The 225,258-nt window shown below is 61.7% G+C and carries 223 protein-coding genes, 7 tRNA genes, 13 pseudogenes and 1 riboswitch (2 of these 244 cut by a window edge); of the genes and pseudogenes, 102 read left to right on the plus strand and 141 right to left on the minus strand.

Going from position 1 to position 225,258, the window contains the following annotated elements:
- From CSV86_RS14000 to CSV86_RS14010, 3 genes are all read left to right on the plus strand, one after another.
- On the plus strand, positions 1-629 hold the end of the coding sequence (locus CSV86_RS14000; RefSeq protein ID WP_170394807.1) for a HEAT repeat domain-containing protein. 1,435 nt of this gene lie to the left of the window's left edge; 629 of the gene's 2,064 nt are visible here — the last part of the coding sequence; its start codon lies off the left edge, out of view; its stop codon occupies positions 627-629.
- A 219-nt stretch (positions 630-848) separates the two neighbouring features.
- A complete protein-coding gene (locus CSV86_RS14005; RefSeq protein WP_009394087.1) occupies positions 849-2,792 on the plus strand; it encodes an autotransporter outer membrane beta-barrel domain-containing protein in 1,944 nt (647 codons plus the stop codon).
- Between the two features lie 171 nt (positions 2,793-2,963).
- On the plus strand, positions 2,964-3,797 hold the full coding sequence (locus tag CSV86_RS14010; protein WP_009394085.1) for a bifunctional allantoicase/(S)-ureidoglycine aminohydrolase: 834 nt from the start codon (positions 2,964-2,966) through the stop codon (positions 3,795-3,797).
- Positions 3,798-3,984: 187 nt separating this feature from the next.
- On the opposite strand, the gene CSV86_RS14015 is transcribed toward CSV86_RS14010, so the two are convergent.
- The 7 genes from CSV86_RS14015 to feaR form a co-directional block, all read right to left on the minus strand.
- Positions 3,985-4,860 (minus strand): LysR substrate-binding domain-containing protein, encoded by an 876-nt coding sequence (locus CSV86_RS14015; protein WP_009394084.1) that lies wholly within the window; start codon positions 4,858-4,860, stop codon positions 3,985-3,987.
- 45 nt (positions 4,861-4,905) lie between these two features.
- On the minus strand, positions 4,906-5,346 hold the full coding sequence (locus CSV86_RS14020) for a lysozyme (protein WP_009394083.1): 441 nt from the start codon (positions 5,344-5,346) through the stop codon (positions 4,906-4,908).
- A 107-nt stretch (positions 5,347-5,453) separates the two neighbouring features.
- Entirely contained in the window at positions 5,454-6,764 is a 1,311-nt protein-coding gene (locus CSV86_RS14025) for a TonB-dependent receptor family protein (protein ID WP_311985876.1), read from the minus strand.
- Complete coding sequence (locus CSV86_RS31995; RefSeq protein WP_283811590.1) at positions 6,761-7,471, minus strand: TonB-dependent receptor plug domain-containing protein; 711 nt, start codon at positions 7,469-7,471, stop codon at positions 6,761-6,763. The genes CSV86_RS14025 and CSV86_RS31995 overlap by 4 nt, the downstream gene beginning before the upstream one ends.
- Positions 7,472-7,635: 164 nt before the next feature.
- The gene (locus tag CSV86_RS14030) at positions 7,636-8,496 is read right to left on the minus strand and encodes a transporter (protein WP_009394081.1); all 861 of its coding nucleotides are present in this window, start codon (positions 8,494-8,496) and stop codon (positions 7,636-7,638) included.
- 83 nt (positions 8,497-8,579) lie between these two features.
- Positions 8,580-10,697: a PQQ-dependent dehydrogenase, methanol/ethanol family gene (locus CSV86_RS14035; RefSeq protein WP_009394080.1), complete on the minus strand. Its 2,118-nt coding sequence runs from the start codon at positions 10,695-10,697 to the stop codon at positions 8,580-8,582.
- 168 nt (positions 10,698-10,865) lie between these two features.
- Positions 10,866-11,798, minus strand: coding sequence for a transcriptional regulator FeaR (feaR, locus tag CSV86_RS14040; protein ID WP_009394079.1), 933 nt, complete (start codon positions 11,796-11,798; stop codon positions 10,866-10,868).
- A 252-nt stretch (positions 11,799-12,050) separates the two neighbouring features.
- Here feaR and CSV86_RS14045 point away from each other — a divergent pair.
- A pseudogene (locus tag CSV86_RS14045) lies at positions 12,051-14,233 on the plus strand (TonB-dependent siderophore receptor).
- Positions 14,234-14,375: 142 nt separating this feature from the next.
- Positions 14,376-16,274, plus strand: a complete 1,899-nt coding sequence (locus CSV86_RS14050; RefSeq protein ID WP_009394077.1) for a sigma-54-dependent Fis family transcriptional regulator — start codon at positions 14,376-14,378, stop codon at positions 16,272-16,274.
- A gap of 110 nt (positions 16,275-16,384) precedes the next feature.
- Here the strand turns inward: CSV86_RS14050 and aldA are convergent, their stop codons facing one another.
- Complete coding sequence (gene aldA, locus CSV86_RS14055) at positions 16,385-17,818, minus strand: aldehyde dehydrogenase (RefSeq protein ID WP_009394075.1); 1,434 nt, start codon at positions 17,816-17,818, stop codon at positions 16,385-16,387.
- A 26-nt stretch (positions 17,819-17,844) separates the two neighbouring features.
- Positions 17,845-20,025, minus strand: coding sequence for a PQQ-dependent dehydrogenase, methanol/ethanol family (locus CSV86_RS14060; protein WP_009394073.1), 2,181 nt, complete (start codon positions 20,023-20,025; stop codon positions 17,845-17,847).
- Positions 20,026-20,283: 258 nt separating this feature from the next.
- Between CSV86_RS14060 and CSV86_RS14065 the strand changes: the two genes are divergently transcribed.
- The 6 genes and pseudogenes from CSV86_RS14065 to CSV86_RS14090 all read left to right on the plus strand — a co-directional run bounded on the left by CSV86_RS14065 (position 20,284) and on the right by CSV86_RS14090 (position 27,858).
- Positions 20,284-20,604 carry a nucleotide pyrophosphohydrolase gene (locus tag CSV86_RS14065; protein WP_037058315.1) on the plus strand — a complete coding sequence of 107 codons (321 nt, stop codon included), beginning with the start codon at positions 20,284-20,286 and terminating at the stop codon, positions 20,602-20,604.
- A complete protein-coding gene (locus CSV86_RS14070) occupies positions 20,604-22,805 on the plus strand; it encodes a DNA/RNA helicase domain-containing protein (RefSeq protein WP_009394069.1) in 2,202 nt (733 codons plus the stop codon). The genes CSV86_RS14065 and CSV86_RS14070 overlap by 1 nt, the downstream gene beginning before the upstream one ends.
- Before the next feature lie 16 nt (positions 22,806-22,821).
- The gene (locus CSV86_RS14075) at positions 22,822-23,757 is read left to right on the plus strand and encodes a LysR substrate-binding domain-containing protein (protein ID WP_009394067.1); all 936 of its coding nucleotides are present in this window, start codon (positions 22,822-22,824) and stop codon (positions 23,755-23,757) included.
- A gap of 144 nt (positions 23,758-23,901) precedes the next feature.
- Positions 23,902-25,355 (plus strand): annotated as a pseudogene (gene tcuA, locus CSV86_RS14080) (FAD-dependent tricarballylate dehydrogenase TcuA).
- Positions 25,336-26,517 (plus strand): tricarballylate utilization 4Fe-4S protein TcuB, encoded by a 1,182-nt coding sequence (tcuB, locus tag CSV86_RS14085; protein ID WP_009394065.1) that lies wholly within the window; start codon positions 25,336-25,338, stop codon positions 26,515-26,517. The pseudogene tcuA and the gene tcuB overlap by 20 nt, the downstream one beginning before the upstream one ends.
- A 48-nt stretch (positions 26,518-26,565) precedes the next feature.
- The gene (locus CSV86_RS14090; RefSeq protein ID WP_009394064.1) at positions 26,566-27,858 is read left to right on the plus strand and encodes an MFS transporter; all 1,293 of its coding nucleotides are present in this window, start codon (positions 26,566-26,568) and stop codon (positions 27,856-27,858) included.
- A gap of 51 nt (positions 27,859-27,909) precedes the next feature.
- Here CSV86_RS14090 and CSV86_RS14095 read toward each other — a convergent pair whose 3' ends face one another.
- Positions 27,910-29,292: an amidohydrolase family protein gene (locus CSV86_RS14095; protein WP_009394063.1), complete on the minus strand. Its 1,383-nt coding sequence runs from the start codon at positions 29,290-29,292 to the stop codon at positions 27,910-27,912.
- A 40-nt stretch (positions 29,293-29,332) separates the two neighbouring features.
- A complete protein-coding gene (locus tag CSV86_RS14100; protein WP_009394062.1) occupies positions 29,333-30,706 on the minus strand; it encodes a nucleobase:cation symporter-2 family protein in 1,374 nt (457 codons plus the stop codon).
- Positions 30,707-30,846: 140 nt separating this feature from the next.
- On the opposite strand from CSV86_RS14100, the gene CSV86_RS14105 reads away from it, so the two are divergent.
- Both CSV86_RS14105 and chrA read left to right on the plus strand, forming a co-directional pair.
- Positions 30,847-31,746, plus strand: a complete 900-nt coding sequence (locus CSV86_RS14105; RefSeq protein WP_037058311.1) for a LysR family transcriptional regulator — start codon at positions 30,847-30,849, stop codon at positions 31,744-31,746.
- Between the two features lie 66 nt (positions 31,747-31,812).
- A complete protein-coding gene (gene chrA / locus CSV86_RS14110) occupies positions 31,813-33,177 on the plus strand; it encodes a chromate efflux transporter (protein ID WP_009394058.1) in 1,365 nt (454 codons plus the stop codon).
- Positions 33,178-33,183: 6 nt separating this feature from the next.
- On the opposite strand, the gene CSV86_RS14115 is transcribed toward chrA, so the two are convergent.
- The 12 genes from CSV86_RS14115 to thrS all read right to left on the minus strand — a co-directional run bounded on the left by CSV86_RS14115 (position 33,184) and on the right by thrS (position 42,808).
- Complete coding sequence (locus CSV86_RS14115; RefSeq protein ID WP_240160513.1) at positions 33,184-33,771, minus strand: cytochrome b; 588 nt, start codon at positions 33,769-33,771, stop codon at positions 33,184-33,186.
- Complete coding sequence (locus CSV86_RS14120; protein WP_051032657.1) at positions 33,768-34,835, minus strand: catalase family peroxidase; 1,068 nt, start codon at positions 34,833-34,835, stop codon at positions 33,768-33,770. Before CSV86_RS14120 ends, CSV86_RS14115 begins: the two co-directional genes overlap by 4 nt.
- Before the next feature lie 334 nt (positions 34,836-35,169).
- Positions 35,170-35,245: transfer RNA gene (locus CSV86_RS14125), tRNA-Gly, on the minus strand.
- A gap of 95 nt (positions 35,246-35,340) precedes the next feature.
- Positions 35,341-35,417, minus strand: a tRNA-Pro gene (locus tag CSV86_RS14130).
- 99 nt (positions 35,418-35,516) lie between these two features.
- Positions 35,517-35,873: a MerR family transcriptional regulator gene (locus CSV86_RS14135; RefSeq protein ID WP_009394050.1), complete on the minus strand. Its 357-nt coding sequence runs from the start codon at positions 35,871-35,873 to the stop codon at positions 35,517-35,519.
- Complete coding sequence (ihfA, locus tag CSV86_RS14140; RefSeq protein WP_009394049.1) at positions 35,854-36,156, minus strand: integration host factor subunit alpha; 303 nt, start codon at positions 36,154-36,156, stop codon at positions 35,854-35,856. Before ihfA ends, CSV86_RS14135 begins: the two co-directional genes overlap by 20 nt.
- 3 nt (positions 36,157-36,159) lie before the next feature.
- On the minus strand, positions 36,160-38,535 hold the full coding sequence (gene pheT / locus CSV86_RS14145) for a phenylalanine--tRNA ligase subunit beta (protein ID WP_009394048.1): 2,376 nt from the start codon (positions 38,533-38,535) through the stop codon (positions 36,160-36,162).
- A gap of 35 nt (positions 38,536-38,570) precedes the next feature.
- Positions 38,571-39,587: a phenylalanine--tRNA ligase subunit alpha gene (gene pheS, locus CSV86_RS14150; protein ID WP_009394047.1), complete on the minus strand. Its 1,017-nt coding sequence runs from the start codon at positions 39,585-39,587 to the stop codon at positions 38,571-38,573.
- Between the two features lie 107 nt (positions 39,588-39,694).
- Positions 39,695-40,051 carry a 50S ribosomal protein L20 gene (gene rplT / locus CSV86_RS14155; protein WP_009394046.1) on the minus strand — a complete coding sequence of 119 codons (357 nt, stop codon included), beginning with the start codon at positions 40,049-40,051 and terminating at the stop codon, positions 39,695-39,697.
- Positions 40,052-40,079: 28 nt separating this feature from the next.
- Positions 40,080-40,274 (minus strand): 50S ribosomal protein L35, encoded by a 195-nt coding sequence (rpmI, locus tag CSV86_RS14160; RefSeq protein ID WP_009394045.1) that lies wholly within the window; start codon positions 40,272-40,274, stop codon positions 40,080-40,082.
- A 60-nt stretch (positions 40,275-40,334) separates the two neighbouring features.
- Positions 40,335-40,886 (minus strand): translation initiation factor IF-3, encoded by a 552-nt coding sequence (gene infC / locus CSV86_RS14165; protein WP_170395068.1) that lies wholly within the window; start codon positions 40,884-40,886, stop codon positions 40,335-40,337.
- Positions 40,886-42,808 carry a threonine--tRNA ligase gene (gene thrS, locus CSV86_RS14170; protein WP_009394043.1) on the minus strand — a complete coding sequence of 641 codons (1,923 nt, stop codon included), beginning with the start codon at positions 42,806-42,808 and terminating at the stop codon, positions 40,886-40,888. Before thrS ends, infC begins: the two co-directional genes overlap by 1 nt.
- Before the next feature lie 374 nt (positions 42,809-43,182).
- Here thrS and CSV86_RS14175 point away from each other — a divergent pair, with 374 nt between their 5' ends.
- Positions 43,183-43,491 (plus strand): hypothetical protein, encoded by a 309-nt coding sequence (locus CSV86_RS14175; RefSeq protein WP_009394042.1) that lies wholly within the window; start codon positions 43,183-43,185, stop codon positions 43,489-43,491.
- 150 nt (positions 43,492-43,641) lie between these two features.
- Positions 43,642-43,857 (plus strand): cold-shock protein, encoded by a 216-nt coding sequence (locus tag CSV86_RS14180; RefSeq protein ID WP_009394041.1) that lies wholly within the window; start codon positions 43,642-43,644, stop codon positions 43,855-43,857.
- A 103-nt stretch (positions 43,858-43,960) separates the two neighbouring features.
- Here CSV86_RS14180 and CSV86_RS14185 read toward each other — a convergent pair whose 3' ends face one another.
- Together CSV86_RS14185 and CSV86_RS14190 are read right to left on the minus strand one after the other, a co-directional pair.
- On the minus strand, positions 43,961-45,238 hold the full coding sequence (locus CSV86_RS14185) for an ISL3 family transposase (RefSeq protein WP_000610830.1): 1,278 nt from the start codon (positions 45,236-45,238) through the stop codon (positions 43,961-43,963).
- Between the two features lie 12 nt (positions 45,239-45,250).
- Entirely contained in the window at positions 45,251-46,255 is a 1,005-nt protein-coding gene (locus tag CSV86_RS14190) for a permease (protein ID WP_040363373.1), read from the minus strand.
- 141 nt (positions 46,256-46,396) lie between these two features.
- On the opposite strand from CSV86_RS14190, the gene CSV86_RS14195 reads away from it, so the two are divergent.
- The gene (locus CSV86_RS14195; RefSeq protein WP_000349485.1) at positions 46,397-46,711 is read left to right on the plus strand and encodes an ArsR/SmtB family transcription factor; all 315 of its coding nucleotides are present in this window, start codon (positions 46,397-46,399) and stop codon (positions 46,709-46,711) included.
- 198 nt (positions 46,712-46,909) lie between these two features.
- On the opposite strand, the gene CSV86_RS14200 is transcribed toward CSV86_RS14195, so the two are convergent.
- Both CSV86_RS14200 and CSV86_RS14205 read right to left on the minus strand, forming a co-directional pair.
- Positions 46,910-47,230: an I78 family peptidase inhibitor gene (locus tag CSV86_RS14200; RefSeq protein WP_009400227.1), complete on the minus strand. Its 321-nt coding sequence runs from the start codon at positions 47,228-47,230 to the stop codon at positions 46,910-46,912.
- Between the two features lie 136 nt (positions 47,231-47,366).
- A complete protein-coding gene (locus CSV86_RS14205) occupies positions 47,367-47,669 on the minus strand; it encodes a hypothetical protein (protein ID WP_009400228.1) in 303 nt (100 codons plus the stop codon).
- A 183-nt stretch (positions 47,670-47,852) separates the two neighbouring features.
- Between CSV86_RS14205 and CSV86_RS14210 the strand changes: the two genes are divergently transcribed.
- Positions 47,853-48,113, plus strand: coding sequence for a hypothetical protein (locus CSV86_RS14210; RefSeq protein ID WP_009400229.1), 261 nt, complete (start codon positions 47,853-47,855; stop codon positions 48,111-48,113).
- Here the strand turns inward: CSV86_RS14210 and rbsK are convergent.
- Genes rbsK through CSV86_RS14235 form a run of 5 tightly spaced genes read right to left on the minus strand, consistent with a single transcriptional unit; the run spans position 48,058 to position 53,477 of the window.
- Positions 48,058-48,966: a ribokinase gene (gene rbsK, locus CSV86_RS14215; protein WP_009400230.1), complete on the minus strand. Its 909-nt coding sequence runs from the start codon at positions 48,964-48,966 to the stop codon at positions 48,058-48,060. The two genes, CSV86_RS14210 and rbsK, sit on opposite strands and share 56 nt — an antisense overlap.
- Before the next feature lie 9 nt (positions 48,967-48,975).
- On the minus strand, positions 48,976-49,998 hold the full coding sequence (locus tag CSV86_RS14220) for a LacI family DNA-binding transcriptional regulator (protein ID WP_009400232.1): 1,023 nt from the start codon (positions 49,996-49,998) through the stop codon (positions 48,976-48,978).
- A gap of 4 nt (positions 49,999-50,002) precedes the next feature.
- Positions 50,003-50,992: an ABC transporter permease gene (locus tag CSV86_RS14225; RefSeq protein ID WP_009400233.1), complete on the minus strand. Its 990-nt coding sequence runs from the start codon at positions 50,990-50,992 to the stop codon at positions 50,003-50,005.
- Positions 50,989-52,533, minus strand: a complete 1,545-nt coding sequence (locus CSV86_RS14230; protein ID WP_009400235.1) for a sugar ABC transporter ATP-binding protein — start codon at positions 52,531-52,533, stop codon at positions 50,989-50,991. The genes CSV86_RS14225 and CSV86_RS14230 overlap by 4 nt, the downstream gene beginning before the upstream one ends.
- Positions 52,530-53,477 carry a sugar ABC transporter substrate-binding protein gene (locus CSV86_RS14235; RefSeq protein ID WP_009400237.1) on the minus strand — a complete coding sequence of 316 codons (948 nt, stop codon included), beginning with the start codon at positions 53,475-53,477 and terminating at the stop codon, positions 52,530-52,532. The genes CSV86_RS14230 and CSV86_RS14235 overlap by 4 nt, the downstream gene beginning before the upstream one ends.
- Positions 53,478-53,864: 387 nt before the next feature.
- Between CSV86_RS14235 and CSV86_RS14240 the strand changes: the two genes are divergently transcribed.
- Both CSV86_RS14240 and CSV86_RS14245 read left to right on the plus strand, forming a co-directional pair.
- On the plus strand, positions 53,865-54,110 hold the full coding sequence (locus CSV86_RS14240) for a DUF1654 domain-containing protein (RefSeq protein WP_009400239.1): 246 nt from the start codon (positions 53,865-53,867) through the stop codon (positions 54,108-54,110).
- A gap of 5 nt (positions 54,111-54,115) precedes the next feature.
- The gene (locus CSV86_RS14245; protein WP_009400241.1) at positions 54,116-54,805 is read left to right on the plus strand and encodes an endonuclease; all 690 of its coding nucleotides are present in this window, start codon (positions 54,116-54,118) and stop codon (positions 54,803-54,805) included.
- A 2-nt stretch (positions 54,806-54,807) separates the two neighbouring features.
- Here CSV86_RS14245 and CSV86_RS14250 read toward each other — a convergent pair whose 3' ends face one another.
- The 6 genes and pseudogenes from CSV86_RS14250 to CSV86_RS14275 all read right to left on the minus strand — a co-directional run bounded on the left by CSV86_RS14250 (position 54,808) and on the right by CSV86_RS14275 (position 60,374).
- Positions 54,808-55,233, minus strand: coding sequence for a hypothetical protein (locus CSV86_RS14250; protein WP_009400243.1), 426 nt, complete (start codon positions 55,231-55,233; stop codon positions 54,808-54,810).
- Positions 55,234-55,333: 100 nt separating this feature from the next.
- Entirely contained in the window at positions 55,334-55,903 is a 570-nt protein-coding gene (locus tag CSV86_RS14255; protein ID WP_009400245.1) for an SPOR domain-containing protein, read from the minus strand.
- Between the two features lie 58 nt (positions 55,904-55,961).
- Positions 55,962-58,217 carry a lysine-specific pyridoxal 5'-phosphate-dependent carboxylase LdcA gene (locus CSV86_RS14260; RefSeq protein WP_009400246.1) on the minus strand — a complete coding sequence of 752 codons (2,256 nt, stop codon included), beginning with the start codon at positions 58,215-58,217 and terminating at the stop codon, positions 55,962-55,964.
- A gap of 87 nt (positions 58,218-58,304) precedes the next feature.
- Complete coding sequence (gene dnaQ, locus CSV86_RS14265; RefSeq protein ID WP_009400247.1) at positions 58,305-59,051, minus strand: DNA polymerase III subunit epsilon; 747 nt, start codon at positions 59,049-59,051, stop codon at positions 58,305-58,307.
- Positions 59,052-59,137: 86 nt separating this feature from the next.
- Complete coding sequence (gene rnhA / locus CSV86_RS14270) at positions 59,138-59,584, minus strand: ribonuclease HI (protein ID WP_009400248.1); 447 nt, start codon at positions 59,582-59,584, stop codon at positions 59,138-59,140.
- Positions 59,581-60,374 (minus strand): annotated as a pseudogene (locus CSV86_RS14275) (class I SAM-dependent methyltransferase). Before CSV86_RS14275 ends, rnhA begins: the two are co-directional and overlap by 4 nt.
- A gap of 79 nt (positions 60,375-60,453) precedes the next feature.
- Here CSV86_RS14275 and gloB point away from each other — a divergent pair.
- The 8 genes and pseudogenes from gloB to fabI all read left to right on the plus strand — a co-directional run bounded on the left by gloB (position 60,454) and on the right by fabI (position 71,091).
- On the plus strand, positions 60,454-61,233 hold the full coding sequence (gloB, locus tag CSV86_RS14280; RefSeq protein ID WP_009400250.1) for a hydroxyacylglutathione hydrolase: 780 nt from the start codon (positions 60,454-60,456) through the stop codon (positions 61,231-61,233).
- Positions 61,234-61,333: 100 nt separating this feature from the next.
- Positions 61,334-62,778: pseudogene (locus CSV86_RS14285) on the plus strand (lytic transglycosylase domain-containing protein).
- Between the two features lie 118 nt (positions 62,779-62,896).
- A pseudogene (locus tag CSV86_RS14290) lies at positions 62,897-64,725 on the plus strand (extracellular solute-binding protein).
- Positions 64,722-66,569: an extracellular solute-binding protein gene (locus tag CSV86_RS14295; RefSeq protein ID WP_009400256.1), complete on the plus strand. Its 1,848-nt coding sequence runs from the start codon at positions 64,722-64,724 to the stop codon at positions 66,567-66,569. Before CSV86_RS14290 ends, CSV86_RS14295 begins: the two are co-directional and overlap by 4 nt.
- 1 nt (position 66,570) lies before the next feature.
- Positions 66,571-67,644: a microcin C ABC transporter permease YejB gene (locus tag CSV86_RS14300; RefSeq protein WP_009400259.1), complete on the plus strand. Its 1,074-nt coding sequence runs from the start codon at positions 66,571-66,573 to the stop codon at positions 67,642-67,644.
- 1 nt (position 67,645) lies between these two features.
- Complete coding sequence (locus tag CSV86_RS14305; RefSeq protein WP_009400260.1) at positions 67,646-68,665, plus strand: ABC transporter permease; 1,020 nt, start codon at positions 67,646-67,648, stop codon at positions 68,663-68,665.
- Position 68,666: 1 nt separating this feature from the next.
- Positions 68,667-70,283: an ABC transporter ATP-binding protein gene (locus tag CSV86_RS14310; RefSeq protein WP_009400261.1), complete on the plus strand. Its 1,617-nt coding sequence runs from the start codon at positions 68,667-68,669 to the stop codon at positions 70,281-70,283.
- A gap of 13 nt (positions 70,284-70,296) precedes the next feature.
- Positions 70,297-71,091 carry an enoyl-ACP reductase FabI gene (fabI, locus tag CSV86_RS14315; protein WP_009400262.1) on the plus strand — a complete coding sequence of 265 codons (795 nt, stop codon included), beginning with the start codon at positions 70,297-70,299 and terminating at the stop codon, positions 71,089-71,091.
- A 242-nt stretch (positions 71,092-71,333) separates the two neighbouring features.
- Here the strand turns inward: fabI and CSV86_RS14320 are convergent, their stop codons facing one another.
- The 7 genes from CSV86_RS14320 to CSV86_RS14350 form a co-directional block, all read right to left on the minus strand.
- Positions 71,334-73,205, minus strand: coding sequence for a SurA N-terminal domain-containing protein (locus CSV86_RS14320; protein WP_009400263.1), 1,872 nt, complete (start codon positions 73,203-73,205; stop codon positions 71,334-71,336).
- A 193-nt stretch (positions 73,206-73,398) separates the two neighbouring features.
- Positions 73,399-73,671: an HU family DNA-binding protein gene (locus CSV86_RS14325; RefSeq protein ID WP_009400264.1), complete on the minus strand. Its 273-nt coding sequence runs from the start codon at positions 73,669-73,671 to the stop codon at positions 73,399-73,401.
- A gap of 138 nt (positions 73,672-73,809) precedes the next feature.
- On the minus strand, positions 73,810-76,206 hold the full coding sequence (gene lon, locus CSV86_RS14330; protein ID WP_009400265.1) for an endopeptidase La: 2,397 nt from the start codon (positions 76,204-76,206) through the stop codon (positions 73,810-73,812).
- Between the two features lie 148 nt (positions 76,207-76,354).
- A complete protein-coding gene (gene clpX / locus CSV86_RS14335) occupies positions 76,355-77,638 on the minus strand; it encodes an ATP-dependent Clp protease ATP-binding subunit ClpX (protein WP_009400267.1) in 1,284 nt (427 codons plus the stop codon).
- A 108-nt stretch (positions 77,639-77,746) separates the two neighbouring features.
- The gene (clpP, locus tag CSV86_RS14340; protein ID WP_009400269.1) at positions 77,747-78,388 is read right to left on the minus strand and encodes an ATP-dependent Clp endopeptidase proteolytic subunit ClpP; all 642 of its coding nucleotides are present in this window, start codon (positions 78,386-78,388) and stop codon (positions 77,747-77,749) included.
- Between the two features lie 91 nt (positions 78,389-78,479).
- A complete protein-coding gene (gene tig / locus CSV86_RS14345; RefSeq protein ID WP_037060524.1) occupies positions 78,480-79,793 on the minus strand; it encodes a trigger factor in 1,314 nt (437 codons plus the stop codon).
- Between the two features lie 225 nt (positions 79,794-80,018).
- Positions 80,019-80,324, minus strand: a complete 306-nt coding sequence (locus CSV86_RS14350; RefSeq protein WP_009400272.1) for a DUF6388 family protein — start codon at positions 80,322-80,324, stop codon at positions 80,019-80,021.
- 279 nt (positions 80,325-80,603) lie between these two features.
- Between CSV86_RS14350 and CSV86_RS14355 the strand changes: the two genes are divergently transcribed.
- Positions 80,604-80,996 carry a hypothetical protein gene (locus CSV86_RS14355; RefSeq protein WP_158487722.1) on the plus strand — a complete coding sequence of 131 codons (393 nt, stop codon included), beginning with the start codon at positions 80,604-80,606 and terminating at the stop codon, positions 80,994-80,996.
- A 106-nt stretch (positions 80,997-81,102) separates the two neighbouring features.
- Here the strand turns inward: CSV86_RS14355 and CSV86_RS14360 are convergent.
- From CSV86_RS14360 to CSV86_RS14435, 17 genes are all read right to left on the minus strand, one after another.
- Positions 81,103-81,178, minus strand: a tRNA-His gene (locus CSV86_RS14360).
- Positions 81,179-81,245: 67 nt separating this feature from the next.
- A tRNA-OTHER gene (locus tag CSV86_RS14365) sits at positions 81,246-81,349 on the minus strand.
- 117 nt (positions 81,350-81,466) lie between these two features.
- Positions 81,467-81,703, minus strand: coding sequence for a hypothetical protein (locus CSV86_RS14370; RefSeq protein ID WP_100228090.1), 237 nt, complete (start codon positions 81,701-81,703; stop codon positions 81,467-81,469).
- Positions 81,700-81,993 carry a hypothetical protein gene (locus tag CSV86_RS32000; RefSeq protein WP_080604724.1) on the minus strand — a complete coding sequence of 98 codons (294 nt, stop codon included), beginning with the start codon at positions 81,991-81,993 and terminating at the stop codon, positions 81,700-81,702. The genes CSV86_RS14370 and CSV86_RS32000 overlap by 4 nt, the downstream gene beginning before the upstream one ends.
- A gap of 82 nt (positions 81,994-82,075) precedes the next feature.
- Positions 82,076-82,321, minus strand: coding sequence for a hypothetical protein (locus CSV86_RS14375; protein ID WP_100228089.1), 246 nt, complete (start codon positions 82,319-82,321; stop codon positions 82,076-82,078).
- Positions 82,322-82,413: 92 nt separating this feature from the next.
- On the minus strand, positions 82,414-82,776 hold the full coding sequence (locus tag CSV86_RS14380) for a hypothetical protein (RefSeq protein WP_009396129.1): 363 nt from the start codon (positions 82,774-82,776) through the stop codon (positions 82,414-82,416).
- Positions 82,773-83,204, minus strand: coding sequence for a lysozyme (locus CSV86_RS14385; RefSeq protein ID WP_075804085.1), 432 nt, complete (start codon positions 83,202-83,204; stop codon positions 82,773-82,775). Before CSV86_RS14385 ends, CSV86_RS14380 begins: the two co-directional genes overlap by 4 nt.
- A gap of 57 nt (positions 83,205-83,261) precedes the next feature.
- Entirely contained in the window at positions 83,262-83,858 is a 597-nt protein-coding gene (locus tag CSV86_RS32760) for a tail fiber assembly protein (RefSeq protein ID WP_283811592.1), read from the minus strand.
- Positions 83,858-84,496 carry a phage tail protein gene (locus CSV86_RS14395; protein WP_311985834.1) on the minus strand — a complete coding sequence of 213 codons (639 nt, stop codon included), beginning with the start codon at positions 84,494-84,496 and terminating at the stop codon, positions 83,858-83,860. Before CSV86_RS14395 ends, CSV86_RS32760 begins: the two co-directional genes overlap by 1 nt.
- A 144-nt stretch (positions 84,497-84,640) precedes the next feature.
- Positions 84,641-85,492, minus strand: coding sequence for a hypothetical protein (locus tag CSV86_RS14400; protein WP_009394020.1), 852 nt, complete (start codon positions 85,490-85,492; stop codon positions 84,641-84,643).
- Positions 85,492-85,797, minus strand: a complete 306-nt coding sequence (locus CSV86_RS14405; RefSeq protein ID WP_009394022.1) for a hypothetical protein — start codon at positions 85,795-85,797, stop codon at positions 85,492-85,494. Before CSV86_RS14405 ends, CSV86_RS14400 begins: the two co-directional genes overlap by 1 nt.
- Positions 85,794-89,672, minus strand: a complete 3,879-nt coding sequence (locus CSV86_RS14410) for a TipJ family phage tail tip protein (RefSeq protein WP_009394024.1) — start codon at positions 89,670-89,672, stop codon at positions 85,794-85,796. Before CSV86_RS14410 ends, CSV86_RS14405 begins: the two co-directional genes overlap by 4 nt.
- Positions 89,673-89,727: 55 nt before the next feature.
- Complete coding sequence (locus CSV86_RS14415) at positions 89,728-90,315, minus strand: tail assembly protein (RefSeq protein WP_009394026.1); 588 nt, start codon at positions 90,313-90,315, stop codon at positions 89,728-89,730.
- A gap of 49 nt (positions 90,316-90,364) precedes the next feature.
- Positions 90,365-90,796 (minus strand): hypothetical protein, encoded by a 432-nt coding sequence (locus tag CSV86_RS14420; protein WP_009394028.1) that lies wholly within the window; start codon positions 90,794-90,796, stop codon positions 90,365-90,367.
- A gap of 20 nt (positions 90,797-90,816) precedes the next feature.
- Positions 90,817-91,431, minus strand: a complete 615-nt coding sequence (locus CSV86_RS14425; protein ID WP_170394813.1) for a hypothetical protein — start codon at positions 91,429-91,431, stop codon at positions 90,817-90,819.
- Between the two features lie 2 nt (positions 91,432-91,433).
- Entirely contained in the window at positions 91,434-92,711 is a 1,278-nt protein-coding gene (locus tag CSV86_RS14430) for an ISL3 family transposase (protein WP_000610830.1), read from the minus strand.
- 12 nt (positions 92,712-92,723) lie between these two features.
- A complete protein-coding gene (locus CSV86_RS14435; RefSeq protein WP_040363373.1) occupies positions 92,724-93,728 on the minus strand; it encodes a permease in 1,005 nt (334 codons plus the stop codon).
- 141 nt (positions 93,729-93,869) lie between these two features.
- On the opposite strand from CSV86_RS14435, the gene CSV86_RS14440 reads away from it, so the two are divergent.
- On the plus strand, positions 93,870-94,184 hold the full coding sequence (locus CSV86_RS14440) for an ArsR/SmtB family transcription factor (protein ID WP_000349485.1): 315 nt from the start codon (positions 93,870-93,872) through the stop codon (positions 94,182-94,184).
- Positions 94,185-94,491: 307 nt separating this feature from the next.
- On the opposite strand, the gene CSV86_RS14445 is transcribed toward CSV86_RS14440, so the two are convergent.
- The 3 genes from CSV86_RS14445 to CSV86_RS14455 are packed head-to-tail and all read right to left on the minus strand — an operon-like array spanning position 94,492 to position 96,462.
- A complete protein-coding gene (locus tag CSV86_RS14445; protein ID WP_009394031.1) occupies positions 94,492-95,298 on the minus strand; it encodes a KilA-N domain-containing protein in 807 nt (268 codons plus the stop codon).
- A complete protein-coding gene (locus CSV86_RS14450) occupies positions 95,295-96,317 on the minus strand; it encodes a BRO-N domain-containing protein (RefSeq protein WP_009394033.1) in 1,023 nt (340 codons plus the stop codon). Before CSV86_RS14450 ends, CSV86_RS14445 begins: the two co-directional genes overlap by 4 nt.
- Positions 96,295-96,462, minus strand: coding sequence for an Arc family DNA-binding protein (locus tag CSV86_RS14455; RefSeq protein WP_009394035.1), 168 nt, complete (start codon positions 96,460-96,462; stop codon positions 96,295-96,297). The genes CSV86_RS14450 and CSV86_RS14455 overlap by 23 nt, the downstream gene beginning before the upstream one ends.
- 141 nt (positions 96,463-96,603) lie before the next feature.
- On the opposite strand from CSV86_RS14455, the gene CSV86_RS14460 reads away from it, so the two are divergent.
- Entirely contained in the window at positions 96,604-97,140 is a 537-nt protein-coding gene (locus CSV86_RS14460; RefSeq protein WP_009394038.1) for a helix-turn-helix domain-containing protein, read from the plus strand.
- Positions 97,141-97,314: 174 nt separating this feature from the next.
- Here the strand turns inward: CSV86_RS14460 and cadR (CSV86_RS14465) are convergent.
- Positions 97,315-97,723 (minus strand): annotated as a pseudogene (gene cadR, locus CSV86_RS14465) (Cd(II)/Pb(II)-responsive transcriptional regulator).
- A gap of 95 nt (positions 97,724-97,818) precedes the next feature.
- On the opposite strand from cadR (CSV86_RS14465), the gene CSV86_RS14470 reads away from it, so the two are divergent.
- The 5 genes from CSV86_RS14470 (at position 97,819) to CSV86_RS14490 (ending at position 101,373) form a co-directional block, all read left to right on the plus strand.
- On the plus strand, positions 97,819-98,715 hold the full coding sequence (locus tag CSV86_RS14470; RefSeq protein ID WP_004364974.1) for a cation efflux transmembrane domain-containing protein: 897 nt from the start codon (positions 97,819-97,821) through the stop codon (positions 98,713-98,715).
- Positions 98,716-98,718: 3 nt separating this feature from the next.
- Positions 98,719-99,231, plus strand: a complete 513-nt coding sequence (gene lspA / locus CSV86_RS14475) for a signal peptidase II (RefSeq protein WP_003821921.1) — start codon at positions 98,719-98,721, stop codon at positions 99,229-99,231.
- Between the two features lie 21 nt (positions 99,232-99,252).
- A complete protein-coding gene (locus tag CSV86_RS14480; RefSeq protein WP_004574636.1) occupies positions 99,253-100,542 on the plus strand; it encodes an ISL3-like element ISPpu12 family transposase in 1,290 nt (429 codons plus the stop codon).
- A 27-nt stretch (positions 100,543-100,569) separates the two neighbouring features.
- Entirely contained in the window at positions 100,570-101,016 is a 447-nt protein-coding gene (locus CSV86_RS14485; RefSeq protein WP_170394816.1) for a hypothetical protein, read from the plus strand.
- Between the two features lie 63 nt (positions 101,017-101,079).
- Positions 101,080-101,373 (plus strand): hypothetical protein, encoded by a 294-nt coding sequence (locus CSV86_RS14490; protein WP_009403689.1) that lies wholly within the window; start codon positions 101,080-101,082, stop codon positions 101,371-101,373.
- Between the two features lie 49 nt (positions 101,374-101,422).
- Here CSV86_RS14490 and CSV86_RS14495 read toward each other — a convergent pair whose 3' ends face one another.
- On the minus strand, positions 101,423-101,797 hold the full coding sequence (locus CSV86_RS14495; RefSeq protein ID WP_009403691.1) for a DUF2513 domain-containing protein: 375 nt from the start codon (positions 101,795-101,797) through the stop codon (positions 101,423-101,425).
- A 177-nt stretch (positions 101,798-101,974) separates the two neighbouring features.
- On the opposite strand from CSV86_RS14495, the gene CSV86_RS14500 reads away from it, so the two are divergent.
- Positions 101,975-102,229 carry a hypothetical protein gene (locus CSV86_RS14500; RefSeq protein WP_009403692.1) on the plus strand — a complete coding sequence of 85 codons (255 nt, stop codon included), beginning with the start codon at positions 101,975-101,977 and terminating at the stop codon, positions 102,227-102,229.
- Positions 102,230-102,383: 154 nt separating this feature from the next.
- On the opposite strand, the gene CSV86_RS14505 is transcribed toward CSV86_RS14500, so the two are convergent.
- The 20 genes from CSV86_RS14505 to CSV86_RS14600 form a co-directional block, all read right to left on the minus strand.
- Entirely contained in the window at positions 102,384-103,139 is a 756-nt protein-coding gene (locus tag CSV86_RS14505) for a C40 family peptidase (RefSeq protein ID WP_009403694.1), read from the minus strand.
- A gap of 2 nt (positions 103,140-103,141) precedes the next feature.
- Positions 103,142-103,891 (minus strand): phage minor tail protein L, encoded by a 750-nt coding sequence (locus CSV86_RS14510; RefSeq protein ID WP_009403695.1) that lies wholly within the window; start codon positions 103,889-103,891, stop codon positions 103,142-103,144.
- Between the two features lie 9 nt (positions 103,892-103,900).
- On the minus strand, positions 103,901-104,239 hold the full coding sequence (locus tag CSV86_RS14515) for a phage tail protein (protein ID WP_009403696.1): 339 nt from the start codon (positions 104,237-104,239) through the stop codon (positions 103,901-103,903).
- Entirely contained in the window at positions 104,239-107,724 is a 3,486-nt protein-coding gene (locus tag CSV86_RS14520; protein WP_170394819.1) for a phage tail tape measure protein, read from the minus strand. The genes CSV86_RS14515 and CSV86_RS14520 overlap by 1 nt, the downstream gene beginning before the upstream one ends.
- Before the next feature lie 3 nt (positions 107,725-107,727).
- Positions 107,728-107,988, minus strand: coding sequence for a DUF1799 domain-containing protein (locus tag CSV86_RS14525; protein ID WP_009403968.1), 261 nt, complete (start codon positions 107,986-107,988; stop codon positions 107,728-107,730).
- A 53-nt stretch (positions 107,989-108,041) separates the two neighbouring features.
- Positions 108,042-108,425, minus strand: a complete 384-nt coding sequence (locus tag CSV86_RS14530) for a phage tail assembly chaperone (RefSeq protein ID WP_009403963.1) — start codon at positions 108,423-108,425, stop codon at positions 108,042-108,044.
- A 9-nt stretch (positions 108,426-108,434) separates the two neighbouring features.
- Positions 108,435-109,094, minus strand: a complete 660-nt coding sequence (locus CSV86_RS14535; RefSeq protein WP_009403961.1) for a phage tail protein — start codon at positions 109,092-109,094, stop codon at positions 108,435-108,437.
- A gap of 39 nt (positions 109,095-109,133) precedes the next feature.
- Complete coding sequence (locus CSV86_RS14540) at positions 109,134-109,562, minus strand: phage tail terminator-like protein (protein WP_009403959.1); 429 nt, start codon at positions 109,560-109,562, stop codon at positions 109,134-109,136.
- Positions 109,559-110,233, minus strand: coding sequence for a hypothetical protein (locus CSV86_RS14545; protein WP_009403957.1), 675 nt, complete (start codon positions 110,231-110,233; stop codon positions 109,559-109,561). The genes CSV86_RS14540 and CSV86_RS14545 overlap by 4 nt, the downstream gene beginning before the upstream one ends.
- A gap of 1 nt (position 110,234) precedes the next feature.
- Complete coding sequence (locus tag CSV86_RS14550; protein WP_009403952.1) at positions 110,235-110,627, minus strand: hypothetical protein; 393 nt, start codon at positions 110,625-110,627, stop codon at positions 110,235-110,237.
- Between the two features lie 3 nt (positions 110,628-110,630).
- Positions 110,631-111,008: a hypothetical protein gene (locus tag CSV86_RS14555; protein WP_009403950.1), complete on the minus strand. Its 378-nt coding sequence runs from the start codon at positions 111,006-111,008 to the stop codon at positions 110,631-110,633.
- Positions 111,009-111,011: 3 nt separating this feature from the next.
- Positions 111,012-111,446 (minus strand): hypothetical protein, encoded by a 435-nt coding sequence (locus tag CSV86_RS14560; RefSeq protein WP_009403948.1) that lies wholly within the window; start codon positions 111,444-111,446, stop codon positions 111,012-111,014.
- A gap of 47 nt (positions 111,447-111,493) precedes the next feature.
- Positions 111,494-112,471 (minus strand): major capsid protein, encoded by a 978-nt coding sequence (locus CSV86_RS14565; RefSeq protein ID WP_009403946.1) that lies wholly within the window; start codon positions 112,469-112,471, stop codon positions 111,494-111,496.
- A 3-nt stretch (positions 112,472-112,474) separates the two neighbouring features.
- On the minus strand, positions 112,475-113,248 hold the full coding sequence (locus CSV86_RS14570; RefSeq protein WP_009403945.1) for a hypothetical protein: 774 nt from the start codon (positions 113,246-113,248) through the stop codon (positions 112,475-112,477).
- A gap of 79 nt (positions 113,249-113,327) precedes the next feature.
- Positions 113,328-113,792, minus strand: a complete 465-nt coding sequence (locus CSV86_RS14575; protein ID WP_009403944.1) for a DUF6998 domain-containing protein — start codon at positions 113,790-113,792, stop codon at positions 113,328-113,330.
- 32 nt (positions 113,793-113,824) lie between these two features.
- Positions 113,825-114,883 carry a phage head morphogenesis protein gene (locus CSV86_RS14580; protein WP_009403943.1) on the minus strand — a complete coding sequence of 353 codons (1,059 nt, stop codon included), beginning with the start codon at positions 114,881-114,883 and terminating at the stop codon, positions 113,825-113,827.
- The gene (locus tag CSV86_RS14585; RefSeq protein WP_170394552.1) at positions 114,834-116,294 is read right to left on the minus strand and encodes a DUF4055 domain-containing protein; all 1,461 of its coding nucleotides are present in this window, start codon (positions 116,292-116,294) and stop codon (positions 114,834-114,836) included. The genes CSV86_RS14580 and CSV86_RS14585 overlap by 50 nt, the downstream gene beginning before the upstream one ends.
- On the minus strand, positions 116,294-117,622 hold the full coding sequence (locus CSV86_RS14590) for a phage terminase large subunit family protein (RefSeq protein WP_009397128.1): 1,329 nt from the start codon (positions 117,620-117,622) through the stop codon (positions 116,294-116,296). Before CSV86_RS14590 ends, CSV86_RS14585 begins: the two co-directional genes overlap by 1 nt.
- A complete protein-coding gene (locus tag CSV86_RS14595) occupies positions 117,597-118,073 on the minus strand; it encodes a DUF2280 domain-containing protein (protein WP_009397127.1) in 477 nt (158 codons plus the stop codon). The genes CSV86_RS14590 and CSV86_RS14595 overlap by 26 nt, the downstream gene beginning before the upstream one ends.
- Positions 118,074-118,104: 31 nt before the next feature.
- Positions 118,105-118,701 carry a putative metallopeptidase gene (locus CSV86_RS14600; RefSeq protein ID WP_009397126.1) on the minus strand — a complete coding sequence of 199 codons (597 nt, stop codon included), beginning with the start codon at positions 118,699-118,701 and terminating at the stop codon, positions 118,105-118,107.
- 86 nt (positions 118,702-118,787) lie between these two features.
- Between CSV86_RS14600 and CSV86_RS14605 the strand changes: the two genes are divergently transcribed.
- Both CSV86_RS14605 and CSV86_RS14610 read left to right on the plus strand, forming a co-directional pair.
- Positions 118,788-118,985: a hypothetical protein gene (locus CSV86_RS14605; RefSeq protein WP_009397125.1), complete on the plus strand. Its 198-nt coding sequence runs from the start codon at positions 118,788-118,790 to the stop codon at positions 118,983-118,985.
- A gap of 51 nt (positions 118,986-119,036) precedes the next feature.
- Complete coding sequence (locus tag CSV86_RS14610) at positions 119,037-119,423, plus strand: hypothetical protein (protein WP_009397124.1); 387 nt, start codon at positions 119,037-119,039, stop codon at positions 119,421-119,423.
- Positions 119,424-119,464: 41 nt separating this feature from the next.
- Here CSV86_RS14610 and CSV86_RS14615 read toward each other — a convergent pair whose 3' ends face one another.
- The 16 genes and pseudogenes from CSV86_RS14615 to CSV86_RS14690 all read right to left on the minus strand — a co-directional run bounded on the left by CSV86_RS14615 (position 119,465) and on the right by CSV86_RS14690 (position 127,257).
- Positions 119,465-119,782 (minus strand): hypothetical protein, encoded by a 318-nt coding sequence (locus CSV86_RS14615; protein ID WP_009397123.1) that lies wholly within the window; start codon positions 119,780-119,782, stop codon positions 119,465-119,467.
- The gene (locus CSV86_RS14620) at positions 119,782-120,153 is read right to left on the minus strand and encodes a hypothetical protein (protein ID WP_009397122.1); all 372 of its coding nucleotides are present in this window, start codon (positions 120,151-120,153) and stop codon (positions 119,782-119,784) included. The genes CSV86_RS14615 and CSV86_RS14620 overlap by 1 nt, the downstream gene beginning before the upstream one ends.
- A 62-nt stretch (positions 120,154-120,215) precedes the next feature.
- The gene (locus CSV86_RS14625; RefSeq protein ID WP_023661594.1) at positions 120,216-120,725 is read right to left on the minus strand and encodes an acyloxyacyl hydrolase; all 510 of its coding nucleotides are present in this window, start codon (positions 120,723-120,725) and stop codon (positions 120,216-120,218) included.
- A 256-nt stretch (positions 120,726-120,981) separates the two neighbouring features.
- The gene (locus tag CSV86_RS14630) at positions 120,982-121,662 is read right to left on the minus strand and encodes a hypothetical protein (protein ID WP_009396442.1); all 681 of its coding nucleotides are present in this window, start codon (positions 121,660-121,662) and stop codon (positions 120,982-120,984) included.
- Positions 121,659-121,805, minus strand: a complete 147-nt coding sequence (locus tag CSV86_RS14635; RefSeq protein ID WP_009396441.1) for a hypothetical protein — start codon at positions 121,803-121,805, stop codon at positions 121,659-121,661. The genes CSV86_RS14630 and CSV86_RS14635 overlap by 4 nt, the downstream gene beginning before the upstream one ends.
- Positions 121,802-122,161, minus strand: coding sequence for a RusA family crossover junction endodeoxyribonuclease (locus CSV86_RS14640; RefSeq protein ID WP_037059269.1), 360 nt, complete (start codon positions 122,159-122,161; stop codon positions 121,802-121,804). Before CSV86_RS14640 ends, CSV86_RS14635 begins: the two co-directional genes overlap by 4 nt.
- Positions 122,158-122,460, minus strand: coding sequence for a nuclease domain-containing protein (locus tag CSV86_RS14645; protein WP_009396439.1), 303 nt, complete (start codon positions 122,458-122,460; stop codon positions 122,158-122,160). The genes CSV86_RS14640 and CSV86_RS14645 overlap by 4 nt, the downstream gene beginning before the upstream one ends.
- Entirely contained in the window at positions 122,451-122,780 is a 330-nt protein-coding gene (locus CSV86_RS14650; protein WP_009396438.1) for a hypothetical protein, read from the minus strand. The genes CSV86_RS14645 and CSV86_RS14650 overlap by 10 nt, the downstream gene beginning before the upstream one ends.
- A complete protein-coding gene (locus CSV86_RS14655) occupies positions 122,780-123,196 on the minus strand; it encodes a recombination protein NinB (RefSeq protein ID WP_009396437.1) in 417 nt (138 codons plus the stop codon). Before CSV86_RS14655 ends, CSV86_RS14650 begins: the two co-directional genes overlap by 1 nt.
- The gene (locus CSV86_RS14660) at positions 123,189-123,656 is read right to left on the minus strand and encodes a hypothetical protein (protein WP_009396436.1); all 468 of its coding nucleotides are present in this window, start codon (positions 123,654-123,656) and stop codon (positions 123,189-123,191) included. Before CSV86_RS14660 ends, CSV86_RS14655 begins: the two co-directional genes overlap by 8 nt.
- Before the next feature lie 133 nt (positions 123,657-123,789).
- A complete protein-coding gene (locus tag CSV86_RS14665) occupies positions 123,790-124,593 on the minus strand; it encodes a hypothetical protein (protein WP_240160514.1) in 804 nt (267 codons plus the stop codon).
- Positions 124,577-125,484 (minus strand): annotated as a pseudogene (locus CSV86_RS14670) (helix-turn-helix domain-containing protein). Before CSV86_RS14670 ends, CSV86_RS14665 begins: the two are co-directional and overlap by 17 nt.
- Positions 125,485-125,629: 145 nt before the next feature.
- On the minus strand, positions 125,630-126,487 hold the full coding sequence (locus CSV86_RS14675; protein WP_009396433.1) for a BRO-N domain-containing protein: 858 nt from the start codon (positions 126,485-126,487) through the stop codon (positions 125,630-125,632).
- Between the two features lie 105 nt (positions 126,488-126,592).
- Positions 126,593-126,805, minus strand: a complete 213-nt coding sequence (locus tag CSV86_RS14680; RefSeq protein WP_009396432.1) for a hypothetical protein — start codon at positions 126,803-126,805, stop codon at positions 126,593-126,595.
- 18 nt (positions 126,806-126,823) lie between these two features.
- Positions 126,824-127,033, minus strand: coding sequence for a hypothetical protein (locus CSV86_RS14685; RefSeq protein WP_009396431.1), 210 nt, complete (start codon positions 127,031-127,033; stop codon positions 126,824-126,826).
- Between the two features lie 29 nt (positions 127,034-127,062).
- On the minus strand, positions 127,063-127,257 hold the full coding sequence (locus tag CSV86_RS14690; RefSeq protein ID WP_009396430.1) for a Cro/CI family transcriptional regulator: 195 nt from the start codon (positions 127,255-127,257) through the stop codon (positions 127,063-127,065).
- A gap of 110 nt (positions 127,258-127,367) precedes the next feature.
- Here CSV86_RS14690 and CSV86_RS14695 point away from each other — a divergent pair, with 110 nt between their 5' ends.
- Genes CSV86_RS14695 through CSV86_RS14705 form a run of 3 tightly spaced genes read left to right on the plus strand, consistent with a single transcriptional unit; the run spans position 127,368 to position 129,340 of the window.
- Positions 127,368-128,177: a LexA family transcriptional regulator gene (locus CSV86_RS14695; RefSeq protein WP_009396428.1), complete on the plus strand. Its 810-nt coding sequence runs from the start codon at positions 127,368-127,370 to the stop codon at positions 128,175-128,177.
- A 2-nt stretch (positions 128,178-128,179) separates the two neighbouring features.
- Positions 128,180-128,419 carry a hypothetical protein gene (locus tag CSV86_RS14700; protein ID WP_009396427.1) on the plus strand — a complete coding sequence of 80 codons (240 nt, stop codon included), beginning with the start codon at positions 128,180-128,182 and terminating at the stop codon, positions 128,417-128,419.
- Positions 128,420-128,443: 24 nt separating this feature from the next.
- Positions 128,444-129,340: a DUF7946 domain-containing protein gene (locus CSV86_RS14705; protein WP_009396426.1), complete on the plus strand. Its 897-nt coding sequence runs from the start codon at positions 128,444-128,446 to the stop codon at positions 129,338-129,340.
- Between the two features lie 135 nt (positions 129,341-129,475).
- On the opposite strand, the gene CSV86_RS14710 is transcribed toward CSV86_RS14705, so the two are convergent.
- Positions 129,476-129,697, minus strand: a complete 222-nt coding sequence (locus CSV86_RS14710) for a hypothetical protein (RefSeq protein WP_009396425.1) — start codon at positions 129,695-129,697, stop codon at positions 129,476-129,478.
- A 165-nt stretch (positions 129,698-129,862) separates the two neighbouring features.
- On the opposite strand from CSV86_RS14710, the gene CSV86_RS14715 reads away from it, so the two are divergent.
- Entirely contained in the window at positions 129,863-130,288 is a 426-nt protein-coding gene (locus CSV86_RS14715) for a hypothetical protein (protein WP_009396424.1), read from the plus strand.
- A 50-nt stretch (positions 130,289-130,338) separates the two neighbouring features.
- Here the strand turns inward: CSV86_RS14715 and CSV86_RS14720 are convergent, their stop codons facing one another.
- Positions 130,339-131,166: a hypothetical protein gene (locus CSV86_RS14720; RefSeq protein ID WP_009396423.1), complete on the minus strand. Its 828-nt coding sequence runs from the start codon at positions 131,164-131,166 to the stop codon at positions 130,339-130,341.
- 544 nt (positions 131,167-131,710) lie between these two features.
- Between CSV86_RS14720 and CSV86_RS14725 the strand changes: the two genes are divergently transcribed.
- From CSV86_RS14725 to CSV86_RS14820, 20 genes are all read left to right on the plus strand, one after another.
- Entirely contained in the window at positions 131,711-131,917 is a 207-nt protein-coding gene (locus CSV86_RS14725; protein ID WP_009396421.1) for a hypothetical protein, read from the plus strand.
- Positions 131,914-132,129, plus strand: coding sequence for a hypothetical protein (locus tag CSV86_RS14730; RefSeq protein ID WP_009396420.1), 216 nt, complete (start codon positions 131,914-131,916; stop codon positions 132,127-132,129). The genes CSV86_RS14725 and CSV86_RS14730 overlap by 4 nt, the downstream gene beginning before the upstream one ends.
- Before the next feature lie 68 nt (positions 132,130-132,197).
- Positions 132,198-132,422, plus strand: coding sequence for a hypothetical protein (locus CSV86_RS14735; RefSeq protein WP_037059281.1), 225 nt, complete (start codon positions 132,198-132,200; stop codon positions 132,420-132,422).
- Positions 132,423-132,696: 274 nt separating this feature from the next.
- On the plus strand, positions 132,697-132,936 hold the full coding sequence (locus CSV86_RS14740; protein WP_037059278.1) for a hypothetical protein: 240 nt from the start codon (positions 132,697-132,699) through the stop codon (positions 132,934-132,936).
- On the plus strand, positions 132,933-133,187 hold the full coding sequence (locus CSV86_RS14745; RefSeq protein WP_009396416.1) for a hypothetical protein: 255 nt from the start codon (positions 132,933-132,935) through the stop codon (positions 133,185-133,187). The genes CSV86_RS14740 and CSV86_RS14745 overlap by 4 nt, the downstream gene beginning before the upstream one ends.
- A 50-nt stretch (positions 133,188-133,237) precedes the next feature.
- Positions 133,238-133,657, plus strand: coding sequence for a hypothetical protein (locus CSV86_RS14750; protein ID WP_009396415.1), 420 nt, complete (start codon positions 133,238-133,240; stop codon positions 133,655-133,657).
- Positions 133,654-133,848 (plus strand): hypothetical protein, encoded by a 195-nt coding sequence (locus tag CSV86_RS14755; protein ID WP_009396413.1) that lies wholly within the window; start codon positions 133,654-133,656, stop codon positions 133,846-133,848. Before CSV86_RS14750 ends, CSV86_RS14755 begins: the two co-directional genes overlap by 4 nt.
- Complete coding sequence (locus CSV86_RS14760; protein WP_009396412.1) at positions 133,845-134,018, plus strand: hypothetical protein; 174 nt, start codon at positions 133,845-133,847, stop codon at positions 134,016-134,018. Before CSV86_RS14755 ends, CSV86_RS14760 begins: the two co-directional genes overlap by 4 nt.
- 288 nt (positions 134,019-134,306) lie before the next feature.
- Positions 134,307-135,038 (plus strand): hypothetical protein, encoded by a 732-nt coding sequence (locus CSV86_RS14765; RefSeq protein ID WP_009396409.1) that lies wholly within the window; start codon positions 134,307-134,309, stop codon positions 135,036-135,038.
- Positions 135,035-135,598, plus strand: a complete 564-nt coding sequence (locus CSV86_RS14770) for a siphovirus Gp157 family protein (protein ID WP_009396407.1) — start codon at positions 135,035-135,037, stop codon at positions 135,596-135,598. The genes CSV86_RS14765 and CSV86_RS14770 overlap by 4 nt, the downstream gene beginning before the upstream one ends.
- Positions 135,599-135,605: 7 nt before the next feature.
- Positions 135,606-136,136: a hypothetical protein gene (locus CSV86_RS14775; RefSeq protein WP_009396405.1), complete on the plus strand. Its 531-nt coding sequence runs from the start codon at positions 135,606-135,608 to the stop codon at positions 136,134-136,136.
- Complete coding sequence (locus CSV86_RS14780) at positions 136,133-136,303, plus strand: hypothetical protein (protein WP_009396404.1); 171 nt, start codon at positions 136,133-136,135, stop codon at positions 136,301-136,303. Before CSV86_RS14775 ends, CSV86_RS14780 begins: the two co-directional genes overlap by 4 nt.
- A 93-nt stretch (positions 136,304-136,396) precedes the next feature.
- Positions 136,397-136,585 carry a hypothetical protein gene (locus tag CSV86_RS14785; RefSeq protein WP_009396403.1) on the plus strand — a complete coding sequence of 63 codons (189 nt, stop codon included), beginning with the start codon at positions 136,397-136,399 and terminating at the stop codon, positions 136,583-136,585.
- Between the two features lie 64 nt (positions 136,586-136,649).
- Positions 136,650-137,126: a hypothetical protein gene (locus CSV86_RS14790; RefSeq protein WP_009396401.1), complete on the plus strand. Its 477-nt coding sequence runs from the start codon at positions 136,650-136,652 to the stop codon at positions 137,124-137,126.
- 121 nt (positions 137,127-137,247) lie between these two features.
- Positions 137,248-137,835, plus strand: coding sequence for an Lcl C-terminal domain-containing protein (locus CSV86_RS14795; protein WP_009396399.1), 588 nt, complete (start codon positions 137,248-137,250; stop codon positions 137,833-137,835).
- Between the two features lie 57 nt (positions 137,836-137,892).
- On the plus strand, positions 137,893-138,246 hold the full coding sequence (locus CSV86_RS14800; RefSeq protein WP_009396397.1) for a four helix bundle protein: 354 nt from the start codon (positions 137,893-137,895) through the stop codon (positions 138,244-138,246).
- Positions 138,247-138,540: 294 nt separating this feature from the next.
- On the plus strand, positions 138,541-139,602 hold the full coding sequence (locus CSV86_RS14805; protein ID WP_009396395.1) for an RNA-directed DNA polymerase: 1,062 nt from the start codon (positions 138,541-138,543) through the stop codon (positions 139,600-139,602).
- 66 nt (positions 139,603-139,668) lie between these two features.
- Entirely contained in the window at positions 139,669-141,729 is a 2,061-nt protein-coding gene (locus CSV86_RS14810) for a DNA cytosine methyltransferase (protein WP_009396393.1), read from the plus strand.
- 248 nt (positions 141,730-141,977) lie between these two features.
- Complete coding sequence (locus CSV86_RS14815; RefSeq protein WP_009396389.1) at positions 141,978-142,718, plus strand: hypothetical protein; 741 nt, start codon at positions 141,978-141,980, stop codon at positions 142,716-142,718.
- Positions 142,715-142,975 (plus strand): hypothetical protein, encoded by a 261-nt coding sequence (locus CSV86_RS14820; RefSeq protein ID WP_009396387.1) that lies wholly within the window; start codon positions 142,715-142,717, stop codon positions 142,973-142,975. Before CSV86_RS14815 ends, CSV86_RS14820 begins: the two co-directional genes overlap by 4 nt.
- A gap of 673 nt (positions 142,976-143,648) precedes the next feature.
- Here CSV86_RS14820 and CSV86_RS14825 read toward each other — a convergent pair.
- Positions 143,649-143,930: a hypothetical protein gene (locus CSV86_RS14825; RefSeq protein ID WP_009396383.1), complete on the minus strand. Its 282-nt coding sequence runs from the start codon at positions 143,928-143,930 to the stop codon at positions 143,649-143,651.
- A 130-nt stretch (positions 143,931-144,060) separates the two neighbouring features.
- Here CSV86_RS14825 and CSV86_RS14830 point away from each other — a divergent pair, with 130 nt between their 5' ends.
- Both CSV86_RS14830 and CSV86_RS14835 read left to right on the plus strand, forming a co-directional pair.
- A complete protein-coding gene (locus CSV86_RS14830) occupies positions 144,061-144,390 on the plus strand; it encodes a hypothetical protein (protein ID WP_009396381.1) in 330 nt (109 codons plus the stop codon).
- Entirely contained in the window at positions 144,387-145,148 is a 762-nt protein-coding gene (locus tag CSV86_RS14835; protein WP_009396379.1) for a hypothetical protein, read from the plus strand. The genes CSV86_RS14830 and CSV86_RS14835 overlap by 4 nt, the downstream gene beginning before the upstream one ends.
- Here the strand turns inward: CSV86_RS14835 and CSV86_RS14840 are convergent.
- A complete protein-coding gene (locus CSV86_RS14840) occupies positions 145,123-145,293 on the minus strand; it encodes a hypothetical protein (protein ID WP_170394827.1) in 171 nt (56 codons plus the stop codon). The genes CSV86_RS14835 and CSV86_RS14840 overlap by 26 nt on opposite strands.
- 68 nt (positions 145,294-145,361) lie before the next feature.
- Between CSV86_RS14840 and CSV86_RS14845 the strand changes: the two genes are divergently transcribed.
- From CSV86_RS14845 to CSV86_RS14855, 3 genes are read left to right on the plus strand one after another with little or no spacing between them, the layout of a single operon-like run.
- Positions 145,362-145,865, plus strand: a complete 504-nt coding sequence (locus CSV86_RS14845) for a hypothetical protein (protein ID WP_009396377.1) — start codon at positions 145,362-145,364, stop codon at positions 145,863-145,865.
- A gap of 37 nt (positions 145,866-145,902) precedes the next feature.
- Positions 145,903-146,220, plus strand: coding sequence for a helix-turn-helix domain-containing protein (locus CSV86_RS14850; protein ID WP_009396376.1), 318 nt, complete (start codon positions 145,903-145,905; stop codon positions 146,218-146,220).
- Entirely contained in the window at positions 146,112-147,203 is a 1,092-nt protein-coding gene (locus tag CSV86_RS14855) for a tyrosine-type recombinase/integrase (protein WP_037059261.1), read from the plus strand. Before CSV86_RS14850 ends, CSV86_RS14855 begins: the two co-directional genes overlap by 109 nt.
- 9 nt (positions 147,204-147,212) lie before the next feature.
- Here the strand turns inward: CSV86_RS14855 and CSV86_RS14860 are convergent.
- From CSV86_RS14860 to CSV86_RS14870, 3 genes are all read right to left on the minus strand, one after another.
- Positions 147,213-147,297, minus strand: a tRNA-Leu gene (locus tag CSV86_RS14860).
- A 53-nt stretch (positions 147,298-147,350) separates the two neighbouring features.
- A tRNA-His gene (locus CSV86_RS14865) sits at positions 147,351-147,426 on the minus strand.
- A 43-nt stretch (positions 147,427-147,469) separates the two neighbouring features.
- Positions 147,470-147,546: transfer RNA gene (locus tag CSV86_RS14870), tRNA-Arg, on the minus strand.
- Positions 147,547-147,826: 280 nt separating this feature from the next.
- On the opposite strand from CSV86_RS14870, the gene folD reads away from it, so the two are divergent.
- The 11 genes and pseudogenes from folD (at position 147,827) to CSV86_RS14925 (ending at position 158,446) form a co-directional block, all read left to right on the plus strand.
- Positions 147,827-148,681 (plus strand): bifunctional methylenetetrahydrofolate dehydrogenase/methenyltetrahydrofolate cyclohydrolase FolD, encoded by an 855-nt coding sequence (gene folD, locus CSV86_RS14875; protein WP_009403826.1) that lies wholly within the window; start codon positions 147,827-147,829, stop codon positions 148,679-148,681.
- A gap of 92 nt (positions 148,682-148,773) precedes the next feature.
- A riboswitch (cobalamin riboswitch) is annotated at positions 148,774-148,977 on the plus strand.
- Positions 148,978-149,095: 118 nt separating this feature from the next.
- Positions 149,096-151,029: pseudogene (locus CSV86_RS14880) on the plus strand (TonB-dependent receptor plug domain-containing protein).
- Positions 151,030-151,168: 139 nt separating this feature from the next.
- Positions 151,169-151,519 carry a (2Fe-2S) ferredoxin domain-containing protein gene (locus tag CSV86_RS14885; RefSeq protein ID WP_009403822.1) on the plus strand — a complete coding sequence of 117 codons (351 nt, stop codon included), beginning with the start codon at positions 151,169-151,171 and terminating at the stop codon, positions 151,517-151,519.
- On the plus strand, positions 151,516-152,433 hold the full coding sequence (locus CSV86_RS14890; protein ID WP_009403820.1) for an ABC transporter substrate-binding protein: 918 nt from the start codon (positions 151,516-151,518) through the stop codon (positions 152,431-152,433). The genes CSV86_RS14885 and CSV86_RS14890 overlap by 4 nt, the downstream gene beginning before the upstream one ends.
- 133 nt (positions 152,434-152,566) lie before the next feature.
- A complete protein-coding gene (ctlX, locus tag CSV86_RS14895) occupies positions 152,567-153,484 on the plus strand; it encodes a citrulline utilization hydrolase CtlX (protein ID WP_037061571.1) in 918 nt (305 codons plus the stop codon).
- A 28-nt stretch (positions 153,485-153,512) separates the two neighbouring features.
- Positions 153,513-154,558: pseudogene (gene ocd, locus CSV86_RS14900) on the plus strand (ornithine cyclodeaminase).
- Between the two features lie 269 nt (positions 154,559-154,827).
- The gene (locus CSV86_RS14905; RefSeq protein ID WP_009403814.1) at positions 154,828-155,607 is read left to right on the plus strand and encodes an ABC transporter substrate-binding protein; all 780 of its coding nucleotides are present in this window, start codon (positions 154,828-154,830) and stop codon (positions 155,605-155,607) included.
- Positions 155,608-155,690: 83 nt separating this feature from the next.
- A complete protein-coding gene (locus CSV86_RS14910) occupies positions 155,691-156,401 on the plus strand; it encodes an ABC transporter permease (protein ID WP_009403812.1) in 711 nt (236 codons plus the stop codon).
- Positions 156,398-157,111: an ABC transporter permease gene (locus CSV86_RS14915; RefSeq protein WP_009403810.1), complete on the plus strand. Its 714-nt coding sequence runs from the start codon at positions 156,398-156,400 to the stop codon at positions 157,109-157,111. The genes CSV86_RS14910 and CSV86_RS14915 overlap by 4 nt, the downstream gene beginning before the upstream one ends.
- A gap of 3 nt (positions 157,112-157,114) precedes the next feature.
- Complete coding sequence (locus CSV86_RS14920; protein ID WP_009403808.1) at positions 157,115-157,939, plus strand: ABC transporter ATP-binding protein; 825 nt, start codon at positions 157,115-157,117, stop codon at positions 157,937-157,939.
- Positions 157,940-157,951: 12 nt separating this feature from the next.
- Positions 157,952-158,446 (plus strand): Lrp/AsnC family transcriptional regulator, encoded by a 495-nt coding sequence (locus CSV86_RS14925; protein WP_009403806.1) that lies wholly within the window; start codon positions 157,952-157,954, stop codon positions 158,444-158,446.
- Between the two features lie 236 nt (positions 158,447-158,682).
- Here the strand turns inward: CSV86_RS14925 and CSV86_RS14930 are convergent, their stop codons facing one another.
- Positions 158,683-160,386 carry a putative bifunctional diguanylate cyclase/phosphodiesterase gene (locus tag CSV86_RS14930; RefSeq protein WP_037059582.1) on the minus strand — a complete coding sequence of 568 codons (1,704 nt, stop codon included), beginning with the start codon at positions 160,384-160,386 and terminating at the stop codon, positions 158,683-158,685.
- A 242-nt stretch (positions 160,387-160,628) separates the two neighbouring features.
- On the opposite strand from CSV86_RS14930, the gene CSV86_RS14935 reads away from it, so the two are divergent.
- The 4 genes from CSV86_RS14935 (at position 160,629) to CSV86_RS14950 (ending at position 163,884) form a co-directional block, all read left to right on the plus strand.
- Positions 160,629-160,943, plus strand: coding sequence for a helix-turn-helix domain-containing protein (locus tag CSV86_RS14935; protein WP_009397077.1), 315 nt, complete (start codon positions 160,629-160,631; stop codon positions 160,941-160,943).
- Positions 160,944-161,163: 220 nt separating this feature from the next.
- A complete protein-coding gene (locus CSV86_RS14940; protein WP_037059584.1) occupies positions 161,164-162,468 on the plus strand; it encodes a C4-dicarboxylate transporter DctA in 1,305 nt (434 codons plus the stop codon).
- 29 nt (positions 162,469-162,497) lie between these two features.
- Positions 162,498-163,205, plus strand: a complete 708-nt coding sequence (locus CSV86_RS14945) for a FadR/GntR family transcriptional regulator (protein ID WP_009397080.1) — start codon at positions 162,498-162,500, stop codon at positions 163,203-163,205.
- A 16-nt stretch (positions 163,206-163,221) separates the two neighbouring features.
- On the plus strand, positions 163,222-163,884 hold the full coding sequence (locus tag CSV86_RS14950; RefSeq protein ID WP_009397081.1) for a GntR family transcriptional regulator: 663 nt from the start codon (positions 163,222-163,224) through the stop codon (positions 163,882-163,884).
- On the opposite strand, the gene CSV86_RS14955 is transcribed toward CSV86_RS14950, so the two are convergent.
- The 5 genes from CSV86_RS14955 to CSV86_RS14975 all read right to left on the minus strand — a co-directional run bounded on the left by CSV86_RS14955 (position 163,881) and on the right by CSV86_RS14975 (position 168,135).
- Positions 163,881-164,930: an AI-2E family transporter gene (locus tag CSV86_RS14955; protein WP_009397082.1), complete on the minus strand. Its 1,050-nt coding sequence runs from the start codon at positions 164,928-164,930 to the stop codon at positions 163,881-163,883. The two genes, CSV86_RS14950 and CSV86_RS14955, sit on opposite strands and share 4 nt — an antisense overlap.
- Positions 164,931-165,103: 173 nt before the next feature.
- Entirely contained in the window at positions 165,104-165,892 is a 789-nt protein-coding gene (locus CSV86_RS14960) for a DUF4892 domain-containing protein (RefSeq protein WP_009397083.1), read from the minus strand.
- Positions 165,893-166,009: 117 nt separating this feature from the next.
- The gene (locus tag CSV86_RS14965; RefSeq protein ID WP_009397084.1) at positions 166,010-166,864 is read right to left on the minus strand and encodes an alpha/beta fold hydrolase; all 855 of its coding nucleotides are present in this window, start codon (positions 166,862-166,864) and stop codon (positions 166,010-166,012) included.
- Positions 166,861-167,655, minus strand: a complete 795-nt coding sequence (locus CSV86_RS14970; protein WP_009397085.1) for an alpha/beta fold hydrolase — start codon at positions 167,653-167,655, stop codon at positions 166,861-166,863. Before CSV86_RS14970 ends, CSV86_RS14965 begins: the two co-directional genes overlap by 4 nt.
- 150 nt (positions 167,656-167,805) lie before the next feature.
- A complete protein-coding gene (locus CSV86_RS14975; RefSeq protein WP_009397086.1) occupies positions 167,806-168,135 on the minus strand; it encodes a hypothetical protein in 330 nt (109 codons plus the stop codon).
- A 268-nt stretch (positions 168,136-168,403) separates the two neighbouring features.
- Between CSV86_RS14975 and CSV86_RS14980 the strand changes: the two genes are divergently transcribed.
- Positions 168,404-168,682: a helix-turn-helix domain-containing protein gene (locus CSV86_RS14980; protein WP_009397088.1), complete on the plus strand. Its 279-nt coding sequence runs from the start codon at positions 168,404-168,406 to the stop codon at positions 168,680-168,682.
- Positions 168,683-168,727: 45 nt separating this feature from the next.
- On the opposite strand, the gene CSV86_RS14985 is transcribed toward CSV86_RS14980, so the two are convergent.
- From CSV86_RS14985 to cadR (CSV86_RS15015), 8 genes and pseudogenes are all read right to left on the minus strand, one after another.
- On the minus strand, positions 168,728-170,200 hold the full coding sequence (locus tag CSV86_RS14985; protein WP_009397089.1) for a hypothetical protein: 1,473 nt from the start codon (positions 170,198-170,200) through the stop codon (positions 168,728-168,730).
- A 159-nt stretch (positions 170,201-170,359) separates the two neighbouring features.
- Positions 170,360-172,552: an autotransporter outer membrane beta-barrel domain-containing protein gene (locus CSV86_RS14990; RefSeq protein WP_037059587.1), complete on the minus strand. Its 2,193-nt coding sequence runs from the start codon at positions 172,550-172,552 to the stop codon at positions 170,360-170,362.
- 292 nt (positions 172,553-172,844) lie between these two features.
- Complete coding sequence (locus tag CSV86_RS14995) at positions 172,845-174,767, minus strand: hypothetical protein (RefSeq protein WP_170394829.1); 1,923 nt, start codon at positions 174,765-174,767, stop codon at positions 172,845-172,847.
- A gap of 204 nt (positions 174,768-174,971) precedes the next feature.
- A complete protein-coding gene (locus CSV86_RS15000) occupies positions 174,972-175,490 on the minus strand; it encodes a hypothetical protein (protein WP_009397092.1) in 519 nt (172 codons plus the stop codon).
- Between the two features lie 33 nt (positions 175,491-175,523).
- A pseudogene (locus CSV86_RS33420) lies at positions 175,524-175,574 on the minus strand (hypothetical protein); the annotation flags it as partial.
- Positions 175,571-179,518 carry an RHS repeat domain-containing protein gene (locus CSV86_RS15005; protein ID WP_009397094.1) on the minus strand — a complete coding sequence of 1,316 codons (3,948 nt, stop codon included), beginning with the start codon at positions 179,516-179,518 and terminating at the stop codon, positions 175,571-175,573. The pseudogene CSV86_RS33420 and the gene CSV86_RS15005, both read right to left, overlap by 4 nt.
- A gap of 78 nt (positions 179,519-179,596) precedes the next feature.
- Positions 179,597-181,855: a hypothetical protein gene (locus CSV86_RS15010; protein ID WP_170394832.1), complete on the minus strand. Its 2,259-nt coding sequence runs from the start codon at positions 181,853-181,855 to the stop codon at positions 179,597-179,599.
- Positions 181,856-181,952: 97 nt separating this feature from the next.
- Entirely contained in the window at positions 181,953-182,360 is a 408-nt protein-coding gene (gene cadR / locus CSV86_RS15015; RefSeq protein ID WP_009403731.1) for a Cd(II)/Pb(II)-responsive transcriptional regulator, read from the minus strand.
- Positions 182,361-182,455: 95 nt separating this feature from the next.
- Here cadR (CSV86_RS15015) and CSV86_RS15020 point away from each other — a divergent pair, with 95 nt between their 5' ends.
- The 3 genes and pseudogenes from CSV86_RS15020 to CSV86_RS15030 form a co-directional block, all read left to right on the plus strand.
- The gene (locus CSV86_RS15020) at positions 182,456-183,352 is read left to right on the plus strand and encodes a cation efflux transmembrane domain-containing protein (protein WP_004364974.1); all 897 of its coding nucleotides are present in this window, start codon (positions 182,456-182,458) and stop codon (positions 183,350-183,352) included.
- Positions 183,353-183,355: 3 nt separating this feature from the next.
- Positions 183,356-183,868: a signal peptidase II gene (gene lspA / locus CSV86_RS15025; protein ID WP_003821921.1), complete on the plus strand. Its 513-nt coding sequence runs from the start codon at positions 183,356-183,358 to the stop codon at positions 183,866-183,868.
- A 21-nt stretch (positions 183,869-183,889) separates the two neighbouring features.
- A pseudogene (locus tag CSV86_RS15030) lies at positions 183,890-185,074 on the plus strand (ISL3-like element ISPpu12 family transposase); the annotation flags it as partial.
- Between the two features lie 59 nt (positions 185,075-185,133).
- Here CSV86_RS15030 and CSV86_RS15035 read toward each other — a convergent pair.
- Positions 185,134-186,411: an ISL3 family transposase gene (locus tag CSV86_RS15035; RefSeq protein WP_000610830.1), complete on the minus strand. Its 1,278-nt coding sequence runs from the start codon at positions 186,409-186,411 to the stop codon at positions 185,134-185,136.
- Between the two features lie 12 nt (positions 186,412-186,423).
- The gene (locus CSV86_RS15040; RefSeq protein WP_040363373.1) at positions 186,424-187,428 is read right to left on the minus strand and encodes a permease; all 1,005 of its coding nucleotides are present in this window, start codon (positions 187,426-187,428) and stop codon (positions 186,424-186,426) included.
- A gap of 141 nt (positions 187,429-187,569) precedes the next feature.
- Between CSV86_RS15040 and CSV86_RS15045 the strand changes: the two genes are divergently transcribed.
- Positions 187,570-187,884 (plus strand): ArsR/SmtB family transcription factor, encoded by a 315-nt coding sequence (locus CSV86_RS15045; RefSeq protein WP_000349485.1) that lies wholly within the window; start codon positions 187,570-187,572, stop codon positions 187,882-187,884.
- Positions 187,885-188,245: 361 nt separating this feature from the next.
- Here CSV86_RS15045 and CSV86_RS15050 read toward each other — a convergent pair whose 3' ends face one another.
- The 6 genes from CSV86_RS15050 to CSV86_RS15075 all read right to left on the minus strand — a co-directional run bounded on the left by CSV86_RS15050 (position 188,246) and on the right by CSV86_RS15075 (position 195,542).
- Complete coding sequence (locus CSV86_RS15050; RefSeq protein ID WP_170394839.1) at positions 188,246-188,857, minus strand: hypothetical protein; 612 nt, start codon at positions 188,855-188,857, stop codon at positions 188,246-188,248.
- 15 nt (positions 188,858-188,872) lie between these two features.
- Positions 188,873-189,250: a hypothetical protein gene (locus CSV86_RS15055; protein ID WP_170394841.1), complete on the minus strand. Its 378-nt coding sequence runs from the start codon at positions 189,248-189,250 to the stop codon at positions 188,873-188,875.
- Positions 189,202-191,211: a hypothetical protein gene (locus tag CSV86_RS15060; protein WP_170394844.1), complete on the minus strand. Its 2,010-nt coding sequence runs from the start codon at positions 191,209-191,211 to the stop codon at positions 189,202-189,204. The genes CSV86_RS15055 and CSV86_RS15060 overlap by 49 nt, the downstream gene beginning before the upstream one ends.
- Before the next feature lie 52 nt (positions 191,212-191,263).
- Complete coding sequence (locus CSV86_RS15065; protein WP_009397104.1) at positions 191,264-193,057, minus strand: hypothetical protein; 1,794 nt, start codon at positions 193,055-193,057, stop codon at positions 191,264-191,266.
- A 179-nt stretch (positions 193,058-193,236) separates the two neighbouring features.
- Complete coding sequence (locus CSV86_RS15070; protein WP_170394847.1) at positions 193,237-194,871, minus strand: hypothetical protein; 1,635 nt, start codon at positions 194,869-194,871, stop codon at positions 193,237-193,239.
- Between the two features lie 197 nt (positions 194,872-195,068).
- Positions 195,069-195,542: a hypothetical protein gene (locus CSV86_RS15075; protein WP_170394849.1), complete on the minus strand. Its 474-nt coding sequence runs from the start codon at positions 195,540-195,542 to the stop codon at positions 195,069-195,071.
- A gap of 158 nt (positions 195,543-195,700) precedes the next feature.
- Here CSV86_RS15075 and CSV86_RS15080 point away from each other — a divergent pair, with 158 nt between their 5' ends.
- The 9 genes and pseudogenes from CSV86_RS15080 (at position 195,701) to CSV86_RS15120 (ending at position 208,801) form a co-directional block, all read left to right on the plus strand.
- Positions 195,701-196,294, plus strand: a complete 594-nt coding sequence (locus tag CSV86_RS15080; RefSeq protein ID WP_009396465.1) for a hypothetical protein — start codon at positions 195,701-195,703, stop codon at positions 196,292-196,294.
- 35 nt (positions 196,295-196,329) lie between these two features.
- Positions 196,330-197,421 carry a hypothetical protein gene (locus CSV86_RS15085; protein WP_009396464.1) on the plus strand — a complete coding sequence of 364 codons (1,092 nt, stop codon included), beginning with the start codon at positions 196,330-196,332 and terminating at the stop codon, positions 197,419-197,421.
- A gap of 76 nt (positions 197,422-197,497) precedes the next feature.
- Positions 197,498-198,244 carry a hypothetical protein gene (locus tag CSV86_RS15090; RefSeq protein ID WP_170394853.1) on the plus strand — a complete coding sequence of 249 codons (747 nt, stop codon included), beginning with the start codon at positions 197,498-197,500 and terminating at the stop codon, positions 198,242-198,244.
- Positions 198,241-198,474 (plus strand): hypothetical protein, encoded by a 234-nt coding sequence (locus CSV86_RS15095; RefSeq protein WP_170394856.1) that lies wholly within the window; start codon positions 198,241-198,243, stop codon positions 198,472-198,474. The genes CSV86_RS15090 and CSV86_RS15095 overlap by 4 nt, the downstream gene beginning before the upstream one ends.
- Positions 198,475-198,614: 140 nt before the next feature.
- A complete protein-coding gene (locus tag CSV86_RS15100) occupies positions 198,615-203,534 on the plus strand; it encodes an RHS repeat domain-containing protein (protein ID WP_009396462.1) in 4,920 nt (1,639 codons plus the stop codon).
- A gap of 253 nt (positions 203,535-203,787) precedes the next feature.
- Positions 203,788-204,339 (plus strand): fimbrial protein, encoded by a 552-nt coding sequence (locus CSV86_RS15105; protein ID WP_009396461.1) that lies wholly within the window; start codon positions 203,788-203,790, stop codon positions 204,337-204,339.
- 120 nt (positions 204,340-204,459) lie between these two features.
- A pseudogene (locus CSV86_RS15110) lies at positions 204,460-205,134 on the plus strand (fimbrial biogenesis chaperone); the annotation flags it as partial.
- Between the two features lie 30 nt (positions 205,135-205,164).
- Complete coding sequence (locus CSV86_RS15115) at positions 205,165-207,675, plus strand: fimbria/pilus outer membrane usher protein (protein ID WP_009396459.1); 2,511 nt, start codon at positions 205,165-205,167, stop codon at positions 207,673-207,675.
- 16 nt (positions 207,676-207,691) lie between these two features.
- Positions 207,692-208,801, plus strand: a complete 1,110-nt coding sequence (locus CSV86_RS15120; protein WP_009396458.1) for a fimbrial protein — start codon at positions 207,692-207,694, stop codon at positions 208,799-208,801.
- Positions 208,802-208,916: 115 nt separating this feature from the next.
- Here CSV86_RS15120 and sixA read toward each other — a convergent pair whose 3' ends face one another.
- From sixA to CSV86_RS15135, 3 genes are read right to left on the minus strand one after another with little or no spacing between them, the layout of a single operon-like run.
- Positions 208,917-209,372: a phosphohistidine phosphatase SixA gene (sixA, locus tag CSV86_RS15125; protein ID WP_009396457.1), complete on the minus strand. Its 456-nt coding sequence runs from the start codon at positions 209,370-209,372 to the stop codon at positions 208,917-208,919.
- A complete protein-coding gene (locus CSV86_RS15130; protein ID WP_009396456.1) occupies positions 209,369-209,716 on the minus strand; it encodes a DUF4389 domain-containing protein in 348 nt (115 codons plus the stop codon). Before CSV86_RS15130 ends, sixA begins: the two co-directional genes overlap by 4 nt.
- Positions 209,717-209,732: 16 nt before the next feature.
- Positions 209,733-210,758, minus strand: a complete 1,026-nt coding sequence (locus CSV86_RS15135) for an NAD(P)H-dependent glycerol-3-phosphate dehydrogenase (RefSeq protein WP_009396455.1) — start codon at positions 210,756-210,758, stop codon at positions 209,733-209,735.
- A 106-nt stretch (positions 210,759-210,864) separates the two neighbouring features.
- Here CSV86_RS15135 and CSV86_RS15140 point away from each other — a divergent pair, with 106 nt between their 5' ends.
- The 5 genes and pseudogenes from CSV86_RS15140 (at position 210,865) to fabB (ending at position 217,778) form a co-directional block, all read left to right on the plus strand.
- Positions 210,865-213,009, plus strand: a complete 2,145-nt coding sequence (locus CSV86_RS15140) for a TonB-dependent receptor plug domain-containing protein (RefSeq protein WP_009396454.1) — start codon at positions 210,865-210,867, stop codon at positions 213,007-213,009.
- Positions 213,009-213,902 carry an ABC transporter substrate-binding protein gene (locus tag CSV86_RS15145; protein ID WP_009396453.1) on the plus strand — a complete coding sequence of 298 codons (894 nt, stop codon included), beginning with the start codon at positions 213,009-213,011 and terminating at the stop codon, positions 213,900-213,902. Before CSV86_RS15140 ends, CSV86_RS15145 begins: the two co-directional genes overlap by 1 nt.
- Positions 213,899-215,814 (plus strand): annotated as a pseudogene (locus CSV86_RS15150) (response regulator). The gene CSV86_RS15145 and the pseudogene CSV86_RS15150 overlap by 4 nt, the downstream one beginning before the upstream one ends.
- Positions 215,815-216,030: 216 nt before the next feature.
- On the plus strand, positions 216,031-216,546 hold the full coding sequence (gene fabA, locus CSV86_RS15155; RefSeq protein ID WP_009396451.1) for a 3-hydroxyacyl-[acyl-carrier-protein] dehydratase FabA: 516 nt from the start codon (positions 216,031-216,033) through the stop codon (positions 216,544-216,546).
- A gap of 11 nt (positions 216,547-216,557) precedes the next feature.
- The gene (fabB, locus tag CSV86_RS15160; RefSeq protein WP_009396450.1) at positions 216,558-217,778 is read left to right on the plus strand and encodes a beta-ketoacyl-ACP synthase I; all 1,221 of its coding nucleotides are present in this window, start codon (positions 216,558-216,560) and stop codon (positions 217,776-217,778) included.
- A gap of 302 nt (positions 217,779-218,080) precedes the next feature.
- Here the strand turns inward: fabB and CSV86_RS15165 are convergent, their stop codons facing one another.
- The 3 genes from CSV86_RS15165 to CSV86_RS15175 form a co-directional block, all read right to left on the minus strand.
- The gene (locus CSV86_RS15165) at positions 218,081-219,706 is read right to left on the minus strand and encodes a methyl-accepting chemotaxis protein (RefSeq protein ID WP_009396449.1); all 1,626 of its coding nucleotides are present in this window, start codon (positions 219,704-219,706) and stop codon (positions 218,081-218,083) included.
- 141 nt (positions 219,707-219,847) lie between these two features.
- Positions 219,848-220,312 (minus strand): DUF3859 domain-containing protein, encoded by a 465-nt coding sequence (locus tag CSV86_RS15170; RefSeq protein WP_009396448.1) that lies wholly within the window; start codon positions 220,310-220,312, stop codon positions 219,848-219,850.
- Positions 220,313-220,381: 69 nt separating this feature from the next.
- Positions 220,382-221,386: an amidohydrolase family protein gene (locus tag CSV86_RS15175; RefSeq protein ID WP_009396447.1), complete on the minus strand. Its 1,005-nt coding sequence runs from the start codon at positions 221,384-221,386 to the stop codon at positions 220,382-220,384.
- A 97-nt stretch (positions 221,387-221,483) separates the two neighbouring features.
- On the opposite strand from CSV86_RS15175, the gene CSV86_RS15180 reads away from it, so the two are divergent.
- Positions 221,484-222,344, plus strand: coding sequence for a pirin family protein (locus CSV86_RS15180; protein WP_009396446.1), 861 nt, complete (start codon positions 221,484-221,486; stop codon positions 222,342-222,344).
- A 62-nt stretch (positions 222,345-222,406) separates the two neighbouring features.
- Here the strand turns inward: CSV86_RS15180 and CSV86_RS15185 are convergent.
- From CSV86_RS15185 to htpG, 3 genes are all read right to left on the minus strand, one after another.
- Positions 222,407-223,764 (minus strand): IS3 family transposase gene (locus CSV86_RS15185; protein ID WP_376699761.1). Its coding sequence is split into 2 segments (ribosomal slippage): positions 222,407-223,288 and positions 223,291-223,764, totalling 1,356 coding nucleotides; the frame shifts between segments, so codons are not numbered across the junction.
- 82 nt (positions 223,765-223,846) lie between these two features.
- Entirely contained in the window at positions 223,847-224,572 is a 726-nt protein-coding gene (locus tag CSV86_RS15190; protein WP_009396622.1) for a dienelactone hydrolase family protein, read from the minus strand.
- Between the two features lie 57 nt (positions 224,573-224,629).
- Positions 224,630-225,258 carry the final stretch of a molecular chaperone HtpG gene (gene htpG / locus CSV86_RS15195; RefSeq protein ID WP_009396620.1) on the minus strand. It continues 1,276 nt past the right edge of the window, so 629 of the gene's 1,905 nt are visible here — the last part of the coding sequence; the start codon falls outside the window, past its right edge — the gene reads right to left on this strand; its stop codon occupies positions 224,630-224,632.

Consider the following 225,258-nt stretch of genomic DNA (forward strand, 5'->3'; position numbering starts at 1 on the left):
TCTTGAAGCTGGCGGCGCAGGCTGCGCTGGCACAGGACGATCATGAAGAGATTCGTGTGCTCCTGGCCCAGCATCCGCACCTGGGCCTGGGCCTGCAAGCCCGGCTTGCCGAAGATGAAGAGACCTGCGTACGGGAGGCGCTGGCCGCACGCCCCTCCGGGCTCCACGGTCGGGCGTTGAGCGAGGAAGTGCAACTGCGCCTGTTGAAGGACCCACAGGCGAGCGTACGCATGGCACTGGCCGGTAACGCTCAGCTACTGCCACATGTGCAATTGGCCCTGTCGCGGGACAGCGACACCCAGGTGCGTATTGCGCTGATTCGCAAATCCGGCAGCTTCGGACCACGCCTGCTGATGGTGGTCCAGAAAAGCCTGGCGAACGATGCCAGTGTGGAGGTTAGAAGCGCCTTGGCTGACGCCCTGTTCGGCCTCTACCCGCCGGCCACCAGCGAGGAAATACTGCTGGGTCTGGCGGGCGACAGCGATCACCGGGTAAAGGAGGCCATCGTCTGGGCCCTGAACTTCGGTGAGATGCGCTTCAGCGATGCGGTGATCGACCGCCTAAGGAAAGGACTCGACAAGGACACACTGGAAGCCTTGGAAGAGGCGCTGGCCAGTTGCGAAGACTGAGGACCTGCACAGTCGGGAACCTGTTCCCACGCGCATCTCTTGCGTGCGGGAACAGGTTGTTGCTTGCGCAAAAAGGACATCAGGCGCCAGATCTGCCAAATTCCTACGACAGATCCGGCAATTCTTACGGTCTCTTCACAATTCGGTCCATTTCCTGCTGCGAGCAGGTCGACGCATCGACAAGATGCCCACGCCTACCGACACACAAGGACAAGTGCCGTGCTCAAACCCCTCGCCATCGCCGTTGCCCTCGGATCCGCCTTGCTCCCTTTGGGGGCTGGCGCCTATGACTACGGGCAATACGCCAGCCAGACCCTGGATCGCCTGATCCACGACTATCCCGGCCGCTATCGCGGCACCGCCAACTTCGCCGGCGCTGCCGACTGGATGCAGGCACAGTTGGCCTATGGCTACCAGACCAGCCGCCAGGATTTCACCTGGGCCGGCACGCGCAGTTCGCAGAATGTAATCGCCTCCGCCGCCGGGACCAGCAGCAACTATGTGGTGCTGGGTGCGCACTTCGACACCTATTTCGGGCGCCCGACCCTGCAAGGCCTGGACGACAATGCCTCGGGCGCGGCGGTGCTGACCGAGATCGCCCGCAACCTCGGCGGCGTGCAACTGGAGAACGGCCTGGAAGTGGTCGGCTTTGGTGCCGAGGAAGAAGGGCTGCGCGGCTCGCGGGCCTACGTCGCGGCCCTCAGCGACAGCCAGCGCGCCAACCTGCTGGGGATGATCAACCTCGATAGCCTGGTCACCGGCGACAAGATGTACGCCCATGCCGGCAGCAATGCCGCCGACAACCCGGCCCTCGGCGCGTACCGCGACCAGCTCATGCGTATCGCCGGGGAGTTGAAGATCGACCTGTTCACCAACCCCGGCCTGAATCCCGCCTACCCTGCCGGCACAGGCTGTTGCAGCGATGGCGAAAGCTTCGAAGGCCTGAATGTGCCGGTGCTGTTCATCGAGGCGACCAATTGGGAGCTGGGTGATCTGGACGGTTACGAGCAGACCGACAACCCGGCGATTCCGGGTGGGTCCACCTGGCACGACCCGAACGAAGACAACCAGACCGTGCTCACCGGCGCCTTCGGTCAGGAGCGCATCGACCAGCGCCTGCGGGATTTTTCGCGGCTGCTGACGCGCCTGGTACTGGAACTGACCAACGCCGACCTGCTCGCTTCCACCGCTTCCGGCGGAGCCATGGCGCGGCAGATGGAAGACCAGTTGCAGCGCCAGCACCAGGCAATGACGCGACTGCATGACCGGCGCTGGCTGACCTTGCTGGACAGCCAGCGGACCGTCGGCAGCTTCGATGGCGAGGTTGGCGTCGAGGGCGAGGTATCGCCCGACAGCGGATTCGATGTGGCCAGCAACCCGGAGTCCAAGCGCGTCGGCGTGCATGTGCTGGGCGACTACCGGCTGAGCGATGCGCTGACCGTCGGTGCCAGCCTGGGCTTCGAGCGCAGCCGCGACAGCCTGGAGCATGGCGGGCGGGTCGAAGGCGATACCTGGCAAGCCGGCCTGTTCGGCCTGCTCGATGATGGCGCAGCGCAGTGGCTGGCGGGTGAGCTGAGTGCCGGGCATACCCGTTTCGACACCCGCCGCTCGGTGTACATCCAGGCCAACAACGGCCCGGTTTTGCTTGACCAGCGCCTGTCCGGGGATACCTCCGCGCTGTTCTGGGGCGCGCGGCTGGAGGGTGGCCATGACTTCGACCTTGGAGGCTTGAAGACCGGGCCGCTGGCGGGGCTGGATTACGTGCATTACCGCATCGATGACTTCCATGAAGACGAAGCGCTGCGTACCGCACTGGGTTACGAGAAGCAGGACTACGACGGGCTCGAGGCCAGCCTGGGCTGGCGCCTGCGTGGCGAACTCGGGCTGGGTGCCGGCATGCGGGTCAAGCCCTACGCCAGCGTGCGCTGGGTGCGGGAGCTGGCGGATGGGCGACTGGACGAGATCGACCTGGCAGCCCGGGCGGACGGGCGCGTGCGGGTCGCGGACCTGGCGAAGGTCGACAAGAGCTTCGGGCGCGCGCAGCTCGGCGCGCAGCTGATGGTGACCGAACAGCTGGGGGTATTTGCCGAGGCCAATACCCGATTCGCCCATGACGAAGGAAACCAGGCGGGATATTCGTTGGGCGTGCAGTGGCTATTCTGAGCCTTCGAGGCCGTGGTGCATGAAGGAGCCCATTCACAAAGCGAATAGAACGGATTCCAACATTTAATTTGTGGATGCACCGCGATGCTCATACTGTAGAGCGGCAGCCCCGGTAGAACGCCCGTTACAGGCGCTCCCGGGGTCACAACAACAAACACCCCGAGACTGTCCATGTCCAAATCCTACTTCGCCCCTCACGGCGGGCACCCGGCTCAGACCGAGCTGCTGACAGACCGTGCGATGTTCACCGAGGCCTATGCCGTCATTCCCAAGGGCGTGATGCGCGATATCGTCACCAGCCACCTGCCCTTCTGGGACAAGATGCGCATGTGGGTCATCGCCCGCCCGCTGTCCGGCTTCGCCGAAACCTTCTCCCAGTACATCGTCGAGGTGGCCCCGGAAGGCGGCAGCGAGCGTCCTGAACTGGACAAGAACGCCGAAGCGGTGCTGTTCGTCGTCGAGGGTGAAGTCGATATCACCCTGCAGGGCAAGAACTACACGCTCAAGCCGGGTGGCTACGCCTTCATCCCGCCGGCGGCCGAATGGAGCCTGCGCAACAACAGCAAGGCCAATGTCACCTTCCACTGGATCCGCAAGCACTACGAAGCCGTGGAAGGCCTGCCGCACCCGGAAGCGTTCGTCACCAACGAGCAGGACATCACCCCGATCCCGATGCCGGGTACCGACGGCGCCTGGGTCACCACCCGCTTCGTCGACATGGCGGACATGCGTCACGACATGCACGTCAACATCGTTACCTTCCAGCCGGGCGGCGTGATTCCGTTCGCCGAAACCCACGTCATGGAGCACGGCCTGTACGTGCTCGAAGGCAAGGCGGTGTATCGCCTGAACCAGGACTGGGTGGAAGTGGAAGCCGGCGACTTCATGTGGCTGCGCGCCTTCTGCCCGCAGGCCTGCTACTCCGGTGGCCCTGGCCCGTTCCGCTACCTGCTGTACAAGGATGTGAACCGCAACGTGCACCTGACGCTGAACCCGAAGCGTTGAGTGACGTCGGGCTCGCAGCCTGAATGAGAAAGCCCGCCGGTGGATGGCGGGCTTTTTTATGGGTGTCTGTGAGGGCCTCATCGCCGACAACGCCGGCTCCCACAAGGTTTGCGGTGCACACAAAACCTGTGGGAGCTGCGGTTCGGCGCTCCGACTTGCCAGCGATGAGGCCGTCGAGGTCAACCACTCATTCCTGATCCAGCAACCCCGCCAGCACCACCCCCAATTCCTTCACCATCGGCTCCGCCGTCGGCCGGTGCACTACAACGATCTCGTAGCTGTCCACCACCGGCAGCCCGTCCTTTGCCCCAAGAACCCGATGGTCTGCGGTGACTGCCCGCGGAGGCAGCAGGCTGATGCCCATCCCGTCCGCCACTGCCGCCTGGATTCCGCTGAGGCTGGAGCTGGTGAACGCGATCCGCCAACGCCGACCGAGGCCCTCCACGGCGTTGATGATTTCGTCGCGGTACAAGCCCCGGGGCGGGAAGGTCACCAGCGGAATCGGGTCCAGTTCCAAGGCTGGATTCTTCGCACTGTCGATCCATGACAGTTCTTCCGACCAACTGGCCACCCCTTCCCTACCGTTGCGCCGTTGCTTCAATAGCACCAGGTCCAGCTCGCCGTTGTCGTAGCTCTGGGCGATGTCCCGGCACAGGCCACTGGCGACTTCCAGCTTGACCTCGGGGTGCTTGCGGTTGAAGGCGGACAAGGCCTTGGTGGTGCGGCCGCCAACGAAATCCTCCGGCACGCCCAAACGCACGGTAACGCCTACGGTTGCACCGGCCAGGGCTTCGAGCATCTGGTCGTTGAGCGCCAGCATGTGCCGGGCATAGCCGAGCAGGGTCTGGCCGGCATCGGTGGGCAGCACGTCGCGGTTGCCGCGTTCAAGCAGGCGGTGGCCGACCATGTCTTCCAGGCGGCGGACCTTCTGGCTGATGGTGGATTGAGTGGAGTGCAGGCGCGAGGCGGCTGTGGTGAAACTGCCGCAGTCGGCGACCACCACGATCGCGCGCAGCAGATCGAGATCGAACAGGGTTCTAGCGGGTTTCGCAATGGCAGGCATGGGGGCATTTACAGAATGAATGACCCCCGAGGTTTTAGCATGCCCTCAGGCTGCCGGCGAGCCTTGCAGGAACATCTGCCGTTCGGCATCGCGGCGCTTGACCATGCCGATATCCGGCCGCCCCCGGACCTGAATCCATTTGGAAAACTCCGCCGCCGCGCGTTCGAAATCGCTGGCGTTGACGTGGCGCAGCAGGATCGAGTTGCGCAGACGCGCCAGGCCGTAATCGAACACCAGCAGCAGGAGCGCGTCCCATTGGCCCTGGCTGACCGGGACCGTCAGCATCCCGGCCAGTTGCGTCTCGAAACGGCCAATCTCGTGTTCCAGCTTGGCCTCGGCCTCGGGCTGGGTGATCTCCATGCCCTCGCTGACATCGCCATAGTGGGCATAACCGATGAACCACAGGCCGCTGACATCCTGGCGGGCCTTGAGGGTCAGTCCGTTGCGGCGTTTGATCAGGTCCAGGCCCGTCGGGGACAGTCGCATGTGCCAGCTCCTTGCATGAAGTGAAGGACAACGTCGGGCAAGACTACTTCAGTCATGGCGTCCAGTGATAGCACTTAGCTGCTACTGAATGCCGCACGCCTGACGCGTCAGAAGCTCACCTTCACCCCCACATACCCGGTACGTCCCGGTGCCGGCTCGTAGTAGCGTCCGCCGCTGTCATTGATCCGCAGGTTGTCGTAGTAGCGACGGTCCGTCAGGTTATCCAGCCCTACATAGGGTTCCAGGTTTTCCGCCCAGCCCTTGAGCTGCATGCCCAGGCGCAGGTTGACCAGCGCATAGCCACCGACCCGTGCGGTATTACCGCTGTCGGCGTACTGGCGGTCGAACACCGAGGTGTTCAGGCGTGCATACCAGTTGTCACGGCTGTAGGAAACTTCACCGAACAGGCTTTGCACGGGAATACCGGGCAGGCGATTGCCGTCGGCATTTTCGAAACTGCGGTAGGTGTAGTCGTTGAGGCTGTAGGCCGTGCTGACCTGCCAGTGTTCGTCCGGCTGCCAGCGCGCGCTGAGTTCCAGGCCGTCGCGGCGGGTCGAACCGGCGTTGCGGTAGAACGTGCGGCCATCGACGTAGGGCACCAGTTCGTCACGGGTATCGATGCGATACACCACGGCTTCGTAACGCCAATGCGCAGTTTCGCCCTTGAAACCGACCTCCTGGTTAAGCGCCTCCGCCGGTTCCAGGCTGCTGTTGAAACCACCACCATTGGGATTGGCCAGTTCGCTGACAGTCGGCGTCTCGAAGGAAGTAGCGACGCGGGCGTAGATCGTGTGGGACGGATCCAGGCGATAACTGAGACCAACGCTGTAGTTGAGGTCACGCAGGTTGCGCTTGCCGGAGTCGTCACCATCACGCAGGTAGTGATCGTCCACGCTCAGGCGTACGGTGTCGTGGCGCAGGCCCAGGCTGAGTAACCAGTTCTCGCCAAGCTCGGTGCGGTTTTCCACGAACAGACCGAGGCTGCGGGCCTCTTCACGTTGACGGGAGGTCAGCGCACCCTTCTCGCCCCCGAGGATATTGTTGTTGCGATCACGGTCGTCGCGCAGGGATTCCAGGTCGCCCCCGAACGTGAACCAGTGCTTGAGGCCGAACCAGTCGGCGACATGGGTGTAGTTGGCACCGGCGCCGGCGAACAACCGCTCATAGCTGGTCTGGCCGTTGGCGGCCAATGGCAGGCGATTCTCGAAATCCCGTTGACCGACATAGCTGCGGATCTGGTAGGTATCTTCTCCAAGCGGCTGTCCGTCCCACACCAGCGACAAACGCTGCTGCCTGATGCGCTCGTCGGAATCGAAGCTCAGGCTTTGCGGACGGGCCTGGTTGCGGTCGGCACGAACCTGCCCCAGGGTCAACCCGCCCGGGTCCTCCGAGCGGTTATCGAGAGCGTGCAGGGTCAACGCCAGGCGCCCCGTTTCGCCCCACCAGCGCAGCTTGCCGGTGAGGTTGTTGGCCTCGCTGGTGGCATGCTGGCGATAACCGTCGGACTGGGTCGAGCTGACAGCGGCCAGGGCGCCGAAATTGCCCTCGGTGCCGCTGGCTTCCACGCTCTGCCGGCGGAAACCGTAGCTACCGACGCTGACATCGCCGGACACACCGGGTGGTCGCCCGGCTCGCGGGTCTCGATCGCCAGCACCCCGCCCGCGCCGTTGCCGTAGAGCACGGCAGCCGGTCCGCGCAGCACTTCCATGCGCTCGACCAGGCCCAGGTCGAAGCCGTCCAGTTCGGTCTGGCCATCGGGCATGGTCAGCGGTACGCCATCGACCAGCACGCGAATGCCGCGCACGCCGAAGCTGGAGCGCGAGCCGAAACCGCGGATCGCCGGGCGCAGCCCTTGGGCGGCGTTGTAGCGGCTTTGCACCACAACCCCCGGCACGCCGGAGAGCAGGTTGCCGAGGGTCAGCGCCTGTTCGCCGCGACTGTCGGCGGCATCGACCACGCTGGCGGACAATGCGGCCTGGGCCCACTCGTCGCCGGTGCGCGTGGCGCTGATCACCACGGGATCGACATCGACAGCGGTATCGGCCAAGGCGCCGGTACTGGTGAGCAGTAGCGCACCCAGGGCGGCGCAGCGGTGTGCGGCGCGTTGCCGCTCGTTGTCATTCATAAGGCTTTCCATCCGGTCCCGCACAAAGGGGCTGAGTGGACCATAAACCGGCGGTTGGGCATAGGGCTATCAGGCTTGGGGCTGGGGGTTGGGGGACTTGGGTTGGGGGTCGAAAGTAGGAGTGTCAGAGCGATTTTGGGGCTGCTTTGCAGCCCCAAGGGATCTCAATAGAAATACGCCAGCCTGAACTGCAACGAATTATCGATCTTCACGCCCTCGCGCACCGAGGTGTCGTGCATCACCTGCCCCATCACCTGCAACTGCTTGTTGACCATGGTCGCCACGGTGAAGCCGACGGTTCCATTGTCACGGCTGGTGGCCAGGGTCACGCCATCCAGGGTCTCGCGGCCGCCCCAGTTGTGCCGGTAGGTGAGCGCCGCATAGGTGTCCTGGGTGAAGTTGTAGCGAAGGTGATTGTGCAGTTGCAGCAGCGTGTCCTTTTTCGCATCGGTGGAGCGCTGGTCCTGGTAGAACTCGGCCTCGGCGATCACATCCCAGGTGATCCGCTCCGTCAGGCCCTTGATGTAGCCGACCTGGAAATCCACCGCCCAGCGGTTGTTGCTGAGTGCGAAGCCTTCGTTCTTGTCGCTGCCGGTCGGCGCGGTGAAGAACACCGACCAACCCAGGTGCTCGTTGCGCTCCAGGTCGCCGATGGTCCACAGCGTACCGCCGAAGGTGATGTCGCCGAGCCCGGAATTCTTCGTATGGGTCGCACCGATATCCTGCTGGCCGAAGGGGATGACGATCTGCGGGTCCCAGGTGTAGCCGGTACCGAAGAAGTCCGTGAAGTGGATCAGGCGCAGGACGCCCACCGTCATGTCCAGGTCAAGATCGTCGGCGACCTTCTTGCCGCCGGAATAGACCTTGTCGCCCCGCGGGTTCTGTTGATAGAGCACCACCACATCGGTGCCCTTGGGCAGCGCAATGTAATCACCGGGGTCGGGTTTGACATCGGCCAGGGCCGTGCAGGTAGCGCCGAACAGTGTGAGGCCGAGCGCAAGGGCCGGGGCGTTGAAGCTCTTCATGATGGACTCTCGTTGTTGTTTTTGTTGGCGTGCAGAGCCCCGGACGGCCCCGTTTCCGGGGTCGCCTGGGTAATGAATCGAACTCAGTTGGCGGCGCTGGCCTTCAGATCGGCTTGAAGATCATGGGTGCGCTTGACCAGGTATTGGCGGATAAGCTCCATATCCTCGGCCTTGAGGATGTCGGAGAAGTTCGGCATGCCGCGGTAGATCAAGGCCCCGCTGACGAACGCCGGGAAAACCTGGTGCTTCTCCTTCGTCAGGTAGCGCAGGTCGGGGACGACCCCGCCGGCCACCGCATTCAGGCCATGACAGCCGGCGCACAGGCCATTGAACAGGTTGCGCGCTTGGGCCAGTTGCTCCGGCGAGGCTGTCAGCTCCAGCTCGACATTGGGGAACACCGGCGCCTGCTTCGGCGGGGGTAGCTCACCTTTGGCTCCCAGCTTGAAGGCAATGATCCGCGACTCGGACTGGACCTTGGCCTTGTTGGTCAGCGAGCCGGTCAGCAACGGCAGGATCCCGCCCCAGCCGACGGAAAAGGCAACGTACTGATCCTTGCCCACGGTATAGGTGATCGGCCCGGCCATGACCCCGGAGTTGGCCCGGTGCTCCCAGAGCTTCTCGCCCTTGTCGGCGCTGTAGGCCACCACGCGACCGTCCGCGGTGCCCTGGAACACCAGGTTGCCGGCGGTGCTGAGGGTGCCGCCGTTGCCGGCGCTGGCGTATTCCTGTTTCCAGGCCGGGGCCTGCTTGACCGGATCCCAGGCGATCAGCTCGCCGGTCCAGGCATCGCGGATCTGCTTGAAGGCCTTCGGATCTTCCGGCACGTCCGGTACGTCGAGTCCGAAGTTGAGCACCGATTTGTTCGGGAAGAACATCGGTTCCTTGGCCGCCTTCAGCTCGGCCAGGGTGTGCTGGGCCGGGATATAGACGTAGCCGGTCCTGGGGCTGTAGGACATCGGGTGCCAATTGTGGCCACCGAGGAAACTTGGCTGTACGACCTTGGGTTCTTTCGAGTAATCCGCCGCGCCGGTCAGCACTGGCCGGCCTGTCTTCAGATCGATCTCGCTGGCCCAGTTCACCGGGACGTAGTTCTTCGCCGAAAGCAGCTTGCCGTTGGTGCGGTCGAGCACATAGAAGAAGCCATTTTTCGGTGCCTGCATCAGGACCTTTCGCACCTGGCCGTCGATCTTGATGTCGGCGAGGATCATGTGCTGGGTCGCGGTGTAGTCCCAGCGGTCCTGCGGGGTGACCTGGTAGTGCCAGACGTATTCACCGGTGTCCGGGCGCAGGGCCAGGATCGACGAGACGAACAGGTTGTCGCCCTTGCCCTGGCTGCGGAACTGGTAGTTCCATGGCGAGCCGTTGCCGGTGCCGATGTACAGCAGGTCGAGTTCCGGGTCGTAGGCCATGGAGTCCCAGGCGGTGCCGCCACCGCCCCATTTCACCCAGCCGTCGCCGGTCCAGGTCTTCATCGCCATGGCCATGGCCGGGTTTTCCGGCGGCAATTTGGGGTCGCCCGGCACGGTGTAGAAGCGCCAGGCCTGCTTGCCGGTCTCGGCGTCGTAGGCGGTGACATAGCCGCGCACGCCGAACTCGGCGCCACCGTTGCCGATCAGTACCTTGCCCTTGACGATACGCGGCGCGCCGGTGATGGAGTAGCTCTTGCTGCGGTCGATGATGGTGTCCACCGACCAGGCTTCCTTGCCGGTGGCCGCGTCGAGGGCGATCAGGCGGCCATCGAAACTGCCAACGTAGACCTTGCCGTTCCACACCGCGACACCGCGGTTGACCGGGCCACAGCAGCCCTGGCTGAGGTTGGCCGGTGGCACATGGGGGTCGTATTTCCACAGCATCTCGCCGGTCGCGGCGTTCATCGCATAGACGATGCTGAAGGCTCCGGTGGTGTACATCACTCCGTCCACCACGATGGGCGTGGCCTCGGTGCCGCTGTCGATGTCCAGGCGGGTAGTCCAGGCCATGCCGAGCTGGCCGACGTTGCTGTCGTTCACCGCGTCCAGCGGGCTATAGCGCTGCTCGTCGTAGGTACGACCATGGCTCATCCAGTTGCCCGGTTCGAGGTTGGCATTGGTCAGGCGTTTCGCATCGACCTGTGCGGGGGCACTCGGCGGGGCGTCGGCAGCCGAGGCATGCAGGGTCGAAAGCAGCACGGGCAGGCCCGCCAGCAGGAAAAGGGTTTTCATGTGTTTCGGACTCCAGCGACACATTTATTGTTGTTATGCGCCCGCAAGGCAGCCTGCCCCGCAGGCCAAGCATTAGCAGGCTCTGCACTACGCAGGAGTATTAGAAGTCGTGCTGCAAGGCGGCGCTTGACTGTCACCGCCAACGCAGTTGGCATTTCTTGCCAGTGCCTACAGCTGGAAGGCGTGTGCCCGGTAATCCCGGGGCGAAACCTCGAACTGGCGCTTGAACGCGCGGCTGAAATGGGCGACATCGACGAAGCCCCACTTGAAGGCGATCTGGGTGATCGACTGGCTGCGCAGGGTGTGGCAACACAGGTCATGGGCCACTTTCGTCAGACGGGTCCGAAGGATATAGCGCGAGACGCTTTCGCCGTGTTCCTCGAACAGCCGGTAAAGACTGCGCACCGAGGTGTGCAGTTGATCCGCAAGGTAGGCAGGGCCGAGATCGACATCCTGCAGCGACTCGTCCACCAGGCGCAGCGCCGTGGCGAACAGGCTGTCGCTCTGCAGCAGAAGGTTCCCGTCCTGCACCTGCCCGGACATCGCCGGCAGCACCAGCGACACCAGGGCGTTCTGGATGGCCTGGCCGTCATCGCCATTGGCCGCGCCGTCGCCGAGCAGGCCGATCGATTGCACCAGCGAACGCACCATGCGGCTGGACACGTTGTTGCGCGACAGCTTGCCGAACAGGTTATCGCCCTTGAACTGGCGGGTAACGATGTCCCGTGACAGGTGTACGGAAATGTTCTCGACCAGGCCCAGCGGCTCGATCTCGAACAGCCGCGCCGAGTCCACCAGGGCGATGTCCTCGGGGCCCAGCTCGACCTCCATGCCCGCCTGGCGAATCCGCTGGCGGCCGCTGCGCTGGTAGATCAGGAAGCAATGGCTGTCATCGCTGTCCACGCCGATCAATTCGCGGCTGATCAGGCGGGCATTGGTACGGATATGGGCGGTGTCCAGGGCACCGATGGCCTGGCTGTGGATCTCGCCGATGAAGTGGCGGGTCAGGCTCGAAGGCAGGGTGCTGAAATTGCCGCAAATGCTGCGCAGGGATTGGCACCAGCGCTCGAAGCCGGCCTGCTCGCTCGATGACAGGAACATGGCATCCTCCGATCTTATTATTTAATTAACATATTATCTAATTTCGAAGAGATCAAGCCGTTTAACGATACAACCTAAACCTGTAAGAACACTAAAAAGTATCACGACAGCCTGGCTTCGACAGGGAAATGTCATCGGCTTTTTTCTGGGTCCGATCTTTTTGCACCTTGCCCTTCCCCGTGCCAGCAAATCTTGCCATCATTATTGTTAACAATTCTCATAAGCACTTTGTTTATCATTAGGAGCAATGGCATGTCTGTCCCGGTACCACCCCGTCTCTTTCGTCCTTCACTCAATCTGCTGTCCGTAGCGATCTGCATGGCTGGCTCCCTGTCGGCAATCGCTGACGAAGCGAGCACGACGCCCGCGCAGACGCCACCGGAGACCCTGGAACTGGGCGCGACGCAAATCAGCAACACCCAGCTTGGCAGCACCACCGAAGGCAGTTCGTCCTACACCACGGGCATCATGTCCACCGCGACCAAGCTGCCGATGACCATGCGCGAAACACCCCAGGCGGTCACCGTGATGACACGCCAGCGCATGGACGACCAGGCCATGACCAGCATCAACGACGTGGTCAAGTACACCCCCGGCCTGTTCCTCAGCCAGTCCAGCGGCCCCGGCCGGCAGACCTACTCCTCGCGCGGTTTCGATATCGACAACCTGATGTACGACGGCATCCCCAGCACCTACCAGGGCTGGACCGTCGGCGCCCAGCCGAACCTGGCGATGTTCGACCGGGTCGAGCTCGTCCGCGGCGCTACTGGGCTGGTGACCGGCGCGGGCAACCCGTCGGCGGCGATCAACCTGGTACGCAAGCGCCCGCTGGCCGAGCAGAAGGTCACCCTGACCGGTGCGGCCGGCAGTTGGGACGACTACCGCGGCGAAGTGGATGCCTCCAGCCCGCTGAATGCCAGCGGCACCCTGCGTGGCCGGGTGGTGACGTCCTGGCAGGATGCCAACAGCTTCGTCGATCGCGCCGAAGAGACCCATGGCCTGTTCTATGCCATCACCGAAGCCGACCTGAGCGACGACACCACGCTGTCCCTGGGCTTCTCCCACCAGAAGGACCGGACCAATTACTTCTGGGGCTCGTCGATGGTCGGCCTCGACGGCCATCACCTCGACCTGCCGCGCTCGTACAACCTGGGCACCGATTGGGAAGACAAGGACCAGGACATCAACACCCTGTTCGCCGAAATCCGCCAGCGACTGGCCTACGACTGGAAGCTGCAGGTCAATGCCTCCTATACCCAGCAGGACGCGCTGTTCTCGGGCTCCTATCAGTCGCGCTGGGCCCCGACAAGAGCCTGGCGCGCACCGTTTACCAGTCCGCTCACGACGAAGACCAGGCCGGTGTCGATGCGTTCGCCAGCGGCCCGTTCCAGGCCTTTGGCCGCAGCCATGAACTGGTGGTCGGCGCCAGCAAGCGCATCTACGACATGACCACCCGCAACTACAGCCCCTACGACACCAACTGGCCGCTGAACGCTGGCAAGCCGGACTTCGTGCACAGCGGCAACAGCCGCAAGGTGACCAATCAGGAAGGCGTTTACCTGACCACCCGCCTGAGCCTGGCCGACCCGCTCAAGCTGATCCTCGGCAGCCGGCTGGACTGGTACGACTACGACGACAAGCAGAACTCGGCGGCCGATTACAAAGTCACCCGCAACGTCACGCGCTACGCCGGGCTGATCTACGAGCTGGACGACCATCATTCGGTCTATGTCAGCTACAGCGATATTTTCAATCCGCAAGCCTACAAGGACGCATCCGGCAGCCCGATCAGGCCGGTGGAAGGCAAGAACTACGAGGTCGGGGTCAAGGGCGAGTACTTCGACGGGGCGCTGAACGCCAGCGTGGCGCTGTTCCGCGTCGACCAGGAAAACCGTGGCGTTTCGCTCACTGACGTCTCCGGCTGCGTGGACCCGACCAACTGCTACGCGGCTTCCGGCCAGGTGCGCAGCCAGGGCATCGACATGGAACTGCAAGGAGCGCTGACCCGCAACTGGCAGATCGGCGCCGGCTACACCTACGCCCGCACCCACTACCTCAAGGATGACGCCAAGCCGCAGAACGAGAACCAGCGCTTCAGCACCGATACACCCGAGCATCTGTTCAAGGTGTCCACGGTGTACCGCTTCGAAGGTCCGCTGGAAAAGTTGCGGGTGGGCGGCAACGTCTACTGGCAGAGCCGGATGTACAACGATATCGCCACCGCCAACGGCGCGTACCGGCTCGAACAGGGCGCCTATGCGGTCACCGACCTGATGGCGGGCTATCAACTGACCCGCAACCTCGACCTGCAGCTCAACGCCAACAATATTTTCGACCGCAAGTACTACTCGGCCATCTCCACCTCGGTGGACTATGGTGGGGATGTCTACGGCAAGCCACGAAACATGATGGTGACGGCGAAATACAGCTTCTGATCGCCACGCCCGCGCAGGGATGCGCACCCCTTCCCTCTCCCCTCTTCACTCCCGTCCCTTGGCACGGCTTCCCCCCTGCGGCTATCTTAGTGCCGTGACGCAACATGGCCCGTTACACCGACAACAAGATACGGAGCCGTTCATGACCCGGCATAGCGCGCAGCCCCATCCCAGTGAACTCGCGGCCTTCGTCAGCGAGCATTTTCCTGGTCGAGCGATTCGTCCGGACGGAGTGATCGCCCAGTCCTGGTATCGCAGCGTGGTCCAGCACAGGCTTGACCCAGGCACGGCCACGCGCCTGGATATCCTCAGCGCTGCGGATATCCGCCGCCACCAGCAGCAACACCAGGAGTACCTCGCCATCGCCGGCCAGGGCGTCAGCGGCCTGGCCCGGCGCGTGGTCCCGGCGGGCTTTGCGGTGCTGCTCAGCGATGAGCAGGGCATCACCCTCGACGCCCGCCTGCCCCGCGAACACACGCCGTATGTACGCTCCGGACTGGTGGTCGGGGCGCGCTGGGACGAGTCCATCGCCGGTACCAACGGCATCGGTACCACCCTGGCCGCCGCAGAGCCGCTGATCATTCACCGCCAGGAGCATTTCCTCGACGCCAATGCCGCGCTCAGTTGCTCGGTGGCACCGATCTTCGATGCCCAGGGTCTGCTTCGTGGCTGCCTGAATGCCACCTGCCTGAACAGCGACGGGCCCAAGGAAAGCCAGTACCTGACCCTGCAACTGGTGATCCTGTACGCCCGCCTGATCGAGAACGCGCATTTCCGCCAGAGCTACAGGGACCGGCTCACCCTTTCCCTGAAGCCTATCGACGAAATCACCGACCTGGCCAACGAACAATTGCTGGCTCTGGACGACGAGGGTCGGGTCATCGGTGCCAACCACGCAGCCTTTGTCGCCCACGACAGTAATGCCGGCGGCCGCTTGATCGGCAGCCGGATCGACCGCTTGCTGCCCATGTCTGTCGATGACCTCCTGCGCCAGACCCACGGCGGCGCCCGCGGCCTGCGCTTGCGCGCCCGGCATGACGACACGCTGCTCGACCTGAGCCTGCGTATTCCCTCGGCCAGGCACGGCCTGGCGCAGGCACCGGCACCGACTCGCGCCCGGCCACCCCGCCACCCCGACCTGGAACGCCTGGCAGGTGCCGACCCGACGCTGCAACACAGCGTGCAGCGCCTGCGCAAGGTCCTCGACAAGGACATCGCCATCCTGATAACCGGTGAAACCGGTACCGGCAAGGAAGCCTTCGCCCGCGCCATCCACCAGGCCAGTGCGCGCCGGGGCGGGCCTTTCGTCGCGCTCAATTGCGCGGCGATTCCGGAAAGCCTGATCGAAAGCGAGCTGTTCGGCTACCGCGGCGGCAGTTTCACCGGGGCCGAGAAGAAAGGCATGAAGGGCAAGCTGGAACTGGCCAACGGCGGCACCTTGTTCCTCGATGAGATCGGCGATATGCCTGCGCATCTGCAAACGCGCCTGCTGCGGGTGCTGGCCGAACGCGAGATCTCGCCTATCGGTGCTGCGGCACCGGTGGCGCTGGATATCCAGGTGATCTGCGCAACCCACCAGGACCTGCAGGCCATGCTGCGCGACAAGGGCTTTCGCGAAGACCTGTTCTATCGCCTCAACGGCATGCACCTGCGCCTGCCCCCCTTGCGCGAACGCAGTGATCGCGGACACCTGCTGGATGCACAGCTCGCAGCCCAGGGCATGCGAATCACCGCCCAGGCGCGCCAGTGCCTGCTCGACGCGCCATGGCCCGGGAATATCCGCCAGTTGCTCAATGCCCTGCGCTATGCGGTGGCCCTGGCGGAGAACGGCTGTATCGACCTGGATTGCCTGCCGGAGGACCTCCTGCAAGGCAGCCCTGCGCCTTCAGGCAGGGGCTCGCAAAGCGAGGACCTGCTGGCGGTCCTGCGGCGGCATCGCTGGAACATCAGCGCAGCGGCGAGCGAACTGGGTGTAGCGCGCTCGACCCTGTATCGGCAGATGAAAAAGCAGGGGCTGGTGCAGCCCAATGACCGGTTTTGAGCCTGAAACTGCAGTAGTGAATCCACCACTGCAATCGCTGGCAAGCCAGCTCCCACAGGTTTGTGGGAGCTGGCTTGCCAGCGATGAGGCCATCAGCAACAACCAGGCTGTCAGCCCTGGATATAGACCACATGACTATGGGTGTACTCGTACAACCCATGCTTGCCATCCGCCCCGCCGATCCCCGATTTGCGCGTGCCGGCATGGAAGCCTTGCATGGCTTCGAAGTTCTCGCGGTTGATGTAGGTCTCGCCGAAATCCAGCGAGCGGGTCGCCTGCAAGGTCGCACTCAGGCTGCGGGTGTAGATCGATGAGGTCAAACCGTATTCGCTGTCGTTGGACAGTGCGATGGCTTCGTCCAGGTCATCGACCACCTGGATCGGCAGGACCGGGCCGAAGATTTCCTTGCGCATGATCTCCATGTCCGCCGAGCATCCCGCCAGCACCGTCGGCTGGTAGTGGAAGCCCTGGCCGAGATCGGCCTGCGCGCCGCCGGTAATCACCTGGGCCCCCTGCCCGCTGGCGGTACGCACCATCTGCGCCACCTTGTCCAGCGCGGCGCGGTTGATCAGCGGGCCCATGTCCAGGCCGTTCTCGGCCAGCGGATCACCGTACCGGGTAGCGGCCATGGACGCTGCGATGCGCTCGATGAAGGTATCGGCCACCTTGCGCTCGACATAGACCCGCTCGGCGCAGTTGCAGACTTGCCCGGTATTGATCACCCGTGAGGCGGTGATGGCCTTGACCGCCAGGTCCAGGTCCGCGTCGGCCAGAACGATCGCAGGCGCCTTGCCGCCCAGCTCCAGGTTGAGCTTGGTGATGTTCGGCGCCGCCGCGGCCATGATCCGGGAACCGGTGCCGACGCTGCCGGTAAAGCTGATGAGGTCGATGCCGGGGTGGCTGCTCAGCGCGTTGCCCACCGTCGCCCCGGTACCACAGACCACGTTGAAGACACCGGCAGGCAGATCGGTCTCGGCCACCAGGCGGGCGAATTCGAAACAGTTGATCGGGGTTTCCTCGCTCGGCTTGATCACGATGGTATTGCCGGTCAACAAAGCCGGCGCCATCTTGCGCGCGATCAGGAAGAACGGGAAGTTCCACGGCAGGATCCCGGCCACCACGCCCAGGGGCTTGCGCAGCAGCAGGATGCTCTCACCAGGGCGGTCGCTGCTCAGCACTTCGCCCTCCAGGCGCCGCGCCCACTCGGCCATGTAGTCGAGGTAATCAGCGGTGAAGTTCACCTCGACCCGAGCCAGCTCCAGCACCTTGCCCTGCTCGGCGGTGATGATCCGCGCCAGGCGCTCGCTGTGCTGCCGCACCTTGCCGGCGATGGCCCGCAGGTAGCCGGCACGTTCGATTGCCGGTCGCAACGCCCAGGCCTTCTGCGCCTGGCGCGCGGCGGCGATGGCCTGCTCGACCTGTGCGCTGCTGCCCTGGGGCACCCGGCCGAGCAACTGGCCGTTGGCCGGGTTGTACACCTCGATCAGTTCGTCGCTGGGGACGAAGGCGTTGCCGATGTAGTTCTGATAAGTGGCGTCACTCATGTGTCTTCTCCATGTCGGTCCGTGGCTTAGTGCTTGGTGCTGAACTGCTTCCAGGCTTCGCCTTCGTTCTGCAGGTCGTGGGAACGCTTGATCAGGTATTGGTGGATCTGCTCGACCTGTTCAGGCGTGAAGGCATCGGCGAAGGACGGCATGCCGTCGGGTACGCGGCCTCCGTAGAGAATGCCGAGGAACATCTGGTGCTTTTCCGCAGTGAGCTTGCGCAGGTCCGGCAGCACGCCGCCGCTGACCGCGTGGATGCCGTGGCACTGCGAGCAGTAGCCGTCGTAGAGTTTCGCGCCGGCCTCGATGGCCGCCGTATCGGTGCCCAGGGGTGGAGGTTTGGGCGTGTCCGGGCGAGGTGCAGGTTCCTGCAGTTTGGCGGTGCCGCCGATCTTGTAGGTCAGCACCTGGGAGAACGGCTGCACACCCGCGCGCAGCGACAACGCCCCGGCAAAGGTGGAGAACGCCCCGCCCCAGCCGGCCATGAAGGTCACGTACTGTTCACCGTCGATGCTGTAGGTGATGGGCGCCGCCATTACCCCGCTGGCTGCCGGTTGCTCCCAGAGTTTCTTGCCGCTGTCGGCGGCGTAGGCGATGACACGACCATCGGCGCTGCCTTCGAAGACCAGGTTGCCGGCGGTGCTCAGGGTGCCACCGTTGAAGATGGTCACATAGGGCACTTCCCAGGCGGGCTGCTGCTTGACCGGGTCCCAGGCGATCAATTTGCCGGACCAGCCCTTGGCCATCTCCAGCAGGCCATCGACGTTTTCCGGCATCATCCCGGTGCGCAGGCCCAGCTGGTACATGCTCTTGAACGGGTTGCGCTTCGGCGCCTCGGGAATGTGTTCGTAGTAGGCCGACATGATGTGGGCCGGGATGTACACCAGCCCGGTGTTCGGGTTGTAGGACATCGGCTGCCAGTCATGGGCGCCCCAGAAGGCCGGGGTCACCAGCTTGCGCTTGCCGTCCTTCCAGTACGCGGCGTTCTCGTCATCGACGATGGGCCGGCCGGTCTTCATGTCCATGCCCTTGGTCCAGCTCTGCGGCACGATGCCCTTGGCCGAAAGCAGCTCGCCGGTGGCACGGTCGATCACATAGAAAAAGCCGTTCTTCGGGGCCTGCATCAGCACCTTGCGCTGCCTGCCGTCGATCGGCAGTTCGGCGAGGATCATGTGCTGGGTCGCGGTGTAGTCCCAGGCATCGCCCGGCGTGGTCTGGTAGTGCCAGACGTATTCGCCGGTGTCGGCGTTGACCGCGACGATCGACGACAGGAACAGGTTGTCGCCCTTGGCCTGGCTGCGCCATTTCGGGTCCCATAGCGAGCCGTTGCCGACGCCGATATACAGCAGGTTCAACTCCGGGTCGAAGGCGAACGAGTCCCAGGCCGTGCCGCCACCACCCTGCTCGACGAAGGCATCGCCATGCCAGGTCTTGGCGGCAATCTCCATGCCCTTGCCTTCCGGGGGCAACTTCGGATCCCCCGGCACGGTATAGAAACGCCAGGCCTGCTTGCCGGTTTCGGCATCATAGGCAGTGACGTAGCCACGCACGCCGAACTCGGCGCCGCCGTTGCCGATCACCACCTTGCCGTTGACCACCCGAGGCGCGCCGGTGATGGTGTAGCTGCGCTTGTGGTCCGCGCGGGTATCGACCGACCAGGCAAGCTGGCCGGTGCGGGCGTCGATGGCTTCCAGGCGGCCATCGAGCACGCCCACGTACACCTTGCCCTTCCACACCGCCACGCCGCGGTTGACCGCGTCGCAGCAGGCTTCACCGGCGCGGTTGCGATCGGATTTAGGATCGTATTTCCAGATCAGCTTGCCGTTGCGGGCATCCAGTGCGTAGACCACGGAAAACGGCCCGGTGGTGTACATCACGCCATCGACCACGATCGGCGTGGCCTCCACGCCCCGGTCCAGATCGAGCTTGTAACTCCAGGCCAGGCCGAGCTGGCCGACGTTGCGGTCGGTGATCTGCTTGAGCGGGCTGTAGCGCTGTTCGTCGTAGGTACGACCGGTACTCATCCAGTTGCCAGGTTCCTGGTCGGCGGCGATGAGGCGTTTGCTGTCGACATTGGCCGGCATCTCGGCGGCCAGGGCAGGCGCCGCAGCCAGGCTCAGCAGCAGCGCGGCGGCCAGGGACTTCAAGGGAATGCCGGTGACGATGGAACGGGCGCCGGGAGGCGAGGCATGGCCAATCTGTGTCATGGGAGTTGTCCTGTTCTTATTAGTGGCGCTTGCTGCGCACCTCTAACGGAGCAACGGCCATGCCAGCACGCCCTGACAGCGTGCAAGCGCCGTATCCCGCGGGCTTGCCGGAACCGGAGCAACCAGCCAGGTGCAGCGCGGGCGCTACAGGTGTTGCACCTGGCGCTACAGCCCGCGCTACACCTGCCGGGCGAAAACCTTGTTTCACCCGATTTCGTAAGCAATCATGAGCGCATCAACTTGCCGGCGTGCCTGAATATGGAAGAAGCGATCAAGAAGCTGCGTGCATTTCGCGATGCCCGTGACTGGAAGAAATTCCACAACCCCAAGGACCTGGCGCTCGCCTTGAGCATCGAAGCCAGCGAACTGGCGGAAGTGTTCCTGTGGAAGTCGGCCGAGGAAGCCGACATCGCCAGGGTCAGGGAAGAACTGGCCGATGTGCTTGCCTATGCCCTGCTGCTGGCTGATCACTACGAGCTCGACGCGCAGCAGATCATCCTCGACAAGATCGAACTCAACGAGCGCAAGTATCCGGTGGACAAGGCCAGGGGATCTGCCAGGAAATACACGGAGCTGTAATGAACAAAGCCCTGGACGGCAAACCGCTGGTCGAAGTGAACCGCTACGCCTTCTCGCGCCGGACGCTGGAACAACAGCTTCGTGAGCACTTCCACGCAGCGGATTCGTGGCCGCTGGTCTATATCCTCAGCGACGAAGCCAGAAAGCAAGCCTACATTGGCGAGACCGCCGATGCCCTCAAGCGGATGAACACCCACCTGGCCAATGGCGACAAGAGCCTGCTGCGCTCGGTGCATCTGATCAGCAGCGACAGGTTCAACAAGTCGGCGACCCTCGATATCGAATCCTCGCTGATCAAGTACATTGCCGCCGATGGCAGGTTCTCCCTGCTCAACAGCAACCTGGGGCTGGTCGATCACAACTATTACCAGCGCTCCGGACTCTATGCCGCGATCTTCAAGGAGACCTGGAACAAACTGCGCAGTGAAGGCCTGGTGCAGCATTCCCTGGAGTCGATCGACAACTCGGACCTGTTCAAGTACTCGCCTTACAAGTCGCTGTCCTCCGAGCAGCGCCAGGGACTGCTCGGCATCCTGCATGCGCTGCTCGACGAGCAAAGCAAAACCCTGTTGGTGCAAGGTGGCGCGGGCACGGGCAAATCGGTGTTGGCGATCTACCTGTTCAAACTGCTGCACTCGGATATCGATGAAACCAGTTTCCACGAGTTCGATAGTGAACAAGCCGAACTGCGCAACCTGTTGCAGGGCATCAAGCAACGCTACGGCACGCCGAAAATGGCGCTTGTGGTGCCCATGGCGTCGTTTCGCTCAACCTTGAAAAAAGCCTTCAGGCATATTGCCGGGTTGTCCCCGGACATGGTCATCGGTCCTGCCGACCTGACCAAGCGAGACTACGACATCGTCCTGGTGGATGAAGCCCATCGCTTGCGCAAGCGCAGCAACCTGGGGCCCTACTTTAAAGGGTTCGACACTGCCTCCCGGGCACTGGGCTTCGACCCCTTCGGTTGCAGTGAAGTGGACTGGGTCTGCCGCCAGGCGGGAAAGGCGATCTTCTTCTACGACAACAGCCAGTCGATCAAGCCCTCTGATGCCAATGCCGAGGACTTTGCCAGGCTCAAGGCACTGGGCACGACGCAAGTGCAGACGCTGTACTCGCAGTTCCGGGTGCGTGCCGGCAATTCCTATGTGACCTTCCTCGATGAGCTGCTCAACGTCCGCCGAAACGGCCAGCCAAGGTTCACCCCGAAAAACTATGAACTGGCACTGTTCGATTCGCTCGGCGACATGATGCAGGTGGTGCAGGAAAGAAATCGCCAGTTCGGCCTGTCGCGCATGATCGCCGGCTACGCCTGGCCCTGGATCTCGCGGAAGAACAAGGACGCGTTCGATATCGAGATCGACGGTGTGCAATTGCGCTGGAACAGCACCAGCCAGGACTGGATCAATACGCCGGGTTCCGAGGCCGAAGTCGGCTGTATCCACACCACCCAGGGCTATGACCTGAACTTCGCCGCCGTCATCCTTGGCCACGAGATCGGCTACGACAAGGTCCGCGGCGAGATCACCATCGACCCGGCCCGCTATTTCGACCGCAACGGCAAGAGCGGGATCAGGCAGCCGGGCGAACTGAAGCAGTACATTCTCAATATCTACAAGACCATGATGCTCCGCGGTATCCGCGGGACATTCATCTACGCCTGCAACAAGGACCTGCGCGACTACCTGGCACAGCACCTGCCCTTGCACTCGCCGGCAGAGCCCGTGCGCGAACCGGTGAAACCGGCCCCGTACGTGAACGCGGTGCCACTGTACGACCTGCGCGCGGCGGCAGGCGGGTTCAGCGAGGCACAGCAGGCCGAACGGCAAAGCTGGATAGTCGTCGGCGACGACCTCCCGCTGGACCGCGGCTACTTCGCCTGCGAGGTGCTGGGCGAATCGATGAACACCATCATTCCCGATGGCTCGACCTGCCTGTTCCGCGCCGAGCGCGGCGGCAGCCGCAATGGCCGGATCGTCCTGGTGGAATTGTGGGATGAAGGCGCGAGCGCCCAGTACACGGTCAAGGAATATCGCAGTGTCAAGGTCGAGGACGAGAATGGCTGGCACCACGAAAAAATCCTGCTGCTGCCACGCTCCTCCGACCCGGGGTTCGAACCGCTGGAATTGCGCGACGACCTGCTGTCGCGGTATCGGGTGGTGGGAGAATTCGTACGGGTTATCCGCCAGAACCTGGCCTCCTGACTGGAACTCCTGAACCGTGGAACTCAGACAACTGCGCTACTTCGTGAAAATCATCGAACAGGGCAGCCTCGGTCGCGCCGCGCTGGAGCTGGATGTCGGCGTATCGGCCCTGAGCCAGCAGATCGCCAAGCTGGAAAGCGAGCTGTGTACCCGGCTACTCAACCGCACCACCACCGGCGTCACCCCGACCACCGCCGGCATGGCGTTCCTGCATCATGCCCAGCTCAGCCTGCGCCAGGCCGACAATGCCATTCTTGCCGCCCACCGCGGACGCATGAGCGGTTATGTCACCGTGGGCCTGCCGCCGACCACCGCGACCGTGCTCGCCCTTCCCCTCATCGACGCGATGCGCGAGCGCTACCCGGATATCCAGTTGCACCTGGTGGAAATGCTCTCCGGCCACCTGGCCGCCCAACTCAATGCCCGCCAGCTCGACCTGGCCATCCTGTTCCAGCTCGAGGGCGGCAAACGCTGGAGCGTGACGCCGCTGCTCGATGAACGGCTGTTCGTCATCAGCGCCCCCCAGGTGCCTCACGCTCCGCATTCCGGCAGCGTGCAACTGGCCGATCTGGGCCAGTTGCCACTGATCATGCCCAGCGTCCAGCACGGGCTTCGCAGCACCTTGATGACGGCGTTCGAACGCTCGGGCCTGGTGCCCAATATCATCATGGAGGTCGATGGCCTGGCCGTGCTGATGAACGCCGTGCGCGCCGGCCACGCCGCTACCATCCAGCCCGGTGCAGCCGCGGCGCTCAAGGGCGAGAACGGGCTTGAAGTGACGCAGATCAGCGACGCCCATGTCGGCCGGCGCAACCTGCTGGCCACCCTGGCGGATGACGAGCTGTCGCCAGCGGCCCTGGCAGCGCGGCGCGTGGTGCTGGACGTGGCGCGGCGGCTGGTCGCCGAGCAGCAGTGGCCCGGGGCGACCTGGATTGCCGACAGCAGTTGCTGAGTCACCAGCCCAGGCCGGCAAAGCCTTTAGTAAAACTGAACCCCCCATGCCGTAGTTCGCCTTTCGGCAGGCCCTCGATCGCACTATTTTCCGCTCACTCGCAGCAGGCTCCTCGTTCATGCCGGCTGCGACCGAGGAGCGAAAATGATCGATGTTCTTGTTATTGGCGGCGGCAACGCCGCCCTGTGTGCCGCACTGATGGCCCGCGAGGCGGGGGCCAGCGTCCTGCTGCTGGAAGCCGCACCCAAGGCGTGGCGCGGCGGTAATTCGCAGCACACCCGCAACCTGCGCTGCATGCACGACGCGCCGCAGGATGTACTGGTCGAGGCCTATCCCGAAGAGGAATTCTGGCAAGACCTGCTCAAGGTCACCGGGGCCTGACCAACGAAAAGCTTGCACGCCTGGTGATCAAGGCTTCGTCCGGTTGCCGGGGCTGGATGCGCCGGCATGGCGTGCACTTCCAGCCATCGCTGTCCGGCGCGCTGCATACCGCTCGCACCAATGCCTTCTTCATGGGCGGCGGCAAGGCGTTGGTCAATGCCTATTTCCGCAGTGCCGAGCGGCTCGGCGTACAGGTTCGCTACGATGCCGGCGTGGTCGATATCGAGATGGATGGCGACCGCTTCGTCGCCGCCCATATCGGTGCGCGCGACGTGCAAGGCCGGCACCTGCCTGCCGAGCGCATCGAGGCGCGCACCTGCGTGCTGGCCGCTGGCGGATTCGAGTCCAACCGCGAATGGCTGCGCGAAGCCTGGGGTCGCAACGAGCGCGGCGAATGGCCGTCGGACAACTTCCTGATTCGCGGCACCCGTTTCAACAACGGCGTACTGCTGCGCCGCATGATCGACCTGGGCGCCGACACCGTCGGCGACCCTACCCAGGCGCACATGGTCGCCATCGATGCACGCGCGCCTTTGTACGACGGCGGGATCTGCACGCGCATCGACTGCGTGTCACTGGGCATCGTGGTCAATCGCGACAGCCAGCGCTTCTACGATGAAGGCGAGGATTTCTGGCCCAAGCGCTATGCGATCTGGGGGCGCCTGGTGGCCCAGCAGCCTGGCCAGGTCGGCTTTTCGATCATCGACCAGAAAGCCCTCGGACGCTTCATGCCACCGGTGTTTCCCGGCACCACGGCCAACACCCTGGAGGAGCTGGCCCAGCGCCTGGGCCTTCCGGTACAGGCGTTCGTCGATACGGTACGCGCCTACAACGAGGCCTGCCGCACCGGCACCTTCGACCATACCCGCCTGGACGATTGCCATACCGTCGGCGTGCAACCCGCCAAGAGTCACTGGGCCCGCCCGATCGATACACCGCCCTTCTACGGCTACCCCCTGCGCCCGGGCGTGACCTTCACCTACCTGGGCCTGCGCACCGACGAGACGGCCGCGGTGCACTTCGCCGGGCGTCCCAGCCCGAACCTGTTCGTCGCCGGCGAGATGATGGCCGGCAACGTGCTGGGCAAGGGCTACACCGCAGGCGTCGGCATGTCCATCGGCACCGCGTTCGGACGCATCGCCGGCGTCAGCGCGGCTGCCGCCGCCGGCCATCACTACCCATTCGACGAGAACGATCATGACCGCGCAACTGCCTGAACCTCGCCAGGTCGACCCCGCCCAGCCGGGTGTCGAGCTTATCCCGCTGTTGAACCTGCAGGAGCAGGAAGTCGATCGGCAAATGCGCATCTGCAACGCCTGCCGTTACTGCGAAGGGTTCTGCGCGGTATTCCCGGCGATGACCCGCAGGCTGGAGTTCGGCAAGGCCGACATCCACTACCTGGCCAATCTTTGCCACAACTGCGGGGCGTGCCTGCATGCCTGCCAGTACGCCGCACCTCATGAATTCGCGGTCAACGTGCCCCAGGCCATGGCCAAGGTACGCCTGGATACCTACGCCGAGTACGCCTGGCCACGCAGCCTGGGACGCCTCTATCAGCGCAACGGGCTGACCCTGGCGCTGGCCAGCGGTTTCGCCCTGGTGCTGTTCCTGTGCCTGACCCTGCTGGCCATGGGCAATCTGTTCACCGCCATGCCTGGCGGCAACTTCTACGGCATCTTCCCGCATAACACCCTGGTGCTGATGTTCGGCTCGGTGTTCGGCTTCGCCTTGATCGCCCTGGGCCTGGGCGTGCGCCGCTTCTGGCGGGATGTCTCGCCGCCGCCGGCAACCACCGCGCTGAAGACCGCTGCGGCAGTGGAAGCGACGGCCAGTGTCGCCAGGCTCAAGTACCTGGATGGTGGCCATGGCCGGGGCTGCAACAACGCCGATGACCGTTTCACCCTGTGGCGGCGTCGCTTCCACCACCTGACCTTCTACGGTTTCATGCTGTGCCTGGCGGCCACCGCCACCGCGACCCTTTACCACTACCTGCTGGGCCTGGCCGCACCCTATGCGCCGACTAGCCTGCCGGTAATGCTCGGCATCGCCGGCGGCCTGGGCCTGCTGGTAGGACCCGCCGGGCTGCTGTACCTCAACCTGCAGCGCGACCCGACCCAGGGCGACGCCAAGCAGAAACCCATGGACCGCGGCTTCATTGCCCTGCTGTTCCTGGTCAGCGCCAGCGGCCTTGCACTGCTGGCATTTCGTGAAACCAGCGCCCTGGGCCTGCTGCTGGCCCTGCACCTGGGCCTGGTGATGGCGTTCTTCCTGACCATGCCCTACAGCAAGTTCGCCCACGGCATTTTCCGCAGCGCCGCGCTGCTCAAGCATGCCATCGAAAAACGCCAGCCAAACCCGATCGACGCCGGCAGTGAATAAGCGCGGCAGCGCCCTTGAACAACAACAAAAACCAGCAAAACGGTAGCCATGATGAAAAACACCAAGCAAACCGCAAGCGCCCGGCTGGGCGCTATCCTGCGGGTCACCAGCGGCAACTTCCTCGAACAGTTCGATTTCTTCCTGTTCGGGTTCTACGCCACCTACATCTCCCAGACGTTCTTCCCCGCCAGCAACGAGTTCACCTCGTTGATGATGACCTTCGCCGTATTCGGCTCGGGTTTCCTCATGCGACCGCTGGGTGCCATCGTGCTCGGCGCTTACATCGACAAGGTGGGCCGGCGCAAAGGGCTGATCGTGACGCTGTCGATCATGGCCGCCGGCACGGTGCTGATCGCCCTGGTGCCGGGCTACGCCAGCATCGGCCTGTTCGCGCCCCTGCTGGTGCTGCTCGGCCGGCTGTTGCAGGGCTTTTCGGCCGGTGCCGAGATGGGCGGGGTATCCGTGTATCTGTCGGAAATCGCCACGCCAGGGCGCACCGGGTTCTATACCAGCTGGCAGTCGGCAAGCCAGCAGGTGGCGATCGTCGTGGCGGCAGCGCTGGGCTACACCTTGAATACCTGGATGCAGGCCAGCGAGCTGGCCGCGTGGGGCTGGCGCATCCCGTTCTTCATCGGTTGCGTGATCATCCCGTTCATCTTCGTCATCCGCCGCTCGTTGCAGGAAACCGAAGCGTTCAAGGCCCGCAAGCACCACCCGGGCGCCAGCGAGGTCTTCCGTTCCATGTGCGATAACTGGCGCACCGTGCTGGCGGGCGGGCTCCTGGCGGCAATGACCACCACCACGTTCTACTTGATCACGGTGTACACGCCCACCTTCGGCAAGACCGTGCTGCACCTGAGCAGTACCGACAGCCTGGTGGTGACACTGCTGGTCGGGGTGAGCAACTTCATCTGGCTGCCCATCGGCGGCAGCCTGTCCGACCGCATCGGCCGCCGGCCGCTGCTGCTGGGCATCTCGCTGCTGTGCGTGCTGACCGCCTACCCGGCCATGCACTGGCTGGCCGAGGCCGCCAGTTTCGAGCGGCTGCTGGCGGTGTTGCTGTACTTCTCGTTCTTCTTCGGCATGTACAACGGTGCCATGGTCGCAGCGCTGACCGAGGTCATGCCGCAGAACGTGCGGGTGGTGGGTTTCTCGCTGGCGTTCAGCCTGGCTACCGCGCTGTTCGGCGGCTTCACTCCGGCCGTATCGACACTGCTGGTCGAAGCCACCGCAGACAAGGCCTCACCGGCCTACTGGCTGATGTTCGCAGCGGTCTGCGGGTTCACCGCGACCACCGTGCTGTACCGCCGGGCCAGGCCTGCGGTGGCTCGCAACTGCTGAACCACCGCTCCACCCCGCTGAGGATGCCGGGCGAAGGCCGCAACCTTCGCCTCAGGCACTGCCCACCCGGTCCAGCTCGTTAACCGACACCCCGGCCTGGTCAAGCCAGGCCTTGCGCCGGACAAACAGGTCGGGGGCCGTCTCGTTGACCTCGGTGATCAGCACGTCCAGTTCGGCGCTCTTGAGCTGCCCGTTTTCCACCAGCACGCGCCCGGCGACCATGGTCATGTCCACGTCCCCGCCCTGCACGGCGTGCACCAGGTTGTGATGAAGGTTGGCCAGCGGACCACGGGAAATCAGCGGCGTCATTCTCGGCGTATCGACACGGATAGCGATGATGTCGGCGGCCTTGCCGATCTCCAGCGAGCCGATCCGGTCGTCCATGCCCAAGGCCCGTGCGCCGTCGATGGTAGCCATGCGGCATACCGACCAGGCATCGAGCGCCGCGGCATCAAGGCTGGCGAACTTGGCCAACAGGGAGGACACCTTCATCTCCTCGAACATATCCAGGTTGTTGTTTTCCTTTTCGCCATCGGTCCCCAGGCCAACGGCAACGCCCGCCGCCAGCAGTTTCACGATCGGAGCGACCCCCGACGCCAGCTTCATGTTGCTGACCGGGTTGTGCGCCACACCGATATTGCGCCGGGCCATCAAGGCGATTTCCTGGTCATCGACCCAGACGCAATGGGCCAGCAGCACCTTGCTGGCCTCAAGCAGACCGAACTTCTCCAGGGCCTGGACGGGACGCACGCCGTAACGCCGCAGGGTTTCCTCGACATCGAAGCGGCTTTCGTTGCTATGGGTGTGGAACCCCACCTGGTTGGCCTTGCACATGTCGGCGATGCGCTTCCAAGCCTGCGGCACGGCGTAGAACAGGTGCTCCAGGCCGACCCACACGTCGATGCGCCCGTTCGCTGCGCCGTGCCAGCGCTGGATCAAGGCGTCGTTTGCGTCCAGGGTTTCGAAGTAGTCATGGTCCGGATGCTCGGCCACATAGGGGACCAGTACCGCACGGATGCCCAGCTCGTTGGCGGCCTCGGCGCTGCCATGCATGTAGCGCCACATATCCACCAGCGTGGTGGTGCCCGACAGCAGCGCTTCGCTGTAGCAGAGCATCGACGCCAGGCGCGCCTCGCCGGGCAGCAGCACACGGTGCATGGGATCGATGTACGCCTGCAGCCAGTCCCAGACCGGCAGGCCCTCGGCAGTGCCGCGGAGCATGCCGGAGTGGCAGTGGGTATTGACCAGGCCCGGCATCAGCAAGCGATCGGTCAGGCGACGGATCGGGGCCAGCGGATGCCGGGCGAGCAGCTCGTGCGCCGGGCCGATATCGGCGATCAAACCGTCCCGGACCAGCACTGCGCCGTCCTCGATCAGGCTATTGCGGGCGTCCATGGTGAGGACGAAGTCGGCCCTGATGAGTTCACAAGTCATCGTGTTTAACCTTCTTGCTGTTTATAGGATGTGCAGGCGTTCAGCTGTCGCCGAGCGCGGCAGAGCGGGCAGCTTGCGCCCGGGCTTCGTCGGCCGTGCCCAGGCCGTTGAACAGGAGGTTGAGGAGCATGGCGCTGCAAACGCTGAGGACGATCCCGCTTTCGGTGAATACCCGGCACCAGTCGGGCAAATGATGAAAGTACTGCGGCGAGACCATCGGGATCATGCCGATGCCCACGCTGGTGGCGACGATCAGCAGGTTAGAGCGCGACTGCTCGAAATCGACCGTTGCAAGGATGCGCACGCCCATCAGCGTGACCATGCCGAACATCACCATGCCGGCGGCACCCAGAACGTACTGGGGCGTGGAGGCGACGATCCAGGCCAGTTTGGGAAACAGCCCCAGGCCAATCAGGATCATCGCCCCGGCCATGCACACATAGCGGCTCCTGACCCCGGTAATGGTCACCAGGCCGATGTTCTGCGAAAAGGAGGTATAGGGAAACGCGTTGAACACCCCGCCGAGAATGGCCCCCAGCCCATCGGAGCGAAGCCCGCGAGCCAGCCTTTCGCGGGTGGTCGGACGGTCGACCATCTTGCCCAGGGCAAGGAACATCCCGGTCGATTCGACCATGGTCACCAGCATGACCAGGCACATCGATACGACTGCGACCACATCGAATTTCGGCATGCCGAAGGCAAACGGCGTGATCGTCGCCAGCCATGGCGTCTGCTGCAGGCCGTCAAGCGCGATATCGCCACGGAACAGAGCGATGAAGAAACCGGCCAGCACACCCAGCAGTACCGCGATATTGGCGAGAAACCCTTTTGCGAAGCGATTGATACCCAGGATGAGGATCAGCTGCAAAAGCGAAATGGCCAGGTAGGCCGGTTTACCGTAGTCCGGATTGGGACTGCCGTTGGCCAGCACCGGGTTGCCGCCGGCCGACCAGTCGATCCCGACGCGCATCAGGCTGATGCCGATGACCAGCAGCACGGTCCCCGTCACCACCGGTGGAAAGAAACGCAGAAGCCGGCCCATGAGCGGCGCAAAAAGAATCCCGAACAGACCGGATGCGATGATCGCTCCATAGACGCCCGGCAGCCCGAGCGACGGGTTCAGGGCAATGGCGATCATCGGCGTGACCGAGGCGAAGGTGACGCCCATCATGATCGGCAAGCGAATGCCGAAGAAACGGTTGCCTGCGCATTGCACAAGCGTGGCCAGGCCGGCGGCGAACAGGTCGGCGTTGATGATCAGGGTCAACTGGTCCTTGGGAAGCTGCAGCGCGGCGCCAAGGATCAGCGGAACGATGATGCATGCCGAATACATCACCAGCACATGCTGGAAGCCCAGTATCAGTGTTTGCGCCAGCGGAAGCCGCTGGTCTACGGGGTGAACGGTGTTGGTCATTGCCTTCTCCTGGTTGGCATGGTCGAGGCAGTGATGGGATAGGATTTTTGTCGTGATTGTTTTTATATGGCGGGGCAAACATGCGCCCCGCCGCTCCCGTTGTAAAAATGGGACCTATCAATTTTTTTCATGGTGCAACGATGAGGATGTCCCTGGAGCAACTGGCCGCCTTTTGCGCAGTCGCCAGCGAGCGCTCGTTCTCCGCCGCAGCGCGCAAGCTGAACAAATCGCAGTCGGCGGTGAGCATTTCCATCGGCAACCTGGAGATCGACCTGGGTGTCACCCTGTTCGACCGCAGTCACCGCTATCCGCAGTTGACCGGCGAAGGGCGTGCGCTGCTGCGCGATGCCGAGGCAATCCTCGGGCAGTGCTTCAACATGGAAAACCGGGCCAGCAGCCTGGCCGAAGAGCTGGAGACCGAGCTGGTGATCAGCATTGACGATGCGATTCCCTACCAGGCACTCGCGCCCGTGATGGAGGATTTTTCCAGGCAGTTCACCCATGTCGACCTGACCGTGCTGCATCCGTCCCGGCAGGACGCCCTTGACCTGATCGAGGAGAAGAAGGTGCTGCTGGGCATCCTGTGCACGCGCTCGCATTACCCCAGGAACCTGCAGTTCAAACGCCTGGGCAGCATCACCTTCAGCAATGTCGTGTGCCGGGATCATCCGCTGGCGCGGATGGCGCCGGTGAGCTTCAACCAGCTGAGCAACTTCCGGCAGTTGGTCTATCTGCCGTTCCAGGACCGACTGCCTACCAGCGAATACCTCAACTCACCGAATCACTGGCGGGTGGAAAGCTATCTCACCCTGATGAACATGCTGCGCGAAGGCATGGGCTGGGCTACTGTCCCTACGCAGCTCATGCAGGACCTCAGCCCTGACGGACAACTGGTCGAGCTGGAGCTGGAAGCGTATCCGTTCACCGACTGGACCGTGGGGGTCGACCTGGTCTGGTCGTCGCTGTCGCGTTCTGGCAAGGCTGGCACCTGGCTGCGTGAGCAGCTTGGGCGGACAGGGATCCCGACAGTCGGAAAATGAGTTTTGTGCGCGCCAATGCCAGGGCGCTTATCGATTCGCCACCACACCATCCGAGGAGACTGCCAATTGGCTGATACCGACACCCCTGCCACCGAGCGACCACAGGTCGAGCGCCCTCCCGTGGGCGTCCTCGAAGCGTTCCTGTTCTGGCTGAAACTGGGCTTCATCAGCTTTGGCGGGCCCGCCGGGCAGATCTCCATCATGCACCAGGAGCTTGTCGAGCGTCGGCGCTGGATCAGCGAGAAGAGGTTCCTGCATGCGCTGAACTACTGCATGCTGCTGCCCGGACCAGAAGCACAGCAATTGGCTACCTATCTGGGCTGGCTGATGCACCGGAGCTGGGGCGGAGTGATCGCCGGCGCGTTGTTCGTGCTGCCATCGCTGTTGATCCTGATCGCCTTGTCCTGGATCTACATCGCCTTTGGCGAAGTACCGGCCGTGGCCGGGATCTTCTACGGCATCAAGCCGGCGGTGACCGCCATCGTCGTCCATGCGGCGCACCGGATCGGCTCCCGGGCCCTGAAAAACCCCTGGCTGTGGGCAATCGCCGCAGCCTCGTTCGTGGCCATCTTCGCGTTGAACGTGCCCTTCCCGCTGATCGTGCTGGGCGCCGGCATCATCGGTTACATCGGCGGTCGCCTGGTACCGGAGAAGTTCGTGATCGGCGGAGGGCACAAGGCGGCCAGCACCCATTACGGTCCCGCCCTGATCGATGACCACACCCCAGCACCCGAGCACGCCCGCTTCCGCTGGCCCCGCCTGCTCGCCCTGATCGTGCTCGGTGCAGCCCTCTGGCTGCTGCCCATGGGTATCCTGCTCGCAGCCTTCGGCTGGAACGGCACGCTGACCCAGATGGGCTGGTTCTTTACCAAGGCCGCGCTGCTCACCTTCGGCGGAGCCTATGCGGTTCTGCCCTATGTCTATCAAGGAGCAGTGGGGCATTACGGATGGCTGACGCCGACCCAGATGATCGACGGCCTCGCCCTGGGGGAAACCACCCCCGGGCCGCTGATCATGGTGGTGGCCTTCGTCGGGTTCGTAGGCGGCTATGCACATCCCATGTTCGGCGCCGACCATCCGTTCGCCGCCGGTGCGATCGCCGCGAGCCTGGTCACCTGGTTCACCTTCCTGCCGTCGTTCCTGTTCATCCTCGCTGGCGGCCCGCTGGTGGAGTCGACCCGCAACGAGCTGAAGTTCACCGCGCCATTGACCGCAATCACCGCCGCCGTGGTCGGGGTCATCCTCAATCTGGCCCTGTTCTTCGGCTTCCACGTGCTCTGGCCAAACGGCTTCGCAGGGATGTTCGACTGGCCTTCGGCATTGATCGCCGCAGGCGCAGCCATCGCCCTGTTCCGCTTCAAGCGCGGAGTGATCCAGGTGTTGGTGGCCTGCGCGCTGATCGGCCTGGCGATTCATCTCGTTAGGTGGTGAGGGGACTCAGTTGTCCGGCAGGCGCGACACCCGGGTACGGGACCCTCGCGCCATGCTGGAAAAGACGCCATCACGGAAAATCCAGGCGTGCACCAGGGCAGCACCGATATGCCCCAGAAGCAGCGCGAACAGCAGCCATGCGCCGATTCCGTGTGCCAAGCGCAGCCATGCGTAAAGCACCGGGTTTTCGGGGACTATGGCGGGCAGCATCCATCCGTCCATGAGGATGACGGGCCAGTTGCCTGCGGAACGTACCGCCCAGCCGAGCAGCGGCAAGGCGATCATCATCAGGTAAAGCAACCAGTGGGAAGCATGTGCCGCCGCCGCCTGCCATCGTGGAACACTCGCGGGCAGCGGCGGCACCGCTCGCAGCAGGCGATTGGCAAGACGCAGCAACGCCAGGACCAGGATGGCAATCCCCAGCGGTTGGTGCAGGTCGATCAACCAGGGACGCAGGGACAATGAACTCATCATGCCGACGCCGATGAAGAGCATGGCCATGATTCCGATCGCCATTGCCCAGTGCAGGACTCGTCCGAGAAGGTTGAAATGCCCAGGTGCGGGCGCGGGGGTTTCAGGTAGGTCGTGCATCATTCGCCGTCCTTCTTGCCGATAGCCTGGGTCGCTTTTCCAAACCCGATCTCGCGCAGGCGCGCGTTATAGGAGTGCGAATAAATTCCAGCCCGTGCTGCCAGTACAGGATCCTTGGACAGTTCGATACCCGAGGGCACGAGCGTGGGATCGAAGTTGATATCGCGGCATCCGCCTTCGGCCTGATCGCGAACGCTGGTCACCTCCAGCGTACCGGCGACCACCTGTTGCCGCTCGGGAGGCCATGGCTGGGAAGGATCATCGACCGGATCGCCGGCTTCGGCCAATTGCAGGACCAGGTCCCAATAAAGCGACCCGTTCGCCGACCGCTGTTTTATGTCCTCGAACAGAAAATCATGGCCAGCCTTCGCCCGCTCTTCGGCAGAAAGGCCTGGCAGCGTCGCATGGGGTCGCATGGACCAGCGCACGGCCTGGCGCTTGCCATCCGCGGCCAGCAACACGAAAGCGTTGATCACGTTGTACTGCGCACCTGCGAAACTGCGCGGCCAGGGCGCGGTAGCCTTGTACTCGACCGCCTTGCGCGCTTCAGGATACTTCTCGAAGAACGCAGCGACACGTGCCGGATCCGGCTGCCCCGTGGCAGGATCGGGCTCGAAAGCGCTTCTCTGCGCCAGGAATCCCTCGGCATCACGGGTCGGGAAATAGGGTGCGTTGTTCAGCTTCATCCGCCATTGCGACTGGTCGTCGGCGGTAAGCAACAAGGCCATGCTGACGGTACTGGTGGAAGTATCGGCCGCATGGGGATCTCCGGACCCGATGGAGAAGCGTCCGATGGCCGGGATGTCCTGTTGGGAGAAAACACGAGCCTTCGACAGCGAGGACGCGGCCCCGCTACTGTGAAAGACCCCGGTGAAACACACACCCTTGCCATGTGCACGACGATAACCGGGCTCGAACTCCTGCAGCGTATTGCCAAGGAATGTCCTGGTGGTGGTCCGATCCCCTAGCAGACCCGCAGCCCAGGCGAACAGCAGCGCCAACCCGCCGACAATGACGGCGATGGCTGCGAGAGGAAACCAGATTGTCTTGAATTTTCGCGCTTGCACAGCACTCCCTCGGGATCTGTCGATCCACATTGAATTACCGATCGAGAAGCCTAGCGCATTTTGGAAAAGATCCCTTGAGCCGGCGTCGTCACTGGACCGTCCCGCTTGAAGAATCGTTCCTAGGCTGTGTGTGAAAAGCCTTGATACTCGATGATGCTGCGTTGAAAACAGCCTCGGAATGCTCATTACAACCCGTAAACTCCGCTTCCTCGGCTGTTTTCGCCTTGCCTGACCTTCGTCTCAAGACTTTTCACACAGACCCTGGGCCGGCCGAAAATATTCGGACCCGGAAATGAAAAATGCCAGTCAGCTAGGCTGACTGGCATTTCATGTTTGGAGCGGGAAACGAGACTCGAACTCGCGACCCCGACCTTGGCAAGGTCGTGCTCTACCAACTGAGCTATTCCCGCTTTTTTACCGCTTTACGATGTGGCATGTGGATGACCACTAACCAGCATCTATGAAAATCCAGTCCGAGACAGCAACTGGATCTTCGGGGGATTTTTGGTCGGGACGGAGTGATTCGAACACTCGACCCCTTGCACCCCATGCAAGTGCGCTACCGGGCTGCGCTACGCCCCGACTACATTCTCGGTATTGCTGAGAACGGTGAAGAATCTACCTTAAGCTTTTGAATTTTGGAAGGATTATTTTCATGCCCCTTCCAAAACCCGGCCCGGGTCACTTCTTCAGCACCACCAGCACGTCTTCCAGCTCGACAATCATCTGCCGGATCAGTTGCTTGTACTGGGTGGTATCGTCCTTGGCCTCGTCACTGGACAGGCGCAACCTCGCACCGCCGATGGTGAAGCCCTGGTCGTAAAGCAAGGCGCGGATCTGGCGGATCATCAGCACGTCCTGGCGCTGGTAATACCGCCGGTTTCCGCGGCGCTTGACCGGGTTGAGCTGCGGGAACTCCTGCTCCCAGTAACGGAGCACATGCGGCTTTACCGCACAGAGTTCACTGACCTCACCAATGGTGAAGTAACGTTTTCCCGGAATAGGCGGGAGTTCGTCGTTATGGCTTGGTTCCAGCATAAGCCTCAACCCGGGCCTTCAGTTTCTGCCCTGGACGAAAGGTGACGACGCGGCGTGCCGTTATCGGGATTTCTTCCCCGGTTTTGGGGTTGCGTCCCGGACGCTGGCGTTTGTCGCGCAGATCGAAGTTGCCGAAGCCGGACAACTTGACCTGCTCGTTGTCTTCAAGAGCGTGCCTGATTTCCTCAAAGAACAGTTCAACCAGTTCTTTGGCTTCACGCTTGTTCAGGCCCAACTCCTCGTACAGCCGTTCTGCCATCTCAGCTTTCGTCAGAGCACCCATACGCTATTTCCTTAACGTGGTGTTCAACCTTTGTTCGAGCGAGGTGAGGATATTCTGGGTCGTGGCATTCACCTCATCGTCGTTAAGAGTGCGCGATGGATGTTGCCAGGTCAAGCCGACTGCCAGGCTTTTTCTATCAGGATCAATACCTTTACCCTGGTAGACGTCAAACAGCCTGAGGTCGGTGAGCCATTCGCCTGCATTGTCACGAATTACTTCAAGTACCGAACTCGAAGCGACATCACGACCCGCGATCAAGGCCAGGTCGCGGCGAACTTCCGGGAACTTCGACAGTTCATGGAACTTCGGCAGGCGCCCTTCCACTACTTCGCCCAGTACCAGCTCGAAGAGGAACACGGGACGGTCCAGGCCGAGGGTCTTGGCCAGTTCCGGGTGCAGTGCACCGAGGAAACCGACTTCGCGACCGTTGCGCTCGATGCGTGCGGTCTGGCCCGGATGCAGTGCCGGGTGCTTGCCGGCAGCGAAGGTGAACTCGCCCAGCGAACCGGAGGAATTCAGCAGCGCTTCGACATCCGCTTTCACGTCGAAGAAGTCGATGCCTTCACGGCCGTTGGCCCAGGCTTCCGGCAGACGGCTACCGCACACCACACCGGCCAGCATCGGTTGCTGTTGCAGGCCTTCCAGCTGGCCGACGAAGCGCAGGCCGCTCTCGAACAGGCGCACGCGGTCCTGCTGGCGGTTGAGGTTATGCTGCAGCGCCTTGACCAGGCCTGGCCACAGGGACGCCCGCATGGCCGCCATGTCGCTGGAGATCGGGTTGGCCAGCAGCAGCGGCTCGACCCCCGGGGTGAACAGCTCGAACAGTTTCGGATCGATGAAGCTGTAGGTAATCGCTTCCTGATAACCGCGAGCGACCAGCAACCGACGCAGTGCCGGCAGCTCGCCACGAGCCTCGGCGCGAGCCTGGGGCGCCAGGCGTGCTTGCGGGTAACGAACCGGCAGGCGGTTGTAGCCGTACAGGCGACCCAGCTCTTCGATCAAGTCGACTTCGAGGCTGATATCGAAGCGATGGCTTGGCACTTCGACCTGCCACTGGCCTTCGCCAGCGATGGTTTTCAGGTCCAGGGCGTTGAGCAGTTGCTCGACCTCGGCACTGGCCATTTCCATGCCCAGCATCTGGCTGATGCGCTCGGCACGCAGGGTGATCGGCGCAACCTTCGGCAAGTGCTCCTCGCTCAGCGTCTCGATGACTGGCCCGGCTTCACCGCCAACGATTTCCAGCAGCAGGCCGGTGGCACGCTCCATGGCTTCACGGGCCAGTTGCGAGTCGACACCGCGCTCATAGCGGTGCGAGGCATCGGTGTGCAGGCCATAGGAACGGGCCTTGCCAGCGACGGAGATCGGCTCGAAGAACGCGCTTTCCAGGAAGAGGTCGCGGGTGGTCGCGGACACGCCGCTATGCTCGCCGCCCATCACGCCAGCGATGGCCAGGGCACGGCTGTGGTCGGCGATGACCAGGGTGTCGGGACGCAGGGTGACTTCCTGGCCGTCCAGCAGGACCAGCTTCTCGCCCACCTCCGCCATACGCACGCGGATGCCGCCGTTGATCTCGGCGAGATCGAAGGCGTGCAGCGGCTGACCCAGTTCGAGCATCACGTAGTTGGTGATGTCGACGGCAGCGTCGATGCTGCGTACGTCGGCGCGACGCAGGCGTTCGACCATCCACAGCGGGGTCGGACGGGACAGATCGACATTGCGGATCACCCGGCCCAGGTAGCGCGGGCAGGCAGCAGGCGCGAGCACTTCCACCGGGCGCACTTCGTCATGCACAGGGGCGACCGCAGGGACCTCCGGCCGGGTGACCGGTACGGCGTACAGGGCGCCGACTTCGCGGGCCAGGCCAGCCAGGGACAGGCAGTCACCGCGGTTCGGGGTCAGGTCGACCTCGATGCTGGCGTCGTCCAGATCCAGGTATTCACGGATGTCCTGGCCAACCGGCGCATCGGCAGCCAGTTCCAGCAGGCCGTCGTTGTCGTCGCTGATCTGCAGCTCGGAGGCCGAGCAAAGCATGCCGTTGGACTCGACACCACGCAGCTTGGCCTTCTTGATCTTGAAATCGCCCGGCAGCTCGGCGCCGATCATGGCGAAGGGAATTTTCAGGCCCGGGCGCACGTTCGGTGCACCACAGACAACCTGGAACGTCTCGCTGCCGTTGCTCACCTGGCAAACGCGCAACTTGTCGGCGTCGGGGTGCTGCTCGGTGCTCAGCACCTCGCCCACGACGATACCGCTGAACTGGCCGGCGGCCGGGGTCACGCTGTCGACTTCAAGTCCAGCCATCGACAGACGGGCCACCAGTTCGTCACGGGAAACCTGCGGGTTGACCCAACCGCGCAGCCACTTTTCACTGAATTTCATCCTGCTCTCCTAAAGATTCGTTACGGGTGCGCGACCTAGCGAAATTGCGCGAGGAACCGCAAGTCGTTGTCGAAGAACAGGCGCAAATCGTTGACACCGTAACGCAGCATGGCCAGGCGCTCGGCGCCCATGCCGAATGCGAAGCCCGAGAACTCTTCCGGATCGATCCCGGACATGCGCAGCACGTTCGGATGCACCATGCCGCAGCCCATGACTTCCAGCCAACCCGTTTGCTTGCACACGCGGCAACCTTTGCCACTGCACATTACGCACTGGATATCGACTTCAGCCGACGGCTCGGTGAAGGGGAAGAACGACGGACGGAAACGCACCGCCAGCTCTTTCTCGAAGAAGACCCGCAGGAACTCCTCGATGGTGCCCTTGAGGTCGGCGAAATTGATGTCGCGATCCACCAGCAGGCCTTCGACCTGGTGGAACATCGGCGAGTGGGTCAGGTCCGAGTCGCAGCGATAGACGCGGCCCGGGCAGACAATGCGGATCGGCGGCTGCGAAGACTCCATGGTCCGCACCTGTACCGGCGAGGTGTGGGTCCGCAACAGCATGTTGGCATTGAAATAGAAGGTGTCGTGCATTGCCCGGGCCGGGTGGTGGCCGGGAATGTTGAGCGCTTCGAAGTTGTGGTAGTCGTCTTCGACCTCGGGGCCTTCGGCGATGCCGTAGCCAATATGGGTGAAGAACTGCTCGATGCGTTCGAGGGTACGGGTGATCGGGTGCAAGCCACCGGAGGTCTGGCCACGGCCCGGCAAGGTCACGTCAATGCATTCGGCCGCCAGGCGCGCGCTCAGTTCGGCCTCTTCGAAAGCGGCCTTGCGTGCATTGAGCACTTCGGTGACGCGCTCCTTGGCGTCGTTGATCAGGGCACCCACCTTCGGGCGCTCGTCAGCCGGCAGGTTGCCCAGGGTCTTCATCACCTGGGTCAGTTCGCCTTTCTTGCCAAGGAATTGAACCCGGATCTGCTCCAGGGCATTGATGTCTTCAGCGCGTTCCACAGCCTCCAGGGCTTGGGAGACCAGCGCATCCAGGTTTTCCATGTACAGACTCCAGATACGAAATAGGGGAAGAGCTTACAGGCTCTTCCCCTATCTATGACGTTTAACATCCGCCGCCGGGTCCGGCGGCGGATGATTGTCGTGGGTACTTAAGCCAGAACGGCTTTAGCTTTCTCGACAATCGCAGCAAACGCCGCTTTTTCGTTCACTGCCAGATCAGCCAGAACCTTGCGGTCGATCTCGATGGACGCTTTCTTCAGACCGGCGATCAGACGGCTGTAGGACAGACCGTTGTTGCGAGCACCAGCGTTGATACGAGCGATCCACAGAGCGCGGAACTGACGTTTTTTCTGACGACGGTCGCGGTAGGCGTATTGGCCTGCCTTGATGACCGCTTGCTTGGCAACACGGAATACGCGGGAACGCGCGCCGTAGTAGCCTTTAGCCAGTTTCAGAATTTTCTTGTGACGCTTACGAGCGATGACGCCACGCTTTACACGAGCCATGAGTTACTTCCTCTATCTTTGACCGAAATTAACGTACGCGCAGCATGCGCTCGACTTTTGCAACGTCCGACGGGTGCAGCAGGCTGCTACCACGCAGTTGACGCTTACGCTTGGTCGACATTTTGGTCAGGATGTGGCTCTTGAAAGCGTGCTTGTGCTTGAAGCCGGAAGCGGTTTTCAGGAAACGCTTCGCGGCACCGCTTTTGGTTTTCATTTTTGGCATGTTCGGATACTCCGCATTCAGTGGATAAACATAACCGCAAGGCCTGCCGTGCCCTGGTGGTTACTTCTTTTTCTTGGGGGCGATGACCATCATAAGCTGGCGTCCTTCCATCTTCGGATGCTGCTCAACGGTGCCGTATTCGGCGAGGTCAACCTCGACCCGCTTCAACAGCTCCATGCCCAGCTCCTGGTGGGCCATCTCACGACCACGGAATCTCAGAGAGATCTTGGCCTTGTCCCCATCACTAAGGAAACGTACCAGGTTGCGTAGTTTTACCTGGTAATCCCCTTCCTCCGTCCCTGGACGAAACTTGATTTCTTTGATCTGGATCTGCTTCTGGTTCTTCTTCGCCGCAGCCTGCTGCTTCTTCTTCTCGAAGAGGCTCTTGCCGTAGTCCATCACCCGGCATACAGGGGGTACAGCGTCAGCAGAAATTTCTACCAGGTCCAGCTTCGCTTCATCAGCGATACGAAGCGCTTCATCAATCGAGACGATGCCAATCTGCTCGCCGTCAGCGCCAATTAACCGAACCTCGCGTGCCGAGATATTCTCGTTGATCGGGGCCTTCGGTGCAGTTCGTTTATCCTGTCTCATATCACGCTTAATGGTAATTACTCCGAATCTTGGCGACCACGCCGGGAAACCGCTTGCGCAAGCAAGTCCGCGAACTGGGCGACGGGCATCGAGCCCAGGTCGGCACCTTCACGGGTACGCACAGCGACAGTTTGCGTTTCGACTTCCCGATCTCCAATAACCAAGAGATAGGGAACCTTGAGCAAGGTATGCTCGCGGATTTTAAAGCCGATCTTTTCATTTCTCAAGTCAGACTTGGCACGGAATCCGCTATTGGTCAGGGTTTTTTCCACCTGCTGGGCGAATTCGGCCTGTTTGTCGGTGATATTCATCACCACAGCCTGGGTCGGCGCCAGCCAGGCCGGGAATGCACCCTCGTAGTGCTCAATCAGAATTCCGACGAAACGCTCGAACGAACCGAGGATGGCGCGGTGCAGCATCACTGGATGCTTGCGGCCGTTGTCTTCGGAAACATACTCGGCGCCGAGGCGGATCGGCAGGTTGAAGTCCAGCTGCAGGGTACCGCACTGCCAGACACGCCCCAGGCAGTCCTTGAGCGAGAACTCGATCTTCGGACCATAGAAGGCGCCCTCGCCCGGCTGCAGGTCATACGGCAGGCCTGCGTTGTCCAGTGCAGCGGCCAGTGCGGCCTCGGCACGGTCCCACAGCTCATCGGAGCCGACGCGCTTTTCGGGACGGGTGGACAGCTTGAGCTGGATGTCCTGGAAGCCGAAGTCGGAGTACACATCCATGGTCAGCTTGATGAACGCTGCCGATTCGGACTGCATCTGCTCTTCGGTGCAGAAGATATGCGCGTCGTCCTGGGTGAAGCCGCGCACACGCATGATGCCGTGCAGGGCGCCGGAGGCTTCGTTACGGTGGCAGGCCCCGAATTCGGCCAGGCGCAACGGCAACTCGCGATAGCTCTTGAGCCCCTGGTTGAACACCTGCACGTGGCACGGGCAATTCATCGGCTTGACCGCGTAGTCACGGTTTTCCGATTGGGTGGTGAACATGTTGTCGGCGTAGTTGGCCCAGTGTCCGGACTTTTCCCACAGGGTGCGATCGACCACCTGCGGCGTCTTGATCTCCAGGTAGCCGTTCTCGCGCTGGACCTGACGCATGTACTGTTCCAGTACCTGGTACAGGGTCCAGCCATTCGGGTGCCAGAACACCATGCCCGGGGCTTCTTCCTGGAGGTGGAACAGGCCGAGGCGCTTGCCGATCTTGCGGTGATCGCGCTTTTCCGCTTCCTCGATGCGTTGGATGTAGGCAGCCAGCTGCTTCTTGTCGGCCCAGGCAGTGCCATAGACGCGCTGCAGTTGCTCGTTCTTGGCATCGCCGCGCCAGTAGGCGCCGGACAGCTTGGTCAGCTTGAACGACTTGAGGAAACGGGTGTTCGGCACGTGCGGGCCGCGGCACATGTCGACATATTCTTCGTGATAGTACAGGCCCATCGCCTGCTCATCGGGCATGTCCTCGACCAGGCGGAGCTTGTAATCCTCGCCACGGGCCTTGAACACTTCGATCACCTCGGCGCGCGGGGTGACCTTCTTGATGACATCGTAGTCCTTGTCGATCAGCTGCTGCATGCGCTGCTCGATCGCCGCCATGTCTTCAGGCGTGAAAGGACGCTCGTAGGCGATGTCGTAGTAGAAGCCTTCGTCGATGACCGGACCGATGACCATTTTCGCGGTCGGGTACAGTTGTTTCACTGCGTGACCAACAAGGTGCGCGCAGGAGTGACGAATGATTTCCAGCCCCTCTTCGTCCTTGGGCGTGATGATTTGCAGGCTAGCGTCGTGCTCGATCAGGTCGCAGGCATCGACCAGCTTGCCGTCGACCTTGCCGGCGACGGTGGCCTTGGCCAAACCTGCGCCAATGGATGCAGCGACCTCGGCAACGGTAACCGCCTTGTCGAACGTGCGTTGACTGCCATCGGGAAGAGTAATTACGGGCATGGCGCCTCCTCTCCTAGTGGTGACCCCTACCAAAGGTCACGTGGGTTGGGATGAGCCAGTACGCGATTCGCCCCTGTCCTTCCTTGCGGAAGGCCTGCCTCACAGTGGCAGAAGTCGGATGCCTGCCAGGGAACGAACCAGAGTGACTGGAACAGAAATAAGTGGATACGGGATACGCGAAGCAGAAGCTCAGCGAACCCGAGCCGGGCATCCTAGCACAGGGATCGAACGCTGCGACCCGCTGAACCCGCGACAAGGAGAAATATTTGGAAAAAAGACCGTTCAGTGAACTCCAGCGGTTTTTTCCCGCTCAGAGTCATTGAAGCGTCCTACTCTTCTCTTCCATGAGACCGAAACCCAAGGAGTGCCTGGTTATGCGACTTCATTCTCTTCTTGCACTGGCTGCCGCCGGATCCCTGCTGCTGCCCTTGGCCGCCAATGCCGGACCATGGCCCGCAGGCAAGAAAGGCGAATACATGGATCAATGCGTACAGGTTGCCAGCAGCCAGCAAGGTGTCACCGCCGCCCAGGCAGACAAGCACTGCAAATGCGGCGCAGACGCCATCGAGAAGAACTTCACCACCGCGGAAATCGAGCAACTGGACAGCAAGGCCGGCGTAGACGCCAAGCTGAGGGACAGAGCCCAGGCTGCAGTGAAATCCGCCTGCGCGCCTAAACAGTGAGGCTGATCCGGCTCAATCTTGCGCCAGATCAGCATTCGATGAAGCTAAAAGCCACCACTTGCCAATAATTAGACTATGATGATCAAGTGCATCCTGTTGGCTCTCGGCGACACCGCACTACCGAAAATCTAGTTTCTGGAGATACACCCCATGTCCAATCGCCAAAACGGCACCGTTAAATGGTTCAACGATGAGAAAGGCTACGGCTTCATCACTCCTGCAGGCGGCGGCGATGACCTGTTCGTCCACTTCAAGGCGATCGAATCCGACGGCTTCAAATCCTTGAAAGAAGGCCAGACCGTATCCTTCGTGGCCGAGAAAGGCCAGAAAGGCATGCAGGCTGCACAGGTTCGTCCAGCAGAGTAACCCTCTGCCGAATGAAAAAACCCGTCGCTTGCGACGGGTTTTTTCGGGTATACGGATTTAATGGTTGATGGGGCACCTTTACCCCACCAACCTGATACCATTATCAGATGGTTGATAGATCGACTCCGTAGTTGAGTTCCTCTGCGAAGTCCGGCAGTCCGTAACCGATGGTTTTCTTGTAGAAAGGAGAGACCTTCGCAGTCGGTGCCTTCTTCTTGTGCTTCGTGGTGTAGAGCATTCGTGCCCGCATCACCTCGAAGGAGTAACCGCGCCCTTCACGGTTCTTGTCCTTGGCCAGTCGGTTGATGGACTCCGTGTAAGCGTTGGTGACGGGCATGTCCGTCTCGAAGTAGGTCATGGTCTCTTCGCGCCAGTTTCCCACTGCCCTGACCAGATCGCTCCAGACTTCCTTTTGGCCCTTCGGGATGGTGGCTATCCACTCGTCCAGGGCGGCTTCTGCCTGGAGCCGTGTGGTGGCGTCCCAGATGCCGTAGAAGCGCTCCTTGTGCTCGTAGGCGGCCAGCAGTTGCGGGAACGCGCCTGTCCAGGTCTCCATGATGAGGCGCTCCCGGTCTGAGACTTCGTGAGCGCGTTTCAGCAGGATTTTCCGGTCTCCCTTGAGAGTCCGGCTCTGGGACGGTTTCAGCTCCTTTCTGAGGCCCTTGCGCACTCTCTCTAGGGCATCGTTGGCCATGCGCACCACATGGAACTTATCGACCACGATACGGGCCTGGGGCAGCACAGCCTTGACCGCTGCCCGGTAGGGGTTCCACATGTCCATGCTGACGATCTCGACCTTCTGCCGGTCTTTCAGCTTCATCAGGTAGTTGGTCACCACGTCCTGGCGGCGGGTGGCCAGCAGGTCGAGCAGGGTTCGCTCCTCAATGTTGGTCAGAATGCAGCGGTAGCGCTTGTTCAGGTATAGCTCGTCAATGCCCAGGATGCGGGGCGTCTCGAAGCGGTGCCAGCGCCCCAGGAACTCGGCGCGGGCGTTGAAGATGTCGCGCACCGTCTTCTCGTCCAGGCCGGTCTGTGCCGCCACAAAGGTGTAGGGGTGGTTGAAGGATTCCTTCTCCACGTACTCATGCAGCCGCAGTGTCATACGGAATCCGTCCACCATCTCCGGTAGCTGGGGCCTGAATGTTGTCTTGCAGGCCCGGCAGGTGTATCGGCGGCGGACCACCCAGAGAGTGACCCGCTTGCCGTGGATGGGCAGATCACGATAGGGAACGTCACGCTTGCCGAACCGCACGAACTCACCCTGCACGCCGCACCCCTCGCAGGCTACTGGTGTAGGTGCTTCAAGCCGAAAATGTATGTCTTCATTCTGCTCATCAGAATCCACCAACTGGTACCCAGGAAGGCTTAACGAATTAATCATCTCCCGCCTTGATCAGAAAAACAGGTAGGTGGCGTAACCGGCAATCATCGCCATAGCAAAAATGACTGCTAAAAACGCCGCTAAAAGCTTCAGCGTGAACAAAGAGCGCAACAGAATGAGCTCAGTCAGGCTGGCTCCGGCACTGCCGATGATCAACGCTAGCACCGTCCCGGCACCCACGCCTTTGGCCATCAGAGCCGCTGCCAGAGGTATGACGGCTTCAGCGCGAATATACAACGGCACGCCGATGACAGCGGCAACTGGAATGGCAAAGGGATTATCTGGGCCTGCATACTGCTCCAATAAGTCAGTGGGCATGAAACCATAGATCACGCTGCCAATCGCAATACCGATGAGCAGGTAAGGCAACACATCGATAAAGTCCGACCAAGCTTCCCGCCACACACCACTGTACTTCCCTTCTTTCTTAACCGTGACAGTGGGTTGACTGTCACAGCATTCGCTAGACGTAGAGACTGTTGTCTTCCTATCAGCCCCGCAAGAAGCCGTCTTCGGAGTGGTGTCGCAGCTGTTGGTGCCGCAACTCGATGCGGTCGATGTAGCACTGCACGGGCTTGCTGATGAACTACATCCACTGCTCTCTTGTGTCGCCGTCCGGCGCACATAACGCTCGAAGCCAAGCGTGTGAAGCAGCCATCCGGCACCTACCGCGACCACCAAAGCGGCGAGCACATAGATAGCAGTAAGTGTCCATCCAAACGTGGCAACCAGCAGGCCGACGACGATAGGATTCAGCAACGGAGATGAGAAAAGAAACACCATCATCGGCCCAAAACCGGCCCGTGCCCGAATCAACCCTTTCAACATGGGGATAGTCGAGCAACTACAGAAGGGCGTTATAGCTCCTAAACCAGCAGCAAGAAAATAGCCTCGCTTCCCACTGGAAGTCAGTAACGCTTCCACCTTGGATGGTGGGATGTGACGTTGAAGAACTCCGACCAGCAAGCTAATGCCAATGAATAAAACCGATAGCTCGATAGCGAGAAAGGCGAACATGCCTAGAGCGTCTTGGAGTTGAGATGACATTCAATATTACTCCTATATTTCTAGTATTGTCGAAATGATGTACGCAGCCTACTTGCGTTTATCCGACCTGTCAACTATAATTCTAGAAACATCGAATTATTGGGGCGTGCTATGGATCACGAAAAGGTTGCAGCCAGCTTAGCTGAGCTAGGGAATAGTCACCGACTGTCCGTGTTCCGCTTTCTGGTCAAAGCTGGCCATGATGGGGCTTCGGTCGGAGATATCCAGAAGGGGCTGGGTATTCCTGCTTCGACGCTATCACATCACCTTGCGCGCATGGCCAAGGTAGGGCTGATCCGGCAGGAGAAACATAGCCGCACGATTGTCTGTATACCCGAGTATGGGCACCTAGAGAATTTGATCGGTTTCTTACAAGAGGAATGTTGTGCAGGTGTCCGGATTGCGCATGAACCAGAACCGCTTTGACGCTTGCCCAGCTCTCGCTGTCCTCCCTAGTCAGCATCGCTATGAAGACTCAGGCGAAGGTGGAAACAGAAAATTGGCAGTAGAGTAGGCTGAAGAGGATCAATCAGATAATCCGCTGAGAAAGATTTTCTTCTTTACATCTTTGGCATTTTATCAACCAGAAATTCCGGATACCCGTTTTTTCATTGGCGCAACAAATCAGCCGCAATTGACGCGATTGACGATGCCCTTGTCATCGGCATGCAGGTTCAACCGCTCGGAGCGATACTCCAGGGTGATCGCATCGGTAGGTTTCAGGATACGGGCCAACTGTGCGCCGCTTGCCTTGCGCGCCTGCTCCAGCAGGTCGGCAGACGCAGGCTTGCCAACGACAAATCCGGCATTGCCAGCGTCGCAACGACCATCAGTGTTCGCAGGAGCCACCGGCTCGGGTGTCTTCGATGCACTGCCACCGCTGCTGCAGCCGACCAGAACGGCAGCAGCCAAGAGGCTCACCAGTGACGCACGCAAATGAAACATGAATCCTCCTTAAGGGATGCTGAATGCTGTTCGTTCCGACAGCATCTGATGCCAGTTGTTACAAAAGCGGGTCAGTTTGCCTGAGTCGCATGCTCAGGAAAAATGGCAATAGTGTCTGGATTTTGCACAGATCGATTCAGTACAGATCAATATAGTCGCTGACAGGCCTTGACCAGTTATCCTGCAAGACCTTGAACACTTGCCGAACCCAGCGCTCATCTTCCGCAGCCACAGCCCCCACGCAGCCGGAACCGGCTGCCCAGGTTTCCAGCCGGAACAGCAAGCCATCCAGTTGCGCGCCGCCAACCACTTCGGACAACCAGGCCTGCCCCGCTCGACTGACACGCAACTGGTTGTGCTTCATCGGATTGCCGCTGGCAAGCAACTGCCGGACGTTGTCGAGGGTGAATTGCCGGGGGTCGTTGAGATCGATGGTCATGCCGCGGTCCTGCCGGAGAAATACCGATAGTTTGCCATGTCGGCATCCTTATGCCTAAGTCGCAGAGCGACCTCCCCTGGAACACGGTTAAACTGAAAGCACCGCACCGAACCCGGTCATGCAAGCACAGGGACCCTGGAACCAGCGGCATGCTTTCAATAAAACGGCAACCGTGAGATCTCCATGACCAGCCACAGCATCGATGCCGACATCAAGGTCAAATGGCCTGAAGGACAGAGCGCCTATAGCCCGGGAACAGCGGAAGAACTGAGCCTTATCGCAATCGACCTGCTGGTCAAGGAGATGGGTAGCGATGCCGCCCGCCTCTTCATCGACCAGGTCTTCGAGCGCTACCGGAACGACCCGCTGGCTGCTCATCCCCATGACGTCAGCCACCGAGCTCTTCCAGACGAGGAATCGACGGCTGGGCCCCTGCGCGAGTAACGGAAATCGCAGCAGCACGCTGGCCGAAAAGAATCGACTCATGCTCGGTGCAGCCGCGAGCCAAAGCCGCCGCGAACGCACCGACGAAGGTATCGCCGGCCGCCGTGGTATCGACTGCTTGCACCACTGGCGCGGCGAAATGCTCGCTTCCCCGGGCACTGACCATTACCGCACCTTGCGCCCCCAGTGTAACGATGACCCGAGCCGCGCCCAGGCCGCGTAGATGCCGGCCTGCCTCCTGCGCCGAGGACAGGTCGTCCACGGGCAGGCCGGTCAGGGCCGCCGCCTCGCTTTCGTTGGGAATCAGGTAGTCGACGGAGGCCAGCCACTCCACGGGCAGTGGACCGTTGACCGGCGCAGGATTGAGAATCACCGTCTTGCCCAGTTGCCGCGCTCGTGCAAGGGCAAATGCCACGGTATCCGGCGGTACCTCCATCTGGCAGACCACCACATCCGCCCCCTGCAGCATCGCGTCGAAACGCTCTATCAAGCGAGAGGACAGGCAACCATTGCTGCCCGCGACAATGACGATGGTGTTCTGGCTGGCTGCATCCACCACGATCAACGCCACACCGCTGGACATGCCAGCAACCACCTCGAGCGCTCGACAGTCGATACCCTCTGCAATCAGCCCCTCGCGCAGCGACTGGCCATAGGCATCATCACCGACACAACCGATCATCGCGACCTCGGCCCCGAGCCTTGCAGCGGCGACCGCCTGGTTCGCCCCCTTGCCCCCGGGGACCGTGGTGAAAGATTCTCCCGCCAGGGTCTCCCCTGCTCGTGGCAGACGCTGTGCGCGAGTCACCAGGTCCATGTTGAGACTGCCGATCACCACAACCCTGCCCTGCATGATGCGCCCTCAGCCCTCTGCGCCGAACAGGTCAGGACTGCGCCCGGTAGACTCGCGCAGGACGATCTTCGGCGCGACGATCCGCTGTTCCACAGGTAGCGTTCCAGCAGCCACTATGCGCCGCAACAGCATCGACGCAGCCATCTCGCCAAGGTCACGGATGGACTGCCCGACCGTGGTCAACGCCGGATAGACGTACTGGCACATCTGGATATCGTCGAAACCGATCACCGACAACTCGCCCGGCACCGTGATATGACGCTCGGCAGCAGCGCGCAATACACCCATGCCGATCATGTCGTTGCCGGCGAAGATCGCCGTCGGGCGGTCGCCGGCGAGCAGGCGGGCTGCCGCACCGTAACCACCGAGGCTGGTGAACTCGCTGCTGACCACCCGCCCCTCGGGCAAGCTCACCCCCGCTTCAGCCAGGGCCCGCTGGAAGCCGGCAAGGCGCATCTTCGCCACGCTGGTCTGCGCCGGGCCATTGATGCAGGCGATATCCACGTGCCCCAGATCAAGCAGGTGCCGGGTCGCCAGATAGGCTCCCTGCTCGTGGTCGATGCGCACGAGATCGGCGTCAACCCCCTCCAGCTCGCGATCGAGAATGACCATGGGTGTTCGCACGCCTGACAGGCTCTCGAGCAGATCGCGCTCCTCCCCCACCGAGGCCACGATCAGGCCGTCGATGCGCTTTTCCAGCAGCACCCGCAAATAACTGCGCTGCTTTTTCGGATTGTCGTCGGAATTGCACAGAATGACGCAATAGCCGTTACGCTCGCAGGCATCCTCGATTCCCCGGGCCAGCTCGGCAAAATACGGGTTGACGCTATTGGGCACCAGCAGACCGATGGTTGCGGTGCTGCGGGCCTTGAGGGAGCGCGCCACTGCACTGGGCACATAGTCGAGTTCGGCGATCGCGGCCTCGACCTTCAAACGCACCGGCTCGCTGACCGGCCGGGTCTTGTTCAGCACATGGGACACGGTGGTATAGGAAATTCCAGCCAGTGCCGCTACGTCTTTTATGGTTGCCATGCTTTCAATTCCACCGACCTGTGCGCCGGCTGCGATAAGTGTCGATAATCACGGCGATCACGATGACCGCTCCGGTAATGATGCGCTTTGTCGGCTCCGACGCCCCGATTTGCGCCAGCCCCGCCGCCAGCACGGAAATGATCAGTACGCCGAAGAACGTACTGACCACCGAGCCACGCCCGCCCATCAGGCTGGTACCACCGATCACCACGGCGGCGATGACCTGCAGCTCCAGGCCGGAGCCGGCATTGGGGTCGGCCGCCTCCAGCCGGGAGACCTGGAATAGTGCCGCCAGGCCGGCAAGCAAACCCATCAGGGCAAACACGAGGATCCGGTAGGGCCGGGGATCGACCCCGGCCAGGCGCACGGCCTCTTCATTGGTGCCGATTGCGACCAGATAGCGGCCAAAGACCGTACGCACCAGCACCAATTGGGCCAACACGATCACGGCCAGGGCAATCAGGAACGACGGCGAAATGCCAAAGGCGATGGGATCGGACAACCAGGCCAGGGCATCCCCGACATAGGCAGTGCGCGAATCGGTCAGTTGATAGGCAGCACCCCTGGCCATCTCCAGCACACCAAGGGATACGATGAAGGAAGGAATACGCCAGGCTACGGTGATGGATCCGGTAAGGCTGCCGACCAGGGCCGCACTGCCCATGCCCAGCAAGGCTGCCGGCAATACACTCCAGCCCCAACCCAGCATGGCGACGCTCACCACCGAACCCGCGAGGGCCAGCACCGAGCCGACGGAGAGATCGATTCCGCCGATGACCAGCACGAACGTCATGCCTACCGCCAGCACCATCAGATCGGGAATCTGGTTGGCAAGCGTGCTGAAGGTCGCGTAGGACAGGAAATGGCTGCTGAGCAGGGAAAACAGGGCAACCATGCCCAGCAGGGCACCTGCAAGGCCGAAGCAGGTGCCGAACGCAAGCCGACCGGGGGCACGCTTGGCCGTCGGCGCAGTACCCAGGGAGGATGTCTTCATGGCGGATTTCCCGGCGCTGCCGCGGACGACAGCGCTTCAGGTTCGTGATAGCCGGAAAAGGCCGCAGCCAGCAGGTTGTCCTGGCTCCAGTCGCCCCGCTCGAAGGTACTCACCAGCCGCCCCGCACTGAGCACACCGATACGGTCGGATACCAGCATCAACTCGCGCAGGTCGCTGGATACCACCACCAGCGCCTTGCCCTGGCGAGTCAGTTCGGCAAGCAGATGATAGATATCCAGCTTCGCGCCGACGTCGATGCCCCGGGTCGGTTCGTCGAACAACAATACCTGGCAGTCCCGTTCGAGCCATCGGCCAATCACGACCTTCTGCTGATTACCGCCGGACAGCTCCCTGACCAACTGCTCCGATCCTGCGCTACGTATGCCCAGGGCAGCGATGCACCGTTCGGCCAGCGCCCGCTCGGCGCTTTGGCTCACCATACCCGCGCGGGATACCGCTGCGAGGTTCCCCAGGACCAGGTTGGCACTGACCGACTCGCCCGGAAGCAGACCCTGGCCCTTGCGGTCCTCGCTGATCAGGGCAATGCCAAGACGCGCCGCCGCCATCGGCGAATCGATGCGGCATTTCCGCAGTGGCCGGCCCACCTCCAGCGTGCCGTGATCGGCAGGGTCTGCGCCGTAGATCAGGCGCAGCAGTTCGGTACGTCCTGCGCCCACCAGGCCGAACAACCCGAAGACCTCGCCAGCCCGCACTTCGAACGAAACATCGACGACCTTTTCTCCTCGCCCCAGGCCGCGGACCCGCAGCAACGGCTCGCCAATCCGCCGATCTGGCGCCTGGATATGCTCGACCAGCTCCCGCCCCGCCATCAACCTGAGCAACTCCTGGCTGCTGTAGCGCAGGATCGGCTCGACGCAGACCAGCTGGCCATCGCGCAGTACCGCGATACGTTGCGCGATGCGCCTGAGCTCTTCCAATCGGTGGGAGATATAAAGCACCGCGACTCCGCGCTCACGCAGCAGCTCTATCTGCTCGAAAAGCAGTTCAACCTCATGCGCCGTGAGCATGGCAGTGGGCTCGTCGAGAATCAGCAGATGGCAGTCGCCGATAAGGTTGCGGGCGATCTCGACCATCTGCTGGTGGCCTATGCCCAGCTCTGCCACCGGCGTATTCGGATCGATAGCCTGCAGCCCCATGCGCGCCATGGCCACCCCGGCCTGGCGCCGCAGGCGCTTGCGATCGATCCAGCCGAAGCGTCCGGGCAACTGGTTGAGGAACAGGTTTTCCGCAACGCTGAGAGTCGGCAGCAGGTTGAGTTCCTGCATCACCATTCGTACACCCAGGCGCTCGGCAACAGTGCGACTGCCTGGCTGGTAGGGACGCCCCTGGAACTCCATGCTTCCGGCGCTGGCCAGTTCCAGGCCGGCGATGATCCGCGACAGCGTACTCTTGCCCGCGCCATTCTCGCCGGTAAGCGCCACTACCTCGCCGCGCCGAAGGGTAAGGTCGATGCCGCCAAGCACCTGCTGGGCGTAGGTCTTGCCTACCCCGCTGACGGTCAGTAGCACGTCGGTGCTCATTGTTTGCCGACCACCAGGTCGACCGGCGTCTGGATGACATTGTCGCCATCCACCTCTGGCTTTTCGCCCTTGAGCATCTTCAACGCCGCCTCGATGCCAAATACTGCCTGTCGGGCGGCATACTGGTCGGCGCTGGCGAGCACACGCCCGTCGGCCAGCATCGGCGCAATGGCCTTGATGTTGTCGTACCCCACCACCTGAACCTGACCGCTACGCCCCGCCGAGCGCACCGCCGAGACTGCGCCCAGTGCCATGCTGTCGTTGCCTGCAAGCAAGGCCTTGAGATTGGGGTATTCGTTGAGCATCGCCGACGCAACGGCATTGCCCTTGTTGATTTCCCAATTGCCGGACTGTACCGAGACAACCTTCATCTGGGCTGCCTCCATCGCGTCCTGGAAGCCGGCGGTACGTTGCTGCGCATTGGTGGTAGTCGGCACCCCTTCGATGATGCCGACCTCGTCACCGGCCTTGAGCCTGCTCGCCAGGTAGTCGCCGACCAGACGCGCGCCCTTGCGGTTGTCCGGCCCGACGAAGGGCACGCTGAGTTGCTTGCTCGCAAGCACCCCGGGATCGAGGCGGTTATCGATATTGATCACGATGATGCCGGCATCCATGGCGCGCTTGATCACTGGCACCAGTGCCTTGGAATCGGCAGGTGCGATTACCAGGGCATCCACCCTGGAGACGATCATCTGCTCGACGATACGGATCTGCGCGCCAGTATCGGATTCGTCCTTGATGCCGTTGGACACCAGTTCGAAGTCATCCGGGTGTTCTTTCTGATAGGCCTTGGCGCCATCCTTCATGGTCAGGAAGAACTCGTTGGCGAGGGACTTCATGACCAGGGTAACCTTGGGGCGGTCTTCGGCGCAGGCGACGGAAGCAGTGAAAAGAACGGCGAGTACGGCCAAGGCCCGGATCCGTCCAAGGGAAGGCAAATGCATGAAGTTCACTCCGTTTTTTGCTTTTTTATCGGATAGCAAACGTTTGCTGTACGCAACTATGAAAGCGGCACAGGGCTTTGTCAAATAGGCAGCCACCACGCGACGACATTCGGGAAATTGTCGCTCAAACGCCTGGAAATCCAAACTTTCAATTGGAACAGTCCGGAATTCCCGAGGGAACAAAGTGCCTTTTCGATTTCAGGCAAGGGGCCAGCTTTCGCACAGTCCTACATGAGCCAGGCGAACCCTCACTGAAAATTGTTTTTCCGGCCATGCAGCAAAACTGCGGCGAAGCAGTCATACCCCCTCTTCGAAACGACTAGCTGTTGCGAAAAATCCTACAGTTAAATACTGTATACGCATACAGCAAAAACAAGGAACACTTTCGTGGCCACTCCCTCCGCTACCACGCCAGCCAGCAGTTATGAGCAACTCGGCGTGCGCATCCAGAAAATCATCAATTCCCCGACCGCCCAGCGCTCGAAGGCGGCGCTGATCTTTCGCCTCGAACAGGAGTCCCCGGACGACTGGGAAACCCTGCTCGAGGAAATAGCAGAGAACGACAACGTCACCCTCGCCCATCGCGACGATGGCGGCGTGCAGATTTTCTGGACGGTGCCGAAGGAAGACTGACGCGGATGAGATTCACGTTTTTGGCAGCCAGCTGCCTGTTGTTCAGCCTCACCGCCCACGCAGACGCACCTCGGACTTTCAGCGAAGCGAAGAAGATCGCCTGGCGCTTGTACGCCCCGCAATCGACGGAGTTCTATTGTGGTTGCAAGTACACCGGGAACAAGGTGGACCTTGCTGGCTGTGGCTACGTCCCGCGCAAGAATGCCAACCGCGCCTCGCGGATCGAGTGGGAGCACATAGTGCCGGCCTGGCAGATCGGTCATCAGCGCCAATGCTGGCAAAGCGGTGGACGCAAGAACTGTTCGCGCAACGATACCCTGTACCAGCGTGCAGAAGCCGACCTGCACAACCTGGTGCCGAGCATCGGCGAGGTGAATGGTGATCGCAGCAACTTCGCTTTCGGCTGGCTGCCCGAGCAACACGGGCAATATGGTTCGTGCCTGACCCAGGTGGATTTCAAGGCGAAAAAGGTCATGCCGCGCCCTTCCATTCGAGGAATGATCGCGCGCACCTACTTCTACATGAGCAAACAATATGACCTGCGCTTGTCCAGGCAGGACCGCCAGTTGTACGAAGCCTGGAACAAGACCTATCCGGCACAGGCCTGGGAGCGCCAACGCAACCAGCGCGTAGCGTGCGTAATGGGCCACGGCAACGAGTTCGTCGGCCCGGTTGATCTCAAGGCCTGTAGTTGAAGTTAGGCCAGCGTCTGTAGATAGGCACTGGCCTGCTGGCAACGCTGCAGTCGGGCAATGTCGGCAGGGCCTGCAACCTGGATGCGGCCCGGATCGCTTTCATCGGCCAGGTCCGCCAGCTTGACTGCCCGGGCCAGCGGGTCATTGCCGATCCTGGCGACGAATTCCTCGTCGCTTTCATCGCAGCGTGGACTCAACGCCTGCACCGCAGCAAGGATCTTCAGGGCGAAGCCTTCGCGCGCCAGATCGGACAGGGTCATGGGTGAATCCTGAAGCACCTCGTGCAGCACTGCGACGATGCGCTGCTCGGTAGTCGAAACCCGCAGCATCACCCGCAATGGATGCAGGATGTACGCAGCGCCGCCTTTGTCCCGGTGCCCTTCATGGGCACGGGCTGCAACCGTAATGGCTCGCTCCAGCGTGGACATGGCCCCCTCCTCACCGTTGCCGCACTCATTGAAACACCTCTATCAATGAGCATAGACCGACAATGCGCCAATACCGTTCCAGAGGACATTACACAAAGGATTATCGCGGGGCGTCGTGCTGGATGACCACCGAGTCGGTGCCCAGGCGTGCCATTACATCGTCTTTGCTGGCCACGGCCTCGGCCTTTTCCATGAACGGCCCGAGAAGGACCACAGGCTTGCCGTCACGGTAGACCACCGAGGACGGGATGCCCTTCTCGATCAGGCGCGCGGTGATATCGCTCAACGCCCCCATGTTCGGCCCCTGGACGATTTCCACATCCCACCCCTGCGGTGCCGGGTCGTTGGCGAGGGCATCGGCACGACGCTGCAGGTCAGCACCACCGCAGACTTCCCGGATACGCAAATCGTTGCCGGTTTCGTCGATGATGATGTTGTAATCCGCGCCGTTCTTGATCGCTACGTAGCTGCGGTATGGCAGGTAGTTGCCGTTGTCGTCCTTGCCGCGGAACTGGCCACAGATATCGCCCTTGGTATTGAACCGCACGTTGGCGAACTTGGCCGTCTTCGGATTCTGCAGGTGCTCGGCGACCTGCTTGTGCACCCGCTCGGCATCGTTGTCACAGCCGGCCAGGGCCAGCACTGCCATTACCACCGCCACTTTGCGCACGCGCTTACCTCCTGAATTCAAGCGGCGGATTCTAGCACCCGGCCACACTCCCGGTCCGCTACTCCTTGACGCAGTCCACGGTGTACACCCGCCCAGCATCTGTTTCCTGATGTTGCAATCCATGCACATCGGCGACGAATCCGGGAAAACCCGTGTCGAAAGCCCGCGCGAAAGCGAGGTAATCGATGATCGACCGGGTCGCCTCGGTGAAGCGCTCACCAGGCATGATCAGCGGAATGCCCGGTGGATACGGGACCAGCATCACCGCAGCGACACGGCCCAGCAACTGCTCGATAGGAACCGCCTCCACTTCGCCGCGAACGAGCTTGTCGTAGGCCACGGACGGCTTCATCACCACTTCCGGTAATCGGGTGTAGAGGCGCTTGAGCTGCTTGGCAGTGGCATTGCTGCGATAACAGGCATGCAGCTGATCGCACAGATCACGCAACCCCATGCCGCGGTAACGCTGCGGATCCAGGCTGGCAACGCACGGCAGGCAGTGGGCCAGCTCGGTATTGGCATCGTAGCTGCGCTTGAACTCCAGCAGTTCGGTGAGCAACGTGCTCCATTTGCCCTTGGTGATCCCCATCGAAAAGAGCACCAGGAAGGAGTAGAGCCCGGTCTTTTCCACCACCAGGCCGCGTTCCCAGAGGAATTTGCTGACCACCGCCGCGGGAATGCCATTGCGATCCAGGCTTCCCGCCGCATCCAGGCCGGGCATGACCAGGGTCACCTTGATCGGGTCGAGCAGCACGTAGTCCTCGCCGAGATCACCGAAGCCGTGCCACTGCGCCTGGGGCTCGAGCAGCCAGTCTTCCGTGGCGACACGATGGATACCCTCGACCCGCGGCGGCTGCCAGACGCTGAACCACCAGTCGTCGGCACCAAGGTGTTCGCGCAGGTTGGCCAGGGCGCGCCGGAAACTCAGGGCCTCGTCGAACATTTCCTGAAGCAGCGAGCGCCCCGCCGGCCCTTCCATCATCGCCGAGGACACATCCAGAGAGGCCAGGATGCTGTACTGCGGCGAGGTGGAGATGTGCATCATGAACGCTTCATTGAAACGGTCGCGGTCCAGCTGTCGACGACCGCCATCCTGCACATGGATCATCGATGCCTGGCTGAAGGCGGCAAGCAGCTTGTGGGTGGAGTGGGTACTGAACACCAGCGGGCTTTCGGCGCTGCGCGAGGTGCCCATGGCGTAGCGTCCGGCAAAAAATTCGTGGAAGGCCGCATAGGCGTACCAGGCCTCGTCGAAATGCAGGACCTCGACGCTGTTGCCAAGGGTCTGCTTGATCATCTCGGCGTTGTAGCACAAGCCGTCATAGGTGGAGTTGGTCACCACCGCCATCTTGACCCGCGCCTCACGCTCCCTGGCCAGCGGATTGGCAAGGATCTTGGCCTGGATCGACTCGGCGCTGAACTCGCTGAGCGGAATCGGCCCGATGATGCCCAGCTCGTTGCGCTCCGGACAGAGGTACAGGGGAATCGCGCCGGTCATGATGATCGCGTGTAGCACCGACTTGTGGCAGTTGCGATCCACCAGCACGAGGTCATCGCGGCCCACCATCGAATGCCAGACGATCTTGTTCGCCGTCGAAGTGCCGTTGATCACGAAGAACGTGTGGTCGGCACCGAAATTGCGCGCGGCGCGGGCTTCGGCCTCTGCCAAAGGGCCAGTGTGGTCCAGCAACGAGCCCAGTTCCGGCACGGAAACCGAGAGGTCGGAGCGCAGGGTGTTCTCCCCGAAAAACTGGTGAAACGCCTGCCCTACCGGACTCTTGCGATAGGCTACGCCGCCACCGTGGCCCGGGGTATGCCACGAGTAATTGGATTGCGCGGTGTGCTGCACCAGCGCCTTGAAAAATGGCGGCAGCAGGCCGTCGAGGTAATTGTGCGCAGCGCGGGCAACCTGGCGAGCGAGAAAAGGCACGGTGTCTTCGAACAGGTACAGGATGCCGCGCAACTGGTTCAGCTCGCTCATCGCATCGGCGGGGGCGTTTTCCAGGGTGACCTGCTCGCCCAGGGCGAAGATCGGCAAATGGGGCGCACGGGAGCGGGCCAGGCGAATCAGCTCGACCATGTTCTGCAACAGATGGGTGTTCTCGCCGGCGCCCTCGGCGGCGATCAGCATGCAGGCGAGGCCGTGATGGGTGGCGGCGACCAGGCGACCTTCGGCGTAGTCGATGGCGCTGAGGATGGTGAAACCGTCCTGGGCCAGTTCCTGGGCGATGCCACGGACACGGTCACCGGCCACGGTGTCGGACTTGATGTCACGGTGAACGATGAGAACGGGAAACTTGAGGTCCTTGTACATGAGCGGCGTTACCTTCTTCCTGCGACAGGCCTCGTGGGCCGTTCATCTCAGGGTAGAAGGTCGCCGCGATGGCGCGCGGGAAATGCCTCAGTTGCCCTGCGCCAGTTGCTGCCACAGGGCCGGGGCACCGGCGGACTTGGCCACCGCTTCGAGGCGGGCAAGGTGGGCTTCGAGTTCCTCGGGCGTGGCGCGGATGATACGTCCGGCCTGCCGGCTTGCGGGCAGACGGCGGATCTCGCTGCCCTGGTTCGCCGCACCCTCACCCTCGCCCTCGGTGCCAGCCAGCGACAGGCTGGTCTGGCCACCGGTCATCGCCAGGAAGACATCGGCGAGCAGCTCGGAGTCGAGCAAGGCGCCGTGCAATTCACGACCGGAGTTGTCGATGCCGTAGCGTTTGCACAAGGCATCGAGGCTGTTGCGCTGCCCCGGATGGCGCTCACGGGCCATCATCAGGGTGTCGAGAATCTCGCAATGCTGCGACAGGTCGGCGCGATCCTGCTGGCCGATCAGGGCGAATTCATTGTTGAGGAAGCCAACGTCGAACGATGCGTTGTGGATGACCAGGCGCGCGCCCTGGATGAACTCGAAGAACTCGTCGGCGACTTCAGCGAAACGCGGCTTGCCCACAAGGAAGGCGTCGGTGATGCCGTGAACGCCGATGGCAGCCTCGTCGCTTGGACGATCCGGCTGCAGATAGACGTGGAAGTGACGCCCGCTCAAACGCCGACCGATCAGTTCGACACAACCGATCTCGATGACCCGGTGGCCATCGGTCACCGGCATACCGGTGGTTTCGGTATCGAGGACTACCGACCTGTTGTTTTGCAAATCCACGCCGGTGATCTCCTGCCGTGTTGCTGAAAACGGCGAATCTTAACCCAGCTTCGCCATGGCGTCCCGGAGATTCATCGGCACGCGCCTCAGCGCATGCCGCGGACCTCGTCGACTCCGCGATTGGCCAACTGGTCGGCACGTTCGTTGCCGTGATGGCCGATATGGCCGCGTACCCATTGCCACTTGACCTTGTGCCGGTTGACCTGCTCGTCGAGCAACTGCCAGAGATCGGCGTTCTTCACCGGTTCCTTGGCGGCCGTCTTCCAGCCCCGTTTCTTCCAGTTGGTCATCCACTCGGTGATGCCTTTCATCACGTACTGGGAGTCGGTCACCAGGAGCACCTCGCACTCGCGACGCAGCGCCTCCAGGCCCTTGATGGCCGCCATCAGTTCCATGCGGTTGTTGGTGGTTTCCCGCTCGCCACCCCAGAGCTCCTTCTCGACCCCCTTGTAGATCATCAGGACGCCCCACCCGCCTGGGCCGGGATTGCCCTTGCAGGCACCATCGGTGTAGATCTCGACGCTATCGCTCATGTACAGCCTTTTTCATCGTTGAAAGGTCTGCCTTCCGGGTGGGGCGCCTGGCGATTGACCTTGGCCAGCGGCAGCGGCAGCAGCTTGCCCATCGGCTCGCGGCGCTCCTGGCGCAACGGTCGCAGGCCGACCACCATCTTGCGCGCGACAAGCAGGTAGACCCCGCCACCGGAGCCCTGCCAGCGCCCGGCAAGACGCTCCCACCCCGCCAACCGGGCTTGCCAGGCCGGCGAGGCAAGCGGCGGACGATAGCACCCGAACCGGCGTTTCTCCAGCGCGAACCCCAGCAGGTTGAGCCAGTCGCCAACCCGCGACGGCGAGATGCAGCGAGCCTTGCGCAAGGCATCGTGGGCGAATACACGACGAATGCCCCAACTGCTCCAGGGGTTGATGCCGACGATCAGCAGGTGCCCCCCGGGCGCACACTGCTGGCCGCTTCGCGGAGCAGGCCGTGGGGCGACAGGGAAAAGTCCAGGCCATGTTGCAGCACCACAACGTCGGCCGCATGTTCGCTGAGCGGCCAGGCCTGCTCCTCGCAAACGATTTCGACTCCCGGCAGTGGCGCACCGAGCCGCACGTTGCGCTGCACCTGGGGGGCCGTGGGGGGTGGCTCGGCGCCAGGTCCGTAATGGACCAGATAGCCACCAAAATAACGGCCCAGTTCGTCCTCGAGCAGGCGCTGCTCCTCGGCGAGCATCAGTTGTCCCAAGGGCCCGGCGAACCAGTCGCGGGCCAGGGTGATCAGTTCGAGCCATTGCGGATCGGCGTGGGCGAAGGCTTGATCGGTCATTGCATTCTCCCTTGAAGGTTCTCGATGGAACACATAGCTACTAAGATGCACCCTTGTCCCACGTTTGGCGAATCGCTCGATGATACAGATAGAAGCCTTGCCCGCTTTCAATGACAACTACATCTGGTTGTTGCAGGACGCCGAAAGCCGCCGCTGCGCAGTAGTCGATCCGGGCGATCCGGCACCGGTGCTGGAGTGGCTTGGGCAGCATCCCGGATGGCGCCTGGAGGATATCCTCGTGACCCATCATCACCATGACCATACCGGCGGTGTCGAAACCCTGAAGGCGGCCACCGGCGCGCGGGTCTGCGGGCCGGCCAGCGAAGCCATTCCCGGACGCGACCTGGCCCTTAAAGACAACGCGGTGGTACGGGTCCTGGATACCGACTTCCGGGTCTTCGCGGTTCCCGGCCACACCCTCGGGCACATCGCCTACTTCAGCGACCAGCCCGCCACGCCCTTGCTCTTCAGCGGCGACACCCTGTTCGCCGCCGGCTGCGGCAGGTTGTTCGAAGGCACGCCGCAGCAGATGCACGACTCACTGCAACGCCTGGCTGCCTTGCCGGGAACGACGCTGGTGTACTGCGCACATGAATACACCCTGAGCAACCTGCGTTTTGCCTGCGCCGTCGAGCCGGCCAACCAGCAGGTTCTAGCACGGTTCGAAGAAGTTTCCCGCTTGCGTGCGGAAAATCGCATCACCTTGCCCTCGACCATCGCCCTGGAACGTCTGACCAACCCTTTTTTGCGAGTGGAAGAAACATCCGTTAAAGAAAAAGCAGACGAACGGACGGGAGCCTTAAACCCTACGCCAAGTGCTGTTTTTGCTGGGCTGAGGGCATGGAAGGATAAGTTCTGATGATTGCCGCTTGATGACCGGCTGGTTCTGAAAGGTTGACCCGCCTGGGGGCGCTTTCTAGAATCGCCCGACATTTTCGCCCGGAACTCTGTCCCAGCCAATGTCGTCCAATCGCCGCAGAACCTTCACCACCGTCGCCATGACGCGCCTTGCACAGGCCGTCGCGCTCGGCCTGACAGCCACCCTCGTGGGCTGCCAGAGCACCAGTCAAATGGGCGACAACGAAGCCGTTCGCATGCACGTCCAGCCCCGCGTGAAGCACAAGCCTGTGTTCGTCCAGGCCAAGCCCGCCGAGCAGGCGCCGCAGGACGTCTGGGAGCGCATTCGCCAGGGCTTCCAGTTGCAGGACGATATCGGCGTCAACCCGCGTATCGAGCAGCAGCGCCTGTGGTTTGCCAGCAACCCGAGTTTCCTCGAGACCGCTGGCGACCGCAGCAGCCTCTATATCCACTACATCGTCGAGCGCCTCGAAGAACGCGAAATGCCACTGGAGCTGGCCCTGTTGCCGGCAATCGAGAGCGCCTACAACCCGCTGGCCTATTCCCGTGCCCACGCGGTCGGACTGTGGCAGTTCATTCCCTCCACGGGGCGTCACTACAACCTGCGCCAGACCCGTTTCTACGATGGCCGCCGCGACATCACCGCGTCGACCAACGCCGCGCTGGACTACCTGACCCGCCTGCACGACATGTTCAACGGCGACTGGCTGCTGGCCCTGGCCGCCTACAACGCGGGCGAAGGCACCGTCAGCCGGGCTATCGAGCGCAACGAACGGCTCGGCCTGCCAACCGACTACTGGAACCTGCCGCTGCCCCAGGAAACCCGCGACTACGTGCCGAAGCTGCTGGCCCTGTCCCAGGTGGTGCTGACTCCGGAGGCCTACGGGGTCAACCTCAATCCGATCGCCAACGAACCCTACTTCGAAGCCGTTGCCATCAAGGACCGCCTCGACCTGTCGCGGGTCGCCGCCCTGGCCGAGATCGACGAGGACGAGCTGTTCCAGCTCAATCCTGCCTTCAAGAAACGCATGACCGTGGATGGCCCCAGCAGTTGCTGGTGCCCACTGCCAAGGCACAACTGCTGACCAGCAGCCTGTCGAGCATGAAGCCCGAGGAACTGCTCGCCCTGCAACCCCAGGCCGCAGTGTTCAAGGCCGCCCTCGCCGAAGCCGAAACCCCGCCTGCACGCAGCGTGCGCTACAAGGTCAAGCGTGGCGACAGCCTGGGCAGCATCGCCAAGGCCAACCGGGTCAGCGTCAAGGACCTGCAACGCTGGAACAAGCTCAAGGGCAACCGCCTGAGCGCAGGCCAGACCCTGGTCATGAACAGCAGCCAGCCGGCCATCAAGCTGGCCTCGACCACGAAGTCGGCACCTGCTGCCGGCAACAAGCAGCGCGCCACCCAGTACAAGGTGCGCAAGGGTGATTCGCTGTACCTGGTCGCCAAACGCTTCAATGTCGAGATGCAACATCTCAAGCGCTGGAATCCGCGCAGCGGCCAGGCTTTGAAGCCAGGCCAGACACTCACCGTCTACCTGCCTCATTGATAAAGGAAGGCGCCGCCCGACTGCGGCGCCAGACGCCACGGATGCGCTCTTTTTCCTGCCGATACAAGCTGTTACTGTAGGGAAACAAAGCCCAAGCCGCCTGGATCGGATCGCCGACTTGATACGTCCCCTCCTGCTGTCATTCAGCCTGGCCTTGAGCTTTCCCGCGGGCGCAACGATCACCGAAAGTCACGGTTACGCCCAGTTCGGCACGCTCAAGTACCCAGCCAAATTTACCCACTTCGATTGGGTCAACCCGCAAGCGCCAAAAGGCGGCACCTTGCGTGCCATGGCATTCGGCACCTTTGACACCCTCAATCCCTATACCTTCAAGGGCAGCAGCCCGGTTACCACGCCGAACTTCCTGCAATACGGGGTCAACGAGCTCAATGAAACGCTGATGGTCGGCACCGGCCAGTACGACCCGTCCGGAGACGAGGCGACGTCGAGCTACGGGCTGATCGCCCGTTCGGTCGAATATGCGGAAGACCGCAGCTGGGTGGTCTTCAACCTGCGTCCGGAGGCGCGTTTCCATGATGGCCGGCCGATCACCGCGGCGGATGTCGCATTTTCCTACCGCACCCTGCTCAAGGAAGGCCACCCGATCTACCGCACCAACCTCCAGGAGGTCGAACGGGTCGATGTGCTCAACCCCAGCGCATCCGCTTCGTCTTCAAGCGTGCCGGCAATCCCCTGCTGATCCTGCGTCTCGGTGAAATGCCCGTGCTGCCACAGCATTACTGGCAAGGGCGCGACTTCAAGGCCACCACCTTCGAGCCACCACTGGGTAGTGGCCCGTATCGCATCAGCGAGGTACAGCCGGGCCGGCGCCTGGTGTTCGAGCGAGTCAAGGACTGGTGGGGCAAGGACCTGCCGGTCAATCGGGGCAAGTACAACTTCGATCGCGTCGAGTACGAGTTCTATCGCGACAGCGACGTGGCATTCGAAGCCTTCAAGGCCGGCGAGTTCGACATCTATATCGAGCACCAGGCGAAAAACTGGGCCAATGGCTACAACTTTCCGGCGGTGCGTCGTGGCCAAGTGATAAAGGCGCAGATCAAGCACCAGATCCCGACCCAGACCCAAGGGCTGTTCATGAACAGCCGGCGTGCAGCCTTTGCCGATCGCCGCGTACGCCAGGCGCTGGGCCTGATGTTCGACTTCGAATGGACCAACCGGGCACTGTTCAGCAGCGCCTACCGGCGTGCCACCAGCTTCTATCCCAATAGCGAATTCAGCGCCGGAGGCTTGCCGGTGGGCAAGGAGTGGCTGCTGCTGGCGCCATACCGTGACCAATTGCCCGCCGCGATGTTCACCAAACCCTTCGCCGTCAGCCAGACCGACGGCCGCGGGATCAGCCGCGACCAGTTGCGCCAGGCCCTGGAACTGCTCGGCAAGGCCGGCTGGAAGCTCGACGGGCAGCGTCTGCTGAACAGCAACGGCCAGCCGCTCAGGCTGGAGATCCTGCTGGTCAATCCGAACCTGGAACGCATTCTCCAGCCCTACGTGGAGAACCTCGCCAGCATCGGCATCGACGCGCGCCTGCGAACTGTCGACCGGGCCCAGTACAAGCAGCGCCTGGACCAGTTCGATTTCGACATGATCCTGATGACCCTGACCCAGACCCTCAGCCCCGGGCTGGAACAATGGCAGTATTTCCATTCCAGCCAGGCCAGCACCAAGGGCAGCAAGAACTACGCCGGAGTCGACAGCCCGGTGGTCGACCACCTGCTCGACGCCCTTCTCGCCTCACAGACCCGTGATGACCAGGTGGCCGCCACCCGCGCCCTGGATCGGGTGCTGTCGTGGCAGTACTACATGATTCCCAACTGGTATCTCGACTATCACCGCCTGGCCTACCGCAACCGGTTCGCCTTCGTCACCACCCCGCCCTATACCCTGGGGCTGAATACCTGGTGGCTCAAGCCTTCGGAGAACGCCCAATGATGCCGATGCCCCATCTGCGCCTGATGCTCGGCGGCCTGCTTCTGGCCGGCCTGAGCCTGCCGGGTCTGGCTGCGCCGCAGCATGCCGTGACCCTTTACAACGAAGCGCCGAAGTACCCGGCGGACTTCAAGCATTTCGACTATGTGAATCCCGACGCGCCAAAGGGCGGCACCTTCCGCGAGAATGGTTTCGGCAGCTTCGACAGCCTCAACCCGTTCATCAGCAAGGGTGTGCCGGCAGACAACATCGACCTGGTATACGACACGCTGGCCCGCGCCAGCCTGGACGAGCCCTTCACCGAGTACGGCCTGCTGGCCAAGCAGATCGAGAAAGCCCCGGACAACAGTTGGGTGCGTTTCTACCTGCGCCCGGAAGCGCGTTTTCATGACGGTACACCGGTGCGCGCGGAAGACGTGGTGTTCACCTTCAATACCCTGATGAAAAGCGGCGCCCCGATGTTCCGCGGTTATTACGCGGACGTCGCCGAGGTCGTCGCCGAAGACCCGCTCAAGGTCCTGTTCAAGTTCAAGCACAGCAACAACCGTGAGCTTCCGCTGATCCTCGGGCAGCTCGCCGTGCTGCCGAAACACTTCTGGGAAAGCCGCGACTTCACCAAGGGCAGCCTGGAAATCCCGGTGGGCAGCGGGCCGTACAAGGTCGCAGAGGTCAAGCCAGGACGCTCGATCCGCCTGGTGCGCGACAAGAACTACTGGGGCAAGGACCTGCCCATCAACCGCGGCTTCTACAACTTCGACACCATCACCGTCGACTATTACCGCGACAACACCGTAGCCCTCGAAGCGCTCAAGGCCGGGCAGTTCGACTACTGGTTCGAGACCAGCGCGAAGAACTGGGCCACCGCCTACAACATCCCCGCCGTTCGGGAAAAACGCCTGATCCGCGAGGAGATCCCCAATGGCACGCCCACCGGCATGCAGGGCTTCGTCTTCAACCTGCGTCGCCCGGTGTTCCAGGACGTGCGGGTGCGCCAGGCGCTGAGCCTGCTGCTGGACTTCGAATGGACCAACAAACAGTTGTTCAACGGGGCCTACACCCGCACCGGAAGCTATTTCGAAAACTCGGAGATGGCCGCCCGGGGCCTGCCTGGCCCCGATGAGCTAAAGCTCCTGGAACCGCTGCGCGGCAGGATTCCCGAGCAGGTCTTCAGCGAGGAATTCAAGAACCCGGTCACCGACGCCAGCGGCATGATCCGCGAACAGCAGCGCCAGGCCTACAAACTGCTCCAGGATGCCGGCTGGCGCATTGAGAACGACCGGATGGTGAATGCCCAGGGCAAGCCACTGACCATCGAGTTCCTGCTCGCACAGACCGAGTTCGAACGCATCCTCCTGCCTTACAAGCGCAACCTTGCCGATCTCGGCATCACCCTGAATATCCGCCGCGTCGATGTCGCCGAATACATCAACCGCCTGCGCTCCCGGGACTTCGACATGATCGTGGGCGGTTTCCCGCAATCGAATTCCCCGGGTAACGAACAGCGCGAGTTCTGGCAGAGCAGCAGCGCCGAGAACCCGGGCAGCCGCAACTACATGGGCCTCAAGGACCCGGCCGTCGATAGCCTGGTGGAATCGCTGATCAACGCCGACTCGCGGCAGAGCCTGATTGCCCATACCCGCGCGCTCGACCGCGTATTGCTCTGGGGTTACTACGTAGTGCCGAACTGGCATATCAAGACCTGGCGCGTGGCCTACTGGAACCATATCGGCCACCCGGACACTCCGCCCAAGTACGATATCGGCATCAATACCTGGTGGATCAAGCCCGAGGTCAAGCCGGCCACCCCGGTGACGCCGCAGGACACCGCAGCCGACGGGGAACAGTAAGATGCTGGCCTACATCCTGCGGCGCCTGCTGCTGATCATCCCGACCCTGTTCGGCATCCTGATCATCAACTTCGTCATTATCCAGGCCGCTCCCGGCGGCCCGGTGGAACAGATGATCGCCAAGCTCGAAGGCTTCGAGGGCGCCACCAGCCGGATTGCCGGCGGAGGCGCCGAAGTCTCGGTGGCCGGCTCCAACTATCGCGGTGCGCAAGGCCTGGATCCGGCGCTGGTCAAGGAGATCGAGCGCATGTACGGCTTCGACAAGTCGGCGCCGGAACGCCTGTGGATCATGGTCAAGAACTATGCCCGCCTGGACTTCGGCGACAGCTTCTTCCGCGATGCCAAGGTCGTCGACCTGATCGCGGAAAAACTGCCGGTGTCCATCTCCCTCGGGCTGTGGAGCACCCTGATCATGTACCTGGTATCGATTCCCCTGGGGATCGCCAAGGCCACCCGGCACGGCAGCCACTTCGATGTCTGGACCAGCTCGGCGATCATCGTCGGTTATGCGATCCCCGCCTTCCTCTTCGCCATCCTGCTCATCGTGGTCTTCGCCGGCGGCAGCTACCTGGACTGGTTCCCGTTGCGCGGACTGACGTCGAGCAACTTCGATGAACTGAGCACCTGGGGCAAGATCACCGACTACTTCTGGCACTTGGCCCTGCCGATCACCGCCCTGGTCATCGGCAACTTCGCCACCATGACCCTGTTGACCAAGAACAGCTTCCTCGACGAGATCAACAAGCAATACGTGGTCACGGCCAAGGCCAAGGGCCTGACGCCGAACCGCGTGCTCTACGGCCATGTGTTCCGCAATGCGATGCTGCTGGTGATCGCCGGCTTCCCTTCGGCCTTCATCGGCATATTCTTCACCGGCTCGCTGCTGGTCGAGGTGATCTTCTCCCTCGACGGCCTCGGCCTGATGAGTTTCGAGGCTGCGATCAACCGCGATTACCCGGTGGTCTTCGGCACGCTGTTCATCTTCACCCTGCTGGGGCTGGTGGTGAAACTGATCGGCGACCTGACCTACACCCTGGTCGATCCACGCATCGACTTCGAAAGCCGGGAGCACTGAGATGAAACTGTCCCCTCTCAATCGCCGCCGCTTCGAGCGCTTCAAGGCCAACCGCCGCGGCTGGTGGTCGCTATGGCTGTTCGTGATCCTGTTCGGCCTGAGCCTTGGCGCGGAATTGATCGCCAACGACAAACCACTGGTGGTGCGCTACGACGGCGAGTTCTACTTCCCGGCGTTCAAGCGCTACCCAGAGACCACCTTCGGCGGCGAATTCCCGCTCGAGGCCAACTACAAGAGCCCTTACATCCGCGACCTGCTGGAGAAGAAGCAGAGCTGGGTGGTCTGGGCGCCGATTCCATTCAGCTACCAGAGCATCAACTACGACCTCAAGGTCCCTGCCCCTGCGCCGCCTTCCGCGCAGAACTGGCTGGGCACCGATGACCAGGGGCGGGATGTGCTGGCAAGGGTGATCTACGGCTTCCGTATCTCGGTGCTGTTCGCCCTGACGCTGACCGTGCTCAGCTCCATCATCGGCGTGATAGCCGGTGCGCTGCAGGGCTTTTATGGCGGCTGGGTCGATCTGGCCGGACAGCGCTTCCTGGAGGTCTGGTCGGGCCTGCCGGTGCTGTATCTGCTGATCATCCTGGCCAGCTTCGTCCAGCCCAACTTCTGGTGGCTGCTGGGGATCATGCTGCTGTTCTCCTGGATGAGCCTGGTGGATGTGGTGCGCGCGGAGTTCCTGCGCGGGCGCAACCTGGAATACGTGCGGGCCGCGCGCGCCCTCGGCATGCAGAACGCCGCGATCATGTACCGGCACATCCTGCCCAACGCCATGGTCTCGACCATGACCTTCCTGCCGTTCATTCTCACCGGCGCCATCGGTACCCTGACCGCACTGGACTTCCTCGGCTTCGGTCTGCCGCCGGGCGCTCCGTCCCTGGGCGAACTGGTGGCCCAGGGCAAATCCAATCTGCAGGCGCCATGGCTGGGCATCAGTGCCTTCGCCGTGCTGGCCCTGATGCTGAGCCTGCTGGTATTCATCGGCGAATCCGCCCGCGATGCCTTCGACCCGAGGAAATGAGATGAACAAGGACACCTTGATCGAAGTGCGCGACCTTGCCGTCGAATTCGTCAGCGGTGCGCAACAGCAGCGTGTGGTCGAAAACGTCAGCTTCGATATACGCCGCGGCGAGACCCTGGCCCTGGTCGGTGAAAGTGGCTCCGGCAAATCGGTCACCGCCCACTCCATCCTGCGCCTGCTCCCCTACCCGCTGGCGCAGCACCCGGCCGGGAGCATCCGCTACGAAAACCAGGACCTCCTGCACCTGGACGAGAAGAAGATGCGCCATATCCGTGGCAACCGCATCGCCATGATCTTCCAGGAGCCGATGACGTCGCTGAACCCGCTGCACAGCATCGAGAAGCAGATCAACGAAGTGCTGATGCTGCACAAGGGCCTGCGCGGCAAGGAAGCCACCGCACGGACCCTGGAGCTGCTGGAACTGGTGGGCATTCCCGACCCGGTCAAGCGCCTCAAGGCTCTGCCCCATGAGCTCTCGGGCGGCCAGCGGCAGCGAGTGATGATCGCCATGGCCCTGGCCAACGAGCCGGAGCTGCTGATCGCCGACGAACCGACCACCGCGCTGGACGTTACCGTCCAGTTGAAGATCCTTGAATTGCTCAAGAACCTGCAGGCCAGGCTGGGCATGGCGCTGTTACTGATCAGTCACGATCTGAACCTGGTGAAAAGAATTGCGCACCGCGTATGTGTCATGCAGCGCGGTTGCATCGTCGAACAGGCGTCGTGTGAAGAATTGTTCCGCGCTCCGCAGCATCCGTACACGAAAATGCTGCTCGGCGCCGAGCCCAGCGGCGGGCCGGCCGGCAACCCGGAAGGCGCGCCGTTGCTGGAAGTCGAAGACCTGCGGGTGTGGTTCCCGATCAAGAAAGGCTTGCTGCGCCGCACCGTGGACCATGTCAAGGCGGTGGACGGCATCAACTTCAGCCTGCCTCAGGGCCAGACCCTGGGCATCGTCGGTGAAAGTGGCTCGGGCAAGTCAACGCTGGGCCTGGCCATCCTGCGGCTGATTGGCAGCCAGGGCGTCATCCGCTTCGAGAACCAGCGACTGGACGGCATGAGCCAGCAGCAGGTCCGACCGCTGCGACGCGAGATGCAGGTGGTGTTCCAGGACCCCTTCGGCAGCCTCAGCCCGCGCATGTGCGTGAGCGACATCGTCGGAGAGGGCCTGCGCATTCATCGGATAGGCACGGAGGCGGAACAGGAACAAGCCATCATGGAGGCGCTCAGGGAAGTAGGTCTGGACCCGGAAACCCGGCACCGCTACCCTCACGAGTTTTCCGGAGGCCAACGACAACGGATTGCCATTGCCCGGGCACTGGTATTGAAACCGGCGCTGATCCTGCTGGACGAGCCCACTTCGGCGCTCGACCGCACCGTTCAGCGCCAAGTGGTGGAACTGCTGCGCGCGCTGCAGACCAAGTACAACCTGACCTACCTGTTCATCAGCCATGACCTGGCGGTGGTCAAGGCGCTGAGTCACCAGTTGATGGTGGTCAAGCAAGGCCAGGTGGTCGAGCAAGGTCCGGCCGCGCAGATTTTCGCCGCACCACAACATTCGTATACACAGCAGCTGCTGGAGGCCGCTTTCCTGGCTCCCACGGCTGTCGATATAACCTGAAGAGGAACAACACATGGGTTTTCTCGCCGGTAAGCGCGTACTGATCGTCGGTGTCGCCAGCAAACTGTCCATCGCATCCGGCATCGCTGCCGCCATGCATCGCGAGGGTGCAGAACTTGCCTTCACCTACCAGAACGAAAAGCTCAAGGGCCGCGTCGAAGAATTCGCCGCTGGCTGGGGCTCCAACCCTGAGCTGTGCTTCCCTTGCGACGTTGCCAACGATGACGACATCGCCAAGGTCTTCGAGGCGCTGGGTAAGAAGTGGGACGGCCTGGACTGCATCGTGCACTCCGTAGGCTTCGCCCCGGGCGACCAGCTCGATGGCGACTTCACCGAAGTGACCACCCGCGAAGGTTTCCGCATCGCCCACGACATCAGCGCCTACAGCTTCGTGGCCCTGGCCAAGGCCGGCCGTGAAATGATGAAAGGCCGCAACGGCAGCCTGCTGACCCTGTCCTACCTGGGCGCCGAGCGCACCATGCCGAACTACAACGTCATGGGCATGGCCAAGGCCAGCCTGGAAGCCGGCGTTCGCTACCTGGCCGGCAGCCTCGGCCCGGAAGGCACCCGCGTCAACGCCATCTCCGCCGGTCCGATTCGCACCCTGGCTGCTTCCGGCATCAAGAGCTTCCGCAAGATGCTCGCCGCCAACGAAGCCCAGACCCCGCTGCGCCGCAACGTCACCATCGAAGAAGTCGGCAACGCCGGCGCCTTCCTGTGCTCCGACCTGGCGTCGGGCGTCAGCGGTGAAATCATGTACGTGGACGGTGGCTTCAATACCACCGCCATGGGTGATATCTCGGAGTAAGTCTTCGGGAAACGAGGAAAGGCCGCTGATGCGGCCTTTTCTTTTGCCTGGTGTTTTTGTTGTTGTTTTTGAGGGCCTCATCGCTGGCAAGCCAGCTCCCACAGGTACTGCACAGATCTCAAGCTTTGTGCTGAACCTGTGGGAGCTGGCTTGCCAGCGATGAGGCCAGTACAGACAAAGCTGGTTCAAGGAGCAATGAAAAAGGCCGCTCGCGCGGCCTTCTTCATTACAGAGGGGAGAACTCAGTAGCGAGTGATCTCCGCCTTGGCTTCCAGTTGCTTGCGGTAGGCGGCGAAATCCTGCTGACCGGCGCGGGAGGCCAGATAACGGCGATACTCGCCCTTCTCCTGCTCACTGGCCGCGCTGCCCTCGTTCACACCATTCAGGCGTAGGACGACGACGCTGCCATCAGCCAGGGTAACCGTGGAGTACACCGGTTTGTCCTTGGCTTCAGGCTTGCTCATGCGGAACAGCGCCTGCAGCTCGGTCGGATCTATGCCTTCCTGCATACGGGTCACGGCTTCCTGGACCTTCCAGGCCTGGCCGTCCTGCACGGGTGCATAAGCAACCTTGCCATCACGCAGCCCGGCTACCAGTGCATCGGTCTTGCTCTTCACGGCAGCGGTGGCCTGTTCCTGGGCCAGGTGGTCGCGGATAGGACCGGCAACGGCTTCCAGAGGCAGTTGCGCCGGCTTGCGATGCTCCTTGGCGCGTACAACCACTACAGTCTCCGGGTCCAGCTCGATAGCCGAGCTGTTGGATCCCTCGTCCAGCACTTCAGGGCTGAACGCCGCCTGGATCACCTGCCGGTTGGCGGTGATGCCGTCACCGCCTTCACGACCGAACGGCGCGGAGGTCTGCACCTTCAAGCCGAGGTCCTGGGCAGGCTGGGCCAGGTCCGACGCTTCGAACGCCGAATCTTCCAGTTGCTTGGTCGCCTCCACGAAGCGCTGCTCGACCTGCTGGGTCTTCAGCTCACGGGTGAGCTTGTCCTTCAGGCTGGCGAACGTGGGAACCTCAGGCGCCTGCACGCCCAGCAGCTTGATCAGGTGGAAGCCGAACTCGGTGCGCACGGGAGCGGACACCTGGTCCTTGTTCAGCCCATACAGCGCGTCTTCAAAGGCTTGGTCATAAACACCCTTGCCGGCGAAACCAAGGTCACCGCCATTGCTGGCCGAGCCCGGATCCTGGGAGAACTCCTTGGCCAGCGCAGCGAAGTCTTCACCCTTGGCCAGACGCTGCTGGATTTCCTCGATGCGGGCCTTGGCCTGGGCTTCGTCCTGCTTGTCGTTGACCTCGACCAGGATATGCGCAGCATGGCGCTGCTCGGCGAGGTTGGCGATTTCCTTCTGGTACAGCGCCTGCAATGCGTCCTCGTCGACCTTGACCTGATCGAAGAACGCGGCCTTCTTGAGCTCGATGTAGTCGATCACGACCTGATCGGGGCTCATGAACTCCTTGGCATGCTGCTCGTAATGAGCCTTGACCTGTTCATCGGTAACATTGACGGACGCAGGGTCCGCCTTGAAGGTCAGCGAAGCGAAGTCGCGGGTCTGCTTTTCCAGGCGAGCGAAGGCGTCAACCTGCGCATCGGTGACGAAACCGCTGCCAGCCAGACCGGCGCGCAGTTGGCCGATCAGCATTTCCTGGGCCAGCATTTCACGGAACTGCATACGGCCATAGCCCAACTGGCGAATGACCTGGTCGAAACGTTCGGCGCTGAACTTGCCGTCCACCTGGAACTCGGGCGTCTGCAGGATCACCTGGTCCAGAGCGGCCTCGGAGAAGGAGAACTTGGCATCACGTGCGCCCTGCAGCAGCAGTTGGCGCTCGATCAGGCCTTTCAAGGCTGCTTCGCGCAGCATCTTGTCGTCCAGCAGGGAGGGGTCGAAGTCCTTGCCCAGCCGTTGCATCAGTTGCCGACGTTGCGTGTCGACGGCCTGACTCAACTCGTTCTGGCTGATGGTATCGCCATTGACCTTGGCAGCATCCTGGTTGTGGCTGACTGCCTGGAAGATGGCATCGAAGCCGGTCAGTGCCATCAGTACCACGATGACACCAATGATGGTCTTGGCAATCCAACCTTGTGAATTGTCCCTGATATTTTGCAGCATGCGTCCCCCAGAAACGGCTGTGGCGGCTGCACAACCGCGGAGCGTGGGTAGAATCCTGATAGAAGAAAGGCGCATCCGGGGATGCGCCTTCTCGTAACGGGCGGAGCAGACGAATTCGTGATTCTTTCCGCCCCACCGGCGGGCGCGGTTGCGGGAACCGGGCCCGACCAGGCTGAAGCCTGAAAAGGGCGACTTAGTTGACCGCGTCCTTCAGCGCCTTGCCAGCCTTGAAGCCAGGCTTCTTGGCGGCAGGAATTTCCAGCGTCTTGCCAGTTTGCGGGTTGCGGCCTGTACGAGCAGGACGGTCGGTGACCGAGAAGGTACCGAAACCTACCAGAACCACGGAGTCACCGGCCTTGAGGGCACCAGTGATGGATTCGATGACTGCGTCCAGCGCACGGCCGGCAGCAGCTTTTGGAATATCAGCATTTGCAGCGATAGCGTCAATCAGTTCCGACTTGTTCACTCTAAGTCCCCTTATTTCTATTTGAGTTTATTTCTAACTATGTAAATTGAATCAACGCCGAGTGCCCCGTGACACTTGAGTGCCTTTTAATGGCAAGGACCTGGAAAACAGTCGGACGGGGCGCCCAGCTAAATACTTTCAATGCGTACTGATTCGTTCCTTGGAATCAACGTCGCGTTTTTCATCCTTGGCAACGATCTCGGGAGCCACATCCGGCAAGGGCTCCGGGGCGTATTGCAGCGCAATTTGGAGGACTTCGTCAATCCATTTAACCGGCTTAATCTGAAGATCCTGCTTAATATTGTCAGGAATCTCTTTCAGATCACGCACGTTTTCTTCCGGAATGATCACTGTCTTGATTCCACCACGGTGCGCGGCCAGCAATTTTTCCTTCAGGCCACCGATCGCCAGCACCTGCCCACGCAGGGTGATCTCGCCGGTCATCGCCACATCGGCACGCACCGGGATTTGCGTCAACGCAGAAACCAGCGCGGTGCACATGCCGATACCGGCACTCGGACCATCCTTGGGCGTAGCCCCTTCCGGCATGTGAATGTGGGTATCGCGCTTCTCATGGAAATCGGCCGGGATGCCAAGGCTTTGCGCACGGCTGCGCACCACGGTCTGCGCCGCTGTAATGGATTCGACCATGACATCGCCGAGGGAACCGGTCTTGATCAACTGCCCCTTGCCCGGAATGACCGCCGCCTCGATGGTCAGCAATTCGCCGCCCACCTGGGTCCAGGCCAGGCCGGTGACCTGACCCACCTGGTCCTGCTGCTCGGCCAGGCCGTAGCGGAACTTGCGCACACCGAGGAAATGCTCCAGTTGGTCGCTACCCACCTTGACCTGGGCCTGCTTCTGGCCCGTGTACTCCTTGACCACCTTGCGGCAGACCTTGGCGATCTGCCGCTCCAGGCCACGCACACCGGCTTCACGGGTGTAGTAGCGGATGATGTCGCGAATGGTTGCGACCTCAACGTCCAGCTCACCCTTCTTCAGGCCATTGGCCTTGATCTGCTTCGGCAGCAGGTACTTGACCGCGATATTGATCTTCTCGTCCTCGGTGTAGCCCGGCAGACGAATGACTTCCATCCGGTCCAGCAGCGCTGGCGGGATGTTCATCGAGTTGGAGGTGCAGAGGAACATCACATCCGACAGGTCGTAATCGACCTCCAGGTAGTGATCGTTGAAGTTGTGGTTCTGCTCCGGATCCAGCACCTCGAGCAGCGCCGAGGCCGGGTCACCGCGCATGTCGCTGCCCATCTTGTCGATCTCGTCGAGCAGGAACAGCGGGTTGCGCACGCCCACCTTGGTCATTTTCTGGATCAGGCGGCCGGGCATGGAGCCGATATAGGTACGTCGGTGGCCACGGATCTCGGCCTCGTCACGTACACCGCCGAGCGCCATGCGCACGAACTTGCGATTGGTGGCGCTGGCGATGGACTCGGCCAGCGACGTCTTGCCCACGCCAGGCGGGCCGACCAGGCACAGTACCGGGCCGCGGATCTTCTTGACGCGCTTCTGCACCGCGAGGTACTCGAGGATGCGTTCCTTGACCTCTTCCAGGCCATAGTGGTCGGCATCGAGGATTTCCTCGGCCTTGGCCAGGTCGAGGCGTACCTTGCTCTGCGCCTTCCACGGCACCTGCACCAGCCAATCGAGGTACGAGCGCACAACGGTGGCCTCCGCCGACATCGGCGACATCTGCTTGAGCTTGTTCAGCTCGGCCTGGGCCTTGGCATAGGCATCCTTGGGCAGGCCGGCAGCCTCGAGACGCTTTTTCAGTTCCTCGACTTCGTTATGCCCCTCGTCGCCATCGCCGAGCTCCTTCTGAATGGCCTTCATCTGCTCGTTCAGGTAGTACTCGCGCTGGCTGCGCTCCATCTGCTTCTTGACCCGTCCGCGAATGCGCTTCTCGACCTGCAGCAGGTCGATTTCCGCATCCAGCAGGGCCAGTACATGCTCGACGCGTGCGGCCAGATCGATGATCTCGAGGATTTCCTGCTTCTGCTCGATCTTCAGGGCCATGTGCGCAGCCATGGTATCCACCAGGCGCCCAGGCTCATCGATGCTGTTGAGGGACGACAGGACCTCGGCAGGCACCTTCTTGCCCAATTGCACGTATTGCTCGAACTGGGACAGCAGGCTGCGCACGAACACTTCGGACTCGCGATCAGCCGCTTCGGTTTCCTCGATCAGGGCGACTTCGGCCCGAATGTGGCCTTCGACCTCGACGAAGCGCTCGACCGCACCGCGCTGCTCACCTTCGACCAGCACCTTGACGGTGCCATCGGGCAATTTCAGCAACTGGAGGACGGTAGCGATGGTGCCGACCCGATACAGGGCGTCTTCGCCTGGATCGTCGTCAGCGGGATTCTTCTGAGCCAGCAAAAGGATTTGCTTCTCACCGGTCATCGCAGCTTCGAGGGCTTCGATGGACTTTTCACGCCCCACGAACAGCGGGATGACCATGTGCGGGTAAACAACGACATCGCGCAATGGCAAAAGAGGCAAGTCGAGGGTTGTCTTCATGATTTCGCCTCTACAGCGGCCCTGTGGCCGTAATCCGATGGAAATTTGAGCTTGGACTTAATGTGGGGCAGCCCCGGAAAAAAACAAGCTCTGCGACAGGAAAAGCAAAGGGGCCCGTAGGCCCCTTGCTGGTTTCGCTGCCCAAGACTCAGGCGTCTGGTGCCGCCTTGGCTGGCGGCTCGCTGTTCTCGTAGATGAGCAGCGGCTGGGAAGTGCCATCGATGACGCTCTCGTCGATCACCACCTTGCTGACATCCTTCTGCGAAGGAATTTCATACATGGTGTCGAGCAGGATGCCTTCGAGGATGGAACGCAGGCCACGGGCGCCAGTCTTGCGCTCGAGGGCCTTGCGGGCCACAGACTTCAGCGCATCACTGCGGAACTCCAGGTCCACGCCTTCCATTTCGAACAGCTTGCCATATTGCTTGGTCAAGGCATTCTTCGGCTCGGTGAGGATCTGCATCAACGCAGCTTCATCCAGTTCGTCGAGGGTCGCCAGAACCGGCAGGCGCCCGACGAACTCGGGAATCAGGCCAAACTTGACCAGATCGTCCGGCTCGACCTCACGCAGCGATTCGCCAACCTTCTTGCCCTCCTCCTTGCTCCGGACTTCGGCGCCAAAGCCGATGCCGCCGCGGGTGGAACGCTGCTGGATGACTTTCTCCAGGCCGGAGAACGCACCGCCACAGATGAACAGGATGTTGCGTGTATCGACCTGCAGGAACTCCTGCTGGGGATGCTTGCGGCCACCTTGCGGCGGTACCGAGGCAACGGTGCCCTCGATCAGCTTCAACAGCGCCTGCTGCACGCCTTCGCCCGAAACATCGCGAGTGATCGACGGGTTGTCCGACTTGCGCGAAATCTTGTCGATTTCGTCGATGTAGACAATGCCCATCTGGGCCTTCTCGACATCGTAGTCGCACTTCTGCAGCAGCTTCTGAATGATGTTCTCGACGTCTTCGCCCACGTAGCCGGCTTCGGTCAACGTCGTGGCGTCGGCAATGGTGAACGGTACGTTGAGCAGGCGAGCGAGGGTTTCGGCGAGCAGCGTCTTGCCCGAGCCGGTAGGCCCGATCAGCAGGATGTTGCTCTTGCCAAGTTCGACTTCGTCGCCTTTCTTGTCGCGTTGATTCAGGCGCTTGTAGTGGTTGTACACCGCTACGGCCAGAACCTTTTTCGCGCGCTCCTGGCCAATGACATATTGGTCAAGGATGGCGCTGATTTCTTTCGGCGAAGGCAATTTATGCGCGCTGCTCTCGGCCTGGGCTTCCTGCACCTCCTCACGGATGATGTCATTGCACAGGTCGACGCACTCGTCGCAGATAAATACCGAGGGGCCGGCAATCAACTTGCGCACTTCATGCTGGCTTTTGCCGCAGAAGGAGCAATAGAGCAATTTGCCGTTGTCCTCGCCGTTACGGGTGTCAGTCATTCGATCGATCCAATCCGGTAGGCTTGCAACACAAGATGAAGGCAATTGCGGGCTTTTTCAAGTCCGCAGGCAGGCGCTTTCCGCGTCTGCCCGCTCTGGCACCCAGGATCAGGACGCCAGTTGCCGCTTGTCGTATACCGAGTCGATCAGGCCGTACTCGGCCGCGCGCTGGGCGCTCATGAAGTTGTCACGTTCGGTATCGCGCTTGATGGTTTCGAGATCCTGGCCAGTATGGTGTGCCAGCAGCTCGTTCAGGCGCGACTTGATGTTGAGGATCTCCTGGGCATGGATCTCGATATCGGTTGCCTGGCCCTGGAAGCCGCCCAACGGCTGGTGAATCATCACCCGCGAATTGGGCAGGCAGTGACGCTTGCCAGCGGCACCGGCAGCGAGCAGGAACGCACCCATGCTGCAGGCCTGGCCGATGCAGATGGTGGAAACGTCCGGCTTGATGAACTGCATGGTGTCGTAGATCGACATGCCGGCAGTTACCGAACCGCCCGGGGAGTTGATGTACAGATGGATATCCTTGTCCGGGTTTTCCGCTTCAAGGAACAGCAGTTGCGCCACTACCAGGTTGGCCATGTAGTCTTCTACCGGCCCGACCAGGAAGATCACGCGCTCCTTCAACAGGCGCGAGTAGATGTCGTAGGCGCGTTCGCCACGGGCGGACTGCTCGATAACCATCGGGACCAGGCCACCGGCGGCCTGGATGTCAGAGCTCTGCTGAATATAAGAATTGCGGGACATGTCCTGCACTCACTCCCAAATAGTCATGGCTTGAATACGCACAAGCCAGCGCGAAGGCTGGCTTGTGGGGTTTTCCTACGAAGAGAGGAAATCACTCAGCGGCGGCAGGTGCCTGTGCTGGTTTGACGGCTTCTTCGTACGAGACCGATTTGTCGGTCACAGTCGCTTTCTGCAGGACAGTATCTACAACTTGCTCTTCCAGCACAACCGAGCGAACTTCGTTCAGTTGCTGGTCGTTCTTGTAGTACCAGGCCACGACCTGTTCTGGTTCCTGGTAGGCCGAAGCCATTTCCTGGATCAGTTCGCGAACACGGGCTTCGTCAGGCTTCAGCTCGTTCTGCTTGACCACCTCGGCGACGATCAGGCCCAGCACGACGCGGCGCTTGGCTTGCTCTTCGAACAGCTCGGCCGGCAGTTGCTCAGGCTTGATGTTGCCGCCGAATTGCTGAACGGCCTGGACGCGCAGACGGTTCACTTCGTTTTCCAGCAGGGCTTTCGGCACTTCGATCGGGTTGGCAGCCAGCAGGCCGTCCATTACCTGGTTCTTGACCTTGGTCTTGATCGCCTGGCGCAGCTCGCGCTCCATGTTCTTGCGAACTTCGGTGCGGAAGCCGTCAATGCCGGTTTCCTTGATGCCGAACTGGGCGAAGAACTCTTCGTTCAGCTCAGGCAGTTTCGGCTCGGAAACGCTGTTGACGGTAACGGTGAACTCGGCAGCCTTGCCGGCCAGGTCCAGGTTCTGGTAGTCCTCGGGGAAGGTCAGGGTCAGGACACGCTCTTCACCCGCCTTGGCGCCGACCAGGCCTTCTTCAAAGCCAGGGATCATGCGACCGGAGCCCAGGACCAGCTGGGTGCCCTTGGCAGAACCGCCAGCGAAGGCTTCGCCGTCGATCTTGCCAACGAAATCGATGTTCAACTGGTCTTCGTTCTGGGCAGCGCGATCAGCGACCTCGAAACGGGTGTTCTGCTTGCGCAGCACTTCCAGCATGTTATCCAGGTCGGCGTCGCTGACTTCAGCGCTCAGGCGCTCGACGGCGATCGATTCGAAACCGGAAACGGTGAACTCGGGGAACACTTCGAAGATGGCGACGTATTCCAGGTCCTTGCCTTTTTCGAACGACTTTGGCTCGACGGCAGGCGCGCCGGCCGGGTTCAGCTTCTGCTCGACGACGGCTTCGTAGAAGGAAGCCTGGACCAGATCACCGAACGCTTCCTGACGGGCAGCGTCTTCGTAACGCTGACGGATCACGCTCATAGGCACCTTGCCAGGACGGAAGCCTGGAACCTTGGCGCGACGGGCAGTCTGTTGCAGACGCTTGTTGACTTCGGTCTCGACGCGCTCTGCCGGAACGGCGATGGTCATACGACGCTCGAGAGCGGAAGTATTTTCAACAGAAACTTGCATGAATATTCCTCGTTGCACAGACGTTAGCCGGCGATACCCGACTCCAGAATCAAGGGCAAGCATTCTAGTAGCTCAAACACCAGAAGTCACCCTGTTCGACCCGGAGACGGACAGCATCGGCTCTCAATATTTTTCATAAAAGCCCGGGCGGCGCCAGCGCAGCACTGCAACCTGCGAGACAGAGCCGTCGCACACCCGAAAAAGCAATCGACAAGCCATCCGCCATCAACCGGAGAGACCGTCGATCTCGTTGAAGTCGCAGTACTCTTCCCAGCTCATGCCCAGTGCCTCGGCCACCTCGCGATGAACCTCCAGGCGCATGACCTGCAGTTCCTCGGGCGACTCCGCGACAAGTCGCAGCGTCAACTCCCAGGGTTCGATACCCTGCTCCTGCGCCTCATCCTCGAACGCCCACTGGATCTGCTGCCGCTGCTCGACATCGCTCAACACGGCAATTTCCGACAGCAACTGCGGCTTGGCCTGGGCGAAACGCTCCAGCGCAACCGCCTGGCGGGATTCTTTAGCAATCATTTTTCATTACCTGTTCGCCAGGGCACTGGCATCGGATCAAGCCACTGAAACTTATCAGCTTTCACTGGAACGTTGCCAGCCATCCGGCGTCTGATATTGACTGAGCCGCTGCGAACAATTCCGTCAGCAAAAAAGGAATTATCCTACGAGCGGCATGGAACTTCGTTTGCAAAGCTGTGTTCGGCACCGCTAACCTAGCGCCCCGCACCTAGCCAACGCGTTTCATTTACATTAACGCCACTCAGGCATGAAGAGCGAAACTGCAAGGACGTACCTGTGTTGAAAAAACTCCTGATCGTCAGCGCCTGGCCCTTTCACTGCTCACTAGCCCTCGCCATCCCTCTTCATGCCTCGTTCGACCCAGGCGCACAGTACGCCATCGTCGAAATCAGCGGCGCACCGGAAAGACTCTCGGTGATCACCCAGCGTACAGGCATCAGCGGAACCAGTTACTCCGCACGTCAATTCAATTGTGTCACGCGCACTGTTCGCTTCATGGGTTCCGCAACATCACTTCAGGACCTGGCCAGCGCCCGACCGGATGATGAGGAAACGCCGATCTTCAAAGGCTCGCTTTCACGCGATATCAGCGATGTCGCTTGCGACAGCACCTCACCGACACCGACCAACCCCGCCCACCAGCAAGCAGAACTGAGCGCGAGCACCCACTGAACACGACTTCAACGGCAGGGCATTAGCACATCGCATCCAAGACACACAACCCGCCGAATGAAAACGAAAAAGGCGCCTGGTTATTCACCAGGCGCCTTTCAAAATATGGGGTGGACGAAGGGAATCGAACCCTCGACCACAGGAATCACAATCCTGCGCTCTACCAACTGAGCTACGCCCACCATATTGCATGCGCTTCTCAGCGCGTGTTGCCGGCCTTCCCGCTTCGTGCGACGGGAAAAGCTTGAATGGTGCGGACGAAGAGACTCGAACTCTTACAGCTTGCGCCGCTGGAACCTAAATCATGCTGGTCAACCTGAAAGCCAGCCAAATCAATAGGTTAGGACGCCCGCAACCGTCACACCTGTTCAAAACGTGCCGCATTGTGTCACATGTTTCGAAACGTGCAACACATTATTTTCACACCCCCTTTCGGTATCCCGCCGATCAGCCATCCGTCCTGGATGGCCTCACCCTCTCCCATCGAACAACCCAACCCACTCAGCTTCTTCATGCTCCACCAGCGCCCACAGGCGCCCGGCCTCTGCAAGTTCGAGCATATCCGCCAACTGCCAGTCCGTGATCTCGCGCCGTCGGTGGGCGGCCATAGCCATTGCAGCCAGTGCCGCGGCTCGCCCGTCCGGATCGGTGATCAGCTCAAACCTGTCCATCAGCTCTGCAACCCAGGCAGCAGGAAGCTCGGTCATGGCAGCCTGCACCACCATGACTGCGCGTATAGGACGCCATCTACTTCCTCTAGGCCGCTAATGTTCAGCCCGAGCTGCGCCATGCCGTTCACCCTGGCATCCAGGAGGCGAGGTATTTCGTCATTCCCTGGCGATGAACAATGAATCCAGGCCTCGACGCTGCAGCGACCCAGCGCCTGGCTTTGGCACTCATGTATATGCACATCAGCGAGAAGAGGCTTGGCCCTTTTCAATTCGGCCGGGGAAAGCGCGGCGCCTAGGTGCCGGCGACGAACAATGAGGAATTGCATGACGCACCAATACTGTATATGGGTACAGTATTTCACCATTCGACCACGGAGCGACGCCAGTACCGCCCGGCGGGCTATGCTTCTACCGGCATGCCGAGACGGCCGCCTTCAGCTGCCTCTCGTAGCCGATGCGCTGCCTGCGCTCCGCCAGCAGCGCCCTAACCTTCACCTCAAGGTTGTCGGCCTTGCGTAAACCGGCAGCAGCCCATACCGGCACCGCCACCTCTGGCGCCCGACACGGTACCTGTACCGGCACCTCGACGCGCACGTACTGCACCTGCGGCTCAGTGCGGCTAGCGCACCCGGCTAGAGCCAGGACACCCACCATCCCGCTCCCACAGGCAAGGCCACGGATTACCTGGCTTGCAGCCTGAAAGACGCCCATTTCGCTCCTGCAGGAGCGCCAGTTGCCGACCAGCCTCATAAGCCCAGCTCCTTGTCGATGATCGAGGAAGCGGCGGCACACTGATCGCCACCGGTGCGCTCCTGCTGCAGCCGGTTCGCCGCGGTGTAGTCGAGATCCGCACTGGCCTTGGCTTCGCTCACTGCCTGCTCGGCGGCGGCCTGGCGTTCGTTCGCGGCCAGGGCTAGGTCGCCCAAGGCCTTGCCCTGCTCCGTGGCCAGGCCGGCGAGGTTGTCCCGGGCAGATTTGCAAGTGGTCGCCTGCTCCTGCTCGGCGTCGAGCAGCGGGCGGAAGTGGCCGGTTGTGGCCCAGCTGCCGACGGCCATGCCGAGAAGGATCAGTAGGCCGGCGGCGGTCAGGCGCAGCGCCCAGGCACTCATGCCGCCCCCAGGAATAGATCGCGCTCCGCGGCGCGGCGACGCACCAGGCCTGGGAGTACCTTGCCACCGGCCTTGTTCCAGCGCGGGAACTGGTCGGCGGCCCCGGCATAGTCCCCAGCATTCAGCAGGCGCCGGAGTGTCGAAGACTCCAGGTTTGCCGCACCCAGGTTGTAGGTGAAGCAGACCAGGGCATCCCACTGATCCTGGTTCAGCTTTGCGGTGACCAGCCGCTGCACTTCGGGCTCGAAGCGCTGCACATCGTTCAGGAGCATCCGCTCGGCCTGGTCCTTTGTGATCGTCATGCCGGGCTTCACGCCCCGGGTCGCGCCGTAGCCGATCGTCCAGACGCCGACCGAGTCTTGGTACGCCTGCAGGCGCAGGCCCTCGAATGACTTGATCAAGTTCAAGCCGCGTTGCGATGTACGCATGGTTTTCTCCAAGCAAAAAAATACCGCCTCATGGGCGGCTGGTGGGCGCGGTGCGAATCAGGCCGGCGGCGCGGGCCAGTCGATGCTGTTCGGGTAGCCTGGCTGCTCGGGCAGACGGTTGAGCGCCACGCGGTAGCGCTTCCACTCTTTCAATAGCGCAGCTTCGGCCTCAGTGGCTTCGTCGAGATCAACAGCGTCCTGGAGCGGAGCAATCGAGCTGTCTGCCGCGGCGCGGCGCGATGCGGTGTCGGCGACTACGGCGGCAAGGTGGCGCGCAGCGTCTGCCTCGGCCTTCATCTCGGCGGTAATCATCTGAGACCAATCGATGACACCTGGTACCGAAGATGCATAAACCTGAGCCGTGGTGCCGGGCAGCAGGATCGGGCCGTCGGCCGGGTTGACGATGTCGCGCGGGAAGCGAGCAGATTCGGGGGCGTCGGCGGCATGCGGAAGGAGTATCGTCACCTGCACGCCCTCAGCAGTTTTTTCGATGTCACCGAAGATCCAGGGGCAGTCTGCAGCGCCGGCGGGCAGCGTTGCGCCGAGCGGCAGATTGGCGAAATCGAACTTCACGCCATTGACTGTCAGCGCGTCTCCCGCTCTGAGCACGCTCAATTGATCATCCCGGCGCTGAGGGCTGAACTTGATGCGCATTATTTCCACCTCCCTTGGGCCATGTAGCAAATATCGATTGTCGCTGCCGTCGATCGCGCGATCTGGCTTGCGATGTAGACGCCTGGCCAGCTTGACTGGTTTGAGAGCCCGGCAGGCACGGTGAAGCACTCGAACTCGCCGGTTGCAGTGATGCTGATTGTGGGTATCTCAGAGAACGGCGCCGGGTAGGCAACCGCCGCTTCGATAGCACTGAAGAACAATGCGCCGGAGGAGGCGTTCATCGTCTTCGGCACACGTCGCGTGCACCAGCACGTCAGCGATCCATCGAGGTACTTTGTGTAACTGCCGCTCGAATTCGAGCCGCGCTCGATAATCGCGCCGGCGGCGACTGTGCCGACAACATCAGCCACGGCGGCACTCTTCAGGCCGAGGCCTGCCCGGCCTGCTGCTGCCGTTGCTCCGCCTGTGCCGCCCATGGCAACCGGGACGATGTCCTGGCTTGCAACATCTCCAAGGCCGGCAAGCGTCGCGCCCCACTGATCGACGATCTGACGTAGCCGGTCTGCGGACTCTTTAACGTATCCCTGCATTGGGGCCAGCGCGTAGCTGCCCGCAGTAACTGTCGCCCCTTGATAGGCCGGCAGAATCGAAAGCACGAGATCACTGGCAATGTTCACAACCTCATACCAGCGGCCATCTGGCCCCAGGAACGCGTCGCCAACTCGGCTATTCGCGGAGAAGTTAGTATTAGTACCAGTTACGGTGGTTTGGCCAGAAGCAATTGCAACTGTGCCTGTTTTATACCAAGGCATAGAAGTTCCTTAGTTCAATGGAAAGGGAAGACCGGATGTCCTGATAACAAGTGCACGAGGAAGGAGCGCAGGCACAGCGCGCCAATAGTTTATCGGTGAGCTACCGACCGATGTTCTTGTTGTTGCCGCCGCAACAGTGAAGATAAATCGGACCCCGCCTACATAGCCGCCTGCACCCTCTTGGCATCCATACTCTAAGCCGCCGTATCCAGCAGCGGAGCCGTTGCATAAAGCAGACCTGGTGAATGTGATCGACGCCGCTAGCTCGCCACCAGTGACCGGCACGTCTACGCACGACTTCATCTGGTTGTACGTTGCGCCACCGTTATTTCCGATCATCTGGTTGTAGCCGCCGGCATATGCCGTGTATCTGACATCGTTGGCAAATATCGCGCCGGGCGGAGGAGCCTCTACAGAGGCAATGATGTTCAACGGCGCCTGGGCGGAGTTGAACGTGAGCTCCCATGGGTTCTCCTTGAAGCACTTCAACCCATTGATTGGCCCGTCATCAGACATCAAGTCGAAGACATACGCTTTCGTTGAAGTTGAAGCCCCAACGAAAAGCAGTGTCTTTTGCCCATCAACCAGCATCTCCCCGCACGGACTGCCGTCCCCAACAAGGAACGCTATGGGTGAAGACCACTTGCTTAGCGAGATTCCATATATGGGCTCCCGAGGAGCAGTGTCATCCGCCCAATTGGCACCGTTATTTGGGTCGAGGTTTGCACTGCGTAGATACTTTTGCGGCCAATTACCGACGAACTGTAAGTACCCGCTCTTTCTCAACCCATATGAAATCAGATCCGTATCAAACAGTAGCTGCTGGTCCTGCTGTCTATATGCAACAAACTTTCCAGGCATCAGTAGTACCCATAGTAGATGCGACAGTTAGCCGAAAAGTAGCCCCAGCCACTTGTGCTGTAGGAATACGCCCATGACATGGTGTTTCCCGAAATGCTTACGCCTGGCCGCTTGCCTTTCTCCCGATTCAAATCGACCAGCGGCACGACCATGTAGAACCGCTGCCGACCTGCCGGTACCGGCGGCAGCGTGGCGCTTCCGTTTGCCGCAGCGGTCACGATGCTTCCCTGCATCTGACTGATCAGGACCGTCATGTCGGTCACAACCTGGCCGCTCTCCGCGAAAGCAAGAAAACCGGTACTCATATACCGATCCCCATCTTCGTTGCCGGATTACCGCTGTTGTAGTAGGTGTTGACTTGGCCGTTGGTGATCAACGTCGAGCCGTTTGCGTCCTGCCCGCGGAACGCCACTTGTCCAGTCTTGAAGTTCATTTCCAGGAGCGGCCGATTGTTCGCGTCAACAGCCTCGGAAACAATCGACATGCCCGCGACAATCTGCTGAATGAACGCCGTGTTGATGACTGCCGAGTTAATGAACACTTGCCCGTTCTGAACCACGAATGGGCTCGTCAGAGCACCGTTTACTCCATTGACTACCGCGAAGCGATCCGCCTGGACCAGAAACTGGCTCTGCAGCCCACCGGGGCCGTTCTCGATACCGAGTCCGATGCTCGCGGCAACGTACTGCCCATAGTTGTTGAGCTGCATCTTCACAGCCCACATCGTGCTGGCCTTGCCTTCAAAATTGGCCTGGGCCTGACTGACGGTCTGCACCGCCGCGTTCGTCTGCCCAATCGAGACTTCCAGCGTCTCCGATCGCTTGGCCTGAACCTCATCTGCAGTTGCGCGCACGCGAGACTCATCGGCGATCTTCGCGGAATGCTCCCACGCCTTCATCGCCCCGGCCAAGTCGCCTTCGCCGTCTTCGTCGCGACTATCCTGGGGAGGGACGAATGTTGCTTGCATCAGCCCGATACGCTCAGCCAGAACCTGGTCACCGTCGGCCCTTGCCACCTCCTCGGTCGCCAGCCCTGCCTCGTTTTCTTCGACCGCGGCTTCAATATTGCTGAACCTTGTGGCCGCTGCCTGCTCGCCTGTTGCGACCACGCGCTCAAGCGCGCCGATTGATGCAGAGTTGTCACCCACTTCTGCATCAAGCGCAGTGATCCGCTCGACCATTGCGAAGTTCTCGCCGGCCCTGGTACGCACTTCCTGAGCAAATCGGGCCCGTGAATCCCAGCCATCCATCGCATCTGCAAGCTCCCCCTCCCCGCTCTCGGCGCGATATGCGGCCTGGACTGCCTGGATCATCGACGCCTGAGCCTCGATCCTGCCGTCGATCTCAACAATGTCGCTGGTGTTTTTCTGAACTGCGCTGGCAAGGCCATTTGCAACTTCGGCGATGCTGCCGATATCGACCCAGAATGCTGGGTTCGGCGGCCCATTGCCGCCATCCGACGCAGCGGGCACGTTCGCAATCGCCGTGTAAAGCCGGTGACCGCTGCGCACGCTATCGTCACGCAGATACGAATTCTCAGGCACGTATTCAAGCGGGTCGGTGATATCGCTGATTAGATCCTCAAGTTCCTCTTTCGCCTGATTGATCCTATCGTTCACCGAGCCCGGGGCGTCGCCGGAGATTTTCTCGATCTCCTTCAGCAGCTCCTGGCCGAGCTCGCTCTCGCCGATCTGGCCGGCGATCATCTCAAGAATCGGCGCAGCGTCAGAACTGGAGCGCCCCAGCACGCCGCTGCCCACTGGATACCAAGCCCCGATGTTGCCGGTTCGATCCACCAGGCGAGCCCAGAAGAAGAACGATACGCCGGCGGCCAGGCCAATCATTTTGAAGTCGCTCTGCGGATACGCCAGGTCGGTGAGCTTCGTCGCCGACTCCAGGCTGTTGCTCGGGCTGTACCAGATCTCGGTGCGCTGGGTGTCCTCGGCGCCAACGGGGAAGGTCCACTTCAGGCCGATGGCGAATAGCTCGCTGGTGGCGGTCAGGCTGGTGAGCGCCGGCGGCAGGCCCTCCTTGCCCTTGAGCTCGGTAAGCACGGATGACGTCCAGGTCGAGGTGATATCGAACGGACTCACCGCACGGACGCGGGCCAGGTAGGCGCCGGCGTAGAACCCCACAACATCGACGGACGTAGTGCCGGTGCGCTGCAGCCGCATCCAGTTGCCGCTGTCCTTGCGCCACTCAGCGTCGTAGGCGACAGCACCGTCCACCGCCGGCCAAGCAATGGTCATGGTACTCACGGCTATGCCCTGGTCCACGGCATAGTCGGAAGACAGGCTCACGCTCGCCGGTGGCGGTACCGTGGTCACCGGAATGACGCTGATCGGCCGCTCGTCCAGCTTCGCGCCAGTGTCGATAACAGCGAACTTGCTGGGGTTGAACTCCAGCGCAGTGAACTCGTACTCGCCTTCCGTGGTGCGGGTGCGCTTCAGAACCCGGAACAGCTGGACGGCCAGGTCCTCGTAGTCGATCGCCCACTGAAGCTGCGGCTCAGGCTGGAGCGCATAGGCGACAGTCACCGTCACGGCACGGCCCGCAACAGATTCTACGGTGCGACCCTGGGCCGTGCCGTTGGGAAGGTTCACAATCAGGCGGTCGCCGGGCTTGATCGGGGTGTCGCGGTCTAACGTCACGGTGCGCCCAGCAACAGCGGAGATTCGGCCGCCGTTCGGCCTGCCGGCGACGAGTTCGTCGGCAACCGGAATGACGTACCCAGGCAGCACGTTCGCGCCTTCCATCCCGGTCTTGAATGTGACGGTGCGGTCCTGGTTGTTGCTCAGCAGCGCCCACTTCCCGCGGCGCTGGGCCTCGCTGGCCCGGGTGCAGCCGATCGCGGATAGCTCGATTGGCCGATCCCGGTACCGGCGCTGCAGCGCCAGGTCGGTAACAGGAATGACGTCGGTGTCGTAGTTGTTCGCCGGGTTGTCGTAGCTGACCAGGGCACGACTGTAGTGCGTGCCGCGCTCGGCGCCGCCGTACACGAAGTCACCGTCGATGACGTTCGCGCGCGTGAAGACATAGTCGATGTCCTGCGCCCGGGGCATGTCAGCGTGCAAGAACAGTGCGCCCTGGGCCCAGTACACCATCCCGCGGTAGATTGCGGACAGGTCGCGCAACAGCGTCCAGGCCTCGGCCTTGCCCTGCAGGTTCAGATCGCAGAGGTAGCGAGGCTCCATGCCGCCGACGCCGTCGGGCACCAACTGGTCGCAATACTGGGCGATGCGGTACATCTCCCACTTGTCCACCATCCAAGACTGGATGCGCTTGCCCAGGCCGAAACGGTCTTCTACGCAGATCCCGTAGGTCGCCCATACCGGATTATTGGTCCAGGCCTGCTTGAACGTGCCGTCCCAGATCCCCGTGTAGGTCCGGGTCTCAGGATCGTAGTTGCTCGGCACCGGCCAGCGCCGTGCTTTGCAATCGACAGTGACGGACGGGATGTTCTGGAACTGCTGGGCATCGAACTCGATGTAGAGCAGCGCCGTGTTCGGATAGCGCAGCTTCTGGTCGATGATCTCGGTGTAGCCGGCGATCATCATCGTGTCTGCGACGCGGTCGCTGCCGCTGTTCGGCGTGAGGCGGCGAACGCGAAGCAGCCAGCCCGAGGTCGCCGCCGGCAGGTCAACACGCACAGAGCGCTGGTAACCGTTGGTGGTCTTGCCGGCCACAGCGCCAGGCTGGGCCTCAACATAGGGACCGCCGTCGGTGGCCACGTCAATCGCGTAGTCGATACGGTAACCGTTGGTGTTGCCGGCATTGTCTTGGCTGGCAAGACGCGGCCAAGAGAATCGCAGGCGCACGGCGGAGAGCTGGGTGTTGCTCAGCGAGCGCACGAACGGGTTGTCGCTGCGCAGTTCGACGTTGGTGGTCGTCTCGCTTTCGATCGCAGGGATACCCTGGATGTAGTCCTGCTCCACGGATCCGCGACGCCACTCCCACTTCACCCCGGGGAAATTGACGTTGCCGCTGGCATCCATGATCGGGGTGTTGTCCAGGTAGATATCCCGGTCCGTCGGCGTGCCCTCGAACTCACCCTCACCCACCGCAATCAGGATCTTGGCGATGTTGGTGGACCGCAGGCTGTCGGGTGCCTCTACCGGGGTTTTCGGCTTGCTTTCGCCGCCTTTGGCGCCGGTAATATCGGGGGAAAGTGCTGCGCCCATGTTTCCTCCAGGCAATAAAAAACCGCCCGGAGGCGGCTGGTTCGTAGCGTTCGAGTCAGGTTTTGTCTTCGGCGTAGATGGAGGCCGAAATGATCGCCCCGCCCCACCGGCGCTTGCCGATACAGATCGGGACTGGGTTGCCGCTGGCGGTGGTGTTCTTGGCGCTGCCGAAGGCGTAGCTCGGCAGGTTCTCCGGTGCGGCACTCTGGGACAGTCCCTTCGCCTGGGGGCTGAGCATTTGAATTACGCCGCCGGCGGTTAATGCGATACCTGGCCCCAGAGTTGCACCGTTCGTGAAGGGGCTCAGCACGATCAACACAACCCCGATAATTGTTTGCAGTAATCCGGCCCGCTTGCTGCCATGTACCACAGGCACAAATCGCAGTTCAGTCGCACCGCTGCGGTCAATCTCGTCCTCGCCTATGTTCCTGCCATTTTTGAACACGGCAAATCTCAACCCCCGCTCTTCAGCCCTGGCAAGCTCTCTGGCGAATCCTGGATGATTAACATCCATAGCCTTGACTGCCTCGCGGACAGTGCCCCTGTCGAGGAAGAATTTATGGTCCTTTCCAAACAAGCGCCTGAGAAAACCACAAAGAACGATCTCCGTTGGGGCTGGCATGACTCCAAGCATTGCTGACATTTGCGGATCTCCAGAAACAAAAAACCGCCCGAAGGCGGCATGGATTTATTCAAAGTGATGTGGGTCGTAGGTCGAGACCACTATTGGTGTCGCCGGATATCCTGAACCTCTGCGACTCTCCTTGCTTCAAGTCCGCAGACGACTCCTTGATGGACTGGCCAATCTCCAGCCCGCAAAGCCCATTACCCATGGGATCGCCTGACAGACCCAGAATGTGCCGCCCCTCGGAAACTCGGAAGGTCACTGTCTCACCCGTCGCAATACGGGCGGCGAGTTTTCCATCTATCAAAACGCCGACATAGCAACCACCGCCTGCGATCCATCCCGTGTCCCGGGTCACAGTGATGGAGGAGCCAGCGTGGGCAGGCGATTCATAAATGATACGCTCGAGCGGTGCGGCCTTGGCCTTATCCGAAGAGACAGGTGATGTTGTGCACCCCGCCAGCAAAGCCAGCCCCATTACAGCAAACAAAATTCGCATAACAGCTCCAGATAACAGGCTTATTGCAGCCATCCGTAGACCCACTTGTGATTCGAAGGCTCTGGCTTACTGAGCACGTTTTCCCACGATTGGGTGTAGGAGCGATAGCTAGACACCTGGGCTATTTTCCAGCCGCTATTGATGTCTTTGCGCTCAAGCACGTACCGCATGGGTTCACCAGCGTCCTTGGCCTTTTTGTCTTCAGGGCCGAGAGCCACGCCTTGATCTGGAAGCGTAGTATTCCTGATCTGCGCCGTCACTACTGCACGCGTGTCTGACTGAACCTCAACTCTAGTGATTTGTCGATCAAACGTAATAGGAGACTCGGCGCAGGGGCGCTGGTTGTAAATTGCGTCGGTAGAGAGCTCGGACAGCTTCTCAAGATAAGGGCTTGCCGTGCTCTGATTACGCTTGCAGATCGCAGCCATGAGCTGCGCACCGCTATCCTTGAGATGCCACCAAGATTTGACAGCTGCGTCAGGAGAATTATCGGGGTATTCACTCTCCTGAATAGACTTGAGCGCTTGATCAACACCCTGATCTACCGATTTACCTTCAAAACAACCGCCTAAGAAAACTGGGTATACGGATTTAATGGTTGATGGGGCACCTTTACCCCACCAACCTGATACCATTATCAGATGGTTGATAGATCGACTCCGTAGTTGAGTTCCTCTGCGAAGTCCGGCAGTCCGTAACCGATGGTTTTCTTGTAGAAAGGAGAGACCTTCGCAGTCGGTGCCTTCTTCTTGTGCTTCGTGGTGTAGAGCATTCGTGCCCGCATCACCTCGAAGGAGTAACCGCGCCCTTCACGGTTCTTGTCCTTGGCCAGTCGGTTGATGGACTCCGTGTAAGCGTTGGTGACGGGCATGTCCGTCTCGAAGTAGGTCATGGTCTCTTCGCGCCAGTTTCCCACTGCCCTGACCAGATCGCTCCAGACTTCCTTTTGGCCCTTCGGGATGGTGGCTATCCACTCGTCCAGGGCGGCTTCTGCCTGGAGCCGTGTGGTGGCGTCCCAGATGCCGTAGAAGCGCTCCTTGTGCTCGTAGGCGGCCAGCAGTTGCGGGAACGCGCCTGTCCAGGTCTCCATGATGAGGCGCTCCCGGTCTGAGACTTCGTGAGCGCGTTTCAGCAGGATTTTCCGGTCTCCCTTGAGAGTCCGGCTCTGGGACGGTTTCAGCTCCTTTCTGAGGCCCTTGCGCACTCTCTCTAGGGCATCGTTGGCCATGCGCACCACATGGAACTTATCGACCACGATACGGGCCTGGGGCAGCACAGCCTTGACCGCTGCCCGGTAGGGGTTCCACATGTCCATGCTGACGATCTCGACCTTCTGCCGGTCTTTCAGCTTCATCAGGTAGTTGGTCACCACGTCCTGGCGGCGGGTGGCCAGCAGGTCGAGCAGGGTTCGCTCCTCAATGTTGGTCAGAATGCAGCGGTAGCGCTTGTTCAGGTATAGCTCGTCAATGCCCAGGATGCGGGGCGTCTCGAAGCGGTGCCAGCGCCCCAGGAACTCGGCGCGGGCGTTGAAGATGTCGCGCACCGTCTTCTCGTCCAGGCCGGTCTGTGCCGCCACAAAGGTGTAGGGGTGGTTGAAGGATTCCTTCTCCACGTACTCATGCAGCCGCAGTGTCATACGGAATCCGTCCACCATCTCCGGTAGCTGGGGCCTGAATGTTGTCTTGCAGGCCCGGCAGGTGTATCGGCGGCGGACCACCCAGAGAGTGACCCGCTTGCCGTGGATGGGCAGATCACGATAGGGAACGTCACGCTTGCCGAACCGCACGAACTCACCCTGCACGCCGCACCCCTCGCAGGCTACTGGTGTAGGTGCTTCAAGCCGAAAATGTATGTCTTCATTCTGCTCATCAGAATCCACCAACTGGTACCCAGGAAGGCTTAACGAATTAATCATCTCCCGCCTTGATCAGAAAAACAGGTAGGTGGCGTAACCGGCAATCATCGCCATAGCAAAAATGACTGCTAAAAACGCCGCTAAAAGCTTCAGCGTGAACAAAGAGCGCAACAGAATGAGCTCAGTCAGGCTGGCTCCGGCACTGCCGATGATCAACGCTAGCACCGTCCCGGCACCCACGCCTTTGGCCATCAGAGCCGCTGCCAGAGGTATGACGGCTTCAGCGCGAATATACAACGGCACGCCGATGACAGCGGCAACTGGAATGGCAAAGGGATTATCTGGGCCTGCATACTGCTCCAATAAGTCAGTGGGCATGAAACCATAGATCACGCTGCCAATCGCAATACCGATGAGCAGGTAAGGCAACACATCGATAAAGTCCGACCAAGCTTCCCGCCACACACCACTGTACTTCCCTTCTTTCTTAACCGTGACAGTGGGTTGACTGTCACAGCATTCGCTAGACGTAGAGACTGTTGTCTTCCTATCAGCCCCGCAAGAAGCCGTCTTCGGAGTGGTGTCGCAGCTGTTGGTGCCGCAACTCGATGCGGTCGATGTAGCACTGCACGGGCTTGCTGATGAACTACATCCACTGCTCTCTTGTGTCGCCGTCCGGCGCACATAACGCTCGAAGCCAAGCGTGTGAAGCAGCCATCCGGCACCTACCGCGACCACCAAAGCGGCGAGCACATAGATAGCAGTAAGTGTCCATCCAAACGTGGCAACCAGCAGGCCGACGACGATAGGATTCAGCAACGGAGATGAGAAAAGAAACACCATCATCGGCCCAAAACCGGCCCGTGCCCGAATCAACCCTTTCAACATGGGGATAGTCGAGCAACTACAGAAGGGCGTTATAGCTCCTAAACCAGCAGCAAGAAAATAGCCTCGCTTCCCACTGGAAGTCAGTAACGCTTCCACCTTGGATGGTGGGATGTGACGTTGAAGAACTCCGACCAGCAAGCTAATGCCAATGAATAAAACCGATAGCTCGATAGCGAGAAAGGCGAACATGCCTAGAGCGTCTTGGAGTTGAGATGACATTCAATATTACTCCTATATTTCTAGTATTGTCGAAATGATGTACGCAGCCTACTTGCGTTTATCCGACCTGTCAACTATAATTCTAGAAACATCGAATTATTGGGGCGTGCTATGGATCACGAAAAGGTTGCAGCCAGCTTAGCTGAGCTAGGGAATAGTCACCGACTGTCCGTGTTCCGCTTTCTGGTCAAAGCTGGCCATGATGGGGCTTCGGTCGGAGATATCCAGAAGGGGCTGGGTATTCCTGCTTCGACGCTATCACATCACCTTGCGCGCATGGCCAAGGTAGGGCTGATCCGGCAGGAGAAACATAGCCGCACGATTGTCTGTATACCCGAGTATGGGCACCTAGAGAATTTGATCGGTTTCTTACAAGAGGAATGTTGTGCAGGTGTCCGGATTGCGCATGAACCAGAACCGCTTTGACGCTTGCCCAGCTCTCGCTGTCCTCCCTAGTCAGCATCGCTATGAAGACTCAGGCGAAGGTGGAAACAGAAAATTGGCAGTAGAGTAGGCTGAAGAGGATCAATCAGATAATCCGCTGAGAAAGATTTTCTTCTTTACATCTTTGGCATTTTATCAACCAGAAATTCCGGATACCCAGAAAACTGCCGCAGCGGTGGCTAGCGCTACATTCTTCATTGCCGCCCTCCTTGAATGAGGAGGCAATCTACCACCATCAGCAGGAAGCGCCAAAACCCCGCGATGGCGGGGCTTGGCTTTTGGATTGCTGCTACCGAGTCAGACCGTGCGCGACCACTTCTGGCATTTCAGCCTGCAGCTTTTCGGCCAAGCGCTTCAACGGCTTGGCCACCGATTCCTTCCAGAGAATCTGCTGAATCGGCTTGCCGTCGCTGTGCTTCTTGGCGGTGTCGGCGATTACGGCGAACTCCTTACCTTCGGGTGTCACCTCCCAGCGTTTCTTGCCAGGTTTATAGGTGACGTGATGCTGGAGCCCGCACCGTGCGAGCAGCTTGTTCATGCTGACCGCGCTCATGCCGAACTTCGAGCCAAGCTCGGTCGGCGTATAATTCAGCTCTTGCGCTTCGTTAACCAGGCGCTGCACACCGGCCATTTCCATCAAGTCGATGCCGATAGCCGAGCGAACCATGCTGTTGGCGCTCAAGATCGCTTGATTCCCTTCCAGACCAAGGCTTTCGGCGATTCGCTTGGCAGCATCGAAGTTGTCAGCCGCCACGGGCAAACGCCGTTCCTGCGGGATAACTGCGTCGTTTGCAGCCGCCGAGTCGAAGGTGCGAATTACGTGCAGGCTGAATGTCGGGCTTACCCACATGGCGTAGGCGTAGACCAGTTCCTTGCATGCATAGGTTCCCGGCGAGCTGCCACCACGTACAACCCTCAAAGCGGGAATTCCCGCTTTGGCGATTTCGTCCGCTAGCTCCTGGGCCTGGCCAACCCGCATCCATTCGCTTGGCTTGTGCCGGGGTTCGCCCCCTGCCGCCCTATGAAAGTCATTGAGGCTGAACCGGCCATCGTGGTCTTGGTGAATTTCGATACCTGCGATCATCAGCGCACTCATGCCGCAGCCATCCCTTTCGGCGCATCCACGGCATACCGCTGAGGCTCTTCCATCACCCGGCCTAGGCCTTTCACAAACGAGGTGATTTCCCGCAACTTGTTGCGGTAGGTGCGAAGCTCCCACCAGGCGCCGCGAATGTCGAAGCCGGCCTTTTCGAGATCCCAGAGCAGGCTTTCCAAAGGCGTGTTGACATCCCGCGTATCGCGGATGTCGTCGAGCGTTACGTCGAGCCATGCCTGCTTGTCGTTACGGATGGTCAGCATGCCATCACGCAGCGCAGCTAAGGCCTCAATCGAGTAATGAATGTTCAGCGGGAGCTGAAGCTGCGGCGGCTCCTTGGCGATGAACTCGCCCTCAATTACGTTGTAGGCCGCGATGAAGTTGCAGGCGGCTTCGAATTGGCCGGCCGGAATCAACTCGGTGCGCGGCACGTTGAAGCGGGTGTGCAGACGGTTGTGCATGGTCAGGGCGAAGCTTTGACGCTTGTCTGCCGCTATCGCCTTACCCTTGTCCCTGATAAGGCCCTTGATCACGCTCAGCTCGCTCATCCCGATCAGCTCATCAATGAGTGTCGGCATCTTGGCCTGCTGGTCTTCATAGCGGCCTGTCCTGCGGATGGATGGGAGCACTTCCGAGGTGATCCACTTCTTGAAGCGTCTAGCTTCTTCCTTGCGGCTTTTAAAGATCAGCGCGTAGAGACCAGATTCATTGACCACCTGCATTTCCTGGTCTCCGCCAGGGGTGCTCACAATGTGAGCCCCCTTTTCATCCTCATCCAGCATGCGGGTGAAGTTGCGAGAGCGGCCTGCCAGCTCAAGTGCATCGCACACATCACTCGCGACAAACCAAGGCTCGCCGCCGATCAGCAGCGTACGCACCTGCTGCTTGCCGAAATTGAACGGGATTACGTTTGTGCTATCATTCGCCATGACGATTTCTTCTCCGAAGTTGATCTCGTTACCCAAAGCCTCAGCGCCTGCCAGCACTGGGGCTTTTTCATGCCCGCTGTTTTTGCCCATCCTGCATCTCCTGCTCCAAGGACTTCCTCAGACGAAAAACGATTTCGCCGCTCAGGCTCCGGCCGTTCTCCTCCGCACGCTGCTCCAGCTTTTTCCGCAGAGTGCAAAGCATCCGTACCGCCGTAGTGATTTTCTCGCTTCCCATTACCGTGCTTCCTTTGCTTCATTTCTACAGAATATTCTTGCTTCCTTTGCTTCATTTGTCAAACACACGTGTGTCATTTGTTGCTTTGTACGTTTCTAGGCACGTACGCTGTGCGGATGCAACGCACCTTTTGAGCCACAAATGACCGATCTCTTCGCTGACAAACTCATCCGACTTCGTACGCAGAAAGGCCTCACTCAGAGGGATCTTGCAGCGATGGCAGGTCTTTCTTGGTCCCAGATATCGAAATACGAGTCTGGAAAGTCCAAACCGAGAAAAAAGGCGCTGTGGGCACTCGAGGAGGCTCTAGACTGCCCTGGCGAGTTAGCCGCCTTCGCGGAGGGAACCAAAATCGCTGTTGAGGTGCCTGCCGGACTATATGAGCGGCTGGAGCAAGCTGCTGCTGAAGCGCAGTTGTCCATTGATGAATACAAGCATTTCTTTCTCGCTCGACTGATCGCTTGGTCACACGACGAGATTCTTGGCATCCGCCCCCCTACCCTTTTTTCCAAGGAGGAGATTGAGCAGATGCAAAGCCGGATGGATCCAGATGAGGCTGACAGTCGAAGGGAAAAGCGCCTCAAGCAAATCAAAGATGGCTCGGACGATGAGAGCATGATCCTCGCCGAGCTTGAGGAGCGAAAAATTTTCGACGGCCGCTCAACGAAAAATAAGTAACCCCAAGCGCGGCTCGGCGGCGCTCCAAAATCTCATTCATTTCCAAGGACGATCATGAGCGATCCACAACCGCTGTCAAAGAAAGACGGGTAAGCGGATTAAATGGTTGATCTTACCTTTGCATGAGAGTGAGACAGACCGGCATCTCATCGGATTATCTGGTTGATGCTTCACCTACTGCTGGTGCATGTTTCCTTCGCTAATTCCCAGCAAGAACCCCACACGCCTCAACTTCCCGGTCATCGTTGCAACTCGCTCTCAGTGAAACGAGTTGTTTCTCAAGCGCTTGCAGAGCGGTTATCTGCGACCGCACATGAGAGATGTGATCATCGAGCAAGGCGTTGACGGCGGTACAAGGCTGATGAGGGTCGTCCTCATAGCTCTGTAGTTCGTGAATCTCAGCCAGTGACAGGCCCAGGATTCTGCAGCGACGGATGAAGGCCAGCCCCTCACCATGCTTCTCGGTATAGACACGGTAACCGTTGTCCTGCCGATCAGGCGGCGGCAACAAGCCCTGCTGTTCATAGAAGCGGATCGTCTGTGTTTCGACCCCTACCAACTGCGCCAACTGACCAATGCGCATCAGCCTCCTCCCCAACGGATTCTTTACTCTATTGACCTTATAGTAGCTTTATAGTTTTAAATGGTACCACAACATTGTTCAAGTGGAGTCGTATCATGAGCAAATCCTGTGGTGGCGCCTGTGGCGGTGATGCAACGTCCGCAGCGGATACCGATATACAGGCCTCCTCCGAGGCGCCAGGGAGATGGGTCAGTGTTTATGCCGTGCCGAAGATGGACTGTCCATCAGAAGAACGAATGATTCGCCTAGCCCTGAACGGCTTTGAGGAGATTCGGGCGCTGTCCTTCGACTTGTCGAACCGCCGGCTGAAGGTCGTGCATGACGGCGAGGTCGAGCCCGTCACCTCGAAACTGAAGACCTTGGGGCTAGGCGCCTCGCTTCAGGAAACCGTCGCTGCAAATCCGGAGACCATCAAGGCCGCCGAGTTTTCGGCAGCTTCTGCTAAGCAAGAATCCGGGACCCTGCGCTGGTTGCTCGGCATCAATGCACTTCTGTTCGTGGTGGAAATGACTGCCGGTCTGATCGCCCGGTCCACCGGCCTGATTGGAGAATCCCTGGACAATTTTGCCGATGCGGCGGTGTACGGGCTTGCCCTTTATGCGGTTGGACATAGCGTGAAAATGCAGGTACGTGCCGCGCATCTTGCTGGTGTACTGCAACTGATCTTGGCTGTGGGCGTGCTCGTAGAGGTGGTGAGACGCTTTGTATTCGGTAGTGAGCCTGAATCGCTGGTGATGATGGCTATCGCATTCGTCGCATTGATTGCCAATACCAGTTGTCTGCTGCTCATATCCAAACATCGGGAAGGCGGGGCGCACATGAAGGCAAGCTGGATATTCTCGGCCAACGACGTGGTGATCAACCTGGGGGTCATCACCGCCGGCGCCCTGGTCGCGTGGACCGGTTCCAATTATCCGGATCTGATTATCGGCACCATCGCGGGGGGCATTGTACTTAACGGTGCCAGACGCATTTTGGCGTTGAAGGGTTAAATAATGCTCATTATTGGCAAAAAGCTCTCGCCGTATGCCCTATTGTCCATATCGGGCCTGCTGGCAGCGTCTGATCAGGCTGTAAAGTGGCTGGTGCAGCAATCAATGGCCTATGGCGAGTATGTTTCGGTGACCCCGTTCTTTAACTGGGTGCACCTATGGAACACCGGTGCCGCATTCAGTCTTTTTGCGAATGGTGGAGGCTGGCAGCGCTACTTTTTTATCGGAATCGCGGTAGTGGTCTCGATTTTTCTGATCAAGCTGATCCTTGAAAATCGTCATAAAGGAGAAGCCATCGCTTACAGTCTTATCCTCGGTGGCGCCATGGGCAACCTGATTGACCGGGTCTTTCGCGGCTATGTTGTGGATTCCTTTGATTTCTATTGGCGAGACTGGCATTGGCCGGCCTTCAACCTGGCTGATATTGCAATTGTCCTCGGTGCCTTACTTTTCGTTTCCAGCAGCTTGTTGGGTAAAAAAGCAAACACCAATGCCGAGTCGGATGGATCTGACTGACACCTACGCCTATACAACACCATGACCGAACTTCCCGACAACATCCTTCACCTGCCGCAATACCAAGTACTGGGCTGCAAATCAACCGACGACGAAATGCACTTCCAGGTGGACGTGCCCGATCCCATCGCCTGCGAGGAATGCGGCGTGCAGGGTGAGTTCGTACGGTTCGGCAAGCGTGACGTTCCCTATCGTGATCTGCCCATCCACGGCAAGCGGGTCACTCTCTGGGTGGTCCGCCGCCGATACACCTGCCGGGCCTGCAAGACAACATTCAGGCCCCAGCTACCGGAGATGGTGGACGGATTCCGTATGACACTGCGGCTGCATGAGTACGTGGAGAAGGAATCCTTCAACCACCCCTACACCTTTGTGGCGGCACAGACCGGCCTGGACGAGAAGACGGTGCGCGACATCTTCAACGCCCGCGCCGAGTTCCTGGGGCGCTGGCACCGCTTCGAGACGCCCCGCATCCTGGGCATTGACGAGCTATACCTGAACAAGCGCTACCGCTGCATTCTGACCAACATTGAGGAGCGAACCCTGCTCGACCTGCTGGCCACCCGCCGCCAGGACGTGGTGACCAACTACCTGATGAAGCTGAAAGACCGGCAGAAGGTCGAGATCGTCAGCATGGACATGTGGAACCCCTACCGGGCAGCGGTCAAGGCTGTGCTGCCCCAGGCCCGTATCGTGGTCGATAAGTTCCATGTGGTGCGCATGGCCAACGATGCCCTAGAGAGAGTGCGCAAGGGCCTCAGAAAGGAGCTGAAACCGTCCCAGAGCCGGACTCTCAAGGGAGACCGGAAAATCCTGCTGAAACGCGCTCACGAAGTCTCAGACCGGGAGCGCCTCATCATGGAGACCTGGACAGGCGCGTTCCCGCAACTGCTGGCCGCCTACGAGCACAAGGAGCGCTTCTACGGCATCTGGGACGCCACCACACGGCTCCAGGCAGAAGCCGCCCTGGACGAGTGGATAGCCACCATCCCGAAGGGCCAAAAGGAAGTCTGGAGCGATCTGGTCAGGGCAGTGGGAAACTGGCGCGAAGAGACCATGACCTACTTCGAGACGGACATGCCCGTCACCAACGCTTACACGGAGTCCATCAACCGACTGGCCAAGGACAAGAACCGTGAAGGGCGCGGTTACTCCTTCGAGGTGATGCGGGCACGAATGCTCTACACCACGAAGCACAAGAAGAAGGCACCGACTGCGAAGGTCTCTCCTTTCTACAAGAAAACCATCGGTTACGGACTGCCGGACTTCGCAGAGGAACTCAACTACGGAGTCGATCTATCAACCATCTGAGGGTGGTATCAGATTGATGGGGTGAAGGTGCCCCATCAACCATTAAATCCGTATACCCAGAAAGACATTCAAGAAAAGGTCGTAGCAAAACTGGATGAGCAGAAAGGGCTCAGCTTCCTAGAGCAGTACGCTATGTACATGGGTAAGGCACAGATGCTTGAATTTGGCCTGAAGGGCCTCGTTCACCGAAAATTCAATGTTCCGATTAGTGACATGGAGCGTTGGACGCTGGGAATGACAAAAAACGAGCTAGCCAAGCAGGGTATCCGCCAAGACTTCGTCGCATGCTTGGAAAGGGTTTTGAAGCACCGGAACGACATGGCTCACGAGTTCCTGCTGAACTGTGCTGTCATGAATTCCCTAGGCAACTTTTCGGGCAAAGGTGAAGCCGGCGATCTTTTCCGCGCCTCATATGAGTTGGAGCAAATCATCCTCCTCCATGACTGGTGCGAAGAGCATGACGCCTGGACCTAACCTGTTGCTTCACAGGTAGCTCCGAGACGGCTCAATGCTGAGCTTCTGATCAAGGAAGAATGGATGCCAAAAACCGCTCTGGAACGAGCCTACCTATTGCGCGAGGCTGCAGCCTATGGGCGTCGCTACCCTGACGACCTATTCGAAGCGCGCATGGCTGTTCATGAGGCGCTAGGAGCATCCGGAGTTAACACCTACCGCATTTGCGATTTGCTCCTTTCAAAGCGACCTCCTCTTGATGATGGCGACTGTATTCGATTGGAGTTGATTGCCAGCCTGATCGATGCCGAGCCTGCGGCTCGAGGGGATGACCTACTTGGTCTGTGCGAGATGGCGCTCAGGATGGTGCCGTTTTGACCACCTTCAGACGCAAAAAGCCCAGCGCGGGGCTGGGCTCGTTTGCTCATCAAGGCAGCTCGATGCCCAAGCGCTCTTTGAGCATCTGCTTGCCATAAGCTTTACCAAGCTCCACGAGCATTCCAAGGCCGGCCACGCCGGCCTTCTCGGCTCCGCTTTTGGTCCTGCGCCAGATTTCTGGGTCGCGAACCGTGTCAAGGAACTCATGGCCTTTGTAAGTAAGGCGCGTAGCATTCCACTCGAAGGTGCTCATGCTTCCTACATCATCCGCTTTCAACAAGCCGGCTTCAGCCAGCAGCATTACGTGATATGACGTCTCGGTATCTGATTTACCCGGTATCTCAAGCGGCAACCAGCTATCAGGTTCGTCGTGAGCCTCAACAGCCAGAAGAATATCTCGGACAAGATCTTTATCTAGTTTCATATCAGGGCGCCCTTGAAAACCAGACTTTAGCAGTCACACTGTCCACCCATCCACCCTGGACGCATCCCCAGTAACCGCCCAGCACCCTGCCGTAGTAGCGTTGTGCCTCCCAACGAATCGCCCCGGTCCGTTGCCGGAAAGCCCATGGACTGGGGCATCATGACCTAGGAGGTCTACGTGAGCATTGAAGTGACAACAACGCCAGCGGAGCTTGGCCTTTTCATGGCATTGAATGCCATCGCACTGGCGCTGAAAGCTTCTCCAAATTTCAACAACGACGCCCTGAAAGCGCTGGCGGAGAAGTTCATTCGCGAGGCACCGTCAAGCATACAGGGTGCAGTGGCGAAGGAGGCGTATGAGCGCCCTCTCCGCTTCCTGGCGAACGACCAAACTCAAGCCGTTGAATGGCTCAAACAGAACGGGCTTGCTTGATCGGGTTACCATTAATAGTGATCGATCCATCTGGCGCTAGCTCCCAGCCGCTTGCGCCAGCCTTCCAACTCGCAGAACGAATATAAGCGATTGAATGAGGTGTGCTCTCACTATTTCCTTTGGTACTCATAGCTCCCCCTGCGGCCTGGCCGTTTCATTTCGCGTCTCGATGACGCAACAAAAGGCGCGTCCGGTCGAGCCACGGCCCGCCGAACACGATGATTTCTGATGGCCTGCCGTACAGGTGGTGCAACAGGAAAGGTCCTAGACCGAACACCTCGGTCCGCTCGCCGGGCAGAGCCGGATCTGCACCGAGGTAGATACCGGCATGGTTCGGGTGCGCGGTGCGCCCCACGGCCATGACGACCAGGTCGCCGCGCTGCGGCTGGTTGACCTGATGGAAGCCGGCAGTCTCGTAAGCCTGCTCATAGAGGCTCGGGCCTTCCGCTCTCTCCCACCACCCCTCTTCCCGCGCGTAGGCCGGGAACTCCAGCCCCCATTCCCGCGCATACCAGTCTGCGCAGATCTGCCAGCAATCCCATGCGCCGTGCACGAATGGCCGCCCCAGCAGCGCTGTCTCGCCAGTCGGCGTAATAGTGCGCAGGTCGCCCTCCGGCCACGACAGGATGTGCCAAGGCAGACCGGTGGCCTCGCACATGGCCAGGTCGCGCGGCGACGGCCGACTGGTCGCGTCCGGGTGCGAGTGAACGATGCCGATCACCTGGCCCCGGTCTTCCGCCTCGGCGTACTGCTCCGGGGCAATCCGGAACTCCTCGGTCGGCTCGGTAGCCGTGTTGGTGCACGGGAAGTAGACCTGCTTGCGCCCGACCGCCAGCAGCAGCCCACAGCACTCGCGCGGGTACTCTGCCGCGGCGTGCTGCTGCACGGCGGCAAGGATGTGCTTCCGCATGATCAGCTCCTGGCAATCAGGGACACGGCAGGAAAGCCGCCGAAGGGTATGGGGTTACCGGTGCCATGGCGGACGATACAGCCGCTGTCGAGACAGCCGTTGCACTGGTCCTTCGCGGGGTCATCGGTCGGGTTGCCGTCCATGTCGTAGTAGGGCCCGGTGTAACCACAGTCAGGGCCGCGGTATCCGTTGGTCATGGCCCAGTGGCAAAGCTGAGTCATCTGCCGGCCAATGGTCTCACCACCGACGTCGCCGGGGCTGGCCAACTCCCAGGCCACCACGCCCCCGTTCTCGGAGACCTTCTGATCAAGAAACCAGACCTCGATGCTCTCCTCGGTCGGATCGGCCTCAGGATTACCTTGAGGGAAGTTTTCTGCGTCTAGGTACCGCTTCAGCGTGTGCCGAATGGTCAGCTTGAACTCCAGAAGGTCATCGAAGGCGAGGCACAAGGCGGTAATACGACCGTTAACGTTGCCTACCGAGAGATTCGGACGCACCGCGGTACCGTCCGAGTTGGCACTGATCCCCTCGATCTGCATCGGCCAGGCGCCATATTCTTGGCCCTGCCACCAGATCGACTTGGCAGGGAGCTGGTCAGCATCTGCGCCAGCAGCCTCCAGTTCTTCCGGCGTGTGCGGAATCGCGTGCCCGTGGAACCGGAGGATGTCGGCTCCCCAATCCGAGCCGTCGAGTTCGAACAACAGCACTTCGCTTCCCGGCTCGAGCAACTGGGTATCGTGTGTCAGTGACATGGATGTTCCTTACGGGTGAAAAGCCCGCTCGAAGGTGGCAGCGACCTTGAACTGGTCGCCGCCCAACGGGGTTGGCTTCGGGTCTTTGCAGGTGAATAGGCCTAGCTCACCCAGTGGCGTGGTCCAGAGGAACGCCTTTGCGCCGGCGTGACGGTCGAAGAAGTCCATGACATCCTTGGTCCTGGCCTTTCCGCCGGTGATGGTCACCGGATAGCTGTCTTCCTTGTTGTTGGGGCCATCACCGACCACCTGGCGGTAGCCGTCGCCGAAACGGGACTCCCTCACACGGTACAAGATGTCAGGCGTCTCGCCCCGCTGGGTGGCCCAACGAAACGTTTCGATTGCCATCAGCCTCTCCTATTTACGTTGCGGTAACTCAGGCCTCCGGGGCGCCAGGAATCGGCCACTGCCTTTTCAGCAGCAGCCTGAATCTGCTTATGCATGTTCTGCTGAAGCAGTGCCTGGTCGAGCTCCATGCCCTGCCCGCTCTGATCCTGAGTGCTGACGCTGACAGCCGCGCTGACCTGGATGGATGCTCCACTCGCAGCCTGACCGGATACCTGCCGAGGAACTACAAGCGGTGTGACCAAGCCGCCGTCGGCATAGCCTCGGGTGTTGAGCATTTCGAGATAGCCGAGCATGCCAGGCTGGCTCACAACCTCACGACGAAGCACGAACTCACCCGCATGGACGATACCGGCAGGGTCGTACTTGCCACCCTCACCGGTGAAGCCGCCATCCGAAAACGTCGGGGTGTAGGTCATGCCCGATGACGCACTGCCCAGGCCGTAGTCAAAACCGCTCGAGCCCGCTGCGCTGGCCGCCCCCGAAGCTCCGGACGAGGCAGCGCCCGCCCCACCTCCAAACCAGGCGCCCAGCGCGGTGCCGGCGATGCTGGATAGCAAACCGGAGGCCGCCTGCCGAGTGGCAATCCGCGCCATGTCCGCAAGGATCGACTTGGTGAAGTCCGAGAACGAGAACTTGCCGGTCATAGCGAAGTTCACGACCGCATCTTCCATGCTGGTAAAGGCGCCGGTGAATAGCGACTTCGTCTGCCCGGCGACATCTCGTGCCTGCTCCAAGTAGTTCTGGAAGGCAGAGGATGCCCCCTTGCGCCAGTCTCCCTGTGCTTCCGAGATTTTGTCGTAGTTGTCCACGACTGTATCTCGGTACCCGTCTTCGGCTTTGCTTAGGATGGCTAGGTCGCGCTCGTAGTCGTTCTGGCTGTACTTGTCTGGAGCGGTACGCCTGCGATCAAGAAGCTTTGCACGCTCATCGTTGAACCGGTCGGTTACGCCATCGAGATCGCGCTGCAAGCCCTGCTGGCGATCACCAAGACCGAGACTGTTCGCCGCCCTCGTGCCCGATGCAGACAGCGCGACACGCTGCCGCTCCAGCTGATCCACATAGGCTTGGGTTGCAGCGGTTTGCCTGGCCAGCCGGCCCTGTTCATTGGTCGCCAGCACCGCCAGTTCTGTGTCGGCGTCCTTCTGAGCCTTGACCATGCTGGCCCGTGCATCGGCGATCTTCTGGTCCAGCTGTATGCGCTGTTGCGCGCTGGTGCTGCTACGCCCCCTGGCTTCCTCCAAGGCCTTTATCTCGGCCTCATAGGCGTTGGTGACCTCGGTCTTCTGCTGCTCGATGATCGCGGCGCGCTGGGCGGCGTAGGACTCCTGCGAGATCAGCCCGGCCTTCTGCGCTGCATCCAGTTCTTTCTGGTGGTTCTTGTATTCGGCCAGGATAACGGCCAGTCCGTTCTTCTGGTCGTGGAAGCCGGAGAGGTCGACAGCAGAAGATCGACCACTGGAAGGCTTGTATTTCTCTTCGATTGACTTGCGGGCTATTTCGTATTCGCGGTTGATCTGGTCCGAGTTGACATTCGCTCCTGCCAGCGCTTTTTCGCGGCGCTGATCGAGCTGCTCCAGCTCGTGCTTCTTCTTGGTCTCCTTGTCCAGTCCGTCGAGGTACTGCCTATGAATGGCGTCAGTCGCAAGGATGGCATCAGCCTCTCGCTTCTTGGCGTCGCCGACAGACTTTGCGGTTCCGTCCTGCTCTTTCTGGTAAAGCCTCAGATTGCGCAGGCGCTCTTCGTCCTCTTCACGAGTCCTGCCGCGCTCCATCAGGTTCGGATTGTCCTCACCAATTACCGGAATGGCGCTGTAGGATTGCGGATCCGCCAGCTTGCGCTCAAGTGCTTCGATCTGTTGGGCCAGAGTGATCTCTCTGCCGACGCCATAGGTTGCATCAAGGGCTCCGGCTGCTGCCGATTTGATGCCCTTCCAGGCCTTCTCGATCAGCCCGAGGTTCTCTGTGATTTGCCCCGAACGTTCCTTGATGGTGTCCGCATAGGTGTCGGTGAGTAACTTGGCGGCGCCGATGGTGTCACCCTGCTCTTTCAACGCAACGATCTGCGAGTAAGTCGAGGCAGTCAGGAAGCCGTACTGCTCATTCAGGTCCTTGGCCGCTGCGACCGGATCCTTGCCGATCTTGACGAACTCGGCGACGGTTTCCTCTACGGCGCGGCCTGTAGCATCGCGCCATTCAAGCGCAGCCTCGGTGATCTCGACGAAGCTTCCGGCGGCAACCTTTCCGCTACCCGCCAGCTGAGTCAGCACCTCAGCAGCGGCGCCGGTGGTCCCCACCGTGGCCGATACCTGAGCAGCCATCCCAGACAACCGGTCAGCAGTAGTGCCTGCCACGTTGCCGGTGGTGATCAAGGCCTTCTGGAAGCCTACTGCCTCTTCACTGCCCTTGTAGTAGGCATAGCCCAGCACGCCAACGGCAGCTGCGGCGACAGTGAACGGGTTCACCAGGCTCATGATGTAGCCGCCCAGGGCCTTCACGGCCGGGCCCACGCCCCCGAACATGTCCTTGAGCTGCCCGCCCTGCTGCAACAGCACGGTGAGCGGCGCCTGACCGCCCTGCAGGGACACCACGATGTCGGTGAACTGCGCCGGCACGCCGCGTAATGCTGCAGCCGTGGCCTTGGCCGACATGCCGGTCTTGTTCAGCGCGGTATCGGCACCGCCCAAGGCCGCACGCGCCTGGTCGATCTTCGCCTGGTACTCGCCGAAAGTCTCCGCATCGAGCGCGCCACTGGTGCGGAAGCCCTTCAGTTTCTGCTCCATCTGGTCCAGCCGGCTCATGGCCGCGATGGTCGGGTCGATCTTGCCCAGTAGCTCCTCGAGCGCCTGGCCTTCTTCCCGGTGAGCGCCGGCGGCCTTCTTCGCCGCCTCCGCCTGGCGCTCTTCCGTGGCGATGAGGGCTTGAGCACGGCTGTTGATGGATGCCTGGCGGCTGGCGCTGTCCGATAGAACGGCGTTCGCCTGGGCGGTGACCTCGGCGCTATGCTCGGTCGCCCGGTTGAGCGACTGCACGTACTGGCTGGCCTCAAGCGAGGCCTTGGCCACTGCCAGGATCCTGGCTTGCTGCTCGTCGGAGGATTCGGCAGCTCGCCGACCAGCCTGGGCACCGGCATCCGTAGCGCTGGTAAGCGCCTCCTGCACCTTGCCAGCCTGCGCGGCCTCGGCCCGAAATGCCCCCATGTTCGCTGCAGCGCTGCTGAACGCAGTGGAAGCGTTGGTGACGGCGCGTCCCACGGTGGCCATCTGCTGTGCCAACTCGGTCTGCTTGGCGTTGAGCGCCTGCAGCTCCTGCACAATCTGCCGGGTGTCACTCTGCAGGCTGCCCAGGGCAGTCTCCCAGGCACGCCCGGTTCGTGCGGCCGATTCCTCGCTGCGCTTGCCGGCATCAGTCAGCTGGTCGAGGTTGTCCTTGGCCTCGACGGCATCACCGGAATCGATCTGTAGACCGAGGGAGGCAATGGTGGTCATGATCTACTCCATCGATTCGGCCATGACGGCCAAGGCCTCGACCTCCATGACGCGGAGATCGGGAAAAATGTCGGTGAGGTCGCGGCGCTTGATGCCGAGCATCGAGGCCGTTGCGGGTATGGCGGTGTAGTCCAGGCCAGAGGGCCCTCCAGAAGCCACCCGCCACTGTGTGCCCAAGGCATCGAACAAGCGGAAGGCTGACCATGCGTCTGGCCAGACCTCCACCACTTCCTCCTCGATGTCGCCCGGGGTAAGCCCAAGCACCGCCAGTTGCTCGGCGGAGGGACCGCGCTCGTAGCAGGCCCTGGCCGCCGCTCTCAGTTTCCCAAGCGGGCCGGGCTGTAGGCGGCCTGGTAGGCATCGATGACCGCCTTCGGAGCGCCGGTGCAGGTGCGCACCAGGTCAACGATGGCCTCAGCACTGAACTCGTCTTCCAGGTCCCAGCCAATGACGATCTCGCCTAACTGCTCGGCCTGCAGGGCGATTTCGCCAGTGGTGACCTCCTCCCAGCTCGCACCGTCCTTCTGGACCTTCACTGCCCAGGCGTCCCGCGCCTTGTTCCAGCGATCGAACATCGAGGAAAGGGCAACGCGGTCCATGTAGCGGAACTGGAACTCTACTGGAGCCGGCTCGGCGCCAATGCGCGGAACCTGCACCACAGCGGCGAACTTGGGGTTCTGCGCGATCTTGATCTTCGCCATGAGTGCTCCTTACGCGCCGGCCAGGATGCGAACAGGGCGGCCCGACAGCGCGATGCTGATGGTGCGCGTCATGAGGCTGTTCCGGTCCATGGTTGGGGTGGTGGTGATGCTCACGTAGCCCGGGTAGAGGATCTGGTCGCCGCCTGGCAGCTTGAGGCGCACCACCACGAGTTCCTTGCTGTCACCGTAGGTCTCTACCAGGGCGACGTAGGCCGCGCTTGGCTGGTCCTCGACGGTGATCGACAGGGTGATCGGGTTGCGGTTGGTCGGGAACTGGCGGTCGTCGTCATCCTCCAGATAGCCCACGGTCAGGTACTGCTGCTCACCGCCGGCCGAAGTGAACGCGGTCACCTTGGAGATCTGCGCCCAGGCAGTCACGGGGAGGACCGAGCCTACGCCAGCGCCCGGCGTGTACTTGTCCACGTTGGTGGTATTGAGGCCCTTCAGGGCAAACGTGTCGGCTGCGACGCTGGTGGCGCTGACAGCGCGATCGGCGATGAGTGCCCAGCCGGAACTGACCAGCAGGACGTCGCCGTTGGCAATGTCGTGGTCGGCGGCAGTGGCCATCGGTGGCGCAGCATTGGTCAGGGCGGTGAAGGCGACGGCAGCGCCGAAAACGCTGGCGATTTCCAGCGCAGCGCCGTTCGGCAGCGGGAATTTTGCGGCCATGGAATGTTTCCTCGTTGTTGCCCGCCGGGCGGCGGTTGGTTATGCCCCAGCGGGCGGTTGGTCCGCGACTCCGCGGTAAGTGAAGCTGGCCGGGACCGTGTAAGTCGCCGACTCGGGTATGGTGGGGCCCTGGTCAATTGGCTCGGTGACCAAGCCCTCGAAACCGTTGCGGCTGAGCACCGAATCCACGCGGAAGAGGCTCGAAAGCTCGTCCACCAGAGCCTCAGCGGTTTCCAGAGGTTGGCCCGCCGGGCAGACGATGCTCACCTGGTAGACGCCGGTGTACTCGTAGGCTTCGCCGCCAAGGTAGCGGCAGGTGGTTGCCCCTGGCAGTTGATAGGCCTGCAGGTAGGTTTCACCTGGCAAGGCAGAAAATTCTTGCTCGAAGTTCGCGACCCGGATCGGGCGCGCAGTCGCCCAGGCCATGAGCTTGATCTCGATGGCCTGGCGCGCTCGTGCATGGCTCATACGCTGTTGTTCCTGGTGGCTTCGTCGACGATGCGCTGGAAGTTGGCTAGGGTGACCCGGACCATGCCGGCTGGCGCCTGCGTTGAATGTCCGTACTCGAGCGGAATGGCGTACGGCAGATTGTTCACGATGTAAGCGGTTTGGCCGATGGTCAGGGCCTGCACTCGGGTGATGAGCGCGGTAATGGCCTCGCTACCCGACGGGTCTATTCGGTCGAGCTCCTCAGTAGCCGGCGAATCGATGGAGAACTGCCAGTTACCCCGGAAGCGGCCACCGACGTATCCCTTGCCCGCTACCAGGCCATTGGTGGCGAAGTTCTGCTCGCGCTCGGTCTTGGTGAGGGGCTTGGCGTACTTCACGCCTTTGCGCAGATTGCCGGCCTTGGTGAAGTTGTCCTGGTTCAGATTGATCAGGGTGTTGCGTACCGCGACCTTGAAGTCGTAGTCATCGGCAGCCCTGTTGGCCTTGGCCCGGTGGGCCACGTTGGCCGCCCACAGCTCCGGGTTGCCGACCGGCGACATGCGGATCACGCTGCTGCCGATCTCGATCACAATCTCGCGGAAGGTGGCGTCCAGGGCTTGCTCCGCCTGCTCGGCGAATGCCCGTATTGCTTCGGCGAAGCCACCCTGCTGCCCGCCGTACCGCTGGGCCATGTGTGAGCCGCGCGCCATGTCACCTCCTCAGCTGAATGGTCCAGGTCGCCTGGGCTGGGTCCTCTGAAACATTGAGCACGCGATAGCCGCCCACCTGGTCGCCAATCTTGGGCGCTGCCGGGACATCACTGACAGCGCCGGCCTGCCCCTCGAATAGTTCGCTCTGGAGTACCAACAGCTTCACATCCTCGGTCTGGATGCGGGTACCGTCGATCTCCTTGGCCAGATAGCTGCCGAACACGCCGCGGCCGTTGTAATAGGTGGTCGAGGCCGGGACGGTGCCGCCGATCTCGGGGTCGTATCCGCCCTTTACAGCACGGCTCCCTACAACCGGCTTCACCGCATCGGCCAGGCCATCTGGATCGTCGAACGCTTCCGCCAACTCGGTCTGGAGTTCTTCGCGCATGCCCATGGGTCAGATCCTCTTGAGCATTACGGTCCCCGAGCGCCGGATCCAGGGAGCGATGAGGTCGAGGGCGAAGTTCTCGCCAGCGGAGCGATCTACAGATCCAGCGACGTAGGTCTTGCTGGTCGAGGTGCCAGCCTGGGCCGACACCGTCTTGCTCTGCACCTCGCGCTGGGTGTCCTTGTAGAGCTTGCCGGCCGCAGCCAGCTTGGCCACCTGTGCGCCGGCAGTCACGATGGCATCCGGCACTTGGTCTGGCACCGGTCGCTTGATCTTGGCCGTGAGCCAGGCATTTGCCATGGCAACGGCGAGGACCGCATCACCGTTGCCTGCCCAACCCTGCCCGAGCGCCTGGTCGACGTCAGCGGTGGTGATGAAGTCGGTCATGGCTTATTCCTTCGACGGGATGAGGGCCTGGAGATCGGGCTTATTGAGGGCTGGGTCGAAGGTGATGCCCTGGGCCGTCAACCACTCCTTCAGCTCCGGCACCTTCATCTTGTGAGGGTCGGTCTCGTCGCCGCCCTCTTCCCCGATCGCCTTGTCGATCTCGGCCTGGCTGCTGACTGGGGCGTAGCCGTTCGGCGGGTAGTTCGACGCTTTGTAGCCCTGCTCCACCCACTGGGCGATAGTCGGGCCATCTAGGCGCAGACCTTCCTCGATCTCGCTCACGCTGATGCCCTGGCGTTGGTACGCCTCGCCGATGTGGGGAGCATCGCCCTGCACGGACACCGAGGTAGCGCCGTCGATCACGCCGAAGAACTGGTCCAGGCGGCGATAACAGGTGCCGCGCTCGATGCCCGGGGTGTTGGTGTAGATGACTTTCATGCTGATCTCCTGCGCAGGGCGCCAGGCCGGCGCCCCGCATCATGGGGTCAAGGGGTGGCGGTGCCGCTGATGACGGCAGCGAACGGAACCTGCTTGCGGTCGAAGACGCGCTTCCAGTTCGCTGCGGCGGCGTACTGGACTGCAGTCGGGCTCAAGTTGCGGTTCTCGCTGCCCTGCCAGCTGAAGCCAGCCGGCTGAAGGATGAAGGTCTTGCGCTCCCACAGGACCTCGGCGCCGCCGCCGTTGCCGCCGCCAGGCTTGCGCTCCAGCTCGACTGGCTTGGTCGGATCGCCCTCGCCATAACCGAAGGCTCCCTGGCCGAAGAACAGCGACAGATACTGGCCCGGCGCGTAGGTCAGGGCGTCATCCATGAACACTGGTTTGCCCAGGTAAGTGGCCAGGATGATCTTGCCCTGCGAGTCGCGCAGGTACTCGATCATGTCCTGCTTGACCATCTGGTTCATGACCACCGAGTGCACACCGATAGCGGCGAACATGTCGGCGGCGTCGCCGGCGGTGAAGGCGGCGTCCTGGAAGGCATTGGCGCTGATCGAGGCGCCCGAGTCCTTGACCATGTCGCCTCCGTTCTGGGCGATGTTGGCCGCGATGATGCCCCGGCCGGCGCCCATCAGGTAGCGCTGCCACTGACGAGTCCAGTAAGTACCGAAGCGGTTGCGGATGTGCTGCATCGGCTCGGCGTTGGCCAACTCGGCAGCCAGATCGGAGACACCGTAGCCCTTGTTGAGGTACAGGGTGCGGGCACGCATGCTGCCCTGCTCGGCCTTGCCTACCGCGCCCTGGTCATCAGGGTCGTCGTTGGAAATGTTTGGCGCCTCGTCGGCGTCGAGATCTTGCCAGTAGCTGATCTCGGAGGTGCCCTGGCCGTTCTTGGCGATGTCGTCCAAGGTGGCCGAGCGGGTGATGATGCCCGACTCGAAGACGGCGGTCTTCTCAGGGGAGTTCACCGGCTCCAGGGTGCCGTAGTAGTCGGAAACGAAAATGTCCGACAGTTGGGTGGTTGCCATGGGTTAGGTTCCTCGGGTGGCTTGGAGTTTTTTGAATGCTTCGGGGTTGTCACGAGCCATCGCAGCGCGTTCGGTCTCGGTGTACTCACCCCATTTCTTCGTGGCCTTGCCACCGTTGTCGCCGGTCTGCCCGGCACCCTGAGCCCTTGGCCACAGGTGGGTAGCGGTTTCGCGCAGCGATTCCGCCCATTCCAGAGGAGACAGTGGGGTTTTGCCGTCCTTCCCGTACACGACTTCGCCGGCACGGTCGGTGGCAACGGGCTCGCCGTCTTCGCTCAATTTGAAGGTGCCGCGGGCGCGGAGGATGATGTCCTCGGCAGCCTCGGGCAGCGCACCGGCCTTGATGGCAGCAGCGCGGATGGAGTCGGCCAACACCTTGTCGCTGTACTTGGCAGCAAAGGCTTCGGCCTTGTCCGCACGTTCGTTGGCGGCCTTGACCTGTTTGTCCAGGTCGGTGCGCAGGCGCTCGGTGCGGCGGTTGATTACCTCGTCCAGCTTGCCCTCGGCGATCAGCTTGGTCTCTTCGTCCTGACCGGCTTTGGCCAGCAGGCCTTTGACCGCTTCGATGTCCAAGCCGTCGAACTGGCCTTTCAGCTTGTCCAGTTCGGCCTTGATGGTCTTGTTGGAGCCGATCAGCTCGGTGTTTTTGGACTTGAGGCCCGAGACCTCGCCGTCCAAGTATTTCTGGACCTCGCTACCAAGGACTGCCTTGAGAGCGGCGGCTTGGGTTTCGTCGAGAGTCAGACCGTGGGCGGATGGGTCAAAGTCGAATGGCATGTGGCTATCCCCTGGGGACTGGTTGGCCCGCCTCGCGGGCATAAAAAAACCCGACACTTGGCCGGGTTCAAATTGAGGTTTAACGCTTGGGTATTCGCTCGCAGTCGGGGACTAGCTGGTTCACCCGCTTGAGCATCGACATGAGCCCACCATGCAGCCCAGTCTTGGTCGCTTTCCGACGAGACAAATGCTCTTTAACCAGAAGCCCGGGCCCGTTGTAGATCTCTTCGAATGTGCCGTCACGATTCATTCGAATGCCTAGGTAGTAGTCAGGAACATGATGTACTGGAAACGTGAGGCTTGTTCCGAACGTTGTTTTGATCTGCACATTGCGTCCATCATCAGTAACCGCATCGTGGTGCTTGGTTAGCCCTTCATTCAGAGTCAAGCAGTAAGCCAGACTCGCCACGACCTCCCCGATGTCTCCGACCAGGCGTCCATCAGGAGTGAATGGCTTGCCCGGATAGGCCTCTTGAAGCATTGCGACTGCGGTGAAAAGCCCATTCAAGGCCTCTTCAATCTTCGACTGGATGGCTCGGTCCATGCTAGCTCCTTAAGTGGAGCTGAGATGCTAACTCAGATTCCCGCCCTCTCGAACGCCAACGGCTCCAGCTCCTTGAGCTGATCCAGCGTCAGCGGCTTGAAGTTCTTGTCCAACTGCAGCGAGGCGAACCGCTCCGCAGTAAGCCCGCCATCGCGGAACAGCTTTGCGCGCACCGGTCCCAGCGCAGCGTCCTGGAACGCCGGTGGCTGCGTTTTCAGCCATTGGTAGTAGCTGAGGCTGGCGGAGACCTGCGCGCCGCCAGATGCGCCCACAGATGCGCGCGTGGCGCCCTTCGCGAATGCTGCTGAAAGCTTGGTGATGGGCGTGATGGTCGTGCGGCAGTTGATGTGAAAAGGCGGCACCGGCCCCTTCCCTATCTCGAACTCACGCCCGTCCAGGCTCTTGCACTGCTGGCTGGTCTTCCGGTCGAGGGTGGCCACGATGCGGTAGCCCGGAACGAGTTCGGCGTTAGCGGCGAGCGTCTCCATGCGTGCCGTCGCGGACACGTGCTGCACGGCGGTGTGCACAACCGACCTGGCGTTGCGGTTACTGACCGCCAGCACGCCATCGGTGAAGTTCTGCGCAGCAGTACCCCGAATGGCCTGGGTGATCTCTGCGTTGGTCTGACCCTGCACCACGCCAAGGCGGATGGCGTTGGTCACCCGGGTAGACTCAGTGCGCGTCCAGCCGCTCAGGAAGGGCTTCAGCAGCGTACCGCCGTCGATCCCTGCCACCTGAAGGGGCTGCGTATTGATCGCGGCCCGGATCAGCGAGTCGGTCGGCATGATGGCATTGATGAGCAGTGCCTTGGACAGGCTCCGGCTTTCGAAAGCGGCCAGGTATAGCGCGATGTCCACCAAGTCTGCCTGCATGCGATCGCCAAACGCTTGGTAGATGCCCAGCAGCTTGCCGCCTACACGGCCCAAAAATTCTTCAAGGCGCGTCCGGCTGTATGTCGTCAGTTCCCGGCGCGTAAGCTGGTCACGCACTTGTGTGTCCACCAGGCGCAGGACCGTCTCGAACTTCTTGACCTCACCCGCTTTAAGCCGCTCCAGCAGCACCGCGTGCCGACTGACCTGTTCCAGCAGCATCTCGTCCGCCGTTTGCGTCGGTTTCGTCGCCATCGTCTTTGTCCAGGTTGATGCCGGCCGACTCACGTTCTTCGCTTATCAGTCCGGCCTCTTCGTCGTAGGCCCGCTCGGGCAGCTTGCCGGTGGTGAGGTACTGCCAGTAGGTCTCGGCGCTGATCGTGCCGGCCATGACGCTCTTCTGCAGCTCAGCCAGCACCTGGGCGTTGGCCTCTGGGATTACGAACTCGGGCTTGACCGTGAAGACGACATCATCCGGGTTGTAGCCAGTCCACTCAGCCGCGTAGCGCAGTGCTTGCTCGATGGCGGCCGCCGCGGTGATGACGATGCTGTGCAGCGTGGCGTGCTGGTCGTTCTGGCGCGTCTTGCGGGCCTCGCCCGATTCCGTGCCGGACACGTCCATGACCTTGGCGCCTGCCTCTAGGGCCGCGTTCTTCTGGTCTTCCATCGCAGTGCGGACGGCCTGGATGCCAGCGCCCTGGAACTCCAGATAACCGCACGCCCCCTTAGGCCCCAGATCCCAGGCTGCCGATGGTCCGGTTACGCTGAGTTCCACGCTCTCGTCCAGGCCGGACACCCACGGCTGCGGGTGGCTGGTCTGGTGCAGTGCGGTGAAGTAGTCGGCGCTGAGCTGGTACGACTTCAGCGCGGCCCGGGCCATGGTCAGCAGCGGGATCTCGTCCACGTCCGGGGAGTTGTCGGTGGATCCGCAGTAGATGACCGGGATGTAATCCAGGGCGCGCACCAAGTTGTTGCTGCCGTCGACAGTGCCCAGTGGGCGGTCGTCCTCGATCAGCTCGCCGGCCTCGTTGCGCACGCCAGTACGGCAGACCGAGCCGTCCATGTAGAACTCGCGATAGACCGTCTCGCATTCGTGGCTGTATCGATCCTGCTCCTTCCGCCTGAACTCGCGGAACACCGACAGCACCAGGTCCTGACGACCACCTTGGTCGGCGGTGTCCCAGTTGATAGCGTTGCGCACTGCGTAGGTGGCGAAGTACGGCTGGCCCGCGTCATCGATGTTGACCACCAGCGGCACCCGGCCATGGGAAATGGCTTGGCGCACGATCCGCAAGAACAACTGGGTCAGGCCGAATCCATCAGCCGTGGCGTTATCCTCCAGGCTTTTGAGGCCGGCGGGCAGCTTCACCTCGGGGATTAGACGAGAAACCAAACCCATCATCGAGCGCAGGGAATCCCGCACCCAGTGTTCGTACTGGGCCCTGGCGGTGTAGTTCAGGTACAAGTAGGCATTGCCCGCGCCGTCCAGCTTCTCGGCCTCGGTCATTCCGCTCGGTTTTGGCAGATTTCGCGGATTGCGCTTGATCGCGCCCTCGCCTTCCAAGGCGTCGTCCATCATCCGCCACTCGTCGATGTGAGCGTCGTAGTCTGGGTTGGTGGATTGAACAGGCATTACGCCAAACCTCCGATGCGGCGGGTGCCGGCGGACTGAGTCTTGATCGGGAACCGCTTGGCGATGAAATAGCCTGCGGCGTCGTTCATGTGGTCGTGCCCCTTCTTCGGGTCTTTGTCCGGCTCACCCTTGTCGGTGTAGGTCTGCCGCTCCAGGCATTGGGTCAGCTGCGGGCATTGGTCGATGTTGACCTTCAGGCGCCTCTCCCCGTAGGTGTTGAGGAACATGGAGTTGACCGCGTTGATCCGGTCTTTCACGCCGGGGTTCTGTGAGTCGACCACGACGGTGAAGCCGGCCTTCTTGAGCAGGGACAGGTCCGATTCGCTGGCGTTCTTGCTGCTGGTGTTCTGGCCGCTGGCGTCGGGGTACACGGAAACGCTGTGGCCGGAGAAGCGAACCTTGATCTTCTCGATCATCTCCGGGGTATCACGCACCGAATGGAACTCGTCCAACGCCAGCGGCAAGCCGTCGCGAACCACGTACACGACCGCGGCCATCTTCATGACGTTGAAGTCCATGCCGATGTGCACGGCCTCTCCCGGCTTGATGCGCTCGCTGGTGCGGCACTCGGCACGGTCGAAGGTGTAGTAGACCACCCCTGCGTAGTTCTCGAACCCTGCCTCGTATTCCTGGCGGAACGTGCGCGGGTCCATCTTGCGGCGAGCCGCGTCCAACTCTTCAGCCGGGACGTTGCCGCCCTGCAGCGAGGTGTACTGCCAGCTCTTGTGGTCTGGCTCACCACCTGGCTGGCCGTCGCGATAGGTGTCGTAGCAGTGGTTGAAGCCCTTCGGAGTGCCGATCCGCAGCGCATGTCCGCCCTTCCTCGACTCCCCGGTCTGGGGGATCGTGTACTGGCAGGTGGAGAGCATTGGCCTGAGCACTTCTTCCCAAGCCGCCCACGGGCAGTCCGCCCATTCATCCACCAGGACGAAGAACAAACCGGAACCCCGCAGGTTGTCGTAGTTGTCGAGACCGACCACACGCATGATATGGCCGGACTTGAGGGTGATCGAACATTCGGTCTCGTTCGGCCGGGTGGCGCGCCATGCTTCGGGGATGGCCTGCTTCAGCCGACGCCAAAAGACCCGTTTGGCCTGCTTGAACGTCGGCGCGCCGTACCAGATCTCGTCCTCGATGCTGACGCCCCACTCCGCCGCCAGCCGGGCCGCGCGGCGCATCTCCGCCTTGCCGAGGAAGGTCTTGCCGAATCGCCGCCCACACACCGCATCGCGGAAGCGCGCCTCAGGCTGAAAGCCCCAGACGTAGATGTTCGCCTGCTTCGGCGTCAACTTTACCGGCGGGTCATAGGTACGGGGTAGTCGGGACACCTTCGTCTGGCTCCAGCTTGTACTCAGCAACTGCGTGCTGCTGGTCCGCCTGGGAGCCCAGGGGCTTGTCGGGTTCGATCTTGCGGTTGACGTACATGTCGCCGCATTCCTTGGCGGCCTGCTCCAGCAGTTGGGCAGTCAGCGCCATATTCCTCATGCTCTCGGCCTTCTCAGCCATCCGACCCAAGGCACGCAATCTAAATGCACGATTGGCGATTGGGATCTCCGCCGTCTCCTCCCGGAAGCGCTTGCGAGTGTCCTCGAACAAGGTCCGCCACTTAGCTGCCAGGTTGGCTCCGGCGCGCTTGGTCGGGTCGTGTTGCTCCACCTGCTGGCGGGTCACATCGATGTCAAACTCTTGCTTTACAGCTTGTGAGACCTGGGTGGGCGTGTCGAAGCACGCTAAAGCCTGAACGATGAAGGCTTTCACATCGCTTTTCAGGGCTGCCATAGATTGGGTTCCGTCTCATGCCTGTCTCACATCAGGCCGACTTGAGCAGACAGGTTCCGCAGGCCCTCGAAATGTTGATCTTGGCCACCTCGGGCGGCCGGCTTGCAGCGTCGATCAGCTGCTGTACGTCATGGCTGGCACCGTAGCGCCTCACCACGCCAACGAATTCCTCGACGTCGTGGCCACGCAGGTAGAGCTTGGGCAGCCCGTCGCGGGTGAACTTGGGTGCGCCGAACTCATCAGTCGCTTGAGCGATGTGATAGAGCTCGTGTTCGACGAGGGCGCAGAACTCAGCGTCGGTGCACTGTGCGCAGTAGTCGGCGGCCAGGGTGATTAGGTAGTCGGGCTCCTCACCGAACCATTGCCGCATCTGCTGCTCTTGCCGGGCCTTCTGCCAGCCACCGGCGCGGAACATGAGCTGCTCGGCCTGCCCAAGGACAATTCTCCCCTGCTTCGCGAACCCGTTGGACGCCCACAGCACGCCGATGTTGGCGTCAATCAGGTGGGCATGCTCCGGGTTATGGATGCTGCCTGTGTCCGCAAGGATCTCGGCTTCCGCCCACTCCCAAACCTCAGGCGCCGGGCGTAGAGTCAGCCACAGCGATTCCAGCAAATCGGCCGGCGGCATCGGTCTACTCATAAGTCACGCTCAGCTTGATAACGGGGCAGGTTGACGCTATTGATGGCAATCCACTCATGAGCAAGGAGCCCAAGATGAACGAGCGCTACGCCGCAAAGAAAGTAATTACCGCAAGTGTGCAGGGGAACAGTGGCGGCCAAAACACCGGCACCAGCTCCACCTTTCATTGGGAGGTACAGGAAAGGTCTACAGGGCACAAAGTCGAAGGCCCCTTCGTGGGCCAGGCAGAAGCAGAGAATGCTTGCCTAAGGTTGAACTATCCTCGCCCTTGATCCTGAAGTGCCGCACACCTGCGGCACACCTACCTTGCCCCAGGAGAGCATATGGATTTTGACCGAGACGAGGCTGTAGCAATCAAAGCTGAACTGCAGCGATGGCATGACGAAGCTCGAAGTCTTATCAACGACGCTTCCGACAAGTCAAGGCTGTCCGGAACTAGCATCGACTCTCTCAAGTCAAGGTTTGTAACACTGAAAGCCGAGATTAAGGAGGCTGCAAAACACGAGACGCTTTCCCGGCGCAAGGCTGAGAAAACAGATCTCGAACGATGCTACTTTGGTCCCGCAGTCAGAAGCACCTCGGCGAACTTCCGCATGCGGACAGATACAAGTCCACACAGTGAGCTTTGGTCGAGAGGGCTTTTCGAAGTGGAGATGGAGCTTTTGTACAAGCTGCACAGTATCGAGAAACTGCTTAGCGACCACTCTTAGGTGCGCGCCACAAAACGGAGCAACTCTGTTTTGTGGCGCGGCTACGGACTTACCCGATTGAGGGCCTCATCAGCCTTGTCGGCGGCCTGGGTGGCGGTGGTCGCGGCTTTCGACGCCTTGGTTGCTGCGCTCTCGGCCTTCCGGGTCAACTCATCCAGGCGCTGGTCGCGCTCTGTTATAGCTGCATCGTAGGCAGCACGGATCTCGGCTACCTGGTGGGCCTGGGTACTGGCCATGGCCCAGTAGGCCGACTGCCAGCCGAGAACTGCACCACCTGCGATCAGCAACGCAGCAATCACCCACACCTCAGCCCGGCGCCACCAGCGGCGAGCAATGAATTCAATTGCGCACTTGTCCATCAGGCTGTGCCTCCAAGCTGGGAGCGAAGCCGGGAGATTTCGGCGCTCTGGGTGGTCACCTTCTCGGTGAGCTGGCCCACCTGGCTGGTGAGAGCTTCGATCTTCCCCTCCATCCGCCCTACGGCTGCTGCAAGCTCGTTGCGCTCCTTAGCGAACTGGTCGGCGCGAGCCTCGGCCAACTTGCGGGCCTCGCGCTCGGAGTCGAGCAGTTCATTCAGCCGGCGGACCGTGCCGATGTCGGCATTGTCCATGGCGCGGTCTGTGGCGTCCTTGGAAAGGAACTTGCGCAGCCACAGAAAGCCGCCCAGCAATACGGTGCCCGTTCCGCCCAGCCAGGTGGCTGTGCCTGGGCCGAGGTCGGTCGGGTCCATCCAAGATCTCCAGAAATGAAAAAGCCCGCACAAGGCGGGCAAGGGGAGCTACGCAGAAAATGTTAAATCTGGTGACTGTAGAACAGCGAGTACGACTCGATACCGTCGTTGGGCTGCTTAATGCCAGCGTTGGAGTAGTGAATCGCTCGGATGCCAACCTTCTGCGTCTCGCCGATCTTCAAGCCCGCACCGATGCGGTCTTCGAAGTTGAAGGCCGAACCAAAGTCCTGGTCACCTGCGGACGTACCGGAGAAGACCGCCAGGCCGATGCCAGCCTCAACGAATGGCTTCACGTTACCGCTGCCGAACTCGTAAACGAAAACTGGCGCAAAGGACAGCGAGTGAGCGCCACCGGAAGCATCTCCTGCTTCCCAATAGGTATACCCAGCATCCCAGTAACCGGTTAGACGGCCAGTACTGGATTCAAACCAGCTTTTATCCCAGTTAAAGCCAACGCCTGCACGCGCCGTAATGCCGCCTTGACTTGTCGCACCCAGCGCACCGGAAAGCTCAGCTGCTCCGGCAGACGCAGCAAAAAGGGACAGTGCTGCAGCAGCTAGAACGGTTTTCATAATCACGGTCTTCCATGTTTGTTTAGTTAGCAACCTATCAGAATCATAGCGCCATCAAAACGTTCCGTGCTACACAAAAAAAAATCTGACCTCGCCAGAGGTGGCGTCGGGCCTCTTGAGGCCCTCTTCGGGCAATAAAAAACCCGGCTCATTGGCCGGGTTTCTTTTCGTCACTCCTCAACACGCGCAGGAATGACAGGATGGAGCAAATTTACGACATGGCGACATGATATTGCAAGCCCTTTTGAGGGCCTTTTCACGCGGCCTCGTCGAACAGCACACCAATCGCTTCAAGCATGTGTTGCGCCTCGGTCAGCGCCTCATTCACCAGCGACTCCAGAGCCCCCTTGATGGCCCGATTCCAGCGCTGGTAAGTACGCTCGGTCAGGCCCTGGGAATCCCAGTTGGTCATGTCGTAGTTTGACTCGGCCAGAACGATCATCTCGCCAGGCTTCACCTCGGCCACGGCGCGGGCGTTCTTGTTGGCGCGCTCAGCAGCGGCGGCAGCAGCCTTGTTGCGCCAATCCCACTGCCCTTCCCGTTCGTTCTCGCGCGGATCAGGCGCTTTGAACTGCGGCACCTTGCGCTGAACCCCCTTAGTTTGCTGCGGGACAGCCCAGACCAGAACGGCCTGCTGAGTGAAGCGCTTCGGCGCCGGGGTTGGCACGATGGCAACCAGGCGGCCAATGGAATCAATCTTGCGCCCCTTGTGCGTGCTGTACTTCGCCACTAGGGCATTCCAGTGTCGCGGGCTGAGCTGCGCGTGCAGCAGCTTGTGCACGATCGAGTCAGCCAGCAGCGCGGCATCCTTTCCCGAGATCTCGCCCTTGAGCTTGCTGGCCTGCACTCGCGGCTCGACATTGCAGCCGCCGGCGCTGTTGATCGTCTCGGCCGCCAGGGCGCGAACCACCGCTGAAATCACGTTCTGATAGCTCATTGATTGCCCCCTGTCCGCTTGGCCTTTCTCAAAATGAATTCTTCGTAGTAACGCTTGCGGCGTACCGCGCCGGCCCAGGACAGCGCGCCGGCCGACACCACTATCAGCGCCGCCAAAATCAGAAATGCCCATGCTGGCGTCATGCTGCTTGCTCCTGTGGCTGGATACGGACGCGCACAGCGCCGCCCTTGGTCGTTTCCTTGCTCACCCTGATCTGGGTGGCGAACACGTTGTCATCAATGCCCAGGGCATCTGCCAGGCCGTCACGGCCAGCCTTAAACATCGCCAGCAGGTTGTCGTCGTCGCGCCGGCGGCGATCCGGCGGCACGAACTCGAGCATGAGCAGCGCGTCACCTTCCGGCGCCTTGATTCCGGCCTGCTTGGCAAGCAGGTGACAGGCTGACCGATAGGACCTGGCCGCCTTGCTCTTCCTGGCCCAGTGCACCCGTGCATTTGGGCTGCATGCGGCCGGTGGCCACGGTAGTGTCAGTTCCGTCATGCGGCCCCCTTCACGGTCAAAATGCCGGCCCGGATCAGGGCCTCATGAGTCTCAGCGATCGCCCGTGGCATGTCGGACCAGTCCACTTCGCCCTTCCCGCGACCATCGAGCACGTCGTGACAGGCGCTGCAGGCGTAGACCGCCACGGTGTCGAAGCCCTTCATGCCCATGCCTTTCTGCCCGCAAGGCAGGTGGGCCAGCACAGTGGTGTCCGGGTTGAAGTTGCAGATGCCAGGGATACGGACGGTGCAGTCCTGGCCGCGGGCGCTCTCGCGAACCTTCTTGCTGACTACGCGCATGGCTCGGCCTCCTTGGCTTTCTGCTGCTCGGGCTCGAAGTCACCACGCAGGGGCATCAAGTTCCTTGGATTGGCAACGCCTATGTCATCCACGCGCACCACATCGCCGTCTACGAGCAAACAGGCGAGTCCAATAATCCCGTCTCCCTCCACCAGCCAGCCGCTTTCGGCTAACGTCACGGCCTTCCGGCCATCAGGCAGCTGGTAAATATCTCCTTTGCTCAAGTGCTGGACCAGGGTGCATGTCTTGCCAATGTTCTCGACAAATCTGAATGCGCCCACGATCAACGCCAGGTCGCCCGGCTTGAATTGATGGCTCATCAGTAACGCCCCTCCCACAGATCCTTCTGGCTCCAGCGCACCTGGTGCTCAGCGCCGAACGCCTGAATCCACTCCAGCAGGCTCGCGCACTGCTTCACGCTGAGCTGGCTCGTGCGTTCGTACACGACGTCGAAGCCATTACCATCTACCGCTGGTATCAACTGAGGCTGTTCGCCGCTCTCACGCAGCCAGGCGGCCGTCAGGAGGCGCTTCCAGATCAGTACGTCCCACTTCTTCCCGGCGTGCTCGACCTGGGCGGCGATATCGGACAGGCAGGCGTGCAGTTTTCGGTTCTGCTCGCCGCTGCGGTCCTGGTCCTTGATGACGATCTTCTTGGGCTTGGTGAAGTCCTGGGCCTGCAGCACGCCGAGCAAGCGGTTGGCGTCGGCCATGCTGTGCATCACGAAGTCAGCCACGGCTCGCCTCCTTGGCCATGGCCGCCACGGGGCAAGGCCAAGCCTCCATGTACGCATCGACCCGCTCGTTGATTTTGTCCTTGTACCCGTCATGACAGATCACTACAGCTGACAGAGCTTCGGCACATTGGACTCGGCAAATTGCCCAGTTGTACCGCTCGGCATCCTTGCGCAATTCCGCAATGACCTGGTTCTGCGCCTCGTACCCGGTGCGCAGTCCGGCGAGTTCGGCCTTTAGCTGGTCGCGCTGGCAGATCTGCGCATCGCGCTCGGCAAGGAAAGCGGTGCGCCAGGTTTCCAGCAGCTTGATCTCCGCGAGCAAGGCCAGGATGGTGGACGGGCTGGCGCACATGGAAAATCGTTTCTGTTCGTCCGTCAGCCCAAAGTCAGGCCGCCAGTCCGGAAGATCGGAATGTGCAGCCTCAGCCAGCGCCTTGAGTTGTGCTTTATCGATGGTCATACCATGGCCCACCTTGCGTTGAATTTGTGCATAGCCGCATCAGCGACACTGGTCGCTTGGGTATGATTCATGCCTGCTGCCAGAGCGGCTGCATAACAGCGGCTCCAGTGCTGGCAGCGAAGTTCGTTCATGGTCATGGCGTCACCTTCAGACCCTGGGCCTCGATTGCCTCACGAGCCTTGCGCTTGCGTAGGTAGATTTCGACCCGGCGGCGCTGGGCCTCCTTGCGCTTCTGGCGATCCTTGCGGATTTTCGACTCGACAATGATCGACCGAACCTCGGCGAGCTTGGCCTTTGTCTTCTCGCTGGCGTGCGTCGAGACTTGGCCGGTGATGAGTCCAGCGATTGCCTGGCCGTCGACCGTGACCGGAGCGATCCGCAGGTCTGCCAGGTGCTTGTTGGCCGATTCCTGGCTGATCAGCTTGGCGCGGACAGCACCCTCGATTGCGGTTACCCGGCGGGCCTGGTCGTACCCCAGGGATACTTCCCACTTCACCGGCTTAGCCTCGGCCCGGGCGAACGTACAAAGGCGCTCGTAGGCGCTCATGAACGCCATACGAGCCCCAATCTTGTCGCCGACCTGGAGGACGGGATCTGAGGCAGCCATGGCTTGGCGGATCTCAGGGGTGAGCAGGACGGTGTCAAACTCATCGCTGGCCGAAAGCGCGATTGCCCACGCCTCGTCCTTGCCTGGACGGCCGTCAGCAGCGTGGATGCGCTGCATGATCGCGCCAGTGGTCAGCTTGCCCGTCAGCTCGACACGACAGGCCTTCAGGGCGGCGGCCACGGTATGCGCAGGGAACTCAGCAAGGTCATCAGCCATCAGCTCGGCCGCATCAGCGCTGAGCGTGTAGCCAAGCGTTTCCGCAGTAGCGCAGATGGCGAGAGCCAGCTGGGCAACCTGCTCCTGGGTCATGCGGTCAGATGAGGAATTCATTTCCCGCTCTCCCCTCACGTTTCAGGATGCGCGTGGCCGCTTCCTGGCCGGCGGTCAGGTTGGCCTGCTTGCGCTCGATTTGCTGGGCGGTGGTCGCATTCATTTGGCGATTGGTGACCCACTGGGTGTGGTAGGCCTCGGCCTTGGCCAGCAGGTCGCCCAGGTTGTGGCAGCCGTTGATTAAGCGAGCGTCATTGATCGTCAGGAAGTACGCGGCCACATGGTGGGCGACGTCGACGCCGAGACGGCTGATCAGTTGGCCAACCTGCCCTCCGGCCTTCGCGTTCCATACCGGCCACGCGTGGTAGCGCTTGCGGTAGGCCATGGCGTAGTTGGCCCAGGCCTTGAAGGTTTTGCAGGACTGGTCTTTCGGCCCTGGCATATCGGCCGGGATCTCGCAGCGCGGCTGCTGAGCCGTAAACGGAACCACGATACCCTCCGCGACCACGGCTTCAGCCTGGGGCGCAACTGGTTCAGTGACTGGTTCCTTTACTGATTCAAAAGAGTGACTGGTTCTGGGTGCAGCTCCTGCACTACCCCTAGTGAATCTGCTGCACTATGGGGTGAACCTGCTGCACTACCCTGGTGAACCTGCTGCACTACCCCTAGTGAATCTGCTGCACCACTCAAGGTGAGGTAGTAGATGTTCGAGGAGTTTCCCTTTGGCCCACCCTTGCGAATCTCCTTGCGCAACAGGCCGGCAGCGCAAAGGGTGTTGATGTGATTCATGACCGAACGCTTGCTGATCTCGCACTGATCTGCGATGTGCTGGTACGACGGCCAGCACTCACCCTGGTCGCTCGCGTTGTCGGCCAGCTTGATGAGCACCAGCTTGCGCAGCGGATTGCCGACCTTGGTCTTCATGGCCTTGACCATCAGCTCCATGCTCATGGGGCACCTACCGGTAGGCTCTTGCCGTAATGGCGAACTGTCTGCTCCAAGCTGGAATAGGCGCCAGGGAGATCGATCCCAAGCCCGATATAGCCGCCCCATGTGCAGGCCCACAAACCGCATTGGAGGCTACGCATGCGCGGTTTCATGCTGCACCCCGCACGGCCTTGTCATGAGTGTGCAGACCGTCCCAGTTCTTCTTCATGGGCAGCTCGCCGGCCAGGTACAGCTCGTACAGGCGCACGGCGCCCTTGCGCAGAAGGATCGGCGTGTAGCTGATGAACGCCTCTTTCCCGTGCGGAGTGATCTCTTGCTGGTGTTCGGTCATGTACTTGTCGCGGGCGTAGGCGGCGACGCGGTACCGGGTGCCGGACTTGCTCTCGTTGTAGAGCCAGTTGCGGCGCTCAAGGAAGTGCCCGACCTGCATCACGTTGACCCCATTCAGGCCCTTGCAGAACTGGACGTGGCTCATGCCTTCCTTGAACAGGTTCTCCAGGTGGTCGATCTTCTTGGCCTGGGCCTCTACCTGGACGGTGAGCAGGACGCGGGCTTTCTCCGACTCCAGCGCCATCTGGAGGATTTCCAGCTTGCTGAGGTCGGCGGGCTGGACTGGGGCGGTATAGCCACCTGTTTTTCGAATGCTTGGCAGCACTTCGCTCACCACCCATTCTTCGAAGCGTTCGGCCTGGGGCAGCTTGGAGCGCATCACCAGGCGGTAAACGTCACGCTCGGGGATGATGTTTGCCGATGGGCCAAGGGTGAACGAATCGTTCACCCCCACCGGGCGCGGGCTTTTGCAGTGGTCTCGCACTGCTTTCTGTGGGTTGGAGTAGCCGAGGCCTTCCGCCACATCCCTGGCAGAGAACCAGGGCTCTCCATCGATGAGAACGACGCGAACGTCGAACCCTTCGAAATTGAACAGGTTGACCGTGCGCGCCACAGAATCGTGGTTCGCATTTTGTGGCGCGGGCCGGATGAGGGCCTGTACACTTTGGGTCTGCATATGCATAATTCCCCTACAGAGTTTTGTATTGCAGAGAGCCGGGGCGCAATCCCGGCTTTTTTGTGCCTGCTAGAAGCCCGAAAGAGGGCCTCTGTCTTTCCACAATCAGGGAACATCGAGGCCCTTTTTGTGCCCTACCAGCCCCAACACGGGGGCCTTATGTCGCATTTGTCTCAATTGCTCCTGGATCGCGAGCGAGCGACTCATCTCCAAGTACTCATCCGTCGATCTATCCAGGCTCCAGCCAAGGTCGGCAGCCAGCTGTCGAACCTCAGCCTTCACCTCGATTGGCAACAATTCGAAGGTGGTTTCAGGCATAGGCCCTCCATAGGGGCTTCAGGCCGTTTTATCCTGCTCACCAACACCGTTCATTTCCCGGAGCAGGTCAGCGGCGCCCAGGCGTCGGCCGAGGTTGGCAAGTTCGTGCACGTAGGTGGCGAGCTGCATTCCCGCCATGCGGGCTTCCATGCGCAGCTTCCTGACCTCTTCAGGCTTCCAGCGCGATTTGATTACTTCGCTGCGTTTGTTGGCGGGGTCCAGATGCATTCAGGGATTTCCTTGTGATTGAAAAATGGTTAGGCGGCGGACTTTTGGGAAGGGAACGGGCGCTGCTCCTGGGCAGACAGGGTTCCGTCTTCTTCAACGGTCACGTAAACGTCTCGACCTACGCGAATGGCCTTGCTCAAGGCTCCCTGCGTGCAGCCGAGCATCTGCGCGGCCTTGGTATGACCGTGCTCTTTTGCGAATTCGGAAAGCGGGATTCGACGCATTGCGACGTCCTCAACAGTGGTTCTACGCAGCCAGTATGACCGCCGGTATTGTTCGCAGTCAATACCGGAGCTATTGGATTGCTGAATACCGGGGGTAATACCATTCGAGCATGACTACAAAATCTCGAAAGCTTCCGCTTGCCGATTGGCAGCTGGAGGACAGTGCCCGCCTGAAAGCCCTCTTCCAAGAGAAGAAGAGCCTGCTTGGGCTAACCCAGGACAAAATCGCAAACGAGCTTGGCGACGGAGTTACCCAGGGCGCAGTAAGTCACTTCATGAATGGCCGCACAGCTCTGAGCATGAAGGCTGCGGCTGTTTTCGCCAGAATGCTTCAGGTTCCGGTATCGGCCTTCAGCCCTACCCTTGCCGAGCAGATTGAGAGCATCAGCGGCTCATTGGCGCCATCTCAGGAGACAGACTCGGATAATCCAACTGCCAGAGAAGCGGCCAACACGCCCTTCCCTGGCGGCGACGAAGCAGAGCGCTCGCTTGATGACCGCTATGCATTCATTCCGCAGTACGACGCCAAAGCGGCGGCGGGACTGGGTAGCGAAAACCCACATGTCGAGGTGCGCGCCACCCTCGCCTTCAAGCGCGAATGGCTGCGAGTTAAAGGGGCTAACCCGAAGAACCTGATCGTGATTTATGCCGAAGGTGAGAGCATGTGGCCAACGATCAGCGATAGGGACGTGCTGCTTGTTGATAGATCCAGGGTTGATCCAATTGATGGCCATGTATTCGTGCTGGCTCACGGCGACAAGGCCATTGTAAAGCGCCTGGTGAGGACAGCTTTTGGTGGCTGGACCATTCGGAGCGACAACGAAGACAAGAACGATTACCCGGATCGATTCTTCTCGCGCAGCGATGCCAACGAGCACCGGATCATCGGCCAGGTCATTTGGCGTGGCGGAGACTTGTAGCCATGACCCTAACCAAACCCAACCAAGACCTTCGCCGCGACCTCCAGGGCTTGGCTTCTGACCTCAAATGGTCAGCGGTCGAGCTGATGCGAATTGCCGAACGACTGAGCCTGGCTGGAAACGAGCATGACGCCCAGGCAGTGATCAGGATCTGCCAGGTGATGCAGGCTGTGGAGGATCGGTTGGTGGGGTATGGGGATGAGGTGATGGCGGGGCGCATCAGTCGCAGCGAGAACCAATAAAGCGCTTATTCGATAGAGAAGAGAATGGAATCGATTCATCAAATCAAGCTAGCCTCCGAGATGCCTGTAACCTACACCGGAAGGATTACAGACCAGCACCTTATCGACGCCTCTCAGTTTTCTCGCTCGCTCGCAGGCATGAGTCGGCTTTACTCATTGATTGGGCATTACTGTCTCACCTTAGAAGTGCCCGCCCCCAGGGCTCAATTGCCCTTTCAGTGTTTTTCCAGGCCTAGCAAGGAAGGATCATACGCTGCCTACCTAACACTGGCCCATGTAGCGAATGAGTACCAGCTTTTTGCAGACGTTTACAAGGATGCGCTAGACTGGCTAATCTCAAAAGTCATGGGTTTTGTCAAAGACGCCCTCACAGGTAACGGCAACGTGAAAGAACTGGTTGAAGTCATCTCGCAGCAGGCAAAGGCTTCTGCCGAGCTCAACACGTTGCTGGCAAACAGCTTGTCAACAGCACACGGTGACGTGGTGAAGTTGCAAGAAAAATTGATAGAAACTCTGCCCCATCTTGTGTCGGCCGCCAAACCTGCATACCGATCCGCAACCACTCCTGTCGGCAAAAGCTGTAACGCCATGGTCCAATTCGGCGGAACCAGTGAAGAAATTCTCATCTCGGAAGCAGAGGCTATGGCGATGCGCTCAGATGCCGATCTCGAGGTAGGGGCTGCAGCTGAATTCGTTCTTGAGCGAATGGTTGCCCTCAACGTGAATACTGGCCTATGCCGTGTAAAAATTGAGGGGGAGTCCTCCTTGGTGTCAGGACAGGTGGTAGATATCGAGCTATCCATGCCGAACAACCCATATTCCAAAGCGCTGAATGAGCATTCAGCCATGCGCGTCAGGGCGAAGCCCGTCTTCAAAGATGGTGCGCTTTATAGGCTGTTCATTAGCGAAGCCATCCAGTGACTGACGGCCCGCCTCGGCGGGCTTTTTCATGCCTTCACGCTTTTTTCACGCCCTACCCTGCACAGTCAAGGCTCATCCGCTTCCCTACGTTAGCCCGCATTGCAGTGCGGGCTTTTCTTTGGGCGCCACACACCCTCATCCGTGCATCCGTAGCGCAGCATTCGCCGTTCGGATCAGCACCAACCACTCTTGAAAGTCGATCAGGCCCCGATGCCTGAGGTCAGCAGCTGCGTTAATGGCTGTGGAGTAACGCTCTTCGCTTAGCGGGACCCCTGCATAGGTTTCTTTCCATGCTTCTAGAGCATTCGGTCTTTCCTGCTGCTCCTGCTTACTCAGCGACTCGAAATCCTGCTTCATCAACGCGCCCTAACCTTTAGATTAATCGTTTCAGCAATTATACCTATGGCTAGGATGGAAAGATTCAACTACGCGACGAGCGTGACTTTACAGCAGGTATTTTTATGCGTCCGTGATGGCTGATGGCCAGAGTGGTAGGATGACGATTTCTCAGGAAGAGCCAAGATGCGTAAATCCCTGCTCGCCACCCTTCTCACCACCGCCCTTTGGTCCGCCCTGGCTGCCGCTGAGCCTACCTACATCGAAAAGATGACCGGACTGCCCGCAATTTGCAGTATTGACGCCATCCAGGAAGAAACCAAGGTATGGGCTGCTGAAAGAAAATATGGGGAGGGCAGCAAGCACTGGTCAGAGGCCTTCCATCATCGCCTGGATGTAGTCAGGACCTGCGTGGATGACGCTAAAGAAAAGGGGAAAGCCTTGTACAAGGCCGAGGTTGATAGCCAGCCCTCACTGAAGTCGGAACTGGCCGATATGTACGTATCTTGGCTTGGCTACCTCGACCATCTTATTGACGATGACCGCGATGCCTATCGGCGCCAGTATGAGCTTTCAGCGAATCGGCTGAAGGCCCAGATCGACTCGATGTAGCCCCTTCAGGCGCCCGAAGAGCCCGCCTGCGAGCGGGCTTTGTTTGAGCATCAAGCCTTACCGCCGTAGCGCTCCCAAGCCAAGATCATATCTTTCATGGCGCGTTTTTGAGCATCCGGAAGGGTAAAGTCGTTGTAGTACTGCTTGCCGTCGAACCTGATGGTCACCTTTTTGGCGTCTGCAATTTTTCTCAGCATGGCCTTGTTCTGGGCAACAGTGTCCGACCACTCCCAGATTCCGCCATAACCGTTATCTCGCTCGAAGTCGAGGCTGCCAAGCTGGAATGTCTGATCATCAGCCTTGATCGTTACGCTCTGGACGAATAGCCAGCTATCAGAATGATATTGAAGCTTCAGCCTCAGCGGCATAACCCGAGAGTTCTCGCCCTCCAGCCCGAAATACAGGGACATATAGGTGTCGAGCGTAGGGATGGACTTGTGGGAAACCCAGGTTATCCCTCTGATCTCATCGGTATTTTTCTTCAGGTTCTTATCCAGTCGGGCTAGGGCGGCCCTCGCCTCCTCCGCTTTCTTTGCTTCTGCTGCCAGCCTTTCAGCTTCCGCAGCCTTTTCCTCACGCTCAATGGCATCAAGCAGAGATTTTGCCGTGATCGCTTCTGATTTTTCCGGATAGCGTGCGATGAGGTCTTGCAGGCCTGATTTGGCAGCAGCGTTATCTCCGGCGGCTTTGGCGTCCTTCGCTCGCGCCAGCAGCCTCTGGGCTCCATGTTTTTCAGCATCCAGTTCCGCCTTGAGCGCGACGACCTCAGAACGCAGCTTGCTCACCTCTCCTTGAAGCTGCTCAGCCTTCTCCCTGTCGGCATTCCCGCATCCGGTAAGCGCCAACCCAACAGCCAATGCAACAACCGCCCTCTTCATCGCCAAAAGCTCCTTGTGTGGTTGGGTGACTCTATCAAAACGCCATCACCCACACGACATCTCGCCATGGGCCTGTGCGGATTTTTTGTGGGCGCGAGAAATTTTATGACCGGAGGTATTGACCATATAAAATACCGGCGGTATTGTTCATTCCATCGAGGCGCTACACAGCCCCTCGCCAGGCCCTCACCGGCCGCGGCTCTTTCACATTGATGGGAACCTCGCGGATCGATCCCGGTAACGGCACAGCGCGAGCAATAAATTCGATCCCCATGCCAGCTCTGGAACTGGCCAGCTCGATATCAGGCGGAACGTCAGCACGGCAGGAACACAGGCCGGGCCACGGAAAGCGGATGAAGGGTTGCGCTGCAAACGCTCCCTGCCGGGATGCCCTCAGAACGGGCGTCAGTGCCTGGCACAGCGCGAGTAGTGATCAAGTAATCGCCCAGGCCACCGTGGCGTGTAACGGAGCCCAGCAAGACCACGTATTCACTGAAGCACCTGGGCGACCGGGTGCTTTGGGAATCCACTGGAGGAAGATGGAATGGCTCAGTTCTACATCGACAATCACCTCAGTAACGGCAAGCGCTTGGAATGGCTTGCTCTTCCCGACCAGGGCGAGCGTGTTGAATCGGTCGTGCAGCAGGTCAAACAGGCCGCGATCAACAAGTTCGGCGGCATCGTTTACTTCAACCGCTGGGAGCACGTCGTGGCCAGCAACGGCTATGTCACGGTGAGGATGTACGCATGATGCGGTTCTTCAAGCCAATGCGCGGCTGCCGCATTTTCGCAAGCGAAAAGCACATGACCAGGCCGGCCGGTGAGTTCATCGGATGGTGCGAGAAGGTCGAGGAGAACATCTGCATTTTCCGCGACGGAGCGGTAGTTGACCGATTCATCTGGAGGTTCAACAACAGCAACGGCACGCAGGAGCTCAACAGCTGGTACGAGTACTCAGCATGAAGATTTCACTGGCTGGCCTTGGCGACAGGGCCAGACGGGAAATCAACTGGATAGCGGAGCAATTCCCGATGACCACGATTATCCAAGATCGCTTCGATAGCGGCGCGCAGGTGAGCCTGGAGATGGACAAAAACGAAGGCGAGCTGTTCGTCTTCCACTGCCCGGCAGGTCAAGGCTGCAAGGTTAGTAAATGGCCGCTGGATAGCTATCACATGCCGATCGCGATGGCTCATTACGAGCAATGCCTCGAGCTTGAACGCGCCGCCTTCGAAGCCTGCTCCGCGTCCGCCTGACAATAACTGCCCGATGCCCTGCTCCCCATCGCAGGCTGCATCGGGGTGTGATCTGAGTCGAAGCATCTAAGCGCGGCAATGTGGTTGCAAAGCGGTGGGTCGCCCCCGCCGCGGATGAGACGGACCCGCCAGATCACACCCCGATGCATCCCGCATCCCCTCCCTTCACATCGACCGCATCAGACAGGTGCCAGTACTGCGCTCTCACGGCGCGCAGAGGTTGGTCGCCTGCGCTGGCATCTGTCTCATGCGGTTGGCTACCGAGGTTCACAAGATGAGCAAAGAAACAGGCGGACCGGCGTTTCCGGTCACATTGCCGAGTGGCGAGTCATACCAAGGACACTTGCCGCATGACGGCATGACCCTGCGCGACTACTTCGCGGCGAAGGCGGTTACAGGATTTGCGGCGAATCCCTCGATGATCGACAGCAACGACAGCAAGGCGATCGCCTACATGGCTGACTGCGCCTATCAGGTTGCTGACGCCATGCTCGCCGCCCGGGTGAAGCCATGAGCGGCTGGCAGCCGATTGCATCGGCGCCGCGCGACGGCACTGAGGTGCTGCTTGCATCCATTGGCCAGACATTCGACGGCGTGCCGATCCCGGATCGAGTAACGCTTGGGCATTACACCGTAGGCGACGAGCTCCTGAAGCACGTAGGCGACTGCGGCGGTGTGTGCCGCTGCCCTGAGTACGAAGACATCGAACCCTTCTGGATGTCGTGGGACGGCGGATTCACCGATGAAAACCCGCCTACCCATTGAATGCCACTCCCACCACCACCCACCGAGTAACCCACCACCTGGAGGCGACCATGGGCGCACTTCGAGCAGCACAATGGCAGTTTGACGAGGAGTTGCCTCCATCGGTGAGTGAGTCGCCGCAGGAGGCAGCAGAAAAGGCTTGGATCAGCAATGGCGTACCTGAGCTTATGGCCCGCCGGGATTACCTGTTTCAGCTCAAGGGTAAGCAAGTTGGCGTCGGGTATGAGCGCTTCGCCTTGGCGGTCGACGAATTCGTGATGAGCGAGCTTGGCGCGCAGGGGGCAAGCCCTACAGTGCTGGGACGGCTCGTTCTGGCCGCGCTGGCCAAGTCCAGCAGCGAGGCAGCTTCGGCGGCGCAGGAGATGTTCAACGCACCAAGCCATCAGGCGGTGCTTGAGCAACTGGCCATCGACCTCCTGACCCCCTTCGCCAAAGATGGAGTTCTGGCCCAAGCCGAGGAGGCGGAATGAAAAGCCCTCACGTCCTGATCGACGAGGAACTTGAGGCCATGGCTCACCCTGAGACGCCACTGTCCTGGCAGGCCATGGTCCTCAAGCTCCTCACCGAAATGCTGGCCGACCAGCGCATCACCATCGAAGAGTTCAACCACTACTGCGGGCGCCTCAACAAGATTGTTGATGGGCGCAGGGAGGCTGCATGACCACTCCAATCGTTAAATCGCTGATCGACGAGCAGCTCGAGGACGCCAAAGCCGCCCAGGTCCGCGGCATCTTGCAACTCCCGGTCGGAATGCGCGTCGTTGACCTGCCCTACCCGATCAAGGCCGACTGGCTGAAGCGCCGGCCGATCAACCTCGGTCGTCGACAGTGACCTCCTTCCAGCGGGCCCGCCGAATCGCCACCTGGCGCGGCTCGTTCTTCGCCATCACCTTCTTTGCTCTCTGGATGCTGCTGAGCTCGCTGGCTGGCGGCATCACTTCCTGAATCACACCCGAGCACGGCGGGCCCTTCGGGGATAACCGTACCCATTCGGGAGCGTAAGCCGGCAAGAGCGCGCAACCATCACCGGCAGCCAGGGCGTGGGCCAGCATACCTCCGTGCTTGCGTGACCTGGCATTCCCCATCAATCGACAGCGCCAACCAGGCGAGAGGTACAGCAATGTCCACCGACAACATGCGCATCTGGAGCCTGGTCGAAAAGACCAACACCCAGTTCACGAAAAAGGCTGAGGTCAACGGCCAGAGCATCACCAGCCTGAACGGCACCGCCATGGTGATGAAGGCCACCGAGATGTTCGGTCCGATTGGCATCGGCTGGGGTTACAAGATCCTTGAAGAGCGCTTCGATGAAGGTCACGAAATATTCGCTGGCGAAGGCGAAAAACGCATCTGCCTGGGCCGCGAGATCGGCCACACCATCAGGATCTCCCTCTGGTTCATACAGAACGGCCAGCGCGGGGAAGTCGAGCAGTACGGCTGCACGCGCTACCAGTACAAGACCCGCTACGGCATGACAACCGACGGCGAGGCCCCGAAGAAATCGCTAACCGACGCAGTCAAGAAGGCCCTCTCCATGTTGGGCTTCAGCGCCGATGTGTTCCTCGGAATGTTCGATGACCAAAACTACGTTCAGCAACTGCAGGCGGAGGAAGCCATCGAGTCGGCCGAGGACCGCCAGGTGGAGGTTGAACGCCAGCAAGAAGAGCGCCTGACCTTCATCAAAAACACGATTGAAACGATGAAAACCGCGCTCACCCCGCAGGAGCGCAAGAAGATTCATGACCACGCAGTACGCAGGCTCATCGGTCGAAGAGACGAACGAGGCGCCGCACGAATTTCACTGGAACTCAAAAACCTGGAAGCAGGCAAAACCGGAGAGGAAGCAGCATGACCCAACTCTACAAGCTGACTGGCCAGATGGCTGAACTGGCCGCAATGTGCGACACGGATGACGAAGGCCTGAAGCAAGCCATTCAAGACACCATGGCCGGCATCCAGGGTGAGTTCGAAGAAAAGGCCGATAGCATCGTCATGCTCCGCCGGAACATCGAAGGCGATATCGGCGCCATCACTGCCGAGATCGATCGCCTGACCGAGTTGAAGCGCATCAAGACCAACAGCGTTGTGCAGATGACCGATTACCTGCGCCGGAACATGGAGGCCGCCGATCTGAAAACGATCAAGCGCCCCCTGTTCACGATCAGCCTCGCGATAGGCAAGGAGAAAGTGATCGTCGACAACGAACAGGCAGTGCCGGACGAGCTGACGTCGGTAGTGACCAAAATCGCACCGGACAAGAACGCCATTGCAGCCAAGCTGAAAGCGAATCGCGAACACAACGAGTCCGTCCGCAAACGAATGGCAGCCGGCGAAGACTGCGAGCACGAACTGATTCCTGAGCCGACCTGGGCCCATCTGGAGCGTGGCGAGAGCTCGATCCGTATCAAGTGAGGTGATCATGAGCAACAACTACATCCTCGCCGGCGCCGAGCGCCAGGCTCAACTGGAGGCAGCGAAAGCTGCCTTCTTTGCATCTGGCGGATCAATTGCGGTGATCGCGGGTTGCTCATTCACTCCTCGCCCGATGCGCTCCCACCCGCAGCCCTTCATAAAACCGAAGCAGCCTGAAAAGCCTGAGCAAAAGCCGAGCTCCAGCCGACGCGCAATCGCGGAGCGAAACGAAAGAATCGCTGAATTGGCTGAGACAATGACCTGTAACCAGGCGGCTGAGGAAATGGGAATTTCCTCGAAGTCGATCCGTGATATCGCATTCAGGCTTGGTATCAAATTCCTGCCAGCACCGACCGGGAGAGCGCCGAGGCCTGCATCTGAGTTCACCGCAATGGCTGAGCGGATCGAGGCCTTGGGCAAGATCGGAGTGAGCAAGGTTCGCGCGGCGAAACATCTTGGCATCACGCCAAGACTCCTTTCGCGGATCGCCAAGGAGTTCGGCATCGACTTCCCAGGTCATGGTAAGAAGCCAAAATGATCCAGGAATTTCGCCGGAACGATGCAATCAAGGCTGTCAAATACGCCGCCCAGATGGCAATAGCCACAGGATGCCCGTGGGGCGTCTACCGCAACTTCAAGACATCCATTATTGCCATGCCGACCCTCAAAGCCAAGAAGGACGCTCTTGAGGTCTGCACGCCATGAGGAGCATCCACAAGCTCACGCAGTCCCGACGCCGGCAACTGCATGTTCATCTTCCGCCCAGCGGGCTGTTAGAGCAAAAACAGGAGCTGATCAATGCGAGTCGACCTTCCGGGCCAGATCGATCTGCCCATTCAGGTTGCGCATCAAGCGCCGGCGGCAGCGACCGGCAGCAAGGAAGAGTTGGCTGAGCGCATTGCGAGAGCGCTGGTCAAGTACGACACAAACCCGTCCTCGGCGCTCTGGATCGAAATTCAGGCCTGCGCCAACGCCATCCTCAAGTAGCCATGCCCCTCAAAAAAAACGCCGCATCCAGCCATGGAAGGCGGCGATCACCCTGGAGAAACACATGAGCCAAGTAAATCAGCAAGTCATCGCCGCATCCGAACTCCCCGCCCTGGGCCAGCCGCTTCTCGGGGGCGTCTTCGCTGCCCGCTACTGGCTCAACGGCCAAGAGCGCGCCCTGATCCTGCTCTCCGACGAGTTCGAAGGTCCCTGGGGTGAGTATGGCGTCGAGATCGCCGGCGCCAGCAGCTACAGCGATGGCCACGCCAACACTCTGGCCATGGTCGAAGGCGGTAGCGAGATTGCCAAAAAGGCGCTGGAGCTGGATGCGTACATCCCGTCCTGCCTTGAAGGCCAGCTGCTGATGGCGGCCAAGGCCGATGGACTGGTGACCCTGCGAGAGGATCGCTGGCACTGGCTGAGTTCGCAGTACTCAGCCCACGACGCCTTCAGCATGGACGTCGAAGATGGCTGGCTCGACGACTACGGCAAGGACATCGTGCGTCTCGTGCGCCCCGTCCGCAGCCGAATTATCCAGTAATTCACTCCTTCATTCCTTTCCCTTGCAGGTGATTCCGGGTTCGTCAGAATGGCGATCAGACCAGAAGCACGCCGGGAAGCGCCGGCCGCCTGCCCCCTTATCTCGCTCACAGGAGCACCCAATGCAAGCGAATCAACTGACAACCTACACCCGGGGCGACTTAACGATCAGCAGTCCTGACGAAGGTGTGGTGCTGAAGCTGGCAACACTCGCCATTGCCGCGGCGCCGGCCATCTCCGCAAACGGCGCGCCGCCAGTTGGTGAGTACTGGCCGGGTGAAGGTGGAGTAAATGGCGGACTCTTCCCGGGCGACGGGAAGCCGTACTACCTGATCGTGCCGACCGGCGCCGACGCTGAAGCCAAGCTCGAATTCGGCAGCTACGGCAAAGAGCTCGATGGTGCAGAGAGTCCGCATGACGGAATGACGAACACCGCTGACCTGGTCGAAACTGACAACGACTACCCGGCGGCACGATTCTGCGCGAAGTTCGAGCGGGATGGGCATAACGACTTCTATCTGATGGCGCGGCGCGAAGCATCCTTCCTGGAGATCACTGTTCCACACCTGTTCTCCAAGGACTACCACTGGACGAGCACGCAGTACTCAGCCAACGGCGCCTACAGCATGGACGTCGAAGATGGCTGGCTCAGCAAGCACGGCAAGGACAACGAGCGTCTCGTGCGCCCCGTCCGCAGAAAATACTTCTGATACTTCACTTCTTCATTCATGGGCGCCTCGGCGCCCTCGCTTTTCGAGGATGCCAGGATGGCACTGCATACGGATTTGGAAATCCACAAGGTTGCTGAGGAACTGCTCGGGCTTGCGCTCGACCTGGTCAGGAATATCCCGCGCGACCTGAAACAGGTCGTCGGCTCAAAGATCCGCGACGAGTGCCTGCAAGTGCTCGTGCTGATCGGTCGGGCGAACATGAGCCGGGATCGTCTCAATCACCTCAACCAACTGCTCGAAAGCGTCTGGATGCTGAACTACCTGCTGCGTGCCCTCACCAACAAGGGCTTCATCAGCAAAGGCCAGCACGCCACGGCAATGAAGCTCACGGCCTCTGTCGGCCGCCAGGCGAACGCCTGGAAGAAATCCGCAACCGCGCCCGCTGCTTGAGGGTCAAGGCCCTTCTGCCTGTGCGCTAAATCTGGTCGTGCCGCTGTCCTGTGGACACCGCCATGCGCACCACGGAAACCGCCGGCTGATGCCGAAAGGTCCGGCGCAGTTACCGGGCTGAGCAATCGTCCCGGCAATGTAAATAGCACGACAGGTCGCAGTACTCAGCCAACAACGCCTACAACATGGACTTCGAAGATGGCTGGCTCAACAACAACGACAAGAACAACGAGCGTCTCGTGCGCCCCGTCCGCAGATTTACCCGTTGCGAGCTTCACATTCGAGGAGCTAACCATGGCCTACTACGATTGCCGGCGGCACAAGCGGAACACCGCAAGCGCCAGGCGCTTCGAGCAGGACATGGAAACCAATCTCCTCGACCTATTCGACGAGCTCCAGGCTGGAACCTACCAGCCTGGCCGCTCAATCTGTTTCGTGGTCACCAGACCAAAGGCCCGCGAGGTGTGGGCCGCCGAGTTCCGCGACCGCATCGTGCACCACCTGCTGTACAACCGCATCGGCTCCGCCATAGAGCGCAGCTTCATAGCGGACAGCTGCGCCTGTATCCCCGGGCGCGGCACACTGTACGCCGGTAAGCGGATGGAGGCTAAGGTACGAAGCCAGACCCAGAACTGGGCGCGACCTGGCTTCTACCTGAAGTGCGACCTCGCCAACTTCTTCGTGTCCATCGACAAGAGGGTGCTGGCCGGGCAGCTGGAGAGGCGGATCAGCGATCCGTGGTGGCGCGCGCTGGCCCTACAGGTGCTCTGGCACGATCCGCGAGACGACTACGAGATCCGCAGCCCACGGCACCTATTCAACCGGGTGCCGCAGTATAAGCGACTCACGACCCAGCCTGCGCACCTCGGGCTACCGATAGGCAACCTGTCCTCGCAGTTCTTCGCCAACGTATATCTCGACGCCCTGGATCAGTTCTGCAAGCACGAGTTGAAGGTCCGACACTACATCCGCTACGTCGATGATTTCGTGCTCTTGCACGAATCGCCGCAGCAGCTCAACGAGTGGCTGTTCCGGGTCGAGCAGTTCCTCCCCGGCTTGGGCGCCAAGCTCAACCCGGCGAAGACGATCCTGCAGCCCATCGACCGCGGCATCGACTTCGTCGGGCACGTGATCAAGCCCTGGCGGCGCACGACCAGGAAGAAGTCGGTAGCCCAGGCGCTGAAGCGAACGGCGGCGGTACCGCCGGAGAACCTGCGCGAGACCGCCAACAGCTACTTCGGCTTGCTCAGCCAGGCCAGTCACAGCCAGCGCGACCGTGCCGCACTGGCAAACCTCGTTCTTCGCCGCGGGCATGTCGTCAACGGCGATCTCACCAAGACCTATCAAAAACGGTAGCGCTGCCCGCCAGCGCCTTCCCCTCTCAAACGATAACGAATCACGCCGCCCAGGCGAGGACCGCCCATGTCTGCATTTCAGAAAAAGAACCCGTTCGACTTCAAGACCCAGTACGGTCTCGGCCTGGATCCACAGGATGACGAGATCGTCGTTGACTTCTTCTGCGGTGGCGGCGGCGCCGGGACCGGCCTGGAGATTGGCCTGGGTCGTCCGGTGGACGTGGCCAAGAACCACAGCCCGGCGGCGATCAGCATGCACACCGCCAACCATCCGCACGCCCGCCACTTCACCACCGATGTGTTCGAGGGTGACCCGGACGAAGAATGCCAGGGGCGCCGCGTCGGCTGGTTCCACATGAGCCCCGACTGCACCCACCACAGCCAGGCCGCGGGCGGGCAGCCGCGCAAGCGCGAGATTAGGAACCTGTCGTGGATCGGCCTGAAGTGGGCCGGGAAGAAGCAACCCCGGGTGATCAGCCTGGAGAACGTGAAGCAGATCCTGCAGTGGGGCCCGCTGATCGCAAAGCGCGACAAGGCCACCGGCCGGGTGATGAAGCTTGACGGCACTGTGGCGGACATCGGCGAGCGCGTGCCGGTGCATCAGCAGTTCCTGGTGCCGGACCCGAAACGTCGCGGCATTACCTGGCGCCGGTTCGTGCAGTTGCTCGAAGGCATGGGTTACCAGGTGGAATGGCGGATCATCAAGGCCTGCGACTTCGGCGCCCCAACCAGCCGAGAACGCCTGTTCATGATCGCCCGCAGCGATGGCCAGCCAATCGTGTGGCCGGAGCCAACCCACGCCAAGAACCCAGCCAAGGGTCAGCAGAAGTGGCGAACCGCCGCCGACTGCATCGACTGGAGCGTGCCGAGCAAGAGCATTTTCGGCCGCAAGAAAGAGCTGGCAGCCGCAACGCTGCGCCGGGTGGCCAAGGGAATGAAGAAGTTCGTTCTGGACAACCCGCAGCCCTTCATCGTGCCGATCGCGAACTGGTCGGGCGAGCTGGCCCAGTCAGCCGACGAGCCGCTGCGCACCGTCACGTCTTGGCCGCGCGGCGGCTCATTCGCCATGGCCAGCCCTACCCTGGTGCAGACCGGATACGGAGAACGTACCGGCCAGCAGCCCCGCGTGCCTGGTCTGGATCAGCCGCTTGGAACCGTCGTTGCCGGCGGCGTCAAGCATGCGCTGTCCAGCGCAGTGATTCTGCCAGCAACCCATCAGGGCACTGTGCGGGTGAACGACCCGGGTGAGCCGCTGCCAACGGTAACCGCCGCCAACCGCGGGGAGCTGATGATGGCAAGCCCAGTAATGGTTGGGGCCGGCGGCCCGGTGTACGCCGGCAAGCCTGTACCAGCTGACCAACCCATGGGCACCCTGATGACCCAAAGCCACCGCGCCCTTGCAGCGGCGCACTTGGTCAAGTTCCGGTTCAACAGCGATGGCTCGGCCATCACGGATCCGGTGCCAACCATCACCAGCGGCGGCAACTACAAGCGCCCGGCAGGCGCAGCGCATGCGATGGGAATTTGTACTGCTTTCATTGAGCAGGCCAACGGCGGGTTCAACACGACCCCAGCCCGTGACATGGACGAGCCGATGAGCACCGTCACCAACACGGGCAGCCAGCAGCGCCTGGTAACAGCCAGCCTGGCCACGCTCAGGCGCAATTGCGTAGGCCGAGCCGTTGATGAGCCCGTACCGACCATGACCGCCGGAGCCGAGCACCACGCCCTGGTCGAGTACAAGCTGTCACCGGAGCATGAGCAAGGCGCCCTACGCGTCGCGGCGTTCCTGATCAGCTACTACGGCACGGAGAACATCAGCGCAGCAGACGCGCCAGCGCCGACTGTCACCACCAAGGACCGGCTGGGCCTGGTCACGGTGTTCGTGAAGGGCACGCCCTATGTGATCGTCGACATCTGCCTTCGCATGCTGCAGCCGCACGAGCTCTACCGCGCACAGGGCTTCCCAACTAGCTACATCATCGACAAGGGCGCCGACGGCAAGCCGTTCACGAAAACCGAGCAGGTGCACATGTGCGGCAACAGCGTCAGCCCGCCGCCCATGGCCGCGCTGGCCCGCGCCAACGACCCATGGCGCACTTCCGACAGGCTTGCTTCAGCTGCATAGTGGCGTCTTCACCAACTCCCAAGCCCAGCCCATCGCATCTAGAATGCCCTGGGCTATCAGCTGAACGATTACCTCTTCTATCACACGCTTCATCATGTCGGTACAGCTCCTCTGTAGATGAGGAAATTCTGCTGTCACGACCAATTCGAATCCTCTTGGGTTTTTTCCAAAAACCCTTCATCAGCGATCACTGCCGATCACGACTGCTCACACAGCAACTACCGTTTGTCGGCAATCGAGGTATCCCCATGCCCACAGAAAACCGATCCAGCACCGAAATGGTCAGCGTGCCGCGCGAACCGACTGAAGAAATGATCGTAGCTTTCGCTGAGGTTTGGTACTCGAAGCGCCAGACAATCGACGACCCGGACATGGTTGATGCCTACAAGGCCATGCTCGCAGTTGCACCAGCCGAACAGCTCCAGGGCGAGCCGGTGGCGTGGCTGATCGATTGGCCAGAAGAGCCTGAACTTGGCCACTATTTCAGCGACGAGAGCAATCCTGTCGCCCGTTCTCGACCGCTCTACACCCACCCAGCGCCAGCGGTGCAAGAGGGCGAGTTGGTGGGGGTCGTCCGAGAATCTGCTGACCGCGGATATCAGGTCCGCTGGACTCAGGACGGCATGCAGGCCCTGCGCAACGGCTTGCACCTCTACAACCAAGCAGATGCTGGGGAGGTTGATCGGCCGCGCGCCGAGGTCAAGCGTCTGGATTTGCTTGTCACCCAGGCGGACTACAACTACGACGAAGACCGCGCGAACCTCAAGCGTCAGTTGGCCGAGCGGGATGCGCACCCGGTGCGCGCACTTGGTCAAGAAGCCTACTCAACCCTGTTGGGCATGGTTGAGCACTGCCTGAACCAGCGTGTTTGCATGGGCATGGATGAAGGCTTCAAGTCCTTTGACTCAGAAGACGAACACGACTTCGTGAAGGAGCTGCGCGCGTTTCTTGCCCTATCCGCCAGCGCAGAGTCGCAGGTGAAGTCGTGAAGACGCATTTCGCACCATTCACCGACCTGGACGACATTGAGCAAGCGCCCTGCGGCACCTGGCTGGGCGAATCCTCCGAACTGTCAGGCGACTGGGCCAAAGTCAATTGCCGGCTGTGTCAGAAACGCAAGGAAAGGCTCATCGCCGACGCAGCTGATGAAGAGCGTTTCATCGTCGAGCAGATGGGTGACATGGCGGCGTTCATGCGCGCGGAAGGCTCCGCCCAGCAAGAGAACATCTGTACTCCACAGCTTTAACCCCTCTCCCCTCTATTCAACTGCCGCGATATGGCGGCCAAGGAATCGTCATGCCTACAGAAAACCGATTCACCAATACCGAGATTGCCAAAAATTGTGGCTCCTTTCGCCGCCGTGGCCGACTGATCCAGACCTAAACCTCAAGCGCCCAGCAAGGAGCAACGCTCATCGACCATCGCCATAACGCGTTCCTTGAAAACCGCTAGGAGAGTGGCGAGAGTCACTCCCTCCTTCACCGGTTGAATCAGTATGTACCCAAATTTTTCGCCCTGGACGACTATGTGCTGCTCGGCTTTCCAAGGACTGCCTATGGTGGGCCACTTGAGCTTGAACGTAGCTGCGTAACCGCGGTAAAGCATTTCATGGGTGTAAAAACAATTAGAACTCATATGACTGCTCGTGCGCGATCATCACGATCGCAGCAAACTGAAGCATTAGATGGGGCTTCTGCCTTTGAGTAGACGAGGATCAAAGGCTTGCCGCGTATGAGGGGCTAGATGCAGAGCTTCTGGCTGGGTTGCCAGCGCTCTTATGGATGGTTCGACCAAGTCGAATAGGCATAGGGGAAATGTCCCCACAAATTGTGATGCTCTCAGCTACTTAGGTTACAGCAGGCGCACACCTGTTCCCTAAGCATTTCAATAAATCTGAATGGGCGCTGCTCGGGCGCGTGTTAGCCAGTACCGCTCATGGTTTCGGCGGCCCACTGTAAAGCTCTCTGCCTAGCCCAGGCCATTGCTGTAGAGATCGTTTGGCCTTCGCAGGCAGGGTGGTACTCCTCATGAAGTGCAAGCCCCTTAACGCCATAAATACCGAAGAAGAGCTGGGTGACGCCCTCCTTTGAAATCCGTGCCTGGATGTTGATGAGGGAGCCACAAGGAAGGCGCTCGTCCTGATTGCGGAAATGCAACTCGGGGTTGGCCCATTCCCAGTAAACCTGACCACGATTACGCATGGTGGGGCCTTCGAGAATTTGAGAAGTGATATTGCTGTTGTGAGCGTACAGCAGTTCAGCGGAACGGCCAGTAATAAATCGAACTTATCACCTTCCACAGCTGCCGCGAGTGAGCGGCCAAGGAATCGTCATGCCTGAAGCAATCAAACTGATCCAGCCGGTACCGGTCGTTCGCGATGAGAACGGCATGTTCTACCACCCCGACATGCCCGACTTCGACGAAGGCGAAGAGGAGAAGTGCAAGGCCTGGGTCGCCGAACAGGGCCTGGAAGTGAAGATGGTCGAGCTCGAATACCACAGTGACGAGTCGATCTCGGAGCGCTACTTCGAAGCCGGTGAAGCGGACTGCAGCTACTGGGAGCCGGATCGTCCCGAGGGCGATGGCTGGTTCTGTCTATCGATTCACGATAGTGACAACGGCCCGGTGTGCTGGTGGGCTCGCCGGGTGGTGACGCCATGAGCCAGGCAAAGGAACGTCCAATCCTGTTCAGCGCGCCGATGGTCCGCGCGCTTCTAGAAGGCCGGAAGACCGTCACCCGCCGTTCAATCAAACCGAGCATGCGAGGCTTTGACGTCTCGTTCGAGCTTCACCAGCAGGACGACGGGTCATGGCGCCCCATGCACACGTTCGACGAAAGCTGCATGGATGACCAAGGCACAGAGCACCCAGTCGTTTGTCCGTATGGCCAGCCAGGCGACCGACTGTGGGTGCGCGAGAGCTTCTGGCAGGCCGGCACCTACGTCCAGAGCTATCCAGACGACGATGAGGGCTCGTGGGCAGGCAGCCGCCGAGTTCACTACCGCGCTGACGGAGCGCCGCCGAACGAACCTAATCGGCATTATCCAGGCGGCCTGCGAAACGGCAGCTACTCAGCAGCGGATCCCGACAAGATCTGGCGGCCCAGGCCATCGATTCACATGCCGCGCTGGGCCAGCCGCATCCTGCTGGAAATCACCGCAGTGCGCGTTGAGCGGCTGCAGGACATCACCGAGGCGCAGGCGCTGGCCGAGGGCGTGAGGCTTTATACCGATCACTCGGAGTGTGGCGACTGGTACCACGTTGAGGGGATCGAAACCTACAGCGCAGATCCGCGCAAGTCGTTCGAGCTGCTCTGGACCGGGATCAATGGCGCCGAATCATGGGGCGTGAACCCGTGGGTCTGGGTCGTTGAGTTCAAGAGGATTCAGCCATTCAAGCCCGACGACGATACCCGGTGACCAGCAGCACGAGGCCAGGCACCAGGAGGCCGACCGACGTGTATCCGAATGCAGCCTGACCTGACGCTCCAACGGCGGCGAACGCAGCGCCAATCGCAATGAGCGGCACGGCGGCGAAGTAAAACGGTTTGGCTGTCTTGCCCATATCAATACTCCTGTTCATTCCCTCTTTTAACACATGAGCCCGCCGACATGCGCGGGCGAGGATTCTTTATGTCCGCAACCACCCGATTCCACGAAACAGCCAATGACGCCCTGGTTGAGATCAGCCGCCACCTTCCGCCAGGCGCCAAGCTGGCACTGGTCATCTACACCGCCGGCAGCCCGGAACTCGACATCGTGCTCAAGGACCAGGGTCTTGACCCTGACGAGGTGGTGGGCACCCTACGTCGGCGTGGCGGCCTGAGCCTAGACGGCGACAACGCCTACAAGAGCAGTCTCTGCGACGTCATAGTGGGCTCGCTGGCCTGCGGGAAGCAGAACAACAACCCGCCACCTGCTGGCCACTGGTGCGAACAGTTCTGGGAAATCGGGAGGGCTGAGGGAGAGCAACAGGCGCACCTGTTGGCCGAACTCACCCAGGCTCGTGACCAACGCGACGCCCTGCTCAGTGCTGCTGTGGAAGCTCTGTCTGTGATCGAACGGATAAAGCCAGCTGGCAATGGCAACGGGACACAGGTGCGGCTTGCCGCAGCAATCGACAAGGCCAAGGCCTGACCACCAATAGCCGCCACCGGCGGCGTGGAGACCATCCATGACCCTGCGACTGATCTCAGTCACCATCGCGGCCGAGATGCTGGGCATCAGCCGCTCCACCGCGTATCGCCTGGCGAAGGCCGGAAAGATCCCCTGCGTTCGTGGCCTGGGCCCGCTTCGCATTCACTATCAAAAGCTCGTGGAGATGATCGAGGCTGGTATCCCTGATACCCTCGCCGCCGCGGGCGTCGTATCCGAGGAGAGGATATGCCGTACAAAAGAGGAAAAGTCTGGTGGATTAGCTACACCGCGTCAGACGGAACGTATGTTAGACGCTCTGCTGGCACCGAGGATTTCGCCGCAGCCAAGGCTTTAGAGCAGAAGGAGCGCAGCCAGGCGTGGAAAGAAAAGGAGATGGGGTTTGACAGGCAGCGGACGTTCGAAGAGGTGATGATCGAATACCTCAACCATGCCGCCCAGACCCAGCGCAGCTTCGACACGACGCAGCACCGCGTCAAGGCGCTGCGGGAGTTCTTCGCCGGCAGGGTCATGAACGATCTGGCAGGGAAAGACATTCGGGAATACTCGGCAGGCCGAACGGCGGCAGGAAAGTCGCCGGCCACGATCAACCGGGAGCTCGCCGCGTTGTCGGCAGCGATCAACTGGTGCTCGGTCGAGCTGGAATGGAAGCTGCCCAACCCGGTCAAGGGGCGCACCTTGCGCGAAGCTGAAAGCAGGGTGCGTTGGATCACGCGCGGCGAAGTCGATTCACTATGCAGGGCCGCTCGCTCACAAAGGAATGGCGACATGCTGGATGACTTCATTCGGCTGGCAGTGAATACGGGCTGCAGGAAGGAAGAGATGATCGGGCTGGAATGGAGGCGCGTTGACCTGGTGAACCGGTTGGTCTACCTGGAAGGCGATCACACGAAGGCAGGGAAGCGAAGAAGCATACCGCTCAACGAAGGGGCGCTGGCAGCGCTGAAGGGAAGGATGGCGTTCCGAGCTGACCATTGCCCCTCCTCACCCTGGGTATTTTCCCGGAGAAACGGGGACAAGGTAATCGATCTGTCGGAGGGCTTTGAAGCGGCGTGCGAGAAGGCTGCAATCACTGACTTCCGCATTCATGATCTGAGGCACACCTGTGCCGCCTGGCTTGTAAGTGCCGGGGTACCATTGATCGAGGTGAGGGATCTGCTGGGGCATTCGACGGTGCAGATGACCGAGAAATATGCGCACCTCGCACCAGCGAGGGTGCGAGATGCGGTCAGTGTGCTGGACCAGACGATGTCACAATCTCGCTACACTGAAAATCCAGCGGGTCGAGCCGACAAGGCTCTGAAGCTGGTAACTGCTTGATTTACAAGGTGGTGCGGACGAAGAGACTCGAACTCTTACAGCTTGCGCCGCTGGAACCTAAATCCAGTGTGTCTACCAATTTCACCACGTCCGCGTGAAGCATTTAAAGCAAAGGCGCCAGACTTTCATCAGGCGCCTTCTGGAATATGGGGTGGACGAAGGGAATCGAACCCTCGACCACAGGAATCACAATCCTGCGCTCTACCAACTGAGCTACGCCCACCATATTGCATGCTGCTTTTACTTGTGCCAAAGCTGCCTTTGATTGGCGCACCCGGCAGGACTCGAACCTGCGACCATCCGCTTAGAAGGCGGATGCTCTATCCAGCTGAGCTACGGGCGCACATTTAATCTGCTTTCGCTTGCGATTACAAATTAACTTTCAGCCGTACCGAACAAGCCAAAATCCGCTTATTCTGCCCGACCTTGCTAACCAGTGCTAGGCCCTGCCCGACAAGTGAGGCGCATCTTATAGACGCACTGAAATAGCGTCAACAGATTTCTCAAAAAAATTCATTTTATTGAAGGGCTTAGGCCATTTGCCGGACCAAGCGCCTTTGCCCTGCGCGCGGCTCATGAGAGAATGCGCGCTCTTTTTTTCTCTCGATGGTTAATCACCCGTCATGACTGCACAACTTATCGACGGCAAGGCGATCGCCGCCAGCCTGCGCCAGCAGATCGCCCAACGTGTCGTTGAACGTCGCCAGCAAGGTCTGCGCACCCCCGGCCTGGCGGTGATCCTGGTTGGCACCGACCCGGCTTCCCAAGTCTACGTTTCGCACAAGCGCAAGGACTGCGAGGAAGTCGGTTTCATCTCGCAAGCCTTCGACCTGCCCAGCAGCACCAGCCAGCAGGAACTGACCGACCTGATCGATCGCCTCAACGACGACGCGAACATCGACGGCATCCTCCTGCAACTGCCGTTGCCGGCCCACCTCGACGCCTCCCTGCTGCTGGAGCGCATCCGCCCGGACAAGGACGTAGACGGTTTCCACCCCTACAACATCGGCCGCCTGGCCCAGCGCATCCCGCTGCTGCGCCCGTGCACCCCGAAAGGCATCATGACCCTCCTGCAAAGCACCGGGCAGGACCTGTACGGCATGAACGCCGTGGTCGTCGGCGCGTCCAACATCGTTGGTCGCCCGATGGCCATGGAACTGCTGCTGGCCGGCTGCACCGTCACCGTTACCCACCGTTTCACCAAGGACCTCGCCGGCCACGTCGGCCGTGCCGACCTGGTGGTGGTGGCCGCCGGCAAGCCGGGCCTGGTCAAGGGTGAATGGATCAAGGAAGGCGCCATCGTCATCGACGTCGGCATCAATCGCCAGGAAGACGGCAAGCTGGTCGGCGACGTGGTCTACGAGACCGCCCTGCCCCGCGCCGGCTGGATCACTCCGGTGCCGGGCGGCGTGGGCCCGATGACCCGCGCCTGCCTGCTGGAAAACACCCTGTACGCCGCGGAAGAACTGCACAAGTAACCTGCGCGCGCGAATGAAAACGGCACCCCGCGCGGTGCCGTTTTTTATGCCCGGGTGAAAAGCGCAGGTTGACGAACGGTCATCCCGATGGTCAGATGCCGCCCGTTTCAGGTGTCTGCCGCCGCCGCGCGGCAGGTGAAACGGGAAGCCGGTGCGTCCTTTAGGACAAGTCCGGCGCTGCCCCCGCAACGGTAAGCGAGTGAAGCATTCAACAGGCCACTGTGCGCAGACGCATGGGAAGGCGAAGCGCTTCGATACCCGCAAGCCCGGAGACCGGCCTGAAGCATCACGACTGAAGAATGGATGCGTCAGTCATTTGGCAAACCTGCGGTGGGCGGGCACGAGCCGGTAGACTGGCGCGCGCTCGCCAGCTCCCTCCTGTGCGCTTCCCGAAAAGTCCTTTTCGAGAAGTCAATGAATACACGCTACATCCCCCTGATCGGCTGCCTGCTCGGCGGCAACGGCGGCGCACTTGCGACGACGCTGGAACTCGATCGGCAAATCGTCTCGGCACCTGCGGTGGAATCCGACACCATCGCGCAGATGGCCCGCTACGGCAGCAAGATCGAAGTGGTCGAGCGCGAGCAGATCGAACGCGCCGGCCCCAGCGCCGATATCACGCGGGTCCTGCAGATGTTCGTCCCCGGCCTGTATGTTGCGCCCAAGCAGGGGCCTTTCGACTACGGCACCTATTCGTTGCTGGGCGGGCGCAACGACGACACCCTGATCATGCTCGACGGTGTACGCCTGAACAATCGCCTCTACGGCGGCATCTACATCGATACCCTGCCCGCCGCGGCCATCGAACGCATCGAGGTGCTCAAGGGCGGCCAAAGCCTGCTGTTCGGCACCCAGGCGGTCTCCGGGGTGATCAATATCGTTACGCGCAATGCCCGATCCCGGGAGGCCTCGGGCCAGGTCAACCTGGGCGTGGACAGCTTCGCCGGACGCAACGGCGATGCCCGTATCGAGCGAATCTTCAGCAACGGCTTCGGCGATCTCGGTCTGCTGGCCTATGTCAGCCACAATATTTCCGGGGGCTACCAGCCCTACCGCAGCAGCGCCATCACCGCAACGGTCAGCGACCGCAAGCGCAGCTACGAGGTCAACACCTTCGGGGCCAAGGCCACCCAGGGTTTCGGCGACGCCAGCCGCCTGGAACTGTTCTATCAGTACAGCGCGGCCAGCCTCGACTTCCTGCGCCCCGATGCCAACCGCAACACCACCAACGACCGTGTCCAGCAGATTGCCACGGCCACCTTCCAGCAGCATCTGAACGAGCACTTCAGCTACTTCGTCAAAGGCCACATGAACGACTGGGACACCCGCTACAACCGGGTCTACAACACCAGCGCCGGCGGCATCGAAGTGAAGAACCACAACGACTACTGGGGCTTCAGCGACTGGGGCGTGCAGGCCGAGGGCGAAGCCGTGCTGCCCGGCGGCCACACCCTGGTGTTCGGCAGCGACAACCAGTGGTTCAAGGGCAAGGACGACGTGTTGAAGATCGACCAGAACCAGGCCGAAGCCCACGCCCTCTATCTGCAACTGCGCCCCGAGATTGCCGCCCTGCCCGACTGGCATCCCAGCATCGGCGTGCGTCGCGAGCACCTGAGCGGTGGCGACAGCGCCACCGTGGGCATGCTCACCTCGCTGTACGACCTGACCGACAACCTCAAGCTGCGCGGCCAGTTCGGCTCGGCCTACAAGCTGCCCAACGCCGAGCAGTTGTACGTCAACGAGCCCGGCGACGAGATGGGCAACCCCAACCTCAAGCCGGAGAAAAGCCGCAACGCCGAACTGGGCCTGGACTACAGCAACCTGCTCGACGGCCAGCCATGGAGTGTCAGCGGTACGCTGTTCCACCGGCGCATCGAGGACCTGATCACTCTCGTCGATACCCAATGGGTCAACGGCGATGGCGAAATCACCGTGCGCGGCTTCGAACTCGACGGCAAGGTGCAGCTCGACGATCGTTGGCAGTTGCAGGCGGACATGACGCGCAACCTGAGCGAATCGCGTAACGGCGCCACCATCAACAACATCCCCGGGTTCTTCGCCCGCAGCCGGGTCGGCTATGAGTCCGCCGACCGTATGTGGGGCGCCGGTGCGGCGATCCGCTATATCGGCAGCGTGGAAAGCCCGCGGGGATCGACTACGGGCACTACAGCGTGGTGGATGCCGACGCTTATCGGTATCTCGATCTCCAGCGCCAGCATCGCCTGGCCCTGTTGCTGGAGAACCTGCTGGACCGGGACTACACCACCAGCATGGACAGCGGGTCGCGTCGGGTGGGGAACCTGGGAAGGCCGTTTACGGCTGAAGCGCGGTACACCTACAGCTTCTGATTTTGTGCTGGAGTAAGGGCCTCATCGCTGGCAAGCCAGCTCCCACAGGTTCAGCACAAAGCTTGAGACCTGTGCAGTACCTGTGGGAGCTGGCTTGTAGGACCGCCGCACCGCAGCGACGCTTTACCAAGGAAACACCATGAACGAACAGGACATACCCACCCACCCCGACTGGTCGCATATCCCCGAGCATGACCGCCACGTCATGCTCTGCACCGGCCCGCGCTGCACCCTGCGCGGGGCGCTGAAGGTGTGGAAGACAGTACGCAACGAGCTGCTCGCCGCCGACCGGGTCGAAACGAAAAACGGCGTGCTGCTGACCCGTACCCATTGCCAGTTCCCCTGCAACCTCGGGCCGATCGCAACCGTCTATCCGGACCGTTGCTGGTACCGCATCGCCAGCCACGATGACGCCCGGCGCTTTGCCCGGGAGCATCTGGTCGGCGGGCAACCGGTCCAGGACCTGCTGCTCGAGCGAGGTACCCAATGAAACACAGCCTCTGGCTCGCCCTGCTGCTGGGCAACAGCGCCCAGGCCCTCGACTACCGCAACTGCGGCGAAGACTGGGCCCTGCGCCAGTCACCGCCCCAGCGCATCCTCGCCCTCAACCAGCACGCAGCCGACATGATCCTGGCCCTGGAAGCCGGTCCGGCCCTGGCGGCGGTGAGCTATATAGATGATGACGTCAGCGCCCTGGCCGCCAATCACTATCGCGGCGTGCCGCTGCTGTCGCACAAATATCCCTCGCCGGAAGTGTTGTATGCCGGGCGCTACGATCTGGTGATCGGTGGTTTCCAAAGCGCCTTCCGCGATGGCGTCGGCCCACGTCGCGACCTGGCCCGCCACGGCATCGCCAGCTACCTGCTGGAAAATGCCTGCCCGGAAAAGCCCAGCGCGAGCGGTTTCCAGGCCATCGAACAGGACCTGCGCACCCTCGGCCGGCTACTGGACCGCATGCCCCAGGCCGAACGCCTGATCGCCCGGCAGCAAGCCGACCTGAAGGCAGCGCAGCAGCTCGCCGACGGACACCCGGCACTCAAGGTCTTCTACCTGGACAGCGAAACCCGCGGCCTCGACAGCGAAGGCAAGCAGGGTTTCGTCAGCGAGCTGATCGCCAGCGCCGGCGGGCACAACGTCCTTGCCGACCTCGACCTGCGGCGCATCACCGTGGACGCCGAAACCCTGCTGCAACTGGACCCGGATGTCCTGCTGCTGGCAGATGCCGTCTGGTCCACCGCCTCTGCCAAACGCGCGTACCTGGCCGGTCACCCGGCCCTTTCCCGCCTGCGGGCGGTCAGGGAAAAGCGCATGATCGACGTGCCGTTCACCCATCTGGTCGCCGGCGAACACAGTGCCCGCACAGCCCTGCACCTGGCCCGCGAACTGGCAAGGATCAGCCACTGAAAACCGACAGCCGATTCGGCTGCAAAATCGCCGCTTTCAGCTTTCCCGGCTGGGCACTTCATAGGCTTCAGCCGGGATTGCAGCGCCATCGGGAGGACAATATCCGCATCGCCAACACCTGGATGCGTGCCCGATGCAAACAACAAATACGGTCCTGATGATCCGCCCGGCGCGATTCGCCTTCAACCCGGATACCGCCCGCGACAACCATTTCCAGAAACCGCTGCTGGACGCCGAAAGCGCTCAAGACAAAGCGCTGGAGGAATTCGACGGCTATGTCGATACCCTGCGCCAGCACGGCGTCGAAGTGCTGGTGGTGCAGGACACCCCGGCACCGCATACCCCGGACTCGATCTTTCCCAACAACTGGTGGAGCAGCCACGCCGACGGCAGTCTGGTGCTCTACCCGATGGAAGGCCGCAACCGCCGCCTGGAACGGGACAAGGGCGTGCTGCGCGCACTCGACGAACGCTTCGCCATTCGCACCACCATCGACCTCAGCCCGCTGGAGCAAGCGGATATCTTCCTCGAAGGTACCGGCAGCATGGTCCTCGACCGTGAACACCGCATCAGTTATGCCTGCCACTCCGGGCGCACCCACGGCGAGGCCCTGCGCGAGTTCGCCGAACGCCTCGATTATCGCCTTTGCGTGTTCCACGCCGTCGATCGCCAGCAGGCACCGATCTACCACAGCAACGTGATGATGAGCGTCGGCCGCCAGCTCGCCGTGGTCTGCCTCGACGCCCTGCCCAACGCCGCCGAACGCTACACCCTGGAACGCAGCCTGCGCGATACCGGCAAGGACATCCTCGCCCTGGACTTCGACCAGCTCGAAGGCTTCGCCGGCAACATGCTCGAAGTCCATGACAAGCATGGCCAGCCGCTGCTGGTGATGTCGCGCAGTGCCTGGAACTCGCTGAACCCGGCGCAGCGCCGGCAGGCCGAGCGCCACAGCCGCCCGGTGGTAGTGAATATCGACCATATCGAACGCATCGGTGGCGGCAGCGCGCGCTGCATGCTCGCCGAAGTGCACCTGCCCGTTCGCAACTGAAACCGACGCCAAGAAGAAGGAAGCCATCATGACCCGCTATATCGACGTGACCGACCTCAGCCACCTGGTGGCCCGCAAGGGCGTGACCACCTGCCTGGAACAAATGGCCGAGTACATCCGCCAGGACTACCTGCGCTGGCACGACTTCGAAAAGTGCGCGCGGGTGGCCAACCATTCGCCGGACGGCGTGATCGAGCTGATGCCGGCCTCCGACGCCAACCTGTATGCATTCAAGTACGTCAACGGCCACCCGAAGAACACCCGCAACGGCATGCTCACCGTCATGGCCTTCGGCGCCCTGGGCGACGTGGATACCGGCAAGCCGCTGCTGCTCAGCGAGATGACCCTGACCACGGCGCTGCGCACCGCTGCCACCTCGGCCCTGGCCGCACGCTACCTGGCCCGTTCGGAAAGCCGCAGCATGGCGCTGATCGGCAATGGCTCGCAGAGCGAATTCCAGGCCATCGCCTTCCACGCCCTGCTCGGCATCGAGGAAATCCGCCTGTACGACCTCGACCCGCAAGCCACCGCCAAGCTGGCCGCCAACCTTGCCGGCTACCCGGGCATCCGCCTGGTCCTGGCCCGGTCGGTGGCCGAGGCGGTACGCGGCGCCGATATCGTCACCACCGTCACTGCCGACAAGGCCTACGCAACCATCCTCACCCCGGAAATGATCGAGCCCGGCATGCACCTCAATGCGGTCGGCGGTGATTGCCCGGGCAAGACCGAGCTGCACCGCGACATCGTCGAACGCTCCCGGTGATCGTCGAGTACGAGCCGCAAAGCCGCATCGAAGGCGAGATCCAGCAGATGCCGGCCGATTCGCCGGTGACCGAGTTCTGGCAAGTGGTCAACGGGCAGGTCAAGGGCCGCGAATCGGCAGGCCAGGTGACCCTGTTCGACTCCGTCGGCTTCGCCATCGAGGACTACTCGGCACTGCGCTATGTGCTGGATATGTCCAGGGCCTTGGACATCGGTAGCGAGATCGAACTGGTACCGGACCTGGACAACCCGAAAGACCTCTACGCCCTGCTTCAGCCGGCAGTCAGCGACGCGCAGAAGAAACGCGCCTGAACCCAGCGGATCCGCCGTGGCAGCACCACGGCGGATCGGAAAACGCTGCGGCAAAGCCTAAACAGGAGGCGCCTCGACAGGATCGGCTGCCGCGCGCGCCGCTAACAGCATATTCCGGCAGTCGGCGCCCGCCTTTACGACACAAAAAATCCGCTGCCATCACGCATCCTGAGCCCCTGACCAAAGAGTCACCGCACGACCGCGCGGCTCAAAACGACGAAGATTTTCCACCGCCCTACATCAACAACAAAACACAGGGAACCCCACACATGACCTCACTGCGCAAACCCCTCGGCGCGCTCCTCCTGACCCTCTGCGCCGGCGCGGCCCAGGCCCAGGAATGGAAGGACATCCGCTTCGGCGTCTTCCCCGAATATCCACCCTTCGAGTCCGTCGCCGCCGACGGCAGCCTGCAAGGTTTCGACATCGAACTGGGCGATGCCATCTGCGCCAAGCTGGAAGTCAAGTGCACCTGGGTGCACAACGAGTTCGACGGCATGATCCCCGCCCTGCGCGCGCGCAAGTTCGACGCCATCATGTCGTCCATGGCCGTGACCCCGGCGCGGCAGAAACAGATTGATTTCAGCGACCGCCTGTTCCTCAGCCCGACCTCGGTGATCGTGCGCAAGGGTGCCGACTTCGGCGACACACCCGAGTCGCTCAAGGGCAAGTCGGTGGGCGTATTGCAGGGCTCGCTGCAGGAAGCCTACGCCCGCGCCAAACTGGCGCCGCTGGGCGTGCAGGTCAAGGCGTACCAGGCCCAGGACCAGAACTACGCCGACCTGGTCAATGGCCGCCTCGACGCCACCGTCACCGACAAGCTGGAAGCCCAGCTCAACTTCCTGAGCAAGCCCGAAGGCGCCGGCTTCCAGAGCGGCCCGGCGATCAAGGACCCGACCCTGCCGCTGGACATCGCCATGGGCGTGCGCAAGAACGATACCGAGCTTAGGGAGCTGCTGAACAAAGGCATCGCTGCCGTGCTCGCCGATGGCACCTTCGCCAGGATCCAGCGCAAGTATGTCGGCGACCTGGACATCTACAACGAGTGACCCGCCCGGCCGGTGACCTGGGCCCGGCGCCCAGGTCACCGGCACGCCCAAGCCCAACGTCCAACGCCCAACGAGACTTTCCCGTGAACGACTTCCTTCACTCTGTCAGCCTGCAGGGTTTCGGCCCGCTCTTGGCGCAAGGGACCTGGATGACCCTGAAACTGGCCTTCCTGTCCCTCGGCCTGAGCCTGCTGCTGGGCCTGATCGGCGCCAGCGCCAAGCTCTCCACCCTGAGCCTGCTGCGCATTCCCGCGACGCTCTACACCACCCTGATCCGCAGCGTCCCGGACCTGGTGCTGATCCTGCTGATCTTCTACACCTTCCAGATCTGGCTCAACGACTTCACCGAGTGGATGGGCTGGGGCTACGTCGAGATCGACCCGTTCGCCGCCGGCGTCCTGACCCTTGGCTTCATCTATGGCGCCTATTTCACCGAGAACTTCCGCGGCGCCATCCTCAGCGTGCCTGCTGGACAACTGGAAGCGGCCACCGCCTACGGCCTGAGCCGCGCCCAGCGTTTTCGTCTGGTGCTGTTCCCGCAACTGATGCGCTTCGCCCTGCCGGGCCTGGGCAACAACTGGCTGGTGCTGCTCAAATCCACCGCGCTGGTCTCGATCATCGGCCTCGCCGACCTGGTCAAGGCCGCGCAGAACGCCGGCAAGAGCACCAATAACGTCCTGTACTTCCTGATCATCGCCGGGCTGGTCTACCTGCTCATCACCACCCTCTCCAACCGCCTGATGAAGCGTCTGGAGCGACGCTACAACACTGGCATCAAGGGGCTCGCATCATGATCGAACTGATCCAGGACTATGGCCTGGCCTACCTGTACAGCGACGGCGCCGGGCTTTCCGGGCTGGCCATGACCCTGTGGCTGTTCGTCGTCACCATGGTCGCCGGCTTCCTGCTGTCACTGCCCCTGGCCCTGGCGCGGGTCTCGCGCAAGCCGTGGCTGCGCTGGCCGGTGGAGTTCTACACCTGGCTGTTCCGCGGCACGCCGCTCTATATCCAGTTGCTGATCTGCTACACCGGGTTGTACGGCCTGGAGGTGGTGCGCGATCACGAGATGCTCGACCGCTTCTTCCGCAACGCGCTGAACTGCACCCTGCTGGCTTTCGTCCTGAACACCTGCGCCTATACCGTGGAGATCTTCGCCGGGGCCATCCGCAACATTCCCCATGGCGAGATCGAGGCGGCCCAGGCCTACGGGCTGCATGGCTGGAAGCTGAACCTGTTCGTGGTCCTGCCGGCGGCGCTACGCCGTTCGCTGCCGTCCTACGGCAACGAACTGATCCTGATGCTGCATGCCACGTCCCTGGCCTTCACCGCGACCATCGCCGACATCCTCAAGGTGGCCCGCGACGCCAATGCCGCGACCTTCCTCACCTTCCAGGCCTTCGGCATCGCCGCACTGCTGTACATGCTGCTGTCCTTTGCGCTGGTCGGGCTGTTGCGCCTGGCCGAACGCCGCTGGATGCGTTTTCTCGTTCCTTCCCGAGGCTGACCCATGACCACTTCCGCACACGCCTTGTCGATCCAAGCCGACTTCACTGCTCAACCGAGCGCTGCCGCGAACAGCGCCGCGATCAAACTGACGGTGGACGCGCTGCACAAAAGTTATGGCGATCACCAGGTGCTCAAGGGCGTCTCGCTGCAGGCGCGCAAGGGCGACGTGATCAGCCTGATCGGCGCCAGCGGCTCGGGCAAGAGCACCATGCTGCGCTGCATCAACTTCCTCGAACAACCGGAAGCCGGCGCCATCACCCTCGATGGCCAGACCATCGAACTGGGCCAGGGCCGAGGACCGAATCCCGCGCAACTACAAAACCTGCGCACGCGCCTGGCCATGGTCTTCCAGCATTTCAACCTGTGGAGCCATATGACCGTGCTGGAGAACATCACCCTCGCCCCGCGCCGGGTGCTGGGTATTACCCGGCATGAAGCCGAGGCCCGGGCGCGCGCTTACCTGGACAAGGTCGGCCTGCCCGCCCGGGTCGCGGACCAGTACCCGGCCTTCCTTTCCGGCGGCCAGCAGCAAAGGGTGGCGATCGCCCGGGCCCTGGCGATGGAGCCGGAAATCATCCTGTTCGACGAACCGACGTCAGCTCTTGATCCAGAGCTTGTGGGAGAAGTCCTAAAGGTCATACAGACGCTGGCCGAGGAAGGTCGTACCATGCTGATGGTCACCCACGAGATGGGCTTTGCCCGCCAGGTGTCCAGCCAGGTGCTGTTCCTGCATCAGGGGCGCGTCGAGGAACAGGGAAGCGCGAGCATCCTCGACCAGCCGCAAAGCGAGCGCCTGCAGCAATTTCTTTCCAACCGCTTGAAGTGAAACAACGCCACCATGGATACCAAGGCCAACCCGACCCATGCCAACCCGCCGCTGGACCGCATCGACGAAGCGATCATCGATGTATTGCGGCATAACGGCCGGATCACCTACGAAAAGCTCTCGACCCTGGTGCACCTGACGCCCCGGCCCTGCCTGGAGCGGGTGCGCAAGCTGGAGCGACGCGGGGTGATTCGCGGCTACGGGGCGATCATCGACGTGCAGATGGTTTCGCCGGGGTTGTCCTTGCTGGTCCTGGTGGCGTTGTCGAACCAGAGCGGGCGTTCGGCGCAGAAGGCCTTCGAAGCCTGTGTCAGGGCCTGTCCGCAGGTCTTCGACTGCCAGTTGATCAGCGGGCACTTCGACTACAGCCTGCGCATGCGCTGCCGCGACATGGAGCATTACCGGGTGCTGACCGAGACCTGGATGAACAACGACGAATTGCATATCGACAAGCTGGTGGCGCATCCGGAGCTGGCGGTGGTCAAGAACACTGCGCCACAGCTGTAGATCTTGTAGTGCCTGTACCGGCCCTATCGCTGGCAAGCCAGCTCCCACAGGTTCAGCACAGATCTTGAAACTTGTGCAGTACCTGTGGGAGCTGACGGTGGCCAAGAACACTGCGCCACAGCTGTAGATTTTGTGGTACCTGTACCGGCCCTATCGCTGGCAAGCCAGCTCCCACAGGTTCTGCGGTGTACGCGATCCCTGTGGGAGCTGGCTTGCCAGCGATAGGGCCATCAGCATCACTGCGCCCCGAGAGCCTTGACCTGCCACTCCTGCGGCTGCCGGTACCCCTCCACCCATTCCACCACCTGCCACGCCGGCATCGGTCGGGCAATGCCGTAGCCCTGGGCGATGTCGCAGCCCAGGTCCATCAGCAATTCGCCATGGGCCACGGTCTCCACGCCTTCGGCAATCACCTGCCGGTCGAACTCCCGGGCCAGGCCGATCACCGCACGGGTCAGGGCCAGGTCGTCCTGGTCATGCAGGATGTCCTGGATAAAGGATTTGTCGATCTTCATGGTCTGGGTCGGCAGCCGCTTGAGATAACTGAGCGACGAATAGCCGGTGCCGAAATCGTCCAGCGAGAAGCGCACGCCGAGGCGCTGGCAGGCCTGCAGGCAATCGCTGACCCGCTGGAGATTCTCGATCGCCACCGATTCGACGATCTCCAGGTCGAGCATCTGCGGCGCCACCGAGGCATGCCGTGCCAGCAGGCGCTGCAGGCGCACGACGAAATCATCGCGCTGGAAATGCCGCGCTGCGATGTTCACGCTCACCGGCCAGTGGCAGCCCTGCGCCTGCCATTGCTGCATCTGCGCCAGGGCGCGATCGATCACCCACTCGCCGATGTCGACGATCAGGTCGGTACGCTCTACCAACGGCAGGAAATCCCCCGGCGGTACCACCCCGCGCAGCGGATGGTGCCAGCGCAGCAGCGCCTCGAACCCGACCACCGTGCCACTGCGCATGTTGACCTTGGGCTGGTAGTGCAGCGACAGGTCGCCATGATGCAGGGCATGACGCACCTCCTCGACGGTTTGGTGGGTGGCCTTGACCTCCTTGTCCAGCGAGACGTCGAACAGGTGGTAGCGATTGCGCCCGCGTTGCTTGGCCAGGTACATGGCCTGGTCGGCGTGGCGCAGCAGGGTGTCGGCATCGTCGTCGTCATGGGGGAAGCGGGTGACGCCGATGCTGGCGCTGACGCTGATGGAGCGCCCGCGGATCATGCAGGGCTCGGCCAGGGTACGGAGGATTCGGTCAAGGCTGTCCTGCAGGCAGGGTGGCCCGTGACGGTCACCGAGAATCAGCACGAACTCGTCGCCGGACAAACGCGCCAGGGCATCGCCTGGGTCGAGGAAACGCTTCAGGCGCCGTGCCACCTCCACCAGCAGCAGGTCGCCGCTGTCATGGCCGTAGCTATCGTTGACCGCCTTGAAACCGTCGAGATCGAGCATGCACACCGCCAGCGAGGTTTTCGCCATGCGCGCACGCTGCAGCGTTGCTTCGAGCAGTTCGCCGATGCAGGAACGGTTGGGCAGGCCGGTCAGCGGGTCATGCCCGACCCGCCATTCCAGGCTGTGCAGCATCTGCCGCTTGTGCGTGACATCGAAGCGGATCGAGGCGTATTTGCGCAGCTCGCCAGTGTCGCGGTCGAACAGCGGCACGATGGTGCTGTCGACCCAGAACAGCGAACCGTCCTTGGCCCGGTTGCATAGCTCGCCCTTCCACACCTCGCCGGCGGTCAGGGCCCGCCACATGTCCCTGAACACCTCAGGGCCATGCTGGCCGGACTTGAGGATACGGTGGTCGGCGCCCAGCAGCTCTTCCCGGCTGTAGCCGGAAATGGCACAGAACTGCTCGTTGACGTAGGTGATACGCCCGTCGAGGTCGGTCTCGGAGAAGATCGCCGCGGCGTCCACGGCAGTACGGTAGCCCTCACCCATGGGCCACCCCGACATAGGACGTCTGCTGCGCGGCAGTGATTGGCAACTTGGAACGCACGATAAAGCTCCATGAGCCGCAGAAATACACGGGTTGTTCTCACCGAAGCCCGCTGCGGAAAAACCTGTCCAGGGAGCAAATTCTACGAGAAGCATCACCTTTTGCAATCCAAGGTGATGGCACCAGAGGTTGTCCTTTAAAATTATTTGTCGTTAAGTTCTTGATTCTAAAAGGGAATTGAGCGATGGAAATTTCAAGTTTGGGGTCTGCCATCAGACGCTATCGCAAGGTGGCCGGGCTTACCCAGGCGGAATTGGGGGAGAGAGCCGGGTTCGACCCCAAGACCATAAGCCGCTTCGAAACCGGCACCTACACCCCCAGCGTCGAAACCCTTGTCATTTTTGCCCGCATCCTGGGCGTCAAACTCACCGCCTTCTTTACCGACCTCGATAGCGAAGAAGAACAACGCGCCTATCTGTTCGGTGTCATCCACAAAGCCCCGCGCCAAGACCTGAGCAAACTGATCGCCGCTGTCGATCAGGCGCTCTCGGACAACTGACGGCAGGCATCGCGACGGAATGGTTCGCACCGTGAAAACGCGACATCAAAGCGCCTTTACTGGTCAGACCGGTAAAACCAATTATCGCCTGCCCCCTTGCGCCAGCAAAAAATCGGTGGGTATAGTGGCCGCGCACTGGACATACCGGTAAGACCACAATAATTAAGTCCGACGCGCCATCTTCCCCTTGGCAGCCGGACACCGACCAGAGATCCCTCCCATGCTTAAATGGTGCTCGCGTTCGATCTTTCTCCAAGTAGTGCTCGGCCTGATGCTCGGCATCGCCTGCGGCCTGAGCTTCCCCGACCTCTCCCTGCAACTCAAGCCCCTCGGTGACGGCTTCATCAAGCTGATCAAGATGCTGATCGGCCTGATCGTGTTCTGCGTGGTGGTCAGCGGCATTTCCGGTGCCGGCGACCTGAAGAAGGTCGGGCGCATCGGCCTGAAATCGGTGGTCTATTTCGAAATCCTCACCACCATCGCCCTGGTCCTGGGCCTGGTGCTGGCCTTCAGCACCGGTATCGGCAGCGGCGCCAACATCCACCTGGACCAGCTCTCGGCCACCGATGCCGGTGCCCTCGCCGAGCGCGGCCAGCATATCCATAGCACCACCGCGTTCCTCATGGACCTGATCCCCACCTCGGTGATCGGCGCCTTCGCCGATAACAACATCCTTCAGGTCCTGCTGTTCTCGGTGCTGTTCGGCAGCGCCCTGAACCTGGTGGGCGAATCGGCTTCGAGCATCTCGCGGCTGATCAACGAGCTGAGCCATGTGATCTTCCGCATCATGGGCATGATCGTGCGCCTGGCACCGATCGGCGTATTCGGCGCCATCGCCTTCACCACCAGCAAGTACGGTCTGGACTCGCTGCAACACCTGGGCGGCCTGGTAGCGCTGTTCTACCTGACCTGCGCCGGCTTCGTCCTGCTGATCCTTGGCGTGGTGATGCGCGTGTCCGGCCTCAAGCTGCTGCCCTTCCTCAAGTACCTGCGCGAAGAGCTCACCATCGTCCTTGGCACCGCTTCGTCCGACGCCGTGCTGCCGCAGATCATGCGCAAGCTCGAGCACCTGGGCATCGGCAGTTCCACTGTCGGCCTGGTCATTCCAACCGGCTACTCGTTCAATCTCGACGGTTTCTCCATCTACCTGACCCTGGCCATCGTCTTCATTGCCAATGCCACCGGCACGCCGTTGGCGATGACCGACCTGCTGACCATCCTCCTGGTGTCGCTGGTGACCTCCAAGGGTGCCCACGGCATCCCTGGCTCGGCCCTGGTGATTCTCGCCGCGACCCTCACCGCGATCCCGGCGATACCGGTGGTGGGCCTGGTACTGGTGCTGGCGGTGGACTGGTTCATGGGCATCGGACGCGCGCTGACCAACCTGATCGGCAACTGCGTGGCCACCGTGGCGATTGCCCGCTGGGAGAAGGACATCGACCTGGATCGCGCCCACAACGTCCTCGACGGCAAGCAGGGCTACAGCTTCCAGCCGCGCAAGACGGCTCACCAGCAAGAGTTTTGAAGCATGACCGATAGTTCCTGGAGCAACCTGTGATCACCTCATCGACCGTAGTCAACGCAGTAGTGGAAAAACTGCGCCAGGCCCTGGCCCGAGGCCAGTGGCGCTCCGGCGAGATGCTGCCGGGGCAGCGCGAACTGGCCGAGCAACTGGGCATCAGCCGGCCCAGCCTGCGCGAAGCGGTGACGGTACTGGAAACCCTTGGCCTGGTGCGATCCATGCCAGGCAAGGGCGTCCTGGTGCTCGACCCCGATACCGCCGAGCCGACGCTGGTCCCGGCCGCGTCGGTGGCCGAGGCCAGCCTCGAGGACGTATTGCAACTGCGCTACACCCTCGAGCCGTTCATCGTCGGGCTGGTGGCGCAGTCCATCAGCAGCAGCGAGACCGGGCAGTTGCGCCTGACCCTGATGGACATGCGCGAAGCCCTTGAAGCCGACGACGCCGAAGCCGGCGTCGGTGCCTACATCGCCTTCCATGAAGCGCTGTTCGCCCTGACCTCCAACCCGATCTTCCAGAGCGTGGTGCAGCAGACCAGCAACGCCCTCAAGCAAAGCGCCCAGGTGCTGCGCAAGTCTCCCGAGCATCTGGCCGCGCGCCTGGAAGAGAACGAAGCGGTGGTACGCGCCATCCGCAACAAGGACAGCGCCCAGGCCAGCGCCCAGATGCGCCGGCACATCCTCGCCGAGGGGCGGCGCATGGGTATCGAACTGAAGATCCCGGATGAGCAGCCGGGTCATTGACTACAGGAGAGCGAAGATGAACACCTCCCTGCCCTTCATGATGGCCGGCGGCGGACGCCGGATGTCCGCGGAAGAGATCTATCCGCAGCTGTTCGATGCCATCCTCGAACAGCGCCTGACGCCCGGAACCCCGCTGACCGAACTGGCCCTGGGCGAAGCCTTTGGCGTCAGCCGCACGGTGATTCGCCGGGTACTGGGGCGGCTGTCCGACCAGCAGGTGATCGTCCAGCGCCCGGCGCACACTGCGCGCCTGGCGGCCCCGGACCCTGAACAGGCGCGGCAGGTCTTGAGTGCCCGGCGCCTGGCGGAAACCACCCTGATCGAACTGGCCGCACAGCGCTCGCGGCCGGGGCAATTGCGCCAGCTGCGCGAGCTGATCGCCCGCGAACGCCTGAGCCACGAACAGGGCCAGCGCTGCACGGCGATCCGCCTTGGCGGCGAGTTCCACCTGAAGCTTGCGGAGATCGCCGACAATGCGCCACTGACGCGTTTTCTCAACGGACTGGTACCGATGACCTCATTGATCATCGCCAAGTACGAGCACCAGGGTTGCGAGCACTGCGCCTGGCAGGAGCATGCGGCGCTGGTGGATGCGCTGGAGGACGGTGACAGCGAGGCCGCGTTGCGCCTGATGCATGTGCATCTGGACCGTATCGAGGCCAAGCTGGACCTCGATTAAGCCCGGTTCTCCGGGCCGCTGCGATTGGACCAGTCCACCAGCAGGCTGTAGCCGACCGCCAGCAGGGTCGGGCCGATGAACAGGCCGATGAAGCCGAACGCCAGCAAGCCGCCGAAGACGCCGAGCAGCACGATCACCAGCGGCAGGTCGCCACCGCGGCTGATCAGGTAGGGCTTGAGCACGTTGTCCACGCCGCTGATGATGAAGGTGCCCCAGATGCCCAGGAAGATGGCCATGCCGTAGTCACCCTTCCAGGCCAGCCAGGCAGTGGCGGGCACCCAGGCCAGCGGCGGGCCCATGGGGATCAGGCTGAGCATGAAGGTCACCAGGCCGAGCACCAGCGCCCCCGGCACCCCGGCGATCAGGAAGCCGATCAAGGCCAGCAGGCCCTGGGCGGCAGCGGTGCCGATCACCCCGTTGACCACCCGCTGCACGGTGCCGGCCACCAGGCCCAGATAGTAGGCGCCGCGATCGTCCACCAGGCGCTCCAGCAGGCGCAGGACGAAGGCCGACAGACGCGGACCGTCGCGATAGAAGAAAAACACGAAGACCAGGCTGAGGATCAGTTCGACGACGCCACTGCCCAGTTGCGCGCTGCGGGCCAGGATCCAGTTGCCGACCTGCCCGAGATGGGGCTTGACCGTGGTCAGCAAGGCCGCGCCCTGCTGATCGAGGGTGTTCCAATAGCGCACCAGCCGTTCGCCGAAGAAAGGCACGCTGCCCAGCCAGTCCGGGGCGTCCGGCAGGCCGTCGACCTGCACGTCGCGGATGAACGCGGTGGCGTCACGTACATGGTCGGCCAGGTTGAAGCCAAGCCAGACCAGGGGCAAGGCCACCAACAGCAGCCACAGGCAGGTCAGCAGGCTGGCCGCAAGGGTTTCGCGCCCACCGCACCAACGCGTCACCAGGCGCATCAGCGGCCAGCTGGCAAAGGCCAGGATCGCGCCCCAGAGCAGCGCGGAAATGAACGGGGCCATGACCCACAGGGCGGCGCCGAGCAGGGTCAGCAAGAGGATCTGCACCAATAGGCGGTCGTTGTTGAGCATGATCCCTCTCTCACGGAATACAGATAAATCTTCGATTTGACACAGGCCCCTGTGGGAGCTGGCTTGCCAGCGATGGCGGCAGACCAGGCAACTGCTTTGCCAGCCAGGGCCTCATCGCTGGCAAGCCAGCTCCCACAGGATTGCTGGCAAGCCCGAGTGGCGCGATCAACCCGTTAGCGGATCAGTTCCACATGCAGGCCGGCAGCCGGTTTGTCGCCGGTCTCCAACCTTGCCGCCCGGACCCCGGCCGCACTCAGCTGGTCGTTCCAGGCCACCGCCTTCGCCCCGGTCAGGCTGACCCGCAGGCTGCTGTCCAGATTCAGGCTGCGTGCCAGCAGCTCCACCCAGGCCTTCGGCGGTTCGCCATCCAAGTCCGGGTAGTCCAGCTTGCCCGTGCTGCGCAATTCCCGCAGCACCGTGGCCGGGGTCGGCAGCAGGTCGCCCAGCGGTGCATTGGCCTCGAATTTCTCCACATGCAGGAAGGCCCGCTTGTTGCCGCGGGTGATGGCGTACAGGGCAACCAGGGTGTCGTGGTCATCGCCGGAACGACGCAGAAGAATGAACGCCTGGTCCTCGTCCGAGCCATACAAGCGTGCATTGCGGAAGATCTCATTGGCCCACAGGCTGCTTTCGCCGCAGTCACGCCTCTCGCACCAGAACAACGGATAGCCCCCGTCGGCCTGCAAGGCTTCGCGGGCGGCGGTGAAGGCTTCGCCGGCACTGCGCTCGGGCGGCAATTGCCAGGTGGTGGAGCTGACCTGGCCACGGCTTTCGACCTTGCCCTCCATACGCAACTGCCCGCTGATCTTGCGCAGCGGACCCAGCGGATAGACGCGCTCCTGCTCCCGCGCCGGCTGTTCGTCGAAGACCTTGGCATCCTGCGGAATCGGCAGTTCGCCGGCGGCCTGGGCGGCTCCTGAAGCCAGCAACAGCGCGGAAAGAACGAACTGGACGGCACTCATCGGCGAACCCCGCCGGCATGGCCGGCGTGGCATAGGGAAAGGGGGCTGCTGTCGTGCTGGGTCATGATTGTCTCCCTGATCAAAACCCGCCAAGCCTCGACAGTTGCCCGGTACAAGTCAAGGCATGGCAAAGAAGCGATTGAAACAGTCTGCAACAAGCGTTGCGCCGGCCTCGTCGTTCAGGTGCAGGTGATGGCCACCGGGCAAGTGTTCCAGAGTGAAGGGTAGCTGCTCGAGCAGGCTCGTGTTGCGCGCCAGCATGCCGTCGTCGGCCACCACCAGGGCGGTCGGGCAGGCAATGCGCCGGACGAAACTCAGCGCCTGCTCTTCGCTCATGCGCAGCGGCGACGGCAGGGTCAGGCGGCTGTCGCTGCGCCAGCTGAAACCGCCGGGCACCGGCACCAGGCCGCGCTGGGCGAGGAGTTCGGCGGCCTCGCGGCTGACCGCGACCATGCCCTTCATCCGTGCTTCCACCGCCCGGCTCAGCTCGGCATACACCGATTTGCGCTTGCCCTCATGGCGCAACTGCGCCTCCAGGGCCATACCCATGCGCTCGGCGGCATCCTGCGCCGCCGCACCCGGCGGAATCACCCCGTCGATCAAGGCCAGGCGCTGGATCCGCTCGGGCAGGCTGCCGGCGAGGATCACCGAAACGATCGCCCCCAGCGAATGCCCGAGCAGGGAAAAACGCTCCCAGCCCAGTTGCCCGGCGACCCGCAGAACGTCATGGGCGTAATCCCACAGCGCATAGCCGGCGCCTGCCGGGCGGTGCCCGGAGTAACCGTGCCCGGCGAAATCCAGGGCGACGATGCGCAGCCCGTGCAGCCTGGGCGCCAGGCGGGCAAAGCTGTTGGCGTTGTCCAGCCAGCCGTGCAAGGCAATCACCGGCCGGCCATCTTCTGGCCCGTACAAGTGCGCGGCCAGTTCGATATGCCCCAGGTCCAGGCGGATTTCCTCGACGGGATGGCTCATGCCCGACGCTCCTGCCAGCGCTGGAACACCGAGCGGATCAGGCGTGCGGTGTCGTCCGGGCGCTCCAGCGGGAACATGTGCCCGCCGGCGACGCTGTGGTTTTCGCCCAGCGGCATGCGCCGTACCGCCTGGGCGTGGTGGGCGCGGACGATGCGGCTGTGGCTGCCGCGGACCATGGCCAGCGGCACCTTGAGCTTGCCGGGCGATGCCGGCCGGGTGTGCGGGATGCTGCGGTAGATGCGCATCTCGATGGCCGGGTCGAAAGCCAGGCGCAAACCCCCGCCTTCGTTCTTCAGGCCATGTTGCAGGTAGGCTTCCAGGCAGTCCGGGTCGAAGGCGCGGAACAGCGACTTGGAGGAGAAGTAGGCGCGGGCCTGGTCAAGGTCGTCGAAGGCTTCACGGCGGCCCTCGGTGCGCCCGGCCGGGGTGATCCGGTCAATGAAGCCCCAGCGCTTGGCCAGGCGGATCAGCCACTGGTCGGCAAGGGTCAGCACCGGCGAGTCGAGCATCACCACCCCGCGGTACAGCTCGGGGCAGCGCAGTGCGGCATGCAGGTGCAGCACGCCGCCAAGGGAATGGCCGACGCCCCAGACCGGTTCGCCTTGCCGTTCCAGGTGATGGATCAGCTCGTCCACCAGCAGCAGCCAGTTGTCCCCGGCCGGAAAGCGTGGGTCGTGGCCGTGCTGTGGCAGATGCTGGACCTGGTAATCCGGCGCCAGCCCGGCGAACAGCTTGCCGTAGGTGGCCGAGGGGAAGCCGTTGGCATGGGCGAAGAAGATCTGTTGCGACATTTTCGGACGGCCTGCTGCGGAAAAAACTGACACTGATTGTCCGCAACGGATGGGGATGGAGCAATGACCGGAACAGCCATCAGGGACGGCACTCCGGTCAGGAACCCCGTGTTGCTGCTCCGGGCCTAATCGCTGGCAAGCCCCCGGTGCTCAGAACCCTTCGAACGAGCGGTGCAGGCACGCCTGGATATAGGCCACCTGGTACTCGTAGGCCTCACGCACCTGATGGCGCTCCTGCTCGCAAAGCTGGGCCCGCTGCATAGCCAGGCAGGACACCTGAAGCATTTTTGCCATCTGCTCGCAGGCCAGCTGGAACTGCTGCAGTTGCTCGGACTCGCGGCGATCGCCGTAGCGCCGGACCAGCGCATCAAGGCGGGCATCGGCGGCGTCGTGCAACAACTGGAACTCGGCGAAGTCCAGGCGATAGCTGAAATTGCATTCATCGAGTACCTGGCGCAGGTCCGCTGAACAGGCTCGCATTCCATTACTTCCGATCATGGGGTTTCCTCGCAGGGCATGCTGCTCGTACGCCTCCACGCTAGCAATTCGGAGTGAGTGCAACAACTGACAAAAATATCAGGTCGGCGTATCGAAAGCGGGGGCGTGGTCACCGCACAAAATCTTCACAACTGATATTTTTGTCAGGTTTCAACATGAAGAAACGGGGATATAAGTGTGTCCGTACCGTCCCGGTCGCATCGATTTTCGAAGGAATCACACTGCACTTCCAACGTCAGGAGCTCACTTCATGTACGCATCCCAATCCCTTGGCAGCGCCCCGCCCCTTGCTCCGGTCCAGCGCGTGCCCACCCTGTCGGAAGCCCCCATCAGGCTGACCCTGCGCGAAACCGTGGTCCTGCAATGGAGCGCCGAAGGCAAGACGTCCTGGGAGATCGCCCATATCCTGCAATGCAGCGAGTCGGCGGTGAATTTCCACTTCTGCAACATCCGCCGCAAGTTCGGCGTGACGTCACGCAGCGCGGCGATGCTCAAGGCCCTTGATCAGGGCCTGATCAAGTTGCGCTGAACGTGGCCCAGGCCGGCCGCAAGCGGTCGGCCACGGGCCAGGGCGTCAGGGAATGAGCGTCGGCCTGAGGCTCGGAAAGTTTGGCGTCGCCTCGTACGGCCAGGTTTCACCGAGGTCGAAGCTGACGTAGACGCTCACACTGAATACTTCCCCGATCTTCAGCGACTCGAGAAACGCCTTGGGAATGACCACATCGCCTTCGGCACCGATCCCGCTGACCAGCTCCGCCTCGCTGACCCGATGGTCGTACAGGGCCCGGTGCACCAGGGTTTCACCCGCAGGGTCAACGCCACTGACCAGTATCCTGACCATCTGATCGGTGGTCATCAGCTTCCAGAACGCCAGGGTCAGGCGCGCGCCCGAGGCCGGCACCGCCGCCAGGCTGAGCCCCTTGCTGGTGTGGCCCTCGCACTGCACCGTAGGAAAGCCGTTGGACGGCACCTTGCTGACGCGCACCTGGCGCGGCGTCGAGGGCAGCACCTCGCCAGGCCCTCTTACCTCGTAATACAGCGTCACCGTCTTGCCGATCGACGCAATCACGCTTTCCCTGGGAACATGACAGAGCCGCGGATCGCCGTCCTTGTCCAGCAGGCCTTCGAAGTCCGCCACACTGCCGGGATCATCCCAATGCACCCAGACCTCTTCGTCGGGATAGATAAGCACTTGCCCGTCGAGCACGACCTGTATGCCGCTGCGCCCCTTCTCGGGATCGAGCACCAACTCCTCGCCGACGCCATCGGCCTCCACTACATCCAGCCACAGCAGTTCCCGCGGTATCGGCGTGGCACTGACCGACAAGGGCACCTGCCTGGAGGAAACACTGGGATTACCGGCGCGGTCCGTGACGTCGTAATGCACATAGCGCCGGCCATCACCCCGCTCGCGAATCAGATTGCCGTCGAAGACCAGCTCCAGCGGCTGGCCGATATCCTCGGAAGTGAGCGTGCGCGAGCCCGCCTGATGATAGGCGAAGGGCTCATCGTCCCAATACCAGGTCAGGGTGTCGCCGGGCCGTACCTCACGGTACTCCGGAACCTGCGCCACCACCCGGTCGTTGCAGGCCTCCAGATACTGCCAGGTAAGGCCGCCGTCGATGACCTCGGGCGGAAAGACCAGGGCGCCCTGCTCACCGCCCAGGATCGGCGGGGAGGTATCGATGGTGATGATGAGCGGCTGCGATCCCTGGGGCGAGCCATTGTAGAGCACCACCTTGTACTCCATGCGCTGCTGCCCTTCGGTGAGAAACTCGGTCGCCACCGTCAGGTGCAGATCTTCCGGCAGGACCGGCGTGGTCCAGAACTTGGTGGCAACGGTGGTGCCATTCCAGAACAGCTCCAGACTCTCGGGATGGTCCGGCGAGGGGTCGCTGTGCAGCCATTCCGGGACCTCGACCGCCAGCGGCACCTGCAAGTCATCGATATGCAGCAGATTGGGCTGGCCACCGTCGATATCGTCGAGCAGTGCGTCGACGATGGGTGGCGGGAGCAGGACCTGGGCTTCTTGCAACGGGGTCGACATCGGCAGCTCTCCTCAAGAAAGCGGATCGGTACCCGAAGGCTCGGGTGTCGCACTCCATTTAACGGCAAGAAGGGGATGGGCATAACTGACAGAAGTATCAGGTATCGGCGGCGGGCCGCAGTATTCAAGGAGCGAGCCTGGCGGCTCGCTCCCGCAGCATTACCAGCTATAGCGCAGGCCGACGTTGGCCCCCCATGGCTGCTCGACCTGCTCGCCATTGCTGTAGTCCAGGTCGACATGCATCTGCAGGCTCCGCGCCAGCGATACCGAGACCCCGGCCCCCAGCTCGCCACGCGATCCCGAGAGGTCATTGTTGAAGCGGTTGTCGTTTACCCGCACAGCGTTGTCGCTGGCGAACTCATGGGCATAGGCGACCCGTACATAGGGCTGGATCACCCGGCCCTCGCCCAGTTCGACATTACGCCCGAAGGTGCTGCCGACCTTGCCCAGCAACGAATGGGCGGTATCGCCATCGGCACGCATGCCGTTGTCGAGGTTGTAGCGCTTGCCCTGGATGGTCACGCCGGACCACTGGGTGTAAGGCTCGGCGAACCAGCCATTGCCCAGGGCGATATGCCGGCCGAATTCCAGCGAGGTACCCAGCGCGTGATTGTCGTAGTCGCCCTTGGTCCGGGTTCCGTCGCTGAGATTGACCGTGGCATCGTTCTGCAGGCGGTTGAACTTGAGCACGGCGTCGAAGTAGTAGCCGCTTTGCGGGTCCAGCCAGGTGGTGTACGCACCCAGGTAGTAGCTATCGACCTGTCCGCTGGAGCCACGGGCCAGATTCAGGTCCGAGTCGCTATAGCCGGCCAGCACACCCGCCAGCCAGTGGCCGTCACCGACCGGCAGCGGCGCATCGGCACCGAAGGACACGCCCTGCTGGGTCTGCTGGTAGGCGGTGCCCGACGAGGCGGAAACGTTGTATTTGTTGCCGTAGCTGCGCATCCAGGCACCGGCCTTGCCGCCATTCAGGCGTAGTTCACCCATGCGGCTGCGCAGGCTCGACAGCTCGCCGTACCACACGGTGGGCGCGGCATTGAACAGGCCGAGCACGGTCTGGGTCCCGGGGCTGATTTTTTTCATCGAGGCGTCCAGGTACCAGTTGTCACCGTCGCGAATCAGGTCGTAGGAAAATGTGCCAAGGTCCACCTCCCCGTTGAGCAGGGAGAAGCTGGCATCGCCACCGGCGATATGCACCACATGTATCTGCCCGTCGTTCAACGGATCGGCGCCACTGCTGCCGACCAGCAGCTTATGGTCGCCGCGGGCATCGCCGGTCACCTCGAGGAAATCGGTCTGCCCGGTGGAGAAGTCGGTATCCATGATGAAGGTGCCGTTGCCGGAAAGGTTTTCCACGGTCAGGCGGTAGAAGGCATCGGCCTCGCCGAACCGGACCGCGCCCCCGTCCATGACCAGGTCACCCACTTCATCGTTCTCGATCATGTTCCACTGGCCCTGGCTGGCCAGGGTCAGGCTGGCGACGTTTTCCAGAGCACCAGTCAGGGTGGCATGGTTCTGCAGGGTCAGGTTGGCGGTGGCGCCATCCTCGGCCACCACATTGCCCACCAGGTGGCTGTTGTCCACGGTCATGTTACCGGTCGAGCCGCTGGCGACCTTCAGCACGTTGCCGTCGCCGCCTGTCAGGGTCGAACCGTTGGCCACCACGATATCGGCGCTGACGCCCTGGCCTGCTCCCGTACCGACCAGGATCGCCGCATCGGTGCCACCCTCGACATGGGTGCCATCCAGGTGCACCGTGGCGCTGTCGGGAAGAGAGCTGTCCAGGCGGATCCGGATACCGTGGGTGCCGCCAATGATCGAACTGTTCCGGGCCGTGACCGAGCCGCCGAACATTTGGATGCCCTGGCTGGTGGCATTGGTGCCAGTCACCTGGGTGTTTTCCAGGAGCAGGTCGCTGTTGGCGGAAATCTGCACGCCGCTGCGGCCACCGGTGATGCTGCTGTCCCGCACGCTGGCGGTGGAGCCGTTGCTGCCCTGGCGCCCCAGGGACAAGCCTTCGGTTTCGCTGGTGATGGTGCTTCCCGAGATATCCGCCGAACCACTGCCAAGGAACACGCCGACGTTGATGCCGGTGGCGGTCACGGCGCTGCCGTTGAGGGTCAGCCTGCCGCCATCCTGGGTGACGATGTGCTCCGTCTGCGCGCCATTGGCGGTGAGATGGGAGCCACCGGTCACCAGGTAGCTGTCGGAAGGCGTTGTCGCATCGATGGTTTCGTCGCCGATGATCGTCCTGGCCATTGCATACTCGCTGCCCAGCACCAGCGGCGCGAGGGCAGCGAATTTCAGAATGCGAACCAGGGGACGCAGTTTGAACGAAGGAGTCTTGGTCATCATGAGAAGCTCTCGCAGGCTATGAAACGACGCGGTCAAACCAAGCTGGCGGGCAACCGGGTTCACTTCGCAAAGGCCGGCGAGACTACAGACGACAACCCAAATTTTATGTAGGAAAATTCCGAAAAATATAGCAGAGATTACGACGAGCCCCGCGCCCGCCGAACGCCCCGGGCGCGAGGTAACCCGGCCTGCTATGGCACGCGTTTGCGCTCAGGCATAGGGCAGTAGCCCGAGGGCACGTGCATGGAAACGGTCGCCAGGACCTCCAGGGATGTCACCGGTACACCATTCAACTCGAAGGAATACTTGGTGTAGGCCCGCCCATCGATCTTGCCCCCTCCGGGTTATAGGTCGGCAGGATGTGCTTGTCGTAGGGGTGCACGCGAATGACGAAGCCAGTAGCCGGATGCTCGGGACCGATGATGTAGTCCTGGGTGAAGATCGCGTCTTCGATGACCGCACCGGTGTCTTCGATGCGACTGTCCCAGGGTGTCCAGGTCACGGTAACGGTATCGCCATCCTTGAGCCATTTGCTCAGGTCGGGAATCCTGACCCGCACCGCCGGCTCGTCCGGATGGGGGTTGGCGAAGTCCTCGAACAGCGATTCGCAGACCAGCCAGCCTCTTTCAGGGTTGAGCCCCAGGTATTCGGGCGCTTCCGGAGTCAGGACGAAGGCGTCGACCTTCACATGGTAGGTCTTCGAATGCTGCTTGTTGTTCCCGTCTGGCGCGCTGATGCGGTAATGCACCGGCACGGCGGGACCATTGCCGACGTCCTGGATGATCTCCCAGGGAATCTCCACGCCGATCTCGTCGCCTGGTTCTTCGAAGCCTTGCAGCACGTACGTGTAGCCGAGGCGATCGCCCCAATAGAACTCGATGATCTCGTCCTTCGCCGCCGGTGCGTAGAGGATGATGTTCTGCTTGGCCGGCTGGCCGTTGTCTGCGGGGGTCAGTTCGTTGAACTGCTCGGAGACCTTGCCATAGGTATCGAGCTGGCCCAGGGCCGGGTTGACGGGGTCGGGCCAGGTCAGGTCCGGTTCGGGCCGCGGCGGACCGATATAGGAGAAGTCGACGTTGATCTTGATCTCCGGCGCATCGAACGGCACGGTGCCGCGCAGGATCCTGTAGCCGACACTGGTTTCCAGCTCGCCCACGGCGGTGCCGTACTCGGCCTTGAGGATGGCCGACGGTACGCGCACCGGCATCGGGAAATCCGGCACCGAGCCCAGCTCTTCCGCAGTCACCAGGCTGTTGCCCCACTTCACCTCGATGCGGTCTTTCGGCTTCCAGCCGACGTAGCCGGGAATGTTCACCACCACACCGATCCCGGCATCGGCCATGTCGATCAGGTTGTCGCCCTCGGCCAGGGGCACGGTCGGCGGCGCAAGGTCGGCCGGCAGGGTGCCCAGGGCAACGGCCACCGGCTGGTAGACGGCCAGGCGGCTGCGGTTCAGCGCCTTGTCGACCAGCATATAGGTTATGTAGCAGCCGCCGTCCCCCACCTCGCGGATCAGGTCCGTCCTGACCTTGAACGTCATCGGATCGCCCGTCACCTCGAAACGCCCGCCGATCGGTACATCCATCGGATCGTCGGGAATGGGGTAAGTCGCCCACCAATAGATCAGTTCATCATGTGGCTGGCGGTCGTCATACTTCGGCAGGGTGGCGGTGATGCCATCGGGGTTGTCGATCAGGGTCTGCTCGCTGATGAAACCCTCGGGCATGATCAGCTTCGGCGGCTCGTGCGGGCGCCAGGGCTCGGTGTTGTCGACCACCACGGTGAGTGCCAGCGACATCTGATAGGAACCGTTGTAGTGCTTGACCCTGTAGGTGATATCCCAGGCGCCATCCGTCTGCATGACCTCGGGCGGCACGTGCAGGGTCAGCGGAAAGTGCGCGGGGAACGGCGGCGCCAGTTCGGTCTCGTCGACCGTTTCGTAGTGGGTGGTGCCAGCGGGTGCCCACTGGATGAACACTCGCTCACGGTCATCCGGATGGGCAGGGTCAGGCAGGGTCCAGGCCTGCATGGTAACGGCCAGCGGCACCTGCCGGGCACTGCTGAACAGGGTGTTGTCGTTGGCGTCGGCGATTACCCCGGCGGCCAGCGTCACCGGTGGCAGGTCCGTCGTTTCGTTACGTCGGTCCATTTGTGCCTTGCGGTAATCCCTGCGTGCCTGCTCTGCGATTCGTTGCTGTTCTGACTGTGACATTTCGGTCACCCCTCTCCATGTGTCCAGCCATTCGCTGACACGGCGGATGCCGCTCCGGACCGAACAGCCGTGGGGCCATTTAATACCTCCGGAAGGATTGGCGTAACTGACAGAAATAACAGGTGCGCCAAGCGCACGAAGCAGAAAAAGGCCGCCCCGAAGGACGGCCACGAAGGGAGGGTGAGCAGGTCAAGCCAGGCAGACTCACGGGCTCGAGGATTGATATCCGCGATTCCAAGATCCACCGGAATTACGTATCGCTCCGGCACGCGCTCGCCCCGACAGTGGTATACCGTTTTTATCGGTCAGCCCTTGCTTGTAACTTTGCAGATCCGGCGGCTGCTTGTAGGCATCTTCAAAAAATTCTTTACGCCTCGCCAGGCTCTGGTCCAGCTCGCTCGCCTCCTTCATCGACTGCCGATCCTTGGCCTGTTGCTTGGCCGAAGTGTTGCTGCTGATACTCTGCTTGATACTGCCGTTCACCGGCGTTTCCGGAGCGTCGCCGGGCGCCGGCAGGTTTTTGCTGTTCCCCTTCGCCCTGTAGGCCGAATACCCCAATCCCAAGGCCATCACGCCGGAAAATGCAGCCACGATGCTCCAGTCGGCCTGGGCACGACCTTTCTTCGTGGCGGCCATGATACTGGCATAGGCAAAGACGGCGCCGGAGAGCAGAGAACCGAACAGATACCAGGCGTTATGCCCCGTCGGATCACTCGCATTCACCGGATCGCCCTTGCAATAGGCATAGGCATTCGGGCCTCCGCGGCGAAACGGGCTCCATTCGTCAGGGCTGCAGAACTTCTTCAGGACGGGTCGGTAGAACCGGTAGCCTTTCCCAGCAGTTGCCCACCCGCCTCCTCGTCCAGTTCGCCGTTGAAGGCCAGGCGGGCTTGCACCCGGGTGCTGCGATGGCCGTGTGCGGTATAGGCCATGTCGGTGGTGCCCTCGCCGGCCAGGTGCTCGCTGAGCACGCTGTTCTTATGGTCGCAGCCCAGCAGCAGGCTGATGTCGCCTGCCTGGTGCTCCGCCAGCAAGTTGCCTGCGCCGCGCATGAAGGTACTGCCCTGCTCGCCCTGGAGCAGGTTGGCCAGCTCCTCCTCGCGGTAGAAACGCTGCTCGGCGCCCTGGGCACCGGACAGGCTGGCCAGGCGGTCGAGTGGATCGTAGCGGTAGCTACCGGACAACACGCCATTGCCGTCGCCAACCCCGAGCAGGCGCCCGAGGGCGTCGTAGCTCAATTGCCGGGCCTGTTCGTCACGCACCAGGTTGCCGTCCTCGTCGTACTCCAGATCGATGCGCTGCGGATACGCTTGATCGCTGTTGATCACATGGGTCAGTTGGGTTGGATCGGCGGGATTGTCGTAGTGGTAGTCGGCACGGTTCTGACCGCCGGGGAACACTGTCATTACCCGGGTGATGTTGTCCATCCCGTCGAAGCGGAACAACTGCGCCTGCACCGCCTGGCCGTAGGCGTCCAGGGGCGGCGAGCCATCGCACTGATAGTCGGTCAGGCGATTGCGCTCGTCGTATCCGTAGCGCTCCTCGCGCAACAGCGTACCCCCCTCGTTGTGGATGCGCTTGGTCAGGCGATCCACCGCGTTCCACTCCTGGGTCAGATGCTGGACCAGGTCGCCGAAGTCGAAGCAGCGAGAGGTCTCCCGGGAGAAGTCGTCGTAGCCGATCTGCACATGCAACTGCCCGCCGTTATCGTTGGTCTTGATGCACTCCAGTTGCCCCAGGCCGTCATAGTGGAAGGTCGAGGTGGTGGCCCCCAGCACGGTACACATCAGGCGGCCGGCCGTATCGTACTCGTAGGTCTGGGTCTGCCCGAACACATCGGTATAGCTCAGCAAGCGCCCGCGCAGGCTGTACTCGTATTGCATGCCGTACTCCTGGCCATCCTCGCTGCGCGTCTCGCTTTTCAGCTCGCCGGTGCTGAAGTATTCGCGCACCAGCGACTGGCCCTGCTCCGTGCAACTGACCAGGCGGGCGTTCTTCTTGTCGTACACATAGTCGGCCGCCACCTCGGGCGACAGTTCGCGACGCGTTGGCTCATCGCCCAGTTGCGGCAGGTACTCATAGGCGATCACCGCGCCGGCCGGGGTGGTCACCGTGGCCGGCTGCATGCGCCCCGGCTTGTAGGTGAACAGGCGTTCGCGGCCGCCGGTCACCGAGCTGGTCATCCGCGACAGGCCGTCGAAGTGCTGCTGACCAAGCTCGACGTTATCGACGCTGATGTGGGTCGGCAGGTCTTCATCGCTGTGGGTGACGAAGCGTCGGCGGACCACCGCCAGGCCCGGCAGGACGTTCTCCACCAGACGGTCGAAGGCGTCGTAATCGTAGAGGGTGGTCTGGTCAAGACCGTCCACCTCGCGTCGGGTCCGGCCCAAGCCATCGTAGAAATACTCGTGCAGGCTGATCCGCGCCGGCTCGGACTCGGTATCGAAGCGCTCGACCCGCGCTGGCTTGCCGAACAGGTTGACGCGGGTCACGGTCTGTCCGCTGACCTGCTCGCCGTCGATGCTTTCCCGCCAGGCCCGGCTGATCGGCCCGGCCCAGTCGGGGCTGCCAATGGGATCGTTTTCTTCGAACACCACCACCTGGTCCGGCCCTGTGTCGCTGAGCTGCTGGCCCCAGTCGTCATAGGTAAAGTGGTGCACCAGCGGCAACTGCTCCTGCAGCAACCAATCGAATTCGCACTCCTCGACCTTCTGCCCCAGGCCGTCGAAACGTGCGGTATAGGTGGTGCGCCAGGCAATGGCGTCGCTGTCGGCGCCGTCGACGTCCTGGCGCTCCTCCAGGATCGGGCGATTAAGGCCGTCGACCGTGGTCCGGGTCTCGACGTTCTTGACATCGGTCATCACCTGGACCGCCCGCTGACCGTCCAGCCGGGCCAGGGCGTAGGTATAGTGGCGGGTGGCTTCGTAGGAGGTATCCGGGGCCACGGTTTCGGACCTGATTCGGCGCAGGGTGTCATAGCTGTAGCGGATCACCACATCGTCATCGTCGTGGGTCTGCACCGGCTCGCCGATCAGCAAGGCATGCTGGAGCACCAGAGTCTTGCTGGTCTTATCGAAGCCGGTCAGGGTCTCGGTGGTCTGCAGCACACCCTCCGTGGCCAGCACCTGGTAGTGATAGTCGGTAAAGGTCGGCTGGCCATTGTAGGTTTCACTGTCGCTGGCGAGGCGTCCGTGCAGGCTGGCATCGTCCGGCGTGTTGAAGTGTTCGTGGCGGGTTTCCTTGAGCAAGGTCGCGCCGTCGCTCAGGGTTTCGCTCTCCAGCGCCAGCCAGGCGTTCTTCTCCACCGTGGCCAGGGGCTCGAAGCGAACGTAGCGGTATTGGGTGCGCAGCACCGGCGCATCGCAGGCGCCACCAGGGGCCGGAGTGACCACCTGCTCCTTGAGATGACGGACGAAGCCATCCGGATCCTCGGGACAACCCTCCTCCCCTGCCGCCTTGTACCAGGTGCTGGAGGTACTTACGCCATCGGGCCGGACTTCGAGGGTCGGGTTGCCATCGAGGTCGAATTCGCTGATCTGGGTCTCGGTGCGGTGGCGGCTCGGCTCGCCGTCGATCCACCAGCGGGTTTGCACCGAGCGCGGCAGCTGGAAGTTCCCCGGCTGGTTATCGAAGTTGGTGTCCAGGGCGTGGTAGGTGGTGCTCACGGTTTTCACGCAACGCCCCTGGCGGGTCTCCTCCTCGGTCATCAGGTGGAAACGGTTGAAGGTGTACTTCACCGTGCGCACCACCTTGCCATCGAGCAAGTGGCTGGCGACCGAGCCGTAGTTGTAGGTGTAGTCGACCTTGTACAACTGATCGAGACCATCGTCCTGCCAGTTGATCGAAGAGCCGTTGCCGATGAAGTTCTCGGGCGTGTAGGTATAGGTGGTTTCCTGCGCTGCCAGGCCCGGGCCAGGCACGATGGTGTGGCGGGTCACCCGCGGCAGATTGGGCCGCCCGGTGTTGCCCGGATACGGATGGCCACCATCGAGGTATTCAAGGGTTTCGCTGCCGCCCAGCGGCGTGCCAACCGACTTGACGCAACTGATGCCGCGGACCGTCTCGTAAGTCAGGCGCCAGGATGCCAGCTCCGGCACCGGCAGCACGATCTCGCTGACCCGGCCACCACTGAGCTTCATCACGAAGCGCGACAGCGGCTTGTCATCGAAAGGCGGCAGCAGCAGCCTGACCTCCGAGCTGTCACGCACCAGGCGCAGCAGCTCGCCACTGGCGTCAGCGATGCTGGCCAGGCGATGGGTCGTCTCGAACACGGCGTAGCTCAGTTTGACCGCGTGCCCGCTCGGCGCCAGGATCTCGCTGGGCAGGGCGATGCGCTGGGAGCCGCTGCCAAGCTCCTTGAGTACTTCCACCAGGCCACTTTTGTGCACGATGCGCCAAACCCCATTGCCCTCGTCGAAGAAGCGGAAGGTATCGAGCTTCTTCTCCTTGATAGACGGCTCCTGACCATCACCGGTGACCTTGTAGCTTTCCCCGGTATGCAGCGACAACATGTTGTTGACCGGGTTGAACTCGCTCAGGCGCAGGTTCCAGCCCAGGCCGTAGCCGCTGTCGAGCAGGTTGAGCGGATTGAAGTCGAGCTTGATCGGCACGTTCGGACCGATCAGGGCGTTGGCCTTGAGCTCGGGCAGGTCGATGGACAGGGTGTACTGCCCGGTCCTCGGATCGACGCTGTTGTTCATGAAACTCATGAAATTGAAAGCGTTGGAACGCACGGTGGAAGAAGTGGTCATGGGCTTGGTCCCCAACGGAGAAAGAGCAAGTGGCGCGGGCCCCGGTCGCTGGCCCGCGCCGCCTGGATTGCAGAGCGGTTACTGGATCTTGAGGACCAGCGTGTTGCGGCTGTCCTCCTTGGTCGGTGACTCGTAGCCCACCGCCAGCCGATGGCGATTGCCATGTACATCCAGCAGGACGAAGATCACCGGTTTGTCCAGCTTCTCGCGGAAGCGCTTGTTCGGATCGCCTTCGGCCATGTCGTCGTACCAGAACCGCATGTCCGCCACGCGGTGGTTGCTGACCAGCAACTGGCCCGGGGCCGGTGTGAAGTCATCTTCGAACTCCTCGCGGATCGCAGTGCCCAACGCCTCAAGTCCCAGCCTCTGGAAGTAGGTGTCGAATGACAGCCGGGGCGGCCGCTCGTCGTACCCGGGGAAGTTGTACGGATAGAAGCAGTAGCCGGTGTAGCTGAAGAAGGTCTCGGAGATCTGCTCGCTTTCCCACTGCATGGTCGAGGTGTTTTCCTCGATCTGCAGGGTAGCGAAAGGTATCGGCCGGCCCAGGCTCTGGTAGATGATGTACCAGTAGTCCACCGACTCCATGTAGTAAGTGAAATCGTCGCCGCTGCCGGGGTCGTCACCACCAACAGGGCCCTGCCAGACCCGCTCGCGCACGATGTTGAAGTCATGGCCCGGACCGACCTCCGGGTCCACGTAGGGTGGAGGAACCCCGATCAGCTCGATGGTGGTTTCCTCGTCACCTTTACTCGTCGACTCCCAGACTCCGCCGAACTTGTCGGTGAAGCGCACGAAGAACTTCTGCGTGTCCCGAGCCGTCGTATGCAGGTACAGCTCGCGGAACCTTGTCCTGCCGTTGCGCGGCTCCGGCACGGGCTGGCGCTGCAGTGGGCCGGCCGCCGTGGCGGGGAACAGGGCGAAGCGGTTGGCGTACTTGTGGGTGAAGGTCACCTCCCCACTGCCGTATTCGATGCCTTCCTGCTCGTCAGCGAGAAACTCGATGTCGTCGCCGGTGTACATGTCTGCCAGGCGGATCGACGCAATCTCGCCATCGGTCAGGGGAATCTCGTACTGCTCACCATCGAAATCGACGGTCGTGGTCTCCACCTCCACCACCAGGGGAATCTGCTGGTAGCCATTGGCATAGGCGCGGGTCAGGTTGTTGGGCGCCCTGATCTTGAAGGTCTGAAGCGACGACCAGTGCGGCAGTTCCCTGCGGGCCGACAACTGCACCACCGCGTAGCCGGTGGCCAGGACCCTGTCGTCATAGACCAGCTGGCAGAGCACCAGGCTGATCACCGAAGTGGCCTTGTCTGGCGGGGTGAATACACCGTGGGCGTCCACGCTGCCTTCGCCGATCACGCTCCAGCGCTGGTACTGCGCCTCGATATCGGTGCTGAACGCTGCCGTCTGGCCACGGGCGATGGAGGGAACGAACACCGGCTCTACCAGCGCACCCGGGCTGCCGCCCAGCACGATCATGGTCGACTCGATGGTCTCGCCGCTCAGCTTGTCGCGGCACTGGATCTTCTGCACATTGATCAGCGTATCGACCTTGTCCGGCGGCGTGTAGACCGCGTGCCCCGGGCCCTGCACCTGCAGGCTGCCGATGCCCGGCGCGAGCAGCGTCCACTCCAGATCGCCGCCACTCTGGCTCGCAACATGGATATCCACCGGCTCCCGCCCGCTGAGCATGGACTGCGCCCGGGGCTGCACGCTCATCAGTTCGAAGCGGCCGAGAACCATGGCCGAGCTTTCATAGGTCGTGTCATTGATCCTGTACTTGGCCGTGACTACGGCAGGCACGCTGTCCTGGCCCATGCGCTTTTCCGCTGGCGCGGTATAAAGCCCGCTGCTGCTGATGCTGCCTGCGGAGATCGGGCTGCCCAGGCTGCGCGTGCTCCACTGCACATCCGGTACCAGGCTGCCATCGGCGGCGCGCACCCGGAACTGGCGCTCCTGGCCCGGCTTCACCGCCCCCAGCAACGGCTCGATGACCGCGCTCTGCTGCGCCGGCTGGATGTTGCCCAGCACCAGCAGATCGTGCGGCTCATGACGCCCGTTCGGGATTTCGCTGAACAGGTTGCGCGCCGGGAAGCCCAGGCGCTCGATCATCTCCAATGGACGCTCGCCGACCCAGTCGCGCAGTTCCGCGTTCAGCACCAGCGATGCGCTATACAAGGGCTCGCCGCCCTTGCTCATGTCACTGGGGATCAGGTAGGGGAAATCGTCGTTGTGCGCCGGCTCGCCCCCGTTCTCGTCGATGCCCTTGAGTCGGGTGAACAGCAGCAGCGCACCGTCACCGTCGGTAGAACCGGGCGCCGGCTGGGTGTACACATGGAATTCCGGGTAAGCGGATTAAATGGTTGATCTTACCTTTGCATGAGAGTGAGACAGACCGGCATCTCATCGGATTATCTGGTTGATGCTTCACCTACTGCTGGTGCATGTTTCCTTCGCTAATTCCAGCAAGAACCCCACACGCCTCAACTTCCCGGTCATCGTTGCAACTCGCTCTCAGTGAAACGAGTTGTTTCTCAAGCGCTTGCAGAGCGGTTATCTGCGACCGCACATGAGAGATGTGATCATCGAGCAAGGCGTTGACGGCGGTACAAGGCTGATGAGGGTCGTCCTCATAGCTCTGTAGTTCGTGAATCTCAGCCAGTGACAGGCCCAGGATTCTGCAGCGACGGATGAAGGCCAGCCCCTCACCATGCTTCTCGGTATAGACACGGTAACCGTTGTCCTGCCGATCAGGCGGCGGCAACAAGCCCTGCTGTTCATAGAAGCGGATCGTCTGTGTTTCGACCCCTACCAACTGCGCCAACTGACCAATGCGCATCAGCCTCCTCCCCAACGGATTCTTTACTCTATTGACCTTATAGTAGCTTTATAGTTTTAAATGGTACCACAACATTGTTCAAGTGGAGTCGTATCATGAGCAAATCCTGTGGTGGCGCCTGTGGCGGTGATGCAACGTCCGCAGCGGATACCGATATACAGGCCTCCTCCGAGGCGCCAGGGAGATGGGTCAGTGTTTATGCCGTGCCGAAGATGGACTGTCCATCAGAAGAACGAATGATTCGCCTAGCCCTGAACGGCTTTGAGGAGATTCGGGCGCTGTCCTTCGACTTGTCGAACCGCCGGCTGAAGGTCGTGCATGACGGCGAGGTCGAGCCCGTCACCTCGAAACTGAAGACCTTGGGGCTAGGCGCCTCGCTTCAGGAAACCGTCGCTGCAAATCCGGAGACCATCAAGGCCGCCGAGTTTTCGGCAGCTTCTGCTAAGCAAGAATCCGGGACCCTGCGCTGGTTGCTCGGCATCAATGCACTTCTGTTCGTGGTGGAAATGACTGCCGGTCTGATCGCCCGGTCCACCGGCCTGATTGGAGAATCCCTGGACAATTTTGCCGATGCGGCGGTGTACGGGCTTGCCCTTTATGCGGTTGGACATAGCGTGAAAATGCAGGTACGTGCCGCGCATCTTGCTGGTGTACTGCAACTGATCTTGGCTGTGGGCGTGCTCGTAGAGGTGGTGAGACGCTTTGTATTCGGTAGTGAGCCTGAATCGCTGGTGATGATGGCTATCGCATTCGTCGCATTGATTGCCAATACCAGTTGTCTGCTGCTCATATCCAAACATCGGGAAGGCGGGGCGCACATGAAGGCAAGCTGGATATTCTCGGCCAACGACGTGGTGATCAACCTGGGGGTCATCACCGCCGGCGCCCTGGTCGCGTGGACCGGTTCCAATTATCCGGATCTGATTATCGGCACCATCGCGGGGGGCATTGTACTTAACGGTGCCAGACGCATTTTGGCGTTGAAGGGTTAAATAATGCTCATTATTGGCAAAAAGCTCTCGCCGTATGCCCTATTGTCCATATCGGGCCTGCTGGCAGCGTCTGATCAGGCTGTAAAGTGGCTGGTGCAGCAATCAATGGCCTATGGCGAGTATGTTTCGGTGACCCCGTTCTTTAACTGGGTGCACCTATGGAACACCGGTGCCGCATTCAGTCTTTTTGCGAATGGTGGAGGCTGGCAGCGCTACTTTTTTATCGGAATCGCGGTAGTGGTCTCGATTTTTCTGATCAAGCTGATCCTTGAAAATCGTCATAAAGGAGAAGCCATCGCTTACAGTCTTATCCTCGGTGGCGCCATGGGCAACCTGATTGACCGGGTCTTTCGCGGCTATGTTGTGGATTCCTTTGATTTCTATTGGCGAGACTGGCATTGGCCGGCCTTCAACCTGGCTGATATTGCAATTGTCCTCGGTGCCTTACTTTTCGTTTCCAGCAGCTTGTTGGGTAAAAAAGCAAACACCAATGCCGAGTCGGATGGATCTGACTGACACCTACGCCTATACAACACCATGACCGAACTTCCCGACAACATCCTTCACCTGCCGCAATACCAAGTACTGGGCTGCAAATCAACCGACGACGAAATGCACTTCCAGGTGGACGTGCCCGATCCCATCGCCTGCGAGGAATGCGGCGTGCAGGGTGAGTTCGTACGGTTCGGCAAGCGTGACGTTCCCTATCGTGATCTGCCCATCCACGGCAAGCGGGTCACTCTCTGGGTGGTCCGCCGCCGATACACCTGCCGGGCCTGCAAGACAACATTCAGGCCCCAGCTACCGGAGATGGTGGACGGATTCCGTATGACACTGCGGCTGCATGAGTACGTGGAGAAGGAATCCTTCAACCACCCCTACACCTTTGTGGCGGCACAGACCGGCCTGGACGAGAAGACGGTGCGCGACATCTTCAACGCCCGCGCCGAGTTCCTGGGGCGCTGGCACCGCTTCGAGACGCCCCGCATCCTGGGCATTGACGAGCTATACCTGAACAAGCGCTACCGCTGCATTCTGACCAACATTGAGGAGCGAACCCTGCTCGACCTGCTGGCCACCCGCCGCCAGGACGTGGTGACCAACTACCTGATGAAGCTGAAAGACCGGCAGAAGGTCGAGATCGTCAGCATGGACATGTGGAACCCCTACCGGGCAGCGGTCAAGGCTGTGCTGCCCCAGGCCCGTATCGTGGTCGATAAGTTCCATGTGGTGCGCATGGCCAACGATGCCCTAGAGAGAGTGCGCAAGGGCCTCAGAAAGGAGCTGAAACCGTCCCAGAGCCGGACTCTCAAGGGAGACCGGAAAATCCTGCTGAAACGCGCTCACGAAGTCTCAGACCGGGAGCGCCTCATCATGGAGACCTGGACAGGCGCGTTCCCGCAACTGCTGGCCGCCTACGAGCACAAGGAGCGCTTCTACGGCATCTGGGACGCCACCACACGGCTCCAGGCAGAAGCCGCCCTGGACGAGTGGATAGCCACCATCCCGAAGGGCCAAAAGGAAGTCTGGAGCGATCTGGTCAGGGCAGTGGGAAACTGGCGCGAAGAGACCATGACCTACTTCGAGACGGACATGCCCGTCACCAACGCTTACACGGAGTCCATCAACCGACTGGCCAAGGACAAGAACCGTGAAGGGCGCGGTTACTCCTTCGAGGTGATGCGGGCACGAATGCTCTACACCACGAAGCACAAGAAGAAGGGGGTATACGGATTTAATGGTTGATGGGGCACCTTTACCCCACCAACCTGATACCATTATCAGATGGTTGATAGATCGACTCCGTAGTTGAGTTCCTCTGCGAAGTCCGGCAGTCCGTAACCGATGGTTTTCTTGTAGAAAGGAGAGACCTTCGCAGTCGGTGCCTTCTTCTTGTGCTTCGTGGTGTAGAGCATTCGTGCCCGCATCACCTCGAAGGAGTAACCGCGCCCTTCACGGTTCTTGTCCTTGGCCAGTCGGTTGATGGACTCCGTGTAAGCGTTGGTGACGGGCATGTCCGTCTCGAAGTAGGTCATGGTCTCTTCGCGCCAGTTTCCCACTGCCCTGACCAGATCGCTCCAGACTTCCTTTTGGCCCTTCGGGATGGTGGCTATCCACTCGTCCAGGGCGGCTTCTGCCTGGAGCCGTGTGGTGGCGTCCCAGATGCCGTAGAAGCGCTCCTTGTGCTCGTAGGCGGCCAGCAGTTGCGGGAACGCGCCTGTCCAGGTCTCCATGATGAGGCGCTCCCGGTCTGAGACTTCGTGAGCGCGTTTCAGCAGGATTTTCCGGTCTCCCTTGAGAGTCCGGCTCTGGGACGGTTTCAGCTCCTTTCTGAGGCCCTTGCGCACTCTCTCTAGGGCATCGTTGGCCATGCGCACCACATGGAACTTATCGACCACGATACGGGCCTGGGGCAGCACAGCCTTGACCGCTGCCCGGTAGGGGTTCCACATGTCCATGCTGACGATCTCGACCTTCTGCCGGTCTTTCAGCTTCATCAGGTAGTTGGTCACCACGTCCTGGCGGCGGGTGGCCAGCAGGTCGAGCAGGGTTCGCTCCTCAATGTTGGTCAGAATGCAGCGGTAGCGCTTGTTCAGGTATAGCTCGTCAATGCCCAGGATGCGGGGCGTCTCGAAGCGGTGCCAGCGCCCCAGGAACTCGGCGCGGGCGTTGAAGATGTCGCGCACCGTCTTCTCGTCCAGGCCGGTCTGTGCCGCCACAAAGGTGTAGGGGTGGTTGAAGGATTCCTTCTCCACGTACTCATGCAGCCGCAGTGTCATACGGAATCCGTCCACCATCTCCGGTAGCTGGGGCCTGAATGTTGTCTTGCAGGCCCGGCAGGTGTATCGGCGGCGGACCACCCAGAGAGTGACCCGCTTGCCGTGGATGGGCAGATCACGATAGGGAACGTCACGCTTGCCGAACCGCACGAACTCACCCTGCACGCCGCACCCCTCGCAGGCTACTGGTGTAGGTGCTTCAAGCCGAAAATGTATGTCTTCATTCTGCTCATCAGAATCCACCAACTGGTACCCAGGAAGGCTTAACGAATTAATCATCTCCCGCCTTGATCAGAAAAACAGGTAGGTGGCGTAACCGGCAATCATCGCCATAGCAAAAATGACTGCTAAAAACGCCGCTAAAAGCTTCAGCGTGAACAAAGAGCGCAACAGAATGAGCTCAGTCAGGCTGGCTCCGGCACTGCCGATGATCAACGCTAGCACCGTCCCGGCACCCACGCCTTTGGCCATCAGAGCCGCTGCCAGAGGTATGACGGCTTCAGCGCGAATATACAACGGCACGCCGATGACAGCGGCAACTGGAATGGCAAAGGGATTATCTGGGCCTGCATACTGCTCCAATAAGTCAGTGGGCATGAAACCATAGATCACGCTGCCAATCGCAATACCGATGAGCAGGTAAGGCAACACATCGATAAAGTCCGACCAAGCTTCCCGCCACACACCACTGTACTTCCCTTCTTTCTTAACCGTGACAGTGGGTTGACTGTCACAGCATTCGCTAGACGTAGAGACTGTTGTCTTCCTATCAGCCCCGCAAGAAGCCGTCTTCGGAGTGGTGTCGCAGCTGTTGGTGCCGCAACTCGATGCGGTCGATGTAGCACTGCACGGGCTTGCTGATGAACTACATCCACTGCTCTCTTGTGTCGCCGTCCGGCGCACATAACGCTCGAAGCCAAGCGTGTGAAGCAGCCATCCGGCACCTACCGCGACCACCAAAGCGGCGAGCACATAGATAGCAGTAAGTGTCCATCCAAACGTGGCAACCAGCAGGCCGACGACGATAGGATTCAGCAACGGAGATGAGAAAAGAAACACCATCATCGGCCCAAAACCGGCCCGTGCCCGAATCAACCCTTTCAACATGGGGATAGTCGAGCAACTACAGAAGGGCGTTATAGCTCCTAAACCAGCAGCAAGAAAATAGCCTCGCTTCCCACTGGAAGTCAGTAACGCTTCCACCTTGGATGGTGGGATGTGACGTTGAAGAACTCCGACCAGCAAGCTAATGCCAATGAATAAAACCGATAGCTCGATAGCGAGAAAGGCGAACATGCCTAGAGCGTCTTGGAGTTGAGATGACATTCAATATTACTCCTATATTTCTAGTATTGTCGAAATGATGTACGCAGCCTACTTGCGTTTATCCGACCTGTCAACTATAATTCTAGAAACATCGAATTATTGGGGCGTGCTATGGATCACGAAAAGGTTGCAGCCAGCTTAGCTGAGCTAGGGAATAGTCACCGACTGTCCGTGTTCCGCTTTCTGGTCAAAGCTGGCCATGATGGGGCTTCGGTCGGAGATATCCAGAAGGGGCTGGGTATTCCTGCTTCGACGCTATCACATCACCTTGCGCGCATGGCCAAGGTAGGGCTGATCCGGCAGGAGAAACATAGCCGCACGATTGTCTGTATACCCGAGTATGGGCACCTAGAGAATTTGATCGGTTTCTTACAAGAGGAATGTTGTGCAGGTGTCCGGATTGCGCATGAACCAGAACCGCTTTGACGCTTGCCCAGCTCTCGCTGTCCTCCCTAGTCAGCATCGCTATGAAGACTCAGGCGAAGGTGGAAACAGAAAATTGGCAGTAGAGTAGGCTGAAGAGGATCAATCAGATAATCCGCTGAGAAAGATTTTCTTCTTTACATCTTTGGCATTTTATCAACCAGAAATTCCGGATACCCGAAGAAGGCACCGACTGCGAAGGTCTCTCCTTTCTACAAGAAAACCATCGGTTACGGACTGCCGGACTTCGCAGAGGAACTCAACTACGGAGTCGATCTATCAACCATCTGAGGGTGGTATCAGATTGATGGGGTGAAGGTGCCCCATCAACCATTAAATCCGTATACCCGGAATTCCCTGGGGCTCAGGGGTTGTAGCCATTAAGGTCCACCAAGCCCATCTCGAAGATGCGCAAGCTGCGCGGCTGCCGCTTGATGAAGTCGAGCAACAGCCCGCCCATGGCTTTCTGCGCCCGCTCTTCGACCAGCACGTTGCACAGCGGTTTTTCCCCCTTTTCCAGGTCAAGGACGAAGCGACCACGGCGGTCGACATCGCCGATCAGCGTCGAGAGGTCAAGGTCCATGGCCAGGGTGAACCCGTCGGCCTCGCTGAAATCGAAGCAGGTCAGCAGCCGCGGCATGCTGTCCATCAGGTTCTGCACCAGGCTGAAGCTGCCACCGATCACCTCGACCGACAACCTGACCCGGGCCATGGGCAGCGCTGCCGGTTCGAAGGAAATCCGTGGCGCACCGAAGGTCAGGTTCTGGAAAGTGGCGAGCATGCTTTGCTCATCGGTCAGCGACACCGTGCCACTGAACGGCGGCATCAGGCGGAAATCGCTGAGCCCGCTGACGTATTGATGGCGCAGCAGGTGGTTGATACGGTCGCGGCTGAAGGCGGCGATGGCGCCCCAGCCGAGGGTGACCGGCTTGTCGCGCATGCGCGCCAGCAATGCTTGCAGGGTATGTTCCGACATGATGGTGACTCCCTCTCAGGGCTTGCCTGGCTTGTGCTCCAGGCATTTGGCCTGGACTTCGAGCGCCTGTTTGATATCAAGCAACGGGATCGGCAGGATGATGTGGCCCCTGGACTTGAAAGGCCCCATTGCGTAAAGCGCCTCGATCACGGCGAACTTGTGCTGGCCGGCTGGATCGATCTTGAATAAACCGTCGGAGCTGATCGTTCCGGAACCGGCAACCAGCGTGAGCGTCATGTATTCGTCCGGGGGCACGTCCTCCATTTCATGCCTGAACGTCAACTGCACCTCGTCCGGATTGTCGGTCTTCTCGTATTTAATAGTCAGGCTGCCCTGGACGTGGGTCACCACAACGTAGCTGGACACCTTGGAGCCCGTGCTCTTGTTCTCCACCACCACTTCCTCGACGAGGATATGGACGTCCTTCTTCGGCCCGGGCTTGAACGCCTTGTCACCGAACTCGACGTTGCTCGGCACGATCTCCGAGCCGGAACTGGGGTCGGCGATCGACCAGACCAGCTCGCCGTCACCGAGGGTGCCCGCCGACATTTCCCGGAGCACCCCGCTGTCCACCCCATGGACACCACCAGCGGGTTGAGGGCAATGTCCCGGCTGACGATGCTGACCAGCGCACTCTGGCGGTAGTCGCCCACCGTGGCCGTGACCCTGACCCGGGTGAAGCTGCCATCGAGCTCGCTCTTCTTCGGCGCGGTATACACTCCGCTGGCGCTGATGCTGCCGACCTTGTCGGACGAACCCGGGACCTTCTCCACCGACCAGGTAACACCGCTGACCGGCGGCACCGTCTTGAACGTCACCTGGCCTTCGGGGCCGACCTTCTCGTCCATGGGCGTGATGGAGAAATGAGTGAGGGAGGGAGAGACATCACCGATCAGGAACATATCGCGAGGCTGGTGTACGTCCTTGAGCACTACCACGTTGTCGCCCCTGAACAGGATGCTGTTGAGGCGAAATATATCGATGGCCGACGCTGGTTCCGAGAATCTCGCCAGGGTGTCGAACAGCCGCTGCGTCAATTGCGGCTCGAGGAGATCGGTGATCTCCCCGAAGTTTTCGATCACCGGAGGATAATCATGCACACCGGGACTCACCTTCAGGCGCTTCATCGGGGTCTCGTCCAGAGCCACCAGGCTCACCATGCCCGTCGCGCTGTCCAGCCGGGGTTCGAATGAACGGATGATGTGCCAGGACGCATCGGCCCAGAAGTCCTGCATCTGGTCATTTTGCAGGAAGACTGTCAGGCGCAGCCGCGAAAAGCCTTTCCAGTCCAGCGTGATACGGTCGTCGCTGAACTTGCAGGTCAAGACTACATCATCGTCGGCCAGCGGGAAGGCGAGCACTCGGGCGGTGATCTCCTTGAAGGTCGCGCTGCTGCCGGTGATATCGGGCCCACTGGCGACACCTCGCAATACCCGCATATGATCGACGATGCCTTCCTGATAGCTGACCAGTTCGAAGTCATATTCGCTGCCGTCATCGGCCAGGGCCCGGCAGCCCTCGGAAAAGATCCTGGCCATCAGGAAGTCGTGGCCCAGCAGCATGCTGGCAGAGAAACCATCCGGGATCAGGTACGGCTGGTCTTCGTCCTTGACCGCGATCTTGCCGTTCTCCTGGCCCAGGGTGGTGATGTACACCAGCACCGCCCCCGCACCATGCCGGATGGAATTCGGATCCTTGCCTCCGGGCGCCGCATGGGTGCGGATAAAGAACTCCTGGGGCACCAGGTACTGGCCAGGAACCACCTTGAGCTCGTTGAGTACGTGGATCTGCTGGTCCTCCGGCAGGCCCTTGAAATACTCATTGAGGAATTCCCCGCCGATCTTGCGTTCACGGTCGGTCGCCGCAAAGGTAAGCATGATGACTTCGAAGGTTTTATTGAGGTCGAGGTAGATCTTGCCATCCTCGCTGATCAGCCCCTCGGTTGCCTCGAGCTCGATGTCCATGTACACCAGCGGTCCCTGCAGGGCATCGATGGAGCTGATCCCGGCCACCTTTAGCTGGCCGGAGTCCGACTCCTCCAAAGACACCTGCGAACCGCCGATGACGTGCATGGTCAAGCGGGCTTTCGATCTGGCGATGGTGGCGTTTTCGAAGGACAGCCGCCCGGCATCGAGGATGTAGTCGTAGGTCAGCTCGCGGGTCTTGCCCGAGGTCGGCACGTCCATATTGATGGGTTCCAGGTAGGTACCGGCGGTGAAACGCTCGATGTACTCCTGGAGCAGTACGGCATTGGTCTTGGCCCGGTCGTAAGCGACGATGCAGTTGAAGCCGCCGGTCCGCGAACCGCCGCGCAACCACTCAAGCATGTCGTCAAGGGAAGCTTTGGATTCCATGGTGTGTATCCTCTTTCGGTGCAGGGCTGCATAAGCAGGCGTTGGCTTGCGGTCAGGGTCTCAGGGGCAGGTTCAGGTCCTTGAAGGGGTAATAGCTGCCGCCGCCGTCGAAACTCACCTCGGCGGTCAGGGTGAAGTTCTGCCCCATTTGCAAGGATTCGAGGAACATGCGGATCAGCCTCGCCTCGATCTGCTCCGCCGCCACTTCGGCGGCGGTCACGGGCGCGGCGTTGCGTACCATCAGGCTGACCTGCTGGCCCCCGGCGTCCACTCCGCTGGCCTTGATGCTCAGCAACTGGCCCACGGCCATGAAGTACCACCTGGCCAGGACAAGGTCGGCCCCGGCAGCGGGAACCCTGGCCAGGGACAAGGCCCCGGAATCGGCCTGGACGATTTGCACATTGCTGTAGAGGCTGCGCGCGATCGGTTCGATCCGCAGGTTGAAAGGCACCGACTTGAGTGGCTCTTCGCCCTCGGGCGTCAGCTGGTAGAACACTTCGAAACGCTTGGTCTCGCCCGGGCCCATGTTGGCCGCGATGGCCGTGGAGGGAATGCGGAAGCGGCGTTCACGACCGTCGACCGGGGTGTCGGCGATATGCTGCCCACCTGCCGGATGACCGGCCCAGTGCACGGCCAGGCGATCGCCCGGGCCCAGCGGGAAGCTGTCCGGCACGTCGACGTAAGCGCCAGTGCGGGCATCGAAGGCCAGCAACACGCCCTTGTTTTCCCCGGCGCCGCCCTCGGCCGTGGCGTGCTCGACGTTTGGCGGTAGCAGGTTCAGCGGCGCGCGGATGTTAAGGGCCAGGTCTTCACTACTGTGGGCCACGCCCTCGCGGGCATACTGGTGGAACACCCGCACCTGGCTGCCGATATTGGCCTGCAGCCAGTGGGCCTCGATCAGCACCTCGATCACCCCGCTATCGATGGCCGAGGTATCGATGCGCAGCGACTTGATCACGCTGTCGGCATCGCGTCCGCCAATCCAGTGCACCAGCAGGCGGTCGCCGTCCTGGATGTCCGGCCAGGGCGCGATGCGCAGGTACAGGCCATCGGGGAAATGCCCGGGATCGAGGCTGTCGCCATCATGCCCCTCGACTTGCGGCGCCGGCAGGCGCGCGGAGTCCGCCGGGCGAATCCGGAAAGTCTGCACTGCCGAGTCACTGGCCTGCTCGCCCGAGGCGTATTCGACGCGGTAGCTGACCTCGGCATGACCGCCCTCGATCCAGCTCAACTGGCTCTTGGGCACCTGCCAGACCAGCGGTTTGCCGACATCGGCGGCGCTCAGCTCCTTGGGCTGCGACCAGGTGTCATCCGGCTCCCCGTCGTCGTAATAACCGGCAAAACTGAGGATCACCTTGTCTCGCGGACGCATGGCCAGGTACGGCGGGACCACCGCCGGGGTGGTGCTGCCGATGACGCTGCCGGAGTCCAGGGCCAGGTCGTGGGAGTCACGCATCTGCGCCACCGGCAACAAGGCAGCCTGCTGCGGGCGTACCCCGACATAGCAGAACTGGCGCAGCGACTCCGGACCACGCTCGCCCCCCTGCAGCGCGACCGAGTAGGAGTACATGGCCCAGCCCTGGTCCAGGGCGTTCAGCAGGCTGCCCCTGATAGCGATCGACAAGCCCATCTCCGGATCGTAGTTGGAGTCGTCGATTTCAATCACTTCGCCGGCGTAGTCATAGGCCGCGCTGTCCTGGCCGCAGCCACGCCACACTGGATAGACCTCGTCGCCCAGGGCAATCCCCGGGTACTTGATCCAGGTGGCCAGATCCCCTCCAAGGTCCTCCAGGTCAATGGTGTCGCCGCGCAACAAGGGGATGGACGGCTTGGGTAAATCATTCATGAGTCATTCCTATCAGTGGCCGGAATCAACCGGCAGGCCTTCGCTTGCAGTGGAGTTTTTGTACACCCCGCTACGCGTTGCCGGTACTGGCAGAACTATCAGGTTGCCAAATGCGCAACGGCAGTTACGCTTGATCAGCACGGCATTCGCCAATACGCCCGAAACGGCGTTGGGGACGCTTATCGTTGTGCGGGCGGGGAAATGGAAAAGCCTTGCCAGGACGGCTTTGGAAGTTCAATGAAGGGAATCGGCAAGAGCATATAACCGTTCGACTTTATGTTTTCCGTCCAATGAACCCTGGCGATCACTATTGAAAAGCGCAACGGCGATGTTGCACCCGGGGTAAACACTCCCGAAGTTGCATCGACCGTGCCGGCCCCCAGGAGTACTTGCCACTCCAGCCGATATTCGCCGGGTATTTCCTCGCCCTCGTGGAACGCCTTGAGTGCGATGGTCTTGCCATCGGCTGCCGGTGTCGCGGTGATCTGCAGGGTGGGGGTGAAATGAGTCAGCATGACGTACACGGTTCGCGAGCGCCGGGTCAGGTCGTGGGTGACCTTGATCTCGTCGATCGACCAGGTAACCCCCTCTTGTACCGGCCCAGGGAAGTAGGTCTTGTCGCCGTCCGCCATCTGGCTGAGCACGATTCGCGCGCCGGAGTCCGGGTTGACCAAGGTCCAGGTCAGCGAGCCCGGATCGCGGGCCCCGGCGACCATTTCCCGGCCCATGCTCGAACCGGCGCTGTGCACCATCACCAGCGGATTGACGCTGATCTCGCCGGGCAGCACGGTGACCAGTGCGCTGCTGGTGTAGCCGGCGGCCGAGGCGCTGATCCGCACCCGCAGGAAGGGACGGTCGAGCTCGTGCGGGGCGGTGTACAGGCCCAGGGCATTGATGCTGCCCACCGGACCGTTCTCCCCCGCCGGCGCCTCCACCGTCCAGGTCACGCTGCGCGGCGGCAGGGTGTAGAACAACCGCGTCTCGCCCGGGCCCATGAGCAGTTCCGCCGGCTGCACGAAGAACACCTGGGAGAACGGGGCTATGTTGCCGAACAGCGCGAGGTCGCGGGTAAAGCCGGTCTTGTCGAAACGCAGGTGCTCGCTGCCGCGAAACAGCAGTCGGGTCATCTTGTCCAGGTCGATGGAGACGAATTTCGACTTCGCCTGGTCAAGCCAGGTCTTGAGGTGATCGAGCACGGCGTCGCGCATCTGTACGCCCAGCTGCGCCTTGAACATGTCCACGATCACGAGCGGTACGTCCGGGCCATCGATCGCGAACTCACAGGTATTTTGCCCACCGCCACTCACTTCGACGACCTGCAACTGTCCTTCGCTCCTGATCAGGCTTAGCCGGTACTGGCGCTTGATCACAAAATCGACCTTGCCGACTGCGACCAGCCGGGTGCCGGAGTGCAGTTCGAGACTGACGTCGGGGTTATATTCGCCCTGCCAGTGCAGGACGATATCGCTGTTGGAAAAGCTCAGCTTGAACTGACACTGCGCCGAAGCCAGCGGCACCCTGATCGTGCAGGTCGCGTGGGCGAAGCTCGTGGAGTGGCGACTGATATAGGCGCCCTTGGCAATGCCGGAGACAGCATGCAGGTAGAAGGCCGCCCCCTGCGGCGGCGACTCCACGCGCGCGACAAACGGCGTTGCGGTGTCCGTGAGCACGGCGCATGCCGGAATGAACATCTGCTGTAGCAAGAACTGTTGACCCAGCAACATGGCGAAGGAATAACCGCCCTCCAGCAGATAGCGCAGGTCTCGGTCGGTGGGCGGCTCGCCACCGTTGTCGTAGCCACGCATCCTGACCATGAACAGCACCGCCCCCGCATCGGGATCGCCCGGCTTGCCATGGATGCGGATCTCGAAATACTCCGGCCGCAGGAACTCGTTCGGAGGTACCAGCAGCTCGCCGAGGACGAAAATCTTTTTCTCCTTGGGCAGTTCCTCGAATCTCTCCTGGAAGAATTCGCCGCCGATCAGCCGCTCCCGCGTCGTGTCGGCGAAGCTCAGCTCGAAATCGCCCCCTCGGCCAGGTCCAGCACCACCTGGCCCAGCGGATTGGTTGCTCCAGGCGTGCTCCGGAGCGCCAGCTTCATGTACAGGGAGGGGCCGGCCAGCACATCGATTTCGGCGATCCTGGCGAGCTTCGGCGAACCGTCGTCGGCGGCCTCCACCGAGAGCTGCGAGCCACCGACCACCTTCATGCGCAAACGGGCCCTGGGGTCGCTGTAGGTCGACTGGTCGAAGGACAGCCGCGGGCAATCGAGGGTGTAGTCGTAGATCAGTTCGCGGGTGAGCGGCGAGGTATCGATCTGCGCGGTAAAGGGCGGCAGGTAGCTGTCGCTGGCAAAGCGCTCCATGTATTCCCGTAGCAGCAGGGTGTTGACCCATTTGCGGTCCCAGGCCAGCAGGCAACCCCAGTCGTAGGTGCGCGGCGCCTCACGCAACCATTCGAGAAGTTCCAGGTAGGCATCGGACATGGTCCCTCCAGGCAGCCGCCGCCGGTTCAGCGCTCTCAGTACAGCCTTGCCCGTTGCCCCCCGCAACCTAGCAGTTCTGCCAAGTAGGCAAGCACGGCCACCGGGTATTAACTGAACCGACCCATTTACCGGACGTTCCGGACTGCAAGGAGCCAGACATGAAAGTATCAATCTACGCCGCTCGAACACTGGGTCGGGCTTTGCTGGCCACGGCGCTGGCTACAGTGCTGACGGCATGCGCCCAGGCACCTGCGCAGAACGCTCCGAGGGCGCAGGTCACGGTGGAGCCGCTTGGGTGGTCCGAAGCGCAATGGGAACAGGACAGCAGGTTTCACTGCCCCACTGATCAGTTCCTTATTGCCAGAAGGCACAAAGGCGACGAGTACCAGAAGGGATGGACCGCGTACCAATGTGGCAAGGCGTTCCAATTCCAGGCGATTCCGATCAAGGACCCCAAATTGATCCGGGAGGTGCATGAGGCGGCTGGGATCGAGTTCATCTGCCCGGAGAACCAGGTCATGACCGGGCGCGAGCACGACGGCGACGAAAACGGTGCGACCCGATATTACTGCGGAACCCCGTATGACTATTGGGACAGACCCCTCCAGGTCAAACCCGACAAATGGTTTTGGACACCGGACGAGAACATCGAGCATACCGCCGCATGCCCCCAGAATATGTTCATGATCGGTCGCTATCACAAAGGGGACGAGGAAGAACCGAGCCGGTACCTCTGCGCCAGGGTGTTCTGAGCATTTCTGCATACCTCTCAAAGGACACTTTCATCATGCACCTGAAAACGTTGCTGTGCAGCCTGTTGCTCGGCCTGGCCCTGCCCGCCGTCGCTGCAGAGCCTCCGGCAGAAAACCGGGGCGACGATAGCGTCCCCCCCGTGGAGACCGCGACGCCCACCCCGCAACCCGCAGCCGCCAAATCTCCAACCAAAGGGGTCGCCGGCTTCATCACCGTCGGGGACGAGAATGAACAGTTATGCTTTCTCCCCGTGCCCAGCGCCGGTAGCGGACTGACCCGCAGGTATGAGTTCACGGCAGACGGATCGCCCTGCTCCGGGCTCAATGACCGAGCCTGGTCGGTCATCTTCGAGGACCTGCCGTCGGCAACCGAAATACTCCTGACCGACAGCAGGACCTGCAAGACCACGGGCGACAGCGAAACCGTCGGCAAGTTCTGGGTCAAGCTCAAGACCACCAAGAAGGTGACCATTACCGACGTCATACAGCTCCCGTTCTTCTTCCGTTTTGACACCAACAAGCTCATCAAGCCTGGGCTGCTGCTGGTGGACAAACACCTGCAAGGCGACAGCACCGATACGCTGAATGCCCTGTCTTGCATCACCGTTACCACCTCCCGCGCCACCCTGCCCAAGCCGGTGGAGCCCATCACCTTTACCGACCTGCAGTGGAAGCAGTTGACCGAGTACGACTCGAAGTTCAAATGCGGTGAAAACCGCGTGATGCTCGGTCGGGAAGCCTCTGGCACCGAGAAACCGACGGTCAGGTATCTGTGCGGCGTACCGATGCAGGGCACCCGGGAAGTCGTGCTGAAGAACCAGAAGATGAGCTCCGGCTTGCATGGCGTGACCCACGAATACGTCTGCCCGCTCAACACCCTGATGACCGGTCGCGAGCAGGACGGCGACCATCTCGGCGAATCGCGCTACTGGTGCGCCGAGGCCTGGATCGGCGACGAGCAGTTGGAAGTGCTGACCCTCGATCACTGGTGGGGACCCAACACCGAGTCCGACCACGGGTTCAGTTGCCGGGACAACACCGTCATGGCGGGCTTGTCCAGGTACGGCCGGGAAAACACCAAGACCTGGTACCGCTGCGCCAACGTGTTCCAGCTCTCTCCACCTTGAAACGTAGACGCGACTCCGGCATGGCTGCGCCAACTGGCCCGGAGTCGCTTAAAGCCTGTAGAAGGACGCCTTTATCATGACCATGAAAGCCTTGAGGGTCAGTCTGTTGCTCGCCGTGGCCCTGCTTGTGATCGCAGCGCAAGCGCCGGCGCAGGAATCTCCTGCCCCGCCCGCAACGCCTGCCCAGACGATTCCTCCGGATGATATAGCCGGCTACATCACGGCCTACGACGAGAACGACCGATACTGCTATGTGCCGGTACCCGTGGAGGGTAGCGGCGTAACCCGGGTCTATGACTTTTACGCCGGAAACGCGGGCTGTCACGACCTGAACGACAAGGCATGGTCGGTCGCCTTCGAAGATTTGCCGTCGGCAACCCAGATCCTCCTCACCGACAACCCCACCTGCACGACATCCGGCACCGACGTTGCCGTCGGCAAATTCTGGATCAAGCTCAAGACCACCAAGAAGGTGACCATCACCGAGACCGTGCAGCTCCCGTATTTCTTCCGGTTTGCCAAGAACACGCTGATCAAGCCGGGCTTGCTGCTGGTGGACAGCTACCTGAAAGGCGGCAGCACCGATGCGCTGAACGCCCTGTCCTGCGTCAGGATCACCACCTCCCGGGCAACCCTGCCCAAGCCCACCGTGCAGGTACGCCTGATCGAGCAGAACACCCAGTGGGTCAACTGGGACGAGGGCTTCACCTTCCATTGTGGCGGCAACCGCATGCTGCTCGGCCGCGCCCATTTCGGCGACGAACGAGACCCGAACGAGTTCCGCTGCGGTACCCCATGCAGGGTGATACCGCCATTACGATGAAAAACCCCACGACATGGGCCAAGCATGAGTTCAGGCATTACTTCGTCTGCCCTGCAAACACCGTGATGACCGGGCACGAGCACGATGGCGACGAGCGCGGCGAAACCCGCTACACCTGCGCCGAAGCCTGGGCCGGCGATACCCCGCTGTACGTCCTGCCGGATGACTTCCGTACGCCCTCGCTGGAGGAAAACCATCACCGCTTCGCCTGCGGGGCGACAAGGTGCTGATCGGCCGGGCTCATTGGCACGACGAAAAGGGCGAGACCTGGTACCAGTGCGGCACCGTCTACCAGCAGTCGCCGCCCTGACAGCCAGCCCGATAAGTTGCGCCACGCTTTTCATTCATTCGATCAAGAGGTGCCCTGGACATGACAACCCACAGCAACGTCAGCTCCAATGCATTCAACTACCTTGAGTTCTTCAAGAGCAACGTCGATCCACGCACCGGGCAGTACACCCTGTCCATCGATCTGCCGAACCTCAAGGCCAATGCCCTGAGCGGGCCCGACCTGCCGCTCAAGCTCGATTTCAGCCCGCTCAACCTCGAGGACAGCGGCTACGGTATCGGCTGGAACCTGCGCCTGAGCCAATACGTGATCGCCAGGAACATGCTCTCGCTGTACACCGGCGAAAGCTTCAAGATCACCGGCGATGGCGCGGAACCCTCGATCGCCGAGAAACGCCTCGACAGCTTCCGCTTCTTCGACGATGGCAACGATACCTGGCGCGTGGTGCACCAAAGCGGCCTGGTGGAAGTGCTCACCGCACAGGGCAGCGCGAGCAAGCGCGTGGCCTTGCCGACCCTGATCTACGGCCCGGCCGGCCACTCCATCAAACTGACTTGGGCCGACTTCGCCAATGGCGAGCGGCGCCTGGCGAAGATCGAGGACGACCGCGGCGAGCTGCTTCGCATCGTGCGTGACAGCGAGAACGTCAAGGTCCTGCTGCCGCCCTTCGACGACCAACCGCAGAGCCGTTTCCTGATGAAACTGAGCGGCGACCGGGTCCAGGAAATCATCCTGCCGGTGGCCGAGCAGGCCTCCTGGCGCCTGGACTACATCACCGTCCGCGGGCTGACCTGCATCAAGGAGGTCAAGACCCCGATGGGCGCCCATGAAACCCTGGAGTACCTGGATGGCGGCCATGCCTATCCGGGCTCCAGCGGACGCCCCAACATGCCCCGGGTGACCCGCCACCTGACCAGTCCCGGCCCCGGCCTGGCGGTCCACGAAGCCACCTACACCTACAGCACCAACAACTTCCTCGGCAACGGCTCCGGCATCAACTGGATGGACGACGGCCTCGACCAGTTGTACAAGGTCGACTTCACCTACGACTACTCGACCACGGTCCAGCAATGGCTGGACGGCAAGGCGGTGCGCCAGGTCAAGCACACCTACAACCGCTTCCACCTGCAGGTCGAAGAGGAAACCCGCCAGGGCAAGTGCGTCTTTACCAAGGTCATCGACTACTACGCCGAGAACAAGCCCTTCGACCAGCAACCGAAGCAGTTCCAGATGCCGCGCTCGGTGCAGCACACCTGGCGACTGGAAGGCGACTCGAGCAAGATCCAGCACGAACTGCAGCTCAACGAATACGACGAGCATGGCAACAAGACCCTGGAGGTGCGGCCCGACGGCGTCAGCACGCGCACGGTCTTCTACGATCCCGACGGCGAGGACGGCTGCCCGAAGGATCCGCTCGGCTTCACCCGCAATGTCAAGGAAGTCATCGTCACCCCCGCGCCACAGGCCCGCGGCGATGCACCGGTGCTGATCACCCGCTATCGCTACAGCCAGCACGCGCCACTGCGCGGTGCGCCGGAAAACGACTGGCTGGCGGTCAGCGAGGAATCGCTCTTCGAGCGCAGGGGCGACAAGGAAACCTTGCTCAACCATAGCCTGCGCACCTATTACGAAACTCCGGACAACCCGCAACTGCATGGTCGTCCGCTGCGCCAGGTCAACACCCTCAACGGCACCAGCAACAGCACCGACTACCACTACGGCAAGGCACGCAACAAGCTGCTGGACCAGGAAAGCCTGCAAACGGTGGAAACCTTTACCGGCTACGACGGCGAGCAGAAGGTGTACACCAGCGACCAGGCGCTGAACAGCGGCCAGTTGCTGCTCGGCCATGACCCCAACGATGTGCAGGTGCGCTTCGAGTATGACAACCTGCAGCGGCTGACCACCGAAACCGTGGCCCCCGGCAGCGATTTCGAGGCGATCCGCAGCTACGCCTATCAACTGGTCCACGCCGACGGGCAACAGGCCACCCGCACCGTGACCGACGTCAAGCAGGTGCTGACCTGCGACCACTACGATGGCCTGGGCCGCGTGCTGCTGAGCGAGATCAAGTCCGGGGCAACCTGGCAGCGCACCTACAGCGCGGTCTACGATGGCCTCGGCCAGCTCAGCGAGGAAACCCGGTATGACCGGCTCTACGAACGCGAGCTGAGCCTGACCACCCACTACACCTACAACGATTGGGGCCAGCGCTGCCGCGTCACCGGCCCGGACGGGGTCAGCCTGGTCACCGAGACCACGCCGTTCGGCGAAGGCGGCAAGCTGGAGCGCAGCTGGCGTGAAAGCGCTGGCGCCGAGCCGTCGGTCAGCATGCTGAGCGTCACCCAGTACAACGCCTTCGGCAAGATCGACTGGACCGAGCGCCATGGCGACGAGGACGAGGTAGTCGGTCGTCAGGTGTATATCTACGATGGCTACGGCGAGTGCATCCGCGCTGATGAGGAACTCGCCCTGGAAACCCGCAGCACCTACTTCGAATACGACTCGCGTCGCCGGGTGGCGCACACCCGCCTGCCGGACCAGACCGTGATCGAGCGTAGCTTCGCCGAGCACAGCCGCGACGAATTGCCCACCGAGATCCGCGTGATTCCCGGCGACGGCCAACAGACCACCCTGCTCCTCGGCGAACAGCAATTCGACGGCCTCGACCGCCTGACCTGCCTGACCGTCGGGCCACGTAGCGAACGCTACGAATACGATGACCAGACGCTGCGGGCCAGCCGCCTGATCACCCCGGCGCAGGCCACCATCGAGTACTTCTACGAGCAGAACCTGAGCGACCAGCCGAAGAAGATCGTTGTCGATGGCCAGACCTTTACCTACGGCTTCGACCGCGACGATGCCGGGATCAAGAGCGCCACCAACGACGCCGGCGAGCGGGCCTATACCTACAACGTCCTCGGTCATCTGAAATCGGAAAGCTGGACCGACAGCAATGGCGACGTGCATGAAACCCACTACGAGACCTCGCTGCAAGGCCTGCCGCTGAAACGCACCGACAACGCCGTCGACACCCTGTACACCTACGATGATCAGGGCCGCGTGAAATGCATGACCCAGGGCCAGTTGCAGGCCGAATTCGAATACGACGACGATGGCCGGCAGTACCGCACCACCACCCGCGACCTCGGCAGCGGCGACCGCCTGGTCAGCGAGAACAGCTACGACAGCCTCGACCGCGTCTGGATCCGGACCCTGCTGCTCAACGACAGCCCGGCGCGAACCCTCACCCACACCTGGCGCGATGACGATCAGCTGGTTGGCCGGCACTTGGAAATGGACGGCCGCAGCCTGTTGCAGGAAGAGTACGTCTACGACCAGCGCGGGCGCTTGACCGAACATCACTGCTCGGGCGAACGCTTGCCCAGCGATCGCTATGGCAACGCCATCACCGACCAGATGTTCCGCTTCGATGCCCTCGGTAACATCAAACGCTGCATGACCAGTTTCGCCAATGGCGAGACCAACACCGCAATCTTCACCTACGCCGAAGACGACAATTGCCAACTGATCAAAGTGACCAATTCCTACGTGGAAGGCGGTTACCCCGGCGAGCAGACCTTCGCCTACGACGATGACGGCAACCAGCTCAACGACGAGGCCGGGCAACGGCTGCGCTATGACGCCCAGGGCCGCCTGCTGGAAGTGACCAGCGCCGATGGCAGCGAGTCCCTGGTCAGCTACCGCTACGACGGCCACCAGCACCTGCTCGGCGCGCGGATCGGCGAGCAGGCTGAAACCCTGCGCTTCTACCAGGGCTACAGCCTCAGCCATACCGTGCAGGACGGCGTGCAGACCCAGTACTTCAGCCATGCCGGCCAGCCGCTTGGCCAGCAGCAACTGGATGACCACGAGCGCACCATGCTCCTGCTCACCGATGCCAGCCCCAGCGTGATCGGCGCCAGCCTTGCCAGCGGCCTGCGCGAGGTGGTGTACAGCGCCTATGGCGAGCTGGCCGACGAGCAGCGCCTGGAATCCCTGATGGGCTTCAATGGCGAACTGCGCGAAGTTGCCACCGGCTGGTACCTGCTGGGCCGCGGCTACCGGGCCTACAACCCGTCGCTGATGCGTTTCCACAACCCCGACTCGCGCAGCCCGTTCCTCGAGGGCGGGCTCAACCCTTACACCTATTGCCTGGGCAACCCGATACGTTTCCGCGATCCGACCGGGCACCGGGCCGTAGACCCGAGACGACCCGACCCGATCTACCGGCCGCCACCCCCAGAGCCGGGCGCAGCGAGCTTCCTGGAAAAATGGGGGCCGGCAGCGGGGCTTATCCTGGGGGCGGCGGTGATGGCGATTTTCACCCCCTGGACAGGTGGCTTGACCATACCGCTGGTGGTGGGCGCCATAGGGGTGGCTGTTTCGGCTGCAGGCGGCGCGCTCGCAGTAGTGGCAACACTGAAGGAGGATCGGGAGATGTTGACGCTCGCCACGATCATGGTGACTGTCGGTGGCGCCATCTCCGCAGCAGGCGGGGCGCTCGACAGGTGGGGGCCGAAAGACAGGGCGGGATGGCCCAAGTCTCAAAAAACACCGCCGGACGAGCCAGAGATCAAGCAGACCGCTGACAGTGGAGATAATGCAACAACGCCGATGATGAACCAGAACACCCAGGTGGGAGACTCACTGTTGCGCAGCGGCAAGGGTCTGAAATTCATTAGGAACCGTTTCCGGCGTAAACCGGTTCAGGAAAGCACAAACGCAGAGACTTTTTCCCCAGCAGATGGACCAAGGAGGGGCAGTGACCCGGCTGCGGGAGGCAGCGGAGGGGAGGGAGGATCTGGCGGGGCTGGAGGAGGGGCTGAACCACCTAGCCCACCACCTCAGCCAAAAAGCACGACCCACAGCAAACAACACAGCGGACCTGTCTTGCACATGACTTCCAGCAAGTTTGAAAAGAACGCCTTAGGCGAATGGGTGCCGACGACGGGTGGCTCAATTGCCACGTTCAACACGGATCTAACTATCAACCTTTGAATCGGGTTAGCCGAAACGCCGGGGCCGAACTTAGTTCGGCCCCGGTTGTTTTACCAACACAAACTTCTCCGACCATTCAACACCGCTATTCAACAATCTCAGTCTCCTTTTCCTACATACCTTTAAAAAACACCTGCATAAACTTCCCACCTTGTAGGCCATTACCTTTTAAACACAGGAACAGTCCTACAAAAAGTAACAGAAACAACTGAAGTCAAACTTCAGAAATTACCCATTACTTCGAGTCGATAACATGAAACGAACTTTACTGGCCGCCGCCTTGTTGCTGGCCGGCACTTCCGCATTCGCCACTACCGGCACCATCAACTTCAACGGCAAGATCAACGGCAGCACCTGCCCGATCGAAATCGTCAACCCCGACAGCGGTGCCGTCGGCAACCTGGTGCAGATGGGTGCACCGCGGGTCGCCGACTTCCCCAACCTGGGCGCCGAGGCCGGTGGCCGCAGCTTCTCCATGCGCGTTCCCGGCGGTGCCGCCTGCGGGATCGACCCCGACAACCCGAATACCGCCACCGTGACCTTCACCGGCGTGCAGGGCGGGGCCGGCGCCGACGGTTCGCTGTATGCGATCAAGACCGTCGGTGGCGCCGCCACCGGCGTGGCCGTGGCGCTCAAGGACCGCTCCGGCAACCCGGTGAAGAACGGTGAGGCCTCTGCGGCCTATCCGCTGAATGTCACCGGCGCCACCGAAATGTTCTTCACCGCCGTGTACAAGTCCACCGCTGCCACGGTAACCCCGGGCGCGGCGGATGCCGACGTGTCCTTCGTCGTCAAAATCAACTGACGGCCTTGCCCGCGCGCGTCCCCTTTGCGCTCGCGGGCTCCGTACTGCACAGGTAGTCCCCATGTCCATCCCGACCCTGCGCCGGCTCACCGGCGCCACCCTGCTGCTGCTCGCCACCTGGTTGCCGGGGCCCATGCCGCCCTCAGCCTCAACGCCACCCGCGTGGTCTTCGACAGCGACAAACGCAGTGTCTCGATCGTGGTCAACAATCCCAGCACCAGCACCTTCGCCGTGCAGACCTGGGTCAACACCGAAGCCGACGATACCACCACAGCCGTGCCGCTGATCGCCTCGCCGCCGCTGTTCCGCCTCGATCCCGGCGCCGAGCAGCTGGTGCAGATCAACGGCCTGCCCACACGCCTGCCCGAAGACCGCGAATCGCTGTTTTTCTTCAATGTCCAGGAAATCCCAGAGGCCCGCGGCGGCCAGGCCAATGTACTGAACATCGCCCTGCGCACGCGGATCAAGCTGTTCTACCGACCCAGCCAGCTCACCGACGAGCCGATGGACAGGCTCAAGGACCTGCGCTGGTCGATCGAGCGCAGCGACGGCAAGCCGCAACTGGTGGTGGATAACCCGACGCCCTTCCACTACTCGTTCAGCCGCCTCGAAGTGCACCACGGCGAACACACCCTGCGCCCGCTGGAGGCGCCGATGGCCGCGCCGCTGTCGAAGCAGCGCTATCCACTGCCAGTCCCCGGCCTGGGCGGCAATCCCCGGGTCACCTTCGCCGCGATCAACGACTACGGCGGCTACAGCAAACCCATCACGGTGGCCTTGCCGTCCGACCTCTGACCCCGCCCTTTCAGCGCCAGGAGCATGACCATGCATTCCTCTCCACGGCGATGGAGCCTGATCTCCCGCCCTCCCCTGTTTCACCTGCTGCTTGCCGGTGGCGGCCTCGGCCTGTCCACCTCCCAGTCGGCCCAGGCTCAGAGCATCCCGGGCTTCGAGGCGAGCTTCATGCACCAGGCACCCGGCCATGACCACCAAACCGGCGCACTGGCCCTGGACAGCCTGGCCAGCCAGCGCACATTGGCGCCGGGCAGCTACCCGGTGGAGGTGCTGGTCAATGGCGACAGCCTCGGCCAGCACCAGGTCGACTTCAGCGCCAGCCCGCGCGGCGGCCTGCAGCCCTGCCTCGACGCCCGGCTTGTCGGCCAGTTGGGCATCCGCCCCGACAGCCTGGAACAGCCCGGGCAGTTGCTGGACGAGTGCGTCGACCTGCCAGCCGTGGTGAAGGGCGCCCAGGTGGATTTCGACGGCAGCCGCCTGCAACTGGCGATTTCCATTCCGCAGTTCTATCTGCGTCGAGATGCCAGCGCCGGTCTGTCCCAGGATGACTGGAACCACGGCATCAATGCCGCCTTCCTCAATTACCAGGTCGCCGCCCAGGAAGGCCGCAACCGCTTCGCCGGGGCGACCAGCAGCCAGGACCTGAACCTCGGTACCGGCCTCAACCTCGGCCCGTGGCGCCTGCGCAGCAACCAGTCGTTGCGCCAGGACGAAGACGGCAAGCGGCGCTGGACCAGCGCCTATACCTACCTGCAGCGCGACCTGCCCGGCACCCACGCCAACCTGACCCTGGGCGAAACCTTCACCAACGGCGACGTGTTCCGCAGCGTGCCCATCAGCGGCGCCCTGGTCGCCTCCGACCTGGGCATGCTCAGCGATCGCCAGCAGGGCTATGCACCGATCGTGCGCGGCGTGGCCTATACCCGGGCCCGCCTGGAAATCCGCCAGAACGGCTACCCGATCTACACCACCTACGTCAGCCCCGGCCCCTACCAGATCGATGACCTGGGCACCGTCGGCGGCAGCGGCGAGCTGGAAATCATCCTGACCGAGGCCGACGGCCAGGTGCGCCGCTTCACCCAGCCTTACTCTACCCTCGGCAACCTGCTGCGCAATGGCGTGTGGCGCTACAGCCTGGCAGCAGGACGCTACAACGCGTCGTCCCGGCTCGACGATCCCCTGCTCTGGCAAGGCACCCTGGCGGTCGGTGGGGCCTGGGACTCGACTCTCTATGGCGGCCTGATGGGCAGCACCTTCTATCGCGCCGGCAACCTCGGCCTGGCTCGCGACCTGGGCGCCCTGGGGGCCGTGTCCTTCGACCTGACCCGCTCCGAATCGCAAAACGACACCAGCACTGGCCGGCAGACCAGCGGCATGAGCTACGCGATGAAATATGGCAAATCCTTCGCCACCCGCACCCACCTGCGTTTTGCCGGCTACCGCTACTCTACCGAGGGCTACCGCGACTTCGACGAAGCCGTCAGCGAGCGCAGCCGCCACCGCAGCTTCCATGGCAGCCGGCGCAGTCGCCTGGAAGCGGCGATCTACCAGAACATCGGCAGCCGCAGTGCGATCAACCTGACCCTGTCGCAGCAGGACTACTGGAACAGCGCCTATGAGCAGCGCCAGTTCCAGTTCAACTTCAACACCCAGTACAAGGGTGTCAGCTACAACCTCTACGCCTCTCAGTCACTGAGCGACGAGCGCTACGGCAACGATCGGCAGATCGGCCTGAGCATTACCCTGCCACTGGAGTTCGGTCGCTCCACCAATGCTACCTTCGACGTGCTGGAGAATGGCGGACGCTACAGCCAGCGCGCCAGCCTCAATGGCAGCCTCGCCGACACGCGCGTCAGCTACCGCGCCTCGCTCGCCAATGACGAACAGCAGCGCCAGTCCGCCGCTATCGCCCTGGGCTACCAGGCACCCTACGCCAGCCTCGGCGCCGGCCTGACCCAGGGCAATGACTTCCGCTCGCTGTCGTTCAACGCCAGTGGCGCCGTGCTGGCCCATGGCGACGGCCTGACCTTCGGCTCGTACCTGGGGGAAACCATGGCCCTGGTGGAAGTCCCGGACACCGCCAATGTTGGCCTGCTCAACAGTAACGAAGTGCTTACCAATGCCCGCGGCTTCGCCCTGATGCCCTACCTGCGCCCCTACCGGACCAACCGTATCGCCCTGGAGACCGACCTGCTCGGCCCGGAGGTGGAGATCGTCAACGGCACCACCCAGGTGGTGCCGCGGCGCGGCGCAGTGATCAAGGCACGCTTCGAGGTGCGCAACGTCAACCGCCTGTTGCTGACCCTGCACGATGCCCACGATCAGCCCCTGCCCTTCGGCACCCAGGTGCGCGGCGCCGATGGCGAAATACTGGGCCTGGTCGCCCAGGCCGGCCAGGTGATGCTCAGTACCGAGCTCGCCAGCCAGGTCCTGGATATCCGCTGGGGCAACAACAGCCTCGACCAGTGTCGCCTGCCGATCGACACCCGCCATATGACCGCGAGCCAGGGTTATCACCTGCAATCGCTGACCTGCCAATGAACCCATCGAGTCGCCCATGATCCCATGCCTCCGTCCCCTGCTGGCCTGTGCCGGCCTTTTCCTGAGCAGCCAGCCCGCCTTCGCCGAGGACCCGTACCCCGGTGACCAGTACTGCGACTGGCGCAAAGACTATCCCGTCGGTCCCATGACCCATACCAACTATCTGGGCACCTACTATGTGCCCAGGGACGCACCGGTAGGAACCTTCATCAGCCCGCCCGGGGTGAAGTGGCCTGTCACCAACAACCTGCTGACCATACCCCAGTGCTTCCGCGACGTCGGCCCGCACAACCTGTACATTTCCGTCAGGGCCAGTGTCCCGATCCATCCCGGGCCGCTGCCTCCGGTGCTTGGCGACGACGTCACCGGCAGGGTCCTGCAGACCAACATTCCCGGGGTCGGTGTGGTGATCAAGCTCGGCCTTCCGTTCAACTGGCCCTACGCGACCAATACCTGGAAAACCGTCGGACCGCCCATCGTCCCCTTCGAAGGCTACGTTGATCACGACACCGTCGGGTACCTGCTCATGAGCCGGCTGAATCCCTTCATCACGCTGATCAAGACCGGTGACATCCCACCCGGCGTCAATGAGCTCGACGGGCGCGAACTGTGGAGCTCCACCGCGACCAGGATTGGCAAGGTGGCAGGCCATCACCTGTACGGCACGGTGATCCAGTCCCAGTGCGGACTGCCGCCCAACCCGGTGAGCGCGGACCCGGTGGAACTGGGCGAGTGGGACAATACGGACTTTACCGGCCCCGGTTTCACCACCCCGTCCGTGCCGTTCACCATCACCCTGAACGACTGCGAGGACGATCCGGAGGGCGGAGTCGCGACGGCGCATATCCGCCTCGAAGGCGCCAAGGGCTCGACCCCGATCGATGCGCAACGCGGCATCTTCGGCCTGACCGACGACTCGACCGCCGAGGGCGTGGGGATCCAGATGCTGATGGCAGATGGCGTCACCCCGGTGCAGTTGAACCAGGACGTGCCGTTGCAGGCGATTTCGCCGAGCGGCGATACCGTATTGCCGTTCTCGGCGCGCTTCTACCAGACAGAAGCAAGCCAGGCGGTGAAGCCGGGATCGGCCAAGGGGGCGCTGAACTTCACCATTACCTATCAATAGGCGGCGTGGGCCTGCACCGGCCTCATCGCTGGCAAGCCAGCTCCCACAGGTTACAGCTCAGATCCCTGTGGGAGCTGGCTTGCCAGCGATGAGGCCATAAGCCACGCCAGACGCCTCAGGGATGACGCAGGCTCTCCAGGGTCATCAGCCCCTTGAGCAGCGCTTCACCCCGCAGTTGCGCCAGGCTGGCAGTGCCCATCGGATCGCCCGATTGACGGTTGCCGTGCACCAGCAGGCCGAGCAAGGTACTCACCAGCGGCTGGTGGCTGACCAGCAGCACATGCTCCAGCCCCAGGGCATCGAGCCGGGCGATGGCCTGGTCGGGATCGCTGTCCGGGGTCAACCACGGCACCGTCTCGACCGGCTGGCCAAACCCCAGCGCCTCATGCACCAGCGCCGCCGTCTGCTGCGCCCGCACATAAGGGCTGGCAACAATCGCATCGAGGGGCTGGCCGATCAGGTGGGCGGCACTGCGCAGCACCTGCTTGCGCCCGTGCTCGGTGAGGTTGCGCTGGTCGTCACTGCGGGCATGGGCTTCGGCCTCGCCGTGGCGCAGGATCCACAGCTTCACAGCTTCGGCTCTTCGTCACGCACTGGGTGCGGTGCCGGCGGCACGCTGTGGGCCGCCTCGCCCTCGGCCGGGCGCGCTGCCGGCCAGTCGGCGAACGGCCAGGGTTTCTGCTCGGTATGGAAGCTGCCGAAACGGCCGATCTGGGCGAGGTACTGGCTGAGGCTGTCGCCGAAGTTCATCAGCCCGGCATTCGGCGCGCCGTACACCAGGCGATAGATCAGTTGCACCAGCACCAGCAGGCCGAGCAGGGTCTGGGCGACCTGCCAGACCAGCAGGAACAGGAGCATCCAGAGAACGCGAAGGATGATGGACTCGTGCTGCATCTGCTTGGGGGATTCACTCATGTCGTGCTCCTGTGACTCAGTTGAAACCGCTGGTGGAAATGAAATCGACATCGGTCTTCGGCTCGCCGCGCATCAGCAACTCGATGACCTGGGCCAGGGTCCGGCCCTCGAACAGGATCGCATGCAACCCGGCCACCAGCGGCATGTACACCTGCACCTGCTGGGCCTTGGCCTTGAGCACCTTGAGGGTGTTGACCCCCTCGGCCACCTCGCCCAGCCGGTTGACCGCCTCGTCCAGGCTCAGGCCCTGGCCCAGGGCGTAGCCGACCTGGTAGTTGCGGCTCTTGGGCGAGGAACAGGTGACGATCAGGTCGCCGACCCCGGCCAGGCCGAGGAAGGTCATGGGGTTGGCGCCCTGGCTCACGGCGAAGCGGGTCATCTCGGCCAGGGCGCGGGTGATCAGCATGCTCTTGGTGTTCTCGCCCATGCCCAGGGCCACGGCCATGCCAGCGATGATCGCGTAGACGTTCTTCAGCGCCCCGCCCAGCTCGACGCCGAAGCGGTCGGCACTGGCATACACGCGGAAGGTACGCCCGTGCAGCACGGCCTGGACCCGCTGGCAGAGTTCCTCGTCCTCGCTGGCGACCACCGTGGCGGTCAGCGCATGCTCGGCAATTTCCCGCGCCAGGTTCGGCCCGGACAGCACGCCGATGCGCGCCTTGGGCGCGATGTCCTCGAGGATCTGGCTCATCAGCTTGAAGGTCTGCGCCTCGATGCCCTTGGTCAGGCTGACCAGCATCCTGCCTTCGAGCAGCCCGGCATGGGGCGCCAGCACGCTGCGCAGGGCGCTGGACGGCAAGGCGACGAAGATCAGTTCGCTGCCTTCGAGGACCGGCAGCAGGTCGCTGACCGGTTCGACACCAGGATGGACCTTGATGCCCTTGAGATAACGCGGGTTTTCCCGGGTCGTGCGCATGGCCTCGGCCTGGGCCGGGTCGCGCATCCATTGGCGTACCGCGACACCGTTTTCCGCCAGCAGGTTGGCCACGGCGGTGCCGAAACTGCCGCCCCCCAGAACCGCAACAGGTTGCTGTTCAGTCATATCCAATCCGTCAGAGCCATTAATGAGTGGCGAAGCCGGCATTATACGGAGCGTCGAAGTCTCCACCAGCGCCAGATCACTGGAAAATGCCGGCTACTCGGTTAACATGCCGGTTTCGTTTACCGATCAAGGCCGCCCCGTGTTCCCTGGCCCACGCCCTTCACACCCTTTGTTGCTCCTGGCCGCCCTGGTCGGCGGGCCGGCCGTTGCCGACGATCTGTTCGTCGATAGCCAGGCCCTGCCCCAGGTTCTGACCGCCACCCGCCTGAAACAGTCCCCGGCCGCCGTGCCTGGCAGCATGACCGTGCTCGACGCCGAGCTGATCAAGGCCAGCGGCGCCCGCGACATCCCCGAGCTGCTGCGCCTGGTGCCGGGGATGATGGTCGGCTACGGCGCCGGCAACCAGGCGACGGTCAACTACCACGGCAGCAACGTCAACGACGCGCGGCGCATGCAGGTGCTGATCGATGGCCGCTCGGTGTACCGCGCCGGCCTGGCCACCGTGGACTGGAGCGATATTCCGCTGGCCATGGAGGATATCGAGCGCATCGAGGTGTTCCGCGGGCCGAACACGGTCAGCTACGGTGCCAATGCGCTGATGGCGGTAGTCAACATCCTCACCCGCAGCCCGGCCGACAGCCACGGCACGCGGCTCAAGGTGACCCGCGGCCAGCGCGGCATCGCCGACTTCTACGCCAGCCAGGGCATGGGCTGGGACGGCGGCGACCTGCGCCTGTCGCTGTCGGGAATGCAGGACGACGGCTTCGACCATAACGCCACGGGCGGCGACTACCGCGACAGCCGGCGCCTGACCCGCTTCAACATCAGTGCCAGCCACACCCTTGATCTCAACCAGAGCCTCGACTGGCAACTCTCGGCCAAGGAAGGCAGCGACCAGCGGCCCTACACCTACCAGCCGGTCTTCCCCTACGTCACCGAGCGCGGCAACGATGCCGACGTCAAGGCCAAGGACTACGCCGGCTCGCTGCGCTGGAACATCGATTTCGACCCGGGCCACAGCCTCTATGTGCAAGGCTCGGCGCAGCACTGGGACCGCCAGCAGGTGTGGCGTGCCTGCGATGCGCAACTCGCCTTCAGCCCGGAACTGACCCGCCTCTGGCAATTGAACCCGAACTACGCCGAGCAGGTGGCGCGCAACGCCAACAACCCGCCGCCCAATGCCGACCCGGTGCTCCAGGACCTGGCCCGGCAGGTCGGCAATCAATGGAACAGCGGTGGCAAGAACGTGGTATGCGGCGACGTCGACCAAAGCACCCGGGAAACCCGCTATGACCTGGAGGTCCAGGACACCCTGAGCCTGGCCGACAACCTGCGCCTGCTCAGCGGCGTCAACTACCGCTACGACCGCGCCGACTCCGAGACCTACTTCAACGGCAGCCTCGACGACCAGACCTGGCGCCTGTTCGGCCAGCTCGAATGGCGGCTGGACGAGCACTGGATCGTCCAGGGCGGCGCGATGTACGAGAATTCGCGGCTGGCCGGCGATTCGCTGACCCCGCGCATCGCGGTGAACTACCTGATCACCCCGCGCCATGGCCTGCGCGCCGTGTACTCCGAGGCGGTGCGTTCGCCGGACATGTTCGAGAACAACGTCAACTGGAGCTACCGGGTCAGCAACCTGACGCCGCCGGCCTTCGGCCAGAGCACCGCCGAGTACTTCGTCAAGACCCGCGGCCCGGGCAACCTCGACCAGGAACTGATGCGCTCGCGGGAAGTGGGCTACAACGGCTACTTCGCCGACCTCGACCTGAGCGTCGATATCAAGCTGTTCCACGACCGCATCACCGGCATGATCAGCGAGCCGCTGCGCAACAACCAGTACATCGCCAGCAATAGCAACGAAGCGCGTTTCACCGGCAGCGAGACGCAACTGGACTGGCGGGCCAGCGCCAACGATCGCGTGCGCCTGACCTACGCTTATGTCGACGCCGAAGCCAGCAACCCCGCCGACCAGCGCCTCAGTGCACGCAACAGCGGCTCCGCCGGCTGGATGCGCGACTGGGGGCGGGGCTGGTCCAGCGCCCTCTTCTATTACGGAGACGACGCCCTGAACCAGTACCGTTTCGAGCGGGTCGACCTGCGCGTGGCCAAGCGCATCGCCCTGCCCCGGGCCAGCCTGGAACTCTCCGGAACCTTGCAGCAGCGTCTCGACGACCAACCCACCGCCAATGTCGACAACCGCTATGACAGCCGCCACCTCCTGTATTTCAGCGCGGAGCTGGAATTCTGATGAGGTTCTGGCGGCGCTGGCTGCTGCTGGTCCTGCTCTGGCCGCTGGTGTCCCTGGCCGGCGGCGAGATCCTCCTGACCGGTGCCCAGGACAGCAGCGGCGTGCGCGAATTCGTCGAAGCGCTCAAGACCCGGCGCCCGGCGGACACGGTGCGCTTCGTGCCCCTGGCGCAACTGCCGGAACCGGCTCGGCTGCGCAGCGACACGCGGCTGATCCTGCTCGACCCCGAGGCGCTGGACTGGCGCATGCGCGAGCCGGCCGGGCCGCCGGCGCTGGTGCTGCGCATCAGCCGGGTCCAGGCCCGGCAGCGCCTGGGCGACCTGCGCCCGGCCTACCTCAGCCTGCTCTGGAGCGACCCGCCCCTGGCCCGGCAGCTGCATCTGGTCCGCTACCTGCTGCCCCAGGCCCATCGGGTCGGCGTGCTGTACAGCGAGCAAAGCCGCTTCCTCCTCGATGAACTGCGTCAGGCCGCCCTACCGCTGGGCATGGAGATCGACGCGCAACCCTGGCCCGACCTGCGCGACAACCGCCCCCTGCAAAGCCTGCTCAAGGAAACCGACGTTCTGCTCGGCCTCGACGATCCCTCGCTGTACAACCCCAAGACCGCGAAAAACCTGCTGCTCAGTGCCTACTCAAGGCAGATGGCGCTGGTCGGGCCGAATGCCGGCTTCGTCCGTGCCGGCGCCCTGGCCAGTACCTTCAGCGACCAGAACGCCTGGCTGGCGGTGATCGACCGCCTGCTCGACCAGCCCCCGGAAAAATGGCCGCGCAGCCATTACCCGGAGTATTTCAGCGTAACCGGCAACCAGCAGGTCGCCCGGGCCCTGGGCATCGAGGCGATCGACCCCGATGCCGCCAGGCAGGCCGTGTCCGCAGGAGAATCCGCCCGATGAGAAGCTGGGATATCAGTACCCGTACCCAGATCATCAGCCTCGGCCCGGCCCTGGTGCTGACCTTGCTGCTGATCGGTTTTTTCACCTTCGTGCGCATCCAGGACCTGCGCCAGGAACTCAACCATACCGGCCAGTTGATCGCCAACCAGCTTGCCCCGGCCTCGGAATACGGCGTGATCTCCGGCAACGACGAAGTGCTCGAAGGCCTGATGCGCGCGACCCTGACCATCCCCCACGTGCGCTTCCTCGAAGTGCAGGACAGCGCCAACCACATCCTGGTCTATGTCGAGCAGCCGGACGAACACGTCAACCGCGCCCAGCAGGTGGAAGTGTTCCAGGCGCCGATCCGCCTGCAACGGATCAGCCTGGATGGCGACTTCCTGCACAATGGCGAGCAACCGGCGAGCATCGTCGCCGACGATTACCTTGGCCGGGTGATCGTCGGCATGTCCGATGACGCCTTCAGCCAGCGCCAGCAGGAAATCGTGATCAAGGCGGCGATCCTCGCCCTGTTCGCCCTGGTGTTCACCTTCCTGCTGGCGCGCCGCCTGGCCCGTAGCCTGGCGACCCCGATCGCCGACATGGGGCATGCGGTCAAGGCCATCCAGAAAGGTGATTTCGACACGCCGTTGCCGGTGGTGGACGACAACGAGCTGGGGCACCTGGCGCAACATATCAACAATCTGGCCAGCGGCCTGGCCCAGGCCTCGCGCGAACAGCAGGAGGCCATGGCGCAGATGATCCAGGCCCGCGAGGAAGCCGAGCAGGCGAACAAGGCCAAGTCGGAATTCCTGGCGATGATGAGCCACGAACTGCGCACCCCGATGAATGGCGTGCTGGGCATGCTGCAACTGCTGCAGACCACCGAGCTGAGCGACGAGCAGGCCGAATACACGCTGGTGGCCAGCGAATCCACCGGGCACCTGCTCAAGGTGATCAACGACATCCTCGACTTCTCGCGGATCGAGCGCACCGCGCTGCAACTGGAACAGATCGATTTCAACCTGGCGGAACTGATCGGCAGTTGCGTGCAGTCCTTCCTTCACACCGCCCAGCAGCGTCACCTGGCGCTGCAGCTGGAAATGCCCGAGGGCCTGGAGCGGTTGCAGGTGTGCGGCGACCCGACGCGGATCCGCCAGGTACTGGTCAACCTGATCGGCAACGCCCTGAAGTTCACCGAGCAGGGCAGCGTGCGGGTGGTGCCGCGCTGGCAGGTGCTGGACCGCCAGCTGATCTGGTTCACCTGCGCGGTGCAGGACACCGGCATCGGCATCGACAACAGCCGCCTGGAAGCCATGTTCATCGCCTTCCAGCAAGCCGACAGCTCGATTTCCCGGCGCTATGGCGGCACCGGCCTGGGCCTGTCTATCGCCCGCAACCTGGCCGAACGCATGGGCGGCAGCCTGCGGGCGGAAAGCCGCGAGGGCCAGGGTTCGACCTTCACCCTGGAAATGCCCCTGACCCTGCGCCCGCACGACCGTCCGCAGGCATTGCCGGACAACGTTGCCGGGGCGGACGATGGCAAAGGGCAGTCGGTATTGCTGGTGGAGGACAACCCGGTCAACCAGGCGGTGATCCAGGCCATGTTGCGCAGCCTGGGGCTGGAGGTGATCGTTGCTGCCGACGGCGCCCAGGCCATCAGCCTGGTGGCCCGGCAGCGCTTCGGGCCGTGCTGATGGACTGTCGGCTGCCGATCGTCGACGGCTACGAAGCCACCCGGCGCCTGCGCCAGTTGCCCCAGGGCCGCGACCTGCCGATCATCGCCCTGACCGCCAACGCCCTGCAGGGTGATCGCGAGCGTTGCATTGAAGCCGGGATGAACGATTACCTGGCCAAACCGTTCAAACGCAATGAATTGCAGGAGATTCTGCAGCGCTGGCTACCCGCTCAGGCAAGCGCGACTGGCGAATAATGCAAAATTGCGGCAGTCTTACACGCCGAACCGATCTGCAAGAAAGGTCTGTCGGAAAAATTTCAGTGCACAGGTGTACATCTTCGTTCGCTGTGCTGTGACTTTCACTACAACGCAATAGTCTATGAGTAGGCTGCCGCCCCGGAGCCAAGGGCTTTCATGGGGCGGATCGGGAAGAACCGGTCCCTGCCGCACGAGGATTATTGAGGAGCTCGCATGACCAAACAAAACGCCTTTACCCGGGAAGACCTGCTGCGCTGCAGTCGCGGTGAGCTGTTCGGCCCAGGTAACGCGCAACTGCCCGCCCCCAACATGCTGATGGTGGATCGCATTGCCCACATCAGTGAAGAGGGCGGCAAGTACGGCAAAGGTGAATTGGTCGCCGAGCTGGATATCAATCCGGACCTGTGGTTCTTCGCCTGCCACTTCGAAGGCGATCCGGTGATGCCGGGCTGCCTGGGCCTCGACGCCATGTGGCAGCTGGTTGGTTTCTTCCTTGGCTGGCAAGGCCTGCCGGGCCGCGGTCGCGCCCTGGGTTCGGGCGAAGTGAAGTTCTTCGGCCAGGTGTTGCCGGAGGCGAAAAAGGTTACCTACAACATTCATATCAAGCGCGTCCTGAAGGGCAAGCTGAACATGGCCATCGCCGATGGCTCGGTCAGCGTCGACGGTCGCGAGATCTACACCGCCGAAGGTCTTCGCGTCGGTGTATTCACCTCCACTGAAAATTTCTAAGGGTTATTCGCATGCGCCGCGTCGTAATCACCGGTCTGGGCATCGTTTCCTGCCTGGGCAATGACAAAGAGACCGTCTCCGAAAACCTGCGTAAAAGCCGTCCGGGCATCCGTTTCAACCCGGAATACAAGGAAATGGGGCTGCGCAGCCAGGTTTCCGGTTCCATCGACCTGAACCTCGAAGAACTGATCGACCGCAAGGTCTATCGCTTCGTCGGCCACGCCGCTGCCTACGCCTACCTGGCGATGCAGGACGCGATCAAGGACTCCGGCCTGACCGAAGAGCAGATCTCCAACCCGCGTACCGGCCTGGTGGCCGGCTCCGGCGGCGCTTCGACCCTGAACCAGATGGAAGCGCTGGATACCCTGCGCGAGAAAGGCGTCAAGCGCGTCGGTCCGTACCGCGTGACCCGCACCATGGGCAGCACCGTTTCCGCGTGCCTGGCCACTCCGTTCAAGATCAAGGGCATCAACTACTCGATCTCCTCGGCCTGTGCCACCTCCGCTCACTGCATCGGCACCGCCATGGAGCAGATCCAGTGGGGCAAGCAGGACATCGTCTTCGCCGGCGGCGGTGAAGAAGAGCACTGGAGCCAGTCGTTCCTGTTCGATGCCATGGGCGCCCTGTCGACCAAGCGCAACGACGAGCCAAGCAAGGCTTCGCGCGCCTACGACGCCGACCGTGACGGCTTCGTCATCGCCGGCGGTGGCGGCATGGTGGTGGTCGAGGAGCTGGAACACGCTCTGGCCCGTGGTGCCAAGATCTATGCGGAAATCGTCGGCTACGGCGCCACTTCCGACGGCTACGACATGGTTGCCCCGAGCGGCGAAGGCGCGATCCGCTGCATGCAGCAGGCGCTGTCCACCGTCGACACGCCGATCGACTACCTGAACACCCACGGCACCTCGACCCCGGTCGGCGACGTCGCGGAAATGAAGGGCGTGCGCGAAGTGTTCGGCGACAAGGCCCCGGCCATCAGCTCGACCAAGAGCCTGTCCGGCCACTCCCTGGGCGCTGCCGGCGTGCACGAAGCGATCTACTGCCTGCTGATGATGGAAGGCAAGTTCATCGCCGGTTCCGCCAACATCGACGAGCTGGATCCGGAAGTCGCCGACCTGCCGGTGGTTCGCGAAACCCGCGAAAACGCCAAGATCGACACCGTGATGAGCAACAGCTTCGGCTTCGGCGGCACCAACGCCACCCTGGTGCTCAAGCGCTGGGAAGGTAAGTAAGGGCTAGCCCGCTTGCACTGAAAACGCCCCGACTGGTTCGGGGCGTTTTTGTTTGTGGACCTTCAGGGCCTCATCGCTGGCAAGCCAGCTCCCACAGGGTCCGCGGCGTTTTTGTTTGTGGACCTTCAGGGCCTCATCGCTGGCAAGCCAGCTCCCACAGGGTCCGCGGCGTTTTTGTGTGTGGACCTTCAGGGCCTCATCGCTGGCAAGCCAGCTCCCACAGGGTTTTGTGTTGAACAAAGGACCTGCGGTCGACGCGGTCACTGTGGGAGCTGGCTTGCCAGCGATGAGGCCCTCAAGCCTTACACCGAGAAGCGCCGCACCAGCCCGTTCAGGTCCACCGCCAGTTGCGATAGCGCCTGGCTGGCCTCCACCGTCTGCGACGCTCCCGCCGAACTCTGCAACGCCAGATCGCGGATATTGGTGAGGTTGCGATCCACCTCCCTCGCCACCTGCGCCTGCTGCTCCGAGGCGCTGGCGATCACCAGGTTGCGCTCGTTGATCCGGCTGATCGCCGTGGCAATCTCTTCCAGCGCCGCCCCGGCCGCGTGCGCACCATCCAGGGTGCTGCGCGCCCGCTCGCGGGTTTGCTGCATGCCATCCACCGCACGGTCGGTGCCCTGCTGGATACCATCGATCATCTGCTCGATTTCCCGGGTCGATTGCTGGGTCCGATGGGCCAGCGCCCGCACCTCGTCGGCCACTACGGCGAACCCGCGCCCGGCATCGCCGGCCCGCGCCGCTTCGATCGCGGCGTTGAGTGCCAGCAGGTTGGTCTGCTCGGCAATCGAGCCGATGACGTCGAGCACCTTGGAAATCCCGTGGACCTGCTCCGCCAGTTGCCCCACTTCATCGACGTTCAGGCTCACGCCCGCCGCCAGTTCCTCGATGGACACCACGGTCTGCTGGACCTGGGCCACACCCTCGCGGGCAATACGATCGGACTCCCTGGACGCCTCGGACGTGGCCACGGCATTGCTGGCCACCTCCTCCACCGCGGCGGTCATCTGGTTGACCGCCGTCGCCGCCTGTTCGATTTCCTGGGTCTGCTGCTGCAGGCCGCGGGTCGCATCCTCGGTGACCGCGCTCAGTTCCTCCGAGGCCGAAGCCAGCTGGTTCGACGAGTCGGAGATGCGCCCGATGGTGTCGCGCAGGCTTTGCTGCATCTGCTTCAACGCCACCAGCAAGCGCGCCGGTTCGTCGCGGCCCTGGATACTGATCTGCGGAGTCAGGTCGCCGCTCGCCACCACTTCAGCAACCTGCAGCGACTGGGCCAGGGGCTTGACGATACTGCGGGTCAGCACCAGCGCCAGCACCACCGTGAGCACCAGGGCGCCGATCAACAGGCCGATGACCCACACCCGCGCGCCGAGATACACCGCTTCGGACTGGCTGGTGGCCATATGGGCGTGCTGGTTGTTGAGATCGATCAACTGGTTGAGGGTGGTGGTGAGGTTGTCGGCAAGCTGGTTCATCTCGCCGTTGACCAGGCTTTCGGCGGCCTCGATGCGATCACTGGTGGCCAGGCCCACCACCTGGGCCTGCATGCCCAGGTACTGCGTCTGCAGTTCGATGTAGCGGTCGAACAGCACGCGCTCCTCGGGCAGCACGATAAGCGCGTCGTAATCGGCCTGCGCCTTGCTCAAGGCCTGCTTCAGGGCGTCGATGCGGGAGATGTTCTGCTGCTGCGCCGCGGGGTCGCGGTTGACCAGCAAGCGCAAGGTCAGGGCACGTATGCGCAGCATGTCCTGGCTCATGGTGCCGACACTGATCACGCTGGGCAGCCAATTGCTTTCCACCTGCTCGGACTGCTCGCGCATGCTCGACATCTGCACCAGCGAGAACAGCCCAAGGGTCACCACCAACAGCGCCAGCAGGCCGAAGCCGAGTCCGGCCCGGGGCGCTATGTTCAGGCTTCTCAAACTCATCGCACGGTTCCTTCCGAAGATGCTGCATCCGTCATGCAGCGGACACTTCTTTAGAAGGTATCGGACCGTCGACTTTTTGCGTAAGAAGAAATGGTGATATTAAATTGCCCAATCATCGCGACCACCGCATCGCCGGAATGATCAGCGGACGGTGAAACGTTTCTCCGCCAGCAGGCGATCACCCTGGAACACCATGAAGTGCCACTCGCCCGGAATCGCCTCGTGATGCTCGGTGAATTCGTAGGCCATCACGTCCTGCGGCGCAGCCGGGACCAGCTTCTGCACCACCTCGAATTTGTCGTGGCGCTTGCCGTCCGGGGTGACGATGCCCGGGGTGAGGTACAGCAGGGTCAGCGGGGTATCGTCGGCGGTCTTGCCTTCGAGGCGGTAGCGGATGCCGAATTTGCTGCCCAGCCTGGCCGGGACGACATCGGTGGCCTGGATCGCCTGGCTGTTCATGGTGATGACCCGTTCACCGGGCTGCGGGTTCTTGATGTTGGTCTCGAACACGCCGTATTCCACCGGTCCCTGCACCCGCACCTCGGCCTGGGCCAGGCCGGCGATGCACATCAGCCCGACCAGGGCGCTCAAACGGCTAGTCAACATGTTGCGCTTCCTCTGTTGTGGATCGCGGCAGACTATGACCCGGCCATGACAGGCTGATGACAATCGCGCTCAACGCGGCTTGGGCAGCACCGCGAGGAAGTTGTCCCTGGCCACCTTGTGCGCGATGTCCTCCGGCAAGGCGTCCAGGAACGGGGCGAAGCCCTGGAACTGCTCGCCCAGGCTGGAAAAACGCCCGACCACATCGGAGCCGAGCATGAAGCGCTCGGGAAAGCGCTCGACCAGCGCCAGCCACGCCTTGCGCGGCGTGCCCTTGTCGTCCAGCAGGTACGGCTGCAGCACGCTCCAGGACAGATCGACGTACAGGTTGGGGTAATCCTCCAGCAGCCGGGTCAGGGTCGGCAGGAGGAAGTCCATTTTTTCCTGGTGTCGATGAATCTCCATGCTGCTGCCGGCATGGGCCCAGATGAAGCGGGTATGCGGGTGATTGCGCAGCGGCTCCTCGATTTCCGCCAGGTACAGCGGATTGCGCTCGCGCTTGGAGGTGATGTTGGAGTGCAGCAGCACCGGCAGGTCGCGCTCGGCGGCCAGATGATAGATGCGGGTCATGGCCTCGTTGTTGGCCCGGGGCGTATCGCCGCTGGTGAGGGCCGTCAGGTCGTCATGGCGGGTGAAGACCTCGCCTATGCCCTGCCAGAGCCCGGGATGCAGCTCCAGCATGCGCTCGATGTGGGCCACGGCGTTCTTGTCCACCGGATTGATCCCGGACAGGAACGGATGGAAACGCTTGCGCTGCTCGGGCGGCAGCTTCTCGACGGCCGCTGCGACGTAGCTGTCGGTGGCGCTGTACCAGTAGGCATCGGCATCGTCGCCGGCGTAGTAGCGCGGGCGCTTGGGCTCGTCCTCATGCCACTTCTTGGCAACCGGGATACCGCTGATCATCGACTGCTCGATGCCGGCCTTGTCCATGGCTTCGAGCAGCGCGGGCATGCCCTCGGTTTCCTGGAAGAAATCCACGTAGTGCAGGTGGGCGTCGCTGTAGCGGTAATCCCGTGCCTGCGCGGCGCCGACCAGCAGCCCGGCGCACAGCAGTGCGCCCAGGGTTCTTGCGAGCATTGCTGCCCTCCTTGCTCGTGCTTGGGACAGGGTAGACCGCGCGCTGGCGGCAGCGGTTCGCTATGCTAGGCCGACTTCAACCTGGCTGGAGCCTGCCATGACCTCGCCCCTGGTAATCCGCCCCCGCGCCGAATCGGTCGAGGGCCAGCCCATCCTGCGCCCGCTGCCCTCGGCCAGATGCCGCAGTGTCGGCCCCTTCGTGTTCTTCGACCATATGCTGCAGACCGACTACGCGCCGGGGCATGGCATGGACATCCGCCAGCACCCGCATATCGGACTGTCGACCCTCACCTACCTGTTCGAGGGTGAATTGCTGCACAAGGACAGCCTGGGCTCGTCGCAGCGGGTCAAGCCCGGCGAGGTGAGCTGGATGACTGCCGGCGCGGCCATCGCCCACGTCGAGCGCACACCGCCGGATCTGTTGGAAATAGGCTCGCGACTGCATGGCCTGCAGATCTGGCTGGCGTCGCCGAAAGAAGCGGAACAAGGCGCCGGGCACTACAACCATCACCCGGCAGGCAGCCTGCCGGTCAGCGAAGCGCTGGGAGTGAAGATACGCATGATCGCGGGCAACGGCTTCTGCCTGGCGTCGCCGGTGCCGGTGCTCTCGCCCACGCTGTACGCCGAAGTATTCATGGAAGCCGCCACGACCCTGTGCGTGCCGGATGAGCACCGGGAACGGGCGGTGTATGTGCTGGCCGGCGAGGTGCGGCTGGATGACGAGCTGCTGGAACCGCAGACGCTGGTGGTACTGAGCGAAGGCGAGGAAGCCAGTCTGTATGCCGAGGGCGAGAGCCATCTGGTGATCATCGGCGGCGCGCCGCTGGATGGGCCGCGCAGGATGAACTGGAATTTCGTGGCGAGCGATCCGGGGTTGATCGAGCGGGCCCGGGAGAGATGGGCGGCGGGGGATTGGCCTGTCGTTGCAGGTGAGTCAGGGAGGATCGAGTTGCCTTGAAGTCAGCAATCGCCGGCAACGCCGGCTCCCACACTGGACTGCCCCCGAAAAGTTGGACAGTTTTAGCTAGCAGCTTGGGCCCTGTAATCGACAGGGCTTAAGCCGTTTAACCTCAGCTTGATGCGGTCATGGTTGTAGTAGCGGATGTACTCGTCCAGACCGGTGGTCAGCTCTTCGATGCTCTCAAACCGCTTCAAATAGAAAAACTCAGACTTGAGTGTGCCGAAGAAGCTTTCCATAGCGGCGTTATCCAGGCAATTCCCTTTGCGCGACATGCTCTGCTTTACGCCACGCTGCTCAAGCTTTTCGCGGTATTGGCGCTGCTGATAATGCCATCCCTGATCAGAGTGGATGACCAGCTTCGGCTCCTTTCCCAAGCTACTCAGAGCTTTTTCCAGCATATTCCCCACCAGCTCATAGCCTGGGCGGCGAGCGATCTCGTAGGCCACGATCTCACTGTTGTACAAGTCCATCACTGGTGAGAGATAGAGCTTTTGCTGAGCCACTTTAAACTCGGTTACGTCAGTCACCCACTTCTGATTGGGCCGCTGGGCGATGAAGTTTCGCTCCAGCAGATTCTCGGCAATCCTGCCTATCTCTCCTCGATAGGACCGATACTTTTTAGGCCGCACAACCGCCCGCAAACCTTGGTCGGCCATCAGCCGCTCCACAACCTTCTTGTTCACCAGGATGCCTTGATTCTTGATCGCAAGCGTCACGCGCCGATACCCATAGAGCCCTTTTTCCTTGTGATAGACCTGACTCACCAGCTCTTTCAGATCGGCATGTTTATCCGGCTTTTGAAGGCTTTTGAGCTGGTAGTAGAAGGTACTGTTCGACAACTCGACCAGGGCCAACAACGCTGACAGCGGGAATCGGGTTCGGAGTCTTGAGACGATCAGCGTTTTTTCTCTGGCCTTCGCTCCTTCTGCTCTCTCAAAGCCTTCAGCTCCTTTAGGACAGCGTTCTCCATGCGCAGATACTCGAGTTCTGCCATGAGCTGATCTCGCGGCTTCAGCGCGTCGTCAGTGTCAGTGGGTTTGAGTGGCTTGATCTTCTTGGACACGTCGGCAGGCTTTTTTCGTTGAGTGGCAGTAGAGGTGGCAAGGTTGCCACTGTAGTACTGGTGCTCCCAAATGCCTACCCGGGAGGACTGTCCCAAGCCGAAGTGAGCTGCCGTTTTACGCAGGGAAAGCCGATGCTCGCGCATGTACTGCACAACCCTGCGCTTGAAATTGATGTCGTAGCGCTGACCGTGAGGTATGGGACTGATAGTGGAACGGGCTTTATAGCTCGCCACCCAGCGCCTCAGCAGGCTGAAATCGATACCGAAATGCCGGGCTACCTTTCGGAAACCATCGGTGCCCTCCAGGTAGGCAGTGATGGCTGTGAGCTTGAACTGCTCGGTGTACTTACTCATAACTCCCCCAAGGGTTGGATTAGTCTCCAACTTCTTGGGGGCAGTCCACACTGTGGGAGCTGGCTTGCCAGCGATGAGGCCCTCAAGCCTTGAACACCTCTTCCAGCAGATTGTGCATCGCAGTGAACGCCCGCTTCGAAGTCCGTGCGTCATACATCATCTTGCCCGGCACATTCGCCCCCGGATCGGTGAACGAGTGCACCGCACCGCCGTAGCTGAGTAACTGCCAGTCCACACCGGCCGCGTCCATCTCGGCCTCGAAGGCTGGCAATTGCTCCTTGGGCACCAGCGGATCGGCCGCGCCATGCAGTACCAGCACCGCGCCCTTGATGTTCTTCGCATCCGCCGGGTCCGGGGTATCCAGGGTGCCGTGGAAGGAGATCGCCGCCTGCAACGGCGCACCGTCGCGAGCCAGTTCCAGGGCACAGCAGCCACCGAAGCAGAAACCGAACGCCGCCAGCTTGCCCGGGCTCAGCAGCGCCTTCGATTGCCCGAGCAACTGCGCCACGGCCGCCTGCATGCGCTTGCGCAGCTCGGCGCGGTCGTTCTTCAGCGGCATCATCGCCGCCCCCGCCTGCTCGGCGTTCTGCGGCCGCACCGATTGCCCATAGAGGTCGGCGATCAGCACCACATAACCTTTCTCCGCTACCGCCCGGGCAATCCGCTCGGCACCTTCGCCGATGCCCATCCAGTTCGGTGCCATCACCAGCGCCGGCTGTGGCTGCGCGCCATGGGTGTAGACCAAGCGGCTTTCATAGGCTTCACCGCCGACGTGGTAGACCAGCGATTCGATCGTCACATTGCTCATCGATTTCTCCTTGCAAGAATGAAAAAAGCCCGCCGAAGCGGGCTTTCCTGCATCACATCAGACCGACAGCTCGACCAGCAGCTTGTTCAGCCGGCGCACGTAGGCGGCCGGGTCCTTCAGGCTGTCGCCGGCAGCCAGCGCCGCCTGGTCGAAGAGGATGTGCGAGAAGTCGGCGAAACGGTCTTCGCTCTGCTCGTTGTCCAGCTTCTCGATCAGCGGGTGGCTCGGGTTGAATTCGAAGATCGGCTTGGAATCCGGGACCTTCTGCCCGCTGGCTTCGAGGATCTGGCGCATCTGCAGGCCAAGGTCCTGTTCGCCGATGGCGAGGATCGCCGGGGAGTCGGTCAGGCGGTGCGACACGCGCACTTCGCTGACACTGTCACCCAGCGCGGCCTTGAGGCGCTCGACCAGGCCTTCTTTCTCCTTGGCGATCTCTTCCTGGGCCTTCTTGTCTTCTTCCGAGTCCAGCTTGCCCAGATCGAGGTCGCCACGGGCAACATCGACGAAGCTCTTGCCATCGAACTCGTTGAGATAGCTCATCAGCCACTCGTCGATGCGGTCGGTCAGCAGCAGCACTTCGATGCCTTTCTTGCGGAAGACTTCCAGGTGCGGGCTGTTCTTGACCTGCGCGTAGGACTCGCCGGTGAGGTAGTAGATCTTGTCCTGGCCTTCCTTGGCGCGAGCCA

It is taken from the genome of Pseudomonas bharatica CSV86 (assembly GCF_000319305.2).
In the GTDB taxonomy this organism is placed as follows: Bacteria; Pseudomonadota; Gammaproteobacteria; order Pseudomonadales; family Pseudomonadaceae; genus Aquipseudomonas; species Aquipseudomonas bharatica.

Coding starts and splice junctions, on each gene's coding strand:
- CSV86_RS14600 (WP_009397126.1), bottom strand. CDS start 118,701: ATGCCGCCGGCCGATTTGCTGGAATCGCTGTGGCTGACTCTACGCCCG.
- CSV86_RS15175 (WP_009396447.1), bottom strand. CDS start 221,386: ATGCTCGCAAGAACCCTGGGCGCACTGCTGTGCGCCGGGCTGCTGGTC.
- CSV86_RS14260 (WP_009400246.1), bottom strand. CDS start 58,217: ATGTACAAGGACCTCAAGTTTCCCGTTCTCATCGTTCACCGTGACATC.
- CSV86_RS14435 (WP_040363373.1), bottom strand. CDS start 93,728: ATGTTCGCCTTTCTCGCTATCGAGCTATCGGTTTTATTCATTGGCATT.
- CSV86_RS14015 (WP_009394084.1), bottom strand. CDS start 4,860: ATGCCTGCCATTGCGAAACCCGCTAGAACCCTGTTCGATCTCGATCTG.
- CSV86_RS14425 (WP_170394813.1), bottom strand. CDS start 91,431: ATGGTATCAGGTTGGTGGGGTAAAGGTGCCCCATCAACCATTAAATCC.
- CSV86_RS15190 (WP_009396622.1), bottom strand. CDS start 224,572: ATGAGCAATGTGACGATCGAATCGCTGGTCTACCACGTCGGCGGTGAA.
- CSV86_RS14935 (WP_009397077.1), top strand. CDS start 160,629: ATGGAAATTTCAAGTTTGGGGTCTGCCATCAGACGCTATCGCAAGGTG.
- CSV86_RS14650 (WP_009396438.1), bottom strand. CDS start 122,780: ATGAGCCATCAATTCAAGCCGGGCGACCTGGCGTTGATCGTGGGCGCA.
- CSV86_RS14770 (WP_009396407.1), top strand. CDS start 135,035: ATGACCCAACTCTACAAGCTGACTGGCCAGATGGCTGAACTGGCCGCA.
- CSV86_RS14385 (WP_075804085.1), bottom strand. CDS start 83,204: ATGCGTACATCGCAACGCGGCTTGAACTTGATCAAGTCATTCGAGGGC.
- CSV86_RS14135 (WP_009394050.1), bottom strand. CDS start 35,873: ATGCTGGAACCAAGCCATAACGACGAACTCCCGCCTATTCCGGGAAAA.
- CSV86_RS14185 (WP_000610830.1), bottom strand. CDS start 45,238: ATGATTAATTCGTTAAGCCTTCCTGGGTACCAGTTGGTGGATTCTGAT.
- CSV86_RS14990 (WP_037059587.1), bottom strand. CDS start 172,552: ATGACCAAGACTCCTTCGTTCAAACTGCGTCCCCTGGTTCGCATTCTG.
- tcuB (WP_009394065.1), top strand. CDS start 25,336: ATGACCGCGCAACTGCCTGAACCTCGCCAGGTCGACCCCGCCCAGCCG.
- CSV86_RS14200 (WP_009400227.1), bottom strand. CDS start 47,230: ATGTTTCATTTGCGTGCGTCACTGGTGAGCCTCTTGGCTGCTGCCGTT.
- CSV86_RS14720 (WP_009396423.1), bottom strand. CDS start 131,166: ATGAAGAGGGCGGTTGTTGCATTGGCTGTTGGGTTGGCGCTTACCGGA.
- CSV86_RS14235 (WP_009400237.1), bottom strand. CDS start 53,477: ATGCATTTGCCTTCCCTTGGACGGATCCGGGCCTTGGCCGTACTCGCC.
- CSV86_RS14225 (WP_009400233.1), bottom strand. CDS start 50,992: ATGAAGACATCCTCCCTGGGTACTGCGCCGACGGCCAAGCGTGCCCCC.
- feaR (WP_009394079.1), bottom strand. CDS start 11,798: ATGTTCCTGTCATCGAGCGAGCAGGCCGGCTTCGAGCGCTGGTGCCAA.
- CSV86_RS14310 (WP_009400261.1), top strand. CDS start 68,667: ATGAACAAGGACACCTTGATCGAAGTGCGCGACCTTGCCGTCGAATTC.
- CSV86_RS15045 (WP_000349485.1), top strand. CDS start 187,570: ATGGATCACGAAAAGGTTGCAGCCAGCTTAGCTGAGCTAGGGAATAGT.
- CSV86_RS14615 (WP_009397123.1), bottom strand. CDS start 119,782: ATGGACAAGTGCGCAATTGAATTCATTGCTCGCCGCTGGTGGCGCCGG.
- CSV86_RS14190 (WP_040363373.1), bottom strand. CDS start 46,255: ATGTTCGCCTTTCTCGCTATCGAGCTATCGGTTTTATTCATTGGCATT.
- CSV86_RS15050 (WP_170394839.1), bottom strand. CDS start 188,857: ATGTCGGAACATACCCTGCAAGCATTGCTGGCGCGCATGCGCGACAAG.
- CSV86_RS14305 (WP_009400260.1), top strand. CDS start 67,646: ATGAAACTGTCCCCTCTCAATCGCCGCCGCTTCGAGCGCTTCAAGGCC.
- CSV86_RS32000 (WP_080604724.1), bottom strand. CDS start 81,993: ATGCAATTCCTCATTGTTCGTCGCCGGCACCTAGGCGCCGCGCTTTCC.
- CSV86_RS15115 (WP_009396459.1), top strand. CDS start 205,165: ATGCATTCCTCTCCACGGCGATGGAGCCTGATCTCCCGCCCTCCCCTG.
- CSV86_RS14845 (WP_009396377.1), top strand. CDS start 145,362: ATGTCCGCAACCACCCGATTCCACGAAACAGCCAATGACGCCCTGGTT.
- CSV86_RS14090 (WP_009394064.1), top strand. CDS start 26,566: ATGATGAAAAACACCAAGCAAACCGCAAGCGCCCGGCTGGGCGCTATC.
- CSV86_RS14985 (WP_009397089.1), bottom strand. CDS start 170,200: ATGTCGACCCCGTTGCAAGAAGCCCAGGTCCTGCTCCCGCCACCCATC.
- CSV86_RS14115 (WP_240160513.1), bottom strand. CDS start 33,771: ATGATGCACGACCTACCTGAAACCCCCGCGCCCGCACCTGGGCATTTC.
- fabB (WP_009396450.1), top strand. CDS start 216,558: ATGCGCCGCGTCGTAATCACCGGTCTGGGCATCGTTTCCTGCCTGGGC.
- fabA (WP_009396451.1), top strand. CDS start 216,031: ATGACCAAACAAAACGCCTTTACCCGGGAAGACCTGCTGCGCTGCAGT.
- tig (WP_037060524.1), bottom strand. CDS start 79,793: ATGCAAGTTTCTGTTGAAAATACTTCCGCTCTCGAGCGTCGTATGACC.
- CSV86_RS14580 (WP_009403943.1), bottom strand. CDS start 114,883: ATGCTGCTGGAACAGGTCAGTCGGCACGCGGTGCTGCTGGAGCGGCTT.
- CSV86_RS14410 (WP_009394024.1), bottom strand. CDS start 89,672: ATGGGCGCAGCACTTTCCCCCGATATTACCGGCGCCAAAGGCGGCGAA.
- CSV86_RS14700 (WP_009396427.1), top strand. CDS start 128,180: ATGACCCTAACCAAACCCAACCAAGACCTTCGCCGCGACCTCCAGGGC.
- CSV86_RS14545 (WP_009403957.1), bottom strand. CDS start 110,233: ATGGCGCGCGGCTCACACATGGCCCAGCGGTACGGCGGGCAGCAGGGT.
- CSV86_RS15165 (WP_009396449.1), bottom strand. CDS start 219,706: ATGAGTTTGAGAAGCCTGAACATAGCGCCCCGGGCCGGACTCGGCTTC.
- CSV86_RS14890 (WP_009403820.1), top strand. CDS start 151,516: ATGAAACACAGCCTCTGGCTCGCCCTGCTGCTGGGCAACAGCGCCCAG.
- folD (WP_009403826.1), top strand. CDS start 147,827: ATGACTGCACAACTTATCGACGGCAAGGCGATCGCCGCCAGCCTGCGC.
- CSV86_RS14640 (WP_037059269.1), bottom strand. CDS start 122,161: ATGACGGAACTGACACTACCGTGGCCACCGGCCGCATGCAGCCCAAAT.
- CSV86_RS14535 (WP_009403961.1), bottom strand. CDS start 109,094: ATGGCCGCAAAATTCCCGCTGCCGAACGGCGCTGCGCTGGAAATCGCC.
- CSV86_RS14750 (WP_009396415.1), top strand. CDS start 133,238: ATGGGCGCACTTCGAGCAGCACAATGGCAGTTTGACGAGGAGTTGCCT.
- CSV86_RS15070 (WP_170394847.1), bottom strand. CDS start 194,871: ATGGTCAGGATGCGTGGCTACGACAACGGTGGCGAGCCGCCCACCGAC.
- CSV86_RS15090 (WP_170394853.1), top strand. CDS start 197,498: ATGACCATGAAAGCCTTGAGGGTCAGTCTGTTGCTCGCCGTGGCCCTG.
- CSV86_RS14930 (WP_037059582.1), bottom strand. CDS start 160,386: ATGGGTGAGGGCTACCGTACTGCCGTGGACGCCGCGGCGATCTTCTCC.
- CSV86_RS15105 (WP_009396461.1), top strand. CDS start 203,788: ATGAAACGAACTTTACTGGCCGCCGCCTTGTTGCTGGCCGGCACTTCC.
- CSV86_RS14715 (WP_009396424.1), top strand. CDS start 129,863: ATGCGTAAATCCCTGCTCGCCACCCTTCTCACCACCGCCCTTTGGTCC.
- CSV86_RS14995 (WP_170394829.1), bottom strand. CDS start 174,767: ATGTCACAGTCAGAACAGCAACGAATCGCAGAGCAGGCACGCAGGGAT.
- CSV86_RS14060 (WP_009394073.1), bottom strand. CDS start 20,025: ATGACACAGATTGGCCATGCCTCGCCTCCCGGCGCCCGTTCCATCGTC.
- CSV86_RS15020 (WP_004364974.1), top strand. CDS start 182,456: ATGAGCAAATCCTGTGGTGGCGCCTGTGGCGGTGATGCAACGTCCGCA.
- CSV86_RS14800 (WP_009396397.1), top strand. CDS start 137,893: ATGGCACTGCATACGGATTTGGAAATCCACAAGGTTGCTGAGGAACTG.
- CSV86_RS14830 (WP_009396381.1), top strand. CDS start 144,061: ATGCCTGAAGCAATCAAACTGATCCAGCCGGTACCGGTCGTTCGCGAT.
- CSV86_RS14070 (WP_009394069.1), top strand. CDS start 20,604: ATGAACAAAGCCCTGGACGGCAAACCGCTGGTCGAAGTGAACCGCTAC.
- gloB (WP_009400250.1), top strand. CDS start 60,454: ATGATACAGATAGAAGCCTTGCCCGCTTTCAATGACAACTACATCTGG.
- CSV86_RS14765 (WP_009396409.1), top strand. CDS start 134,307: ATGTCCACCGACAACATGCGCATCTGGAGCCTGGTCGAAAAGACCAAC.
- CSV86_RS14785 (WP_009396403.1), top strand. CDS start 136,397: ATGCGAGTCGACCTTCCGGGCCAGATCGATCTGCCCATTCAGGTTGCG.
- CSV86_RS14585 (WP_170394552.1), bottom strand. CDS start 116,294: ATGCCTGTTCAATCCACCAACCCAGACTACGACGCTCACATCGACGAG.
- CSV86_RS14010 (WP_009394085.1), top strand. CDS start 2,964: ATGTCCAAATCCTACTTCGCCCCTCACGGCGGGCACCCGGCTCAGACC.
- CSV86_RS15095 (WP_170394856.1), top strand. CDS start 198,241: ATGAAAAACCCCACGACATGGGCCAAGCATGAGTTCAGGCATTACTTC.
- CSV86_RS14680 (WP_009396432.1), bottom strand. CDS start 126,805: ATGCCTGAAACCACCTTCGAATTGTTGCCAATCGAGGTGAAGGCTGAG.
- CSV86_RS14400 (WP_009394020.1), bottom strand. CDS start 85,492: ATGCCTGGAAAGTTTGTTGCATATAGACAGCAGGACCAGCAGCTACTG.
- CSV86_RS14540 (WP_009403959.1), bottom strand. CDS start 109,562: ATGAGCCATGCACGAGCGCGCCAGGCCATCGAGATCAAGCTCATGGCC.
- CSV86_RS14760 (WP_009396412.1), top strand. CDS start 133,845: ATGACCACTCCAATCGTTAAATCGCTGATCGACGAGCAGCTCGAGGAC.
- CSV86_RS14955 (WP_009397082.1), bottom strand. CDS start 164,930: ATGCTCAACAACGACCGCCTATTGGTGCAGATCCTCTTGCTGACCCTG.
- CSV86_RS14815 (WP_009396389.1), top strand. CDS start 141,978: ATGCCCACAGAAAACCGATCCAGCACCGAAATGGTCAGCGTGCCGCGC.
- CSV86_RS14825 (WP_009396383.1), bottom strand. CDS start 143,930: ATGCGTAATCGTGGTCAGGTTTACTGGGAATGGGCCAACCCCGAGTTG.
- CSV86_RS14645 (WP_009396439.1), bottom strand. CDS start 122,460: ATGCGCGTAGTCAGCAAGAAGGTTCGCGAGAGCGCCCGCGGCCAGGAC.
- CSV86_RS14510 (WP_009403695.1), bottom strand. CDS start 103,891: ATGTCACTGACACACGATACCCAGTTGCTCGAGCCGGGAAGCGAAGTG.
- CSV86_RS14460 (WP_009394038.1), top strand. CDS start 96,604: ATGACCGATCTCTTCGCTGACAAACTCATCCGACTTCGTACGCAGAAA.
- pheT (WP_009394048.1), bottom strand. CDS start 38,535: ATGAAATTCAGTGAAAAGTGGCTGCGCGGTTGGGTCAACCCGCAGGTT.
- CSV86_RS14950 (WP_009397081.1), top strand. CDS start 163,222: ATGAACACCTCCCTGCCCTTCATGATGGCCGGCGGCGGACGCCGGATG.
- aldA (WP_009394075.1), bottom strand. CDS start 17,818: ATGAGTGACGCCACTTATCAGAACTACATCGGCAACGCCTTCGTCCCC.
- CSV86_RS15085 (WP_009396464.1), top strand. CDS start 196,330: ATGCACCTGAAAACGTTGCTGTGCAGCCTGTTGCTCGGCCTGGCCCTG.
- CSV86_RS14205 (WP_009400228.1), bottom strand. CDS start 47,669: ATGACCATCGATCTCAACGACCCCCGGCAATTCACCCTCGACAACGTC.
- lon (WP_009400265.1), bottom strand. CDS start 76,206: ATGAAGACAACCCTCGACTTGCCTCTTTTGCCATTGCGCGATGTCGTT.
- CSV86_RS14520 (WP_170394819.1), bottom strand. CDS start 107,724: ATGACCACCATTGCCTCCCTCGGTCTACAGATCGATTCCGGTGATGCC.
- CSV86_RS14850 (WP_009396376.1), top strand. CDS start 145,903: ATGACCCTGCGACTGATCTCAGTCACCATCGCGGCCGAGATGCTGGGC.
- lspA (WP_003821921.1), top strand. CDS start 98,719: ATGCTCATTATTGGCAAAAAGCTCTCGCCGTATGCCCTATTGTCCATA.
- rnhA (WP_009400248.1), bottom strand. CDS start 59,584: ATGAGCGATAGCGTCGAGATCTACACCGATGGTGCCTGCAAGGGCAAT.
- CSV86_RS14245 (WP_009400241.1), top strand. CDS start 54,116: ATGAGATTCACGTTTTTGGCAGCCAGCTGCCTGTTGTTCAGCCTCACC.
- CSV86_RS14415 (WP_009394026.1), bottom strand. CDS start 90,315: ATGTCAGCAATGCTTGGAGTCATGCCAGCCCCAACGGAGATCGTTCTT.
- CSV86_RS14835 (WP_009396379.1), top strand. CDS start 144,387: ATGAGCCAGGCAAAGGAACGTCCAATCCTGTTCAGCGCGCCGATGGTC.
- CSV86_RS14775 (WP_009396405.1), top strand. CDS start 135,606: ATGAGCAACAACTACATCCTCGCCGGCGCCGAGCGCCAGGCTCAACTG.
- CSV86_RS14745 (WP_009396416.1), top strand. CDS start 132,933: ATGAGCGGCTGGCAGCCGATTGCATCGGCGCCGCGCGACGGCACTGAG.
- CSV86_RS14350 (WP_009400272.1), bottom strand. CDS start 80,324: ATGATTGCTAAAGAATCCCGCCAGGCGGTTGCGCTGGAGCGTTTCGCC.
- CSV86_RS14725 (WP_009396421.1), top strand. CDS start 131,711: ATGGCTCAGTTCTACATCGACAATCACCTCAGTAACGGCAAGCGCTTG.
- CSV86_RS15040 (WP_040363373.1), bottom strand. CDS start 187,428: ATGTTCGCCTTTCTCGCTATCGAGCTATCGGTTTTATTCATTGGCATT.
- CSV86_RS14020 (WP_009394083.1), bottom strand. CDS start 5,346: ATGCGACTGTCCCCGACGGGCCTGGACCTGATCAAACGCCGCAACGGA.
- CSV86_RS14455 (WP_009394035.1), bottom strand. CDS start 96,462: ATGGGAAGCGAGAAAATCACTACGGCGGTACGGATGCTTTGCACTCTG.
- CSV86_RS14210 (WP_009400229.1), top strand. CDS start 47,853: ATGACCAGCCACAGCATCGATGCCGACATCAAGGTCAAATGGCCTGAA.
- CSV86_RS15170 (WP_009396448.1), bottom strand. CDS start 220,312: ATGTTGACTAGCCGTTTGAGCGCCCTGGTCGGGCTGATGTGCATCGCC.
- CSV86_RS14515 (WP_009403696.1), bottom strand. CDS start 104,239: ATGGCAATCGAAACGTTTCGTTGGGCCACCCAGCGGGGCGAGACGCCT.
- CSV86_RS31995 (WP_283811590.1), bottom strand. CDS start 7,471: ATGAATGACAACGAGCGGCAACGCGCCGCACACCGCTGCGCCGCCCTG.
- CSV86_RS14710 (WP_009396425.1), bottom strand. CDS start 129,697: ATGAAGCAGGATTTCGAGTCGCTGAGTAAGCAGGAGCAGCAGGAAAGA.
- pheS (WP_009394047.1), bottom strand. CDS start 39,587: ATGGAAAACCTGGATGCGCTGGTCTCCCAAGCCCTGGAGGCTGTGGAA.
- CSV86_RS14195 (WP_000349485.1), top strand. CDS start 46,397: ATGGATCACGAAAAGGTTGCAGCCAGCTTAGCTGAGCTAGGGAATAGT.
- CSV86_RS14925 (WP_009403806.1), top strand. CDS start 157,952: ATGGATACCAAGGCCAACCCGACCCATGCCAACCCGCCGCTGGACCGC.
- CSV86_RS14050 (WP_009394077.1), top strand. CDS start 14,376: ATGACCCGGCATAGCGCGCAGCCCCATCCCAGTGAACTCGCGGCCTTC.
- CSV86_RS14970 (WP_009397085.1), bottom strand. CDS start 167,655: ATGTCGCAACAGATCTTCTTCGCCCATGCCAACGGCTTCCCCTCGGCC.
- CSV86_RS14450 (WP_009394033.1), bottom strand. CDS start 96,317: ATGGGCAAAAACAGCGGGCATGAAAAAGCCCCAGTGCTGGCAGGCGCT.
- CSV86_RS14550 (WP_009403952.1), bottom strand. CDS start 110,627: ATGGGCATGCGCGAAGAACTCCAGACCGAGTTGGCGGAAGCGTTCGAC.
- CSV86_RS14440 (WP_000349485.1), top strand. CDS start 93,870: ATGGATCACGAAAAGGTTGCAGCCAGCTTAGCTGAGCTAGGGAATAGT.
- CSV86_RS14570 (WP_009403945.1), bottom strand. CDS start 113,248: ATGCCATTCGACTTTGACCCATCCGCCCACGGTCTGACTCTCGACGAA.
- CSV86_RS15080 (WP_009396465.1), top strand. CDS start 195,701: ATGAAAGTATCAATCTACGCCGCTCGAACACTGGGTCGGGCTTTGCTG.
- fabI (WP_009400262.1), top strand. CDS start 70,297: ATGGGTTTTCTCGCCGGTAAGCGCGTACTGATCGTCGGTGTCGCCAGC.
- CSV86_RS15100 (WP_009396462.1), top strand. CDS start 198,615: ATGACAACCCACAGCAACGTCAGCTCCAATGCATTCAACTACCTTGAG.
- CSV86_RS14610 (WP_009397124.1), top strand. CDS start 119,037: ATGGATTTTGACCGAGACGAGGCTGTAGCAATCAAAGCTGAACTGCAG.
- CSV86_RS14810 (WP_009396393.1), top strand. CDS start 139,669: ATGTCTGCATTTCAGAAAAAGAACCCGTTCGACTTCAAGACCCAGTAC.
- CSV86_RS15075 (WP_170394849.1), bottom strand. CDS start 195,542: ATGTCCGATGCCTACCTGGAACTTCTCGAATGGTTGCGTGAGGCGCCG.
- CSV86_RS14375 (WP_100228089.1), bottom strand. CDS start 82,321: ATGGTGGGTGTCCTGGCTCTAGCCGGGTGCGCTAGCCGCACTGAGCCG.
- CSV86_RS14685 (WP_009396431.1), bottom strand. CDS start 127,033: ATGCATCTGGACCCCGCCAACAAACGCAGCGAAGTAATCAAATCGCGC.
- CSV86_RS14030 (WP_009394081.1), bottom strand. CDS start 8,496: ATGAAGAGCTTCAACGCCCCGGCCCTTGCGCTCGGCCTCACACTGTTC.
- CSV86_RS14405 (WP_009394022.1), bottom strand. CDS start 85,797: ATGAGTACCGGTTTTCTTGCTTTCGCGGAGAGCGGCCAGGTTGTGACC.
- CSV86_RS14885 (WP_009403822.1), top strand. CDS start 151,169: ATGAACGAACAGGACATACCCACCCACCCCGACTGGTCGCATATCCCC.
- CSV86_RS14370 (WP_100228090.1), bottom strand. CDS start 81,703: ATGACCGAGCTTCCTGCTGCCTGGGTTGCAGAGCTGATGGACAGGTTT.
- CSV86_RS14675 (WP_009396433.1), bottom strand. CDS start 126,487: ATGCAGACCCAAAGTGTACAGGCCCTCATCCGGCCCGCGCCACAAAAT.
- CSV86_RS14320 (WP_009400263.1), bottom strand. CDS start 73,205: ATGCTGCAAAATATCAGGGACAATTCACAAGGTTGGATTGCCAAGACC.
- CSV86_RS14695 (WP_009396428.1), top strand. CDS start 127,368: ATGACTACAAAATCTCGAAAGCTTCCGCTTGCCGATTGGCAGCTGGAG.
- CSV86_RS14915 (WP_009403810.1), top strand. CDS start 156,398: ATGATCGAACTGATCCAGGACTATGGCCTGGCCTACCTGTACAGCGAC.
- CSV86_RS14755 (WP_009396413.1), top strand. CDS start 133,654: ATGAAAAGCCCTCACGTCCTGATCGACGAGGAACTTGAGGCCATGGCT.
- CSV86_RS14620 (WP_009397122.1), bottom strand. CDS start 120,153: ATGGACCCGACCGACCTCGGCCCAGGCACAGCCACCTGGCTGGGCGGA.
- CSV86_RS14300 (WP_009400259.1), top strand. CDS start 66,571: ATGCTGGCCTACATCCTGCGGCGCCTGCTGCTGATCATCCCGACCCTG.
- CSV86_RS15130 (WP_009396456.1), bottom strand. CDS start 209,716: ATGAGTGAATCCCCCAAGCAGATGCAGCACGAGTCCATCATCCTTCGC.
- CSV86_RS14495 (WP_009403691.1), bottom strand. CDS start 101,797: ATGAAACTAGATAAAGATCTTGTCCGAGATATTCTTCTGGCTGTTGAG.
- CSV86_RS14795 (WP_009396399.1), top strand. CDS start 137,248: ATGCAAGCGAATCAACTGACAACCTACACCCGGGGCGACTTAACGATC.
- CSV86_RS15065 (WP_009397104.1), bottom strand. CDS start 193,057: ATGAATGATTTACCCAAGCCGTCCATCCCCTTGTTGCGCGGCGACACC.
- CSV86_RS15120 (WP_009396458.1), top strand. CDS start 207,692: ATGATCCCATGCCTCCGTCCCCTGCTGGCCTGTGCCGGCCTTTTCCTG.
- CSV86_RS14740 (WP_037059278.1), top strand. CDS start 132,697: ATGAGCAAAGAAACAGGCGGACCGGCGTTTCCGGTCACATTGCCGAGT.
- CSV86_RS14295 (WP_009400256.1), top strand. CDS start 64,722: ATGATGCCGATGCCCCATCTGCGCCTGATGCTCGGCGGCCTGCTTCTG.
- ctlX (WP_037061571.1), top strand. CDS start 152,567: ATGCAAACAACAAATACGGTCCTGATGATCCGCCCGGCGCGATTCGCC.
- CSV86_RS15145 (WP_009396453.1), top strand. CDS start 213,009: ATGAGGTTCTGGCGGCGCTGGCTGCTGCTGGTCCTGCTCTGGCCGCTG.
- CSV86_RS15035 (WP_000610830.1), bottom strand. CDS start 186,411: ATGATTAATTCGTTAAGCCTTCCTGGGTACCAGTTGGTGGATTCTGAT.
- CSV86_RS14665 (WP_240160514.1), bottom strand. CDS start 124,593: ATGAATTCCTCATCTGACCGCATGACCCAGGAGCAGGTTGCCCAGCTG.
- CSV86_RS14735 (WP_037059281.1), top strand. CDS start 132,198: ATGACCACGATTATCCAAGATCGCTTCGATAGCGGCGCGCAGGTGAGC.
- CSV86_RS14905 (WP_009403814.1), top strand. CDS start 154,828: ATGACCTCACTGCGCAAACCCCTCGGCGCGCTCCTCCTGACCCTCTGC.
- CSV86_RS14555 (WP_009403950.1), bottom strand. CDS start 111,008: ATGACCGACTTCATCACCACCGCTGACGTCGACCAGGCGCTCGGGCAG.
- CSV86_RS14095 (WP_009394063.1), bottom strand. CDS start 29,292: ATGACTTGTGAACTCATCAGGGCCGACTTCGTCCTCACCATGGACGCC.
- CSV86_RS14560 (WP_009403948.1), bottom strand. CDS start 111,446: ATGAAAGTCATCTACACCAACACCCCGGGCATCGAGCGCGGCACCTGT.
- lspA (WP_003821921.1), top strand. CDS start 183,356: ATGCTCATTATTGGCAAAAAGCTCTCGCCGTATGCCCTATTGTCCATA.
- CSV86_RS14565 (WP_009403946.1), bottom strand. CDS start 112,471: ATGGCAACCACCCAACTGTCGGACATTTTCGTTTCCGACTACTACGGC.
- CSV86_RS14630 (WP_009396442.1), bottom strand. CDS start 121,662: ATGAGCTATCAGAACGTGATTTCAGCGGTGGTTCGCGCCCTGGCGGCC.
- CSV86_RS14625 (WP_023661594.1), bottom strand. CDS start 120,725: ATGAAAACCGTTCTAGCTGCTGCAGCACTGTCCCTTTTTGCTGCGTCT.
- CSV86_RS14780 (WP_009396404.1), top strand. CDS start 136,133: ATGATCCAGGAATTTCGCCGGAACGATGCAATCAAGGCTGTCAAATAC.
- rpmI (WP_009394045.1), bottom strand. CDS start 40,274: ATGCCAAAAATGAAAACCAAAAGCGGTGCCGCGAAGCGTTTCCTGAAA.
- rbsK (WP_009400230.1), bottom strand. CDS start 48,966: ATGCAGGGCAGGGTTGTGGTGATCGGCAGTCTCAACATGGACCTGGTG.
- CSV86_RS14965 (WP_009397084.1), bottom strand. CDS start 166,864: ATGAGCCATCCCGTCGAGGAAATCCGCCTGGACCTGGGGCATATCGAA.
- CSV86_RS14430 (WP_000610830.1), bottom strand. CDS start 92,711: ATGATTAATTCGTTAAGCCTTCCTGGGTACCAGTTGGTGGATTCTGAT.
- CSV86_RS14445 (WP_009394031.1), bottom strand. CDS start 95,298: ATGAGTGCGCTGATGATCGCAGGTATCGAAATTCACCAAGACCACGAT.
- CSV86_RS14420 (WP_009394028.1), bottom strand. CDS start 90,796: ATGCGAATTTTGTTTGCTGTAATGGGGCTGGCTTTGCTGGCGGGGTGC.
- CSV86_RS14065 (WP_037058315.1), top strand. CDS start 20,284: ATGGAAGAAGCGATCAAGAAGCTGCGTGCATTTCGCGATGCCCGTGAC.
- CSV86_RS14470 (WP_004364974.1), top strand. CDS start 97,819: ATGAGCAAATCCTGTGGTGGCGCCTGTGGCGGTGATGCAACGTCCGCA.
- CSV86_RS15140 (WP_009396454.1), top strand. CDS start 210,865: ATGCCGGTTTCGTTTACCGATCAAGGCCGCCCCGTGTTCCCTGGCCCA.
- clpP (WP_009400269.1), bottom strand. CDS start 78,388: ATGTCCCGCAATTCTTATATTCAGCAGAGCTCTGACATCCAGGCCGCC.
- clpX (WP_009400267.1), bottom strand. CDS start 77,638: ATGACTGACACCCGTAACGGCGAGGACAACGGCAAATTGCTCTATTGC.
- CSV86_RS14840 (WP_170394827.1), bottom strand. CDS start 145,293: ATGGGCAAGACAGCCAAACCGTTTTACTTCGCCGCCGTGCCGCTCATT.
- CSV86_RS14790 (WP_009396401.1), top strand. CDS start 136,650: ATGAGCCAAGTAAATCAGCAAGTCATCGCCGCATCCGAACTCCCCGCC.
- CSV86_RS14530 (WP_009403963.1), bottom strand. CDS start 108,425: ATGGCGAAGATCAAGATCGCGCAGAACCCCAAGTTCGCCGCTGTGGTG.
- ihfA (WP_009394049.1), bottom strand. CDS start 36,156: ATGGGTGCTCTGACGAAAGCTGAGATGGCAGAACGGCTGTACGAGGAG.
- CSV86_RS15180 (WP_009396446.1), top strand. CDS start 221,484: ATGACCTCGCCCCTGGTAATCCGCCCCCGCGCCGAATCGGTCGAGGGC.
- CSV86_RS14805 (WP_009396395.1), top strand. CDS start 138,541: ATGGCCTACTACGATTGCCGGCGGCACAAGCGGAACACCGCAAGCGCC.
- cadR (WP_009403731.1), bottom strand. CDS start 182,360: ATGCGCATTGGTCAGTTGGCGCAGTTGGTAGGGGTCGAAACACAGACG.
- CSV86_RS14705 (WP_009396426.1), top strand. CDS start 128,444: ATGGAATCGATTCATCAAATCAAGCTAGCCTCCGAGATGCCTGTAACC.
- CSV86_RS14575 (WP_009403944.1), bottom strand. CDS start 113,792: ATGGACCGAGCCATCCAGTCGAAGATTGAAGAGGCCTTGAATGGGCTT.
- CSV86_RS14940 (WP_037059584.1), top strand. CDS start 161,164: ATGCTTAAATGGTGCTCGCGTTCGATCTTTCTCCAAGTAGTGCTCGGC.
- CSV86_RS14100 (WP_009394062.1), bottom strand. CDS start 30,706: ATGACCAACACCGTTCACCCCGTAGACCAGCGGCTTCCGCTGGCGCAA.
- CSV86_RS15135 (WP_009396455.1), bottom strand. CDS start 210,758: ATGACTGAACAGCAACCTGTTGCGGTTCTGGGGGGCGGCAGTTTCGGC.
- CSV86_RS14690 (WP_009396430.1), bottom strand. CDS start 127,257: ATGCGTCGAATCCCGCTTTCCGAATTCGCAAAAGAGCACGGTCATACC.
- CSV86_RS14975 (WP_009397086.1), bottom strand. CDS start 168,135: ATGCGAGCCTGTTCAGCGGACCTGCGCCAGGTACTCGATGAATGCAAT.
- CSV86_RS14105 (WP_037058311.1), top strand. CDS start 30,847: ATGAGGATGTCCCTGGAGCAACTGGCCGCCTTTTGCGCAGTCGCCAGC.
- CSV86_RS14920 (WP_009403808.1), top strand. CDS start 157,115: ATGACCACTTCCGCACACGCCTTGTCGATCCAAGCCGACTTCACTGCT.
- thrS (WP_009394043.1), bottom strand. CDS start 42,808: ATGCCCGTAATTACTCTTCCCGATGGCAGTCAACGCACGTTCGACAAG.
- CSV86_RS14480 (WP_004574636.1), top strand. CDS start 99,253: ATGACCGAACTTCCCGACAACATCCTTCACCTGCCGCAATACCAAGTA.
- CSV86_RS14175 (WP_009394042.1), top strand. CDS start 43,183: ATGCGACTTCATTCTCTTCTTGCACTGGCTGCCGCCGGATCCCTGCTG.
- CSV86_RS14035 (WP_009394080.1), bottom strand. CDS start 10,697: ATGAAAACCCTTTTCCTGCTGGCGGGCCTGCCCGTGCTGCTTTCGACC.
- CSV86_RS14595 (WP_009397127.1), bottom strand. CDS start 118,073: ATGGCAGCCCTGAAAAGCGATGTGAAAGCCTTCATCGTTCAGGCTTTA.
- CSV86_RS14505 (WP_009403694.1), bottom strand. CDS start 103,139: ATGCGGAAGCACATCCTTGCCGCCGTGCAGCAGCACGCCGCGGCAGAG.
- CSV86_RS14180 (WP_009394041.1), top strand. CDS start 43,642: ATGTCCAATCGCCAAAACGGCACCGTTAAATGGTTCAACGATGAGAAA.
- CSV86_RS14980 (WP_009397088.1), top strand. CDS start 168,404: ATGTACGCATCCCAATCCCTTGGCAGCGCCCCGCCCCTTGCTCCGGTC.
- CSV86_RS15060 (WP_170394844.1), bottom strand. CDS start 191,211: ATGGAATCCAAAGCTTCCCTTGACGACATGCTTGAGTGGTTGCGCGGC.
- CSV86_RS14490 (WP_009403689.1), top strand. CDS start 101,080: ATGCCAAAAACCGCTCTGGAACGAGCCTACCTATTGCGCGAGGCTGCA.
- CSV86_RS14250 (WP_009400243.1), bottom strand. CDS start 55,233: ATGTCCACGCTGGAGCGAGCCATTACGGTTGCAGCCCGTGCCCATGAA.
- rplT (WP_009394046.1), bottom strand. CDS start 40,051: ATGGCTCGTGTAAAGCGTGGCGTCATCGCTCGTAAGCGTCACAAGAAA.
- CSV86_RS14960 (WP_009397083.1), bottom strand. CDS start 165,892: ATGAGTGCCGTCCAGTTCGTTCTTTCCGCGCTGTTGCTGGCTTCAGGA.
- CSV86_RS14660 (WP_009396436.1), bottom strand. CDS start 123,656: ATGACCATCGATAAAGCACAACTCAAGGCGCTGGCTGAGGCTGCACAT.
- CSV86_RS15005 (WP_009397094.1), bottom strand. CDS start 179,518: ATGACCACTTCTTCCACCGTGCGTTCCAACGCTTTCAATTTCATGAGT.
- CSV86_RS32760 (WP_283811592.1), bottom strand. CDS start 83,858: ATGCGCATCAAGTTCAGCCCTCAGCGCCGGGATGATCAATTGAGCGTG.
- CSV86_RS14220 (WP_009400232.1), bottom strand. CDS start 49,998: ATGGCAACCATAAAAGACGTAGCGGCACTGGCTGGAATTTCCTATACC.
- CSV86_RS14730 (WP_009396420.1), top strand. CDS start 131,914: ATGATGCGGTTCTTCAAGCCAATGCGCGGCTGCCGCATTTTCGCAAGC.
- CSV86_RS14635 (WP_009396441.1), bottom strand. CDS start 121,805: ATGACGCCAGCATGGGCATTTCTGATTTTGGCGGCGCTGATAGTGGTG.
- CSV86_RS14855 (WP_037059261.1), top strand. CDS start 146,112: ATGCCGTACAAAAGAGGAAAAGTCTGGTGGATTAGCTACACCGCGTCA.
- CSV86_RS14605 (WP_009397125.1), top strand. CDS start 118,788: ATGAACGAGCGCTACGCCGCAAAGAAAGTAATTACCGCAAGTGTGCAG.
- CSV86_RS14230 (WP_009400235.1), bottom strand. CDS start 52,533: ATGAGCACCGACGTGCTACTGACCGTCAGCGGGGTAGGCAAGACCTAC.
- CSV86_RS14380 (WP_009396129.1), bottom strand. CDS start 82,776: ATGAGTGCCTGGGCGCTGCGCCTGACCGCCGCCGGCCTACTGATCCTT.